The sequence below is a fragment of the Paraburkholderia sp. 40 genome (assembly GCF_050434105.1).
In the GTDB taxonomy this organism is placed as follows: Bacteria; Pseudomonadota; Gammaproteobacteria; order Burkholderiales; family Burkholderiaceae; genus Paraburkholderia; species Paraburkholderia tuberum.
Map to the genome: position 1 here is coordinate 634065 of NZ_JBNPVY010000003.1, position 230686 is coordinate 864750.

Annotated in this window: 182 protein-coding genes and 35 pseudogenes (2 of these 217 only partly in view); 94 read left to right on the forward strand and 123 right to left on the reverse strand. The window is 62.3% G+C overall.

Going from position 1 to position 230686, the window contains the following annotated elements:
• The 11 genes from OKW28_RS18310 to OKW28_RS18360 form a co-directional block, all read right to left on the reverse strand.
• A protein-coding gene (locus OKW28_RS18310; RefSeq protein ID WP_429447792.1) for a flavin reductase crosses the window boundary here: on the reverse strand, positions 1-909 show its 5' portion. 18 nt of this gene lie to the left of the window's left edge; 909 of the gene's 927 nt are visible here — the first part of the coding sequence; its start codon is at positions 907-909; its stop codon lies beyond the left edge, outside the window.
• Between the two features lie 11 nt (positions 910-920).
• Positions 921-1748 (reverse strand): alpha/beta fold hydrolase, encoded by an 828-nt coding sequence (locus OKW28_RS18315; protein WP_429447793.1) that lies wholly within the window; start codon positions 1746-1748, stop codon positions 921-923.
• Positions 1738-2325: an amino acid synthesis family protein gene (locus OKW28_RS18320; protein WP_429447794.1), complete on the reverse strand. Its 588-nt coding sequence runs from the start codon at positions 2323-2325 to the stop codon at positions 1738-1740. The genes OKW28_RS18315 and OKW28_RS18320 overlap by 11 nt, the downstream gene beginning before the upstream one ends.
• Before the next feature lie 185 nt (positions 2326-2510).
• Positions 2511-3203: a GntR family transcriptional regulator gene (locus OKW28_RS18325; protein WP_429447796.1), complete on the reverse strand. Its 693-nt coding sequence runs from the start codon at positions 3201-3203 to the stop codon at positions 2511-2513.
• 92 nt (positions 3204-3295) lie between these two features.
• Positions 3296-4378 carry an ABC transporter ATP-binding protein gene (locus OKW28_RS18330; protein WP_429447798.1) on the reverse strand — a complete coding sequence of 361 codons (1083 nt, stop codon included), beginning with the start codon at positions 4376-4378 and terminating at the stop codon, positions 3296-3298.
• Positions 4375-5172, reverse strand: a complete 798-nt coding sequence (locus OKW28_RS18335) for an ABC transporter permease (RefSeq protein WP_429447799.1) — start codon at positions 5170-5172, stop codon at positions 4375-4377. The genes OKW28_RS18330 and OKW28_RS18335 overlap by 4 nt, the downstream gene beginning before the upstream one ends.
• Before the next feature lies 1 nt (position 5173).
• Positions 5174-6007: an ABC transporter permease gene (locus tag OKW28_RS18340; RefSeq protein ID WP_429448782.1), complete on the reverse strand. Its 834-nt coding sequence runs from the start codon at positions 6005-6007 to the stop codon at positions 5174-5176.
• 86 nt (positions 6008-6093) lie between these two features.
• The gene (locus tag OKW28_RS18345; RefSeq protein WP_429448784.1) at positions 6094-7137 is read right to left on the reverse strand and encodes an ABC transporter substrate-binding protein; all 1044 of its coding nucleotides are present in this window, start codon (positions 7135-7137) and stop codon (positions 6094-6096) included.
• Between the two features lie 75 nt (positions 7138-7212).
• A complete protein-coding gene (locus OKW28_RS18350) occupies positions 7213-7527 on the reverse strand; it encodes an NIPSNAP family protein (RefSeq protein ID WP_429447801.1) in 315 nt (104 codons plus the stop codon).
• Positions 7528-7537: 10 nt separating this feature from the next.
• Positions 7538-9010: an aldehyde dehydrogenase gene (locus tag OKW28_RS18355; protein WP_429447802.1), complete on the reverse strand. Its 1473-nt coding sequence runs from the start codon at positions 9008-9010 to the stop codon at positions 7538-7540.
• Between the two features lie 47 nt (positions 9011-9057).
• Positions 9058-10104: an LLM class flavin-dependent oxidoreductase gene (locus OKW28_RS18360; protein ID WP_429447803.1), complete on the reverse strand. Its 1047-nt coding sequence runs from the start codon at positions 10102-10104 to the stop codon at positions 9058-9060.
• Between OKW28_RS18360 and OKW28_RS18365 the strand changes: the two genes are divergently transcribed.
• Positions 10103-10333, forward strand: a complete 231-nt coding sequence (locus OKW28_RS18365; protein ID WP_429447805.1) for a hypothetical protein — start codon at positions 10103-10105, stop codon at positions 10331-10333. The two genes, OKW28_RS18360 and OKW28_RS18365, sit on opposite strands and share 2 nt — an antisense overlap.
• 475 nt (positions 10334-10808) lie before the next feature.
• Here the strand turns inward: OKW28_RS18365 and OKW28_RS18370 are convergent, their stop codons facing one another.
• The 3 genes from OKW28_RS18370 to urtA form a co-directional block, all read right to left on the reverse strand.
• A complete protein-coding gene (locus OKW28_RS18370; RefSeq protein WP_429447807.1) occupies positions 10809-12407 on the reverse strand; it encodes an amidase in 1599 nt (532 codons plus the stop codon).
• A gap of 203 nt (positions 12408-12610) precedes the next feature.
• Positions 12611-13513: an urea ABC transporter permease subunit UrtB gene (gene urtB / locus OKW28_RS18375; protein ID WP_429448786.1), complete on the reverse strand. Its 903-nt coding sequence runs from the start codon at positions 13511-13513 to the stop codon at positions 12611-12613.
• Positions 13514-13586: 73 nt separating this feature from the next.
• Positions 13587-14780, reverse strand: coding sequence for an urea ABC transporter substrate-binding protein (gene urtA, locus OKW28_RS18380; RefSeq protein ID WP_429447809.1), 1194 nt, complete (start codon positions 14778-14780; stop codon positions 13587-13589).
• A 279-nt stretch (positions 14781-15059) separates the two neighbouring features.
• Here urtA and OKW28_RS18385 point away from each other — a divergent pair, with 279 nt between their 5' ends.
• The 7 genes from OKW28_RS18385 (at position 15060) to OKW28_RS18415 (ending at position 22320) form a co-directional block, all read left to right on the forward strand.
• Positions 15060-16373 carry a transporter substrate-binding domain-containing protein gene (locus tag OKW28_RS18385; RefSeq protein WP_429447811.1) on the forward strand — a complete coding sequence of 438 codons (1314 nt, stop codon included), beginning with the start codon at positions 15060-15062 and terminating at the stop codon, positions 16371-16373.
• Positions 16370-16969 carry an ANTAR domain-containing response regulator gene (locus OKW28_RS18390; RefSeq protein WP_429447813.1) on the forward strand — a complete coding sequence of 200 codons (600 nt, stop codon included), beginning with the start codon at positions 16370-16372 and terminating at the stop codon, positions 16967-16969. The genes OKW28_RS18385 and OKW28_RS18390 overlap by 4 nt, the downstream gene beginning before the upstream one ends.
• A gap of 456 nt (positions 16970-17425) precedes the next feature.
• Positions 17426-17866 carry a hypothetical protein gene (locus OKW28_RS18395; RefSeq protein ID WP_429447816.1) on the forward strand — a complete coding sequence of 147 codons (441 nt, stop codon included), beginning with the start codon at positions 17426-17428 and terminating at the stop codon, positions 17864-17866.
• 98 nt (positions 17867-17964) lie between these two features.
• Positions 17965-20361, forward strand: coding sequence for a N,N-dimethylformamidase beta subunit family domain-containing protein (locus tag OKW28_RS18400; RefSeq protein ID WP_429447818.1), 2397 nt, complete (start codon positions 17965-17967; stop codon positions 20359-20361).
• 19 nt (positions 20362-20380) lie between these two features.
• Positions 20381-21310 carry a hypothetical protein gene (locus OKW28_RS18405; protein ID WP_429447820.1) on the forward strand — a complete coding sequence of 310 codons (930 nt, stop codon included), beginning with the start codon at positions 20381-20383 and terminating at the stop codon, positions 21308-21310.
• Complete coding sequence (locus OKW28_RS18410) at positions 21307-21990, forward strand: tetratricopeptide repeat protein (protein WP_429447822.1); 684 nt, start codon at positions 21307-21309, stop codon at positions 21988-21990. The genes OKW28_RS18405 and OKW28_RS18410 overlap by 4 nt, the downstream gene beginning before the upstream one ends.
• 27 nt (positions 21991-22017) lie before the next feature.
• Entirely contained in the window at positions 22018-22320 is a 303-nt protein-coding gene (locus OKW28_RS18415; protein WP_429447824.1) for a hypothetical protein, read from the forward strand.
• 5 nt (positions 22321-22325) lie between these two features.
• Here the strand turns inward: OKW28_RS18415 and OKW28_RS18420 are convergent, their stop codons facing one another.
• The 12 genes from OKW28_RS18420 to urtC are packed head-to-tail and all read right to left on the reverse strand — an operon-like array spanning position 22326 to position 33762.
• Entirely contained in the window at positions 22326-24065 is a 1740-nt protein-coding gene (locus OKW28_RS18420; protein WP_429447827.1) for a nitric oxide reductase activation protein NorD, read from the reverse strand.
• A 3-nt stretch (positions 24066-24068) separates the two neighbouring features.
• The gene (locus OKW28_RS18425) at positions 24069-24899 is read right to left on the reverse strand and encodes a CbbQ/NirQ/NorQ/GpvN family protein (RefSeq protein WP_429447830.1); all 831 of its coding nucleotides are present in this window, start codon (positions 24897-24899) and stop codon (positions 24069-24071) included.
• Between the two features lie 48 nt (positions 24900-24947).
• On the reverse strand, positions 24948-25769 hold the full coding sequence (locus OKW28_RS18430; RefSeq protein ID WP_429447833.1) for an urease accessory protein UreD: 822 nt from the start codon (positions 25767-25769) through the stop codon (positions 24948-24950).
• Complete coding sequence (gene ureG / locus OKW28_RS18435) at positions 25759-26409, reverse strand: urease accessory protein UreG (protein ID WP_429447836.1); 651 nt, start codon at positions 26407-26409, stop codon at positions 25759-25761. The genes OKW28_RS18430 and ureG overlap by 11 nt, the downstream gene beginning before the upstream one ends.
• 38 nt (positions 26410-26447) lie before the next feature.
• Positions 26448-28151, reverse strand: a complete 1704-nt coding sequence (gene ureC / locus OKW28_RS18440) for an urease subunit alpha (protein WP_429448788.1) — start codon at positions 28149-28151, stop codon at positions 26448-26450.
• Positions 28152-28160: 9 nt separating this feature from the next.
• Positions 28161-28859 carry an urease subunit beta gene (gene ureB, locus OKW28_RS18445; RefSeq protein WP_429447838.1) on the reverse strand — a complete coding sequence of 233 codons (699 nt, stop codon included), beginning with the start codon at positions 28857-28859 and terminating at the stop codon, positions 28161-28163.
• A gap of 22 nt (positions 28860-28881) precedes the next feature.
• On the reverse strand, positions 28882-29559 hold the full coding sequence (locus tag OKW28_RS18450) for an urease accessory protein UreF (RefSeq protein WP_429447840.1): 678 nt from the start codon (positions 29557-29559) through the stop codon (positions 28882-28884).
• Positions 29552-30067 (reverse strand): urease accessory protein UreE, encoded by a 516-nt coding sequence (ureE, locus tag OKW28_RS18455; protein WP_429447843.1) that lies wholly within the window; start codon positions 30065-30067, stop codon positions 29552-29554. The genes OKW28_RS18450 and ureE overlap by 8 nt, the downstream gene beginning before the upstream one ends.
• Before the next feature lie 6 nt (positions 30068-30073).
• On the reverse strand, positions 30074-31114 hold the full coding sequence (locus OKW28_RS18460; RefSeq protein WP_429447845.1) for an aliphatic amidase: 1041 nt from the start codon (positions 31112-31114) through the stop codon (positions 30074-30076).
• A 55-nt stretch (positions 31115-31169) separates the two neighbouring features.
• The gene (gene urtE, locus OKW28_RS18465) at positions 31170-31859 is read right to left on the reverse strand and encodes an urea ABC transporter ATP-binding subunit UrtE (RefSeq protein ID WP_429447847.1); all 690 of its coding nucleotides are present in this window, start codon (positions 31857-31859) and stop codon (positions 31170-31172) included.
• Between the two features lie 2 nt (positions 31860-31861).
• Positions 31862-32599, reverse strand: a complete 738-nt coding sequence (gene urtD / locus OKW28_RS18470; RefSeq protein WP_429447849.1) for an urea ABC transporter ATP-binding protein UrtD — start codon at positions 32597-32599, stop codon at positions 31862-31864.
• Positions 32596-33762, reverse strand: coding sequence for an urea ABC transporter permease subunit UrtC (urtC, locus tag OKW28_RS18475; protein ID WP_429447851.1), 1167 nt, complete (start codon positions 33760-33762; stop codon positions 32596-32598). The genes urtD and urtC overlap by 4 nt, the downstream gene beginning before the upstream one ends.
• 47 nt (positions 33763-33809) lie before the next feature.
• Here urtC and OKW28_RS18480 point away from each other — a divergent pair, with 47 nt between their 5' ends.
• Positions 33810-34004 carry a hypothetical protein gene (locus OKW28_RS18480; protein ID WP_429447853.1) on the forward strand — a complete coding sequence of 65 codons (195 nt, stop codon included), beginning with the start codon at positions 33810-33812 and terminating at the stop codon, positions 34002-34004.
• A 203-nt stretch (positions 34005-34207) separates the two neighbouring features.
• Here the strand turns inward: OKW28_RS18480 and OKW28_RS18485 are convergent, their stop codons facing one another.
• Both OKW28_RS18485 and OKW28_RS18490 read right to left on the reverse strand, forming a co-directional pair.
• Complete coding sequence (locus OKW28_RS18485; RefSeq protein WP_429447855.1) at positions 34208-34816, reverse strand: ANTAR domain-containing response regulator; 609 nt, start codon at positions 34814-34816, stop codon at positions 34208-34210.
• 478 nt (positions 34817-35294) lie between these two features.
• Positions 35295-35672, reverse strand: a pseudogene (locus OKW28_RS18490) (DDE-type integrase/transposase/recombinase); the annotation flags it as partial.
• Positions 35673-35717: 45 nt separating this feature from the next.
• Between OKW28_RS18490 and OKW28_RS18495 the strand changes: the two are divergent.
• The 4 genes and pseudogenes from OKW28_RS18495 to OKW28_RS18510 all read left to right on the forward strand — a co-directional run.
• A pseudogene (locus OKW28_RS18495) lies at positions 35718-36053 on the forward strand (IS6 family transposase); the annotation flags it as partial.
• A gap of 244 nt (positions 36054-36297) precedes the next feature.
• Positions 36298-37017: an IS6 family transposase gene (locus OKW28_RS18500; protein ID WP_429447858.1), complete on the forward strand. Its 720-nt coding sequence runs from the start codon at positions 36298-36300 to the stop codon at positions 37015-37017.
• A gap of 113 nt (positions 37018-37130) precedes the next feature.
• Positions 37131-38375: a tyrosine-type recombinase/integrase gene (locus tag OKW28_RS18505; RefSeq protein ID WP_429448790.1), complete on the forward strand. Its 1245-nt coding sequence runs from the start codon at positions 37131-37133 to the stop codon at positions 38373-38375.
• Between the two features lie 130 nt (positions 38376-38505).
• Complete coding sequence (locus OKW28_RS18510; protein ID WP_429447860.1) at positions 38506-38772, forward strand: DUF1488 family protein; 267 nt, start codon at positions 38506-38508, stop codon at positions 38770-38772.
• A gap of 267 nt (positions 38773-39039) precedes the next feature.
• Here OKW28_RS18510 and OKW28_RS18515 read toward each other — a convergent pair whose 3' ends face one another.
• From OKW28_RS18515 to OKW28_RS18585, 15 genes and pseudogenes are all read right to left on the reverse strand, one after another.
• Positions 39040-39747: an IS6 family transposase gene (locus OKW28_RS18515; RefSeq protein WP_429448778.1), complete on the reverse strand. Its 708-nt coding sequence runs from the start codon at positions 39745-39747 to the stop codon at positions 39040-39042.
• Positions 39748-39823: 76 nt separating this feature from the next.
• Positions 39824-40414: pseudogene (locus OKW28_RS18520) on the reverse strand (3-hydroxyacyl-CoA dehydrogenase NAD-binding domain-containing protein); the annotation flags it as partial.
• Positions 40415-40446: 32 nt separating this feature from the next.
• The gene (gene bktB, locus OKW28_RS18525; RefSeq protein ID WP_429447862.1) at positions 40447-41640 is read right to left on the reverse strand and encodes a beta-ketothiolase BktB; all 1194 of its coding nucleotides are present in this window, start codon (positions 41638-41640) and stop codon (positions 40447-40449) included.
• Between the two features lie 73 nt (positions 41641-41713).
• Positions 41714-42946 carry an acyl-CoA dehydrogenase family protein gene (locus tag OKW28_RS18530; protein ID WP_429447864.1) on the reverse strand — a complete coding sequence of 411 codons (1233 nt, stop codon included), beginning with the start codon at positions 42944-42946 and terminating at the stop codon, positions 41714-41716.
• Positions 42947-42968: 22 nt separating this feature from the next.
• Positions 42969-43733 (reverse strand): SDR family oxidoreductase, encoded by a 765-nt coding sequence (locus tag OKW28_RS18535; protein ID WP_429447867.1) that lies wholly within the window; start codon positions 43731-43733, stop codon positions 42969-42971.
• A gap of 56 nt (positions 43734-43789) precedes the next feature.
• Entirely contained in the window at positions 43790-44824 is a 1035-nt protein-coding gene (locus tag OKW28_RS18540) for a phosphotransferase family protein (RefSeq protein WP_429447869.1), read from the reverse strand.
• A gap of 17 nt (positions 44825-44841) precedes the next feature.
• On the reverse strand, positions 44842-45516 hold the full coding sequence (locus tag OKW28_RS18545) for a histidine phosphatase family protein (RefSeq protein ID WP_429447871.1): 675 nt from the start codon (positions 45514-45516) through the stop codon (positions 44842-44844).
• A gap of 38 nt (positions 45517-45554) precedes the next feature.
• Entirely contained in the window at positions 45555-47006 is a 1452-nt protein-coding gene (locus OKW28_RS18550) for an NAD(P)(+) transhydrogenase (Re/Si-specific) subunit beta (RefSeq protein WP_429447874.1), read from the reverse strand.
• Entirely contained in the window at positions 47007-47342 is a 336-nt protein-coding gene (locus OKW28_RS18555; protein WP_429447876.1) for an NAD(P) transhydrogenase subunit alpha, read from the reverse strand.
• Positions 47343-47355: 13 nt separating this feature from the next.
• Complete coding sequence (locus OKW28_RS18560) at positions 47356-48501, reverse strand: Re/Si-specific NAD(P)(+) transhydrogenase subunit alpha (RefSeq protein WP_429447879.1); 1146 nt, start codon at positions 48499-48501, stop codon at positions 47356-47358.
• 177 nt (positions 48502-48678) lie between these two features.
• Positions 48679-49860: a porin gene (locus tag OKW28_RS18565; RefSeq protein ID WP_429447881.1), complete on the reverse strand. Its 1182-nt coding sequence runs from the start codon at positions 49858-49860 to the stop codon at positions 48679-48681.
• A gap of 66 nt (positions 49861-49926) precedes the next feature.
• Positions 49927-50721 (reverse strand): TauD/TfdA dioxygenase family protein, encoded by a 795-nt coding sequence (locus OKW28_RS18570; protein WP_429447883.1) that lies wholly within the window; start codon positions 50719-50721, stop codon positions 49927-49929.
• 39 nt (positions 50722-50760) lie between these two features.
• Positions 50761-51732, reverse strand: coding sequence for a zinc-binding dehydrogenase (locus OKW28_RS18575; protein WP_429447885.1), 972 nt, complete (start codon positions 51730-51732; stop codon positions 50761-50763).
• 41 nt (positions 51733-51773) lie between these two features.
• Positions 51774-52064: a hypothetical protein gene (locus OKW28_RS18580; protein WP_429447887.1), complete on the reverse strand. Its 291-nt coding sequence runs from the start codon at positions 52062-52064 to the stop codon at positions 51774-51776.
• Between the two features lie 74 nt (positions 52065-52138).
• Complete coding sequence (locus OKW28_RS18585; RefSeq protein WP_429447888.1) at positions 52139-52594, reverse strand: hypothetical protein; 456 nt, start codon at positions 52592-52594, stop codon at positions 52139-52141.
• Between the two features lie 202 nt (positions 52595-52796).
• Between OKW28_RS18585 and OKW28_RS18590 the strand changes: the two genes are divergently transcribed.
• The 9 genes and pseudogenes from OKW28_RS18590 (at position 52797) to OKW28_RS18630 (ending at position 63777) form a co-directional block, all read left to right on the forward strand.
• Positions 52797-53087, forward strand: a complete 291-nt coding sequence (locus OKW28_RS18590; protein ID WP_429447891.1) for a UxaA family hydrolase — start codon at positions 52797-52799, stop codon at positions 53085-53087.
• 4 nt (positions 53088-53091) lie between these two features.
• Positions 53092-54246 carry a UxaA family hydrolase gene (locus OKW28_RS18595; RefSeq protein WP_429447893.1) on the forward strand — a complete coding sequence of 385 codons (1155 nt, stop codon included), beginning with the start codon at positions 53092-53094 and terminating at the stop codon, positions 54244-54246.
• A gap of 10 nt (positions 54247-54256) precedes the next feature.
• Positions 54257-54949 (forward strand): GntR family transcriptional regulator, encoded by a 693-nt coding sequence (locus OKW28_RS18600; RefSeq protein WP_429447895.1) that lies wholly within the window; start codon positions 54257-54259, stop codon positions 54947-54949.
• Between the two features lie 8 nt (positions 54950-54957).
• On the forward strand, positions 54958-56031 hold the full coding sequence (locus tag OKW28_RS18605; RefSeq protein ID WP_429447897.1) for an Ldh family oxidoreductase: 1074 nt from the start codon (positions 54958-54960) through the stop codon (positions 56029-56031).
• Between the two features lie 66 nt (positions 56032-56097).
• Positions 56098-59679: an indolepyruvate ferredoxin oxidoreductase family protein gene (locus OKW28_RS18610; protein WP_429447899.1), complete on the forward strand. Its 3582-nt coding sequence runs from the start codon at positions 56098-56100 to the stop codon at positions 59677-59679.
• 203 nt (positions 59680-59882) lie between these two features.
• Positions 59883-61205 carry an MFS transporter gene (locus OKW28_RS18615; protein WP_429447901.1) on the forward strand — a complete coding sequence of 441 codons (1323 nt, stop codon included), beginning with the start codon at positions 59883-59885 and terminating at the stop codon, positions 61203-61205.
• A gap of 351 nt (positions 61206-61556) precedes the next feature.
• Positions 61557-62270 (forward strand): hypothetical protein, encoded by a 714-nt coding sequence (locus OKW28_RS18620; protein WP_429447903.1) that lies wholly within the window; start codon positions 61557-61559, stop codon positions 62268-62270.
• 29 nt (positions 62271-62299) lie between these two features.
• A pseudogene (locus OKW28_RS18625) lies at positions 62300-63586 on the forward strand (DUF3422 family protein).
• Positions 63587-63618: 32 nt separating this feature from the next.
• Positions 63619-63777, forward strand: coding sequence for a hypothetical protein (locus OKW28_RS18630; protein WP_429447905.1), 159 nt, complete (start codon positions 63619-63621; stop codon positions 63775-63777).
• A 103-nt stretch (positions 63778-63880) separates the two neighbouring features.
• Here the strand turns inward: OKW28_RS18630 and OKW28_RS18635 are convergent, their stop codons facing one another.
• Both OKW28_RS18635 and OKW28_RS18640 read right to left on the reverse strand, forming a co-directional pair.
• A complete protein-coding gene (locus OKW28_RS18635) occupies positions 63881-64135 on the reverse strand; it encodes a hypothetical protein (protein ID WP_429447458.1) in 255 nt (84 codons plus the stop codon).
• Between the two features lie 470 nt (positions 64136-64605).
• A pseudogene (locus OKW28_RS18640) lies at positions 64606-64797 on the reverse strand (IS110 family transposase); the annotation flags it as partial.
• 72 nt (positions 64798-64869) lie between these two features.
• Between OKW28_RS18640 and OKW28_RS18645 the strand changes: the two are divergent.
• From OKW28_RS18645 to OKW28_RS18655, 3 genes and pseudogenes are all read left to right on the forward strand, one after another.
• Positions 64870-65586, forward strand: coding sequence for an IS6 family transposase (locus OKW28_RS18645; RefSeq protein ID WP_429447907.1), 717 nt, complete (start codon positions 64870-64872; stop codon positions 65584-65586).
• A 48-nt stretch (positions 65587-65634) separates the two neighbouring features.
• Positions 65635-67641: pseudogene (locus OKW28_RS18650) on the forward strand (CoA-binding protein); the annotation flags it as partial.
• Between the two features lie 175 nt (positions 67642-67816).
• Positions 67817-68088, forward strand: a pseudogene (locus OKW28_RS18655) (citrate-proton symporter); the annotation flags it as partial.
• Positions 68089-68369: 281 nt separating this feature from the next.
• Here the strand turns inward: OKW28_RS18655 and OKW28_RS18660 are convergent.
• A pseudogene (locus OKW28_RS18660) lies at positions 68370-68528 on the reverse strand (IS110 family transposase); the annotation flags it as partial.
• A 274-nt stretch (positions 68529-68802) separates the two neighbouring features.
• Here OKW28_RS18660 and OKW28_RS18665 point away from each other — a divergent pair.
• Positions 68803-69240 (forward strand): YncE family protein, encoded by a 438-nt coding sequence (locus OKW28_RS18665; protein WP_429447909.1) that lies wholly within the window; start codon positions 68803-68805, stop codon positions 69238-69240.
• Here the strand turns inward: OKW28_RS18665 and OKW28_RS18670 are convergent.
• Positions 69224-69460, reverse strand: coding sequence for an energy transducer TonB (locus tag OKW28_RS18670; RefSeq protein ID WP_429447911.1), 237 nt, complete (start codon positions 69458-69460; stop codon positions 69224-69226). The two genes, OKW28_RS18665 and OKW28_RS18670, sit on opposite strands and share 17 nt — an antisense overlap.
• Positions 69461-69476: 16 nt before the next feature.
• Here OKW28_RS18670 and OKW28_RS18675 point away from each other — a divergent pair, with 16 nt between their 5' ends.
• Complete coding sequence (locus OKW28_RS18675) at positions 69477-69980, forward strand: hypothetical protein (RefSeq protein ID WP_429447913.1); 504 nt, start codon at positions 69477-69479, stop codon at positions 69978-69980.
• Here the strand turns inward: OKW28_RS18675 and OKW28_RS18680 are convergent.
• The 4 genes from OKW28_RS18680 to OKW28_RS18695 all read right to left on the reverse strand — a co-directional run bounded on the left by OKW28_RS18680 (position 69974) and on the right by OKW28_RS18695 (position 74975).
• Positions 69974-70384: an ExbD/TolR family protein gene (locus OKW28_RS18680; RefSeq protein WP_429447915.1), complete on the reverse strand. Its 411-nt coding sequence runs from the start codon at positions 70382-70384 to the stop codon at positions 69974-69976. The genes OKW28_RS18675 and OKW28_RS18680 overlap by 7 nt on opposite strands.
• 31 nt (positions 70385-70415) lie before the next feature.
• Entirely contained in the window at positions 70416-71027 is a 612-nt protein-coding gene (locus OKW28_RS18685) for a MotA/TolQ/ExbB proton channel family protein (RefSeq protein WP_429447917.1), read from the reverse strand.
• A 96-nt stretch (positions 71028-71123) separates the two neighbouring features.
• Positions 71124-72203, reverse strand: coding sequence for a YncE family protein (locus OKW28_RS18690; RefSeq protein ID WP_429447919.1), 1080 nt, complete (start codon positions 72201-72203; stop codon positions 71124-71126).
• Positions 72204-72224: 21 nt separating this feature from the next.
• Positions 72225-74975, reverse strand: coding sequence for a TonB-dependent receptor (locus OKW28_RS18695; RefSeq protein WP_429447921.1), 2751 nt, complete (start codon positions 74973-74975; stop codon positions 72225-72227).
• Positions 74976-75284: 309 nt separating this feature from the next.
• Here OKW28_RS18695 and OKW28_RS18700 point away from each other — a divergent pair, with 309 nt between their 5' ends.
• The 3 genes and pseudogenes from OKW28_RS18700 to acpA all read left to right on the forward strand — a co-directional run bounded on the left by OKW28_RS18700 (position 75285) and on the right by acpA (position 77983).
• On the forward strand, positions 75285-75590 hold the full coding sequence (locus OKW28_RS18700) for a hypothetical protein (protein WP_429447923.1): 306 nt from the start codon (positions 75285-75287) through the stop codon (positions 75588-75590).
• 195 nt (positions 75591-75785) lie between these two features.
• Positions 75786-76139: pseudogene (locus tag OKW28_RS18705) on the forward strand (alkaline phosphatase family protein); the annotation flags it as partial.
• Positions 76140-76237: 98 nt separating this feature from the next.
• On the forward strand, positions 76238-77983 hold the full coding sequence (gene acpA / locus OKW28_RS18710) for an acid phosphatase (RefSeq protein WP_429447925.1): 1746 nt from the start codon (positions 76238-76240) through the stop codon (positions 77981-77983).
• A 449-nt stretch (positions 77984-78432) separates the two neighbouring features.
• On the opposite strand, the pseudogene OKW28_RS18715 reads toward acpA, so the two are convergent.
• The 3 genes and pseudogenes from OKW28_RS18715 to fdnG all read right to left on the reverse strand — a co-directional run.
• Positions 78433-78573 (reverse strand): annotated as a pseudogene (locus tag OKW28_RS18715) (formate dehydrogenase cytochrome b556 subunit); the annotation flags it as partial.
• A gap of 64 nt (positions 78574-78637) precedes the next feature.
• Positions 78638-79558 carry a formate dehydrogenase subunit beta gene (gene fdxH, locus OKW28_RS18720; protein ID WP_429447927.1) on the reverse strand — a complete coding sequence of 307 codons (921 nt, stop codon included), beginning with the start codon at positions 79556-79558 and terminating at the stop codon, positions 78638-78640.
• Between the two features lie 20 nt (positions 79559-79578).
• Positions 79579-82650: a formate dehydrogenase-N subunit alpha gene (gene fdnG / locus OKW28_RS18725; RefSeq protein ID WP_429447929.1), complete on the reverse strand. Its 3072-nt coding sequence runs from the start codon at positions 82648-82650 to the stop codon at positions 79579-79581.
• Positions 82651-83233: 583 nt separating this feature from the next.
• Between fdnG and tolA the strand changes: the two genes are divergently transcribed.
• Positions 83234-84154 carry a cell envelope integrity protein TolA gene (gene tolA, locus OKW28_RS18730; RefSeq protein WP_429447931.1) on the forward strand — a complete coding sequence of 307 codons (921 nt, stop codon included), beginning with the start codon at positions 83234-83236 and terminating at the stop codon, positions 84152-84154.
• Positions 84155-84733: 579 nt separating this feature from the next.
• Here tolA and OKW28_RS18735 read toward each other — a convergent pair.
• Positions 84734-84901, reverse strand: coding sequence for a hypothetical protein (locus tag OKW28_RS18735; RefSeq protein ID WP_429447933.1), 168 nt, complete (start codon positions 84899-84901; stop codon positions 84734-84736).
• A gap of 377 nt (positions 84902-85278) precedes the next feature.
• Between OKW28_RS18735 and OKW28_RS18740 the strand changes: the two genes are divergently transcribed.
• The gene (locus OKW28_RS18740; protein ID WP_429447935.1) at positions 85279-85671 is read left to right on the forward strand and encodes a helix-turn-helix domain-containing protein; all 393 of its coding nucleotides are present in this window, start codon (positions 85279-85281) and stop codon (positions 85669-85671) included.
• Positions 85672-85925: 254 nt separating this feature from the next.
• On the opposite strand, the gene OKW28_RS18745 is transcribed toward OKW28_RS18740, so the two are convergent.
• The 3 genes and pseudogenes from OKW28_RS18745 to OKW28_RS18755 form a co-directional block, all read right to left on the reverse strand.
• Positions 85926-86120 (reverse strand): hypothetical protein, encoded by a 195-nt coding sequence (locus tag OKW28_RS18745; RefSeq protein WP_429447937.1) that lies wholly within the window; start codon positions 86118-86120, stop codon positions 85926-85928.
• Between the two features lie 730 nt (positions 86121-86850).
• A pseudogene (locus OKW28_RS18750) lies at positions 86851-87138 on the reverse strand (integrase core domain-containing protein); the annotation flags it as partial.
• Positions 87139-87444: 306 nt separating this feature from the next.
• Positions 87445-88098: pseudogene (locus OKW28_RS18755) on the reverse strand (DNA-binding protein); the annotation flags it as partial.
• 233 nt (positions 88099-88331) lie between these two features.
• Between OKW28_RS18755 and OKW28_RS18760 the strand changes: the two are divergent.
• The gene (locus OKW28_RS18760; protein ID WP_429447939.1) at positions 88332-88616 is read left to right on the forward strand and encodes a type II toxin-antitoxin system Phd/YefM family antitoxin; all 285 of its coding nucleotides are present in this window, start codon (positions 88332-88334) and stop codon (positions 88614-88616) included.
• On the forward strand, positions 88616-88954 hold the full coding sequence (locus tag OKW28_RS18765) for a type II toxin-antitoxin system RelE/ParE family toxin (RefSeq protein WP_429447941.1): 339 nt from the start codon (positions 88616-88618) through the stop codon (positions 88952-88954). Before OKW28_RS18760 ends, OKW28_RS18765 begins: the two co-directional genes overlap by 1 nt.
• Positions 88955-89341: 387 nt before the next feature.
• Here OKW28_RS18765 and hydA read toward each other — a convergent pair whose 3' ends face one another.
• From hydA to OKW28_RS18790, 5 genes are all read right to left on the reverse strand, one after another.
• Positions 89342-90799 carry a dihydropyrimidinase gene (gene hydA / locus OKW28_RS18770; protein WP_090811231.1) on the reverse strand — a complete coding sequence of 486 codons (1458 nt, stop codon included), beginning with the start codon at positions 90797-90799 and terminating at the stop codon, positions 89342-89344.
• A gap of 42 nt (positions 90800-90841) precedes the next feature.
• Entirely contained in the window at positions 90842-92344 is a 1503-nt protein-coding gene (locus tag OKW28_RS18775) for an NCS1 family nucleobase:cation symporter-1 (RefSeq protein WP_429447943.1), read from the reverse strand.
• 53 nt (positions 92345-92397) lie between these two features.
• Positions 92398-93678, reverse strand: a complete 1281-nt coding sequence (preA, locus tag OKW28_RS18780) for an NAD-dependent dihydropyrimidine dehydrogenase subunit PreA (RefSeq protein ID WP_429447945.1) — start codon at positions 93676-93678, stop codon at positions 92398-92400.
• Positions 93679-93717: 39 nt separating this feature from the next.
• Entirely contained in the window at positions 93718-95112 is a 1395-nt protein-coding gene (locus OKW28_RS18785; RefSeq protein ID WP_429447947.1) for an NAD(P)-dependent oxidoreductase, read from the reverse strand.
• A 127-nt stretch (positions 95113-95239) separates the two neighbouring features.
• Positions 95240-96505 carry a Zn-dependent hydrolase gene (locus OKW28_RS18790; RefSeq protein WP_429447949.1) on the reverse strand — a complete coding sequence of 422 codons (1266 nt, stop codon included), beginning with the start codon at positions 96503-96505 and terminating at the stop codon, positions 95240-95242.
• A 343-nt stretch (positions 96506-96848) separates the two neighbouring features.
• Here OKW28_RS18790 and OKW28_RS18795 point away from each other — a divergent pair, with 343 nt between their 5' ends.
• The 5 genes from OKW28_RS18795 (at position 96849) to OKW28_RS18815 (ending at position 102231) form a co-directional block, all read left to right on the forward strand.
• On the forward strand, positions 96849-97568 hold the full coding sequence (locus OKW28_RS18795) for a TetR/AcrR family transcriptional regulator (protein WP_429447951.1): 720 nt from the start codon (positions 96849-96851) through the stop codon (positions 97566-97568).
• A gap of 193 nt (positions 97569-97761) precedes the next feature.
• Positions 97762-98676: a ribokinase gene (gene rbsK, locus OKW28_RS18800; protein ID WP_429447953.1), complete on the forward strand. Its 915-nt coding sequence runs from the start codon at positions 97762-97764 to the stop codon at positions 98674-98676.
• 56 nt (positions 98677-98732) lie between these two features.
• A complete protein-coding gene (locus OKW28_RS18805; protein WP_429447955.1) occupies positions 98733-100052 on the forward strand; it encodes an MFS transporter in 1320 nt (439 codons plus the stop codon).
• 38 nt (positions 100053-100090) lie between these two features.
• Positions 100091-101050, forward strand: a complete 960-nt coding sequence (locus OKW28_RS18810; RefSeq protein ID WP_429447957.1) for a dihydrodipicolinate synthase family protein — start codon at positions 100091-100093, stop codon at positions 101048-101050.
• 65 nt (positions 101051-101115) lie between these two features.
• Positions 101116-102231: a LacI family DNA-binding transcriptional regulator gene (locus OKW28_RS18815; protein ID WP_429447958.1), complete on the forward strand. Its 1116-nt coding sequence runs from the start codon at positions 101116-101118 to the stop codon at positions 102229-102231.
• A gap of 579 nt (positions 102232-102810) precedes the next feature.
• Here the strand turns inward: OKW28_RS18815 and OKW28_RS18820 are convergent.
• On the reverse strand, positions 102811-103005 hold the full coding sequence (locus OKW28_RS18820) for a hypothetical protein (protein ID WP_184054110.1): 195 nt from the start codon (positions 103003-103005) through the stop codon (positions 102811-102813).
• A gap of 537 nt (positions 103006-103542) precedes the next feature.
• Between OKW28_RS18820 and OKW28_RS18825 the strand changes: the two genes are divergently transcribed.
• On the forward strand, positions 103543-104013 hold the full coding sequence (locus OKW28_RS18825) for a YbhB/YbcL family Raf kinase inhibitor-like protein (protein ID WP_429447960.1): 471 nt from the start codon (positions 103543-103545) through the stop codon (positions 104011-104013).
• Positions 104014-104341: 328 nt separating this feature from the next.
• Here the strand turns inward: OKW28_RS18825 and OKW28_RS18830 are convergent.
• Positions 104342-104563: pseudogene (locus tag OKW28_RS18830) on the reverse strand ((2Fe-2S)-binding protein); the annotation flags it as partial.
• Positions 104564-104912: 349 nt separating this feature from the next.
• On the opposite strand from OKW28_RS18830, the gene OKW28_RS18835 reads away from it, so the two are divergent.
• Both OKW28_RS18835 and OKW28_RS18840 read left to right on the forward strand, forming a co-directional pair.
• The gene (locus OKW28_RS18835) at positions 104913-106025 is read left to right on the forward strand and encodes a BMP family ABC transporter substrate-binding protein (RefSeq protein ID WP_184033114.1); all 1113 of its coding nucleotides are present in this window, start codon (positions 104913-104915) and stop codon (positions 106023-106025) included.
• 26 nt (positions 106026-106051) lie between these two features.
• Entirely contained in the window at positions 106052-106588 is a 537-nt protein-coding gene (locus tag OKW28_RS18840; RefSeq protein WP_429447962.1) for a nucleoside deaminase, read from the forward strand.
• 495 nt (positions 106589-107083) lie between these two features.
• On the opposite strand, the gene OKW28_RS18845 is transcribed toward OKW28_RS18840, so the two are convergent.
• Positions 107084-108151 carry a purine-nucleoside phosphorylase gene (locus tag OKW28_RS18845; RefSeq protein ID WP_429447964.1) on the reverse strand — a complete coding sequence of 356 codons (1068 nt, stop codon included), beginning with the start codon at positions 108149-108151 and terminating at the stop codon, positions 107084-107086.
• A 301-nt stretch (positions 108152-108452) separates the two neighbouring features.
• On the opposite strand from OKW28_RS18845, the pseudogene OKW28_RS18850 reads away from it, so the two are divergent.
• Positions 108453-108882, forward strand: a pseudogene (locus tag OKW28_RS18850) (DDE-type integrase/transposase/recombinase).
• Here OKW28_RS18850 and OKW28_RS18855 read toward each other — a convergent pair.
• From OKW28_RS18855 to OKW28_RS18890, 8 genes and pseudogenes are all read right to left on the reverse strand, one after another.
• Positions 108875-109108: pseudogene (locus OKW28_RS18855) on the reverse strand (GntR family transcriptional regulator); the annotation flags it as partial. The pseudogenes OKW28_RS18850 and OKW28_RS18855 overlap by 8 nt on opposite strands.
• A 52-nt stretch (positions 109109-109160) precedes the next feature.
• Positions 109161-110771 (reverse strand): HAL/PAL/TAL family ammonia-lyase, encoded by a 1611-nt coding sequence (locus OKW28_RS18860; protein ID WP_429447966.1) that lies wholly within the window; start codon positions 110769-110771, stop codon positions 109161-109163.
• A 19-nt stretch (positions 110772-110790) separates the two neighbouring features.
• The gene (locus OKW28_RS18865) at positions 110791-111582 is read right to left on the reverse strand and encodes an ABC transporter ATP-binding protein (protein WP_429447968.1); all 792 of its coding nucleotides are present in this window, start codon (positions 111580-111582) and stop codon (positions 110791-110793) included.
• 25 nt (positions 111583-111607) lie between these two features.
• Positions 111608-112354 (reverse strand): ABC transporter permease, encoded by a 747-nt coding sequence (locus OKW28_RS18870; RefSeq protein WP_429447970.1) that lies wholly within the window; start codon positions 112352-112354, stop codon positions 111608-111610.
• Between the two features lie 18 nt (positions 112355-112372).
• On the reverse strand, positions 112373-113095 hold the full coding sequence (locus OKW28_RS18875; protein ID WP_429447972.1) for an ABC transporter permease: 723 nt from the start codon (positions 113093-113095) through the stop codon (positions 112373-112375).
• Positions 113096-113190: 95 nt separating this feature from the next.
• On the reverse strand, positions 113191-114051 hold the full coding sequence (locus OKW28_RS18880; RefSeq protein ID WP_429447974.1) for a transporter substrate-binding domain-containing protein: 861 nt from the start codon (positions 114049-114051) through the stop codon (positions 113191-113193).
• A gap of 507 nt (positions 114052-114558) precedes the next feature.
• A complete protein-coding gene (locus OKW28_RS18885) occupies positions 114559-114984 on the reverse strand; it encodes a GlcG/HbpS family heme-binding protein (RefSeq protein ID WP_429447975.1) in 426 nt (141 codons plus the stop codon).
• Between the two features lie 24 nt (positions 114985-115008).
• On the reverse strand, positions 115009-116022 hold the full coding sequence (locus OKW28_RS18890; protein ID WP_429447977.1) for a zinc-binding alcohol dehydrogenase family protein: 1014 nt from the start codon (positions 116020-116022) through the stop codon (positions 115009-115011).
• A 97-nt stretch (positions 116023-116119) separates the two neighbouring features.
• On the opposite strand from OKW28_RS18890, the gene OKW28_RS18895 reads away from it, so the two are divergent.
• Positions 116120-117049 carry a LysR family transcriptional regulator gene (locus OKW28_RS18895; RefSeq protein WP_429448792.1) on the forward strand — a complete coding sequence of 310 codons (930 nt, stop codon included), beginning with the start codon at positions 116120-116122 and terminating at the stop codon, positions 117047-117049.
• Between the two features lie 52 nt (positions 117050-117101).
• On the opposite strand, the gene OKW28_RS18900 is transcribed toward OKW28_RS18895, so the two are convergent.
• A complete protein-coding gene (locus OKW28_RS18900) occupies positions 117102-117389 on the reverse strand; it encodes a hypothetical protein (protein WP_429447979.1) in 288 nt (95 codons plus the stop codon).
• A gap of 549 nt (positions 117390-117938) precedes the next feature.
• Between OKW28_RS18900 and OKW28_RS18905 the strand changes: the two genes are divergently transcribed.
• From OKW28_RS18905 to OKW28_RS18915, 3 genes are all read left to right on the forward strand, one after another.
• Positions 117939-118538: a LemA family protein gene (locus OKW28_RS18905; RefSeq protein ID WP_429447981.1), complete on the forward strand. Its 600-nt coding sequence runs from the start codon at positions 117939-117941 to the stop codon at positions 118536-118538.
• 52 nt (positions 118539-118590) lie between these two features.
• Complete coding sequence (locus OKW28_RS18910) at positions 118591-120540, forward strand: M48 family metallopeptidase (protein ID WP_429447982.1); 1950 nt, start codon at positions 118591-118593, stop codon at positions 120538-120540.
• 160 nt (positions 120541-120700) lie between these two features.
• A complete protein-coding gene (locus OKW28_RS18915; RefSeq protein ID WP_429447984.1) occupies positions 120701-121147 on the forward strand; it encodes an autotransporter domain-containing protein in 447 nt (148 codons plus the stop codon).
• 73 nt (positions 121148-121220) lie between these two features.
• Here OKW28_RS18915 and OKW28_RS18920 read toward each other — a convergent pair whose 3' ends face one another.
• Positions 121221-122138, reverse strand: a complete 918-nt coding sequence (locus tag OKW28_RS18920; RefSeq protein ID WP_429447986.1) for a mechanosensitive ion channel family protein — start codon at positions 122136-122138, stop codon at positions 121221-121223.
• A 473-nt stretch (positions 122139-122611) separates the two neighbouring features.
• On the opposite strand from OKW28_RS18920, the pseudogene OKW28_RS18925 reads away from it, so the two are divergent.
• The 5 genes and pseudogenes from OKW28_RS18925 to OKW28_RS18945 form a co-directional block, all read left to right on the forward strand.
• Positions 122612-122930: pseudogene (locus OKW28_RS18925) on the forward strand (hypothetical protein); the annotation flags it as partial.
• Positions 122923-123180, forward strand: coding sequence for a helix-turn-helix transcriptional regulator (locus OKW28_RS18930; RefSeq protein WP_429447988.1), 258 nt, complete (start codon positions 122923-122925; stop codon positions 123178-123180). The pseudogene OKW28_RS18925 and the gene OKW28_RS18930, both read left to right, overlap by 8 nt.
• Before the next feature lie 244 nt (positions 123181-123424).
• A complete protein-coding gene (locus OKW28_RS18935; RefSeq protein ID WP_429447989.1) occupies positions 123425-123910 on the forward strand; it encodes an Hcp family type VI secretion system effector in 486 nt (161 codons plus the stop codon).
• A 12-nt stretch (positions 123911-123922) separates the two neighbouring features.
• A complete protein-coding gene (locus tag OKW28_RS18940; RefSeq protein ID WP_429447991.1) occupies positions 123923-124441 on the forward strand; it encodes a DUF2778 domain-containing protein in 519 nt (172 codons plus the stop codon).
• A complete protein-coding gene (locus OKW28_RS18945) occupies positions 124422-124682 on the forward strand; it encodes a hypothetical protein (protein WP_429447993.1) in 261 nt (86 codons plus the stop codon). Before OKW28_RS18940 ends, OKW28_RS18945 begins: the two co-directional genes overlap by 20 nt.
• A 268-nt stretch (positions 124683-124950) precedes the next feature.
• On the opposite strand, the pseudogene OKW28_RS18950 reads toward OKW28_RS18945, so the two are convergent.
• Both OKW28_RS18950 and OKW28_RS18955 read right to left on the reverse strand, forming a co-directional pair.
• Positions 124951-125133 (reverse strand): annotated as a pseudogene (locus OKW28_RS18950) (DUF1348 family protein); the annotation flags it as partial.
• A gap of 171 nt (positions 125134-125304) precedes the next feature.
• Positions 125305-126148: pseudogene (locus tag OKW28_RS18955) on the reverse strand (SDR family NAD(P)-dependent oxidoreductase).
• A 115-nt stretch (positions 126149-126263) separates the two neighbouring features.
• Here OKW28_RS18955 and OKW28_RS18960 point away from each other — a divergent pair.
• From OKW28_RS18960 to OKW28_RS18975, 4 genes and pseudogenes are all read left to right on the forward strand, one after another.
• Positions 126264-126734 (forward strand): annotated as a pseudogene (locus tag OKW28_RS18960) (LysR family transcriptional regulator); the annotation flags it as partial.
• 93 nt (positions 126735-126827) lie between these two features.
• Positions 126828-128207, forward strand: coding sequence for an IS4 family transposase (locus tag OKW28_RS18965; RefSeq protein WP_429443705.1), 1380 nt, complete (start codon positions 126828-126830; stop codon positions 128205-128207).
• A gap of 19 nt (positions 128208-128226) precedes the next feature.
• Positions 128227-128769: pseudogene (locus tag OKW28_RS18970) on the forward strand (substrate binding domain-containing protein); the annotation flags it as partial.
• A gap of 199 nt (positions 128770-128968) precedes the next feature.
• Positions 128969-129826, forward strand: coding sequence for an MBL fold metallo-hydrolase (locus OKW28_RS18975; protein ID WP_429447995.1), 858 nt, complete (start codon positions 128969-128971; stop codon positions 129824-129826).
• A 138-nt stretch (positions 129827-129964) separates the two neighbouring features.
• On the opposite strand, the pseudogene OKW28_RS18980 reads toward OKW28_RS18975, so the two are convergent.
• Together OKW28_RS18980 and OKW28_RS18985 are read right to left on the reverse strand one after the other, a co-directional pair.
• Positions 129965-130425, reverse strand: a pseudogene (locus OKW28_RS18980) (IS6 family transposase); the annotation flags it as partial.
• A gap of 369 nt (positions 130426-130794) precedes the next feature.
• A pseudogene (locus OKW28_RS18985) lies at positions 130795-131112 on the reverse strand (AraC family transcriptional regulator); the annotation flags it as partial.
• Positions 131113-131481: 369 nt separating this feature from the next.
• Here OKW28_RS18985 and OKW28_RS18990 point away from each other — a divergent pair.
• Positions 131482-132624, forward strand: coding sequence for a porin (locus OKW28_RS18990; protein WP_184058736.1), 1143 nt, complete (start codon positions 131482-131484; stop codon positions 132622-132624).
• A gap of 12 nt (positions 132625-132636) precedes the next feature.
• A complete protein-coding gene (locus OKW28_RS18995; protein ID WP_429447996.1) occupies positions 132637-134364 on the forward strand; it encodes a tannase/feruloyl esterase family alpha/beta hydrolase in 1728 nt (575 codons plus the stop codon).
• 59 nt (positions 134365-134423) lie between these two features.
• Here OKW28_RS18995 and OKW28_RS19000 read toward each other — a convergent pair.
• Positions 134424-134564, reverse strand: a pseudogene (locus OKW28_RS19000) (helix-turn-helix domain-containing protein); the annotation flags it as partial.
• A 9-nt stretch (positions 134565-134573) separates the two neighbouring features.
• Between OKW28_RS19000 and OKW28_RS19005 the strand changes: the two are divergent.
• The 5 genes and pseudogenes from OKW28_RS19005 to OKW28_RS19025 all read left to right on the forward strand — a co-directional run.
• Positions 134574-134879: pseudogene (locus OKW28_RS19005) on the forward strand (TSUP family transporter); the annotation flags it as partial.
• Between the two features lie 44 nt (positions 134880-134923).
• Positions 134924-135355, forward strand: a complete 432-nt coding sequence (locus tag OKW28_RS19010; RefSeq protein ID WP_429447998.1) for a YeeE/YedE family protein — start codon at positions 134924-134926, stop codon at positions 135353-135355.
• 1 nt (position 135356) lies between these two features.
• A complete protein-coding gene (locus tag OKW28_RS19015) occupies positions 135357-135794 on the forward strand; it encodes a YeeE/YedE family protein (protein ID WP_187615785.1) in 438 nt (145 codons plus the stop codon).
• A 63-nt stretch (positions 135795-135857) separates the two neighbouring features.
• Positions 135858-136388: a cytochrome b gene (locus OKW28_RS19020; protein WP_184058744.1), complete on the forward strand. Its 531-nt coding sequence runs from the start codon at positions 135858-135860 to the stop codon at positions 136386-136388.
• Positions 136389-136489: 101 nt separating this feature from the next.
• The gene (locus OKW28_RS19025) at positions 136490-136696 is read left to right on the forward strand and encodes a hypothetical protein (RefSeq protein ID WP_429448000.1); all 207 of its coding nucleotides are present in this window, start codon (positions 136490-136492) and stop codon (positions 136694-136696) included.
• A gap of 28 nt (positions 136697-136724) precedes the next feature.
• On the opposite strand, the gene OKW28_RS19030 is transcribed toward OKW28_RS19025, so the two are convergent.
• Positions 136725-137336 carry a cytochrome b gene (locus OKW28_RS19030; protein WP_429448002.1) on the reverse strand — a complete coding sequence of 204 codons (612 nt, stop codon included), beginning with the start codon at positions 137334-137336 and terminating at the stop codon, positions 136725-136727.
• Positions 137337-137700: 364 nt separating this feature from the next.
• Between OKW28_RS19030 and OKW28_RS19035 the strand changes: the two genes are divergently transcribed.
• A complete protein-coding gene (locus OKW28_RS19035; RefSeq protein WP_429448003.1) occupies positions 137701-140442 on the forward strand; it encodes a putative bifunctional diguanylate cyclase/phosphodiesterase in 2742 nt (913 codons plus the stop codon).
• Between the two features lie 78 nt (positions 140443-140520).
• On the opposite strand, the gene OKW28_RS19040 is transcribed toward OKW28_RS19035, so the two are convergent.
• The gene (locus OKW28_RS19040; RefSeq protein WP_429448004.1) at positions 140521-142560 is read right to left on the reverse strand and encodes a glycoside hydrolase family 28 protein; all 2040 of its coding nucleotides are present in this window, start codon (positions 142558-142560) and stop codon (positions 140521-140523) included.
• Between the two features lie 415 nt (positions 142561-142975).
• Here OKW28_RS19040 and OKW28_RS19045 point away from each other — a divergent pair, with 415 nt between their 5' ends.
• Positions 142976-144697 (forward strand): ShlB/FhaC/HecB family hemolysin secretion/activation protein, encoded by a 1722-nt coding sequence (locus tag OKW28_RS19045; RefSeq protein WP_429448794.1) that lies wholly within the window; start codon positions 142976-142978, stop codon positions 144695-144697.
• Between the two features lie 61 nt (positions 144698-144758).
• Here the strand turns inward: OKW28_RS19045 and OKW28_RS19050 are convergent, their stop codons facing one another.
• A complete protein-coding gene (locus OKW28_RS19050) occupies positions 144759-145436 on the reverse strand; it encodes a phosphoribosyltransferase (protein ID WP_429448006.1) in 678 nt (225 codons plus the stop codon).
• Positions 145437-146227: 791 nt separating this feature from the next.
• On the reverse strand, positions 146228-147178 hold the full coding sequence (locus OKW28_RS19055) for an acetyltransferase (protein ID WP_429448007.1): 951 nt from the start codon (positions 147176-147178) through the stop codon (positions 146228-146230).
• Between the two features lie 240 nt (positions 147179-147418).
• On the opposite strand from OKW28_RS19055, the gene OKW28_RS19060 reads away from it, so the two are divergent.
• The 4 genes and pseudogenes from OKW28_RS19060 (at position 147419) to OKW28_RS19075 (ending at position 150899) form a co-directional block, all read left to right on the forward strand.
• Positions 147419-147661: a hypothetical protein gene (locus tag OKW28_RS19060; RefSeq protein WP_429448009.1), complete on the forward strand. Its 243-nt coding sequence runs from the start codon at positions 147419-147421 to the stop codon at positions 147659-147661.
• Positions 147658-149319, forward strand: coding sequence for an AAA family ATPase (locus tag OKW28_RS19065; protein WP_429448010.1), 1662 nt, complete (start codon positions 147658-147660; stop codon positions 149317-149319). Before OKW28_RS19060 ends, OKW28_RS19065 begins: the two co-directional genes overlap by 4 nt.
• A gap of 322 nt (positions 149320-149641) precedes the next feature.
• Positions 149642-149800, forward strand: a pseudogene (locus OKW28_RS19070) (response regulator transcription factor); the annotation flags it as partial.
• 66 nt (positions 149801-149866) lie between these two features.
• Positions 149867-150899, forward strand: a pseudogene (locus tag OKW28_RS19075) (Acg family FMN-binding oxidoreductase).
• 265 nt (positions 150900-151164) lie between these two features.
• Here the strand turns inward: OKW28_RS19075 and OKW28_RS19080 are convergent.
• Both OKW28_RS19080 and OKW28_RS19085 read right to left on the reverse strand, forming a co-directional pair.
• A complete protein-coding gene (locus OKW28_RS19080; RefSeq protein ID WP_429448012.1) occupies positions 151165-152154 on the reverse strand; it encodes a zinc-dependent alcohol dehydrogenase family protein in 990 nt (329 codons plus the stop codon).
• A 151-nt stretch (positions 152155-152305) separates the two neighbouring features.
• Positions 152306-154339 carry an ATP-binding protein gene (locus OKW28_RS19085; RefSeq protein ID WP_429448013.1) on the reverse strand — a complete coding sequence of 678 codons (2034 nt, stop codon included), beginning with the start codon at positions 154337-154339 and terminating at the stop codon, positions 152306-152308.
• A gap of 259 nt (positions 154340-154598) precedes the next feature.
• On the opposite strand from OKW28_RS19085, the gene OKW28_RS19090 reads away from it, so the two are divergent.
• A complete protein-coding gene (locus tag OKW28_RS19090) occupies positions 154599-155717 on the forward strand; it encodes a patatin-like phospholipase family protein (RefSeq protein WP_429448015.1) in 1119 nt (372 codons plus the stop codon).
• Positions 155718-155905: 188 nt separating this feature from the next.
• Here OKW28_RS19090 and OKW28_RS19095 read toward each other — a convergent pair whose 3' ends face one another.
• The 3 genes from OKW28_RS19095 to hppD form a co-directional block, all read right to left on the reverse strand.
• On the reverse strand, positions 155906-157111 hold the full coding sequence (locus tag OKW28_RS19095; RefSeq protein ID WP_429448017.1) for an amino acid aminotransferase: 1206 nt from the start codon (positions 157109-157111) through the stop codon (positions 155906-155908).
• A gap of 44 nt (positions 157112-157155) precedes the next feature.
• Complete coding sequence (locus OKW28_RS19100; RefSeq protein WP_429448019.1) at positions 157156-158538, reverse strand: amino acid permease; 1383 nt, start codon at positions 158536-158538, stop codon at positions 157156-157158.
• A gap of 174 nt (positions 158539-158712) precedes the next feature.
• Positions 158713-159786 carry a 4-hydroxyphenylpyruvate dioxygenase gene (gene hppD / locus OKW28_RS19105; RefSeq protein ID WP_429448020.1) on the reverse strand — a complete coding sequence of 358 codons (1074 nt, stop codon included), beginning with the start codon at positions 159784-159786 and terminating at the stop codon, positions 158713-158715.
• Between the two features lie 270 nt (positions 159787-160056).
• Between hppD and OKW28_RS19110 the strand changes: the two genes are divergently transcribed.
• Positions 160057-160530 (forward strand): Lrp/AsnC family transcriptional regulator, encoded by a 474-nt coding sequence (locus OKW28_RS19110; protein ID WP_429448021.1) that lies wholly within the window; start codon positions 160057-160059, stop codon positions 160528-160530.
• A 254-nt stretch (positions 160531-160784) separates the two neighbouring features.
• On the opposite strand, the gene OKW28_RS19115 is transcribed toward OKW28_RS19110, so the two are convergent.
• The 4 genes from OKW28_RS19115 to OKW28_RS19130 are packed head-to-tail and all read right to left on the reverse strand — an operon-like array spanning position 160785 to position 165734.
• Entirely contained in the window at positions 160785-161537 is a 753-nt protein-coding gene (locus OKW28_RS19115) for a dTMP kinase (RefSeq protein ID WP_429448023.1), read from the reverse strand.
• Between the two features lie 9 nt (positions 161538-161546).
• Positions 161547-163043, reverse strand: coding sequence for a tryptophanase (locus OKW28_RS19120; RefSeq protein WP_429448796.1), 1497 nt, complete (start codon positions 163041-163043; stop codon positions 161547-161549).
• Positions 163043-164575 carry a B12-binding domain-containing radical SAM protein gene (locus OKW28_RS19125; RefSeq protein WP_429448024.1) on the reverse strand — a complete coding sequence of 511 codons (1533 nt, stop codon included), beginning with the start codon at positions 164573-164575 and terminating at the stop codon, positions 163043-163045. The genes OKW28_RS19120 and OKW28_RS19125 overlap by 1 nt, the downstream gene beginning before the upstream one ends.
• 49 nt (positions 164576-164624) lie before the next feature.
• Complete coding sequence (locus OKW28_RS19130) at positions 164625-165734, reverse strand: hypothetical protein (protein WP_184073184.1); 1110 nt, start codon at positions 165732-165734, stop codon at positions 164625-164627.
• Positions 165735-166258: 524 nt separating this feature from the next.
• Here OKW28_RS19130 and OKW28_RS19135 point away from each other — a divergent pair.
• The 11 genes from OKW28_RS19135 to OKW28_RS19185 are packed head-to-tail and all read left to right on the forward strand — an operon-like array spanning position 166259 to position 182489.
• Positions 166259-167029 carry a Coq4 family protein gene (locus tag OKW28_RS19135; protein WP_429448026.1) on the forward strand — a complete coding sequence of 257 codons (771 nt, stop codon included), beginning with the start codon at positions 166259-166261 and terminating at the stop codon, positions 167027-167029.
• A 17-nt stretch (positions 167030-167046) separates the two neighbouring features.
• The gene (locus OKW28_RS19140) at positions 167047-167376 is read left to right on the forward strand and encodes an acyl carrier protein (protein ID WP_429448028.1); all 330 of its coding nucleotides are present in this window, start codon (positions 167047-167049) and stop codon (positions 167374-167376) included.
• Complete coding sequence (locus OKW28_RS19145; RefSeq protein ID WP_429448030.1) at positions 167373-168290, forward strand: hypothetical protein; 918 nt, start codon at positions 167373-167375, stop codon at positions 168288-168290. The genes OKW28_RS19140 and OKW28_RS19145 overlap by 4 nt, the downstream gene beginning before the upstream one ends.
• A 26-nt stretch (positions 168291-168316) precedes the next feature.
• Positions 168317-169399, forward strand: a complete 1083-nt coding sequence (locus OKW28_RS19150; protein ID WP_429448032.1) for an SDR family oxidoreductase — start codon at positions 168317-168319, stop codon at positions 169397-169399.
• 18 nt (positions 169400-169417) lie between these two features.
• Positions 169418-171079 carry a nucleotidyltransferase domain-containing protein gene (locus OKW28_RS19155; protein WP_429448033.1) on the forward strand — a complete coding sequence of 554 codons (1662 nt, stop codon included), beginning with the start codon at positions 169418-169420 and terminating at the stop codon, positions 171077-171079.
• A 15-nt stretch (positions 171080-171094) separates the two neighbouring features.
• Positions 171095-173839: a phosphoenolpyruvate synthase gene (locus OKW28_RS19160; protein WP_429448035.1), complete on the forward strand. Its 2745-nt coding sequence runs from the start codon at positions 171095-171097 to the stop codon at positions 173837-173839.
• Between the two features lie 51 nt (positions 173840-173890).
• Positions 173891-174880, forward strand: a complete 990-nt coding sequence (locus OKW28_RS19165) for a fatty acid desaturase (RefSeq protein ID WP_429448037.1) — start codon at positions 173891-173893, stop codon at positions 174878-174880.
• A 31-nt stretch (positions 174881-174911) separates the two neighbouring features.
• Complete coding sequence (locus OKW28_RS19170) at positions 174912-176582, forward strand: fatty acyl-AMP ligase (protein WP_429448039.1); 1671 nt, start codon at positions 174912-174914, stop codon at positions 176580-176582.
• A gap of 2 nt (positions 176583-176584) precedes the next feature.
• Positions 176585-177688 carry an efflux RND transporter periplasmic adaptor subunit gene (locus OKW28_RS19175; protein ID WP_429448798.1) on the forward strand — a complete coding sequence of 368 codons (1104 nt, stop codon included), beginning with the start codon at positions 176585-176587 and terminating at the stop codon, positions 177686-177688.
• Complete coding sequence (locus tag OKW28_RS19180) at positions 177685-180927, forward strand: efflux RND transporter permease subunit (RefSeq protein WP_429448040.1); 3243 nt, start codon at positions 177685-177687, stop codon at positions 180925-180927. Before OKW28_RS19175 ends, OKW28_RS19180 begins: the two co-directional genes overlap by 4 nt.
• 2 nt (positions 180928-180929) lie before the next feature.
• Positions 180930-182489 carry an efflux transporter outer membrane subunit gene (locus OKW28_RS19185; protein WP_429448042.1) on the forward strand — a complete coding sequence of 520 codons (1560 nt, stop codon included), beginning with the start codon at positions 180930-180932 and terminating at the stop codon, positions 182487-182489.
• 34 nt (positions 182490-182523) lie between these two features.
• Here the strand turns inward: OKW28_RS19185 and OKW28_RS19190 are convergent, their stop codons facing one another.
• Positions 182524-183312, reverse strand: a complete 789-nt coding sequence (locus tag OKW28_RS19190; RefSeq protein WP_429448044.1) for a class I SAM-dependent methyltransferase — start codon at positions 183310-183312, stop codon at positions 182524-182526.
• A gap of 290 nt (positions 183313-183602) precedes the next feature.
• Between OKW28_RS19190 and OKW28_RS19195 the strand changes: the two genes are divergently transcribed.
• Positions 183603-183908, forward strand: a complete 306-nt coding sequence (locus OKW28_RS19195) for a hypothetical protein (RefSeq protein ID WP_429448046.1) — start codon at positions 183603-183605, stop codon at positions 183906-183908.
• A gap of 20 nt (positions 183909-183928) precedes the next feature.
• Here the strand turns inward: OKW28_RS19195 and OKW28_RS19200 are convergent, their stop codons facing one another.
• Positions 183929-185431, reverse strand: coding sequence for a hypothetical protein (locus tag OKW28_RS19200; protein ID WP_429448047.1), 1503 nt, complete (start codon positions 185429-185431; stop codon positions 183929-183931).
• A complete protein-coding gene (locus OKW28_RS19205; RefSeq protein ID WP_429448049.1) occupies positions 185343-187223 on the reverse strand; it encodes an adenylate/guanylate cyclase domain-containing protein in 1881 nt (626 codons plus the stop codon). Before OKW28_RS19205 ends, OKW28_RS19200 begins: the two co-directional genes overlap by 89 nt.
• A gap of 246 nt (positions 187224-187469) precedes the next feature.
• Between OKW28_RS19205 and OKW28_RS19210 the strand changes: the two genes are divergently transcribed.
• A complete protein-coding gene (locus tag OKW28_RS19210) occupies positions 187470-189698 on the forward strand; it encodes a SulP family inorganic anion transporter (RefSeq protein WP_429448050.1) in 2229 nt (742 codons plus the stop codon).
• Positions 189699-189732: 34 nt separating this feature from the next.
• On the opposite strand, the gene OKW28_RS19215 is transcribed toward OKW28_RS19210, so the two are convergent.
• The 8 genes and pseudogenes from OKW28_RS19215 to OKW28_RS19250 form a co-directional block, all read right to left on the reverse strand.
• A complete protein-coding gene (locus tag OKW28_RS19215) occupies positions 189733-190854 on the reverse strand; it encodes an asparaginase (protein ID WP_429448052.1) in 1122 nt (373 codons plus the stop codon).
• A 73-nt stretch (positions 190855-190927) separates the two neighbouring features.
• Entirely contained in the window at positions 190928-192346 is a 1419-nt protein-coding gene (gene aspA / locus OKW28_RS19220) for an aspartate ammonia-lyase (RefSeq protein ID WP_429448054.1), read from the reverse strand.
• A gap of 98 nt (positions 192347-192444) precedes the next feature.
• A complete protein-coding gene (locus OKW28_RS19225; RefSeq protein WP_429448056.1) occupies positions 192445-193911 on the reverse strand; it encodes an aspartate/glutamate racemase family protein in 1467 nt (488 codons plus the stop codon).
• Positions 193908-195203 (reverse strand): dicarboxylate/amino acid:cation symporter, encoded by a 1296-nt coding sequence (locus OKW28_RS19230; RefSeq protein ID WP_429448057.1) that lies wholly within the window; start codon positions 195201-195203, stop codon positions 193908-193910. The genes OKW28_RS19225 and OKW28_RS19230 overlap by 4 nt, the downstream gene beginning before the upstream one ends.
• A gap of 122 nt (positions 195204-195325) precedes the next feature.
• Positions 195326-196240, reverse strand: a complete 915-nt coding sequence (locus OKW28_RS19235; protein ID WP_429448059.1) for a LysR substrate-binding domain-containing protein — start codon at positions 196238-196240, stop codon at positions 195326-195328.
• A gap of 94 nt (positions 196241-196334) precedes the next feature.
• A pseudogene (locus OKW28_RS19240) lies at positions 196335-196442 on the reverse strand (aldehyde dehydrogenase family protein); the annotation flags it as partial.
• Between the two features lie 131 nt (positions 196443-196573).
• Positions 196574-197977, reverse strand: a complete 1404-nt coding sequence (locus OKW28_RS19245; RefSeq protein WP_429448061.1) for a DNA-binding protein — start codon at positions 197975-197977, stop codon at positions 196574-196576.
• Between the two features lie 188 nt (positions 197978-198165).
• Positions 198166-198336 (reverse strand): annotated as a pseudogene (locus OKW28_RS19250) (lipoyl synthase); the annotation flags it as partial.
• On the opposite strand from OKW28_RS19250, the pseudogene OKW28_RS19255 reads away from it, so the two are divergent.
• From OKW28_RS19255 to OKW28_RS19270, 4 genes and pseudogenes are all read left to right on the forward strand, one after another.
• Positions 198332-198898, forward strand: a pseudogene (locus OKW28_RS19255) (efflux RND transporter permease subunit); the annotation flags it as partial. The pseudogenes OKW28_RS19250 and OKW28_RS19255 overlap by 5 nt on opposite strands.
• Positions 198895-199708, forward strand: a pseudogene (locus tag OKW28_RS19260) (TolC family protein); the annotation flags it as partial. The pseudogenes OKW28_RS19255 and OKW28_RS19260, both read left to right, overlap by 4 nt.
• Positions 199689-200293: pseudogene (locus OKW28_RS19265) on the forward strand (tyrosine-type recombinase/integrase); the annotation flags it as partial. The pseudogenes OKW28_RS19260 and OKW28_RS19265, both read left to right, overlap by 20 nt.
• Before the next feature lie 565 nt (positions 200294-200858).
• Positions 200859-201131 carry a hypothetical protein gene (locus tag OKW28_RS19270; protein ID WP_429448062.1) on the forward strand — a complete coding sequence of 91 codons (273 nt, stop codon included), beginning with the start codon at positions 200859-200861 and terminating at the stop codon, positions 201129-201131.
• A 328-nt stretch (positions 201132-201459) separates the two neighbouring features.
• Here the strand turns inward: OKW28_RS19270 and OKW28_RS19275 are convergent, their stop codons facing one another.
• Together OKW28_RS19275 and OKW28_RS19280 are read right to left on the reverse strand one after the other, a co-directional pair.
• Positions 201460-201618, reverse strand: a complete 159-nt coding sequence (locus OKW28_RS19275) for a hypothetical protein (protein ID WP_429448064.1) — start codon at positions 201616-201618, stop codon at positions 201460-201462.
• Positions 201619-202226: 608 nt separating this feature from the next.
• Positions 202227-202373, reverse strand: coding sequence for a hypothetical protein (locus tag OKW28_RS19280; RefSeq protein WP_429448066.1), 147 nt, complete (start codon positions 202371-202373; stop codon positions 202227-202229).
• A gap of 114 nt (positions 202374-202487) precedes the next feature.
• Here OKW28_RS19280 and OKW28_RS19285 point away from each other — a divergent pair.
• Positions 202488-203871 (forward strand): annotated as a pseudogene (locus OKW28_RS19285) (ISKra4 family transposase); the annotation flags it as partial.
• 265 nt (positions 203872-204136) lie between these two features.
• Here OKW28_RS19285 and OKW28_RS19290 read toward each other — a convergent pair.
• A complete protein-coding gene (locus OKW28_RS19290; RefSeq protein WP_429448068.1) occupies positions 204137-204997 on the reverse strand; it encodes an IS5 family transposase in 861 nt (286 codons plus the stop codon).
• Between the two features lie 37 nt (positions 204998-205034).
• Positions 205035-205946: a site-specific integrase gene (locus OKW28_RS19295; protein WP_429448070.1), complete on the reverse strand. Its 912-nt coding sequence runs from the start codon at positions 205944-205946 to the stop codon at positions 205035-205037.
• A 565-nt stretch (positions 205947-206511) separates the two neighbouring features.
• On the opposite strand from OKW28_RS19295, the gene ltrA (OKW28_RS19300) reads away from it, so the two are divergent.
• The 3 genes from ltrA (OKW28_RS19300) (at position 206512) to OKW28_RS19310 (ending at position 210616) form a co-directional block, all read left to right on the forward strand.
• Positions 206512-207849: a group II intron reverse transcriptase/maturase gene (ltrA, locus tag OKW28_RS19300; RefSeq protein ID WP_429448072.1), complete on the forward strand. Its 1338-nt coding sequence runs from the start codon at positions 206512-206514 to the stop codon at positions 207847-207849.
• Positions 207850-208667: 818 nt separating this feature from the next.
• Complete coding sequence (locus tag OKW28_RS19305; RefSeq protein ID WP_187614140.1) at positions 208668-209543, forward strand: cyanophycinase; 876 nt, start codon at positions 208668-208670, stop codon at positions 209541-209543.
• A gap of 248 nt (positions 209544-209791) precedes the next feature.
• The gene (locus OKW28_RS19310; protein WP_429448074.1) at positions 209792-210616 is read left to right on the forward strand and encodes a cyanophycinase; all 825 of its coding nucleotides are present in this window, start codon (positions 209792-209794) and stop codon (positions 210614-210616) included.
• Between the two features lie 26 nt (positions 210617-210642).
• On the opposite strand, the gene OKW28_RS19315 is transcribed toward OKW28_RS19310, so the two are convergent.
• The 3 genes from OKW28_RS19315 to cphA all read right to left on the reverse strand — a co-directional run bounded on the left by OKW28_RS19315 (position 210643) and on the right by cphA (position 215745).
• The gene (locus OKW28_RS19315; protein ID WP_429448076.1) at positions 210643-212337 is read right to left on the reverse strand and encodes a transglutaminase-like domain-containing protein; all 1695 of its coding nucleotides are present in this window, start codon (positions 212335-212337) and stop codon (positions 210643-210645) included.
• Positions 212338-212489: 152 nt separating this feature from the next.
• On the reverse strand, positions 212490-212822 hold the full coding sequence (locus OKW28_RS19320; protein WP_429448078.1) for a hypothetical protein: 333 nt from the start codon (positions 212820-212822) through the stop codon (positions 212490-212492).
• A 124-nt stretch (positions 212823-212946) separates the two neighbouring features.
• On the reverse strand, positions 212947-215745 hold the full coding sequence (cphA, locus tag OKW28_RS19325) for a cyanophycin synthetase (RefSeq protein WP_429448080.1): 2799 nt from the start codon (positions 215743-215745) through the stop codon (positions 212947-212949).
• A 1020-nt stretch (positions 215746-216765) separates the two neighbouring features.
• Between cphA and OKW28_RS19330 the strand changes: the two genes are divergently transcribed.
• A complete protein-coding gene (locus OKW28_RS19330; protein WP_429448082.1) occupies positions 216766-217926 on the forward strand; it encodes an IS30 family transposase in 1161 nt (386 codons plus the stop codon).
• A 152-nt stretch (positions 217927-218078) separates the two neighbouring features.
• Here OKW28_RS19330 and OKW28_RS19335 read toward each other — a convergent pair whose 3' ends face one another.
• From OKW28_RS19335 to ltrA (OKW28_RS19350), 4 genes are all read right to left on the reverse strand, one after another.
• Positions 218079-218615 carry a hypothetical protein gene (locus OKW28_RS19335; protein ID WP_429448084.1) on the reverse strand — a complete coding sequence of 179 codons (537 nt, stop codon included), beginning with the start codon at positions 218613-218615 and terminating at the stop codon, positions 218079-218081.
• A 624-nt stretch (positions 218616-219239) separates the two neighbouring features.
• A complete protein-coding gene (locus tag OKW28_RS19340; RefSeq protein ID WP_429448086.1) occupies positions 219240-219665 on the reverse strand; it encodes a MarR family winged helix-turn-helix transcriptional regulator in 426 nt (141 codons plus the stop codon).
• A gap of 22 nt (positions 219666-219687) precedes the next feature.
• Positions 219688-220275, reverse strand: a complete 588-nt coding sequence (locus OKW28_RS19345) for a VOC family protein (RefSeq protein WP_429448088.1) — start codon at positions 220273-220275, stop codon at positions 219688-219690.
• A gap of 258 nt (positions 220276-220533) precedes the next feature.
• Positions 220534-221871 (reverse strand): group II intron reverse transcriptase/maturase, encoded by a 1338-nt coding sequence (gene ltrA / locus OKW28_RS19350; protein ID WP_429448072.1) that lies wholly within the window; start codon positions 221869-221871, stop codon positions 220534-220536.
• A 730-nt stretch (positions 221872-222601) separates the two neighbouring features.
• Between ltrA (OKW28_RS19350) and OKW28_RS19355 the strand changes: the two are divergent.
• A pseudogene (locus tag OKW28_RS19355) lies at positions 222602-223198 on the forward strand (IS91 family transposase); the annotation flags it as partial.
• A 492-nt stretch (positions 223199-223690) separates the two neighbouring features.
• Here OKW28_RS19355 and OKW28_RS19360 read toward each other — a convergent pair.
• From OKW28_RS19360 to OKW28_RS19390, 7 genes and pseudogenes are all read right to left on the reverse strand, one after another.
• Positions 223691-224803 (reverse strand): NAD(P)H-dependent flavin oxidoreductase, encoded by a 1113-nt coding sequence (locus OKW28_RS19360; protein WP_429448090.1) that lies wholly within the window; start codon positions 224801-224803, stop codon positions 223691-223693.
• A 238-nt stretch (positions 224804-225041) separates the two neighbouring features.
• The gene (locus OKW28_RS19365; protein WP_429448092.1) at positions 225042-225731 is read right to left on the reverse strand and encodes a hypothetical protein; all 690 of its coding nucleotides are present in this window, start codon (positions 225729-225731) and stop codon (positions 225042-225044) included.
• Positions 225700-226440, reverse strand: a pseudogene (locus tag OKW28_RS19370) (ATP-binding protein); the annotation flags it as partial. The pseudogene OKW28_RS19370 and the gene OKW28_RS19365, both read right to left, overlap by 32 nt.
• Before the next feature lie 130 nt (positions 226441-226570).
• Positions 226571-227524: pseudogene (locus OKW28_RS19375) on the reverse strand (substrate-binding domain-containing protein); the annotation flags it as partial.
• Positions 227525-227573: 49 nt separating this feature from the next.
• Positions 227574-228296, reverse strand: coding sequence for an IS6 family transposase (locus tag OKW28_RS19380; protein ID WP_429448094.1), 723 nt, complete (start codon positions 228294-228296; stop codon positions 227574-227576).
• Between the two features lie 220 nt (positions 228297-228516).
• Positions 228517-229176 carry a TetR/AcrR family transcriptional regulator gene (locus tag OKW28_RS19385; protein WP_429448096.1) on the reverse strand — a complete coding sequence of 220 codons (660 nt, stop codon included), beginning with the start codon at positions 229174-229176 and terminating at the stop codon, positions 228517-228519.
• Positions 229177-229850: 674 nt separating this feature from the next.
• Positions 229851-230686: the 3' portion of an IS3 family transposase gene (locus tag OKW28_RS19390; RefSeq protein ID WP_429448098.1), read on the reverse strand. The gene runs 130 nt beyond the window's last position; the window shows 836 of its 966 coding nt (coding positions 131-966); its start codon lies off the right edge, out of view; its stop codon occupies positions 229851-229853.

A 230686-nucleotide genomic window follows, 5' to 3' on the forward strand; every position in this document is an offset into this window, starting at 1 on the left:
CGATTGCACGGTGCCTTTTTCGACATCGCCCACATAGATGCCGAACGCGTCTTCGGTCCGCTCCTTGACGTAGCGGCGCAGCATCGATTGCACGGCCGGCTCGCGAATCTCGTCCCACGGTATCGCGTCGAGCGGCACGTAGCGAACGTCCGCTGCCGCCGGCGCGTCATCGACCACCCGTCCGCGATAGTAGATGTGCGTGACGCCCTTCTCTTCGAACACTGCAAACAGAAAATCGAGGTTGACGTTCAGCTTCAGACCGTCGAGCACGCCACGCAGACTCGCGGCGTCCGTCAGCGGCTCAAGCCGCGTGCCGGTGGGCAACTGCAATCCGCTCGCTGTCCTGATCAGCACGATTCCGTTGGCGTGCTCGAGAATCGCGCCGACCTGCGCACGTTGACCTGTCGCCGCCAACGCTTCCTGCGACAAACTGAAATCCACATACGCGCCACGGCAGTACCCTAACGGCGTCGCGCTCGAATGCGTGAAATCCACCACGCGACCGATCAGGATGATGTGATCGCCGGCATCCACTACCTGATGCGTCTCGCAGTCGAAGCTCGCCGCCGCGCCGTCCATCACCGGGCTGCCGGTGCGCCGCGCGTGCCACGCGACCTGTGCGAACTTGTCCGCGCTCTTCGACGCGAACACGCCTGACACGGGCCGCTGATCTTCCGCCAGCACGCTCACGGCGAAACGCTGCGTCTGTGAAAACACCGGATGGCTCGACGCGGTCTTGGCGATGCACACGAGGATCAACGCCGGATCGAGCGACACCGACGTGAACGAATTCGCGGTAAAGCCGCGCGGCGAGCCATCCCGCTGGATCGTCGTCACCACCGTCACGCCGGTGACGAACGCGCCCAGCGCACGGCGAAACTCGATGAGGTCAAAAGAAGAATCGGTCATGGTGCTGCTCCTCAGGACTGACGGCTCACATCGCGAATAAAGTGCAGAAGCCGCTGATTCACAATCGACGGCGCCGTAACGTTCATCATGTGCCGTTCGTTGGCGATGATCTCAGCGCGGCCAAGCGGCGCCGCGGCCGCCATCGACTCCGACATCGCCGGGCTCGAATTCGAATCGCACTCGCCGGTCATGAACAGCGCGGGCATGGCGAGCTGCGGCAGGCGACCCAGGTGCGCCTGGTCGGAACTCGCAAACAGGCGATATGTCCGCGCGTAGCCTTCGAGGTCGACGCTCTCCAGCAACGAACGCACCAACTCAGCGACGCTCGCCAGATGACCGGGCACGGGATCGTCGAACCAGCGGGCGAGCGTCGCGTCGATGCTCGGCTGGTCGAGGCCGCCGTTCAATGACGCCGCGCGCTGCATCACGGCAGCCCGTTGTGACGGCGTGCGGTCGTACACCGCGTTCAAAGCGGTCACGCTCGTCACCCGCGACGGGTGCCGCAACGCGAATTCGAGCGCGATCAGCGAGCCCATCGAGTGGCCGACGACGTGCGCCGTCCTGACGTCGAGATGATCCAGCAGCGCCAGCAACTGCGCCGCGTATTCCTCCAGTTGCGGAGCAGCCGCAGGCAGCCGGCTCGCGCCATGCCCCAGCATGTCGTAGCTGACGACGCGAAAGTGCGCCTGCAACGCTTCGACCTGCGGTTCCCACACGCGGCGATTCATTCCCACACCATGGATCAGCACGAGGACCTCGCCCTCGCCTGCCACGCTATAGGCCGTGCCGTCGAATACACCGCTCCTCGACGCATTTGCGATATCGGTTTCACGCTTCATTGGAGCCCAGCTCCTTCAGATCCTGATAGCGGTCGCCAATCCGGTGATGCGGCCGGCCGCCAATCGACGCGCCGAGCGCAATGACGAGTTCGTCCGGCGCGGGCGCGTCGATGATCGAAAACTGGATGGTCAGGTAGTGCGAGCGCATGCCTTCGTCGTCCTTGTGCATCAGCGGAATCGTGACCGGGCAGTTCGGGCCGCCGCGCAGGTTCGTGAAGCTCAGATAGCTCTTGGCGCCGACCGCCTGGCGAAACCTGTTGCCAAAGCGCAGCGTGTGAATCAACGCCGAGGCGTGCTCGACTTCACCCGACGTCCCGACGATCGCCGCCTTGCCGTAACCCTCCACCGCGTCGCCAGAGCCAGCGATGCGCAGGATCTCGGCCGTCAACACTTCACCGAGCTGCGGCCCGAGCGCGTGAATCTCCGGCTTCAGGTCTTCGACGAAGCCGCGCCCGGCCCACGGATTGCGCAGCACCGCCGCTGCCGCGAACAGTTTCAACGGCTTGGGTGCGACCTTGCCGCCCTCGATGAACGTGTCTTCCACATAGGTGACCAGCTTGCGAATCTCGAGCTTCATAAGAGTTCCTCCGGAGACAAGTGCGCCTTTGCTCAGTGCGCGACGCGTGGGAGGTATTATGGTATTCCATATTAGCGCATGCAAGGCCTTTCATCCCGATGACGGGTTTACGAGACTTCCTGCGAAGTACAGGCGAAAAAAAACCGTCGCGAGCGACGGTTTTTCTGGAGGACGAACCGACGTATTCAGGCGCTTTCGCTCTGATCCGTGACCTGCTCGGCAAGCGTGGTCATGGCGATCGCCGCGGTGCGCCGCACATGCTCGAGCGATGCCGCAGCGGCCGCATCGCCATCTTTCTTCGCAATCGCAGCCAGCAGCTTGTTCATTTCGCGATTCGAATCAGTGCCGCGCCCCGGCGAAGAAATCGTCACCGAACGCAGCTGGTTGATGCGGCCATTCAGCGACTTGACCACCTGATGCATCATCAGCTTGTGGCCGCCCGCGAACATCGCTTCGTAGAAGCGTTCGGTGTAGGTCAAAACGCGGCGGAAGTCGGACTTGTCGAACGCGTCTTCGATTTCCTTACGCAGTTCGCGCAGTTGCTTCACGAGCGCGGGCGTCGCAAGCTCGGCGCAGGCCCGGGCCGCCTCTGACTCAAGCAACGCCCGAATCTCGTAGATTTCCTGCACCTGTTCCGGGTCGAGTCGCGCGACGATCGGGCCCGAATGCGCGACCGTCTCTACCAGCCCTTCCGTTTCCAGATGGCGCAGCACTTCGCGCACCACGGTCCGGCTCACGCCCAACTGATCGCACAACGTCCGCTCGATCAACCGGTCGCCGGGACGATAAAAGCCCTGCGAAATGGCCTCGCGCAGCTTCTCGAGCGTGAGTTCGCGAAGGGTTGGTGCACTGCGGTCAACGCGCATCTGTTCGATCATGGCGAGCTTCCCAGGCAATATCCCTGGGCCGGTTGGTTCTTGGAATACCAAAGTATCGCACAGCCGTCGGCGGCGAACCGCGGTGCCGTGCGTCATGCGGGAAACACTTGCGCGTGAGACCGGTCCCAGTCGAGCCAGGCCTGTGCGCCCACCGCGAGCGCCGCTTCATGCGTGCCCGCTGCGGTGCGTATCGCGATCTCCTGCTGCCACGGTGTCGCCACCGAATAGTGCATCGTGTCGCCCAGGTACGTGATGTCGCGCACGACGACCGGCAAGCCGTCGTTCGCAACCTGCGGCGCCTGCGCGCGAATACGGATCTGTTCGGGCCGCAGCATCAGCGCGCCGCCGTCGCCGGCGTTGAGCGTATGGTCGCAGCCCGCAATCGGCACCGGTTTGCCGTTCGGGAACACCGCATGCGAGTCCGCGTGGCCGCCGGCCAGCGTGACCGGCAGAAAGTTCGAATTGCCGATGAAGCTCGCCACGAAGCGCGACGCCGGCTTCCGGTAAAGGTCCTCGCCCGTGCCGACCTGCTCAATGCGTCCTTTGTTGAACACCGCGATCCGGTCGGACAGGCGCAACGCCTCCTCCTGATCATGCGTCACATACAGGATCGTGACACCGGTTTGCTGATGAATCCGGCGCAGTTCGGTCTGCAATTCTTCACGCAGCTTCTTGTCGAGTGCGGACAGCGGCTCGTCCATCAGCAGGACTGGCGGATCGTAGGCAAGCGCACGCGCAATCGCGACGCGCTGCTGCATGCCGCCCGACAACATGCCGGGCATCCGGTCGCGGCAATCGCCCAGGTGCACGAGCTTGAGCATTTCATCGACTTTTGCCCGCACTTTGGCTTCAGGCCAGCGCCGCACGCGCAACGGAAACGCGACGTTCTCGCCGACCGTCAGATGCGGAAACAAGGTATAGCGCTGAAACACCATGCCGATATTGCGGCGATTCGGCGCGACGGACAGTAGCGGCTTGCCGTCGAGCAACACGCGGCCGTCAGTGGGCGACTGAAAACCGGCGACGATATATAACGTCGTGCTCTTGCCGGAGCCGGACGGCCCGAGAAAAGTCATGAACTCGCCCTTGTTGACGTCGAGCGACACCTGATCGATGGCGACGACCTGATCGTAGGTCTTGCGAAGGCGCTGAATCTGCAAAAACGGTGAGTTCACGATTTACCTCTCTTGAGTACAAGCCCCAGCAACATCAGGACAACGGTCAGTCCAACCAGCAGAGACGACGCGGCGGCAATCACCGGCGTCAGATCTTGCCGCAGCGTGCTCCAGATGCGCACGGGCAGCGTCTGTAGAGTCGGACTTGCCATGAAGATCGAGACCACGACTTCGTCCCACGACGCGAGAAACGAGAAGATCGCCGCGGCAAACAGGCCAAGCCGGATAGCCGGCAACGTGACCCGCCATTTCACTTCGAACGGACCGGCACCGCAAATCAGCGCGGCATCTTCGAGCGACGTGTCGAAGCTCTCGAGCGAATTGCTGATCGCGATGATCGAAAACGGCAGCGCGATGATCAGATGCCCGATCACGAAACCGACCAGCGTGCCCGTCAAACCGATGCGAAGGAAAAACCCGTACAGCGCGACGGCAAGCACGACGACCGGCAGCACCATCGGAGTGAGGAAAAACGCCTTCAGCAACGCGCGTCCGCGAAAATTGCCGCGTGTCAGCGCCAGAGACGCCAGCAGGCCCAGCACCACCGACAACACCATCACGACGAGTCCCAGTTCGACGCTAGTGAGCAGCGAGTCGAACCAGCCCGGATCGGAGAACAGCGTGCTGTACCACTGCAGCGTCCAACCGGGCGGCGGAAACATCAGCCATTGCGAATCGCCGAACGACAGCGCGACGATGAACAGCACCGGCAGCAGCAGGAACAGCGACACCGCGCCACCCACGCTCAGCAGCATCCAGCGCAAGGGACCAAGACGATCGAAATCGAGCAGCATGTCAGTGAACTCCTGTGGCGCTCGCGGCGCGGCCCGAGAAGCGAAGCTGTACCGCGTACAGCGACAACGTGACGAGCAGCAGCACGAACGCGGCCGCACCCGCCAGCCCCCAGTTCAACAATTGCTGGACGAGTTGCGCGATCAGTTCGGCGAGCATCATGTATTCCGGGCCACCCAGCAGCGCGGGTGTGACGAAGTAGCCGAGCGCCATCACGAACACCATCAACGCGCCACTGGCAATGCCTGGCATCGCGAGCGGCACGAGCACGCGCCAGAATGCCTGCCAGCGGCTCGCGCCGCAGATTGCGGCAGCGCGCAGCGTGGTCGGATCGATCGCGCGCAAGGTGGCGTGCAGTGGCATCACGAGAAACGGCAACATGATGTAAGTCATGCCGATCGTCACGCCAGTGAGGTTGTTCACGAGCGTGAGCGGCTCATGGATGACGCCGAGCCACATCAGCAGGCGGTTGATCGGACCGGTCTGTTGCAGCAACACCATCCATGCGAAGGTGCGCGCGAGCAGATTGGTCCACATCGACAGCAGCAGGATCGCGAACACCAGCTTGCCGATCCAGCGCGGCGCGATTGCGAGCAACCATGCGGTCGGGAAGCCGATCACGACGGTCACGGCGGTCACCACCGAGGCGACGAAAAACGTATTGCCGAACACGCGCAGATAGGTAGTCGAGCCGAATAGCTGCGCGTAGTTCTGAAGGCCGGGCGTCGGCTCCAGCACGCTGCGCAGCAGCAGTGAGAGCACCGGCAACAGGAAAAACACGACCAGCAGCAACAGCGCCGGCGCGACCAGCCGGATCTTCCTGAAACCGACGGTCATCTTCGGCGCCACGACCGGCGGCTCCGCGATAGTACTGACTGCATTCGACATGATGACTCCTTCGCTGGGTTCGTCCGGTCGGCGCTTTACTTCGATTGCCACGCGTACCAGCGCTTCGCGATTTCATCGCGGTGATCGGCCCAGTACTTCATGTCGAGATTGATCTGCGTCGCCTTGTATTGATCCGGCTGCGTCTTCGCGACATCCGGCGGCAGGAGCGCGGCGGATTTCAGATTGACGGGCGCATAACCGGTTGCAGCGGCAAAATTCGCCTGAGCCTGCGGCGCGGTTGCGCTGGCAAGGAACTTCATCGCCTCGGCTTTATGTTTCGTACCCTTCGGCACCACCAGCATGTCGGCCGCGGTCAGGTTCTGATTCCACGACACGCCCACGTCCACGCCGGTCTGCTGCAACGCATGCAGCCGGCCGTTCCAGAACACGCCGATCGGCGCTTCGCCGGATGCCATCAGCTGCTGCGACTGCGCGCCGCCGCTCCACCAGACAATCTGGCTCTTGATCGTGTCGAGCTTTTTGAAGGCGCGATCGAGATCGAGCGGGTAGAGCTTGTCGGGCGCGACGCCATCGGCTAGCAAAGCGACTTCAAGCACGCCGGGCGCGGACCACTTGTAGAGCGTGCGCTTGCCAGGAAAACGCCTGGTGTCGAACAGATCGGCGTAGTTCGCCGGCGCGCCGCTCCTGTACGCCGCCTTGTTGTAGCCGAGCACGAACGAATAGTAAAAACTGCCCACTGCGCCCGGCGACATGAAGCGCGGGTCAAGTTGCGCCTTGTTCACCACCGAATAGTCGATCGGCTCGACGAGGCCGTCACGAAGCGCCGCATACGCGAAATCGCCTTCGACGTCGACCACGTCCCACTGCACGTTGCCGCTGTCGACCATCGCCTTGAGCTTGCCGTAATCGGTCGGGCCGTCCATCAGGACCTGAATGCCCGACGCCTGCGTGAACGGCTGCGCCCAATCCTTCTGCTGAGCCGACCGGGTCGTTCCGCCCCAACTGGCGAATACGATCGGCGCGGCGGCCGCGGACACCGGCGTATGGATCAACACGGCTGACGCGGCGGCCACGGTGGTGGCCACCGTGAAAGCCACTGCGCGCGCCCGCGCGGGCATACGTAGCGCTTGCTTCATGACTGCTCCTTGAAAGGATACGGCTGGCTTCGAGAGGACGGGTTGCGAATGCGGTTCTTACTTCAGCGGCGAAAACGCGGCGGGCTTCATGATCTTGCTTTCCATGGTTTCCATCAGCGCCTGAATCTTCGGTGTGAAGGCCTGCCATGCGGGATCTTCGGCGAGCCGTTGACGGCGCGCTTCGCGCTCGTCGAGACTCGGATACGCCCACATGTGGATGATCTGGTTCAGCGGTCCGATCTCCGAGAAGAAGTAGCCGACGAGTTCACCCAGATAGCGCTTCTGCAGCTCGATGCCTTCTTCCTCGACCAGCTTCAGATACGCGCGCACTGCGCCTGTCCTGATCTTGTACGTGCGGATTTCGTAGTACATATAGGTTTCCTTAGCGCATGACGAACGGGTCCGTGATCGGGTCGTCCGACGTGCGAATCCAGACGGATTTGGTGCGCGTGTAATCGAGTACCGCATCGAGGCCACCCTCACGCCCGAGGCCGCTCAGTCCATAGCCGCCGAACGGCACGATCGGAGACACGGCGCGATAGGTGTTGACCCAGACGATCCCCGCACGCAACTGCCGCGTGAGCCGATGCGCGCGCGTCAGATCGCGAGTGAACACACCCGACGCGAGGCCATACTTCGTGTCGTTGGCGAGCGCGAGCGCTTCGGCCTCTGTGTCGAAGGACATCACGCTCAGGACCGGTCCGAACAACTCCTGCGCAACGCTCGGCACCGTGGACGACGGGCAATCGACGATGGTCGGTTCGAAGAAGAAACCGTCGCCATGTCCTGCGGGACGGCCACCGCCCGTCAAAAGCATGGCGCCCGCCTTGAGACTGGCACCGAGCACTGCTTCGATGTGATCGCGTTGCCTGCGCGTCGCGAGCGGTCCCATTTCGGTATCCACGTCCTGCGGATCGCCGATCCTGATTGCGCGCGCTTTTTCGACTAGCCGTGCGAGTAGCCGGTCACGGATGCCGCGCTGCACGAGCAATCGCGAGCCCGCCACGCAGCTCTGCCCCGTCGCGGCGAAGATGCCCGCGATCACCGCGTGGCTGACGCTGTCCAAATCGGCGTCGTCGAAAACGAGCACCGGCGATTTGCCGCCCAGTTCCAGCGACGTCGCCGCAAGGTTCTCGGCGGAGTTGCGCACGATCTGCCGCGCGGTGTCGGGGCCGCCTGTGAACGCGATCTTCGACACGAGCGGGTGGCTCGTCAGCGCGCGGCCGCAATCCGCGCCGAAACCGGTCAGGATGTTGACGACGCCCGCCGGAAAACCGGCCTCGTGCACGAGCCTGGCGAAGGCGAGCAGCGGCGCGGGGCCTTCCTCGGACGCCTTCAGTACGATCGTGCAGCCGGCGGCGAGCGCCGGCCCGATCTTCACGGCAGAGAGAAATAGTTGCGAATTCCACGGCACGATGCCGGCGACCACGCCGACCGGTTCGCGCCGGAGGAAGACGTCCATGTCGGGTTTGTCGACGGACAGGCAGGCGCCCTGGATCTTGTCGGCGACGCCCGCGTAATAGCGGTAGTACTCGGCCACGTAGCCGATCTGGCTGCGTGTCTCGCGGATGATCTTGCCGGTGTCTGCCGTCTCGAGTTGCGCGAGCTCCAGCGCGTTCGCCGCAACGAGGTCCGCGAGCCTGTACAACAGCTTGCCGCGCTGGCTGGCCGTCAGGCCCGCCCACTCCGGCGCGAACAAGGCGCGGTCCGCGGCTTGCACCGCACGGTCCACGTCCGCCACGCTGGCCGCGGGCATCGTCGCCCATGCGGCGCCGGTCGCGGGATTCACGCTATCGAAGGTTGCGGCCGCGTCGCTGAACTCACCGTCGATGTAATGCTGGAACGACTTCAACATAACTTCTGCTCCTGAGTGCAGAACGTCGATTCAAGGATGAACGGCAATCAGCCGTGCGCGGCGAAGGCGGGCATCACATCGGAGATGAAGCGTTCGAGCGAGCGGCGCTTGCGCTCGAAGCTCATATTGCTGTCAACCCAGAAGCTGTATTGATCGAAACCGAGTTCCTCATACTGTTTGAGACGGTCGATCACGGCGCCCGGCTGGCCGATCACGAGATTCTTGCGAATCTGCTCCGGCGCGTATTGCGGGAACGACGCGATGTCGGCGTCGGTCAGCGGTTCGATGAAGCCCTGCGTGACTGGACGCTCGTTCTTGAACCACTTGCTGAAGTAGCAGTAGAAGCGCGACAGGTCTTCGACGGCCGTGTCGACTTCGGCGGCGTCCGCACCGACGAAGGTATGCATCAGCATCATGATCTGCGGCCGCGGAATATCGGGGTTCGCCTTGCATGCTGCGTTAAAGCGTTCCATCAGACTGACGACTTCGCCGTCGCCCGCGGCCAGCGAGGTCACCTGCACATTGCAGCCATTGCGCACCGCAAATTCATGCGAGTTCGGATCGCGAGCGGCGAGCCACATCGGCGGATGGGGCAGCTGAATCGGACGCGGCACCGGCGTGGTGGACGGCCACGACCAGAACTCGCCCTGGTGCGCGTAATCGCCCTTGAACAACTGGCGCAAGGCAGGAACCAGGTCACGCATTCTGGCGCCGGCGCCGAACGCATCGAGACCGGGCAACAGACGTTCATATTCGAACGAGTACGCCCCGCGCGCGATGCCCAGATCGAGCCGCCCGTTGCTCGCGACGTCGACCATGCCGGCCTCGCCCGCCAGGCGGATCGGATGCCAGAACGGAGCGATCACCGTGCCCGTGCCGAGGCGAATCCGCTCGGTGCGTGCCGCCAGATACGAAAGGTTGATGAAGGGATTGGGCGCGATCGTGAATTCCATCGCGTGATGCTCGCCGATCCAGGCGGTTTCAAAACCACCCTTCTCTGCGACCTGGACGAGTTCGGTCAGCTCGTCGAAAAGTTGCCGATGCGGCGTCGCAGCGTCGTAACGCTCCATATGAACAAACAGCGAAAATTTCATGATCGACCTGTATGCAGAAAGCTGGGAGTCGGTCCTGCCGCGACCGGCGCGTCCTCGAAGGACGCCGTCGCTCCGTATCGACCGCTGGGATGCAGCGGTTGGTATTACGGTATTCCACCCAAGCCAACAGATCAAGCTTTTCAATATTATGGAATACCATAATATATTGCGCTGGCGCCAACTGGGCGCGCAAAGCGATGGTGTAGACGTGGTGGGCCAGGAACGGTAGTCGCCGAACCTGCTGCAGCGAGCGGCACGGGTACGTTCAGGCAGGGTGCGGCGGAGGTTTCGTCTCGAGAGGGCAGTGTCCAGCGTCCGTTATCTGACGTGCGTTCAGACGCCCCAAGCGCCGCAAATATTCGGCTTACCGCGAGGGCCGCGGCCTTGAAAAAATCAGCCGCTGAGAGCAAGCAGCTTCCCTCATACGTTGGAACACGGCGAATGCGCGCAAGCGTTGCGCCGATCGCCGATAACTTTTCGGCAATGAGTGACGATCCAAGCATCATTCATACCGAGGCTTTAGGCTCTTCACGTTGAAACTCGTCGGACAGGTTCAGTCTGCGGTTCCAATCACGTCGAGGTACTGCTGAACGCTTTCTTCAATCTGCTGCCGATGCTTGTCGATCTTGTCTGTCCTGTCACGGCTGTCCACAGCCTTGCTCTGCGCTATTCAGGGCGCCGGCGCGAAATTATTTAACATACGCCTAAAAACGCTTTCCCTTTCTCGCAAGCGTATTGATGCGCGCTGGAACATCCGTCAAGAGCGCCGGCACTTTACGATGGTGCGTTGCCTGTTCATAAGCATAGGCCATCGCGATAAGCGTCGCTTCGTCCCATTGACGGCCAACGAAGATAATCCCGAACGGCGAACCCGACGCGTAGTAACCCGCCGGGACCGTCACGCCGGGCAATCCCGCGATGTTGATTTCTCCAACCGTTGTTTCCTGGATCGTTTCCTTCCCATGAAGTGGCGGCAGTTCGCAACGCATTTGCGGAAACGCCAACGCGTCGAGTTGCTGTGCGTTCATCACTGCGTCGAAGATGCGCAGATACTGCGCCTTGAGTTCGATGAACTCGGAGATGTCCGGCGGCGTTGCTGGAGTCTCGAGTGCCGCAGCGAATTGCGGCAAGTTGCGCATGAAACTGAGCACGCCCTTCGGACCGAACGCATCTTGCGAAGCGGTGGCCCTCGCGAAGTCGTCGAACGTCTTCAACGGGGAATCGGGACCCAAGCGCTGCAAGTATTGGTGAACGTCGTAGGGAATCGACTCGATGCCGCGCGCGTCGAAATTGGCGAGCGGCGGTGTCGGCTTGCGAAGTGAAGCGAACGACGTTCCGGCGAACGGGTCGTCGACGATAATTGCGCCCGCCGATTGCAACTCGTGCTTCGCGCGTTCGTAGAGTTGCGCCGCTTCATCCGATAGCGGCTGCGCACGCCAGCCCGGTCCGTACAGACCGATCCGCTTTCCTTTCAATGCGTCGACGCTCAGCGACGCGGTATAGCCGCCCTCCGGTTGATGTCCGACCGAAGCCAGCGTCTTCGGATCTTCCGATGAGTATCCAGCAAGCACATCGAGGCACAGCGCCGCGTCGCGCACGGTTCGCGCAATCGGGCCGACCACATCGCGATTACCGGACAGCGGCACCACGCCCGCATTTGGCACAAGTCCGATCGTCGGCTTGATGCCAACGAGGTCTTGCGACGACGCAGGGTTCTGGATGGACCCACCTGTTTCTTCGGCGAGTCCCAATACCGCCATCGCCGATGCAACGGCGGCCGCCGTGCCTGCACTGCTTGCGCCCGGCACACGATCCGGCATCACGACATTCAGTGTCGGACCGGCCCAACTGTCGTTCGCATGCGTGCCGGAGTGGCTCAACACGGGCACATTGGTCTTGCCGAGCAAGATCGCGCCCGCGGCGCGCATGCGCGCCACGACCGGCGCGTCTTTCGCCGGCATCAGATCGACGCCGCCGGTCTTGCTGTAAAGCAGCGACCAGCCGGCCGTCGTTGGAAAACCAACCATGTCCATCGGATCCTTGATGACGACCGGGACGCCTGCCAGCGGCCCCAGTGATTCACCGGCTGAGCGGCGCCGGTCAATATCACGCGCATCATCGAGTGCTGCCGGGTTCAGAAAAATGAGGGCGTTGTATTTCCCGTTGTGCGCTTCGATCTGTTCGAAACACGCTTTCGCGAGCGACTCAGCGCTAAAGCGTCCGCTTGCGAAACCTTCCTGTACTGCTTCTACGGTGAGATTCGCGAGATCGATGCCGACTCCGCCTTCTGAATCTGCACGCATATTTGACGGATCATGTGTCATGTCGCACTCGGTACATATGGTCGATTTAATGCTGACCGCCCAACGCTGCCCAGAATCGCCAGGAAGGCGGCCGCCAAAGTGATGGTGAAATACGAAGGCCATCGTTCGTCGCACGCAGCAGATTGAAAACAGTTTGCTGTGACCTTTCAAAGTCACAGAACCTGTCGCGGCACCTGATTCACTCAACGCCTTACTTTGAGAGCGAACAATCCTTGCGGCCGGAAGTACAGCGCCACAATCACGAGCAAAAGAATGGTCGCCTTGGCCATCGATCCGCTCAACAGAAGTTCGAACATCGACTGAAGCTGGCCAATCGCAAACGCCGAGAGGAACGTGCCGAGCAGACTCTCGATGCCGCCGAACACCACGACGATGAACGTGTCGACGATGTACTGCTGTCCCGTCACCGGCCCGGTGGAGGCCAGCATCGTGAGCGCACTGCCTGCGATGCCGGCAAGGCCGCACCCCACCGCGAAAGTCACGGCGTCCACACGCTCCGTGTCGATGCCGGCAGCGCCCGCCATCGCGCGATTCTGCATGACCGAGCGGATACGCAACCCCCAGCGACTGCGAAACAGGAACAGGTAGACCGCGAGCGCCACCGCCAGGGTAAGGAACAGGATGAAAATGCGGCTGAGCGGCAGACCGATATTCGGTGTGACGTTCCACGCGCCCTTCAGCCACGAGACGGTCGGCACGCTAACGTCGATGGGTCCGAAGATCTGCCGGTAGACCTGCTGGAGCACCAGCGAGAGGCCCCATGTCGCGAGCATGGTGTCGAGAGGACGATGGTAGAGCCGCCGGATCATCACGCGCTCGAGCACGAAGCCGACCGCCGCCGTGACAGCGAACGCCACCAGTATCCCCACAAGAAAATAGGCGCCCATCAGCACGGGGAAAAAACGCTGGAAAACGATCGACGTCAGGTACGTCATGTATGCGCCGAGCGCCATGAGTTCACCGTGCGCCATGTTGATAACGCCCATCAGGCCGAAGACGATTGCGAGGCCCACCGCCATGAGCGCGAGCACAGTGAACAGGGACAGGCCGTTGAACACCTGGACGAGGAAGACATCGAGAGACATGGTGGCGACCTTGTAAGTGGGCGTCGCGGGCACGCGCCGGACGCGCGCCGCTCAATACCTTTTGTGAAGCGCTTTACCCGAGCTTCGGGAAAGGGTTCGGCTCGATCAGCGGCGACTCGTAGATGATGTCGACCTGTCCGTCCGGCCTGAACATCCCGATCAGTGAATGCTTCCACAAGTGGTGATTGCTGACGTGAAAGCGCACGTCCCCTTCGGGAGCACTCCAGGCGAGTCCCGATGAAGCGGCGACCACCTTGGCGACATCGGTGCTCTTCGATTTCTCGACTGCGAGCTTCCACAGGTAGACCGCGGTATAGGCGGCCTCAAGCGTGTCGCCCAGCACGCGATCCTGCCCATACTTTGTCTTGAACGCCGTCACGAATTTCTCATTCTGCGGGTTCTTTTCGCTCTGGAAATAGCCCATGCACGAGTACACGCCCACCAGGTTGTCCTTGCCGATGCCGATCGCCTCCTCCTCGGTCACCGCCAGCGCCATGATTGCCTGGTTCTTGCCAGTCATCCCCACGGAGTTGAGTTGCTTGTAAAACGCAACATTCGATCCCCCGACGATGGTAGAGAGAATCACGTCGGGCTTGGCCGCCTTGATCTTGTTGATCACCGACGAGAACTCCGTCGCGCCCAGCGGAAAGTAGTCCTCGCCAAGCACAGTGCCACCCGCCTTTGCAATTGCAGCTTTCGCGATCCGGTTGGTGGTACGCGGCCAGATGTAGTCGGAGCCGATCAGGTAGAACTTCTTGCCTTTGTTCCTGGCGAGCCAGTTCACGGCGGGAATGGTCTGCTGCGTCGCTTCCTGGCCGGTGTACATGATGTTCTTCGACATCTCCAGCCCTTCGTAGTAAGTCGGATAGTAAAGCAGCCCGTTGTAGCGCTCGAATACCGGAAGCACAGCCTTGCGCGACGCCGACGTGTAGCAGCCGAACACCGCCGCCACCTTGTCGCTTTCCACGAGCTTTTGCGCTTTTTCGGCAAAGGTGGGCCAGTCGCTCGCGCCATCTTCCACGATCGGCGTGATGGGCCGCCCCATCACGCCGCCGGCCGCGTTGATCTCCTCGATCGCGAGTTTTTCCGCATCGACTACGTGCGCTTCCGCAATCGCAATCGTACCGGTCAGCGAATGCAGAATGCCGACCTTGATCGGGTCCGCAGCGTCTGCCGCGCGCGAGCCCAGCATGAGGGAACCCGGGAGCGTACTGGCGGCCGCTGCGGCAGCGGCTGTTTTCAAAAAGTCGCGTCGAGAATTCGTCATGGTGCCTTCATCGAGAAAGTAGTAGACAAAAAAAAGCCCGCAACTAAGGATGACTTAGCTGTCGGGCTTTTTGGCCTTTACCGTATATGACACCTTTGTCACACGCGGCGGAATTCACTATGATCGTTCTGCAGGACTGGCGCGCTGCTCCAGATCACGAGCGTTAGTGAGCAAGGTCCGTGCCAAATTACTCGCGTCATCGCCGGAATCCGTCGACCGCCTTGGCTCGCCTTATATATTTGATTCAACGACGATGCGGCAATCTCAGCGAGCCTTACGATGTCCGCCCAGGCGTGCGTCCAACACGCCAATTTGTGGCAAGAATGCACGGCGGCTGTGCGCAGCGTGGCTAATGCGCACAAGTCTGGGCGAACGGACCGCAATAAGAAAACGCATCGGCGTCACAGGAAGCCCAATATGTCTTCAACCAGATATGAACCCGTGAAAATCGGCGTGTTGTATTCGACCACGGGCGTAACAGGTCTCATCGAATCCTCGCAGCAGAGCGCCACCCTTTTCGCAGCCGACGAAATTAACCGCGCGGGCGGCATCAATGGCCGGGAAGTCCAACTGCTTGTCCGCGATCCGGGCTCGGTTGCGGCCAACTATGCGTCGATGGCCGAGGAGTTGATTGTCGAGGAAGGCGTGCGACTCATCATGGGCTGCTACATGTCTAGCGGCCGAAAGGTAGTGATCCCCGTGGTCGAGCGGCACAACGCATTGCTCTTCTATCCGACGCTATATGAGGGCTTCGAGTACAGCCGCAACGTCTTTTGCACGGGTACCCTGCCTAACCAGACCTGCGTGCCCCTCGCCGATTACATGCTTGAAAACTTCGGCTCGCGTGTGTTCATGATCGGCTCGGATTACATCTACCCTTACGAAACGAACCGCATCATGAAGGACTTCGTGTTCGAGCGCGGCGGCGAAACGGTGGACGAGCTCTACGTGCCGCTCGACGCTAGCGAGGAGCACTATCGCGTGATCGCTGCGCGCATCGCGGCGCTGTCACCCGACTTCGTGTTCTCGACCGTGGTGGGGGTCGGCGTTGAGCACCTGTATCGCAGCTTCGCGAAGAGCGGCCTCGATCCGCGCACCATGCCGATCGCCAGCGTGACGACGTCCGAGGCGGAGATTGCCGCGATGGGGGCGCACCTCGGTGAAGGCCACTTCACATCTGCCTCGTACTTCCAGTCCGTCGACACGCCAACGAACCGCGCCTGCCTCGACAATTACCGGTGCTTCATGGGCGGCGACGCCGTCACCAATATGTGCTGGGAGGCAGCCTACTTCCAGATGCACGTGCTCGCCAATGCCATGCGCAGCGTGGGCAGCGACAATCCGGTGTCGCTGCTGCGCGCCTTGCCGGGCATGGAGTTCGATGCGCCGCAGGGACGCATCCGCATGGACGAAGAGAATCACCACGCCTATCTTCATACCCGAATAGGCCGGGCCAACGCGGCCGGACAATTCGATATTGTCAGCGCGATACCCGAACGCGTACGTGCTGACCCGTATGTGATCGCACACACGGCGGCCGATAGCGGCCCGTTCGCACATGGCATTCCCAGTGCCGCTGGAGGCCGTTCATGACGCGCAGGCCGCCCACTTCTCAGGCCTTGCAGGACATACGATCGCTGCGCATAGCGGTGGTGCATTCACCCGACCAAGACAGGGATGAGTTGCTCGGGCACCTGAAACGGATTGGCTGCAAGGTGCATGTATGCTGGCCGAACCTCGATGTCGAACTCGACGCGATCGACCTGGTGATCATGTCGGTGAACCCGCAGACCGCTGCATATCATCACACCTGGCTCGGCCAGAAAGGCGCGCCGCCCATCATTCCCGTCGTGACCTATGAAAACCCGGTGGTGATCGAAGCCGTCATGCTGCTGAACGCCTTCAGCGTCATTCCGTCGCCGGTGCGCTCGTTCGGCGTGCTCACCGCGATTGCTGTCACCATCGCGCAGCACAAGAAGCAAAAGTCGCTGGAAAAGTACATCCAGCGCGCTGAGGAGAAGGCGTCGAAGCAGCGGACCATCGAACTCGCCAAGTCGATCCTCATGAAGAGTCAGCAACTATCGGAAGAAGATGCGTACCGTGCGTTGTGTTCGCAGGCGCGCGACAATCAGGCGCTGATAGAAGCCGTCGCCGATGAAATCGTCAGGACCGATTCCATGCGCCACTGAAACGCCCGTTAGCAGTGCGAGACGCACCATCGATGCACGGCCGCGCACGTTCGTCGCGCAGAACATGCCGGCAAAAATCGATGACCGAATCTCCGCGAGCAGTACGGAAATCCGCTAGCGGCTAGCGCTGACAGCGCGCACATGCATCACGCGCAGTCACAGGCACATTTGTTGCTGAAGTTTCGTTGCAGCATGAGCTCGCGCGTCGATGTCAATCAGGCGTAAGCAGCAGCAAAGTTTGACTCAACGATGCCGAACGAGACAAAGACGTCTCGGGCGGCAAAAGGCCAAAAAGCCCGACTTGCCAGTGTTTCTGGCATTCGGGCTTTTTTGCATTTCAGCGGCCGAGCAAGCGCGCAGACGCTGAAAAAACGCATGGCGCATGCGACATGTCTTGCTCCAGTTTTCTGAAAATAAGATTAGTTATCCTTTAAATATTTCTATGAGGTCGATCTCATGATTCCTATCCCGAAGAAAGGCACTCCCGAACGCGAGCAGTTGATCGCGCTTCACAAGGAATGCACGGAGTCCATGCATGGCGTGGCGGGCTTTTCGGTCCTCAGGTGCCAGACACCGGGCGACACCACCGTCGTGACCGGCGGCACCCATGAGCACCATGACCTGCGCCGTGTGCTGCTGCGCATGCGCGGCGCGTCGCCAAAAAACAAGCTCGTCGTGATCTGCACGAAGGTGGACGCCGAATGGCGCATCGGCCGGCTGTCAGGCATTCGCGGCGTGCCGCCAGTGTTCGTCAACGACGATGTCTACACCAGCGAGCAGGATATCCAGCACGCGATCTTCCTGATGCGTCTGGACGAGATGCCGGAAACCGATGGCATGCCCGAGAACTATTCGCAGGGTTACAAGCGCCGCGACGACAACTGGCCGGTGACCTGACCCGGTCTGCAACAACGCCCTTCCCTGCGCGGCCCAGCCGGCGCGGGACCACGACGACCGCCGCTCGACGAGCGGCATGAAAGCAGGAGCGATTCTCCATGTGTGCAATGCGACTCACCGGTTACGCGGACAAATTCAGCGTCTATCCCGGCGACACGATCAGGTTCTACGTCAACTGTGACGGGCCGGCGCAATATCGCGCTTCGATCGTGCAGATGATCAACGGCGACACCAACCCGCGCGGACCAGGCTTCATCGAGAAGGCCGTCATGGCCGATTGCGAAGCGACTTACGACGGCCGCCCGCAAGCGGTCTACGGCGGCTCGTATGCGTACGTGCCAGATGCGCCGCAACTGCAGGTGGAGAGCTTCACGCTGCAATGCTGGATCTGGCCGACCACGCCGCGCACCGATGCGCGCTACTGGAAGCATGGCGAGCAGGGCCTCGTCACAAAGTGGTCGAACGGCGCGGGCTACGGCCTCTTCATCAATGAGGACGGCTGCGCCGAACTGCGCATCAACGACCAGACCTTCACCACCGGCGCGCGTCTGCGGGATCATGCGTGGCATTTCCTCGCCGCCACCTTCGATGCGAAGAGCGGCGCCGTGGTACTGTATCACGAACCGCAGATCGCCTATGCGCTCGACCCGGCCGTGCCGCCCGTTGAAGCGCAGTGCGCCGGTCCAATCAGGCACGCGGACGTTCCGCTTGTCATCGCGGGATTCGTGAAGGGACTCGAAAGCGGTCCGATCGGGCGCTCGTCCGTGCCGCAGGGTGTATTGATCGGCGGTCACTACAACGGCAAGATCGATAGCCCGCGCCTGTGCAACCGCGCGCTCTCGCGCTTCGAGATCGAGACGATGAAGGCCGGTGTGCAACCGGGTCTGAGCGAGCGCCGCCATTCAGGGCCGACCGGCCCGTTGTCCGAATGCATCGTGGCGGCATGGGACTTTTCGGACGGCATCGACACGCTCGTATGCCGCGACCAGGGACCGTACAAATTTCACGCAGCGCTCGTCAACTGCCCGACGCGCGCCATGACCGGCTACAACTGGGCCGGCCGCAACTTCGACTGGAAGCACGCGCAGAAGGAATACGGCGCGATCCACTTTCACGACGACGACCTCGACAATGCGCGCTGGGATGTCAGCTTCGAATGGAAGGTGCCGGAGGACATCAGGAGCCGCTTCTATGCGGCAAAGCTCACCACGTCCGAAGGCGATGAAGACTACATCCCGTTCTGGATCGTGCCGAAACTCGGCGCGAAGAAGTCGAAAATCGCGGTCATGGTGCCGACCATCAGCTACATGGCGTATGCGAACGAGCACGTCGCGTGCAACGCGGGCGGCGCCGAGCTCTTCGTCTATCGGGTTCCGATCATGCAGCAGCAGAACATGTTCCTCGCCGAGCATCGCGAGTACGGCGGTTCGATCTACGACACGCATACCGACGGCAGCGGCATCTGCCTGTCGTCGCGGCTGCGGCCCATCCTGAGCATTCGCCCGAAGTACGACCACTTCCTCGCACAGGCGCCGTGGCAATATCCGGCCGATCTGCACCTCGTGTACTGGCTCGAGACGCTCGGCTACGAATACGATGTCTTCACCGACGAAGACCTGACTTACGACGGCCTCGCGCGCCTCGAAGACTACAACGTCATCATCACCGGCTCTCATCCGGAGCACAACTCGGGACCGCAGCTCGACGCGCTGCACGACTACACGCAGCGCGGCGGCCGCATCATGTACATGGGTGCCGATGGCTGGTACTGGGTGCATTCGTATCATCCGGCGTACGATGAACTCGGCCGCGGCATCGTCACCGAAATGCGCCGCTGCGAATCGGGCATCCGCACGTGGCGTGCCGATCCGGGCGAGTATTACCATCAGGGCACCGGCGAACTTGGCGGCATGTGGCGCTACCGCGGTCGCTACCTGCATTCGGTCGCGGGCACGGGCATGTCGTCGGAAGGCTTCGATATCTCCAGCTATTTCTCGCGCACGCCGGAAAGTCTCGACGAACGCGTCGGCTGGGCCTTCGACGGCATCGACTACGACGAGAAGCTCGGCAACTTCGGCCTCGTCGGCGGCGGTGCAGCAGGACTCGAACTCGATATCGTCGACACCATGCTCGGCTCGCCGCCGCACATTCTGACCGTGGCCACCTCCGCGGGACGTCACACTGAAGCCTACCTGCTCGTGATGGAAGACTTCGGCTTCAACCAGCAAGGTCTCGACGGCACCGTCCATCCACGCGTTCGCGCCGACATCACCTTCCATGAGACGCCGAACGGCGGTGGCTGTTTCGCCTTCAGTTCGATCGCGTATTGCGGCTCGTTACCCTGGAACAATTGCGACAACAACATCTCGCGGCTGACGAAGAACGTGCTCGATCGCTTCAGTGCCGACGGCCCGCTGCCGGCCGCCCCGCCGAGCGCGGTCGTACACCGTGGACGCGCGGACTATGAATCGCCCGCTGTCGTGACAACGAGCTGATTCACGGGGAGACCACGCCATGAGTGAAATCGTCGCGTCACGCGTTAAGGCGGCCGTCCGGACATTCTCGCTTAACGCCGATGCCTACCGTACGCTCGCGTTTGCACAGATCGAGGACGACGCGGTCTGGACCCGCGAGTGGATCTGCATCGGCGTCGACGAGGACATTCCCGACGCAGGCGACCTGCTGCCGTTCACCGCCGGCGATCATGCGGTGCACGTGCAGCGTCTCGCGAACGGCCGGCTCGCCGGCCGCTTCAACCTCGCGCAGCACGGCGGCTGCCGGATAGTGCCGTTGCAATGCCGGCAAGGCGCGAAGACGTCGTGCTCGTTCACGTCCTGCGGACATAGCCGCGACCGCGCGCCACTAGGCGAAGCCGAAACCGGCACGCCGAGCCCCGAGATGTATCAGTATCTCGGCCTGCGTCCGGAGCGCCTGCTGGGCGTGCGTGTCGCCGCGTTCGGGCCGCTGCTGTTCGTTCATCTCGACCCGGCGGGCAACGCGTTCGATGCCGGCGCGGCGCCCGCAGCCATTGCGAGCGTGAGCGGACGGCACGGCAACGAGTGGCTCGAAATGTCCGGCAACTGGAAGCAGGTCGGACAGCGCATCGCGGCAGGTGCGAAGCTCGCAGGCGCACGCGACGGGTGCGCTACATTCGAAAGCGGCGGCGATCCGGTGCATGCCACGTGGTGTTTTCCGAATCTGATCGTGCTCTCTGCAGGCGAAAGCACGTGCGTGATCATTCTCCAACCGATGGCATTGCAGCGCACGTTATGCCGTGTGAGCGTCTACGGCTCACAATCGCTCGCGCGATGGCGGGAGCTGCTCGAGCGCCGTTGCGCCGCAATCGGCAGGCCTGACGATTCGGTCCGCTGGCTCGAAACCACGCTCGCCGCTCGCATCGCACAGCGCATGAACCTCCTTCCCCTGACCGGATACGCCACATGAATTCCGTGACACAGCCAAGCGTCGACGAGGCCGTCAAGTTATATGCGAAGGGCCGTTTCGACGACGCCTTTCGTTCCTTTGAAACCCTCGCCGAGGCAGGCGACAGCAACGCCCAAGCATGGCTCGCCGCGCTCTATGCGAATGGCGAAGGCGTCGAAGCCGATTTGCAGCGCGCGTTCGAATGGTATGAAAAAGCCGCATGCCAGGGACATACGCAAGCGCAGACGAATCTAGGCGCCATGCTGCTGTCGCCTCACGAAGCGCTGCACGACGAGGCCGAGGGCGTGCGCTGGATAACGAAGGCGGCCGGAAACGGCGACCCATTCGCGCAGGCGAACCTCGCCAGTCTCTTCGCGAAGGGCCGCGGAATGCGGCAGGACGATGCGGCCGCCGCGCAGTGGTATCGCCGTGCTGCTGAACAGGGTCATTACCCGTCGCAGGCACGGCTTGGTTTCAGCTATGCAACGGGACGCGGCGTCGAGCGCGATCGGGTGCAGGCCTTCGCGTGGCTCTCGCTGGCCGCGCAGCATGGCGTCGGCACCGCGCTCAATGCGCTCGAGAACGTGTTGAGCGACATGTCGGCGGAAGAAAAGCGCGCGGGGGCGAACCTGTTCGAGCAGTGGCGCTCGCGCACCGCTAGCGGAGCATCGCCGGCACGCCTGATGCCGCTCGCAGGATAAAACACGCACGATGCCCCGGAGGAAACCGTGAACTACAGCGTGCAGCAGATCAAGTTCGAGTGTTTCAGCTACATCAAGGAGTTTGGCGCGCGCATGGAAGACTGGGTGATCGGCGCGGCGAGCGACCCCGACCGCGCGCTCTTCGAAGCGTGCGCCGTGGATCGCCGCGAGGACATCTGGATGTGGAAGCCCGCGCTGTCTCCGGCGGCGGCTTCGGCGGTGATCGACTTCATGACGTCGCGCTACCGATTGAGTCGCGCGGTAATGCAAGCAGACGACACGCCCGCGCGCTTCGTCTTCATGTACAGGAAGCGGCCAGCACGGGGTTGAGCGGGCTATGCCGTGACCGCTGCGATGCGTCGCAGCGCGACCGCGAGACCATCTTCCTGCGCCACCAGGGCCACGCGCTCCCGCCCGAACATCGTAACGGCGACGTCGAGCGATACGGCGTCGAACGAGAGGCAGGCACAACGAATTCCCTGCGCCGTCAGCTCTGTGATCGCGCGGCGCATGTCCTCGCGCAGATAGCGCGGATCGAAACTGTCGATATCGAAGGGCACGCCATCCGATACCACAAGGACCGAAGCCCTCGCGCCGTTGCGAACTTCGGGATCGAGCTTCGCGCCGACATGCCGAAGCGCCGCTCCAAATCGGGTCGACAGTCCCGGACGAACAGCCATGAGCCTCGTCTCGACAGCGCCGCTCCACGCGTCGGCGAAATCCTTGAAGATGTGAAACCGCACGCGCTGGCGGCCGTCGGAGTGAAAGCCGTACATCGCGAACGGGCGGCCATTCGCCGCGAGCGCTCGGCCCAGCACGCAGCTCGACGCAACCGCGCAGCGCATGCGCCCCGCAGCCGACGCCGACAGATCCAGCAGCACCGCGAGCGGCCCGCTCTCCGAACGCATGCGCCGCACAATGAAGCCCTTGACGTCGTCAGCCATGCCGCGACGCGCATCGATCCGGCCCATAATGCAGGCATCCAGGTCGAGCACGTCGCCCTCATATGCTCGCGTCCTGCCCACCGCCACGCGATGCCGCGCCGCGCGAAAAATAGCGCGCACGCGCCGCTCCACCGCTTCGTCGATGAACGCGGGCAAAAGCCGGTCGCCCGGTTCGGAACGCAGCGACTCCACCCGACACCAGTGACTCCGATAGCGCCGGATCACATAATCCCATTCGCGATACCGCGCCACGGAGACAACGGTCGACGGCGTCTCGTCGTCGTGCTCCGCGGGTGCGGCCGACGCCGGCGCTTCGCCCGGACTTGCCGCGAGCCCGCGAGGCGGTTGCGCGGCATCGGGCGGCAGCTCGCGCAGGTTCGGCGACTCCCGTAGCGTCGCGTTGCGCTCGGCAGGAGCGTCGTCGGGCGCATGGGCGATCGGCGTCGGCTCGGCGTTCCAGACGAGGCTATTGTCGTCGCGATACGCGGCCTCCTGCGCATAGGTCTTCGCGTTGAACTGCACGCGCATCTGGCCGAGATCGTTGCCGAGCAGGTTGCCAAGCTCGCGCGAGATGGCCGGATCGGCGCCGTGCGTCGCGGCGAACGCTGAGTCGAAGAGACGCCGGCCTTTCGTCACCCAGCCGTCGTCGTCGGCATAGTCCGGGTCGAGCAATGCGCGCGACAACCTTGCGATCAGCGCCGGCGCCGTCCTCGCGCCCTGCGTGCCGGTCCGATGAAACGTCAGCCACCATTGCCGCAGACCAGGATAACGCAGCACGGCGAGCCGCTCGACACGCGCGTCCTCGAGCACCCCCACCAGCGCGACCTGCAGCGGCCGCAGCTTGCCCCGCTCGAAGCGCGCCGTCGACCACGTCAGGTGCGCGGCCGCATGCGCCGCACTCGCGAGGTAGAAGAGAGCTTCGTCGGCGGGTTCATCGCATGCGACCCGCGCGTCGGGCAGGAACAGCACCGGCTCCGTCACGAGCGGACGATCCGCCCGCATCTCGCCGTCGTCCCTCTGTGCGGCGAGCGACTGCACTTTCGGCGCGACGCTCCACGCCGCCTTCAGATAGAAAGCGAGCACGCGCGCGGCCGCGTCCAGTGAACCCGTGACTGCCTGGTCCGCCTGCATCGCTTAGCCGAACACGCCGGCGACCACTGCCATCAGCGCGGCGCACAGGTCCGCGTCGTCGGCGAGCGGCTGGATCACGCCGATGCGGCACGCGGACTGCTCGTCCATGCCCCCGGCAATCAGCGTCGCCGCATAGATCAGCATGCGGGTCGATGCGCCCTCGGGCAACGCGGGATCGTCGAGCGCGCGCGTGCGCGCACCGAGCGCCACCAGCTTTTGCGCGACTTCGGCACTCACGCCGGTCTCATGCGCGACGATGTCCGCTTCGGCGTGCGCGTCGGGCCAGGTCATTTCAAGCGCGACGAAGCGTTGCCGGGTGGACGGCTTCAGATCCTTCGACGCGTGCTGGTAATCCGGATTGAACGAGATCACGAGCACGAAGTCGGGATGCGCCGCGATCACCTCGCCGCACTTGTCGATGGGCAGGATGCGGCGCGAATCGGTGAGCGGATGGATCACAACCGTCGTATCCGTGCGCGCTTCCACGACTTCGTCGAGATAGCAGATCGCTCCGTGACGCACCGCCTGGGTAAGTGGTCCGTCCTGCCAATAGGTGCCATTGCCGTCGAGCAGGTAGCGACCTACCAGATCGCCCGCCGTCATGTCCTCATGGCAGGCAATCGTGACGAGTGGACGCCCGAGCTTCCACGCCATGTACTCGACCAGCCGGGTCTTGCCGCAGCCCGTCGGCCCTTTCAGCATGATCGGCAAACGGGCGTGATAGGCCGCCGCGAACCACTCGGTCTCGTGATGCACCGGCCGATACCACGGTTCCTTCGGCAGCCGCCACGGATCGAGCGGTAGCGCGGCGGTTGCGAGATGCGGCCTCGTCATGCGGGCTCCTTGTATTGGACGATTGAATGATTGGACGCTGCGCAGCGCTCACCCGTTGCACAACGCACCGCGAACCGCATCGATCGCGCGAGCGAGCGTCGTTCGCAACGAAAGACTGTCGGTGGCGAGGACGCGCATAAACGCGCCGCACTGTCCGGGCAACAAGCCGGCACCCGCGTAGAACGCATCTTCGGTCGCGTGTTCGAGCGCATGGGCGGCGGCAGCCCCTTCTTCGGCATTGAGCGTCAGCACCATCAAGCCACCATGCGCGGCGAAGCGCGAACTCACGCCACCCAACGGCCGGCCCGATGCCCCGTCGAGACGGAAGCGGTCGCGCGCGAGCAACCGGCCCTGTGCGCCGCGCACCGAGATCGCCGCATCGAGCGCGCCGAACGGCGTCTCGCTGCCTGCGGGGTCGTGCGTCGTATAGCAGTCCGCCAGCATGATGCGCGCACCGGGATGCAGGACGACGTCGATGCTGCTTTCGAGCCGCGTGCCGGGAAAGAGAATCGACGGATGCGGCAGCCAGTCGAGTTGCGCGCCCGCGTGCGCTTCGATATGCACGCGCGATTTCGCCGAGCCGCGTGTCATCGAGTGGACGATGGTGGCCGCGGCCGTCTCCACACGAGCACGCGCCCGTTCGGTCGCGACGACATGCTGATGCACGTCGTCGTCCTCGAACAGTCCGCCCGACGACGACTGCACGATCACTCGCGCATCCGCTCCATGTGCGAGCAGGCGGCCCACATGATACGGATACCCCGCGCGCTGCCGCGACAGATAAGTGGCGCCCGACGGCCCGCGCGAAAAGCACAGGTCGAGTTGCGGCTGCCAGAGCCCGGCGCTCGCCGGCAGGGCGTCAATGCGCATCGAAGAGCACGTTCTCCACGATCGCGTCGACTACAACATCGACGCCGTCGCCCGTCGCACAGTTGGTGAGCGCGACCGCGCGCTGGCCACGCACCTCGCGCGCCTCTCTCACCATCCGTTCGAGATCGACGCCCACGTAAGGCGCCAGATCGAACTTGTTGATGACGAGCAGATCGCAGGACACGACGCCGAGGCCGCGCTTGCGGGGGATATCGTCGCCGGCCGCCACGTCGATCACAAAGATCCAGTAATCCACCAGATCCAGAGAAAACGATGAAGCGAGATTGTCGCCACCCGACTCGATCAGCACGAGTTGCAGGCTTGTGAAGCGCTCGTCGAGTTCGTCGGCGGCCTGCAGGTTCAGCGTGGGATCCTCGCGGATCGCCGTATGCGGGCACGCGCCGGTTTCGACCGCGAGCACGCGCGCCGGATCGATCAGACCGCTGCGGCGCACGCGCTCAGCATCCTCGCGCGTGACGAGATCGTTGGTGATGACCGCGAGCTCGATGCCGCGCGCGGCGAAACGCGGGATCAGCCGCTCGAGCAACCGCGTCTTGCCCGATCCCACCGGACCGCCGATACCGACCCGCGCCGCTCGCGCCGTCGATTGAAACACCGGCTGGATATCGAAAGCTTCCATTTCAACTGGCACCGAACGTCTCCGGAAAGTACGAGCGATTAGCGCAAGATGTAGCGTCGCGACAGCGGCACTTCGCGCGCCGGGTCGCAGCGGATGACCTGCCCGTCGATCATCACGTCGAAGGTCTGCGGGTTGACCGTGAGATTTGGGCAGGCGTCGTTGTGCAGCATGTCGCGCTTGCTGAGCTTGCGGGTGCCGCACGCGCCGACGAGTTGCCGCGCGAGCCCGAGCTTCGCCGCCGCGCCCGCATCGAGCGCGAGCGGATTCACGAAGTTGACCGCGAGCGAGGCCGGCGCGCGGCCGAACGCGCCCCACTGCGGACGCATCGCGAGCGGCTCGCAGGTCATCAGCGAGGCCGCCGAGTCGCCCATCGCCCCCCACGCGATAAAGCCGCCCTTCACGACCACCTCCGGCTTGATGCCGAAGAAAGCGGGCCGCCACAGCACGATGTCGGCGAGCTTGCCGTCCTCGAGCGAACCGACCGTATCGGCAATGCCGAAGGTGCGCGCCGCGTTGATCGTGTACTTGGCGATATAGCGCTTGATGCGCTCGTTGTCGCCGCGCGCCGAGCGTTCGCCGGGCAGGCGCCCGCGCTGGTCCTTCATCTTCGATGCGAGCTGCCACGTGCGGCAGATCACCTCGTTGATCCGGCCCATGCCCTGGCTGTCGGAGCCGAGCATCGAGATCGCGCCGAGGTCGTGCAGCACGTCCTCGGCGGAGATGGTCTGCGCGCGTACCCGCGATTCCGCGAACGCCACGTCCTCGGGCACCGCCGGATTCAGGTGATGGCACACCATGATCATGTCAAGGTGTTCGTCGAACGTGTTGATGGTGTATGGGTTGGTCGGGTTGGTCGAGGAAGGCAGGCAGTTCATGCGCCCGGCCACCGCGATGATGTCCGGCGCATGACCGCCGCCCGCACCTTCCGTGTGATACATGTGAATGGTGCGGTCCTTCATCGCCGCGATGGTGTCCTCCAGGAAGCCTGATTCGTTGAGCGTGTCCGAATGCAGTTGCACCTGGAAGTCGTATTCGTCCGCGACGCTGAGGCACGTATCGATCACGGCCGGCATCGCGCCCCAGTCTTCGTGGATCTTGAGACCGAGGCAGCCGCCGCGCAACTGGTCGACAAGCGACCCCGGCTTGCTCGAATTCCCGCGTCCAAGAAAACCGAAATTGAGCGGCCACTGTTCGGAAGCCTGCATCATGCGCCCCACGTTCCACGCGCCGCCGCAATCGATCCCCACCGTAATCGGCCCAAGCGAGCCGCCGATCAGCGTGGTCAGGCCCGAGGCAAGCGCATGCTCGCAGAGCTGCGCGGAGTCGAAATGCACGTGCACGTCGATGCCGCCCGGCGTCGCGATCAGGCCCTCTGCATCCTTGACCGTGGTCGCGACGCCGCACACGAGCTTCGGATGCACGCCGTCCATGACTTCCGGATTGCCTGCCTTGCCGATGGCGACGATGCGCCCGCCCTTGATGCCGATGTCGCCCTTGACGATGCCGAGAACCGGATCGATCACGGTCGCGTTGCAGATCAGCATGTCGAGCGCGCCGTCCGCGCTGTCGTGGCCCGCCTTCAGTCCCATGCCGTCGCGCAGCGTCTTGCCGCCGCCGTGCAGGCATTCATCGCCGGGCACCGCGTAGTCGTGCTCGATCTCGGCGAGAAGCGACGTGTCGCCCAGGCGCACCGCATCGCCGACCGTCGGGCCGAACATCTCGGCGTAGGCCTTGCGTGTCATCGTGACCATTCAGGCTCCCTTGAAGCCGCGCGCAGCGGCGCGACCGATGGCCGCTTCACGCAAGCCGGTTGCGTCGACAGCGCCGTCGGTCAGTCCATTGAGGCCGAAGATCTTCTGCGTGCCGCCGAATGCGACGAGCGTCACCTCCTTGTTGTCGCCTGGTTCGAAGCGCACGGCCGTGCCCGCCGGGATATCGAGCCGCATGCCGAACGCGGCCGCGCGATCGAAGCGCAGCGCGCGGTTGACCTCGAAGAAATGAAAGTGGCTGCCGACCTGGATCGGGCGGTCGCCGGTGTTCATCGCAGTGAGTACGACTTTCGCGCGGCCCGCGTTCAGTTCGATGTCGCCATCCACGGCGAGGAGTTCTCCGGGGACGAGCGCGTCGGCGGGACGCGCCTCGTTGCCCGCGCGGATCGGCTGGTGCACGGTGACGAGCTTGGTGCCGTCGGGAAACGAGCCTTCCACCTGCAGCATGGGCAGCAAGTCGGCCACGCCCGGCAGCACATCGTCTTCGGTCAGGAGCGTCGAGCCGTACGCGATCAGATCCGCGACGCTGCGCCCTTCGCGCGCGCCCTCCAGAATCTCGTCGGCGATGATCGCGACCGCTTCGGGATGGTTCAGCCTGAGTCCCTTGTCGCGATGGCGACGCGCGAGCTGCGCGGCAGTGTAAAGCGTGAGGCGCTCGTATTCGGTGGGTGTCAGTAGCATCCGCACATCCGTCGTATTCAGTTCAGTTGGCGAAGAGCCGCGCGTCGTGCCGGCAATGGCGCATTGCGGCGATGTCCGCGGCGAAGGTGCTGGACCGCAGTTCGTCGAGATCAGGCGCTGGACGTGCGAGCACGGCGGCGAGCGGCGTGCGCAGGCTCGTGAGCACGCGCTGCGCGTCGAGATGGCCGACGATGCCGAGCCGCACCGCCGAACTCACAGCGCCCGTGCACGCCGCGTGCGCGGAGATTGCTCGCGCCTCGCCCTCACCGATGCCGAAGCTGCGCCACAGCATGCCCTGCACGGCCGGCAGATGGCCGGGTGTGCGCCCGGCGACAATGGCCGCGCGCAGGTCCTTCGCAAGCGCCGCACCGAGCCGCGCATGCACCTCGGCAAGCGTGCGGCCGAGCCGGCGCGAGCCTTGCCGCATCGGTTCGGGCAGCGTCACGGCTTCGGCCGCGGCATCGACTTCGAGCCAGGCGTCGAGCCGGTCCGCCCGCCATGCGGCGCACACGATGCCCTGATCGAGGCTCGCCCAGCGTTCTAGCGCCTGCGCTTGCACGAACACCGCGAGCGACGCGGCATCGGTCACGAGTCCGTCCTGCTGCAAGGCTTCGAGGCCCCATGAAAAGGCCATCGAACCGCTCGGGAAAAAGCTGTCCGATTGCTGCAGGCCCGCGAGCAGGCCCGTGAACTCAGTCATGTGCGTGCTCGTGCGCATGCGGGTGCGGGGAGGCGTGACGGCGCTCGTGCGCATGTTCGTGACCATGCTCGATCTCGCTGATGTGCCCATCTTCGAGCATGGGTGCAAGCCGCACGCGGTAGTCTTCGACCGGCCCCTTCACCGCGATCTCCAGCACGCTCCCGTCGAAGCGCACCGCCCAGTGCATGTTGCCGGCGAAATACCCGAGTTCGAGCGCGCTCGCGGCGTCGCGCGCCTGCACACGCAGCCAGCGCGTGTGCTCGGTGCGCACGACGAGCGCCGCGTCGGCGTCCAGATGCAGCACCGCGCCGTCGAAAAGATGCGTCCGGCGATCTAGCGCGATGCCGCATTCCACGCCGCGCTGGGTGCGCGTGCGCAGCCGGTGACGGCGGATGTCGTCGGCGGCGAGCGTGACCGTATCCACGCGCCCGCGATGTTCGAGCGCGTGCAGCAGATCGGCTACGTGCGGGTCCGACGCGCTGCCCACGATGGACGTATAGGTGATCATCGCGCGCTACCGATGCGTCAGGTCCGACGGGTTCGGGATGCCTGGGATCGGGCATTCCTCGGTGCCGGGCGTGCTGCGCGTGATGTCTTCAACCATCTTGCGCGTCGCTTCGGGGTCGGTGATCCACTTCGAATAGAAGTCGAACGGGCATTCGGCCACGCCGTTCGCATCCTCGCGGGAATTGATCTTGCCCGTGTAGCCGCGATGCAGCAGCTTGTACAGATGGTTTTCCGACTGCATGTTCTTACGCGCGTCGCGGATCAGGCTCTTCGAAAGCGCCGCGTACTGGATGCCCATCTCCTCGGTGCCGCACTCGCCTAGCGTGCGCCCGTCGAAGCCGACGATCGACGAGTGGCCGAAGTAGGAATACACGCCGTCGAAGCCCGCCGCATTTGCAACCGCCACATAGACGTTGTTGGCCCAGGCCATCGACTTCGCCATCACGATCTGCTGTTCCTTCGCCGGGTACATATAGCCCTGGCAGCGAACGATCAGCTCCGCGCCCTTCATCGCGCAGTCGCGCCAGATCTCCGGATAGTTGCCGTCGTCGCAGATGATGAGGCTTATCTTCATGCCCTTCGGCCCTTCCGACACATACGTGCAGTTGCCCGGATACCAGCCTTCGATCGGTACCCACGGCATGATCTTGCGGTACTTCTGCACGATCTCGCCCTTGTCGTTCATCAGGATCAGGGTGTTGTACGGCGCCTTGTTCGGATGCTCCTCGTGGCGCTCGCCGGTAAGCGAAAACACGCCCCACACCTTTGCGCTGCGGCAGGCTTCGGCGAAAATCTCCGTCTCTTCGCCCGGGATCGCGGCCGCCGTGTCGTACATCTCCTGCTGGTCGTACATGATGCCGTGCGTGCTGTATTCCGGGAAAATCACGAGGTCCATGCCGGGCAGGCCGGCCTTCATGCCCTTCAGCATCCCGGCTATGTTGCGCGCGTTCGCGAGCACCTCCGCCTTCGTGTGCAAACGCGGCATCTTGTAGTTCACGACAGCAACCCCGACGGTATCGAGACTGCTCGAAATATCACCATGTTGCATGCTCATCTCCTCGTGGATCAATGACATCGGTCCGGGCGTCTGGCATTACCGCCGTTCAGATGGTCAGGTAACGCATGATGCGATCGGCGTCGACGTTCTCGCGTTTGTCGCTGTGCACGAATCGCCCCTTCTCGATAATGAGGAAGCGGTCAGCGATGTCGAGCGTGAACGTGAGCACCTGCTCGGATACGATCAGTGCGAAATCGCGCTCCTTCTTCAGGCGGTTGAGCGCCCGCGCGATGTCCTTGATGATCGAGGGCTGGATGCCTTCGGTGGGTTCATCGAGAATCAGCACCTTGGGCTCCGAGACGAGCGCGCGCGCGATCGCGAGTTGCTGCTGCTGGCCGCCGGACAGATTGCCGCCGCGCCGGTTGCGCATCTCATGGAGCACCGGAAACGAATCGAAGATGTACTCGGGAATCACCGGCCGCTTGAAGCGGTCCATGCCGGACAGGATGTTTTCTTCGACGCTCAGATAAGGAAAGATCATGCGGCCCTGCGGCACGTAGCCAAAGCCCGCCATCACACGCTCGTAGCTCTTTGCATTCACGAGCTCTCGGTCATTCAGTTTGATATGTCCGCTGCGCGATGGAATCATGCCGATCAGCGCCTTCAGCAGGGTCGTCTTGCCCATGCCGTTGCGGCCCATCACCGCGACGGTCTCGCCCGCCGCGAGATCGAAAGTGAGGTCGAGCAAGACATGACTCTCGCCGTAGAAGACGTTCAGGTTGTCGATAGCAAGCATGGTCAGTGCCCCAGGTAAACTTCGATCACGCGCGGGTCGTTCTGCACCGCGTCCATCTTGCCCTCCGCCAGCTTCTTGCCTTGATGCAATACCGTGACCTTGTGCGCAACCGATTTCACGAACTCCATGTCGTGCTCGATCACCACCACCGAGCGCCCTTCCGCGATCTTGCGCAGCAGCTCGCCCGTCAGCTCGCGCTCCTTCGCGCTCATGCCGGCAACAGGCTCATCAAGCAGCAGCAGTTCGGGGTCCTGCATCAACAGCATGCCGATCTCAAGCCATTGCTTCTGTCCGTGGGACAGCAGCGCCGCTTTGCGATCGAGTTCATCGTCGAGGAAGATCATCTGCGCGATACGGTCGATCTCGTTGCGCACCGTTTCACTGCGGTTGAAGAACAGGCAGCCGATCACGTCGCGCTTCTTCGGATATGAAATCTCGAGGTTCTCGGCCACGGTCAGATCCTCGTACACCATCGGGTTCTGAAACTTGCGCCCCACGCCCGCGCGCGTGATCTGGTACTCGAGCATTTTCTCCAGATAAAGCCCCTTGAACTCGATAGTGCCCGCCGTGGGCTTCGTCTTGCCGCAAATCATGTCAAGCAGCGTGGTCTTGCCCGCGCCATTCGGCCCGATCACGACATGCAGTTCCTTTTCTTCCACGTAGAAAATCAGATCGTCCACGGCCTTGAAACCATCGAACGACACCGTGAGGCCCTCCACCGCCAGGATCATCGACGTCATTGCGCGACTCCGTGACTGTTGCGTTGCCGGACCGGCTGGCGATCACGCAACCAGTCGATCACGCCAGCGAGCCCTTTCGGCAGGAACATCGGCACGAAAATGAAGAGCGCGCCAATGAAATACACCCAGAAGCCCACGAAATTTTCGGAGAGAAAGCTCTTCGCCGCGCCGATGATCACAGTGCCGTACACCGCACCGACAAGCGAGAGCCGACCACCGACCGCCGCATAGATCACCATTTCGATCGACGGCACGATGCCGCATACCGACGGCGAGGCAAAGCCGACCTGCAGCGTGAACATCGCGCCGCCAATCGCCGAGAACAAAGCGGCGACCGCGAAGATAAAACCCTTGAAGAGCGCCGGATCGTAGCCCGAGAAACGGATGCGGTCCTCGCGGTCGCGGATCGCGATCAACACCTTGCCGAGCCGGCTTCTCAGGATGAAGCGTCCGGCGAGCACCGCGCCCAGCAACAGCATGGTGGTCACGTAGTACATGATCAGAGTGGCCGTGTTGCTCTGCACGCTATAGCCCATGAAGGTGGGCAAATTCGTGATGCCGTTGACACCGCCCGTATAGCCCTGCTGACCGATGATGACGATCGACATGATCGATGCGAGCGCAAGCGTCACGATCGAAAAATACACGCCGCCCACACGCTTTCTGAAGTTCGCATAGCCGAGCACGAAAGCAACCAGCGCCGGGATGACCAGGATCGCCGGCAACGCGAACCAGCCGTGCTCGAACGGCACCCACCACCATGGCAGCTTGTCGATGCTGTTCCAGGTCATGAAGTCGGGAACCGGCGAACCGCCGCCACCGAACACCGCTGCGGCCGGGTCGTTCGCACTGGCCTCGAGCTTCATGTACATCGCCATCATGTAGCTGCCCAGACCGAAGAAGATTCCTTGACCGAGGCTCAGGATGCCGCCGTAGCCCCATGTCAATACAAGGCCGACCGCGCAAAACGCGAAACTCAGGTACTTCGCGAACAGACCGAGACGGAACGCTCCCGTGAGCGCCGGTATGGCGATCAGCAGCACTAGGGCCAGAATCAGCACGGAATATTTGTCGAGCAGGAAGGCGCCACGCCAGCCGGCCGCGGCCGACGTGGCAGCGTTCGACGCGTCACCGCGTGGCGAAGAGAGAGGAAGGTTTTTCATGTTTCCGCGATGCCTCGATTTCAGTGTGTCCGATGGTCCGAAAGTGAATGGATGAAGACGTTTGTATGTTGCGGCCCTCGTCGCGCGTCACCGCCCGCGGACTCCCCGAAAAAAAAAACCCGAAGCCAGGAAGAACCTGGTTTTCGGGCTTTTTGGCCGGTGTCATGCGAGACGCCTTTGTCTCGGACGACGAAACGAGTGCGAAATTAACCGGCGATGAACGCGGCCGGTTGTTTCGTTAAGAGCGGACTATCGTGTGACGGATCGTGCGCTCGCAGGCTACGATTTGCAAGAGCCGTGCCATCCGACAAGAACGATGCCCAGTGCGGCATCCGTCCTTTCGCCGCGATGCGAGGCTCCCCAAGCTGGGGTGGAGGCGCACATTTCCCGTGCACTACGCATCGATCCTGCACAACGACGGAAGAAGTGCAGTTGGATTAGCAATTCAGAAATGCAGGTTTTCGTGAGCCTTGATGATTATGTCCGCCATCGCCTCGAGCGACTGGCGCTGGCCCATTGCGCGCGAGCGCAACACCTCGTGCGCCTCCGGCTCCGTCAGCTTGCGCGTATCCATCAGGATCGACTTGGCACGTTGGATTTGCCGCTGGTCCGCGGATTTTCCGGCGATTCTCTGCGCGTAGCGTTCCAGCGTCATGCGGCTCTTGTGCTGGTGCAGCGACACCGCCATCGCAGTGAGCACGCCAAACGAGCGCACGGGCGACGGCACTGTGCAGTAAGCGTTCAGTTGCATAACGATCTCGATGAAGATCGGATTCTCGTAGCTCACCACCGGGATCACTGGCGGCGTATCTCGCAACTCCAGCCACGGCAGCGGGCCTGAGAGCGTCTCGGGGCGCATCGCCATGAAGACGATGTCGGCCTCCTCCGGCAAAGCCGCCGGGGCCGGCCAGAAGCGGCACACGCGGCAGCCGATGCGGCGCAACTGCGCGAGCAATTCCTCGCCGTCCTGGTCGAGCGGATGGATTGCTACAACACTGAGCGAGCGGATGTCGCGAAGCCCTTGAGGCGTCGTCGGCAAAGGATGGCGTTTCATCGCTGCACCTCGTGATGGTCTACGTGCGGCACGGAGGCTGAAAGCTGTGCACGTCGCTAAACTCCTTCAAGGCGACTAACCGCATCGTTCAGGGGCCCATCGCCACGCCTTCGTAGCTCCAAGGTGGCCGAAACACAACTTTTCCGATCGGGCGCATGTCGACAACGGCGGCGCCCAGTATGCACACGAAATTTTTTTAACGCAACAATAGTTCCTATTAGGAAACTCCGGGGAGAGCCCCATGCCCGTCACGTAGGAGACCTTTCGTTCCGTATGCGGCTAGCGAATGCAACTGGACGACTGCGCTAGTCTGTCCGAACACGAACTTGGCGTCGCCGTTTGTGAACTGCGCGAGCGGCACGAACCGGAGACGGACTCAACGCGCTCAGCCGCAACTCGAAGGCGCTATTCCTGCCCGACCGATGGGCTTTGTCGATAACGAACAAGGGGCGAGTGAGATCGATATGCGAAGTAGTGCTTATATTGCGAGGTCGTAGAATTGGTCAGCGGCGGACGGAGGGGTCCCGAGAGGACATTTCATCTGCCCTTCAGCGATCATGTGCATAATTTCCATGCCGACCAGAAGAATCGGGGCACAGCGAAATGCCTTGAACCTTTAGCATGGGCCGCGTCCGTCGCTTGATCGCCCGATGGTCCTGTTCGACCAGGTTATTGAGATATTTCGACTGGCGGATGTTGATGGGCGTTTCACGATCGGCATTGATCGCGGCGAGATTGGCGCCGCTTTTGTCGATGGTTATCGTCTGGTGTACACCGTTCTGGACGATCGATTTCTCAAAGTAGCGCCGGGTCGCACTTTGTCCCGATGGGCGCGTTGCAGAGAGTCGATAATGTTGGCGGGCATTGTCACGTTCACGAGGCGGTCGGTTAGGATGACGAGATGAAGAACTCGAAATCGCTTTATCACGGTCACCGATTCCCGGCGTCAGTCATCAGCCATGCCGTTCGTTGGTACTTTCGCTTCCAGCTCAGCCTGCGCGACGTCGAGGAACTGCTGTTCGAGCGTGGCGTGATCGTCAGTCATGAATCGATTCGTCGTTGGACCGAGAAATTCGGCACTGGTTTCGCGCATCGCGTCAGGGCTGCGCGGCGCCAGCCGGGCAGCACGTGGCATCTTGACGAGATGTTCGTGACGTTACGCGGCGTGCCTTATCTCCTGTGGCGCGCGGTCGACCAACATGGCATTGAGCTCGATATCCTGCTGCAGAAGCGGCGTGGGTATTGTCACGTTGTTGATGTGCGGCCGAACGAAACCGCGGCGCGCGAGGATGATGAACTCATGCGGCGAGACGTCCGAGCATCGAGACGCACGTCACCCTCTCCCAAGCCTCGAAGGCTTGGGTGCGTACCTCTCGCTTCTGTTGCGCATTCGTGTGATATCGACAGTGAATGAACGGTTCTGGTGCAAACAGTGAATGTGATCGGTTAGAGTGCTGCTTCCCCGATCTCATGATTCGATAATGAGCAAGCTTAAAAACATGGGCGATCTGTTCTCAGGCCGTCACTTCAACCGCGATGTGATCATTCAGTGCGTGCGCTGGTATCTACGCTACAAGCTCAGCCTGCGTGATCTCGTCGAGATGATGGCCGAGCGCGGCCTGTCGCTCGCCCACACAACGATCCTTCGTTGGGTGAAGCGTTACACGCCGGAGTTTGTCAAGCGCTGGAACCGTTTCGGCACGCCTGCGGGAACGTCGTGGCGTGTCGACGAAACGTACCTGAGAGTCCGCGGTAAATGGGTCTATCTTTATCGGGCAGTAGATCGGGCGGGTCAGACGGTTGACTTCCTGCTCAGGGCGAAACGCGACGTGAACGCGGCCAAAGCCTTTTTCAACAAGGCGATCAAACATCAGGGGCGGCCGCCGCAAACCACTACACTCGATGGCTATGCCGCCTCACACCGTGCTGTGCGCGAGATGAAGGCCGACGGCCTGATGCCCGAGGGCACGAAGGTTCGATCTTCGAAATATCTCAACAATCTGATCGAACAGGACCATCGCCATATCAAGTCCCGGACCAATGCCATGCTCGGCTTCAAGCGTTTCAGGAACGCCGCGAGCACTCTGGCCGGCATTGAGTTGATGCATCGCATTAGCAAAGGCCAATTCAATCTCGCAAAGCTCGGCCTCAAAGATGCCACTGTACCCACCGTATGGAATGCGGTCCTGTCTTATCGATAAGGTATCCTTTTTATCGAGACCTTCTCGTCCAGACAGCCTATTTGCACCAGAACCTCATGCAGGACCGTCTGCCATTGCGCGCCTCGACGCGCTTCCCGGAAAAGCTCACCTTCATGTCGAATCCGGCCGCCCGCAGCGGCGTCGCGCTGCAACCCGCTCCGCTCGAAACGCTCGCTATCCCTGCGGCGCTTGACGGTCGCACGGGATCGAACCGCGCGATCGGCGGCCATGCGCAGATTGCCGCGGCAAACGACCTGGAGGCAATACAGGCATGGCTCGCGCGCTTTGCCGACAAGCCGGCGACCTTCGACAGCTACCGCAAGGAAGCCGAGCGGCTGCTGCTCTGGTCGCTGGTGCAGCCAGGCAAACCGCTGTCGTCACTCACCCACGAGGACCTTGTCCGCTATCAGCGCTTTCTCGCAGACCCGCAGCCCGCCGCAACATGGGTCTCGGGCAGGGGTCGCAAGCATCCGCGCGGCGACGCGCGCTGGAGACCTTTCTACGGCCCACTGTCCCCTGCCAGCACCCGGCAGGCGATGGTCATTCTGAACGTGCTGTTTTCATGGCTGGTGCAGGCCGGGTATCTGGCCGGCAACCCGCTCGCGCTCTCGCGCCAGCGGGCGCGGCATGCCGCGCCGCGCATTACCCGCTATCTCGAACCCGGGCTGTGGCAGGAGGTGAAGGACACCATCGCGTCGATGCCACAGGACACCGCGCGCGCCCGCGCGCACTATCACCGCGTGCGCTGGCTCTTTACGCTGCTGTATCTGGGCGGCCTGCGCATCGCCGAGGCCGGGGGCAACACGATGGGCCAGTTCTTCGCGCGGCGCGATGCCGATGGCGCGATGCGCTGGTGGCTGAGCGTCCACGGCAAGGGCGACAGGGAACGGCTGGTGCCGGCGACGCGCGAACTGATGACCGAACTCACGCGCTACCGGCAATCGTTCGGGATGACGGCCCTGCCCTCACCCGGTGAGGCTACGCCGCTCGTGCTTCCTATTGGCCGGACTTCAGAAGCCAGGACGAAGCTCGCCCGCGAACGCGCTGACGGCCGATCACCCGCGCCGCTCACGCGGGCCGCGCTGCACGCGATCGTGAAAAACGTGTTTGCAGGCGCCGCCGCCCGGCTGCGCGAACGCGGCGGAGAATTCCTGTCACGCGCGGACCTGCTCCAGGCGGCGTCTGCGCACTGGCTGCGACATACTGCCGGTTCGCACATGGCCGACCAGAAGGTCGATCTGCGGCTGGTGCGCGACAACCTCGGGCATGCGTCGCTGACCACCACCAGCGTGTATCTTCATGCTGACGACGATCGCCGGCATGATGAAACCGATGAGAAACACCGCATCGGCTGGTGAGGCCGGTTTACTTTACGTATTGCGGATGTCAGCGCCCCGGCGCAGTACAGGACAGCCGTCCCATATCCAGATTGCATCGCCTGTGCAAAAATGCTCTTAACGCTCCTTGAAGCGTCGTCCCTGACCACCTATGGAACTCCTCGACCTTGAACCGCAAGTGCTCGCGAATCGCCGCGGAGTGGCCTTCGGCCTCCCCCATCAGAGCACGGTTGGATGCGTCATCACCATCCGGGCGCTGGAAGCCTGCTTCTGGCTTGAACCGCAGGCCAGCGACGCGCGGATCCTGAAGACATTTCGTGACGGTTACAGCCGCATCCGGGCCATCGCCGAACGGAAGCTGCTCGCCCATCCGACCACAACGCTTGAACTGACACCGACCGACTTCGTGCATCGCTAGGCACGAGACGGCAGGCGAATGCGCACGCGACGCGGCGCTTAGGTGGCGCGCAGATTCGCGCTTCGTGCGCGGGCGCGAGAAGAACGAGCGGCGCAGCCTCGCTGCGGCGCCCAACGCCCCGCCATGTTGCCGGCTGCACAGCGAAGTCGCGCAAATCGGCGAGACCGCATCGCTGCGCACGTCCTCTCTACTGGTGCACGGTGCACGGCCGGCTCTGGTGCAAATAGGCGGTCTGGACGAGATTTTTGTTATAGAAAGGATACCTCATCAAGCAGACAGGACGGCCTCCCAAACTGCGGGCGCAGCGGTATCTTTGAGGCCGAGCTTCGCGAGGCTGAATTGGCCCTTGCGAATACGATGGACCAACTCAATACCTGAGAGTGTAATCGCTGCGTTCCTGAAACGTTTGAAGCCGAGCATGACTTTCGTCCGGGACTTGATGTTGCGGTGGTCCTGCTCGACCAGATTATTGAGATATTTCGAGGATCGGACGTTTGTGTCCTCAGGCAGCAAGCCATCGGCCTTCATCTCGCGCACGGCGCGGTGCGAGGCTGCATAACCATCAAGCGTGATGGTCTTCGGTGGCTGGCCTTGATGTTCGATTGCCTTCCTGAAAAAGGCTTTTGCCGCCTTCACGTCGCGCCTGGCGCTGAGCATGAAGTCTACTGTCTGGCCCACCCCATCCACCGCTCGATAAAGATAGACCCACTTGCCGCGCAGCTTGAGGTAAGTCTCGTCGACACGCCACGACTGCCCGGTGGGCCTGCCAAAGCGGTTCCACCGTTTCACGAACTCCGGCGCAAAGCGCCGCACCCAGCGCAGGATCGTCGTGTGCGCCAGCGACAGACCCCGTTCCGCCATCATCTCGACCAGATCGCGCAGGCTAAGCTTGTAGCGCAGGTACCAGCGAACACACAGAATGATCACATCGCGGTCAAAGTGACGGCCTGCGAACAGTTCGTCAAGGCTCTTCAGCTTGCTCATCGTCGGTTCTCAATTCGTTCAGCCTGACACCTTAACCGATTCGCCCCCGCGTTATTTGCACCAGAGCCATCATGGGCACCAGGATACGGTTGACAACGAATCCCGGCGAGTTCTTCACGTCGATCGGCGACTTTCCAAGCCGCACGGTCAATTCACGAACTGCTTCAGCGGTATCGGCGCTGGTTTGCAGACCGCGAATGATTTCCACCAGCGACATCAGTGGAACCGGGTTGAAGAAGTGCATGCCGATGAAGCGCGACGGATCGGCCAGCGATGCAGCGAGCGTCGTGATTGAAATCGACGATGTGTTTGATGCGACTATCGTATCGCGTCTGACTACCGACTCGATCTGCGTCACGATACGCAGCTTGAGCTCGATGCTTTCGGTGGCTGCCTCGATCACCAGGTCGACGGCAGCCAGTCGCTGATAGTCAGTCGACGTTTCGATACGCGCGAGCGCCGCATCACGCGCCGGACGCTCGAGCTTCTCTTTTGCGACAAGCCGGTCCATGCTTGCGCTCAGGGCGGCCATGCCTTTTGCGAGCGCCTCATTGGTGACGTCGACCATCACGACCTTCACGCCAGCGATGGCCGCCGTCTGTGCAATGCCATTGCCCATCGTGCCGGCGCCGACGACACCTATCGTTTCAATTGCCATGATTTGCCTCTCAATGCGCTATTGCGCACGCACTATGCGCGACGAAGGTTTTCGAACACGGCCGCGATGCCCTGGCCTCCGCCAATGCACATCGTGACGAGCGCAAAGCGTTTATCGATACGCTGAAGCTCGTACAACGCCTTGACCGTAATCAGTGCGCCGGTCGCAGCGATCGGATGGCCCAGCGCAATGCCTGATCCGTTCGGGTTGACCATGGCCGGATCGAGTTCGAGCAGTTGCGTCACTGCGCAGGCCTGCGCCGCGAACGCTTCGTTCGATTCGACGACATCCAGATCCGTTACATCCAGTCCCGCCCGCTGCAACGCGATGCGTGTCGCCGGCACCGGGCCGATGCCCATATAGAGTGGGTCGACCCCGGCGTGCGCGTATGAGACAAGCCGCGCGAGCGGCTCGATGCCGCGTTGCTCGGCTGTCTTGCGCTCCATCATCACGACGGCTGCGGCGGCATCGTTGATGCCGGACGCGTTGCCGGCCGTGACCGTGCCCCCATCCCGCAGGAATGCAGGTCGCAGTCCCGCGAGTTCGTCGAGATCGAGTTGCAGACGGACGTGCTCGTCGGTGTCGAACACTGTCGACTGTCCCTTGACCTTGCGCGTGACCGGAACGATCTGCTCCTTGAACCTGCCTTCGGCAATCGCGTGCGCTGCCCGGCGGTGCGACTCAAGGGCCAGCGCATCCTGCTGCTCGCGCGTAATCCCATACTTGCGCGCAACATTCTCCGCGGTCATTCCCATGTGCATCGAATGGATCGGGTCGTGCAGCGCGCCGAGCATCATGTCGATCAGACGTGTGTCTCCCATGCGCGCGCCAAAACGGGCGTCAGGCGTCACGTACGGCGCGCGGCTCATGTTCTCTGCGCCGCCGCCGATTGCTATGTCCGCATCGCCAAGCAGGATCGTCTGCGCAGCCGAAACGATCGCCTGCAAACCCGAGCCGCAAAGGCGGTTGACAGTGAACGCAGGGGTCGCTTCGCTCACGCCCGCGTCGAGCGCCGCAACGCGCGCGAGGTAGAGATCTTTCGGCTCCGTCGCGATCACGTTGCCGAACACCACGTGGCCGACCTCGTCTCCCGACACGTTGGCTCGCGCAAGCGCTTCGCGCGCCACCAGTGCCCCGAGCTGGGTCGGCGGCAGGTCTTTGAGACTGCCACCGAACTTGCCGATTGCGGTGCGCACACCGCTTACAACGACGACTTCCCTTTCCATTGCTACTCCTTTGCCGACAGCGAATGCGCGCAGCGTGCGCTAGCGACGCTCGCGATACGAAAAAACCTCGCTCTCAAGCCGATTGCGTGCGCCGGTAGCGGCCCAGTTCCAGCCTGGCGATCGCGTTGCGGTGAACTTCATCAGGTCCGTCGGCAAGCCGCAGCGTGCGCTGATTCGCCCACGCATAGGCAAGCGGAAAATCGTCCGATACACCAGCCGCTCCGTGCACCTGGATTGCCCAGTCGATCACCTTCAAGGCCATGTTGGGCGCGACCACCTTGATCATCGCAATCTCGGCCCGGGCCTCCTTGTTGCCAACCGTATCCATCATGTATGCGGCCTTGAGCGTCAAAAGACGCGTCATTTCGATTTCACACCGTGCCTGCGCGATGCGTTCCTGCGTGACGCCCTGCTCGCCGAGCGGTTTGCCGAAAGCGACGCGTTCCAGGCTGCGCGTACACATCAATTCGAGTGCACGCTCGGCGGCGCCGATACTGCGCATGCAGTGATGAATACGCCCCGGGCCCAGCCGCCCCTGAGCGATCTCGAAGCCGCGTCCTTCCCCTAGCAACAGGTTAGAAGCCGGAACGCGCACATCGCGCAACTCGATCTCCATATGACCGTGCGGGGCATCGTCGTAGCCGTACACCGGCAGGAAGCGCTTCACCGTGATGCCAGGCGTATCCGCCGGCACGACGATCATTGACTGCTGCGCGTGGCGTGGCGCATCTGGATCGGTTTTACCCATAACGATATAGACTTTGCATCTCGGGTCGCCGGCGCCAGACGACCACCACTTCGTGCCATTGATCACGTAGTGGTCGCTGTCGCGATCGATCCGGCAGGCAATATTCGTTGCGTCCGATGATGCGACTGCTGGCTCCGTCATCAGGAACGCCGAGCGGATCTCCCCGCGCAGAAGCGGCCCGAGCCAGCGGTCCTTCAGTGCCTCGCTCGCATAGCGTTCGAGCGTTTCCATGTTGCCCGTGTCGGGCGCCGAACAGTTGAATACTTCCGGCGACCATGGAACCCGGCCCATGATTTCGCACAGCGGCGCATACTCGAGATTGGTCAATCCCTCAGGCGCACGCGTCGAGCGCGGCAGGAACAGATTCCACAAGCCCGCCTTTCGCGCAAGCAGCTTCAGCTCGTCTATGATGCGAGTTGGCACCCAGGGATTGCCCGCCTGCCGGTTCGTCCGGATCTCCTCGAGGTAGCGCGCTTCGTTCGGGTAGATGTGTTCGTCGAAGAACGCCAGCAACCGCTCCTGCATGTGTCTGACGTTCGGTGTGTAGTCGAATTGCATGATGTCTCCGTTGTTGCTGACGTCAGAGGGTCAATCCACCGTCGACGACGATGCATTCACCGTTCGTGTAACTCGCGGCGTCGGACACGAGGTAGAGTACGGTACCCGCCATTTCGCGCGGTTCGGCATGGCGACGCAAAGGAATGCGCCCCATCCATTCGTCGTAAATCGATTTCGTTTCGAACAGTGCCCCCGCGAACTTCGTTCTGGTCAAACCTGGAAGGAGCGCATTCACGCGTATTCCGTAAGGTCCGCATTCTTTCGCAAAGGCCTTCGTCATGTTGACGACGGCCGCCTTGCTGACCGAATAGATGCCCTGCATGTCCCCCGGCTGCAATGCGTTGATCGACGCAGTGTTGACAATCGCACCGCCACCCTGCTCCCGCATCATCCGTCCGGCTTCTACCGACATGAAGAAGTAGCCGCGAATATTGACCTCGACGGTCTTGTCGAACGCCGCGAGGTCAGTGTCGAGGATGTGGCCAAAATAGGGATTCGCCGCCGCGTTGTTGACCAGAATGTCCAGCCGCTTGTGGACTGCGCGGATGTGCTCGAAGGCCTTTGCGATGTCCTCCATGCGCCCGACGTGGCATGCGAGTGCCTCCGCACTCCCACCGCCTTCGCGAATGCGCCTGCATACGGCTTCGCAGTCTTCCAGCTTCCGGCTCGTCACAATGACATGCGCGCCCTGTTGAGCAAGCAAGCTGGCAATCTCTTCACCGATTCCCCTACTTGCACCGGTGACGAGTGCGACCTTGCCGGTCAGATTGAAGAGGTTAGTGCTCATGTTGATGGTTACTCTTTAAATGAATAGGTCCGCCGGTTCGTCATTGATCTGACGGATCAGCCTTGTTCCTCGAGGACATCTACCGCCATGCGTGCCAGCGTTTCCGCCATCGCCCCGACCTCTTGCGCGTTTGCGTGTGACGCATTGCCGTCCATCGCACGTTTTTTGACCCCTTGCACGATGGCGGCCAGCCGGAAGAAACTCATCGCGAGATAGAAGGACCAGCCGTAAATCGCCGGGATGCCGCGCAGTTCACAATATCGGGCAACGATTTCCTTTTCGTTCGGCAAACCCAGCGCGGCCCTGTCTTCGCCCTGAAGCCCCACGATGGGGCCATTCGCAGGCAGCCGCAGGCACATGCAAAAATAGGCAAGATCCGCAAGCGGGTGACCCAGCGTCGACAGTTCCCAGTCGAGCAATGCCTTGATACGGCATTCGTGCGGATCAAAGATGAGATTGTCGATGCGGAAATCGCCGTGCACGAGGGAAGGCGCAACCTGTTGCACGGGGCAATGGACAGGCAACCATTTGATCAGGGTCTCCATCGCGTCTATGTGCTCTGTCTCGGCGGCACGATACTGCCGTGTCCAGAGAGCGATCTGTCGCTCGAAGTAATTGCCCGCGCGGCCGTAATCGGACAGACCCACGACGTCGATATCCACATCGTGAAGCGTCGCCAACGCGCGAACGATCGCGTCGTAATAGTCACCCCGCCGTTCCCGAGCAATCTCAGGCAACGCGGGATTCCAGAAAATGCGCCCCTCTTCGAAGCTCATCACATAGAACATCGTGCCGATCACATCCTTGTCTTCGCACAGGTGATACGCGCGAGCCACGGGTACATCCGTCTTTGCAAGCGCGTCCAGTACACGAAACTCGCGATCCACCGCGTGGGCCGATTTCAGCAGCGGTCCGGACGGTTGTCTACGCAATACGTAGTTGCCACTTGCGGCCTTCAGCAGGAAAGTCGGGTTCGATTGGCCGCCCGTGAATTTGTGCGCGGACGCAGGACCGCTGAAACCCCGAATCGATCGCTCGAGATACGGAGCGAGTGCGCCGATATCGATATCAGTGGTATCCGTAGTTGTCATTCAATCGTCTCCTTTCGTTACGCGTATGTCTGATAGCGTCGACGGTCGACGCGATCGAGATGCGGATCGCTATTGAAGCTGCCAAGCTGCCATGCACGTTCGTTAAAGAAGAAACGGCAAAAGCTGCTGTTGCGAATCTGCATGTTCAGCGCGATGGCCGTCTCGGCCGGCGTTCTCAACACCTGCTGCGCCATGACGGCCATCACGCCGCCCGAGGTCACAACCAGCACGCGCTTTCCCGGACCGTCCTGAATAGCGCGCCTTGCCTCCGACACGCGACGCTGAAAGCTCGCCCATGCCTCGGGAATGGCTCCGTCGATGCCGTCTTCCGACCACAGTTGAAGCACCTGCCGCAGTCCCTTGAAGAAGTCGCTTTTCGACCCATGCCGCAAGGCCTTCAGCGCCGCGTGCTCCGGGCCCAGTGCTTCGAACAGTGCATGAAAGTCGTACTCGTCCAATCCAGCATGCTGCTCGATATGCGTCACGGCGTAGCCGAGGCCCTGAATGATCGCGTCGAGCGTCTGTCTGTGCCGACGCATCGTGCCGGTGATCACGCGATCGAAGACCGCGTCCTGTTGCGAGAAATATTCGCCGAGCCACACGGCCTGGCGCTCGCCGACCTCGGAAAGCAGGTCATAGTTGCCACTGCCAAACGATGCCTGCCCATGCCGGACCAGATAGAGTTCCGCCATACATCCTCTCGTCTGAATTCTGCGGTGACCGCGCGGTCTTACGCCGCTGCCTTCACCATGTCCTCGATGACCTTCTTCGCATCGCCGAACACCATCATCGTCTTGTCCATGTAGAACAGATCGTTGTCGAGCCCGGCGTAGCCCGCCGCCATCGAGCGCTTGTTGACGATCACGGTGCGCGCCTTGTACGCCTCGATGATCGGCATGCCGGCGATCGGCGACTTCGGATCGTTCTTCGCGGCCGGATTCACCACGTCGTTCGCGCCGAGCACCAGCACCACGTCGACCTGGCCGAACTCGCCGTTGATGTCCTCCATCTCGAACACCATGTCGTAGGGCACTTCGGCTTCCGCCAGTAGCACGTTCATGTGACCCGGCATGCGGCCGGCCACCGGGTGAATCGCATACTTCACCTCGATGCCCTTCTCGACCAGCTTGTCGGTCAGTTCCTTCAGCGCGTGCTGCGCTCGCGCCACCGCCAGCCCATAACCCGGCACGATCACCACGGTTTCCGCGTTGCCGAGCATGAACGACGCGTCATCGGCCGAACCCGATTTCACCGGACGTTGCTCCGCCGGCCCACCTGCCGCAGCCGCACCCGGCTCGTTGCCGAAGCCGCCGAGGATCACGTTGAAGAATGAACGGTTCATCGCGCGGCACATGATGTACGACAGGATCGCGCCCGACGACCCGACCAGCGACCCGGCAATGATCAGCATCGCGTTGTTCAGCGAGAAGCCGATGCCCGCCGCCGCCCAGCCGGAGTACGAGTTCAGCATCGACACCACCACCGGCATGTCCGCGCCGCCGATCGGAATGATGATCAGCACGCCGAGCACGAACGCGATGCTCGTCATGACGATGAACGGCAGCCACGCCTGCGTGACGAAGAAGAGAATGCCGAAGCCGATCATTGCGAGCGCGAGCACCAGATTGATCAGATGCTGGCCTGCATAGACGACCGGCGCGCCCTGGAAGAGCCGGAACTTGTACTTGCCCGACAGCTTGCCGAATGCGATCACCGAACCGGAGAACGTGATGGCGCCGACGAACGTGCCGATAAATAGCTCAATGCGATTGCCGTAAGGCAGGAAGCCGGGCAGACCCTCTTCAGCGCCGAGCCCGAACGCAGCCGGTTCCGACACGACCGCATACGCGATACACACGGCGGCGAGACCGATCAGCGAGTGCATCGCCGCAACCAGTTCGGGCATCTTGGTCATCTCGACGCGCGCCGCGACGAACGCACCGATGGCGCCGCCGACAATCAGCGCGACGGACACGAGCGACAGACCGAGCGTCAGGTTCGAACCCAGCGCCGCCGCCTGTTTGGCGATCAGCGCGATGGTCGTGAAAATCGCGATGGCCATGCCGACCATGCCGAACACGTTACCGGCGCGCGCGCTCTTCGGATTCGACAGCCCTTTGAGCGCCTGGATGAAGCACACCGACGCGATGAGATACAGGAGCGTAACGACGTTCGTACTCATTTACACACCCTCCTTAACAGCGATGCCATGGCCGACCTTCTTCTTCGGCTCCTTCTTCCTGAACATTTCCAGCATTCGCCTCGTGACGAGAAAGCCGCCGAACACGTTGACGGCGGCCAGCGCGACAGCGACCGTGCCGAACGACTTGCCCGTGGTGCCGACAGTCAGCCCCGCCGCCAGCATCGCGCCGACAATCACGATCGCCGAAATGGCGTTTGTCACGGCCATTAGCGGCGTATGCAGCGCCGGCGTTACGTTCCAGACAACGTGGTAGCCGACGTAGATCGCCAGCACGAAAATGATCAGATTGATCACGGTGTGGTTGATGACTTCCATCACCCGTCTCCTCTTAAGCCTTGCGCGTAACTTCACCGTCGCGTGCCAGCAGCGTGGCCGCGACGATGTCGTCCGCGAGATCGATATTGAGCGCGCCTTCCTTCGTGATGATCAGCTTCAGGAAGTCGAGCAGGTTGCGTGCATAGAGCGCCGATGCGTCAGACGGCACCATCGATGCGAGATTCGTGTGGCCGACGATCTGCACGCCGTTCTCCGTCACGATGACCTTGTCCGGCTCCGTGAGCGGACAATTGCCGCCACGGTGGCCGTTCACGACGGAACCACGTCCCGCTGCGAGATCGACGATCACCGAGCCTGCCTTCATCGCCTGCACCGTCTCGGCGGATATCAGCGTCGGCGCGGCACGGCCCGGAATCAGCGCGGTCGTGATGATCACGTCCGCCTGCTTCGCGCGCTCGTGGACAAGCGCCGCCTGGCGTTGCAGCCAGCTCGCGGGCATCGGCCGCGCATAGCCGCCGACGCCCTGCGCAGCTTCGCGCTCTTCGTCGGTCTCGTAAGCGACGTTGAGAAACTTCGCGCCGAGCGACTCGATCTGCTCCTTGACCGCGGGGCGAACGTCGGATGCCTCGATCACGGCGCCCAGGCGCTTGGCGGTCGCGATCGCCTGCAGACCCGCGACGCCCGCGCCGAGAATCAGCACGCGTGCCGCCTTCACGGTGCCCGCCGCCGTCATCAGCATCGGCATAAACCGGGGATAGTGATGCGCCGCGATCAGCACTGCCTTGTAGCCCGCGATGTTGGCCTGCGACGACAGCACGTCGAGACTTTGTGCGCGCGTGGTGCGCGGCGCGGCTTCCAGCGCGAACGCGGTCACGCCCGCAGCTGCAAGGCGCTGCGCATTCTCGGTGTTGAAGGGATCGAGCATGCCTGCGAGCACCGCACCGCGCATCATCAGCGGTAACTCGTCGGCAGTCGGTGACGCAACCTTCAGGACGATCTGCGCGCCGAATGCCGCTGCCGCATCTCCAATCCGTGCGCCAGCAATACGGTACGCGTCGTCGGTGTAATGAGCAGATTCGCCGGCTCCCGTCTCGACAGTCACCCCGTGCCCGTGGGCGACGAGCGTCTTGACCGTCTCGGGCGTCGCCGCGACCAGTGCCTGGCGGCCTTTCGGCTCCGCGGGTATTCCAATCTCCATTTGCAACCTCACATTGCGCATGTCTGCGCGATACTGTTTTGAATGGGTGAACGAACCAGACAGCCGCCGCGTTCGCGACTGTCACTCGCCCGTATCCGCGATGGTTGTCGAAACGCGACCCGTCACCGTCCGCTGCATGCGTTCCCGCTGCGCGACATGGCCGCGCCGATCCTTCGATCAGAAAAGATGACGAATGCCGATCTCGCCGCCCAGCTGATTCGACCCGGGATGCGGAGCCGCCGGCACTGCGCTGGAGGCTGACACCGAATAGATGCCCTGTTTACCGCTGTTCTTCATGTAAGCGAATACACCGTAAAGCGCGGTGCGTTTACTGAGGTTGTAGTTCGCCCGCAACGTGCCCATCGTGCCGTTGGCGTCGAAGTCGCCGTTATGGATATGCGCCACCTGCGCATCGAAGATCCATGCGCCGTAGGGCACCGATGCGCCGAGGTAGCCGATATCGAGTTTGGCCGACCGTACGTCGCCCTCGATCACCCTGTGCAGCCATCCCGTGCCTAGCCGCACCGACTTGATGTCGATGTGCGCGGCCAGCTGGTAACGCCGGTCGGTATCGCCGGATTTAGTGAAGGCAATACCCGGCGCACCCGGGACCACGGTGACGGGCGTCGCGCCTGCACCGCCGCGCTGTTCGTCATAGGTGGCGGCCACGCCCCAGGTATTACCTTCATACTTGAGCATCCCCGTGACCGCTCGACAGGCAAGGAAGTCGTTACCCGACTGGCCCGGGCAATTTGCCGTTGCACTCGAATCGCGGCCGAACGAGTAGCTCGCTCCGACCGTCACGCCGGAAAACGTGCCCATGTACACCACGTCGTTATCGAAGCGGGCAGCAAGCAGAAAAGGATCGAACGACGCCAGGCCGCCGAATCCCCCCGAGCCGATGATGTTCGATTCCACCATACCCCAGTTCGTCATGCTGTACTGCCGGCCAAACGTGAGCTGCCCCCAAGGCCCGCTCAACCCGACATAAGCCTGCCTGCCGAACAGGCGTCCGCCCTGCTGGAGCCCGCCGTTCGACGCCGAAAACCCGCTTTCCAGCGTGAAGACCGTTTTCAGTCCACCGCCCAGGTCCTCCGTGCCTCGCATTCCCCAGCGCGACGGCACGTCGCCTCCACCGATCACGGGCATTCGCGCAACGGAGCCGCCCGTCGGCGTGGCATGCGTGAAATACTCGATGCCCGTGTCCACGATCCCGTACAGCGTGACGGAACTTTGCGCAAACGCAGGCGCCGATGCGATCGCGGCCACCGCCGTCATTGCGATCCTGGTCTTTTTCATCTGGTCTCCACTTTCCGCCAATATGCTTTTCTTCCACAATTGATTCGTATAACGAATCAATAAACAGACACCGTCAGCAGCGTATCGCCGCGACGCCCTACCCGCTATCGACTGACACGCTGCGCGTCAGACGGGCACTTCTCCTTCGAGCGTGATCCGGTTCAATACGCGCTCTGCCTCGCCATAGTCATGCACGGCATAGTGCATCGTGCAACGGTTGTCCCACATCACCACGTCGCCCGCCTGCCACATGTGGCGGTAGACGTTGTCGGCGCTCGTCGAATGGTCGTACAGGAAGTCGAGCAGCGGCCGGCTCTCGGCGACCGTCATGCCCTCGATCTGCTGGGCGGTCTCGGGGTGGCCGACGTATAGGGCCTTACGGTGCGTTTCCGGATGGGTGCGCACGATCGGATGAACGGCAGTGGGAATTTTGTCGATCCCTCTCATGCGTGCAAGACGCAGCCCCGTGAAGCGTGCACGCAGACCCTCGAGCATGCGCTGCATGGTCGGCGACAGGCGGTCGTACGACACGTACTGGTTGCACCACATCGTGTCGCCGCCATGCGGCACCACAACCGCGGAAAGAATCGAGATTTTCGGCGGAACGGCGGTATAGATCGAATCCGAATGCCAGGCTTCCGTCGACGCGGTCTCTTTCGGAATTTTGGTGACCTGGATCAGGCCCGGGTAGCCCGGCACGGCCGGATCCAACGGATTGCTCTGGGCAGGGTTGCCCCAAAGCCTCGCGAATTCGACGTGCGCCGCCGGCTGCAGATTTTGCCCGCGGAACACGAGGACACCGTGCTCGAGAAATGCCCGATGCAGGACGTCGAACGTATCGCGGTTGACGGATTCGTTCAGATTGATGCCTTCGACCCGCGCTCCAACCGAGCCGGTCAGCGGAGTAATTTGGATGCTCATTGCAGTCTCCTGTTTATCGATACTGTGCGTCTGAGATTCTCATGCCACCGTCAGCACGATCTTGCCGACGTGCTGATCGCGTTGCATGTAGGCGTGTGCTTCTGCGATCGCGTCAATGGAAAATGTCCGGTCGATCGGCAATCCTATGCGTCCCGCCTCGAGAAACGGCAGCAAGTCGCGCGCGCACGCCTGGATGCATTCGAGCCGTTCCTCCTCGGTACGGGTGCGGAACGTGACGCCAATCAGCTTCAGACGCTTGAGCCACAGCTTCGTCAGATCGATCTGGGCGGTGGCGGACCCGAGCCGCGCGATATGGACGAGACGCCCTTGGACCGCAAGGCATTCCATATTTGCTTCGAAGACAGGCCCACCCACCGTGTCGATGATCACGTCGACGCCGCGCTTGTCGGTCGCGGTCATTACTGCGTCGACCTGCGACTCGCGCGACGAATCGATACACACGTCGACGCCGAACCGGGCGAGCTTGTCGAGCTTGGCAGCCGAGCGCGACATTGCGATCACGGGCTTCGCTCCGAGCACCGACGCGATCTGGATCGCGGCCATCGCTACGCCGCCCGATGCGCCATTGATCAGGATGGACTCGCCTTTGCGTAGTTGACCGTTGGTCACGACCGCATCATGCGCCGTGACGAAAACATTCGCGAATGCTGCCGCATCGATCCACGACAGGTTCTGCGGAATGGGCATCAGCGCGCGCGGGTCGGAGAGCACGTATTCCGCCTGACAACTGCGGCCATGACCCATCACCCGGTCTCCTTTGCGCCAGCCGCTCACGCCGTCGCCAATCTGGGCCACTTCTCCGGCGAATTCCACGCCCGTAGTAATGACGTTGCCCGTGCGAAGCTCGCGAGCCTGGTTGATCTCGCCACGATTCAGGCCTGCCGCCCGCACTTTGACCAGCACCTGTCCGGCGCCAACCTGCGGAACGGGAATGTCCTGGATCTCGATCTTGCCGCCGTTTGGCGTCGGTACTACGCGTACTGCTTTCACTGTTGTCTCCTCCGTTGAATACGGGGCGCTTCTGATGTTGATCAGCCGGCGCCCGCCATCACCCTTGTGTGAATGACCGCTAGCAGCGCGAGCGCACGGTCCGCTGCCGCCTGCGCGCCCGGCCAGTTGCCGCGCACGAACGGCGCACGCAAATCTTCGATCTCCGACAGCGCGCGGAGCATCTCGCCGTCCGCGACGCACAGCCGTCGATATTCGTTGATCGTCAGAAGGTAGGTATGCATGACGTCAGTCGCTGGCCGCGTCACGCCCATGCGATGCAGCGCAGCATTCAGCCAATGTGTGCCGGCCAGCATCGCCCCTTCAATCTTCATCTCGCAGTCCTGGGGAAGGCACTTCTCGAGCGATCGCTCGATGCGCGCTGCCGCTGCAATGTGGTCCTCGGTATTCATGCGGCGCCTTCGTCCATTCGCTTGTTCAGCAGCCGAAGACACTCGCCCAGCGCAGCATCGCATTCGTCCACGATCGCCACGGTGGGCGCGACGCCGTCTCGCACGCACGGGTCGCGATGCCCTTCGATGATCTCCATCTGGTGCATCATCGCCGCGACATCTTCGGGCACCGCCGCCTCCACCCTCGGGCGGCCAACGTGCAGCACGTCTCCCAGCGGATGAAAAGCAGGCTTGAGCGAGCGGTCCGGTTGCGCAACCAGATAGACGCCAGGCTGCATCGGAAACGCATCGTCGTCACGCGTCACCGCTGCATGGTGAAGTGCAGCATTCACCGCGTGCGTCCCGGCTGTCATGCCCGCCCAGAACCAGAGCTCGAAGTCATCCAGCGGTTCGAGCCGGGCACGCAGCCCCTCCAGACTCCGGATCTTCTCGAGGTGTGAAGCCACCTTCATGTCTGCGTCTCCTGTAGGTTCCGGCAGAACTGCACCGTCATTGCTATCGAATATAGGCGCCCCTCCGCGTCATCGTCAAGAACTTCTATATAGGTGTTATTTCCGATGCGGCCGGCTAGTGCAAGTACCTAGGCGAATTATCCTTGACTGTGCGCCGCGCGCTCGCTACATTTAAATCACACTTCTATATAGGACTTTGATCATGTCTCGCGCCATCGTGCTTAACCGGTCCGACAATGTGGCTACGCTGATCGACTCCGGACGCGCCGGAGAAACCTGCACCCTACAGGGAGATGCGTCCGGCCATGTCACGCTGCTCCAGGATGTGCCGTTCGGTCACAAGGTCTGTGTCCTCGACACCCCGCAAGGCGCAAACGTGCTCAAGTACGGCCAGGTCATCGGCAAGGCCAGCCGTGCGCTCAAGATGGGTGAGCACACCCACGTTCACAACATCGAATCCGCCCGCGGCCGCGGCGATCTGAATAAGGGGTAAGCAGATGATGCAAACTTTTCTTGGCTACCGGCGTGAAAACGGCACCGTCGGCGTACGCAACTGGGTGGCGGTGATTTCGGTCATGGACAACTGCAACCCCGCCACGCGGGCAATTGCCCAGGCAGTGAACGGATGCATTCCTATAACCACGCTTTTCGTGCGTGGACAGTTCGGCGCCGACCTCGATTTCACCTTCGAATCACTGGCTGGCCTCGGGCGCAACCCCAATATCGCAGCCGTGCTGCTGGTTGGACTGGAACCATCGTCGACCGAGGAAGTGGCGCGCCGCATCAGGTCCACCGGCAAGCCGGTCGAAGCGGTCCACCTGCAACCCGATGGCACCATCAACTGCATCGCCGACGGTACCCGGCGCGCCGCGCGGCTCGCGCTGGGCGCATCCAGGGCCAGACGGGAATCGTGCCCGGTTTCTGAACTGATCATTGGCGTGGAATGCGGCGGGTCGGACACAACCTCGGGGCTTAGCTGCAATCCGACTATCGGCCGCATGGCCGATCATCTGATCGAAGCGGGCGCCACGGTCATCATTTCCGAAACATCGGAATTCATCGGCGCGGACCACCTGTTTGCCGCCCGCGCCGCCGACGATTCGGTCAGAAGGGCCTTCGTGGACGCCGTGCGCAACATGGAGAATGTCGCGATCAGCCGCGGCGTTGACCTGCGCGACGCACAACCGTCGCCTGACAATAAGCGCGGCGGCCTGACGACGGTCGAAGAAAAAGCGCTCGGCGCGATGGCCAAGGCCGGATCAAGCCCGCTGGTCGGCGTCCTCGGCTATGGCGAAGCGCCAAAGCGCAAGGGCCTGCACTTTATGGACGCGCCGGCTGCTGCCGTCGAAAACCTGACCGCGATGGCCGCCAGCGGTTGCCAGCTGATCTTCTTTGGCACCGGCGTCGGCAATCCGATCGGCAATACCATCGCGCCGACAGTCAAGGTCTGCGGCAACCTGAATACGGTTCGCACGATGGCTGACAACATTGATTTCGATGTCAGCGGGATTCTCGAAGCCGGCATGAAAATCTCTGCGCTCGGCGATCAGCTCTTCGAATACGCAATTGACGTCGCCTCCGGCACGCAACTCACGAGCGAGGTGCTCAACGTCCGGGAGATTGCGATCAGCCGGTTCGAACGCAGCATTTGAGGATACCGAAGTGACCAAGCTTGCCAGCGTGGCCGACGCGATCATCCGTCACATCGAATCCGGGTCGCTCCGCGCGGGGGACAAGTTGCCCTCCGAGGGAGAACTCGCGGCGAGTCACGGGGTAAGCGTAGGCACCATTCAGAAGGCGCTTGCCCGGCTGGTGCATTCTGGACTGATTACCCGCGAGCAAGGCCGGGGAACGTTCGTCTCGGGCACCCAGGTAGCGCCCGCTGACGTGCGCTACCTGCGCTTTCGCGACGCAGAGAACAAGGAGCTGGCGTCCTACGTTCATGCGCGCTCCGTCAAGCGGATGAGGCGCAGCGGACCATGGTCAGCGTTTCTCGGTGGCGAGGATTTCGTACGCATCGAGCGCACCATCAGCGTCGGCGGGCGCGTTGATCTCTACAGCGAGTTCTGGTTGCGGGAGGACCACTTCGCGCAGTTGGGCGACCTCGATCGCGTTTCGCTCGGGAAGAACCTGCGTGAACTGCTCGGCCAGCGGCTCTCGCTGCCCACGCTGCGAGTCGACCAGTGGATCCGATTCGCCGCGCTTCCCGCCGCGGCCGCTCGCGAGCTTGAGTCGAGCACGGACGCGCCCGGCTTCATCATGGAGTTGCGGGGGTACACGTTGCGCGACCAGCCCCTTTATTACCAGTGCGTCTATTGCGGGCCGTTCTCCGAACGTCTTGTGGTCATGAGTTAGGAAAAGCGATGACGAATAACCAATGGAATTGTCAGGCACTCGAGGACTGGACCGCGCGGATCTTCGAAGCCTGCAGCATGCCAGCTGAACAGGCGGCCGAAGCCGCCGCGATCCTGGTGCGCAGCGAACTGCGAGGGTACAAGACGCACGGCATGACGCGCGTGGCCTCCTATACCGAGCGTCTGCGAGCGGGCGACTTCAACCCGCGCCCAAACCTGCGCCACCGGTCGTTCCCAGGCGGGATCGTCCTCGATGCGGACGGCGCGATGGGACAACTCGCCGGCCCCTACGCGGTACGACTGGGGCTCGAGGCCCTCGCCACCAGCGCATCGGTGCTGATCGCGGTGCAATCGAGCGGCCACCTGGGAGCGCTCGGAATTCACGCTCTGCTTGGCGCCGAGGCGGGTGCATTCAGCATGATCGGCCAACGTACGCCGCCGATCCTCGCGATGGAAGGATTCCGGCACGCAGCCATCGGCCACAACCCGATTGCCTTCGGTTGTCCTGTACCTGGCCAGGCTCCCCTCGTTTTCGACATCGCATGCAGCGTCGCCGCGCGCGGCCATATTCTGCTCGCCGCACGCGAAGGTAAGCCGATCCCCGAAGGCTGGGCGCTGGACGCCTCAGGTACGCTAACAACCGACGCGGATCGCGCGCTAGGTGGCTCGCTGCTACCGATGGGCGGACACAAGGGAATCGGCATTGCGATGATGGTGGAATGCCTCGCTGGTGCACTGACCGCCACCGCAGATTCGCTCGGCACCGCAAGAGACGATGTTCAGAAGGCGGGCGCCGCAGGACGACAGGGTGGCTTCCTCTGGATGGTGAAACCCGGCGCATTTGCCACGCAGGGAGTCTTTGACGAATACATGTCGCAATGGACCGGGACCTACCTGAACTCGGGCGGCGACGACGCGAGGCTGCCTGGCCACCGTGGCGACGCAATGGAACGCGAGCGCCGGCAGCGCGGCGTCATGCTGCCCCCCGAGATCGCGCAGGAGCTTCGCGCGCTGGGTGAGCAGTTCGGCATCAGCTTCCCGGCATCAACGACACAACCTACTGACACCCGTCGGGATCAATGAATCGCGACGTAAGCGGCCCGGGCACTCTCGCCTGCCGCCCGCTCACCACTTCGGAGTAACTGCTACATGAATGCCCCGCTTTCCGATGCCACCCGCAAGGCTCTCGAAGTCGTCACACTCGACGACAAATACACGCTGGAGACGGGCCATGCGTTCATGAACGGCGTCCAGGCGCTCGTGCGCCTGCCGATGCTGCAGCGCGAACGCGACGCACGCGCGGGACACAATACCGCGGCCTTCATCTCTGGCTACCGGGGCTCGCCGCTCGGCACCTATGACCAGGCACTGTGGCAAGCGAAAAAACATCTCGCTGCTCACCACGTCGTGTTCCAGCCCGGCCTCAACGAGGAACTGGCCGCTACGGCCGTCTGGGGATCGCAGCAGCTTGATTTCGATCCCGCCACCAGGAAGTACGATGGCGTGTTCGGGATCTGGTACGCAAAGGGACCGGGCGTGGACCGCAGCGCGGACGCATTGAAGCACGCCAACCTGGCTGGCACCGCGCCGCTGGGCGGTGTGCTCGCGGTGGCCGGCGACGATCATCTGTCCAAGAGCAGTACGCTTGCGCATCAGAGCGACCCCACCCTGATCGCTTGCGGGATGCCGGTCTTCTTTCCAGCGAGTGTTCAGGAGATTCTCGATCTCGGACTTCATGCGTTGGCCATGAGCCGTTATTCCGGTCTATGGGCTGGCATGAAAACGGTTCAGGAGGTGATCGAGGCGGCGTCGTCAGTTGTCGTCGATGCTGGCCGCGTTCCGATTCTGCTGCCCGAAGACTTCCAGATGCCGCCAGGCGGCGTCCATGCCCGTTGGCCGGACGAACCGCTGGTTCAGGAAGCGCGGCTGATGGAGGTCAAGTGGCCGGCCGCGCTGGCCTACATCCGCGCCAACCGCCTCAATCGCAACGTGATAGAGGGGCCGCGGGATCGCTTCGGCATCATCGCGAGCGGCAAGGCCTTCAGTGATACGAGGCAGGCGCTGGCCGACCTCGGCCTGGATGACGCTTTGTGCCGCACCCTCGGCATCCGTCTGCACAAAGTCAGCGTGATCTGGCCGCTGGAGCCAACCGGCGTGCGTGAATTCGCACACGGTCTGCGAGAAATACTGGTTGTCGAGGAAAAGCGCCCGCTGATCGAGCAGCAACTCAAGGACGAGCTCTATCACTGCGCGCCCAACGCTCGGCCTCACGTAATTGGTAAGTACAACGAACGCGATGGCGAACACTTTGGCGGAGAGTGGAGTCACAGCAACCCTGGCGCGAATTGGCTGCTGCGCGCCAACGCAGACCTCACGCCTGCGCTCATCGCCAAGGCTATTGCCCGTCGCCTGAAGATGCTGGGTGTGCCTGAAGACGTCGCCGCGCGGATGGATGCGCGCATCGCAATCATCGAGGCCAAGGAACGCGAACTCGTCGCCAACGACGGCAGCGATGGCAATCGCCTGCCATGGTTTTGCCCTGGTTGCCCGCACAACACGAGCACCCAGGTGCCTGACGGCTCGATCGCGATGGCCGGCATCGGCTGTCATGGAATGGCGGTCTGGATGGACCGCTCGACGACCTCCTGGAGCCAGATGGGTGGCGAGGGCGTGCCATGGGTCGGTCAGGCGCCGTTCAGCACGCGCTCGCACATGTTCGCCAATCTCGGCGACGGCACGTATAACCATTCCGGGTCGCTCGCTGTCCGGCAAGCGATCGCTGCGGACATCAACATCACCTACAAGATCCTGTTTAACAGCGCAGTGGCCATGACCGGCGGGCAGCCGGTCGGCGGGCAACTCGACGTGCCGGCCATGACGCGCGAGCTCGCGGCAGAAGGCACGAAGCAGATCGTCGTCGTTACCGATGAGCCGGACAGGTACGACGGGACGGCGAACCTCGCGCCCGGTGTCACCGTCCGCCACCGCGACGATCTCGATGCCGTGCAACGCGAGCTTCGCGACGTATCGGGCGTCACCGTCATCGTCTACGACCAGGTCTGTGCGACCAAGAAGCGACGCGAGCGCAAGCGCGGCACCATGGCGGATCCGGCGAAGCGCGTGATCATCAACGAGCTCGTGTGCGAGGGTTGCGGGGACTGTTCGGTGCAGAGCAACTGTCTCGCGGTTCAACCCGTTGAAACCGAGTTCGGCCGCAAACGGCGCATCAATCAGGACACCTGCAACAAGGACTTTTCCTGCGTCAAAGGTTTCTGTCCGAGCTTCGTCACGGTCGAGGGCGGGCAGCTCAGAAAGCCTGCGGCGGCGGCCAAGGCGAAGCACACCGACTTCCCGTCGATTCCGGAGCCGGTGTTGCCGGTGGCGGATTCGGCGTGGGGCATCGTCGTGGCGGGCGTGGGCGGTACCGGCGTCGTCACCATCGGCCAGGTGCTCGGCATGGCTGCCCACCTGGAAGGCAAGGGTGTAATCACGCAGGATGCCACTGGCATGGCGCAAATGGGCGGCGCCACCTGGAGCCATATCCAGATCGCCCGCGACCCGGAGGCGCTTCACGCAACCAAGGTCGCCGTCGCCATGGCCGATCTGGTGATCGCATGCGATGCGATCGTGGGCGCCAACAAGACGACGCTCGCGACGATGCGTCAAGGTCACACTTTCGTCGCCTTGAACACCCACGGCGTGCCGACGGCGGAAGCGATCCGCAATCCAGACTGGAAGTCTCCGGTCGACCGTTGCATGACCTCCATCTCCGCGGCGGTCGGCGCTGACCACCTTGGCATGTTCGATGCCGAGCAGGTTGCCACCGCGCTACTCGGGCAGTCGATCTACACCAACCTGCTGATGCTCGGCTACGCATGGCAGAAAGGCCGCGTGCCGCTGTCGCGTGACGCCCTGATGCGAGCCATCGAATTGAACGCGGTGCAGGTAGAAAACAACAAGGCGGCATTCGAGTGGGGCCGTCGTTGCGTCCACGATCTGCAGGCTGTGCAAGCGAGCTTTGCGGCCCCGAGGGTGATCGAGTTCGTCAGAAAGCCATCGATCGCCGATATGGTTGCCAAGCGCGTTGAGTTCCTCACTGCTTACCAGAATCGTGCCTACGCCAGTCGATACAGTTCGTTCGTCGAGAAGGTTCGCGCTGCCGAAGCTCCGCTTGCCAGCACCCAACTCACCGAGGCGGTCGCGCGTTATCTGTTCAAACTGATGGCTTACAAGGACGAATACGAAGTAGCGCGGCTGCAAACCGCGCCGGAATTTACCGCCAAAATTGCGGCGATGTTTGAAGGGGATTACAAACTTGTTCATCATCTGGCGCCGCCTTTGCTGGCCAAACACAACGAAAAGGGCGAACTCGTCAAGCAGGCCTTTGGCCCGTGGATGCGCCGCGCTTTTCGCGGACTCGCCAAGCTCAAAGGCCTGCGCGGTACCGGGCTGGATCCGTTCGGCTACACCGACGAACGCAGGACGGAGCGTGCATTGATTGGCGAATACCGCGCCTGTATCGAAGAACTTCTCACGACCCTCTCGACCCACAATCTCGCGCTGGCGCTGGAGATCGCTCGCCTGCCCGAAGAGATTCGCGGCTACGGCCATGTCAAGGCACGTAACCTGGCGGCGGCGCGGACAAAGTGGGATCGCTTGATGGTGCGCTGGCGTATCGGCGAAACCACCGGCGTCGAACCTGAGCGAACGCTCAGCCTGAACGCGACGTAGCAGAAAAAGATGCGATGTGCCCCTCCAACCCGGTGGGGGTGCATCGTGTGCGATCGCGCCGAGGCGGCTGCCGCGCGATTCGCACTTCCGATCACGATTTCGATGGCCGCCGTTACCGAGTCCGAGCTGTGAACCGCACACTACCGTGCGGATCATGCTTCAACAGTCAGAACGAGTATCGAGCTCGTCACAATGGAGACATCATGTACAACGATTCCGCCAAACGAGCACCGCTTTCCCCCATCGTGAGCGACGCGCCGCCACACAAGGCATTGTCCAACTCCTTGGCCATTACTGCCATCACCATCGGCAGCGGCCTGGAGTTGTACGACTCCGTGGTCTATAACTTCTTCGCGACCCTGATCGGCCCGCTCTTTTTCCCTGTCGGCAATGCATTTGGACAGACGCTACTGTCGTTCGCAACCTTCGGCATCGGCTATGTGATGCGGCCCCTCGGCGGACTGGTATTTGGCCGATACGCCGACCGCGTCGGCCGCAAGCCGGCGGTGATCCTCACGCTGTGGCTGATGGGGTTGAGCGCATTGATCCTCGTGCTGGCGCCCACCTATGCGCAGATCGGTCTGCTGGCGCCTGTGCTGGTGGTCCTCGCCAGGCTGCTTCAGGGCTTCGCGATCGGCGGCGAAATGGGACCCGCCAGCGCAATGCTGCTGGAGTACGCCGACGAGCACTCGCGTGGCTTCTACACCAGCTGGCAACCGTTCAGTCAGGGGCTGGCAGCGGTGCTCGCCGCGCTGGTCGCGCTGACGCTGAGCAATCTGCTCGACCCGGCTGCACTCAGCGGGTGGGGCTGGCGTATCGCCTTCGTCATCGGCATCATGGTGATTCCAGTCAGCATGGTGATCCGGCGGCGCCTGGAAGAAACCTTGACGCCTGCGCATGCGAAAGCGGCGACGGCGGGTGGCACCCGGCAGATGCTGAAGGAGCATTGGCCCAAGCTCGTGGCCAGCGTTCTGGTCATGATCGGTCTGGCATCGGCCGTGCACATCGTGGTCTTCTACCTTCCGAACTACGCCGTCATCCAGCTGCATATGCCCCTCTCGCAGACGATCTGGGCCGGCTTCGTCGGGTCATTGATACTGGCCGCGTTGTCACCCTTCTCCGGCTGGCTCAGTGATCGGATCGGCCGGCGCAAGGTCGTGTTCTGGTCGCGCGTGGCACTGCTGATCATGATCTACCCGGCGTTCGTGCTCCTCAACGGGCAGCCTTCGCTGGCGTGTCTGCTTATCGTTGCCGGCTGCCTGGCGGTGCCGATGGCGATGACCTCGGCCGCCACACTCGTGCTGGTCAGCGAAGTGCTGCCGCAGAGGCTGCGCGCCACAGGTGTGGCTGTCAGCTACTACGGGGCGATCGTGATCTTCGGCAGTTTCTCGCAGTTCTTTTCGACCATACTTATCCATCTGACCGCCAATGCCAACGCACCCGCCTTCTACGTGATCGGCTGTGGCCTGGTCTCACTTCTCGGGCTGGCGATGGTGCCGGAAACGCTGGGCAAACGGCTATCGTAATTCAGAGGACGGTCATCAGTTGCGCCGCGCGCCCGCGGTGCACTGATCCTTTCGGTTTGAGCTGAGCGTGCGTGACATCGAGGAGCGGCCGTTTGGGCCTGGCGTGGTGAGGAACCGATGCTTCAGCGTGTCGAAGAACCACCTGACGATGCGACGTCGCGAACCGACCGGCCTCGCGACGCCCCGTCAGAGCTGGAACTGCGCCACGAATTGACCCGCTGCGCGGCCTGCTGCCTGAGGCTCTCGGCCGCGCACTGCTCTCGACCAGTGCGGCATTCTGCTTCGTCGTCTGATCCATCTGACCGACAGCTTCACCCACCTGCTCGACGCCGGTTCCTGATTCGGATTGGCGTGTGTGCGACCGAAAAGCCTTCACTTGCAAAGATTCGTGAGTCGGTGATCATCAGCGACTTCCGGCGATGGTTGCAAATGCACCGACGGTTCGACTCTATCATCCCCAACCAGGACAGTACGGATCATGAGAGAAAAGCCGCATCTGATCATCATTACCGGTACATCGCGTGGCACTGGCGCCGCATTGATGCGAGCATACTCAAGCCGGGGAACCGCCTGATATGCGTGTCCCGTAGCCGCAATCTCGATCTGGAGGCAACTGCAGCCGCCAGCGGCCGGCTGGGGACCGGCCTGCTTTTCGACCGTATCCACGCCGGTGATGTCGTGTTCGTATTCTTCGTCGCGGGTGCCGCTGGGGTATTCCTACTGCATTCCGCACGGGACTATCGCGAACTTCTTCTGGCCGCTACGCTTGTCGGCCTCACCATCGGCGCGGAAGGAGACTTGATTTCTTACCAGGTGCGATCGCATTTTGGACTTCGCGCGTTTGGCACACTCTACGGCATCGCCTTTTCGGGATACAGGCTCGGCGCCGTAATTGGCCCGGTAGGCCTCAGCGCCTGCCTCGATCGCCACGGCAGCTACGATCTTCCTCTCCATGTGATATCGGTTCTGCTGCTGACCGCCTCCGCGCTGACGCTGACACTTGGGCGTTACCGGCGTTCCGGGCCGCTCGATGGGGCAACGCCATCTTCCCTCGGCGGCGCCTGACTGTGCGTCAGGCAAGTGGTCGCCTGACGATGGATCACCCCCTGCGCGCGCACCTCGCAAACGAACTACATGCGCGGCCGTTTCTCCGGATTGCCGGATCGGTCGCGCTGACGCACTACGCCATCTACGCCGTTGGCGACACGGCAGTCCATCACTCACTCCTCAAGTCATTGTGCGAACTCACCGGTCTGCCTGAACCCGCGCCGCAGGCCACACACTACAACGAACGGTGGGTGCCCTGAACGGCAGTTGAAGTGGGAGCGACATACCGAGTTCTCCACGTTCAGCTTCATTACCCACCGCCACGATGCGGACTACTTCTCGGGGCTCGCGACGGAACACATTCCTTCCGCGTAGTTGCAAACGCTGAGAGGGAAGCGTTTCGTCGCCACTCGCATCGAACTGGTGTCCAGCGAAGAAACCAGTATGGCGGCCGACAACGCGAGTGCGTGGTTCGACGGTTCGTCGATGGTAGGAAGCCAGGTCCTTGGCGGCGCACAGGTGTTCTGCGACTGGACAATACAGGGCCGACGGATTCCTGCGTTTCCTTATCGTCGACAAAGGCTTACGCCAGGTACAAAGTGGTCGCCTTGTGCAGCGTCTTTATGAAATCGAAACCTACCGCATGATGACGTTGCTTGCCTTGCCGGTTGCACGCGAGATGAGCAGGAGTCTGGACGAACTAGAACTATCGCTTGCTTCACTGATGCGGAGCATGGATGAACGGCAGTGCAGACAACATGACGCGGCGCTGCTAGCCCAGCTGACTCATCTGGCGGCGCGCACCGCAATCCTGGCCGACGCGGGATCCCGGTTCAGCGCCGCCCGCGCCTACGAAGACCTCGTGAAAGCTCGCATTCGCGAGTTGTGTGAGGAGCCTATCGAAGGTATGCCCACGATCGCCGAATTCCTCGAGCGCCGCTTCGGCCCGGCCATGGCAACGTGCAAAGCCGTCTGGCTACGGCATGAGCAGATAGCGGCCCGCGTCGCGAGGGCGGTCGACTTGTTGCATACGCGTGTCAGCATAGCTCAGGAGGCGGATACCGCCCGCCTCCTGAGAGGCATGGATCGGACCGCCCGCAACCAGCTAAGGCTTCAGCGTGCCGTCGAGGGCTTGTCTGTTGCGGCCATTTCCTACTATGTTCTGTCGCTGTCCGGAGTCGCACTCAGGTCCGTCCATGCTGCGCACCTCATCGCAGACCCTGATCTCATCGAGGGCCCTGATCCTGCCGGTCATCCTGACGGTGATGTGTATCATGCGGCGCACGAGACGATCCCGAAGCAATCAGGCCTGTGCAACCGAACCGGAACATTAAAGGCACTCGCGGCCGAATACGGGCCGCAAGGTGTGCGCATCAATGCAATTCTCCCGGGCGCGGTCGACACCGAGATGTATCGCGGCATGAATGACACGGCCGAATCGCAGGCATTCGTCACGGCTCAGGTATGCGGCCGCCCTTGCGGTCGATTTCGCCACGCTGCGACGTCTGCGCCACCAGCACCGTAACGGTCGACCCGCCGTCGTAGTCCTCTCGCGCGCTGACCGTGATAATGTAGCCCCGGTGCGCCTGTTGCTCTTCCATGGCCAACTCCAGACAACAAATGAAATGTTATTCAGCGATGCCGGCGAGGTCTTCGATGTCGTTTTCAATACGTCCTCGCGCTTCAACCGCCGCTTCCTCCGTAGTTTTTGCGATCAGTGGGAAAACCAATCCGTTCCCTTTGAATGCGCCGGCGAAATGGACCCATGCCGCGTAAGAACATACGCCGGATTCGAGCCGACAAATATTCAGAACTACATCATAGGTACGCTGCAGTCCCTGTCGACGCGCGTATTGAAATCTGTACACCTCGGTATCAGGCATGACGACCTCTTCCGCACCTTAAGCCTTAAGGGAAGGTGGCTACGTAGCGACGAAGATCTGCGCTCGTCGCTCGGCATAGCGCGGCTGCCTCCGTTCATACGAGGTTACGCCCTTCCGTATAGGTTGCGAAGGCACGGTCAGCGCGCCGCACAATTACGTTGACCGGGCCGCTCGGCAACGGTGCACTGGCGTCACTTGATCGCCGACGGGGGCGATTGGGTTCGTCCGTACCCGGTAGAGTCATGCCCTGAGCAGGTCTGTCAAGCTTTCGTTCGACATCTACGCTCGCTACGACGATTATCCCGCGCCCGCCCGTGAACAACGACGCTGCCCACAGCACGAGGCTGTGGACAGCCGCCTAACGGCGGTTCCCTCGTTGACCACCGTCTCCCCGCGAGCTTCGCCTTCAGCCTGACGCGCCGCTGCGCGGCTTGCCCCAATCAGATAAAAGAGCAGGACCCGGTTTTGACCTAAGTGCTCAGCTTGCCGGCAAGGAGCGAACCGCGTTTTCTGAGCACGTTGAGGTAAACGGTCTCGTTGTACGGCGTGCGGTTCTGCCAGCAGCGATACAGGACGCGAATCCACTTGAACGCGAGGGCTCTCACGGCGACGTGGTGCGAGCTGCCCTTCGCACGCTGCTGCCGGTAGTAGGCACCAGCCCACGATGGCTCTGGTGCAAATAGCGCGGGGGCGAATCGGTTAAGGTGTCAGGCTGAACGAATTGAGAACCGACGATGAGCAAGCTGAAGAGCCTTGACGAACTGTTCGCAGGCCGTCACTTTGACCGCGATGTGATCATTCTGTGTGTTCGCTGGTACCTGCGCTACAAGCTTAGCCTGCGCGATCTGGTCGAGATGATGGCGGAACGGGGTCTGCCGCTGGCGCACACGACGATCCTGCGCTGGGTGCGGCGCTTTGCGCCGGAGTTCGTGAAACGGTGGAACCGCTTTGGCAGGCCCACCGGGCGGTCGTGGCGTGTCGACGAGACTTACCTCAAGCTGCGCGGCAAGTGGGTCTATCTTTATCGAGCGGTGGATCGGGTGGGCCAGACAGTAGACTTCATGCTCAGCGCCAGGCGCGACGTGAAGGCGGCAAAAGCCTTTTTCAGGAAGGCAATCGAACATCAAGGCCAGCCACGGAAGACCATCACGCTTGATGGTTATGCAGCCTCGCACCGCGCCGTGCGCGAGATGAAGGCCGATGGCTTGCTGCCTGAGGACACAAACGTCCGATCCTCGAAATATCTCAATAATCTGGTCGAGCAGGACCACCGCAACATCAAGTCCCGGACGAAAGTCATGCTCGGCTTCAAACGTTTCAGGAACGCAGCGATTACTCTCTCAGGTATTGAGTTGGTCCATCGTATTCGCAAGGGCCAATTCAGCCTCGCGAAGCTCGGCCTCAAAGATACCGCTGCGCCCGCAGTTTGGGAGGCCGTCCTGTCTGCTTGATGAGGTATCCTTTCTATAACAAAAATCTCGTCCAGACCGCCTATTTGCACCAGAGCCGCCGTGCTTTACTGCGAACCGGGTGGCTATTACGAGGCCGATGCGGCTTTTACGAAACCGGTCGTCGCCTGCGTCGTGGGTCGATGGAAGAGCCGGTTGACGCGGGCAGTCGGCCACGCCGGCGCGATGGCCGGCGGCGCCGACGACGCGAAAGCCAAGGAACGCTGGTTCATGGAGAAGTTCGGCGTGGAGGGCCTCTTCACGCCCGACGATCCCTGCTGCTCCGCCAAGGGCGCCGTGGTCACGAACATTGCGCATATCCCGGCGGCCCTGACTGCCGTGATGCGCGCCAACGCGACGATAACCGACTTCGAGCCCGAAGGCAGTCTCGCGCTCAAACCGTGGTTCGGCTCCAACCAGGGCATCAAGCTTCCTTCCGGCCTTGCGATTCCCGTGGTGGAAGCGGTCGCGCCATACAACGAGCAGGTCCTCCAGGTGAATCGCCAGGTCGGTGCGATCGCACCGCGTCAGGCGCTCAAGGACGCATCAGGCGCTTCACAGATGGATGCGAAGACGCAGGTGAGCAGCCTGCACGGAACCTCGATGCTGGAAGCCGCGACGCGCTCGCTCGAAGCGAACGTGAGCCTTGCCCTGCTGCACGAATTCGGTGGCGCGAACGACGAAAATCTCATCGATGTAGCGGTCGCCGCATTCGTGAATCTGCACGGCAAGCCTGAACTCGCGGCGGCGCAGGCAGCACGCGAAGCCGACAACGCCCCGAATGCAATTCTCGCGGCTGCGGCGTCGATCGTCGGGCCGAAACGTCAGCGCGGGGCGCGGGACGCGGCCAAGTGGCTGATCGATCGTTTTGCGGCCGCTGGTCTTGCCGACGCGCTGAATGAAACCTTCGACGTCGCATGCATCGACGCAAGCGGCTGTGAACAGTTCTTCGCCGACTCTCGCGATCCGCTCGCCGAAGCAATGCTCGCGGGACTCGCCGCGCGCGGCGCGAAATCGGCGTTCGTCCGCTGGCTGACGTCGCAGCCCGCTCACCCGACCGGCGACGCGGTGCTGGCCGCGATTACGACGACGCTGGCGCGGGGCCCGCTCATGCGCAAGCGCATCTCGCGCGTGACCGCCGAAAGCCTGCCCTGGTGGACCATGCTGTTCGGGACGCTGATCGGCGCTTCCGCGGATGCATCGCGACACAGTCCAGACGGCTTCTGCGGCTTTGCCACGCAAGAGCTGCTGAACGAACGCAGTCTGACTGAAATCTGCTTTGCCGCGTTGCTCAACCTCAAGCCTGGCCCGGATGACCTGTTCGCCTTCAGGACGCTCGCCGGCCTGCTGCTCACCAACGGCCCGGGAGCCATATCGGCGCAGGGGGCAAAGGGCGCGGTATCGGCCGACGGTCCGGAAAGTCCCGAGCGCGTGCAACTCAACAAGGCGCTCGTCGGCTTTCTTTCGCATACCGGCTATACGCACGGCGGCAACGGTTACGAGGGCATCGCGTTTCTGATCGAAGCCTTCAGGGACAGCGAACTCGCCGATCCCTCCAATGCCGGGCATGGCGTGGATCTGCGATCGCTGGCCGAGCGCTCCGTAGACCGGTACGCGCAATACAAGGCTCGGCAGAAAAATGCCGGCAGCCTCGACATCGCGAAGCTTCCGGGCGTGAATCATCCAGTCTTCAAGGACAGGCCGGTCAACCACGACCCGCGCGAGGTGTTCATGGCGGACCTGTGCGAAAAGCGTGGGGAATACAACGTGTTCCATGCGTTCTATCGCGAGCTCGTGCAGGCGCTGTTCGATGGGGGCGTCTCACGCAACGTCTATTGCGTCAATGTCGATGCCGTGATCGCCGCCCTGCTGCTGAAGATGCTGTGGCAGCCACTGCGGCGCGGAGAATTCGCCGAGTCCGAGCTGGAAACGGCCGCGTTCACGATCTTCCTTTATCCGCGCATGCTCGGCTGCGCGGCGGAAATCGACGATCACCTCAACCGCGGTCGCAACATGGATACGCGCACGCCAGCCTCTCTGTGCCGCTTCGTGGCGTGATCGGATTCCGCGCCGGCTGCGGGGCAAGGCGCTCAGGCAGGCTTCCCGCGTCGATTGATAACCAGTAGAACATCAATCGTTCCGAAGGTTGCACTTATAGTTTCGCGGCGTTCGGGCGAATATTCCAGCCAACAACAATCCGCCGAAGCGGCGCGACTTCAAAATTTCAGGAGACATCTCGAAGCAACCCTCAGCCTCCACCCTGCCCCTCGGGCAATCCAGGAGCTCCGCCGTTCTTCGTGTGACGGCGGAAAATTCCTGGAGCAGTTCGACTTCTTCCTGTTCGGCTTCTATGCGACGCAGATCGCCGGTGTCTTCTTCCCGGCGGGCAGCGAGTTCGCATCGCTGATGATGACCTTTGCGCTCTTCGGTGCCGGCTTTCTGATGCGGCCCCACGGCGCGGTGATTCTCGGCGCCTACATCGACGACGTCGGCCGCCGCAAGGGAGACGGTAGCCCCACTGCCTCTTAACAGCAGGGCCCCCGAAGGTAGGGTCATGCCTGACGAAGTCTGTCAAGCTTTTTTGTTTAACGTCTAAATCTCGGCTACGACGATCATCCCGCGCCCGCCCGTGGACAACGACGCTGCCCACAGCACGAGGCTGTGGACAGCCGCCTGACGGCGGTTCCATCGTTGCCCACCGTCTCCCCGCGAGCTTCGCCTTTGGCCTGACGCGCCGCTGCGCGGCTTGCCCCAATCAGATAAAAGAGCAGGCCACGGTCTTGAACCTAAGCGCCCAGCGTGCCCAAAAGGCGCGAACCTCGTTTCCTGAGCACATTGAGGTACACAGTCTCGTTGTACGGCGGACGCGTTTGCCAGCAGCGATACAGAATGCGTATCCACTTGAACGCGAGGGCCCTCACAGCGATGTGGTGCGAACTACCCTTCATCGCGTCATGAGCGGTCACGTTCATTTCCATCTGCATTCCTGATGATAATGCAGACCTCGACATCTCACCCATCAGTTTCCGCAATCATCCATCCAGTTTCGCGTGTTTGCGGATGTCGCTCACTAACCACCGGCTTGCACCGGACTGAAACGCGCAACCAGTTGCACGTCATAAGTCGCCCCCGCCAGCCATCTGGAACGTAGCAAATTACATGAGGCAACAACCCCGGCCTGGCGACAAATAACCTGAGTCAATGCGCCGAAATTCGGCGATGGCGTTCGACCCGAAGTCGGGCCGCCTGTTGATTGGATCGCGCAACCCTGGCAAGCTGTTCGTCATGGACGCGAATGACGGCTCTGTCATTCAGACTCTCGGCATCGTCAACATCTGCGACGACATGACTTTCGACCCGCAGCATCGCCGCCTGTATGTAACCGGTGCCGAAGGCCTCGATGTCGTCAAACAGGCCGGTCCGGACAATTACGTGATCGAGCAACACGTCGATACCTTCGCCGGCAAGACTTCAATCTATATTCCGTTGCTAAACCGGTTCTATGTCGTTCACACGAAAGGCCCGCAGGCAAAAAAAAGACAGGAAACGCCGGGGCAATTTCTACTGCGCCGGCGCTTTTTGCACCGGCGTGTGTCGGACAAGTCGCGCTCCCGCCTTCAATCAGGTTCTCCCAATCGATCTAATCTGCCTGTGTGAAATCAAAGGATTGTTCGACGACGACCTGGTCGCCGCCATCGACCTTGCATTGATACTGGGCCATCGCGCGTCGCACCGACGCGTCAAAAACCCCCGGTCGCGTCGAGTTCACGATGTCCACCCGGATCACCTTGCCACCCTTGATCGTGGCGCGCGCCGTGACTTCGCCGGAGATTCCTTCGGCTAGCGCACGCGCCGGCATTTCCGGTTTGGCCTGCACAGGACACACGATCGCAATGTCGGCGGGCGCCGCAGCGGCATTTGCGGTGTTGCCCGAACCCACAGTCGAAGGTCCCGCCGCAGTTGGCACAGCTTGCGAAGTAGAAGGCGCATCCTGCGTCGCGACGGGCGCGGCAGCAACCGGTACCGGTGCGACCGGCGGCTTCGCCACGCGCGGTTGCGCCGGCGCGGCGGCCCGTGTAACAGGAGTGCGCTTCGGCACCTCGGATTGCTGTCTCACCACTTTCCTGATGACCGGCGGCGGTGGCGGCGGGGGTGGTGGTTTGGCGGCTTTGACGAACCGCATCTGCATCACAGGCGTTAGGTGTGCCGGCTTTGGCGCTGGCACGTGTATCGACGTCACGCCCGCGATCAACGCGCCCTCGATCGCAAGGGCCGCGAGAATCGCGATGGTCATTGCATTACCGGAGCGTGGTTGCAAGGCCTCGATCGACCATATCGTGGTGCGGGATTTTTCGGACATACTCATGTTCATTCCGCTCGATTCCAGAGGCTATTGAGCATCGGTCGCGAGCGCGACCGAACTGATCCCCGCTGAGCGCACCAGATCCATGGTCTTGATGATCGTTTCGTACTCGACTCCCTTGTCGCCCGCGATCGTGACATTGACCTGCTTCGCGGCCTCCATCTCCTTGAGACGCGCAGTCAACTGCATCGCGGAAATTTCGTTCTGGTCGAGGTGCAATGCTCCGTCCTTCTCCACGCCGACCGTCACGTCGACCGTATTGAGCCGCGCGGCGGTGGACGATTGCGGTAATTCGAGTTTCAGCCCGTTTCCCTGGATCATCTTGAGCATGACCAGCATGAAAAATACGAGCAGGAACATCATGATATCGATCATCGGAATGATCTCGATCCGCGGTTTTTCTTCACTGCCGAAGTAGTGAGCCCGATGGTTTCTCACGGTGTTCTCCTGGAGGTGATGTGGCCGCGGTTCACGCAGCAAGCCGTGTGACGAGCATGGACTTGATCATATCCATCTGCAGAAGAACCATCCGCACGCGCTTGTTCAGATAGTTGAGCGCCACGACGCCTACCAGTGCAATCGTCAGGCCACAGGCAGTGGCGATCAATGCATGCGCAATGCCGCCGGAGACGGCCATCGGGTCACCCGTTCCCGACGAGCCCAGAATGTTGAACGAACCAATCATGCCGATGATGGTGCCCAGCAGACCGAGCAACGGTCCGAGCGTGATAGCGGTATCCAGTACCCAAAGATTGCGGTCGAGCTTCCTCATCTGGAACATGATGCTTTCTTCGACTTCACGCTCGAAGTCCTCGACCGGTCGGCCCTGCAATTCGAGCGCAGCCTTCATCAGCTCGATTTGTACCGATCCCTCGTAATGGTGAACCAGTTTCTTCACATCGTCGGCCCTGGCCCGACCTACATGTTTGAGATCGTATTCAATGTTGCTGCCACTACGCACGGAAGTACTGAAGAAAATCATGCGCTCGATGATGATGGCGAGCGCGGCCAGAAAGATCAGTGCCATCAGAGGCAACAGGCCGAATGACTGGACCGATGAGTCGATAATGTTGCGAAGCATGGTGCTACCTTCCAGGTTGTATCTTGAATCTGCGAGATGCCGGCGATATCGCCGATGCGATACCCCCGGTGGTTCGATTGATGCGATGGCGGTACGTTAGTTCGCGGCCTTCTGTGTCATGCGTTGCGCAACCAGTACGTTGAACGTATCCGGCACGACACTCGCGCGTGGATGCGGATCGTTAGCCGTCGCAGCAGGAGCAGGGCCGAATTTTGACGAGACCAGGTAGACGCGGTGCGCGTCGCCGTCGAGCGCCATCGACTTCGCGCCGACTTCGGTCGGCACGTTCTGCAACACGGTGTAGTGATCCGCGTCGTCTTCGTGCACCACAGTCAGCGTGCCGTCCGCGCCGTTCGAACTGAACGCGGTCTTGAGTACCGGATCGAAGGCTGCGGCATCGGGATGGCCGCCGATCGGCAATTGCGCGACCTGATGCCCGGAACGGGCATCGATCACCATCATCCGTTGGTTGGAGCACACCGTGAAGAGCCGCTCCGACTTTGTATCGATTGCCAGTCCAGACGGCCCTTCACAAGGCGCGATCGGCCAGTGTCTTAGCACCTTGTTCGACTTGCCGTCCATCACAACGATCTCGCTCTTGTCTTCGACGTTGACGAAGACACGGCCATCACTGTCGACCGCGAGCGATTCGGGCTTGCCGCCGACTGCCATCGTCGCGACGACCTTGCGGGTGGCAGGATCGATCGCGCTGACGCTCTGGTCATGGCCATTGCTGACGTAAAGGCGCTTCAGATTGGCTGCATACAGGATGCCGTCCGGGTCCCGGCCACCCGCCTTGATCGTTTCGACGGTGCGCAGCGTGTCGAGGTTGACGACCGTAATCGTGTCGGAGCGGCCGTTGGTAATGAAGCCAAGCTTCTCGTCCTGGACAAATGCGAAGCCATGCACGCCGTCAGTGTTGGCGATCTCGCCGATCAGCTTGCCGGATTGGGTATCGACAACCTGGACGTGGCTGGCACGGCTGATAAACAGATGATGGCGCACCGGGTCATACCCGATGTAGTCCCAGCCGTCGGTGCCACCCAGCGTGTAGTGCTGCGCGATTTCAAACTGGGCGTGATTTCCTGTCGGTACGGCGTGCGCCGTGTCGCACAGTAGCAGCGTTGCGGCGAGCGACGCTGCGGTAATGGCCTGCACAATCGTCTTGAGTTTCATATTGATCCTGTTCTCTGCGGGTTATTCGTTGATCGTCATGCCGACCATCACGGTCGGGCCGTAGAACTCACGCTGGATCGGACGATCCGGCGAGCCTTCATAGAACTTCAGCGGCGTGTTCAGGATGTTGCGCACATTGAGATAGATGCCCACATCCTTTCGGACCTGATAACTGCCGCCGAAGTCGAGCGAGAAGCGCGACGCGGTGTAGACGTCGGTTGCAGCAGAACTGCCCACCGCCCACAGGCTCTTGCCCACATAGGAGGCCGACAGGCGCAGGTCCAACGGACCACGCTCGTAGAACACGCTGGCGTTATACGTATTGCGCGGACCGGATGGCAGCGTGTGGTCGTCGCCCGGGCGAATGTCAAGGTGCGAATTGGTCCAGGTCCAGTTCGCACCTGCGCCCAGGCCGCTCAGGAACCCCGGCAACTGCGTAAAGTGCTGCTCGTAGTTAGCGGTGACACCACGCACACGCGCCGACGCGACATTGGTAAAGCTGACGAGCCTGATTGGGCCCGAATACCCCGGAAGATAAGGCGAGCTGAAGACGGTCGATGACTGGCCCACGACGTAGTCGCTCATCGACTTGTCAAACGCGCCGAGCGAAACGATCCCGCCGTGCGGCAAATACTTCTCTAACTGAAGATCGAAGTTCTGCGAAGTGGTCGGCTTCAGGTTCGGGTTACCGGTGGTCACGGTTCCCGTTCCCGCATCGGCAAGGACCGACGCGCTGCTCTGGGCAAAGCCAGGACGCGCAATCGTGCTCGAATAGATCGCGCGACCCACCAGTGTCGGCGTGAAGTCGTAGCGCAACTGCAAGGAGGGAAACAGGTTGAAGTAGTTGTTCGCCGTCTGGTTTGGCGTGATGTTGCTGCCGTTGATCAGATTGCCGCTGAACGCATCCTGCGTCCACTCACCGCGCAGACCAGCCAGCACGCCCAGGCGGCCCCAGCCGAACTGATACTGGCCATACATGCTGTAGATGTTCTCGTTGATAGCCGAGAACGCGGCGGCGTTCTTCAACGGGTAAGCCGTGACGTTGCCGGCGGCCGCAGCCGCGCCATAGAGGTCGCTCATGACGCCATCGCTGATGGACGGCCCCACGTTGTACATGCCGTTGTAGAAAACGTTTGGAGAGCCGAACACCGCCTGCGACAGCGGGATTCCCGCAGCCGGCGAGTACGAGTAGTTGCTCTGCGAGCTGGCGAACGTCATCCGGCGCAGGCCAGTGCCGAACTTGAACTGTTCGTCGTCGGCACTCGTGAAGTGAGTCGGCAGCGTGTAGTTGACGTTGGCCGACCACTCGTTGGTCTTGACGTACTGCGACGAGTTGACGATCTGGCCCAGCGTGTAGCCGGCGGGATCGGCCGGGTTCGGACCGGACACGATCGATTGCGTCGCGTAGTCCGAGCCAGGGTAATACGTCACCGTGCCCGGGGCGCCATTGTTGAACGTCGAATTCAGGTCGTACGGTTTGTCGTACGTGCCACTGGTGAAGCCGGCGCGATAATCGATCTTGCCTGGGCCGAGCTTGTTTTCTCCGCCTAGCGCAAAGATTTGCGTTCGCAGCGTCTCCTTCTCGTCGCGCAATCCCTTTGCATAGGTCGCCGTATCCGTGAGCGTGCCGTTGGCGTTCTGGACCGGATTGCCGTTGAAGTTGGTCTGAATGTCTTGCCGGTTCACATTCTCCGTATAGCCGAAGTTGTAGTAGCGGAAATACCACTTGTTGTCGGCGTTAGGCTGAAAGTCCAGTTCGCCGCCGTAGCCAAGGCGCTTCCGGTGATAGTTGTAGTAGCGCGGGTCGGTTTGCGCGTACGCCTTGTTCGGTACACCAGCCGCATCGACATACGCGTTTTCTTCGTCGTCGACGCCGCGGTGGTCCTGGTTGTAGGCAAGGGTACCGATGAAGGTGAACGGCGCGTCGGAATATGACGTGATGCCCGAACCGAGACCGGCAATGCCGTGCGCGCCGAAGCGCGCACCCGCAGTCATCCCTACATCCTGAATTGTGCTGCCGCGCAGCGTCTCGACACCCGAGCCGAGCTTCGCGTCCAGGAACGGCTTGCCCGAAGGGGGCAACGTGCGCGGCGAAATGTCGATTGTGCCGCCGAGCGCATCCGCATCCTGTTCAGGCTTGTTGGTGCTGGTTACGACGATCTGCCCGATCATGCCGGCCGGGATCGTATCAAGCGCGACAGCGCGCCCCCCGTTCTGGGCCGAAGCCGGATTGGTAGGCGGCAGGTGGATGCCGCCGAAGGTCGTACTGTTCAGGTTGGTGTCGAGACCTCGAATGTTGACGTATCGGCCCTCACCCGAATCCGTTTCGAGCGAGACGCCCGGCGCGCGAGCAACGGCTTCCGCCGCACTGACGTCCGGTAGTTTCGCGATGTCGGCGGCGGTGAGGATGGTGATCATGTTCGCGGCGCTCTGCTGGGTCGCCCGTGCGACTACGTTCGCATTGCGTTGCGACGTAACCGTCACGCGATCCAGCGACGCAACGGCTGCGTCCACCAGAACGTCCTCGCTCGTCGTGTCGTTCTCGCGCACCACCATGGTCCGTTCGACCGCGGGTGAGCGAACCGGCGTGATGACCAGTGTGTATTGCCCCGCCGGAAGCCGGGTAAAGCGAAAGGAGCCGTCTGACGACGTCGTGGTGCTCGTCCCGGTTTCCCGAATCTGGATTCGCGCGCCAGCAAGCGGACGCTTGTCCGCGCTCGACAGCAGGTGACCTTGCAAAATCGCCGTATCAGCGGCGTAGGCGACGGTCATCGCCACGCTGCTTACCACCCCCACCAACAACCCTGTCATATGCCTGTGCGGCATGCTAATTCTCCGTCAATCGTTGCAGACATCCCGTCCTGGTCACGCGTTCCAGCTGTCCGGCATGTAGAAATTTCGGCATCCTCTACGAAGCCGCGGCACACCGCTGTACCGCAGGAATACCAATGATTTTTTCGCTCGTTCCGTGGATTCATACCGACGTTGTCAGGATCGATATCGGCGGCCGTACCTCCGACTGTCTCGCCTTCGACGCCGGAGACGTTTTACGGATCTACTGTGACGCCAAGGTGTCACCGGGTGCGTTTGTATAAATTGTCATCGTCATATGACGACTATTTCTTACGCTTTTATTTTTCTACTTTTTCACGTATCTACGCACGTTATAAGGTATTTTTCTTTGCTCAACTGACACTGCGTCATGCGCGTTTTTGTAATTTCCATATTATTATGTCGTCGCTTGACGACAACGCTGGTGACGACGTGTGTGCAACGGGCGCTCACGGGGATCCACTGTGGACAAGCACTGATCCGGCGCGCCTGTCGAAGCGACGCAGCCGCCACACTGCGCTGCCTGAAGATGACAAGTCGGTAATCTTCGCGTAACGGACATGACACTGTTGCAAACGACAATGCCGCGTCTGCCATTCGCAGTGCGGCGCATTCGAAAACACTTCAACAGGTAATCATGGACATGAGGTTCACTCGTCGGCGACTCTCCGTGGCAACTGCCACGGCGCTTGGTCTGGCTATCACGCTGGGGCGTACGGCGAAGACAACGCTAGTTCGAACGTCGGAATGACCTCGGCGCCGAGCGCCCAGCATGGAGAACGGACGGCTACCCCGATCAAGCATCTCGTGGTGATTTTTGGCGAGAACGTTTCGTTCGATCACTACTTTGGAACCTATCCGAATGCGCTTAACCGGCCCGGGGAGCCGACTTTCACCGCATTGCCCAATACACCGCGGATCAACGGACTACTGGACGGCTTGCTGAAGTCCAACCCGAACTCGACGAACCCTGCCAATGGCGACGACGCAGCGGATCCATTCCGTCTCGATCGCTCCCAGGCGCTGACGGCGTCGCAAGATCACGCGTACAAACCCAGGCAATTAGCGTGGAAACGTCATGGCGGGTACGCAAAGATATGGCCCGACTCCCGCCTGTAGTGCGGCCGCTATCAGACGGAACTGAGCGATGCCATGCACGGCGCGAGCCCCAACTCAACCTTTTCCTTATCCTTGGACATCAGATGAAACACCTCGAACCGCCCGCCTCTCCTCCCGTGAATGAAGACGCCGACGCTGCGCAGGCGCCCCAACGCCCCGGCCGCCGCCACTTCCTCGGCGGTGTCGCTGCGGTGGCGATGGGAGGAGGACTGGGCGCCTGTGCGCTGGCGCCTTCTCGCGAAGCTGCCGTGACGGATGTCGCAGCGGGACCGCAGTTTGATCGTGCGCTGCGGTCCAAGGTCAAGACAGTCGTGGTGATCTACGCCGAAAATCGCAGCTTCAATAATCTGTTCGGCGATTTCCCTGGCGTTGAGCGCCCGCTCTCCGGCGTGAAGCCGGAAGATTACCTGCAGCGTGACCGCGATGGCTCGAGCGCATTGCCGCAACTGCCACCGGTGCCCGGCGGCTGGCTGTTAAAAGACCAGACCGTGGACGGCGTTACGTACAAAGCCGGCCTGCAATATCAGACCAATCTGCCGAACGCGCCATTCGCACTTAAAGGCCCGCAGGGCGAGAATCTGCCGTTGTCGCTCGTCACACATGATCTGTGGCATGTGTTCTATCAGAACCAGATGCAGATCAACGGCGGCAAGAACGATATGTTCGTCGCATGGGCGGACTCGGCTGGCTTCACGATGGGTCACTATGCGAATACCAGCTACGACCTGCGGATGTGGGACCTCGCCGGCGAATTCGTGCTGTGCGACAACTTCTTCCAGGGTGCGTTCGGTGGCTCGTTCCTGAACCACCAGTATCTCATTGCGGCGACGCCGCCGGTGTATCCCAATGCCGCGCAGAGCATCGCGAAGTTCCAGATTGCGGAGACTCTCAGCGGACGCCCCGACGATCCCAATCTGAAACCGCTCGCCACGTCGCCGAAAAGCGCGTTGGATGGCATCCCCAAGTTCGGCCCGAGTGCGCTGACGCCGCCGGAAACGTTACCGGGCGGCCGGACCGTCAGCTATGCCGTCAATACGATGATGCCGCCGTTCGCGCCCACGCCCTACAAAGTCGGCGCAAACGGCGTGGTCGACTTCACGCAGGATAGCAACACGATGGCCGTGCCGCCGCAGACGCACGAGAACATCGGCGACAAGCTCAACAAGCGCGGCATCGACTGGGCTTGGTACGCGGGCGCGTTTCAGCAGACGCTGGACATGCACGGCAAGAACACCAACGACGGCACGCCACTGGTTCCGAACTTCCAGTATCACCACCAGCCGTTCAACTACTTCGCGAATCTCGGACCGGGCACGGCCGCACGTGCGAAACATCTGCGCGACGGCGGACTCGGTGATGATGAAAGCACCAACCGCTTCCTTGCCGATGCTCGCGCGGGCCGGCTCCCGGCCGTCACGTTTTACAAGCCGCAGGGCAACCTGAACATGCACGCGGGCTATGCGGACGTCGCGTCAGGCGACCGCCATATCGTGCACGCTGTGAAAGCGCTGCGTGCAAGCCCTCAATGGGAAAACATGCTGGTGGTCGTCACTGTCGACGAGAACGGCGGATGGTGGGATCACGTCGCTCCGCCCAAAGGCGACCGCTGGGGGCCGGGCACACGCGTGCCGACGCTGGTGATCTCGCCATTCGCAAAGAAGGGATATGTCGATCACACGGTATATGACACGGCATCGATCTTGCGCCTGATTACGCGTGTGTTCGACCTCGAAACGCTCGACGGCATACGCACGCGCGACGGCGCGATGGAGGCGCGCGGCCAGCTCGTCATGGGCGACCTGACCAATGCGTTGGACCTGTCAGCGTAATGTGACCGTACGTCGCCGGAAATGCCTGCAAACGCGAGAAGCAGCTGTTGAAGTTCGCTGATTCCGCTAATGACGTCCGTGAGCGTGCTAATCGTGTTCATTAATTCTGCTAGCGCGGCTGGGAGAGTCAGCCGCCGCTGCTGCCCGCCGTTCCGGATGAGATTGCGCATATCCCTGCGAACACTTCAGGATGAGTGCTTCGATTAGCCAGTCAGAGCAACTGCTGTAGCAACTGCAATACATTGGGCCACTGTTCTCATTCGCCTCTTCCCCTGCAGCGGATCTCCGGCGTCACACGCCTCGAAGCGACGTCGATTGTTCGCCCGGGTCGGCTGATTCACGTGCGAGTTGCATTAGCAGAATTAACGGACAAGCTGAACGCGCTAGCAGAATTAATGGATATCCTGCCGCACGGCCGTTGTCAAAACGCAACGTCGAAAAAGCGAGACAAGGAACATCACGACGCCGACGAACGGATGCAGGACGCGCGTCCACTGGCCACCCCCGAAGAGCGCGGTGAGCCAGAACATCGACGGATGAAACAGCGCGAGCCCGGACAACGCGAGCAGCACGAAACTGATCGTGGTGATTCAGTGGTTCGTGCGCTCGTTAGCGGAATAACGCAGGATCCGGTTCGCGTCTGCCGTATTCTGGTCAGCTTTCATCGGAACTCTCCTTCGAGCGGTGCGCTTCGTCACGGGCGGCCGTTTCATCTTCTTCCGTGACTTCGTTCGGGCCGACGCGCGTGTAATGGAAGAACCCGGCAAGCGCCGCCAGCGCCATCGCACCCAATGCAAACGGCTTCGCCGCGCCCTTCCAGATGCCGACCAACGGACTGATGTGCGGATCGTCCGGCAGGCCGTGATACAGCGACGGCTGGTCGGCGTGATGCAGCACGTACATCACATGCGTGCCGCCGACGCCGGGCGGATCGTACAATCCGGCATGCTCGAAGCCGCGTTCCTTCAGGTCCTCGATGCGTTCCGCCGCGTGCTGCTTCATGTCTTCCTTGGTGCCGAACACGATCGCACCGGTCGGGCATGTCTTCACGCACGCCGGCTCCTGGCCCACCGCGACACGATCGGAACACAGCGTGCATTTATACACACGATGATCCCGCTTCGAAATGCGCGGAATGTTGAACGGACAGCCGGTGATGCAATAGCCACAGCCAATACAGTTTTCCTGATGGAAATCGACGATGCCGTTCGTGTACTGGACGATCGCACCCGGCGAAGGACACGCCTTCAGGCAGCCGGGATCGTCGCAATGCATGCAGCCGTCCTTGCGGATCAGCCATTCGAGGTTGCCATCCGGGTTTTCATATTCGGCGAAGCGCATCACCGTCCACGAGTGCTCCGTCAGGTCGGGCGGGTTGTCATAGACGCCGACGTTCGTGCCGATTTCGTCGCGCAGGTCGTTCCACTCCATGCATGCCGTCTGACATGCCTTGCAGCCGATGCACTTCGTGACGTCGATCAGCTTCGCGACGCTGCCCGTAGCCGGCTCGCGCACTGTCGGCGGCTGCACCGTGGTGGCCGACACGCGCCTGATATCGAGCGATTGCAGTGCCACCGTGTTCTCCTTTCGCGTATTCAGGCTTTCTCGACTTTCACGAGGAAAGACTTGAATTCCGGCGTCTGCGTATTGCCGTCGCCAACCACTGGCGTGAGCGTATTGATCAGATAGCCCGGCTTCGCGAGTCCCTTGAAGCCCCAATGCAACGGAATGCCGACGGTCTGCACCTTCTTCCCGTCAATCATCAGAGGTTTGATGCGTTTGGTGACCACGGCAACCGCAACGATGTGTCCGCGATTAGACGACACCTTCACGCGGTCGCCCGCCACCACACCGACCTCCTTCGCGAGATCCTCGCCGATCTCGACGAACTGCTCCGGCTGGATGATCGCGTTCAGCCGTACGTGCTTGGTCCAGTAGTGAAAATGCTCGGTGAGCCGATAGCTCGTCGCCGTGTGCGGGAAGTCCGCCGCCTTGCCGAACGCCGCGCGATCGTTCGGGAACACACGGGCGGCCGGGTTGCTCGTCGCCTGGGCATTTTGCGGATGCAGCGGGTTGTAGCCGAGCGGCGTCTCGAACGGCTCGTAGTGCTCAGGGAACGGACCTTCGGCCATGGCGTCACGCGCAAAAAAACGCGCGACGCCTTCCGGGTTCATGATGAACGGCCCCATGCCGGTTTCGGGCGGCTCGTCCGCCTTGTAGTCCGGCACGTCGGCGCCGCTCCACGTCTTGCCGTTCCAGGCGATCAGCTTGCGCGTCGGATCGAACGGCTTGCCGTTGACGTCGCACGATGCGCGGTTGTACAGGATGCGCCGGTTCGCCGGCCACGCCCACGCCCAGCCAAGCGTCTGGCCGATGCCCGTCGGGTCTGCATTGTCCCGTCGCGCCATCTGGTTGCCAGCCTGCGTCCATGCTCCGCAGAAGATCCAGCAGCCGCTCGCCGTGCTGCCGTCGTCCTTCAGTTGCGCGAAGCCAGCGAGCTGCTCGCCCCTCTTCACGAGCACCTTGGTCGCGTCCCTCGGGTCCGTCAGGTCTGCCAAAGCCTTGCCGCTGAATTCCATCGCCATTTCTTCCGGCGTCGGTGCCGACGGAGTCGCATAGGGCCAACTGAGATTGACCACCGGGTCCGGGAATTTGCCGCCCTGATCCTTGTACAGCCTGCGGATCCGCACAAACAGGCTCCCCATGATCTCCAGATCCGTCTTCGCCTCGCCCGGCGGCTCGGCACCCCGCCAGTGCCATTGCAGCACGCGCCCGGAGTTGACGAGCGAGCCGTTCTCTTCGGCAAAGCAGCTTGTCGGCAGCCGGAACACTTCGGTCTGGATCTTCGACGCATCAACGTCGTTGAACTCGCCATGGTTCCTCCAGAACTCCGACGTCTCGGTCGCGAGCGGGTCCATGATGACGAGCCACTTCAGCTTCGAAAACGCGACGGTCATCTTCGCCTTGTTCGGCGCAGCGGCAAGCGGGTTGAAGCCCTGAGCGATGTAGCCGTTCATCTTGCCCTGAGACATCAGTTCGAACACCTGCAACATGTCGTACGGCTTGTCGAGCTTGGGCAGATAGTCGAAACCCCAGTTGTTCCCAGCGGTCGCCGCATCGCCCCACCACGCTTTCATCAGACTGACGAAGAAGCCCCGATAGTTTTTCCAGTAGCTCAACTGGTTCGGCCGCAACGGCTGCGCTGCGCGCTTTGCGATGTAGGCGTAGTAATCCTGCTCGGCTTGCGACGGCAGCGTCATGTAGCCCGGCAGCAGGTTCGACAGCAGGCCGAGATCGGTCAGCCCCTGGATGTTCGAGTGGCCGCGCAACGCGTTCATGCCGCCGCCCGCAATGCCGATATTACCCAGCAGCAGTTGTACCATCGCGCCCGTGCGGATCATCTGCGAACCGACCGAGTGCTGGGTCCAGCCAAGCGCATACATGATGGTAGCGGCGCGCGTCGGCGACGCGGTCGAGGCGAGCATTCCGCACACCTTCAGGAACTTGTCCTTAGGTGTACCGCAGGTCTTCTCGACCATCTCCGGCGTGTAGCGCGAGTAGTGCTGCTTCAGCAGGTTGTAGACGCAACGAGGGTGTTGCAGCGTCGTGTCGACCTTCACGAAGCCGTCGTCGCCCAACTCGTAGTCCCACGTCGATTTGTCCGGATAGCCGTGCTTCCCGGCGTCGTAGCCGGAAAAGATGCCGTCGTTGAACGCGAAATCCTCGCGCACGATGAACGGCAGGTCCGTGTAGTTCTTCACATACTCGTGCTGGATCTTGTCGTTCGTCAGCAGGTAATTGATGATCCCGCCGAGGAACACGATGTCGGTGCCGGTGCGAATCGGCGCGTAGTAGTCAGCGACAGATGCTGTACGCGTAAAGCGCGGATCGACCACGATCAGGCGCGCCTTGCGGTGTGCCTTCGCTTCGGTGACCCATTTGAAACCGCATGGGTGCGCCTCGGCAGAATTGCCGCCCATCGCCAGAATGACGTCCGCGTTCTTGATGTCGACCCAATGGTTCGTCATCGCTCCACGGCCAAACGTCGGGGCAAGACCTGCCACCGTCGGGCCGTGTCAGACACGCGCCTGGTTGTCGAATGCAAGCATCCCCAGACTGCGGGCCACCTTGTGCGTCAGGTATCCTGATTCGTTGCTGCTTGCTGATGCGGCCAGCATGCCCGTCGTGAGCCACCGGTTGACCTTCTTGCCATCGTCCGTCGTTTCGACGAAGTTGGCATCGCGGTCTTCCTTCATCAGCCTGGCGATGCGGTTGAACGCGTCATCCCACGAGATGCGCTGCCACCGGTCGGAACCAGGCGCACGGTATTCCGGGTGCTGGAGACGGCTTGGACTGTGAATGAAATCGATCAGGCTCGCGCCCTTCGGACACAGCGTGCCACGATTGACCGGGTGGTCGGGGTCACCTTCGATATGGATGATGCTGGCTTTGGCGTTCTTCGCGCCATCGCCAAGGCTGTACATCAGGACCCCGCAACCGACTGAACAATACGGACACGTATTACGGGTTTCAGTGGTACGCGCCAGCTTGTACTGCCGCACCTCCGCGAGCGCTGGTTCCGGCGAGAAGCCCATCAGGGCGATACTCGATCCGGCCAGCGATGTGGCGGTGAGTTTCAGGAACTGGCGCCTCGTCAAGTTGACCATGGTAGCGGCCCTCGAACGTGGACATTGCACCAATTACCAGTATAGATAGCGACTTTATAAATTTCCGTCGGGGCGGCAGCGGATAAACCCTCACGTGGCACGGCGGACGCGACGGCGACGGAGAAGCGTTCGCTCGATGAGGATGCCGAAGCGGTTCGCCAGTGCGTGGACAACAGCACGGCCGCGTGACTCGAGCCGGTCTGTACGGCGATGCCCGTGGCGGTCATCCCGTGGTTGTCGTGCAGCGCCGGATCTGCGCCGCACGCAAGCCATCTGGCAGTTCGCGTGAGGCTGAGCAAGCGCGAATGTCACCTTCGTCGCGATCGGCAAGGCGATGCACGCACGCTCATTGCCGATAAGGTCCCATTGGGTCGGCGGGCCGACCACGAGGCCATGCTACTTCGGCGCCCATTCGCCGGCCGAGTGCTATCTGAAACAGCATTCTCATGGGCCAGCAGAGATCAGATCCCGTTCAACGGGTGGTAATCGCTACCTACGAAGCTAAAATTGTTAGTAGGACCATTGAAATGGGCAGACTGCAGGCGCGTCGCATCAGGCGCGCGGAGTTCGGCCTCAAATCGCAATGAGCACGAAGGCACGTTTTCCGGTCCAACTGCGGCGCGCGCGTCGCAGTTGGCGCAAGTTTGCGCTTGAAGTGACGGCACTCGCCATGGGAGCGGTATCGACGCTCTCCCGCGCGATCGTCTGGAACGGCACGCCCGCCAGTACAAGAGCTGACGTGCCTGAGCTACCGCGCCGGCCGGTCCCACCGCCTCGCGAGCGGGGCACCTGTCGTGCATTTGCACTCGCCGTAGCGATGCACGTAGTGCTGGCAGCGTTCCTGTTCTCCGGCGCACACTGGCAGAAAAACACACCGGCCGGCACGACGGTAGTCGTGGCTGACCGGTCAACGTTGGCTCCATCGTCGTTGCCTGTGCCTTCCGTGACGGAGGAGCCCATGCGATCCACGGCCCGCAACGAAAATGCTCATATCAATGTCGCGTCGCGGCCGGAAATGCACCGGTATCGGCAAACGGTGCGTCAGGCCCAACCGGCCAAACGGCCACAACAAGCGCCTGCTGTCCGAACCCTGGTGGCGAAGGCTGGAGAAAAAGCCGCGCAGAAGGCAGACAGTTCGGCCGATAGACAACACGAGGAACGCCTCGCCGCATTGCTGGCATTGGCAGCGGACGTATCGTCGGGTAACGACCTGAAGCCTGACACCGTCGCAACGGCGTCGCCGGGTTACGCGGACCGGGTCAGACGGCGGGTGCGCCCGAACGTCGTGGCGCCGACTAACATCAATGGAAACCTGTCGTCGGTCATTGCCGTGAGATGCGCACCCGATGGGTCGCTTTTGAGCGCCACAATGCAGCGTTCGAGCGGCAACCTCGAATGGGACATCGCCGCGTTGAGCGCGGTGGAGAAATCCAACCCGATGCCGCGGGATGTTAACGGCAGCACACCGTCGAGCTTTCTGATCACATTTCGGCCGAAAGGCTGATTCCGATTCGCCAGGTCACGGTTGAACGGCTTGTGGGCGTCGTTCAGGGCGATACACCGGCCGCAGCTATGGGCGACCCTGTTTCTGAGCTTTTTCTTAAACGGGTCGTGTTCCGTGATTTCTGTAGGGAATACGGTGGTAGGAAACACCCAGCTCGACAAGGCTTTGCGGGCGGCCCCTATAAAAATATCCCGTCCGATCAGGCACTGTCGGTCTGGTCTTTTCCCTAGTTGCGACACACCTGCAGCAGGCTTGGGCGGCCATCGGTATGCGTCAGGAAGCGCGGTGCACACCGTTGAGCGCGCTAAAAAAAACGGCCCGCAGCGAGCGGGCCTCATCCGAGGCGGGGTGGAGACAACTGCAGACTTATGTCCGGCCAGCCGGCCTTCACCCCGTTTTGCGGTCGCGTGTCGAAAACACGGACCACATATATAGGATAGCCAATACGCCGGCGCGCGGCGGATTTTTCGACCAGGATGCAGATCCGTCAAGCATCGGCACCCAGCCGCGGGCGACTGACATGGCGAGCAGTGTCGGATCCGCCAGCCGCTCGCCGAACGCCTCGGCACGCGCGAGATATCAGCCTAACGACGGTGATGCTTTGTGGCCGAAGACGTCCTGGATCCGGGCGCCGATGCGCTGCAGTGCGGCGCGGTCCACTGACGCGGCGCCGTCATCGACCGCGAGCGCCCACTGAAGCGGGTCATCCGCATGCAGATCATTGGATGCCGCATAGGAAACCCACACCACTTTGACACGCCTCCAAGCCTGAGACTCCTGATTGTGCCCGCAGCTTCTTCGTGATGATGGGCATGCCAGGATTTCTCCGGGACATCGCCGGGGCCGAGCCGCGGACCTGCGGAGATCAGGCAGCACCTTGTCTGAGTTCTCGTTCAACAGCGCTGCGTCGATTTCGATCAAACCCGCAACCAGTTCTAAATTAATAAGCCAATGACGAAATTGGCAGGTGAAAGCCCATGTACAGCTCGTTGCGTCGTTGCATGCCCGTCTCCACCGTGATTTTCCAGGAATCGTCGCGCGCGGACTAAGTGTTCCTGGTAAAACTATTTGGATTTCGGTAACCTGGATTTTTCCCTGGTACCGAGGTGTCGATGAAATGCCGTGTGAAGCTTGTGAAGGCTGAAGAGATCACATTGCAGGAGATGGCGATCAATCACCGGTTCAAGAACACGCGCAGACGCGCCACTGGTCTTTTGATGCTCGCTCGCGGGGATAAGCCAAAGGTCGTCTGTGAAGCCCTCGGCGTGAGCGACCAGGCTGTCTACAACTGGGCTCACGCGTGGCGTATTGGAGGCGTTTGCGCGCTCATGACGGCGGGAGACGTTGCCGAAGTAATGCGAAAGCAGGCAACTGGATCGAACATCCACTGCGGCACTTCCAGCAAACGCGCCGTCTCGAACGGCTCCAGCGCGCAACGCAAAACCGTCTCTGCATTCTTCCTCTCGACCGTCCTGAAAATCCACACCGTGCGCCCGCACCACGGGTGCCAGCGGTAGAGAACTTCCTTTGATTCGCTAATATGGGTGTTGTGTTGTCGGCTTGTACAACCAGAAAAGGCCGCATTCAAGTCTCTCAGACCAGACTCCGGATGAAGCCTACTTCGCGATGCTGCCCGCGATTCCAACGGCAGCGTGACACCCAGCGTTCCACTTAAAAATCGAAAAGACTGTCCGAACGAACGGGGCCACCTCTGTCGGCGAGTTGCGCCCTCCCGCCGCCCGTCCCTCACGGATACGCGGTGCGACCGTGCTCACTGCTCGCAAATGGAATCCCCGAACAGATCCAGGGTTGTGGCACGCTGCTGCGCCGGCAGTGCGCCGCTGCGGACCTGGGCCACCACTGCCTGCGGCAGCCACGCGTCTTCCATCGCGCCGATGCCCTTCTCGATCAACTGCTTGAGAAAAAACGACTGGCTGCGCCCGGTGACCTCCGCCAGCAGTCTCAAGCGCTGTTCGATTGCCGCCTCGACGCGTACCGCGATGACGTGCGAGCTGTTCCCTGACTTCCTTCTCAACCTCGGCTCCTGATTCCATCTGTGCGCAACGGACCGGCGCATTCGCGCGCTGTTTTACCACAACCGGACCGAGCGGCGGCGGGTCGCGCAGATCGCTGCCCGGACTCGCATTGCGTCGACGGGGACATTGCGATCCACGACCGGTCTGATCCCATCGCCGGGCGAAGCAGGAAGAGTTGCCGACGCTATATCGATAGCGGACACGCCCCATCCCTCACAAGGTTGCCCGCACACCAATCCATAACGATGCCTTTGCGAAAAACGCATCACATAACCGGTCTATTTAGATAAGTTGACTTCTCCGAAGACCGTGAATGGAACACCGAAATAGAGTTACGCCTGGCACCGCACCCCAAAGCGACCCACCCAGAAACGACTTCCGCTGACTACGACATGCATGATGGCGTGAAGACGATCAAGCTCCGCGCCTGCCTGGTGGGATACTTCTTGCGCCATTGGCACGTGGATTATTCCCTAGACGCGTCGGGCAACCCGCGCGCCCAACAGCTTTATCTCGCTAACCGAAGCGAAGTGCTGGACGCCGGCGCCCCAGCATGGGCATTACAGCCTTAAGGCTGAAGCGCGTCCCGGAAGTTGGACAGTCTGTTGAGCCGAGGCGTGACCTTTTGAGCCGCGTGGATTTCTTGGACAGGATCGAGTGTTAGTCTTCGACGCTTTTCATGCCTTCCGCCGCAGGCCGAAGGCCGTGTAGCCGTGTCTCATTGTAGTCCCGCCGCCAGGCCTCGAACTCGCGTTTCGCTTCGGCCAGAGATTCCAACGAGTGCAGGTTCAGGCATTCATCCGGCGATGAACCGTTAAACGTCTCGATGCAGCACTTATCCGTCCGCTTAGCCGGGCGGCCGAAGTCGATCCGTACCTTGTAGTGATACGCCCACATGCCCAGCAGACGACCAGAGAAGTCGCTGCCGTTATCGGCAAACAGGAAACGAGCACTGTGTCAGTGAATGTGAGATCTCACGTGGTCTGCTGCCCCTTACTGGCCCCAGAGGTCGTTCAGTCCGCGTCCGTCGAATAGATTGGGACAGAATCTCCGCTACCAGCTCCATGGTTCCCAGTACCTGATTTGTCAACATTGACGAGCCGTGAGCGAATTTATTCCGCAAGTCTGGAAGGCTCTTTTTCAATGTCTGCACCATTTCCCAACTCTGGTCTGCTGAGGTCGGGTTAATCGGCTCGTCCTTATCGATCAAAATAGTTTCGAGTTGTTGATTGATCATGGTTTGGAGGCTCTCCATTTCTCAGCCGCCCTCAGACGCTCATCCGCGAGCGCAGCGCTACCACGCAGCCTCTCCAGTTCACCCGAGAAATCCGCCCTCGCCTGCACCAGCGTCCGATCTCTCGCGCCGATTTCACCCTGCTGTCGCGCGATTCCAGCCTCGAGCGCGCGTCGCGCCGCTTCCGCCGCAGCCCGCTCTTGCTCCAGTTCCTGGATGGGCACCTGCGCGGCGAGCAAGGCCGCGGTGCGCTGTTCGAGCGCCGTTTCGGTTCGCGCGAGTTCCTCGTGCCGTGACGTCACTTCGCTGCGCGCGTTCGCCTTCTCCGCCTCAGCATCAGCCCGCAGTGCGTCGAGTGCCTCGTGCGCTGACGTGGTGGACTTCGTCCGCAGCGCCGCGATCAGTTCTCCGGCAGCCGCCTGCAACTCCGCCGGCAAATCGGGATGTGCCATCCGCACCCTGCTCTTCTCACGCAATGCAACCCAAAACTCGCCGAGCCTCTGAGCCGGCGTACTCATGCTGCCGCGCTTCACCAACTGATTGCGATTAGCCGTCGGCGTAATGCCGACGCGGAAGAACAGAGCGTGGGCGCAGGCCTCGCGATACGGCTCGCGGGTCTTGGGAAATTAGACCTTCAGGCGATCGACTTCGGCAGCAAGGCCGGTCGCTAACAATGCTTTCTAAGGATTGTTTTTCGCGACGTAATTGCTTCGATTTTCTCAACATGCGTCGCCCAGACAGCATCACGTCCACCGCTTTTTCATCGGGACTTTCTGTAGTTCAAAGTGCTACAGAAACGTGTCCGCCGAGATATCCAAGCACTCGCTGATGTGGCGCAGTAAAGCGAGGAGGAGCAGCGGTCAAGCGGGTAACGTTCGGTGCGAGCACTACCTCACCGGAGCGCTTGATGCATCTCGCCGATCATGTGAAGCCAATCAGCTACCTCAAAAGCGAAGCGGCGCAAATCGTCAAGGACCTGACTGATTCGGGAGAGCCGCTCATCATCACGCAGAACGGTGAAGCGAAGCTCGTCGTCCAGGATGTGCGAAGCTACGAATCGACGCAGCAGACCCTCGCGCTCCTGAAAATCCTGGCTATCGGCCAGAAACACATCGAGCGCGGGGATCACGTCGATGGCGACGAGTTCTTTGCGGAGCTCAACGACCTCGATCGTCAGGAAAAGCTCCGCTGATGGCGGCACCGCTGCTGAAATTCCGCATCCTCCCGATGGCGCGGATCGGCATCGACGAACTCAGAAGCTATGTTGTCCGCACATTCGGATGGGAAACGTGGCGTCAGACATCGACGCAACTGCAGGAGACGATCACGCACATTCGCCAGTTCCCCGCTAGCGGTCATGCGCCTTGCGAGCTTGAGGGCTTCTTCGAGGACGGTTTCCGGCAAGGCCTTTCCGGCAAGAACCGGATCATTTATCAGGTCCGCGACGAGACCGTTTTCGTTCTTCTCGTGGTCGACGCTCGACGCGACCTGCCCTCCCTCCTCCAGAGAATCGTGCTTCGGCTGATGTAACGCGTCAGGACGGCCGCCTTGCGTTTCACACGCATTACATGCGCGCGCTGCGCGCCCGACTCAGGAAGCCTCCGGACCCGTGCGAAACCCGAAAATGTCCAGCACATGCAGCGCGCGTGCAACGGGTATGTTAATCAGCATTCTCTCCGGCTAAGGGCCTTCCCTCGACAATCGAACGCGGGAAACACTAATTGTGAGATACGGATTACTCATTCAACCATGACCGCACCCCGGCTCGCGCTTTTCTTGTATCTGATCGCTCAATGGCGAACTCCGACGCAGATAAAAAGCGCCGACCGGTTTGCACTCGAACTACCGGGGCGCAACGCGAATCCTGTCGCGTCGAGCCCCCGATATCCCCTGCAATGCCTCCGCGCGTTGCCGTGTTTACTGTGGTGCGTCACCTTCGCGATGCACCGGCTGCGTCTGCTTCAGGCTCTTCGCGAGGCGCGAGGCCTGCAGATAGCCGGGATTCGCGGGCCGCTTCAGATAACGCCCGGCTCCGCGCCGCGCGCGCAGGTCGCCGTCCGCCCACACGAGTTCGCCTTGTGAGACGGTGTGTGTCGGCACGCCGCGAACCGTCATCCCTTCGAACACGTTGAAGTCCACGTTCTGATGATGCGTCTTGACCGATATCGCGCGCGTGGCCTCGGGATCCCAGACGACGAGATCGGCGTCGGCACCCACGGCCACCGTGCCCTTGCGCGGGTACAGGTTGAAGATTTGCGCCGCATTGGTGGAAGTGACGCGCACAAATTCGTTCGGCGTGAGCCGGCCGGTGTTCACACCTTGATCCCACAACACCGCCATGCGATCTTCCACGCCGCCGCAACCATTCGGAATTCTCGTGAAATCATGGCGGCCCATCGCTTTCTGCGAAGCGCAGAACACGCAGTGGTCGGTTGCGGTGGTGTGCAGCAGGCCGCCCTGAAGCCCGCGCCAGAGCGCGTCGCGATGCTCCTGGGTACGGAACGGCGGACTCATCACGTGGGCGGCGGCGCGCGTCCAGTCCGGGTCGCGATAGACCGATTCATCGATCACGAGATGCCCCGCGAGCACTTCGCCGAATACGCGCTGCCCTTCGCCGCGTGCGCGCGCGATCGCCTCGAGCGCGTCTTTCGCCGAGACATGCACGATGTACACCGGCACTCCGAGCACCTGCGCGATGCGGATGGCGCGATTCGCTGCCTCGCCTTCGACTTCGGGTGGCCGTGAAAGCGGATGCGCCTCGGGCCCCGTGAAACCGCGCGCAAGCAACTGGCGTTGCAACTGGAATACGAGCTCGCCGTTTTCCGCATGCACGGTAGGCAGCGCGCCCAGTTCGAGTGAGCGCGCAAAGCTGTTCACGAGAATCTCGTCGTCGGCCATGATGGCGTTCTTGTAGGCCATGAAGTGCTTGAAGCTCGATACGCCATGCTCGTTCACGAGGAGCCCCATGTCCCGATACACGCTTTCATCCCACCACGTCACCGCCACGTGAAAGCCATAGTCAGAAGCGGCTTTCTCTGCCCAGCCGCGCCACTCGCGAAAGGCGTCCATCAGCGGTTGCTTCGGGTTGGGGATGACGAAGTCGATGATCGATGTCGTGCCGCCCGCAAGCCCCGCCGCCGTGCCCGTGTAGAAGTCGTCGCTGGCGGTCGTGCCCATGAAGGGCAGCTCCATATGCGTGTGCGGATCGATGCCGCCAGGCATCACATATTGGCCACCGGCGTCGACCACGGTCGCGCCCGCAGGCGCGTCGAGGTTCTCGCCAACGCTCTGGATCACGCCGTTTTCGCAGAGCACGTCCGCACGCCAGCTCTTGTCTGCATTGACGACGGTGCCGCCTCGAATCAGGATCGCCATGATGCCAAGTCTCCTTCAGTTGAACATTCACGCTTGAAACGCTCACGCGCTCGCAACACGTGGGCGCCGGCTCTTGCCGAGCTTCATCATCACGCCATAGACGAGCGCCGCAATGGCGAGCCCCACGAACCACGCATAGGTGTAAATGCTTTTGAACGCATCGGGCACGGTGGCAAACGCATTCGGGAACGCGACGCTGAGAAAGCCCGGCAGGTTCGGCAGCACGCCTGCGATCAGCGCGATCACGGCAGCCGGATTCCAGCCGTTCGAGTAGGCGTATTCGCCGTTTTCCTCGAACAGCTGGGCCGTGTCGAGGCGTGTGCTGCGAACGAGAAAGTAGTCGACCATCAGGATGCCGGCCACAGGCCCAAGCAGCGCCGAATAACCGACGAGCCACGTGAAGATGTAGCCCTGGGTGGTGGCAAGGATCTTCCACGGCATCATCACGATGGCGATACCCGCGGTGATGAGACCGCCCGTCTTGTACGAGATGCCCTTGGGCCAGAGGCTCGAGAAGTCGTAAGCTGGCCCGACGAGATTCGCGGCGAGATTGCAGCACATCGTGTCCAGTGTGAGGATGATGAGCGCGATGCCCACACCGACGCCCTCCATGCGACTCGTGAGGTCGATCGGGTCCCAGATCGCCCTTCCGTAAATCACAACCGTTGCCGAGGTCACGACCACGGAGACCACCGAGAGCAACGCCATCGGAATGGGCAGGCCGATGGCCTGGCCCACGAACTGGTCTTTTTGCGTTTTTGCGAAACGCGTGAAGTCGGGAATGTTGAGCGCGAGCGTGGCCCAGAAGCCCACCATGGCCGTGAGGCTCGGCCAGAACGTCGCCCAGAAGAGGCCCGCCTTCTTGCCGCCGGCGGCGAACTGTGACGGTTGCGACAGCATCGAGCCCACGCCGCCTGCCTTCGAACATGCCCACCACACGAGCACTGCGCACATCACCACCTTGATGGGCGCGGACCAGCTTTCGAGCCAGCGGATCGAATCGGTGCCGTGCAGGATGAAGTACAGCTGGAACACCCAGAAGACGAGGAAGCAGCTAGCCTGTCCGATCGAAATGCCGAGCCACGGCAGTGCGTCGCCCACCAGCGCGTTGTGCGTGAGGATGTTGACGAGCGTATAGATGGCGCTGCCGCCAAGCCATGATTGAATGCCGTACCAGCCGCACGCCACGACGGCGCGCAGCATGGCTGGCAGCTTCGCGCCCTGGGTGCCGAACGACGCTCGCACGAGCACCGCATAAGGAATGCCGTACTTCGTACCCGCATGACCGATCAGCAGCATCGGCATGAGCACGATCAGATTGCCGAGCAGCACGGTTAGCACGGCCTGCCATGGCGCCATGCCCTGCTCGGTGAGGCCGGCGGCGAGCATATAGGAGGCGATGTTCATCACCATGCCTACCCATAGTGCCGCGAAGTGATACCAGCGCCATGTGCGCTGCGCAACGCCGGTGGGCGCGAGGTCATCGTTGTATAGCTCGCTTTCGGCGCGGCGCGCATTGGCGTCGACTGCAAAGGGCTGGCTCATGACGTGGGTTCTCCGTGCTTGTCGTGGGTCCGGCTCGATCCGGCTTCGAAATGTCAGGCGGCTTTCGGGTCGGCGACACGCGCCGGGTTGTTCGGGTGCGTGGTCCAGTTCTCGTAGCGCTCGCCCGAATCGACGCGCTCCATCGTGATGCATTGATCGACCGGGCAAACATGCATGCATAGATTGCACCCGACGCAGTTCGCATCGACCACCTCGAAGTGGCGCTTGCCGTCGCGCGTGGCGTTGATCGCCTGATGCGAGGTGTCTTCGCAGGCGATATGGCAGAGCCCGCACTGGATGCAGCGGTCCTGATCGATACGCGCCTTGATGTCGTAGTTGAGGTTCAGGTATTGCCAGTCGGTGACGTTCGGCACGGCGCGGCCGCGAATGGCGTCGAGGCTCGCGTACCCTTGGTCGTCCATCCAGTTGGAAAGGCCGTCGATCATGTCGCTGACGATCCGGAAACCGTAGTGCATCGCCGCGGTGCATACTTGCACGCTGCCCGCTCCCAGCACGATGAATTCCGCGGCGTCGCGCCAGTCGGAAATGCCCCCGATGCCAGAGATGGGCAAGCCTTGCGTTTGCGGGTCGCGCGCAATCTCCGCGACCATGTGCAGTGCAATGGGCTTCGCGGCAGGACCGCAATAGCCGCCATGCGTGCCCTTGCCGTCCACGGTGGGCAGCGGCGCCATGACGTCGAGATCGACACCGACGATCGAGTTGATGGTATTGATGAGCGAGACGCCGTCCGCACCACCCTTCATCGCCGCGCGCGCGCCGTGACGAATGTCGGTGACGTTCGGCGTGAGTTTCACGAGGCAAGGCAGCCGCGTGCCTTCCTTCACCCAGCGGGTGACCATTTCGATGTACTCGGGCACCTGACCCACCGCCGCGCCCATGCCGCGCTCGCTCATGCCGTGCGGACAGCCGAAGTTCAGCTCCACGGCGTCCGCGCCAGTGTCTTCCACCTGAGGCAGAATCCACTTCCAGTCGTGCTCGTTGCAAGGGACCATCAGCGAGACGATGAGCGCCCGGTCGGGCCAGTCCCGCTTCACCTGCGCGATTTCCTTTAGGTTCACGTCGAGCGGCCGGTCGGTGATGAGCTCGATGTTGTTCAGACCCGCCATGCGCTGGCCGCGCCAGGCGGTGGCGCCATAGCGCGAGCTTACGTTCACCACGTGCGGGTCGAGCCCGAGCGTCTTCCAGACCACGCCGCCCCAACCCGCCTCGAAGGCGCGATTGACGTTGTAGGCCTTGTCGGTGGGCGGCGCGGAAGCGAGCCAGAACGGGTTGGGCGATTGAATGCCGGCAATCGTGCAGCGCAAGTCGGCCATGATGCGACTCCTTCGTTTTATCTGGATTCGGTGTAGCTATCACGCGGCTCGGGCGGCCCTGGCGGACTGATTCGCAAGGAAGCGGTCGATCGCATGCGCAGCGAGCTTGCCGTCCTGCACGGCCTGGACGGTCAGATCGGTTGCGCCGTGGCCGGCACAGTCGCCGCCAGCGAAAACCCCCGCGAGCGAGGTGGCGCCGTTTGCATCCACTGCGACGCGCCGGCCGTTGCCGGTGAGTTGCAGTCCGTCGAGACCTGCGGGTAAGAGCGTCTGGCCGATTGCCTTCAGCACCATATCGGCCTCCACGCGCACGATCTCCCCAGTGCCGCGCAATGTGCCGCTCATATCGAGCCCGGTGCGCTCGAATTCCACGGCCCGCACCTGCGTGTCGCCGACGATTCGCAGCGGCTTCATCCACTCGGCCAGCGTCACACCCTGGCTACGCGCGAATTCCAGTTCGGCCCAGGTGGCGCTCATCTGCGCCGCGCCGCGACGATAGGCGAGCGTCACTTGCTCCGCGCCCAGCTTGCGGCTTTGCACGGCGGCGTCGATTGCCGTATTGCCGCCTCCGAGCACCACCACCTTGCGACCGACGGGCACGCTGGCCAGATCGTCGGCCTCGCGCACGCGCGCGATGAAATCCACGGCATCCAGCACGCCGTCGAGCAGTTCGCCTTCGATGGAGAGCGTATGCGTGCCGCCAAGGCCCACGCCGATGAACACCGCGTCATACGCCGCGCGTAACTCCGCAAGCGTCACGTCATGCCCCAGTCGCTGGCCCTGGCGCAGTTCTATCCCGCCAACGGAAAGAAGCCACCGCACTTCGCGCTGCGCGTAGTCGTCGACGGTCTTGTACGCCGCTATGCCGAACTCGTTCAGGCCGCCCGGATATTCGCGCGCGTCGAAGACGCTCACGCGATGCCCGGCAAGCGCGAGCGTGTGCGCGCAGGCGAGACCCGCGGGACCCGCGCCGACCACGGCAACATGACGGCCTGTCTCGCTGGCGCGCTTGAAGAGCGCAGGGGCACCGGCGGCTTCGCGGGCCATCTGGAAGTCGGTGGCATGACGTTGCAGCGCGCCGATCTGAACGGGCTCGCCATCCTGATGATTTCTCACGCAAGCGCCTTCGCAGAGAATCTCGGTCGGGCACACGCGTGCGCACATGCCGCCCAGCGGGTTCGCGCTGAGGATATCGCGCGCCGCGCCCTTGAGATTGCCGTTGCCGATCTTGCGGATGAAACCGGGAATGTCGATGCCCGTGGGGCACGCGTTCACGCAAGGCGCGTCGTAACAGTAATGACAGCGGTCGGCGGCGATCACGGCCGCATTCGCGGAAAGCGGCGGCGCGACATCGGCGAAATTGCAGCCCAGTTGCTCGGCACTGAGACGGCCGGGCGCGATGCCGTTGGCGGCATTCGAGGTGGTCTGGGACATCCGGATGCTCCTTGCGAGGCAAAACACCGGTCCGCCGGCCGTGTGCGTGAAGTGCGCGGCCGGTACGTGGGGAATCGTTGGAAAGACGGCGCGGCGCTGAGACCGCTTGCGTTCGATCGAAATTGGGTCAGCCGGGCTCGCTCGCGCGTTCGAGCATGGCGTGCAGCAACACGTTCGCGCCGGCTTGGATCCATTCGATCGTCGCGTCCTCGACTTCGTTGTGGCTAATGCCGTCGATGCACGGTACGAACACCATCGAGGTCGGCGCGACCGTCGCGAGATAGCACGCGTCGTGACCTGCGCCCGAAACGATGTCGCGATTCGAATAGCCGAAGCGCTCGGCCGCCGCGCGCACGGACTTCACGCACGCCTCGTCGAACGGCACCGGCGCGTAGTAGAAAATCTGCTCGACGTCGGCTTCGAGCTTGCCCTGTTCCGCGATCTTCGCGATGCCTTCGCGCAGCTCGGCGTTCATCTGCGCCAGCACCTCGTCCTGCGGATGGCGAAAATCGATGGTGAAGAACACGCGGCCCGGAATCACGTTGCGCGAATTCGGATGCACCTGCATCATGCCGACCGTCGCGCACGCGAGCGGCGCATGACGCAGGCCGATTTCGTTGACGAGCTGCACGACGCGCGAGGCGCCCAGCAGCGCGTCGCGGCGGCGCGGCATGGGCGTAGGCCCCGCGTGCGCCTCCTGGCCCGTGAGCACGACTTCGTACCAGCGCTGACCTTGCGCGTCGGTGACCACGCCGATCGTCCTGTTTTCGGCCTCGAGTATTGGCCCCTGTTCGATGTGCAGTTCGAACGCCGCGTGAATCTTGCGGCCGCCGCACGGCAACGCGCCCGCGTAGCCGATGCGCTGCAATTCCTCGCCGATGGTCTTGCCCTCGACGTCCTTGCGCGACAGTCCGTACTCGAGCGCAAACACACCCGCAAATACGCCCGAGGCGACCATCGCCGGCGCGAAGCGCGAGCCTTCTTCGTTGGTCCAGATCACCGTTTCAACAGGGCGCTCGGTTTCGATACCGTAATCGTTGAGCGAGCGAATCACTTCGAGGCCGCCGAGCACCCCATAGATACCGTCGAAGCGCCCACCGGTTGGCTGCGAGTCGGCGTGCGAGCCGGTCATCACGGGCGGCAGGTCGTTGTTGCGCCCCGCGCGGCGCATAAACACGTTGCCCATCTGATCGACACTGATCGTGCAGCGCGCCTCTTTCGCCCATTGCACGATGAGATCGCGGCCCTGCTTGTCGAGGTCGGTCAGCGCAAGACGGCACACGCCGCCTTTGGGCGTGGCGCCAATCCTGGCCATCTCCATCAGGCTGTCCCACAATCGCTGACCGTTCACGTGGATCGCGGTCGTCAGCGCGGCTTCGCTTACTGCGTTCATGCGTGTTCTCCTGTCCGTGCTTGTCAAACGTGCATGCATGCCACCGTGTTGGGGCACGAAGGATCACGACGGTGCACGTCTCGATGGCACTGCGCGGCCCCTGAAACCCAGCCCTTCGAATCCTGTCCGATTGGACAGGTTTTAGACGAGAAACTTCGCGAATTCAATGCGGAGTTACGAGCGAGAAGCGTGCCATTGATGCTGCAGCGCGTGAAAAAACCAGGCGTCCGTGCTGCGCGTTTCTCCGGATGTCGGTGAATTCGCAGCGCACTTGCATCGTGGCTACAATGATTCCCGCATGCGCGCGCCGCCGCGCTCCTTTTCTCTTCCGAATGGACCGAACATGCGCGACGACGAACCCACCACGCGAGCCGCGCCCCTCGCGACGCGCGGCACCGCGCAGGCGCAACGAGCCGCCGACACATCGCACAAGCCACAGCGGCGCAAAGCCTCCATTCGTGCGTCGAATGAATCCCATCTACTCGCCTGTGCCGAAGCCGTGTTCGCCGAACGCGGATTCGAAGGCGCGAGCACGGCGCTGATCGCCGAGCGCGCGGGTTTACCGAAGGCGAATCTGCACTATTACTTCCCGACCAAGCTGGCGCTGTACTGGCGTGTACTCGACGATGTGTTCGAGGAATGGAACGCCGCCGCCAACCTGTTCGATGCAAGCGACGATCCGGTCGAGGCGATTGGCGGCTACGTGCGCGCCAAGATGGCCCTGTCACGGCGCCGCCCACTTGGATCGAAGGTGTGGGCCAACGAAATAATCAGCGGGGCGCTGCACATGCAAGAGATCCTGCTCGAACGCGTGAAGCCGTGGATGGACACACGCGTGAAGCTGATCGAGCGATGGATAGCCAAAGGGTTGCTCGCGCCCGTCGACCCTCGGACGCTCCTCTTCATGATCTGGGCGACCACGCAGCACTACGCCGATTTCGAGGCTCAAATATGCGCGCTCTCGGGCAAACGCGCGCTCTCGACGAAGCGCTTCGAGGCTACGACGGAAGAAGTGGTGAGCATGATCCTGCGGGCGAGCGGAGCGCGATCGCCGGTCCGATGAATCGTTTAGGGAGTTTCCCTGATGACGTCATTTTCTCGTTGCCGCGGTCGCTGTTTTGCGCGTTAATGTAAGCGCTAACACGCCCAACAAGCAGCAAACACACCCCCATTCACACATGTCATCGTCAAAAATGCTCGAAAATGTAAGCGCTACCATTCAATCTGCGGACCAGCATTCCTGGGACCGGATCGTCGTGGTCGGCAGTGCGAACATGGATCTCGTTGTCCACGCAGAGCGACTTCCGGCGCGCGGCGAAACCTTGCTCGGTGGCGCGTTCGCTACATTCGCCGGCGGCAAGGGCGCCAATCAGGCGGTGGCGGCGGCGCGTCTCGGCGCATCGGTGGCAATGCTCGGCTGTGTCGGCCGCGACGAATTCGGCGCGCAGCTTCGCGACGGCCTTCAGCACGAACACATCGACACCGCGCACTTGCACACGGTCGATGGCACGTCGAGCGGCATCGCCGCCATCACCGTGGCCGCGGACGGTGCGAATACGATCGTCGTTTCGCCCGGCGCCAACGCCGCGCTCACGCCCGATCACCTGGACGCCGCGGCTGCCGGCATCGCTGCCGCCGGCATGCTCATTTGCCAGCTCGAAGTGCCGCTCGATACCGTGCGGCACGCGATTGCGCTCGCGGCAAAGTTCGGCACCCCAGTGCTGCTGAATCCCGCCCCGGCGCAGGCCCTTCCAGACGCACTTTACGAACAGACCAGCTTTCTCATCCTCAATGAATCGGAAGCGGCGTTGCTGGCGCAGGTTCCCGTCGATAGTCCCGCTTCTGCGCGCGAGGCGGCGACGCGTTTGCGCGCGAAAGGCGTGGAGACGGTGATCGTCACGCTCGGCGCGCAGGGCGTCTGGTATGCGACGACCGGAGAGGAAGGCCATCTGCCCGCGCTGCGCGTCGATGCGATCGACACCACGGCAGCCGGCGACACCTTCGTGGGAGGCTTCGCAGCCGAGCGCGTGCGCGGCGCGAGCATCCGCGGCGCGATCGACTTCGCTCAGCGAGCTGCGGCGCTCAGCGTCACGCGTGAAGGCGCGCAGGCATCCATCCCGACACAGTTCGAAGTGCGGGCGCAACCCACGTTCGCGGCGGCGGTTTCATAGACCCGGCTGCGCGACGTCGCAGTCCATTATTCATAAGACGACACGGAGACGACAGCATGAACCCAACCCCCGCGCCCGAACAGGCACCATCCCGCGTGCGCCGCGCCCAGATCGTGGCGCTTGCGCTGCTGATGGTGAGCGGCATCGTGAACTATCTCGACCGGGGGACGCTCGCGGTCGCCAATCCACTGATCCGCAAGGATCTCGGTCTGTCGCTCGGCGAAATGGGGCTGCTGCTATCGGCGTTCTCCTGGAGTTATGCACTGTTTCAATTGCCGGTCGGCGGCCTCGTCGACCGCATCGGCCCGCGCAGGCTGCTGGGTTGCGGCCTGATCCTGTGGTCGCTCGCGCAGGCGGCGGGCGGCATCGTGTCCACCTTCGGCTGGTTCGTCATCGCGCGCATCGTGCTCGGGATCGGCGAGTCGCCGCAGTTTCCGTCCGCGGCGCGCGTCGTGAGCAACTGGTTTCCGCTGCGCGCGCGAGGCAAGCCGACCGGCATCTTCAATTCAGCGTCGCCGCTCGGAACCGCGCTCGCACCGCTGTGCCTGTCGGTCCTGGTCGTCGAATTTCACTGGCGTTGGGCCTTCATTATTACGGGCGCGCTCGGCCTCGTGGTGGCGGTGATCTGGCTGGCGGTTTATCGCGACCCGAATCCGGCGACGCTGACGCCGGAAGAAAGGCGCTATCTGAAGGGCGACGCCGCCGAGACGAAGCCCGCCGAAAGCCTGAGCTTCGCGGACTGGCGCGCCCTCTTCTCGAACCTGACGACGTGGGGCATGCTGATCGGCTTCTTCGGCTCGGTGTATCTGAACTGGGTCTATCTGACCTGGCTGCCCGGCTATCTGACGATGCAGCGCCACATGACGCTGATCCACACGGGCATCGCGGCCTCGGTGCCGTTCTTCTGCGGCTTTCTCGGCGCGCTCTGCGCGGGATGGTTCTCCGACCTCATCACGAAGAAGAGCGCCTCGCCGGTGGCGAGCAGACGTAACGCGGTCGTCATCGCGATGCTCGGGATGGTCGCGTTTACCGTGCCCGCCGCGCTCGTCGAAAGCAATACGATCGCGATCGTCTGCATCTCCGTGGTGATTTTTCTCGCCAACGCGGCGTCCGCCTGCTCATGGGCGCTCGCGACGGCCGCTGCGCCCGCCAACCGCGTCGGCTCGCTTGGCGCGATCCAGAACTTCGGCGGCTTTCTGGGCGGCGCGCTCGCGCCCATTCTCACGGGCTACATCGCGCAGGCGTGGTCCTTCGTGCCGGCTCTGCTGACGGCTGCCGCGATTGCCTTCGTCGGCGCCATGAGCTATCTGTTTCTGGTGCGCAAACCGATCGAAAGCGAACCGGAACCGGGCAGCCCGGCACGGGCACCCGCTTGATGAACTGCCCGTTCAACCCTGCTAAGGACGACACCGACATGACCCTCCCTACTTCTTCGACGCGCCCGTCGCAATCGATCGAAGGCATCGTGCCCGTGATGCTGACGCCTTTCGACGACGACGGCGCCGTCGACTATGCCGGGCTCGAACGGCTGATCGAGTGGTATCTCGCGCACGGCTCGGACGCGCTGTTCGCCGTGGCGCAGTCGAGCGAGATGCAATTTCTCAGCCTCGCGGAGCGCGCGGCACTTGGCCGCTTCGTGGTCGAGCGCGTGGGCGGCCGCGTGCCGGTGGTGGTCTCGGGCCATATCAGCGATGAACCCGACGCGCAGGCTGAAGAGCTGAACGCCGCCGCGGCGACCGGCGCGGACGGGATCGTGCTGGTGACGAACCGGCTCGATCCAGCCCGCGACGGCACGCAAGCGTTCTCAACGAACTTGCGCCGCCTGATGAGCCGCTTGCCTTCCGACATACCGCTCGGGCTATACGAATGCCCGGCTCCCTACCGGCGCCTGCTATCCGACGACGAGCTCAAGATGTGCATCGACACCGGCCGCTTCGTGATGTTGAAGGACGTGAGTTGCGATCTCGACACGGTGAAGCGCCGCGTTGCCCTGGCGAAGGGTTCGCCCATGAAGATCCTTAACGCGAATGCGGCGATTGCCTGGGATGCGATGAAAGCCGGATCCGCGGGATTCAACGGCGTGTTCACGAACTTCCATCCGGACCTGTACAACTGGCTGCGCAATCACGCCGACGAGAACCCGGCGCTCGCCCGCGAGCTCTCGATCTTTCTCGTGGTCGCGGCGGTATCCGAGGCACTCGGCTATCCGGCGCTCGCGAAGATGTACCACCAGCGCATCGGCACGTTCCGGTCCATTCGCTGCCGCGCGATCGACTACGACGTGCGCGAACGCTTCTGGGCGCTCGACGCGGTGCTCGACAAGATCGTCGAAGGTACCGGGCATTTCCGCTCGCGCATCGCAGCGCGGGCCTGACGGATGCGCCGTTGTGTCGCGCCGCGAGTAAGATGACGGGCTCCCTGTACGAAACGTGAACGTCGATGCCTCGCTCTTCCGCCTCTGACTCTGCTCTCGAAGAAAAACCGTCGCCAGCCGGGCGGGCGGCCGGGGCGCGCTCCCGCCGCAGCACGGGGCGCACGGTGCTGTCCGACGTGGCGAAGCTCGCGGGCGTGTCCACGGCGACGGTATCGCGCGTCTACAACGAGCCCAGCAAAGTGTCGGACAGCGTGCGCGAGCGCGTCGAGCGGGCCGCGCTGGAGCTGAACTGGTTTCCGAATGCAGCCGGACGTGCGCTCGCATCCACACGCAGCCACATTGCGGGCATCGTCATTCCGACGCTCGATGATCAGGTGTTTGCCTCGCAGGTGAGCGGCATGCAGGCTGCGTTCGCCGCGCGCGGCATCACGCTTTTTCTCGGGTGCTCGAACTACGATCCTAAAGAGGCTCTCTCCCAGGTTCAAGCGATGCTCGCGCGCGGCGTGGAGGCGATCGCGGTGGTGGGCGAAGCGCATCCGCCGGAGCTCTTTGATGCGCTGCGAGTCTGGCGCGTGCCCTACGTCGTGCTTTATGCGTGGCGCAAAGGCAGTCCGCACGATTGCATCGGCGTTGACAACCGCGCCGCGTATGAAGAGATCACCGAGCATCTCGTCGCGCTCGGTCATCGGTCGTTTGCGGTCTGCATCCAACCGACGCGCGACAACGACCGTGTGCAGGCGCGGCTCGCAGGCATCCGCATCGCGCTGGAGCGTCATGGCCTCGCGGTGCGGCCGGAGCACCTCGTCGAAGGTGAATCCACGCTCGATTTTGGCCGGCGCGCATTGCGCTCGCTCTGGCAACAGCCGGGGCCGCGTCCGACAGCGATCATCTGCGGCAACGATCATATTGCGCTCGGCATTTTGCGGGAGGCGGAAGAGTTGGGCATCGCCATTCCCGAGCGACTTTCAGTCACCGGCTTCGACGATCTCGCGATCGCACGCGAAGCGCGCCCGCCCCTCACGACGATGTATGTGGACACACGCGAGATCGGCACGGTCGCCGCGAGGCATCTGCTCGACGCGCTGGACGGCCGGGCAACGCGACAAGGATATGCGCTGCCTGCGGTGCTAAAAGTACGCGGGTCAACAGGGCCGTATCTCGATGCGGCTGGCAAAAGGTGATGTCCTCGTGTGCGCTTGCGGAAGCAGACGTGCATTTTTCGAAGAATTGCTTATCGCTATTAGGCCAGCCGGCTTTGCAGGAAGGTTGTCGCTTTCATGTACCGAACGGCATGAACGGCTGAAAGCTCAGTGACAGCGTTGAGTCCAGAGGCGGCGCGAGTGCTCAAACGTCTGAATCATCCGCTCGCGTTCCGTGCAAAAAACTGGTCTCGCCGACTTGGATATCCCGCCAAGCGCCCTATACTTAAAGAGAGCCGCGCGGAAGCCGGCCCCGGATGCAGAAGCGGACGAGAAATCGTTCATTGGGGCGCGGTAGCGGGGCCACGGAAACGCCCGTGTGAATAACGCGGGCGTTTTCTTTTTTGTGCCCCGATCGTGCAGGCGCCCTGCCCTATGGCATGGCGCCGAAGGAATGGTGGTCCGATGTCCGCGGGGTGCGCCAACGCAAGCGCGTGCGCATTCCACCCCGGCGACTACGAGGAAGTCGAAGATCCGAGGGCTCGTCAGTATTTCGCGGTTCGTCGGTTGAGGCTAGCTGCTCGCTCGAGTCCCAGCCGACACGCGGCAGGTTTCGACTTCTCAGTGTATGCGCGCGAGGTTACGAAGGAGCGAATCGCCGTCCTGCGTCACGCGAGGTCGCACTGCCCCGCCGGCAAGCCTCTCCATGGTGACGAGCTGACGTTCAAGCAGCGTATCGAGTTCTTCCCGCTCGGCAATGTGGTCAGCCGAATCCCTGACCAGCATCAATGTCGCAAATTCATGGGCGCTGAGCATGCTTGCCTCCTGATAGCTTGAGTAGATGCTGTATGGATTGTGTTGGCTGAGGCACTCGCTTTTGACGTCGCCTGCCGATGGCGCGCTCGCTGCAATGGCGCGGGGAGTTGATGGTAGGGGGAGCGCAGCGGCGCGGCAATCCAGGGTCGTCCCGCATATTGGGTCGATTGGGGAGTACCGCACTGCAACAAATGCGGTGGCGATCACGCAAAAACGGGTTTCGGCGGCTGGAGATTGGGAGGATCGTCGACGTAGCCGTTCGGGCTGTAAGCCGCCTTCTCGAGTTGAGCCAGTTCGGCCGCCAATGACTACAATTTAGGGATGGTCGCATTCCCCAAGGAGGCAGCCATGACTCAATCAATGATCAGTTTTTGGGTTGGCATTGTGGTTCTCGTTGTCGTTGCATCGGCCTTGTCCAGGCGCTACAGGCGCGATCACCCGGGAGAGAGCCTGAGTCAGTGGCTCGACACGCATCATATGAGCTGGATGCATCGCAAGCACTAGCTGGCGGCGCGGGCTGACGCCGAGGAGCGCACCATGGCCTTCACCCTCACCTCACAAGCTTTCCAAGAAGGAAGCGAGATTCCTCGGCGCTACACCTGCACGGGCGCGGACGTCTCCCCGCCGCTCTCGTGGTCCGGGGTACCCGCCAATGCGAAAAGCCTCGTGCTGATCGTCGACGACCCCGACGCGCCCGACCCGGCCGCGCCACGGATGACATGGGTACACTGGGTGCTTTACAACATCCCGACGACGGCTCCTGGTGTTCAGGAGGGCGTCACTTCGGGCGCGCTTCCGGCAGGCACACTTGAAGGCACCAACGACTTCCATCGCACCACGTATGGCGGCCCATGCCCGCCCACTGGCCGTCATCGGTATTTCCATAAGCTCTACGCGCTCGACACCGTGCTGCCCGATCTTCACAAGCCCACAAAGGCGGCGTTGGAAAAGGCGATGGAAGGCCATGTCGTGGCGCACACCGAACTGCTCGGCACATTCAAGAAGTAACACGCAGACCCCTGGACGCTACTTGTCCGGGATTGTCGATTCCGTGTCGATGCTGGCGGTGCTGGTGTTCGAGCGTCTTGTGATGCCTCTTCGCGTGGTGGCTCGACAAAATAGTCGCGATGATGCGCCAATGCCGGGCGCCCTCTGCCCGAACACGTGAAAGGTCGGCAGCGCCGCCCAACCGGCTTGGGCTCTATGGATCAACCGACGCATCAAATGCCAACATCGCCCCGTCTATATTGAGAAAATTTCAAATACCAACGATCGCATGGAGCCTTACTTTATGAGCCAAGCCCGCGGGCTCTTCATTTTCAAACCTCAGTCTCCTTCAGGCGATGCTCAGCTGTTCGAGTTTGGTGTCGACCAGCAGTTTCTTCAGTTCCGGCACGCAGGACCCGCAGTTGCCGCCGGCTTTCAGGCACGCGGTAATCTCTGCGGCGGTCTTTAGTCCCTGCACGCGAATCGCCGCACAGATCGTATTGCGCCCGACACCGAAGCACGAACAGACCGTCGGTCCCGTATCGGCGCCCTTGCCGATTGGCTGACCCAGCGGCGCGGCAACCGGGTTTGACCTTGCGCGAAGCGATGACAGGCGCGCCCCAGAATTCCCGCACCAGTTCGCGATTGACCCGCGCGCGGCAGCAACGCGCGCATTCAGCGCGACGATGTTTGCACGCATGGAGATCGCTGCCAGTTCGTCGACGACGGCTAACTGACGCCGGCGCGCCGCCCCGCAGGCCAATTTCCCAATGGCTTCATATCCATTCCGTTATACAACACATAACGAATCAATATTTCGGCCTTGATATTGACTCACCACCATCATCGCTGACGCGACGCAGCCAGTCGGCTGGACGACTGGCGTCGTCTCCTTCCGGTTCCCCATCTTCGGAGACTCCATGAGAACAAACTTCGCTCGCGCGGTGGTGCGCTCACTGCGCCCTGCGGTTACGCTTTTAGCCGCGCTTGGCATCTATGTCGCGTTGAGCCCCACTGCCACCGCCGCGGTGCCGATGGGCGTCGCGTTCGTCTACCTCGGCAACCCCGGTGACGCTGGCTGGACCTACGCACACGAACAGGGCGTGAAGGCGATCGAAGCGAGGTTCGGTGACAAGATCAAGGTCACGCGCGTCGAGAACGTACCCGAATCCGCTGACTCGGAGCGCGTGTTTCGCGACCTCGCGAACAAGGGCAACAAGATTATCGTGGGCTCGAGCTTCGGATTCCAGGACTTCGAACTGAAGACTGCAAAGGATTATCCCGACGTCGTCTTCGAGCATGCGACCGGATACAAGAAGGCCACGAACTTTGCGACCTATGACGTGCGCACGTACCAGAGCGCCTATCTGGCTGGGCTCGTCGCCGGCTATACGACGAAGACGAATACGCTCGGCTTCGTCGCCTCGGTGCCGGTCCCGGAAGTGGTGCGCAACATTAACGCCTTCACAATGGGTGCGCGTTCGATCAATCCGAATGCGAAGGTAAAGGTCATATGGATCAATAGCTGGTTCGATCCAGGCAAGGAGAAACAGGCGGCCGAAACGCTGATTGGCCAGGGAGCCGACGTGCTGATCCAGAACACCGATTCGACGGCGACAATGCAGACTGCCGAGCAGAAGAATGTGCACGCGTTCGGTTGGGACTCGGACATGAAGAAGTTCGGCCCGAATGCCCAACTTGGCGCATGCGTGAGCTACTGGGGCGTCTACTACTCTCACCTGATCGAACAGGTGCAATCCGGCACGTGGACCAATGCGCCGACGTGGTGGGGTCTCAAGGAAAAAGCGATCGACCTCGCTGACATCAACACTGCAGCCGTATCGCCTGCCGCGCAAAAGGCGCTGGCGCAAAAGCGCGACGACATTATCGCTGGCAGATTCGATCCGTTCTCCGGACCGATCAGGGATCAGAATGGCGCGATCAAGGTGGCAGCCGGCACGTCGCTGCCCGACGCCGAGTTGCTGCGGCTCAACTGGTTCGTGCAGGGGGTCGAGGGCACGTTACCGAAGTAACTCAGCAAACGTGGAGGAGACACTCTTTGAGCCTTACCATTTCCCCGAAACAGAACGCGTCGGCGTTCCCTGAGCAGGGGCTCGCGCCGACACGCGAGCAGATCGTCCGCCATCTGCGTCATGCAAGCGTTATCGCAGAACGTGCGATGCTGTTGGGCCGTCACCCGTTTGGCGCCATACTCGTCGGGCCTGATCAGGAGTCGGTTCTAATAGAACAGGGCAATGTCGATTCCGTCAATCATGCGGAAGCGGTGCTCGCGCGTATCGCCGCGCTCAACTTTACGCCGCAATTCTTGTGGGGTTGCACGCTCTATACGACGGTTGAGCCATGTTGCATGTGCGCAGGCACGGCATATTGGGCCAACATTGGGCGGGTGGTTTTTGCAATGACGGAAGAGCGCCTGCTGCAAGCCACGGGCAATCATGCAGAGAATTCGACGATGAGTGTGTCGTCGCGGTATGTCTTCGACCACTGCCAGAAGCGCATTGAACTGGTTGGGCCCGTGGCCGAGGTTGAGGAAGAAGTGATGCAGGTGCAGCGCAGGTTCTGGGGACGCCGATGAGCATGGCGCATCGCGGCCTTATGTGCGCATCATGCCGCGCGCGGAGCCGCCACCGCCCGCGCAGCGGCCGCCGCAGCCACCGCGCCCGCAGGGCTCAGTTCGGGCCTTGCGCAGTTGCAGCCGTTCGCCGGATCAGACCACCCGAACGTACCCCCACGCTGAGAGACGGACAGCATCCTCGCATGACTGGATGGTGAAAGCCCTGCGCCTCGCAAACTCACGCCGGCGATCGACGAAGCCAGCGGCGCTCACTGGAACGAGCGTGAGCGGAGCACGTTGCTGACCCTCGCGCGCACTTTTTCGGTGAGGTAGGAGCACAAATGCTGAGATGGTGCGGTCAGATTCCGTGATGTCGCATGCCGGTGCTCCGAGCACACCACCGGTCTGCGTTGGCGTAGGCGTGGCCACCGCTCGCGCCGCGGCAGCTGACGACAACGGTGAACACGATCGCTGTGCAGACCGGCACGCGGTACGCTCCACCACGCCGCAAACGCGCTACCGCTGCGGTACGCCGTCGCGCCACTCGCCCCAATGCGTGACGATGTCCTGCACGAGCGGATTGCCCGTGAGGAACAGATTGTCGATCGCGATCGTGAAGCCCCCCTGCGACGAGTAGTTGAGCAGATTGTCCGCGCTCGACTGGCCCGCGTACGGCCGGTCGAAGTCCGAGCCAGCGCGCAGCACCGCGACACGGTTCAGGTCAACGCGATGCACGGTCGCCGCGCGCGTCAGCGCCTCGAAGGTGGCGTTGTCTTCCTGCTGCGTCGTGCAATAGGTGCCCTTGCCGTCGGTCAGGATCTTCGTCCAATGCCGCGCGCGCTCGCCGAGATCGGCGCCCGACCACCAGGTATCGCCCGCCAGCGTGTCGCACTGGATCACGGTCGGCGGACGGTTCGCGGGCGCATAGTTGTATTTGGCGCGGGCAGCCTGCGCCTGTGCGTCGTCGGTCAGCGTCACGTTGCGCGACAGCGCGAATGCCGCGTTCGAAAGCGCCGGATTGAGCTGGAACACTTCGGTGCGATAGTCGAGCGGCGGCTTCTGCGTCGGGCCCGTCGTGTTGATGCCGAGATAGCCGGTATTCCAGCCCGGCGGAATTTCGCGTCCGTCGATTTCCCATTGAATCCCGAAGTCGACCAGCCAGTTCGCCCACGCAGCGGAACCGACGGTGCCCTGAAGCGGATCAATACCAGCAATGCCCGCCACCATGAAGTACGTATGACGCAAGTCGAAACGCGGCGAGAACGTCAGCGCCATGATCGACGCGGCGGCATTCGCGTGCCCCATGCCCGTCGTCATCACGCAGACCTCCTTGCGATTGCAGTGTACGGCAGGGTAGTCAGGAGACAGGCCCGCGACGGTGATGTCCTGCCACGGGCCGAGATGATCGAGCCACACCTGGCCTTCCGGACCGAACATCGAAATGATCATCACCTTGACCGGCCGGCCATGCGACGCGCCGTCGTCCTGCGCGAAGCCGTCGTCGGTATGCGCGATGGCCGGTGCAACTGCGGCGCCTGCCACGAGCAACGATGAAATCGCTACACCAAAAGCACGATTTAGCATAAGAGGTCCCACCTGATATGTAAGAACTGCGGTTGCGAAACGTGAGTCGCGTGCCGTGTTGTCGACTGACGTCGTGGTTTTTTGTCGGCGTGCAGCGTGGGACCTGGGCGTGAGCCGTTCAGGTGACAGTGAGTATAAGCAGAGAAAAATCTGTATTGCCAGGCGGCGGCGAATTTTGATGCGGACGAAACGGCAACGGCGGACACAACGTACAGCGACTGGTTCTGGCGCAAATAGTGAAGGTGAATCGATTAAAGTGTTGCCCCCGATCTCATCATCCGACAATGAGCAAGCTGAAAGTATGGACGAACTGTTCTCAGGCCGCCACTTCAACCGCGACGTGATCATTCTGTGCGTGCGCTGGTATCTGCGCTACAAGCTCGGCCTGCGTGATCTTGTCGAGATGATGGCCGAGCAGCAAGGCAACCAAACATCAGGGCAAGCCGCCAAAGACCATTACGCTCGATGGCTATGCCGCCTCACACCGTGCTGTGCGGGAGATGAAGGCCGACGGCCTGCTGCCGAAGGACACCAAGGTCCGATCCTCGAAATATCTCAACAACTTGATCGAGCAGGACCATCGCCACATCAAGTCCCGGACGAATGTTATGCTCGGCTTCAACCGTTTCAGGAACGCCGCGATCACTCTTGCAGGCATTGAGTTGACGCATCGCATTCGCAAAGGCCAATTCAACCTGGCGAAGCTCGGCCTCAAAGATACCGCCGCGTGAGCACACGTTGTGCGCTCAACTCGCGCAACACGCGCGAAACGGTCATGCGTGCGACTCCGGACTCCTTGACCAACTCGGTTTCCGAAGGGATTGCGTCTCCAGGCTTCCAGGTGCCATCGGCTATGCGCTCGATTACATAGCGCTTTATCTGTTCGTATGCTGGCGCAAGCTTGCGCTGCAGTTTCAACCGCTTCGCCTCTCCACCCGCCTGCGCCGCCTCGGTCATGACTGTCCTGGTTGCACCGTGAACGATTTGCGCGCGCCGCGCGACGCCAGCCTCACGTACCGACCGCCCCGGGCAAAGCATCGTTCGCCGAGGCCGCCGCGCTGCCCGCCACGGAGTCCGTTGGTGCCGGAATGCAGAAATCCCGTAAGGGCCGGACCGTCAGCGGGCCGGGCAACGGCGGCGGACCATCATCCATGATCATGTGGAATGCGCGTGTCATGTCGTCCGCAAGCGGACGGTCGTCACGGTAGGTCGGCAAGACAGCGCGAACCTGGCTATACAACGCCTGCGTATACGGCGCGCGCTCGGCCGCGATAGGCTGCAGGTCGTATGCCTGAACCGCGGCAAGCAGTTCAATGCCAAATATGCGGCCGCTGTTGTCGATGACGGCAAGCGCCTTGAGCGCGGCCGGCGTGGCGTGGCAAAGGTGATCTTCCTGCAAGCCGGACGTCACACCGCCGTCGAGGCTCGCGGGCGCGGCCTCGCGGCGGTTCTGCGCGACCAGCGCCGCCGCCGTGTATTGCGCGATCATGAAGCCCGAGCGCGTGCCGCTCGCTTGCGCGAGAAACGCGGGCAACCCGCTCACGAGCGGATTGACGAGACGATCGAGACGCCGCTCCGCCATCGCGGCCACCTGTGCGACCGCAGCCGCGAGGCTGTCCATGGCGAGCGCGATCGACGCGCCGACGGCGTGCGCCTGCGAGAACACGCGCGGCTCCTCGGGCGTGCCGGCGATGATCGGATTGTCAGTCGTCGAGGCGAGTTCGCGGTTCACGACTTCGGCCGTCGCAGCCAGCACATCGCGCGCCGCACCGTGCACATGCGGAATCGTGCGCATGCTGAGCGGGTCCTGCGTACGCCGTCCGAGTGCCGCCGCCAGCAGACCGCTGCCCTGCAGCGCTGCGCGCATGCGCGCGCCGACCTGCGCAAGGCCCGGTGAGACGCGATACGCGAGCGAGCCCGCGTCGAACGCCACCATCTGCCCGCCGAGATTCTCGAAGCTCATCGCCGCCACGGCGTCAGCCCAGTCGAGCAGCCGGTGCGCGCGTTGCAGCGCGAGCGCCGCGAGCCCGGTCACGCACGGCGTGCCGTTCACGAGGCTCAAGCCTTCTTTCGCTTCGAGCGACAAGGGTTCGAGCCCAAGCCGACGCAGCGCCTCGGCGCCGCTGATGCGCTCACTACGCCAGTTCACGTGCCCCGCGCCGACGCACACGAGTGCGATATGCGCCATGTGGCTCAGATAGCCGACCGAACCGAGCGCGGGCACTTCGGGCAGGCAATCGGCCTGGAGCAGCGCGACGAGCCGCTCGACGAGTTCGACGCGCACGCCCGAATGCCCGTGCGCGTAATTGTTGATGGCTGCGGCTATGATCGCGCGCGTTTCCTGCGCGCCGAGCGACGCGCCGACACCCACCGCGTGGCTCATCAAAATGTTGTGCGAAAGCGCGTGCTGTTCGGCCGGCGACACCACCACGTCGCACAACGCGCCGACCCCGGTGTTCACGCCATAGGCGCGCATGCCGCGCGCGATGATCTGCTCAACGAGCGCGCGCGCGGCGCCAATGCGCTCGCGCGCTTGCGCGGAAAGCTCGAGCGGTGCGCCTGCCGCGACGGCGCAGACTTCGCGCCAGTCCAGCGGGCTTCCGGTACGGATGACGGTCATGATGAACCCCGACGATGGATCAAAGCGCGTTGCGGTCCTGATGGCTCGACACGAACTGGCGGAAGCGCTCCGACTTCAGTTCGCCGAATACCTCCGCGGGCGTGCCGTCCGAATCGACCTGGCCCTGATGCAGGAACATCACGCGATCGGAAACGTGTTTCGCGAAGCCCATCTCGTGCGTGACGACGAGCATCGTGCGGCCCTCGTCGGCAAGCGTGCGCATTACGCGCAGCACTTCGCCCACGAGTTCGGGATCGAGCGCCGAAGTTGGCTCGTCGAACAGCATCACCTTCGGATGCATCGCGAGTGCGCGCGCGATTGCCACGCGCTGCTGCTGGCCGCCCGAGAGATGTGCGGGATAGTGGCCGCGCTTGTCGGCGAGGCCGACCTTCGCGAGCAGCGCCTCGGCTTCCTCGACCGCTTCGGCGCGGCTGCGCTTTTGCACGCGCATCGGGCCTTCGATCAGGTTCTCCAGCACCGTCATGTGCGACCACAGGTTGAAGTTCTGGAACACCATGCCGAGCTGCGAGCGCACGCGGTCCACCTGGCGGCGGTCGCCCGGTTGCAGCTTGCCGTCACGGCGGCGCTTCATCTTCAACGCTTCGCCGGCAAGCGCGACGGTGCCGTCGTCGGGCATCTCAAGTAGGTTCAGGCAGCGCAGGAACGTGCTCTTGCCCGAGCCGCTCGCACCCAGGATCGAAATCACGTCGCCTTCGTGGGCGTCGAGCGAAATGCCCTTGAGCACGTGATGGTCGCCGAACGACTTGTGGATGTTCCTCACGGACAGGGCGACCGGTGCGACTGCGTTCATACGATTCTCCGGAAAGATGGGCCGATCAAGACGCGACGTGGCGGGTTTCGAGTTGCGTGGCGGAACGGCGCACGACGGTGGGCGCGGCGCGCAGATGGCGCGAGAGGCGACGCTCGACGAGGCCGATGAGGCGCACCACGAGGAAATTCAGGCATAGATAGATCAGCGCAGCGCACGTGAACACCTCCGTCGTGCGATAGGTCTGCTGAATGATCTGTTGCGCGACACCAGTCACTTCCCAGACGGTGACAAGGCTTGCGAGCGCCGTCGACTTGACGAGCAGCACGGCTTCAGTCGAATAGGCGGGCAGGCACTGCCGCAACGCGATGGGGCCGATCACGCGGCGCAGCAGCGCGAAGCCCGACAGGCCGATTGCATAACCCGCCTCGATCTGCCCGACCGGCACGGCCATCAGGCCGCCGCGGATGATCTCGGCGGTGTAGCCCGCCGTGCACAGCGCGAGCGAGAGCACGGCGCACACGTAGGGCTCGCGCAGCACGGGCCACAGGAAGCTTTCGCGGATCACGCCGAACTGCCCGAGCCCGTAGTAGACGAGAAACATTTGGATCAGCAGCGGCGAGCCGCGGAACACGAGAATATAGGCGCGCGCGAAGCGGTTAGGCAGCCAGTGCGGCGAGACGCGCATCGTGACGATCACGAGCGAAAGCAGGCCGCCGAGCACGAGCGAGGTGAAAAAGAGGCTCAGCGTGGTCGGCACGGCGGCAACGAGCTGGCGCGTCGTGTCGAGAAGAAAATCGAAATCGATATGCATGATGAGGCCGCCCTTGCGTCAGTTGCGCGCGAAGTTGCGCTTGAAGGAGCGGCCGACGATCGTCTCCGCCCGGCCGAACACACGGTTCGAAACGCCCGTCATCGCGAGATAGAGCGCTCCGCCAACGACGAAGAACAGGAAGTACTGGTGTGTCGATCCCGCCGCGACCTGGCTGGCACGCAGCAATTCGGCGAGACCAGTGACCGAGATCAGCGCCGAGTCCTTGAGGCTCAACTGCCACACATTGCCGATACCCGGCAGTGCGAATCGCAGCACCTGGGGAATAAGGATGCGGCGCGCCATGGTGAGCGTCGGCATGCCGATCGCGCGCGCAGCTTCGAGTTCGCCGCGCGAGACAGCTAGCACGGCGGCGCGATAGACCTCCGTCTGATACGCGCCGGAAATCATGCCCACCGCGAACGCGCCAATCACGAACGGCGGCACGCCGATGAAGCCGTCGGCACCGAACCACTGCCCGATCGAGGACACCAGCGTCGAGCCGCCAAAGTAGAACAGATAGATGACAAGCAGTTCCGGCACGCCGCGGAAGACGGTCGTGTAGAAGTCGCCGATCACGCGCGCCGTGCGGAAGCGCGAGAGCTTTGCCGCTGCGACGAGCGCGCCGAATACCGCGCCGATCGCGAGCGCCGCAAGCGTCAGCACCACCGTCATCAACGCACCGAGCAGGAGCAGGCCGCCCCAGCCATCGGTCCCGAAGCCGAGCATTTCGAAAAGAGCCATCACGCCACCTCAACCAGGCCTGCGAAACAAGCCGCGCGGCATCAGCCTTTCGAGCCGGATCAGGCCGAAGCGCGCGGTCACGTTGTGAGCGACGCTCAGGGCGTCACATCGGTCTTGAACCACTTCTCCGAAAGCTTCTTCACAGTCCCGTCGGTAATCGCCGACGTTATCGCCGCGTCGAACTTCGCCTTCAGGTCCGCGTCCTGCTTGCGGAACGCGAGGCCTTCGCCCGGCCCCCAGATCAGGCCGCCGATCTTCGGGCCGGCCGTCACCGTCGGCACCGCTTCCTTCTTGTCGGCATTTGCGGCGTAGTACGTCACATCGTCGAACGACGCGTCGATGCGGCCATTGGACAGATCGAGATCGCGTTCCGGCGAGGTCTTGTAGACGCGGATCGACGCGACATCCTTGAAGTTCTCGTTGATGAAGCGCGTATAGACCGTGCCCGACTGAATGCCGATGGTCTTGCCCTTGAGCGCCGTGCGCAGCGCCTGGACGGCGGGCGCGTTCGACTTGGCGTCGGTGTCGAGCTTCAGCGGCGCCAGGGTGTCGGTTGCCTTCGGCAGGATCTTCGTATCGGTGACCGCGAAGGTCGCCGGCGTGGACGCATACGGCTTCGAGAAGGCAATGATCTTCTCGCGCTCTGGCGTGATCGAGATCGCATCCATCAGAACATCGAACTTTCCGGCTTGCAACCCGGGAATCATGCCGTCCCAGTCCTGCGCCACGAGATTGCACTTGAGTTGCGCCCGCGCGCACAGATTAGCGGCGAGTTCGGGTTCGAAGCCACCCAGCTTGCCGCCCGGCAGCGTCATGTTCCAGGGCGCGTAGCCGCCTTCGAGGGCGATCGTCACTGTCGTCCAGTCCTTCGCCTCGGCGGTGTTGCCCGCAAGCGCCGCCGCTCCAAACGCGGCACCGATCAAACTCTTGACCAACCATCTGCACTTCGCCTGCATGTCCACACTCCTTGGATTGCCGAAAACTTCATTACAGTAGCGCGCCAATCGCGGTTTCGTCTTGTCTAGACAAGATGCGGGAAGTCGAATTTTGACGCAAGCGCATTTTCTGAAAATGTCGCCGATTCAGGGTATCCACCAGGTCAGGGCTCGGAACTCATGGTTCAGGAACCCTCGCAAGGATTGCACTCGTGGCGCCTTGCGCCAAAATGGTGCAACTATTGTTCAGCAGGCTCTGAACTTATGACGGGCATGCCAGTACTCGGAAACGTCTCGAATCTGCTGAGGGGACACCGAAGAAAGCGGGCGCGATTTCGGGATATACGTCGAGTTGACTAGACTTTTCGGCAGCGACTGCACTTCCACATCGCTGGCTCAACACGGCGATATGCGCGGGTGAGCACCAGTGCTTCCCCACCTTGGTCGGAAACTGGAGAAAAAGCGCTGGCGCAAATCGGAGTCATTCCAGTGAGTGCGGCTGCCACAGAACCCGCTAGCAGCCCAGGCTTACTGCATAAACCCTGCGTGACGCAGCGCCTCCTCAGCGGCCTCATGGTCTTGCACCGAAGTTCCGCCAGAAACACCGATGCCACCCACCAGACGCCCTTCGTGGAAGATCGGTACGCCACCGCCGACCGGCGTCAGCCGCGGATGGTGCGCCAGCGGGGCAACGGTGGGTTCGGCCATGTACTGATTCCATTGGTGCGTGGCCATGCCGAATGACGCGGCGGTCCATGCCTTGTCGATGGCGACGTCAACAGTCAGGAACGGGACGGAATCTGAGCGCTCGAACGCGCGCAGGTGACCGCCTGCATCGGCAATTGCGATTGTCGCGGCGAACCCGCGCGCGGCGCACGCGCGGCGTGCTTCTGCCAGTAGTGCTTGCGCGGCTTCCAGGCTGATCGTTGTCGTGCTGATGATTGGCGATGTCATGTTGATGCTCGTTTTCAGAAGGGTTCAGTGGTTAGCGACGACGACCTTGCCGATCATGTCGCCCGCCTCGACCAGCGCATGCGCTTCGATGAGACCTGCGGCGTTGATGCCGTCAATGCGTCGGGTCAGGGTGTGCTTGAGGCGGCCCTGGTCAACCAGCTCCGCCACGCGGCGCAGCAAGGCGTGTTGCCGTGCGATGGTGTCGGTGGTGAACATCGCGCGGGTGAACATCAGCTCCCAGTGAATCGAGATGGATTTCCCCTTGAACGGGCCGATGTCCAGATCCACCGGGTCGTCGATGAGTGCGAACTGGCCTTCCGGGCGCAGCACGGCGGCGATTTGCGGCACATAGGCGGCGCTGTTGTTCAGCCCGGCTACGTGGGTGACGTGCTCGATGCCGAGCGCGGCCAACTGGGGTGCCCAGGGCTGGTGGTGATCGAGAACGTAATGCGCGCCATGCGCCAACACCCACTCGCGGGTTTCCGATCGCGAGGCCGTACCGATGACGGTCATGCCAGTCAACTCGCGCGCCAACTGGGTCAGAATCGATCCGACGCCACCAGCCGCTCCAATTACGAGCAGCACGTTGTTATCGGTCGGGTCCGCGGCCTGAACACGCAGACGGTCGAACAGCAGCTCCCACGCGGTGATCGTCGTCAGCGGCAACGACGCGGCCTCTGCGAAGTCCAGGGATGTCGGCATGGGTCCGACGATGTGTTCGTCCACGGCGTGCAGTTCGCTGTTGCTGCCGGGCCGCTTGATGTCGCCTGCGTACCAGACTCGGTCGCCTGGCTTGAAGCGCGTGGCCAGCGCACCGGTCGCGCGGACGATTCCCGCAGCGTCCCAGCCAGGGATGCGCGCACCCCCTTCTGGAATATCTCCACCGAGCCGGATTTTGGTGTCGACCGGGTTGACCGATACCGCTTTCACTTCCACCAGCAGATCGTGGCCGCGCAGTTCCGGCGTCGGCAGCTCGATATCCTGCAGTGCCTGCGGGTGGTTGATGGGATGGTTCTGATAGAAGCCAATGGCCTTCATACAAGTGTTCTCCAAGGGTGTTGGAGCTTATGTTATCTTTCGTCGATACGCGGATAAATACCCACCTCACCCAAATACTTTCGGCATTTCAGTGAAAATAATTCGACTCGATGACGTTCAGATCTTCGTGCAAACGGTCGACCACGGCAGCTTCTCGGAGGCGGCGCGCCAGCTGAATATCGCGCCCGCACATGCGAGCGCGTCAGTACAGCGGCTCGAAAAGGCGTTGGACACGCGCCTGTTCACGCGTTCGACGCGCAGCATGCAACTGTCGGAGGCCGGTGAGCGCTACCTGCCGCATGCGCGGGTCATGATCGGTGCGCTGGAGCAAGGGGAGCAGGCTCTGGCAAACGGCCGGGAGGTGCTGTCCGGACCGCTGCGGCTGTCTGCTCCGTCTGACTTTGGTCGAAACCTGCTGTTGCCGTGGCTGGATGAATTTCAGCACCTGCACCCTGGCTTGTCGCTGCACCTGAAAATGAGCGACCGTGCGGCCGACCTCATTCGCCAGCCGCTGGATGCAGTCGTGCGCTACGGAGCGCTGCCCGATTCGTCACTTCTGGCGATGAAGCTGGTCGACAACAACCGACGCGCATTGTGTGCCGCACCGTCATACCTCGAACGGCATGGCGCACCGGCCAAAGTTGAGGACCTGCGGCGACACAACTGCCTTCGGTACGTCTGGAGCGAGCAGATACATGAACGCTGGCGCTTTACCCCGCCTGGCGGCGAACGCACCGTGGCAGTCACGGGTAATCGCATCAGCGACGATGCCGATGCAGTTCGTCGCTGGGCGATAGCCGGGGAAGGCCTTGTCTACAAGTCGCGACTGGACCTCATCGACGATCTGAAGGCAGGTCGACTGGTGGAGTTGTTTCCGCCGGAGTATTGCGAGCCTTCGCCGCTGCACTTGATTTGTGCTCACCGTGCGCAACTGACACCAACGATCAGCGCGTTGAATGCCTTCCTGCGCGAGCGCTGCTCCGCATTGCTGGCCAGCTACCCCTCGGGAGGCTCCCGATCTGCGTAACGAAGTTCGCCCTTTCCTGATCGTCTCAATGAGTCGACCGAAGGCTCAGGCGCTAGCTCAGTATCTTGAACTGGATAGCCGGATAGGCGAGTGTTGGCATCCTGCTTTCCAGGAAGGTGCGGAGTTCCTGCACCTGTGCCGCTTTGTCGGAATCTTCCGGCCTGATGAGGTAATACGCGTCACCACTTCCAACGGCGGTTTTGAACGGCAGCACGAGTTGCCGCTTGTCGATCGCGTTGGCGCAGAGCGCCAGATCGCCTGTCGAAATACCGTGCCCCGCTGCGGCCGCAGCGATTCCCTGCTCGAGCATGTTGAAGACCTGGCCACGGGTGATGTCCACGTTGGCGAGGGGTCGGGAGTGTGAGTTCGCTGATGCAGGAAGCTCCATTGCGAGCGTCGACCCCCGCTCGTTCTGTTCGGCAAGAGCCTCGGCGCCGCGAGTTGGAAGCGCCTGTCGACCAGCTGCATCTCACCGACCACGTTGCGCTCGCGGTCCGTGCGAACGTCGCGGTCATCACGACGCTCTCCGCACAGATCGCCATCGTGGAAAAGCGTCTTCAGGAAAACGTCGCGCACACGCGGACTGCGCCCTCTTTACTACAGTACCCGGCATTGGACAAACGCTTGCGACCGTGATCGTGCTGGAGACGGGCACACGCCACCTTCGTGTCGGAAGCCAGTTAGGCCGTAACCAGGTCAGCCCCAATCTTTGTCGCGGGATAGAAGTCAAGATCTGGAATGAAAGGAATTGATGGAGCACGCTTAATTCGCACCCTTTGTCTTATAACAGTTTCACGAATTGATTGAATTAAATGTCATTTCACTTATCCTGTTTTCATAGTCGCGCGATGGTCCAAACCAGCAGTCCTCTCGTCGGAGGTCCCGGCCAATGAGTCCCGTCGTCGTCACCCTGCTCGTGCTGCTGGGCGTCGGGCTACTGCTCGCGCTCCGCCTCATGGGCATCTACAACGGGCTAGTGGTCGCCCGGAACCGCTTCGCGAACGCCTTCGCCCAAATCGACGTGCAGCTCAAACGCCGCTACGAGCTGATTCCGAACCTGGTCGAAGCGGTCAAGGGCTACATGGGTCACGAGAGGGAGACGCTCGACGCCGTCATCAAGGCCCGCAACAGCGCGATGGCAGCCGAGCAGAAAGTCGCCGCCAACCCCAGCGACCCGGCGGCCATCAGGGGGTTTAATGAGGCCGAGGCGCAGCTGGGCGGCACTCTGGGCCGGCTCTTTGCGCTATCCGAAGCGTACCCGGACCTCAAGGCCAACCAGAACATGCTCGCCCTGCAGGAGGAACTGAGCTCGACCGAGAACAAGATCGGCTTCGCCCGGCAAGCCTTCAACGACGCCGCCACCGACTACAACAACCGGCGCGAGGTCTTCCCGGCCGTCATGGTGGCCGGCATGTTTGGTTTCAAGGAAGCGTCACTGCTCGAAACCGCAGAGGCCGAGCGCGCAGCGCCCAAGGTGTCGTTCCGGTAACCCGGAACCGCCACGGCTCCGTGCGCTTCACGCTCTCAAAACCGCGCCGACCATGGCCACCAATTTCTTTCAGCAGCAGGATTCGGCACGGCGCAAGACCTTCCAGCTGGTGGTCTATTTCGTCCTCGCGATCCTGATTCTGATCGCCCTCGTGTACGGTCTGTTGGTGGCGCTCAGCATGTATGGCGCTCACGAGCCAGTGTCTTGGTGGCAACCTGACATGCTCCTGCTCGCGGCGCCGGCGGTGGGCATCGTGGTCGGCGGTGCCAGCGCGCTCAGGGTGGCCCAGCTCGCTTCTGGCGGGCAGGCCGTCGCCTTGATGTTGGGCGGTAAGGAGGTGCCCGGCACGACCACCGACGAGCGGCAGAAGCGGCTGCTCAACGTCGTCGAGGAGATGGCCCTCGCTGCGGGGGTGCCGGTGCCCCCCGTATATGTTCTGCCGGAGACCGGCATCAATGCCTTCGCGGCCGGCTACGCCCCGGGCGATGCTGTGGTCGCCGTCTCCCAGGGCTGCCTCGACTACTTGACCCGTGACGAGCTGCAGGGCGTGGTGGCGCACGAGTTCAGCCACATCCTCAACGGCGACATGCGGCTCAACATCCGGCTGATCGGCCTGATCTTTGGGATCATGGCGTTGTCCATCATCGGCCGCAGCCTCATGTTCGCGTCCCGGGGACGCTCGTCGGGAAGACAGGATTCCCGCGGCGGCATGGTGCTACTGGGCCTGGGCGTGTTTGTGCTGGGACTGGTGGGAGCGTTCTTCGGTCGGCTGATCATGGCAGCGGTGTCCCGGCAGCGCGAGTACCTGGCCGACGCGAGCGCCGTCCAATTCACGCGCAACCCCGACGGGATCGGCGGGGCGCTCAAGAAGATCGGCGGGCTGGCCGAGGGGTCGCGCATCGACACCCCCCGGGCCGCCGAGGCTGGTCACATGTTTTTCGCCAACGCTTTCGCCGGCGAGGGCCTCGCCGGACTGCTGGCCACCCACCCGCCCCTCGTCGAGCGCATCCGCCGGCTCCATCCCCAATTCGACGGCCAGTTCCCGGAAGTGCGACCGGTCGATGTCGATCGGGAACAACTCAAGGGCACGCGCCCCAGCCGCGTCCCGCCGTTCGCCGGGGTTCCCACGTTACCGGGGCTGCCGCAGGTGCCTGTGCCGGTATTGGGCTTCGCCGAGGAAGCGGCGTCTCGAGTCGGCCACGTCCATCCGGAAGTGATGAGCTACGCCCAGGCACTGCACGACGGTATGCCCGACGCGCTCCGGGTTGCCGCCGAGGAGCCGTTCAGTGCTCGCGCCCTAGTCTGCGCCCTTCTTCTGGACCCGCTGGAGGACCTGCGGGAACTTCAGCTGGCCCAGCTGAAGGCCGGCGCCGAACCGCAGGACTTTGCCGAAACCTTGCGGCTGGTCGCCCCAGTCCGGGCTCTGCCGGACACGCATCGGCTGCCCCTCCTGGATCTGGCGCTGCCAGCCCTGCGGCAGATGTCGCACCGCCAGCACCAGGCTTTCCGCGCACAAGTCGAGTTGCTCATGATCGCCGACCAGCGGCTGAGCCTGCTCGAGTACACGCTCCGCTGCGTGCTGCATCGCCATCTCGACGCCCAGTTCCTGCCGCAGCGTCAGACGCGTCCGTTGCACAGCTCGCCGCAAAAACTGGCGCAGCCCGTGGCGACGGTGTTAGCGCTGTTGGCCTGGGAAGGCCGGCCGGAACCCGACCGGGCCGCCCAAGCTTTCGATACCGGCATGCGCGGCTACATCGGCGGCGACCACACCCACCGCTTGCCGCCCCGCGAGAAACGTTCCCTCATCGAACTCGATGCGGCCCTGCGAACGCTCAATCAATCCGTTCCGGCAATCAAGCGCCGGATCGTCGCCGCCTGCGCGGCGTGCATCCTGGCGGACCAGCAGTTCACCGTCCGTGGAGCAGAGCTGCTCCGCGCCGTTTGCGACACGCTCGACTGCCCGCTACCGCCGCTCGTCGCGAGCGAATCGGACAGACGATGAACGACATTGCATGCAGGGCTTTGTCGCGGCAAGGAACGCAGAATAACTGCGATCGCTATGCAAACCAGTGCTTATAACTTTTTCAGAATGCTCGCAACGTTGAGAATCATCCTTGAGTGCATCCATCCCAATAGGGCTTCGTAAGCGGTGTGAGAAAAGGTTGCGGCGCGGTACCAATAACAACTATTCGGCATCGGTTGAAGCCGACTACCCGTTCGCGCTTCCTGACCACTTCGATGTTGAGTCTCAGCTGCAACTGCTTGGCCAGCATCTGAGCGTGCACGTCGCGGCTGACGCCGACGGGCTGGCGGTCAACATCGACTCGCAGAATGAGTTGATCGGCCGGCTCGGGGCGCGCATGACCCGACCATTCGACATCGCGAGCGGTCGCCTCATGCCGTATCCGGGCATTGACGTGCTGTATGCGTTTGCCGGTGGCAAGAACGTGGAGATCAGCGAAGCGCGCTTCACGTCGGGCACGATAGGGGACACGGTGCAGTCCTCGGTTGGCGTGAATGGCACGAACACGCCGAAAATCTCTCGCTCTGTGGCCGCGTTTCTTACCAGCAGTCGTTCGGCAACGCGGGATTCCGTGGCGGGTTGCTGAATGCGGGCGCGCGTTACCTGTACTAACGGGAGATGCGAGCTTGTCAACAAGCCGCGGGATCGAAGAACCGGGGTTACACCCCTTGCTCCGGTTTTCCGATCGCGGATGACCCTGCCTGAGCGGCTGCTGTGTCGGTGGCAGTCGCGGCCGTCGCGCTTGGAACGATGTGCAATTCACGGGTGCGCAACGGCAGCGAACATTGCGCGTCGGTCAATGTTTGCCGCACCTGGCGAGCGAGTTCCCAGCGCATGGTCCAGAACACGTCCGTGTTCGACCAGACGCGGATATTCAGCACCGCCGTGCTGTCGTCGAAGCGGATGACCATCACCTGCGGCGCGGGATCGCGGAGCGCACGCGGGTCGGCCGCGGCGAGCGTGCGCAGCGCCTCAAGCGCGCGATCCACATCGTCACCGATCGAGATCTCCACTTCGAGATCGAGCCGGCGCATCGGATTACGGCTGAAGTTGCGGATCGAATTGCTCCACAATGCGCTGTTCGGCACGTATTCGCAGATCCCGTCGGGTTTGGTGAGACGCGTCGTGAACAGATTGACTTCGTCGACCGTGCCCGCGACACTGCCGGCTCCGCCCTCGATATAGTCGCCGACCTTGAACGGCCGCAACACTAGCAGCATGATGCCGGCCGCGATGTTCTGCATCGTGCCTTGCAGCGCGAGACCGACCGCAAGACCGGCTGCGCCAAGCACGGCAATGATGCTGGCCGTCTGGATGCCTAACTGCGACAGCGCACCGACGATCGCGACAATGCGAATGCCCCAAAGGCCGATGTCGCAGAGGATCGGTCGCAGCGTGGCGTCCATGCGTGATTGACGCGCAAGGAGCCGGCTCAGCGACATCGAAGCGCGGCGCGCGACCCACCATCCGATCACCAGTATGCCCGCAGCGGCGCCCAGACGAATCGAGAACGCGGTGAGCATATCCAGCAAGAAGGCCCATCTGTCCGGACTGATTTCGACGAGAAGATTCTCCATGTGGTTTGACGATCCCTATATTGGACAGCGGGTAGATTGCCGCGCGCGAGCATCGACGGTATATGTGGACGAACTCGACTGGCTTCCGGGAATTTAACCAGATAACTTCCGTTTTGGGCATTATCAGCGGTTAAAACTGCGTGTTTTTTCTGAGCCTGTTGTCCAGATCGCTTCCCGGATTAGCCGTCTGTCACCATCAATCTTCCGTTGTCGTAACGGCAGCCGCCCGGGCTAGCGGCTGACCGCCCCGAGTTCCGTGAATGCCCCCGCCGGCGTGACTTTGAGGAGACGGAAACGATGTCCTCACGCCCCGTTCGACCTTCTCTGCAGGCGTTTCGATAACCACTCAAGATACCCACAGAAGCTGGGCACAAACCTGTGGACAACAGGCTCATGACTCGCTCAACTCATTGAGCGCATTGGTTTTCACTCACATGCATCCGATAGGTCGGCTGCGTCGCGGCCACACGCGTGTCGGACGAGCCGCCGTCGCCGCGGCGGCGCTCTCGCTCACCTTCATCGTGCGCGGCGCGCTGCACGTACCGATTGAAGGATCGGTCGCGCTCTTTCTCGCTGGCGCGACGCTGCACCTGTTCGCCACCACTTCGATGGGCATTTTCATGGCCACGCTCGCGCGCAGCATGCCGCAGTTCGTGCAGAACGTCATGCTCGCCGCGCCCACCACGCATTTCGTCGAGCTCGGCCATACTCTTTCGTGGCGCGGGCATCGCCGTGGTCTGGCAACCCTTCCGGTGGCTCGCGGCGATAAGAGGTCACGCAGCGCATGAATGAGCGCTTGCTACGCCGCGCCGAGGTCGAGCAGCGTATCGGCCTAACCGGATCGACGATCTATCTGAAGATCGCGCAAGGCAAGTTCCCCAAACCCATCAAGGTCGGCGTAGCGGCGGTGCGCTGGCGTGAAAGCGAGGTCAATCAATGGATCGCAGATTGTGCGGCAGGCACATTGCAGCACGACCCGGACTCAGGCAAGGCGCAGATGAAGCCGCCAAGGAAGGCGAAGCGCCAGCGATCCGAGACCTGATCGCAGGACATCCACCCGACCCGCATCGCGCGGGTCTTTTTTTGCCTGCGCGCTGCGCTCGATCAGATCGCAGTCACACTTCCGATGTTTGTTAAATCACGTGAAAGTATTGATAGTGCATAGCATCCCCGTTGCAAATGCTTGCGTATCCGGGTAAAAGATTGTCCGTTCGTAGTGCGTACCTTATTAAAAATGAGGTCGTAAACATGCAGCGCTCATTTAACCATTCAAGGAAAAATTCAAGATGCCAATTCCTGCGCATATGTGGCTGAAAGATGATGGCGGCGCAGACATCAAAGGCTCGTCAACCGTTCAGGATCGCGAGGGAAGCATTGAAATTATCGGCTTCAGCCACGGCGTGAATCTGCCGGTTGATGCGGCTAACGGCAAGATTACCGGCGCGCGCTCGCACTCGCCAGTTGCGTTAGAAAAGGAGTTTGACGCTGCTACGCCTTATCTTTACAAGGCCGTGGCAAAGGGGCAAACGTTGCAGTCTGCTGAGATAAAGTGGTATCGCATCAACGACGCGGGGAAGGAGGAAGTTTATTTCGTGATGCTACTCGAAGGCGTAAAGGTCTGCGGCATCAATCCTGGCATGATGAATACCAAGCTGTCACCCGACTCGCTGCTCAATCACGTTGAGGCCGTGTCGATGATGTATGAGCGAATCACATGGCACTACCTTGACGGCAATATCAAATACACCGATGCATGGAATGAGCGCGGATAAGCGGGAGTGACAATGGCCTATGAGGGTAAGTTTTTGGTGAATAACAAACCGTTTTCACCGCTCACAATTTTCGGTGTCGGCACGTTCGACGCGTATTCGGGCGATGGTCCGTACCTCAACCGGGGCGGCTGCACGATGGTGCCTGACAAGGGGCCGATTCCTGCCGGTAAATACTGGATCGTGGATCGCCCCACGGGCGGCATCCGTTCGCAGGCTTACGCATGGGCAAAAGATACGTGGAATGCCGCATGGGGCAGTGCGACCAATCACGATGACTGGTTCGCACTGTATCGGGATGATGGCAGCATTGATGATGTGACATGGGTTAATGGCGTCCGGCGCGGCCAGTTCCGGTTGCATCCCGCAGGTGGTGCGGGGGTGTCACTTGGCTGCATTACCCTGCCGAGCCGTACCGACTTCATGCGAATCCGCAACGCGCTGCTGCACACCGTGAAAATCCCTGCGCGCAGTTCGGGCCTTCGCGCCTATGGAACAATTGAGGTCATCACGTATGGCAACACTTGCCCGTAGGGTGTTCAAGGTCGCACTGTTCTTTGGTCTGTTCGTTCTTTCGGTTCGCTATGTGCGCCCGTATCCCTACCCGATACCGGAGAGCCAGCTAGCAGTCTGGTGGGATGCTTCGGATTGGCTCGGCATCCGGGACCCCGAAGATTTGATTTTCGTGGTCTGGGTGACTATCGAACTGATCGTCGCCGTGCTCGCCTATGTGGTGATCATAAGGCTATGGCGGCGCTATCAACGCAAAAATTAACAGGGTCGATGAGCAGCGATCGGGCCGAATTCATTCCTGCGCGGTCCCGTCAAGTCCGGCGCGTGATGATCGCGTTGCGGGGGTTAACTGGTGGGTCAGAAAGTGCGCGTTTGCTCAGAGCCAGGCGGGACAAGGCTTTGCGCGGCGCGCGCGAATTTTGGTCTGGAAGGCGATCCCTTCGATGATCCCGATGATATCCGCAATTCTGGTGGAACTCGTCCTGATCTCGCTCATCGTATCGACCGACGGCGGTGCTCAGCGCAATTTTTCAAAGGCCCAGCTCGCTCGGACCGGGGTGATCGTCGGGGCGGCGACCCAGCGGCGAATGGAACTTGCGATCGCTTGCCTTGATCGGCATGTCGTTGATACAGGCATACCGGTGGTGCATCAGACCATCAGGTCCAAACTCCCAGTTCTCGTTTCCGTAGGAGCGGAACCAATTGCCAGCGTCTTTCGCAAGTCGAATCTTCTCGATTGCGGATTCAGGGTGAACGGTGGGATGGGCGGGCGCACTTCAGCGTTTATGGACATCACAGACTCCCCTTATTCAGGCGGGATTGAGATAGAAATCGGCACTACTCAGCAGCGCAACCGCGCTACACGTTCGTCATCTCGAGAGAACTCAGTCTGAGAAATCGGTTGACGCCGACAGTGCCTTCCATGTTTCAGTTTCCGTAGCAACATAGGCGTTCTTTTCGGCTATCGCCTTCAGCGTGTCGGTTCCGAGCGGCAGACGCAGTGGCGGTCTCGGTACATCGACAAGCGTGACGAGGGCCTTCGCAAGCTTCTGCGGGTCGCCCGGCTGATTGTGATTCATTCCTTCAGCGAATCGACGCACGTTGCCCGACGTCTCGTCGTAGCCGTCGATGACCTCCTTGCCGACGACGAGCGACGACGGATCGAGGAAATCGGTACGGAAATAGCCGGGCTCAACGACGGTCGCGTGAATGCCGAGCGGCTTCAACTCCGCGTGGAGCGCTTCCGTAATGCCTTCGACGGCGAATTTCGTCGAGCAATACACCCCGAATCCCGCCGCCGAGCGAGGACACGTTGATCACATGGCCCGAGCGCTGTCCCCGCATCACTGGCAGCACCGCATGCGTGACATTGAGCAGTTCAAAAACGTTAGTGTCGTACATGCGACGTACGTCTGCGTCGGCCGATTCCTCTACGGCTGCGAGCAGTCCGAAGCCGGCGTTGTTGACCAACACGTCGATCCTGCGAAACTTTGCCAAAGCAGCCTGCGCGGCTCTTTTGACCTGCTCCTCGTCAGTTACGTCGAGCGCGACCGGCAACAGCGCAGGTGATTCGCCAAGACGCTCAATGATCGCCCGAACGTTGCGTCCCGCCGCAACCACTGCATTTCCGTCCGCCAGGCCCGCTTGTGCGATCAGTGTGCCTAACCCGCGTGAGGCGCCCGTAACGAACCAGGCGTGCTTGAACCGGTGCTGCGTAGCGTTGCTCATGATTTGCTCCCGTTTCGTGGTGAATGTGAAGAGAAGCATAGGGCGCGCGATTAACAGCTACCAGGCATCGAATGCTAGACTCATAATCAATCAATATTTGCGAATGGAGTCAGCCATGAATGAGGTCCGGGCGATTTCGGTGTTCGTCCGTGCAGCAACGCTCGGCAGCTTCCGTCGGGCAGCCGCAGACCTGGGCATCTCGCCGCAGGCCGCGAGCCACGCGGTCATGCAGCTCGAAAAGTCGCTTGGCGTCCGGCTGTTTCATCGGACAACGCGAAAGTTGAGTCTGACCGAAGAGGGGCAAAGACTATTGCAAGGTGTCGAGCCAGCGCTCGCTATGTTGTCGTCCGCGATTGACGATGCTCGCCGTTCAGGGGAAGAAGTTGCGGGGCCCCTACGGATAAGCGCTCCGACGGCGCTCGGGCGAACGGCACTCTGGCCATCGATCCTTGAGTTTGCGGTGCTATACCCTGACGTGCAGATCGATATTCGCTTCGACGATCATTTCACGGACCTCGTCAGCGATCGCGCCGACGTCGGCTTCCGCGGCGGATCCCCGCCTTCCGAGCTCAGGATTACCCATAAGTCGCTCGCGACTGTGCGATTGAAGGGCGATGGCTTGTAAACGGTGACGACCGATGTTAACTTTGATCCGGTTCGTGATCTGTGATGTCGGGCATTGTCGGACACATCTGACCTTGATGATTGGGCAAATGAAGAGTTTGGCGCCGCCGAGCTCGGCGACGCTCGCCTGACCAGACGGCTCGTGACGCTGGCACGCAAGCTTTCGTTGGGCCCACATTGCTCTTTTCCGCAGTCGTTCAATGGTTCGGAGCTGAAGGCGGCATATCGTTTTTTCGACAACCCGCACGTGGATGTCGATGGCGTGCTGGGTGGGCACATCGGTCAAACGCTGTGTCGTATGCAACAGGTGCCAGTCGTCCTTGCTGTTCAGGACACCACCGAGTTCAATTTGTCTCATCTGCGGGCAACCGAAGGTCTGGGATATGGCTCCGATCCACATGTGCGTGGTTTCCTGATACACAGTCTGCTTGCGCTCACGCCAGAGGGGCTGCCACTCGGGGTGATCGGGATGAAGACCTGGATACGCAGGCACGAGGAGTTGGGCAAGAAACATCTGCGTGGGCAACGAACCGTACAACAGAAAGAGAGCGCGAAATGGCTCGAAGGCATCGAGCAACTGGGCGTACTCAAGACGCACTGTCCGTGCACGCATGTCATCGGCGTGAGCGACCGTGAAGGCGATGTCTATGACGTGTTCCTGGCGCAGCGGCCTGCCGGTGTCGACTGGTTGGTGCGCGCGTCGTGGAACCGACGCGTTGCTCACCCCGATCGATATTTGTGGGAAACCGTGCTGGCCTCGCCAGTGCTTGGAGAGGCGCAACTGCAGGTGCCTGCACGCGAAAACCGCCAGGCACGCACCGCACGGCTGGTTGTGCGCTGCATGCCCGTACGCCTTCGTCCGCCGCAAAATCGTCGTCGCGAGAAGCTTCCCGAAATTGAAGTGTTTGCAATTCATGCACAGGAAACGAACTTAGACGAAGGAGCAGAGCCATTGGAATGGCTTCTACTGACTTCGGTGCCTACGCAAACACACGCAGAGGCCCTCGAGCGTCTTGCATGGTATGCGCGCCGATGGACGATTGAATCGTGGCATCGTGTGCTTAAAAGTGGCTGTCGCATTGAAGCCCGCCAATTTGGCAATCTCGATCGATTCGTCCGCGCCACCGCATTGTTCGCCGTCGTAAGCTGGAGGATCCTGTACTCCATGTTGCTTGCCAGGCTTGATGGCAACCTGCCATGCGAAGTATTGCTGCAGCCAATCGAGTGGCGAGCCCTCTACTGTCGTACGCATGGCAGTACCGAAATACCTGATAAACCGCCGTCACTCGCGCAGGTCATCTTGTGGATCGCCAGACTCGGCGGATATCTCGCTCGAAAGCATGATCGTCCACCTGGTCCTACCGTCATCTGGCGTGGATTTCTTGTCCTGCACGAAATCACGATGATGTACCGAATATTCAGGCAAAACGAATAGCACCATCACATTACTTGTGGGTAATCCTGAGCCTTCCGAGGGGGCGATTGCCAGGCGACTGCTACCGATTCAGTTGATCGTATGCGCGTCGCCAGCCTATCTCGAACGGTACGGCACGCCGAAAACCGTGGACGAGCTCGATGCGCATCGTTGTTCTGGATACCGGCGTGCGAACACCGGCAAGCGGGCGCCGTGGGAATTTATGGTGGGCGGGGAGATTGTGTATCGGGAGATGGCTGCTTCGGTCTGTTCGAACGATATCGACGCGGAAGCCGAAGCGGTACTGGCCGGCGTGGCAATTGGGCAGCTTGGAAGCTTCTCGGCCGTCTCACACATCCGGGCTGGACGGCTCGTGCCTTTGCTCACTCAGCATTTGACCCAGCGCGAGTCGATTTACGTCTACTACCGTCGCCGGACGGAACAACCGCTCCGCGTGAGAACCTTCATCGACTTCATCGTTGCGCGCCGCGCGGACAACAGTCAATTTTTCCTCACAGCAGAGGAGTTGGTTACTTCGACGAGCAGAAGCGGCCGCGCCAGGAGTAGACGAAGTGCCGCATAGGGGTGTCTGTTGCGGCAAGCGCAGCCAGCCGTGGTAAATCACGCGCCAAGCGCAAACAAGGCTTCGTAGCGGGACAAGGGCGTGACGAACGAGCCGTTTCCGCCTGTACATCAATGATCGTGTAACAATCCCTCCAACGACCGCGAGACGCCAACGAGCGTCGAGCCGAAGGATGCGCACGTCAGCCCGGGAGCATCAAATGAAGCCCATACGTAATACCGACTCCGCTTCAGGAGAGTGGTACATCGACACTGCATGCATCAATTGCGGTGCATCTCGTCACGTCGCGCCTGGGCTGATTGTCGAGCGCAACGACAAGAGTGTCTTCGCTCGGCAGCCGGCCACACCAGAAGAGCAGCTTGATGCCTGGCGTGCGGTGCTCGTGTGCCCTACGGCGTCGGTACGCAGCGAAACGAAGCAGCCTCGTCCGAACGCAGCGATCTTTCCGCAGCAGATCACATCGGGCGTGTGGCGCTGTGGATTCAACGCACGGTCGTCGTTTGGCGCACATTCTTATTTTGCCGCGCGTCCGGAAGGCAATCTGCTCATCGACTCTCCGCGCTATGCGGCGGAACTCGTGAAATGGTTTGACGGCGCTGGCGGTATTGCGCACATTCTGCTGTCGCATCGTGACGACGTCGCAGACGCTGACAAATACGCGCGTCAATTCGGCGCGCGCGTCTGGATTCACCGCGAGGACGTGTCGGCCGCCCCATATGCGACGGATCTGCTCGACGACGGTTCAGCACTGAACATTGCGGCCGGCGTGCGCGCGATCCCTGTACCCGGGCACACTCGAGGTAGCGTCGTGTACCAGCTCGATGATCGCGTGCTGTTCTCGGGGGATTCGCTTGCCTGGAGCCCACGCCAGCAGGACCTCGTCGCGTTCAGGGACGCGTGCTGGTACTCGTGGACAGCGCTCACCGAATCGCTCAGCAAGTTGGCCGCGTATCGCTTCGAATGGCTGCTTCCTGGTCACGGTTGGCACGCGCATTTGCAGGCTGCGGAAATGAATGCCCGCTTGCTCGCATTGGTTGCACGCATGCGAAAGGACTGAATTCGCTGTTTTTCGCTAAAGCGTCGTCCTTGCCCCTGTGGAAGCGCTTGAACTCGAACCGCACGTGCTAAACAATCGCCTCGGGGTTGTGGTGCAAATTCGGCAGGTGGGCGAGAAATCGCCCATTTTTCAGGGACCTCAACGAGCTGAAAGAACCGCCATCCAGATCGAGGGCGAAGTGGTATCTTCGAGGTGCACGCCGGTGAGATCAAACTCGCCTTTGCGAATGCGATGCATCAGTTCGATGCCGGAGAGGGTCACGACCGCGTTCCGGAACCGCTTGAACCCGAGCATCACGTTCACCCGCGATTTGATGTGGCGGTGATCCTGTTCGATCAGGTTGTTCAGGTACTTCGAGGATCGCAATTTCGTTCGCCTGGGTGGCGACCCGTCAGTCTTCATCTCGCGGACCGCCCGATGAGATGCCGCGTAGCCGTCCAGCGTGATCGTTCCAGGAGCGCGCCCCTGAGTTCCGATCGCCTTCGCGAAGAATGCCTTTGCTGCCGCCACATCGCGCCTGGCGCTGAGGCGAAAATCGATCGTCTTTCCCGCCCGGTCACAGCGCGGTAAAGATAGGCCCATATGCCACGAATCTTCACGTAGGGGTGAGCAGACCCAGGGAATTGCACCCCGAGTCTCTCGCAGAACCGTGCGTAAAACTCTCGATTTACACGGCCCCCGTTATCCAACCCGTCCCCCTGATACTGCCAGTGCGCGAACTCTCGCGGGTACGCCTTCTTCATCTTGCGCAACCACTCTTCACTGCACCGTTTGTGCCGTCGCCGTGTTTTGTACTTGCGCCGAACCCAGCGCACGAGCTTTCGGTCGAGATACCGACTCAACTCATGCATGGCTGTCCGATAGAAAGCCCCGTAGTAGTCGAGACCTGCCCGTGCCGGGTCAACACCCTTCGCGCACGAAACTGAAAGCCCAGAAATGTGAAGGTCACATTCGGGTAGGTTTGGGTGCGACTTCTGTCCTTTCGGCTGACCATAGATAAGCGCGTTCAGCAGTGTCGATTCGAACTGCTCAAATGCGAGTGGATTGCGCAGCGGATGCGCCTCCGTACTCATGATTTCCACGAGCATCGGCAGCAACTGCATCAGGCACTGCCCCTGTGCCGACGTCAGTGCGAATTCTGGCTCGAATTCGATTGCCCCACGCGCCGCGTCGCCGAAATGACGCTGTGCATGACGCTCGAGCACATCGCGCTCGATACGCAGGATGGCCTGCGGGCAAGCCTCGCCCCACCGCATGCGCAGCGCCAGCGTGGGCGACACCAGCGAGCCAGCGAGCGTCCATATTGAAGTGGACCTGCGCGTAGGCGAGCTCGTACAGTTTGCGCTGCTGGTCGGGAGGGCGGCCGTCACCGATCAATGCTCGCCTCGCATCCATCCCGCTGCATAGGGTATCTACCGAACATTTCATGCTTGCGTTGTCAGGATACCTGATATCAAATACGGAACTATCGCGACGGACAGGCGCGTCTTCCAGGACGCGCTTTATTTTGTTCTTTATATCAGACTGCCTGATATTGCATCAACGGTGATCGGCGTCAGCATCCCCGTCACGCTCATCGCTGCAATCGCCTGAAACCGAAGATCCCTCAACCGCAGTTCAACAAAAAAACATACAACTGGTCTGGAGACATCACCATGCAATTGAAGTCGACTCACGTTCTCATGTTCGGTGCGCTATGCGCGCTGAGCACTGGAGCCTTTGCGCAATCAAGCGTCACGTTGTATGGCATCGTGGACACGGGGATCGAGTATGTCTCGCACGCGAACGCAAAGGGCGACAGCGTCTTTCGCATGCCATCCGTTACCGGAGAGTTCCCATCACGCTGGGGGCTGCGCGGCAACGAAGATCTAGGCGGCGGCTACAGCGCTGTCTTCACGCTCGAAAGCGGCTTTAACGTGCGCGACGGCAGTTCTGGACAGGGCGGGAGGCTGTTTGGACGTCAGGCATTCGTCGGCATGAAAAGCCCGTATGGAACGCTCGCGTTCGGCCGTCAGTACACGATGACCTATCTTGCGGTTCAGGGCGCCGACATCATCGGTCCGGACATTTACGGCATGGGCTCCCTGGATGCCTATGTGCCCAACGCACGCGCCGATAACTCCATCACCTATCTTGGCTCGTACAAGGGCTTTACGCTGGGCGCGGGCTATTCATTCGGACGGGACGCGGCGGGTACCGGCAACTCGCCGGGACAAGGAACCTGTACCGGCTCGGTTCCAGGCCACGCCACGGAATGCCGCGACTGGTCCGCAATGCTCAAGTACGACTCTCAATATTTCGGCGCGGCTGCGTCGTACGAGGAGCAACGCGGCGGCGCGACCGCAGCCGCCAACTTCTTCGACGGAATTGCGCCGACACCTCTCATCAACGCCGCGGACAAGGACGCCCGTACCCAACTGAGCGCCTATGCGCAGTACGCAGGCGCGAAGATCGGCGCAGGTTGGATTGGACGCCGCGTAGTGACCCAGTCGCCGACAGTACCGAATATCCGTTCGGATCTGTTCTTCCTGGGCGCTTCGTACATGGTCACGCCTGCGTTTCTCCTCGATGGCGAAGTGTTTCGGATCATCAATAGCGACCACGATACCCGCGCCACGATGGGAACGTTACGCACCACCTATCTTCTGAGCAAGCGTTCGTCGGTCTATGCGCAGGCTGCGTATCTCGCGAACAGCGCGAAGGCGCGCTATTCGGTCAGCGGTGGCGGCGGTGGGACCACGCCAGGCGCGGGCATGGGTCAAACGGGCGTGATGGTCGGCATTAAACACATGTTCTGATAGGGGGCGAGAATGAAACGAACTTCAATTGCGATGTGCGTATCGACAGTGTCCGCGATGCTGGCGGCCTGCGGCGGCGGTTCCGACTCGCTCTCCACCAGTGCGACACAATTGCCTCAGCTTTCCGCAGCACAACCCGCGACGCTGTCAGGAAACTGCAGCGCGCTCGCCGCCAGGTTGACGTTTGCGGCCACGACGTTCACGTCCGTTACCGACGTGCCGGCCGGAACGCTCACGGTGGCGGGAAAGTCCGTGCCCGAACATTGCGTGATCGAAGGGAAAATGAATCAACGCACGAGCGCCGTTGACGGCCAAACTTATGCGATTGGTTTTGAAATGCGGCTACCTATCGCGTGGAATGGTCGCTTTTTCTATCAGGCCAACGGTGGTCTCGACGGTAATGTGACACCGGCGACGGGGGTGCTCAGTGGCGGGGGCCCGCTGAACAACGCTCTAAACATGGGCTTCGCCGTGATCAGTTCGGATGCAGGTCATTCCGGGTCGCAAAACCCGCTGTTTGGTCTCGATCCCCAGGCGCGCCTCGATTATGGCTATAACGCCGTTGCTACGCTCACGCCAATGGCCAGGCAGGTGATCAAGTTGGCCTATGGCAAGGGCCCCGACCGCAGCTACTTCGAAGGTTGCTCGAACGGCGGCCGTCATGCGATGGTGGCGGCAGCCAGGTCTTTCGCGGATTACGACGGCATCATTGCCGGCGACCCCGGCTTCCATTTGCCAAAGGCGGCGATCGGGCAGATGTGGAGCGCACAACAGCTAGCTACCGTCGCGACCGCCAAAACGTCGTCCGGAATTGCCGATATCACCAGCGGCTTGACGACTGCTGAAAGGCAGCTCATCGCGTCGAAGATCATCGCGAAGTGCGATTCGCTGGATGGTGTAGCGGACGGGATGGTGCAAGACATCAAAGCGTGCCAGGCGAGCTTCGACCTGGCCACGGACGTACCGACATGTTCGAGCAATGGGCGCGACGGCACCTGTCTTACGGCGGCTCAAAAGCAAGCCGTTGGAAATATTTTCTCTGGGGCGAAAAATAGCGCTGGCACTGCGCTCTATGCGAGCTTTCCGTATGACGTCGGTGTCAACGGATCAGGCTGGGCCGCGTGGAAGCAAGGCAATTCCATCAGCCTTGACCCGGCCGCGGCGGCCTTTGTATTTACGTCGCCGCCTCAGAGCGCTTCGCTGCTCAGCTCCATCGGCGCCTACGCTCTGAACTTCAACATGGACAGTGACGCGCCGAAGATCTTCGCAACGAGCGGTGTCTATTTCGAGTCTTCGTGGTCATTCATGACCCCGCCGAACGAGACTGATCTGAGCGGTCTGAGGAGCCGGGGCGCGAAGTTGATCGTCTATCACGGGACGAGCGATCCAGTGTTCTCGTCGAACGATACGACCGACTGGTATCAGCGCTTGTCCACGGCTAGTGGCGGTGACGCGAGCAATTTCGCCCGGCTCTTCACTGTAGCAGGGATGAACCACTGCAGCGGCGGTCCGACGGCCGATCAGTTCGACATGCTGACGCCTATGGTGGCATGGGTCGAGCAAGGGCAAGCGCCGAACCGGGTCATCGCAACGGCTCGCGACACGACCAACGCGATACCGAATAGCGAGGTGCCGACTAGCTGGGGTGCCGGGCGCACGCGTCCGCTCTGCTCGTATCCGAAGGTGGCCCGCTATACCAGCGGAGACGTGAACTCGGCAAGCAGTTTCACTTGCAGCTAAGCCACTGACCGTGCGAGGGGGAGAAGATGTGAACGCTCCCCCACTACGCCGAGGAAAGGTTAGGCCCCCTCACCGCCCGCGATCGCTTTGAGCCGGCGATAAAGCGTGCGCTCGCTCAATCCCAGCTGCGCGGCAAGCTCACTGCGTTTTCCGCGGAATTGCGCCGCTGCGCGCGCGAGTTCCGCATTGGTCAGCTTGCGCGGCAAGCCCTCGGCGGCGGCTCCATCATTGTGCCGATGATGCGCAAGCTGACGGACGTGTCGATGCACGGTATCGTCGCGACTTCGCTGATGGTGATCGCACTCGTCGGCAGTGGCGGCGTTCTCGCGACGGCCACGCACGGCGCAACGCTTCCACTCGAAGTCGCGTTGTGGTTCACTGGCGCCACCGCCGCCGGTATGCTCAGCGGACGGCTTGCGTCGCATCACATCGCCGCGCGTCAGGTCCAACTGGGCTTTGCGAGCATCCTCGTCTGCGTGGCGCTCGGCCTGCTGGTCACAGCGGCGCTGACGTAAGCGCTGCCGCTTCCCTCCAACCCACACAACAGTCAACCTGAACGATGATCGATCTCGACCATTTCACCCCGCTCGCGTCCCTGTGCGGAGGCCTGCTGATCGGCGCCGTGGCTGCGGCGATGGTGCTTTTGCTGGGCCGCATCGCCGGAATCAGCGGGATAGTCGGCGGCCTGCTGCGCTGGACCAGGCGAGACGGCGCATGGCGCGTCGCCTTCGTTGCCGGACTGGTCGCTGCCGCGGTAATCGCGCGCGCGGTCGGTGCGCCCGTCGCGATCAGCGTCGACGCGTCGTGGCCGGCCGTGATCGCGGCCGGCTTTCTGGTCGGCATCGGCACCCGCTATGGCAGCGGTTGCACGAGCGGACACGGCGTGTGTGGCATTTCACGCGGCGCCACGCGCTCGCTCGTGGCGACGGCGACGTTCATGGCGGCCGGCTTCGTCACCGTCTATATCATGCGACATCTTCTCGGAGCATAGGATGGCAACAGTTGTTTCATTCGTATGCGGGCTGCTGTTCGGCTTCGGCCTGCTGTTGTCGGGCATGGCCAACCCCGCCAAAGTGCTGGGCTTCCTCGATTTCGCAGGACGCTGGGACCCGTCGCTCGCGTTCGTGATGATCGGCGCGGTGGCTGTCGCAGCGATCGGCTTCGCGATCGCGAAGCGCCGCGGCAAGTCGCTGCTCGGATTGCCGATGCAGATTCCCGCGTCAACGCACGTCACGCGAAGGCTGATGGTGGGCAGCCTCGCGTTCGGCGTCGGTTGGGGAATTGCAGGGTTCTGTCCCGGCCCGGCGCTCGTTGCGCTCGGACTCGGGTCGGCGAAAGCGTGGGTGTTCGTGGCGGCGATGATCGCGGGAATGGCCGTCTTCGAGTGGTTGGAACGGCGCAGACAGGCGGCCTTGGCGACTGCCCCTTAACCTGGCCTTAAGGCGCGGTCGTGTACGATCTGTTTCGACTGAATCCAACTCACAGGCTCCCCTATGCAAGTCTCCACTGAACACCGCTATGACATCGTCGCACGTTTGCTCCATTGGCTCGTCGTCGGGCTGGTTGCCGCGCAGTTCGTGATCGGCTGGACGATGCCGGACGTGCACCGCGATACCGTGCCGGACGGCGAAATCGCCTGGCACCTTGGCGTCGGCACCGCACTGCTCGCAGCGATGGTGTTGCGGGTGCTGTGGCGCGTGACTCATCGGTCGCCGCCGGACAACCTGCCGCCGCTGTTTCGCGCCGCTTCGAAGCTCACGCACCTCGCGCTGTATGTGCTTCTCGTGCTGGTGCCGCTGCTCGGCTGGATCAACGCTTCGTCGCGCACGTGGACGGTCCGCCTCGCCGGACTTGCTTCGTTGCCCTCACTGTCGGCACCGGGTTCGTCATTCGGACATGCGATGGGCGATGTTCACGGCGTCCTCGCCTGGGTTCTATTCGGCGTGATCTGCCTGCATATCGCAGCGGCGATGTTTCATCAGTTCGTCGCCGGCGACCGCGTTCTGCAGCGCATGAAGATCTAGCGGTAGTTCGAGCGCTGCCTATATTTGCCCGTCAAACAGGGCAAAGCTGCGTGGCATGTCACGCGGGCGGACAGTTTCCCGAACTGACGCCGTACGGTCGAATGTTCAAGCTGAACGGATATACCTTCGGCGAACGTACGATTCCAGTGGCCGTGATGGCGATGCTCGACGTGACCAGGACGAGGCTCAACCATGATGCCAGTGGCAAGATCGTCTCTCCCAAAGACGGTCTGCCGATTTTCGATTCAGCCAGCATCTCCCTCGCCGGCAAGGGCGGGCCAACCACGGGTGTTCAAGGACCATCGTAGCCCAATCTCGCCTCGTGGCATTCGGGGCCTATCGGCCAGTACGTGCCCGTCCCGCCGGAAACCAGCGTGGAAGCATCGCGATCAGGACGTCGTCTTTAAGGAATGCGTGATGAAAAATAGCCGCGAATGCGTGCAACCCCGCAAGCCACATAATGGCGTCGCCGAGCCACGCGTGCAGCGATGCGAGGGCCGAGCCTGCTCCATGCGAACTACTGAGTAAAGGCGGAATATCGTAACCGCCGATCAGCGTCAGCGGATGCCCTTCGAGCCACGCGCCCGAGATGGCGGTAAGCGGTAGCGCGAGGAGAAGCAGATACAGCATCCATCGAACGGTTGTTGCCATCACAGCCATCGAGCGAGAAACTGGAGGTGTCTCGGGACGCGCGTCGTATGCTCGCCACAGCAGGCGGATGAGGGTGAGCGCGAACACGCACAAACCCAAAGTCTCGTGCAGTCGCCGGTCGAACTCGTGCACCGAAGAGTAGACGCGCTGTTCAGATCCGCCGGGCCCATACATGAACGTCACGAGCACGACAATTGCCGTGCACCAGTGGAGGAATTGGGCAATCGAACCGTAGCGTGTGGCAGAGCTTTTCACTATAGCGCTCCCGATGTGTGCCGATCGACGAACGGTAGGCACGACCGCGACACGGCAAGCCAGGGGATAACACACGCAGATGCATCGTATCGTGACGTGGCATACATGGCTGGCCGGACGCTGGCGTATTGGATTCGTGAATGGATTCTACGCGCAAACTCCTGGTGAAATCTCAAGCTGTTAGCGGCTCACGTTTCAAATCTTCTCCGTCCAGCCAGGCGGCGCGGTGTGCAGCCGGTCGCGTGGCGCTTGCAAAGTCATTCTCAAGTTCTTCGTATTGCTGCCGATATCACCATCGAGGAGACAATAGCCCGGTTACCGCGCGCAGTAACCGGTAAAAGATGCTGAGCCACGCCGCCGTCGAGTATCAATGTTATGTACTCGTGCGCGCGCTGATTCTTGACCGATGCAATATATTTCGAGTTTAGGCATCGCCGGCATTATTGGCCGGTGGAGGCGGCGACATGGCGTCGACCGGCAACTGATCATCACCGTCGCACTGGTGTTGACTGGCCTCGTCATTTTCGCTGTCGGCATTGGTTACACGCTTATATGGCATGAGCGGTCCGACGCGGAGCGCATTCACGCTCTGCGTGCCCGCGATGACATCGAGACGCTGCAGGCAGTGAACATCCAGGCGAACGCCGATTTCCTGGTGGGGCTCGACAGTGCACGGGTGGCATCTTTCGCGTGGCCAGTGCAGCGGGTAGTTTCGGCCGCCACCAGTTTCGACCGCCTGGAACAAAGTTACGCCAGCGACCCGCGAAGCCAACTGATGCTAAGGCACCTGCGCGGTGAGACGGCTCGCTGGGCGTGGCTTCTTGCCGACATCGCGGTACATGCGCGCGTGGCGGATGGCCGCGCGTCGGTCGACAGCCCGGCGCTGCTCGAAGCGAACCGTATGCTGGCGAACATCGTCACCCAACTGGTGACTCTCCGCGACGCGCAGACCGCTTCCCTGAGGGCTGCATCCGACAGCGCGACGCGCCACCTGGTGATAGAGCGGACCGTGCTTGCAATCACGGCGCTGGCGGCATGTTTTCTCCTTTGCTATGCGTTGGTTGCTCACTATCGCGCCCGTCTAGCACGGCAGCGCGCGCGGGTCATTGCTTCAGAAAGCGAGCGCCGGTTTCGTCAGTACTTTTATCATCATCCACTTCCGATGTTGATTTTCGACGTCGAGACGCTATCGATTCTCGCTGCGAACCGGGCCGCCGCATCGCAATACGGACGCACGCGCCGTGATCTGTGTTCGCTCGACATGACCTCTCTGTATGCGAACGCCGACTTGCCGTCATTTCTGCACGATCTGCACGCGCTGTTGGCCGCGGCTACCACGAGCGGCTCGGCCGGCGTATGCCGGCATCGACACAGCGACGGCACGCCCGTGTACGTGGAGCTGTCGTATCACTTCCTCACCTATGCCCGCCGTCGCGCGTGCTTCATTACGGCCGTCGACGTAACGGAGCGCAAGCACGCCGAACTCGCGTTATTGCTGCGAAGCCGTGCACTCGACGCAATTGGCAACGGCGTGCTCATCACCCGACCCGATCCGAGCGGCGACGTGGTCGAATACGCGAACCCGGCATTCGAGAAAATAACCGGCTATGAGCGCCCGCAGATCGCAGATCATTCCGCGCGGCCGGAAACACCTGGATTGTGGAAACAGATCAGTTCCGCTATTGCCGAGAAGCGAGAGGCAACCACGCTGACGAAAAGCCTACGCGCAAACGGGACAGAGTTCTGGTATCAGCTGTACGTGGCACCGGTGAGCGACGAGGCGGAAAAGGTTACGCATCACATCAGCGTGGTGAGCGACCTGACGGAACTCATTGAGTCGCGCGATCTACTGGTCAGGCAGGCACGTCGCGATGCGCTGACGGATTTGCCGAACCGCGTGACGCTGCGTGAGCTGATCGACACGGCGATTCTCGATGGTCACGAATTCGCGCTGCTGTTCATCGACCTCGATCATTTCAAGGACATCAACGACAGCCTGGGCCATGGCGCAGGCGATCGCCTGTTGCAGGAAGTTGCGCGGCGGCTGTCGACATCGGTCGGAACGGATGGCGTGGTGACGCGATATGGCGGCGACGAGTTCGTGACGATGTTGAAGGGTTCAACCGACGATGACGAACTCTCCGCGCTGTTGACGCGCGTGATGCAAGCGCTGGACAAGCCAGTGCAAATCGACGACATGCAACTGCGGGTCCGGATGAGCATCGGGGTCAGCTGCTATCCGCAAGACGGCACGGACTGCGAAACTCTGCTGAAACACGCAGACCTTGCGATGTATCGAGTCAAGGCAGGCGGGCGTAACGGCGTCGAGCGATTTGCCCCTTCGCTCGCGCATGCGGCGACTCAGCGCATCGCGCTATCGCACAAGCTACGCAACGCCGTCGAGCAGAACGGCTTTGAGCTGGCGTACCAACCGCAAGTGGACATACGCAGCTACCGGCTGACTGGAGTCGAGGCGCTCATCCGATGGCGCGACGCGGACTTCGGCACGGTCAGCCCAACGACGTTTATACCCCTGGCCGAAGACATCGGTTTGATTGCGTCAATCGGAGAATGGGTGCTGCAAACTGCCTGTGCACAGGCAAAGCGCTGGGAGGGAGTGCTGCCGGAGCTGCGCATGTCGGTCAACGTGTCGCCCAGCCAGCTTACTTCGAGTGATTTCGGCGCCGTCGTGCGTCGTGCTCTTGCCGCATCACAATTGGCCGCGGACCGGCTCGAACTGGAGATTACCGAAGGAGGCCTGGTTGCACCGGGCGCCCTGCCCACCCTGCGCGCCCTGCACGACATTGGCGTGTCCATAGCGATCGACGACTTTGGCGCCGGTTACTCGAGCCTGGCTTACCTGCGCAGCTTTCACGCGGACCGTCTGAAGATCGACATGTCGTTCATCCGCGGCATTGGTAGCAGTCTCGCGGATGCGACGATTATCGGTGCGATCATCGCACTCGCCCGCAATCTGCGTTTCGAAGTCGTCGCGGAAGGCGTCGAACGAGCGGAACAATTGGCTTTCCTTGCCGAGGCCGGCTGCGAGATCGTTCAGGGATACTACTTCGCCGCGCCACAGCCAGCGGCGAATATTCCGGCCTACGCGGCGAGCCTGATGAGCGAGCTGCAAAGTGGCTCGTCTTGAGAGCCCCCGGCGCGACGACGTCACTTTAGCTGTGCGACGTCAAAGAGCGGCGCCTCGCCGCTCTTTGGTGCGTCGTATTTAACGCGGATCCGACAGCGTCTGATTGAGCGTCTGCCCGGCGATGATCACGTTCTGCAACGTAATGTCGTGCACGTTGTAGAGGTAGATCGGACCCGGCGTGCTGGCGCTCGCCGGGCCTGCGGCCGCAGGTGTGCCGAAGTCGCAGTTGGAAATCGTCACTCCCGTGATTGCCGGTACGGTCGGCGCAGGCGCCGGACCGTTGTAATCGAACGCAACTGGACCTTGTGCAACGATGGCCTGGAAACAGGAGCCGGTTGAACTGCCCAATGTCACGTTCGAAGCATTGACGTTCGCGATGTTGACGTTGTCAATGAGTGCGGGGCGTGTGCGAATCGCATCGGCGGCAGGCTGGTAATCGCAATCGAACGTGATCAGGCCGCCTTGAGACGCGGACGGGTTGGCGGCTGTTGCGGTGGCCACACCGATGGGCACGGTGCCGTTGATCGGACTGCCCGTCAGCATCTTGCTGCCGTAGCCTCCACCCGTCAGGCTCACGCCGTGCGGGAGCGTGACGCCATTGACGTAGAAGTTCTTGACGTAGCCTCCACGGTTCATGTTCGTCTTGATACGGATCGCGATGTTCAGCGAATTCGTTGCCCAGAACTGATTGAGCATGGTCAGATTGCGCGCGTAGATGTTCTGCACGCCGCCACCCATCTCGCTGCCGAGCGTAATGCCGCCGTGACCGCTATTCATCATGCAGTTCTGGATCACATGGTTCTGCGCGGGTCCGTACTCCGTGTCGAGATCCTTGCCTGACTTGATCGCGATGCAGTCGTCGCCGGTGTTGAACGTTACGCTGTCGCACAGCACCGTGTTGCAGGCGTCGGGGTCGAAGCCGTCGTTGTTCGGTCCGATACTGTCGGCTGTCACGCCACGGATCACGACGTTCGTGCAGTCCGTCGGATGATGCTGCCAGAACGGCGTGTTGTTGGTTCGGTAGTTTTCCATCAGCACGTTCGTGCAACCGATGAACTCAACCATACACGGCCGCAGATAGTGGCCGAGACCAAAGATTCGCTGCGCGACCGGCACGCCCGCTTCGGAGAGCGCCGGCAGGTAGTTCTGGTCTTGCTGCCACGGCGTAGCCGGATTGGTCAATAGCGTGTAGAGCGAGGCCGAAATGGTGGGGGCGACCACCATCAGATCAACGTTGTTCGGGTTCGTATAGGCCTGGGACGGCGTGGTCGACCCCGCGCAGCCGTACGCGCCGCTGGAACCCTTGTAGGTCCACCAGCAAGTGCTGGTGTTTCCGCTTCCGGCGAACGGCGTCATCGCCTGACCGTTCAGCACCGAAGTCGGGCCTTCGCCAGTCACCGCGATGTTGTTCGCATTTCGCGCGTACACGGGCGAGCCGAAGTTCAGGCAGTCGTTCGCCTGCCAGCGGCTGTAGTAAAGATTGCCGTTGGCGCCGCATTTGACCGGACCGTCCTTCGCATAGTCGGCGGGATTCGGGCTGAAATAGATCGTGCAGTTCGCACTCAGATGGAAGTTGACGTTGCTCTGCAGCACAATGGGACCCGCGCAATACCACGTGCCCGCCGGCACCACGACCCGGCCGCCACCGGCTGCGCTGCAGGCCGCGATTGCCGCGAGGAAAGCGGGACGTGAATCGAACGATCCCGGTGCGTTGGTCGCGCCGGCCCCCGTACTCAGGGGCGATGAACTGCCGGTGTAGGGGTTGGCCTGGGCAATGACCGCGCACGGTTGCGCACCGTACTGTTCGACCTGGAAATCGACGGCCGGGAACGCGCTCTGCGTGATTTTCTGCAGCGCATTAATGATGTTCGTCGCTGAGCCGTTGGGACCCCAGATCGGGTCGGCCGCAGCCGTTGACGGCGTGCTTCCCGTCGCTGGCGTGGAACTACTGCTTCCGCCTGCCGCGGAAGCGGAAACTCCGCTGCCGCCGCCGCAAGCCTGCAGGAGTGCGCTGCCGGCGAGCGCGCCTCCAAGGCCAATGAAGCCACGGCGCGAAATGCGCAAGGTGTCGCCCGTTGCGGGCGCGTTTTTATCAAGATCGCACGACAGCTTGGACATCGAGTCCCCTCCTGATAGATAGTTGTAGGCGCACGAGAGAATCGTCATCGCGCCGGTTGTATGACAAGTCTAGAAGAGTAAAGACAAGACGCGGATCAGTACACATGTGGAAACCCTTACTAAATGGTTTCCTCGATAGCATTCGCGAGGTGTGAAGAGGGTTCGGTTCGCTTTTGGAAACTCGCGCAGGCGCTTCGACTAGAATAATTTCGACGTGCGGCTCCGGATTCGATGCACCACACCCGTTAATAGGTATCGCCATGAACGACGGAAGGCTCGTATTGCATGCGCGACATCGGGTCGAGGGCGGTGGCTTGCTGGTCGCCGCAGCCTGCTGCCACGCTGCCAATAGGCACGGCGCTATGCATATATGCGATCGATGAAACCGCGATCCGCCGCCTGCACTGCTGTCCTGATGATCGCAACGTGCATTGCGAGCATCATGCAGACCTCACCAGTAGCGGCACAGGCATGGCGCGACCTCGCGCCGCAACCCGCACCGCAGGCGCCGCGAAGCGCGTCGTCACCCTCCTCCCCAGAAGCGCAGGCCGAGTCCGCACGGATCGCTGTCGAGCGGCTTGCCGGGCTCATCTTCGAACCGGCCGGCGCGTCCGCGGCGGCATCGCCGAGCCAGCAAGGTCGTATCGTCGCGCAAGGATTGCCCGTACTCGACGCCGCCTTCCTGCAGAGCTTCGCCACGGACCTCGACAAGCCGCTGACCTTCGGCCGCCTCGCCGAGATGCGCCGCGCCGTGGTCGAGCGTTATCGGGCGGCGGGAAAGCCGCTCGTCGACGTCTACGTGCCGGAACAGGACGTCAGCTCGGGTGTCGTGCGTATCGCCATTGCCGAATTCAGACTGGGTCGGGTTCACGCCAGCGGCAACACCTACTTTTCGAGCAGGCTTCTCGAACGTGAAATGCCGCTCGAGCCCGGCGGACCGATCCTGCAATCGGCGGTCTCGAAGGGACTTGCGGTGCTCAACGCGAATCCTTATCGACGGGTCGATGCTGTTTTTGCGCCCGGTGAGGCCGCCGACACGACCGACGTCGTGTTGCAAACCGAAGACCGGCTACCGCTTCGCGTAAGCGCGGGTTACGACAATGAAGGCGTGGCGGAACTCGGCCGTGATCGGTTCTTTGCAGGCATAGGCTACGGCAACCTGCTTGGTCTCGATCAGCAGATCGCCTATCAATTCACTGCCAGCAACGATTTTTTCAGCGGCAATCCGAATATCGAAGGCCGCCCGAACCGCGCCCGCTTCACCGCGCACGCGCTGAACTACACGGCGCCGCTGCCTTGGCTCGACAGTATCGAGTTGTTCGGCGTCTACGCGCAGAGCACGCCACGGTTGCCCGACACGTATGGGCAAACGGGCATTTCTGCGCAGTTCAGCTTTCGCTACGATATGCGTCTGCCGACCATCACGGACACGACACAGTTGATCCAGATCGGATACGACTTCAAGCGCAGCAACAACGATCTGGAATTTGGCGGCTCCCAGGTTTTCAACTCGAATACGCACATACATCAGTTCGTGTTGTCTTACGACATCAGCAAACCGACCGAGGCTGGCACGGCGCACGCCGCGGCGACACTCGTCGCCAGTCCGGGCGGACTGGATGGCAACAATCAGGACGAGGCATTTAACGCCGCGCGGCAGGGCGCGACGGCCCGCTACATCTATATGCAGTTGACAGCGTCTCGTGCCACCGCGCTTGGGGCTGGCTTCACGCTGATCACGAACGGAACGTTTCAGTGGACGCCGAACACGTTATTACCGAGCGAGGAGATGGGGCTCGGCGGGGAGTCCAGTGTGCGAGGCTACGACCCATACGTCACGCTGGGCGATCGCGGCTGGAACATTCAGACCGAGGTGCGCACGCCTGCGATCTCGCTCGGCGCGAGCAACGCGGTCGTGCAACCCTTTGTGTTTTTCGATGCGGGCCGCGTATGGAGCACGATCGACCAGCCAGCCGAAAATAACCCCGGTCTGCTCGCGGGCGTCGGCGCGGGCGTGCGCGTCCAATGGTCGAGATTCGTGGATTTGCGCTGCACCTATGGCGCGCCATTACGCTCGGCGACACCAAATGGTTCGAAGGCGCCGATCGTGCTCTTGTACGTGTCGGTCGGAACGTGAGCCGTCGATAGATGCCCCATGTTCGACACGGCCCGCCGCCGTGTCTGCCTTCACTGCGCCGTCATCCGGCCGCGTCCGAGCTCTGCTCGGGCTCCCAACCGCGCGCGGCGGCGAGACAGGCGCGGACTTCTTCATCGGTCGTCTGGTCGAAATTCACATAGAACCCGCTGATCCCCATCAACCAATCCGGCTCCAGCACGCTTACGAACGCGTGCGCGATTCCTTCGAATGCCGTGCGCGCATCAGATTGCGACACCGGGACCGCCACCACGATCCGAGCGGGATGTCTGCTGCCGAGTGCGTCGAGCGCCGCATGCATCGACGCCCCCGTCGCGATGCCGTCGTCGACCACGATCACCGTCTTGCCCTGTACTGGCACCGGCGGGCATTCCCCACGGTACGCCAGTTCCCTGCGCGCGAGTTCGGCTCTTTCGCGCGCGATCACGTCGGCCAATTGGGCGTCACTGATTTGCAGTTCGCGAAGCACCGACCTTTCCAGATGAAGGGCGCCCCCCGTCGCGATGGCGCCCATCGCCAGTTCCTCGTCTTGAGGCGCCCCAAGCTTTCTGACGACGAGAACGTCGAGCCTGGCATGCAATGCCCGTGCGACTTCGAACGCGACAGGAACGCCGCCGCGCGGCAGAGCCAGCACCACCAGATCGCCGCGACCCTGATAGTCGCGCAGTGCGTGGGCCAGCTGTCTGCCAGCGTCGGCGCGGTCGCGAAACACGTTGCCCATCGCTTTTCCTCCACCGCAACGTCAGTGCGGATTGCCAAACCCACTATGCCATCAATCGGCCGCATCAAGCGTTCCTCCTGAACGGAGAAGTTTTCACGGCTCTCGTAGGCGATACCGATACAGGGGCATGCTTCCGCGGCGGCTGCCTCGCGCTTGACGGCAATGAAACTGTCCGGACCCACCGACATCGAATCGATCGCGCACTCGACGAGGAACGCCGCGAACTCCCGCCTGCGGTCCGCTGCGCGTAGCGATGCCGGCGACCGACGGAACCCGCGCCAAGCGGCGTCGATTCGTCGACGGTGACGGCGGGGGCGCTCATCACGTCACGCACCCGAATCGAACGCTCTTTCAGATACTCGACCGCGAGTGATCTCCACATCGAGTGCCCTGCGCTGTCGCACATCGGTGCAGGCAGGCGCGAGGCGACGCAATTGACGGGCGCTGAAGGACGCGTCGCCGCGCTCCCTTCGGCGCCAACTTCGAATCCGCTCGCGCGGCGTGCCGCCGCGACGAAGTCCGCGTCGACCAGTCGTTGCAACGCGTCGATTCCGCCGTGCGATGCGCCTATCGCAAAGATCCGGCCACTCGTGATTAGCCCCGGGTTCGAGTACAACCCAATGATCGACGCGTAGCGGCGGACCATTGTTGATTTGCATCAAGCATCAAGCCCGCCCTCCGCTGTCCAGGCGACGGTGACGACGTCCATGTCGATGCGCCACCTGGCGAATTCGCACTGCCGACTGCGATGCGACGGTGAATTACCGGTCACCCGCTCCACGAACGTCGCGTCAAAACGCAACGCTGAACGCTGTCACGAATTCGTCGAGCCGCGCGCGATCGAGCCCGTCGATACCGGCGGCAGCGACCCTGCCGTTTCCTCCGAACTTCCTGCAAAGGACGTCGGCGCCTCGCGGACAATCGAGCGGAGCCCGTACGCTCGCCGTGTATCGGCCATCGGCGCCGGCCGTCAGCACCGCGTGCGCTCGCGCCGGGTCGCGTCGCGCGACGAGATTGGCGAAATCGCCTCGCACGCGCCGCGCCCACGCCGCGTCGGGAAGAATGTGCAGCGTTCCATTGGCGACCCGCCGCATTACCGCGAGTCCCAAGGCCAGTTCGAGGTCTTCCGTTCGTCGCGCCTGCAGTTCGGGCAGCACGCTGGTCGACGCAATGAACTCGAGGGGGTCCGAATAGGGTTGAATGGCGCGATACATCTCGACAGGATCGACGGCAAGATCGACGACGCTGTCCCCGTAGGCGTTGTAGTTGATCGCTTCGCCGAGTTCGCGCAGTTTGTGCTCATCGGACGAGTTCACCGCGCACGCAGTGGCGGCCCGATGCGCTGCCCGATGCAGGTTGTCGCCATAGGCCGCGACCACCGCCCATCGCGTGCACCGGCCTTGCAGATGGCGGTCCACGATCAGCGCAGTGCACCTATCCGGTGACGTATCGATATGCGTCGTCAGCAGCGCGTGTGCGGGGATGGGCCCGGGGAAATGATGATCGAAATAGTCGATCTTTACACCAAGATCCAGCAACGCGATGAGTGGCTCGCGGTTCGAGTCGAGCGAAATATCCAGCACCGTCACGCTGTCGCCCTGCTGCGCGTTCGCGCGTTGCAGAAGCGTTATCTCGCGCTTGGCTCCCGTGATCAGGATGGTGTCGGCAGGCTCGGCGAGCCGCAACTGATGCAGCGCGCAGATGCCGTCGGCATCGCCATTGAAAATATCGAATCGCTTCATCCGCTGCTCCACCGGCTCTTTGCTGCCACGATCGCACGCGGCTTGACTGCGGTCAAACGGTGACCCACGCTCCATTTCGTATGGAACCGTACAGGCAGTTGCCGACCGACTGGCGATGCCCGGCTACCGCCTCGCTGATACAGATCAAGCCGGTTACCATACCCGATGGCTTAAATGAGTAGACGATTCCGGCTCGCGCGCAAGGCGGGCGCCGGCCGTCCCACCAGGCGGAGGTCAACCGTGCCGAATGAGACGCTCGTGCTTCACCATGACGCCCGGCAATTGCTGCTCAATAGCGTCAATGCGCTCGCCGAGGCCGTCAAGGTCATGCCTGGTTTCGGCGGCCGCAGCGTGATCGTCGAACGCGCGCCCGGCGTGCCGCTCGTCGCGAATTCCGAGCTGGTTGTCGCGGGCTCGGTCGACTTGACCGGTCGCCACGAAGAAATGGCCGCGCAGCTGCCCGCGAGGTGGAGTCCGGCATGAGTTCGCCACGGAGCCGCAAGCTTTCTTCACCACGCGCCAATGCAAGCATGCGCGGCATCCAGCATCTCGCCAACCGGGTCCGCGCCGCGCGCCGCAGCGTGCGCGACCTCGACGCGACGCTGCGCAGGCCGGGCACGTACCGTCATCCGGCGGGCAGGATCGTCCGGGTCGAAACGCACATATCCGGCGTGTATCTCGCCGGGCGCTTCGCGTACAAGATCATCAAACCCGTCGCCCCGGGTTTCGCGGACTTTACCGCCACCGCGACCCGCAAGCGCTGCTGCGAAGCCCAGCTCCGTCTGAACCGGCCACTCGCGCAAGGTATTTACGCCGGCGTGCTGCCGATTGCGCGCCACGCCGGCGTGCTGACACTCGGGGACGGCGGCGTGACTGTCGATCACGCGGTCAAGATGCGCCGCTTCGACGAGGCGATGCTCTTTTCGAGTCTCGCGGCGAATGGAGCACTGACGCCGCGCGACATCGACGGCGCGGCGAAGCGGCTCGCCGACTATCACCTGAGGGCGCCCCGCAACGCGCCGTCGTCGCGCTACGGGAGCGCCACGCTGGTGCGAACGCAGATCGAAACGATCAACGCGGCGCTGCTGGCCAATTGCAGCCATCCCGCGCTGCCCGGTATTGCCGCGTGGTGCGCGCGACAACTCGACCAACTCGCGCCGCTGATCGAGCGGCGCCGCGCCGAGGGTTTCGTGCGTGGCTGCCATGGCGATCTGCATCTCGACAACGTGGTTCGCTGGCGCGGCGCAATCGCGATGTTCGACTGTATCGACTTCGACGATGCGCTACGCTGGATCGACGTCGCAGCGGACGTCGCGTTTCTCGTGATGGACCTGTGCGCGCGAGCGGAGCCCCGTCTGGCCAATCGACTGTTGAATCGTTGGCTGGAAACGTCGGGCGATTATGCGGCGCTGTCGCTGATGCCTTTGTACGTCGCCTATCGCGCGCTGGTGCGGGCGTGGGTCGCGTGCCTGAAAGCGGGATACGTAGCGGGCCGCAACGTCGCCATCCCGGATCCGGCCCTGCGCTACCTCGAGGTGGCACGGGCGCAAACGCGGAAGCCGGCACCCGTTTTGCTGCTGTGTCATGGCTACTCCGGTTCGGGAAAATCGGTCGCGAGCCGGGCTCTTGCGGACCTGTGCGGCGCGGTGCGAGTGTCGAGCGATGCCGAACGCAAGCGTCTGCGGCCGGCGCCCGACGCGCAAACCTCGCTTGGCGCCGAACACTACACGCCAGCCGCACGTCACGCGATCTACGACCACCTTCTTCGACTCGCGCACCGCGTGCTGCAAAGCGGCCACAGCGCGATCGTCGACGCGACCTTTCTCGAGTTCCGTCACCGCGACACGTTTTTCGCGCTCGCCCAACGGCTTGGAGTACCAGCCCGCATTCTCGACTTTCGTGCCGAATCAACGGTGCTCGCGCAACGCATCGAAGCGCGCCGGCATGGTCCGCGCGATCTATCCGACGCCGACACCGCGACGCTCGCGCGTCAACTCGCGAGCGCCGACGCACTGACGCCGGCGGAACAGGCGTTGACCTTGTCATTCGACACCGCGGTACCGATGGCGGCGTTCGACTCCCCCGCGTTCTGGCGACCCGTGCTTGCACTGATGCAGTCAGCGCCGTTTGCGACACGCTGATCGTGTTCCGACGCGAAGCGGGGTCATTGATCTGCGCGTGTGATCGAGGTCGCGTCCGCGTCGATCACGGCTGGCCAAAGTGACATCTCACACAAACGGCCCGACTGCCCGCCGCGGATAGCGGATAATGGATCGCGAACGAGACGCCAATCGCGAGACGGTCGGAGCCAGCGGTCACGAAATGCCGTTCGGATTGATCGGCGTGCGCGAACACGCGCCGATGCTCGGCGACTCCATGCGGATCGATACCGCGCAAAGCGCGGACTTCGCGATTGCGGTCAGGTTTCCCCTGGCAATGGATGCAACCGGGAGAGATCACCCCATGATCAAGGTGTTGCTGGCCGACGACCACACGCTCGTACGCGACGGACTGCGCCATATCCTGCAGCGCGCGAGCGGCTTCGAAGTGGCCGGCGAAGCTTGCGACAGCGCGACGCAGGCCCACGTGCTCGTGCTCGACCTGTCGATGCCGGGGCGCAATGACCCGGCGACACGATGACGACACGAACCGCGTGCTCGCGGGAACGATCCGAAAGGAGACTTCGAGATGACCGATGCCGCCCAACATGACGCGTGGGAAATCGGCGAACCGCACTTCCACGCCTCCACGCCACTGGAAACAGCAGCTGCGCTTTGCGCTGCATTATGCGGTGCTCGCGCCGTCGAATCACAACACGCAACCGTGGCGGTTCATCGTCGACGGCGAGACCGTACAGATCTGCGCCGACCGCATGCGCGCGCTTCCCGTGGTCGATCCTTTCGATCGCGAACTGCTGATGAGCTGCGGCGCGGCGTTGCTCAATCTTCGCGTGGCGCTGTGCCGTCTCGGTCTCGCTTATGCGATCACGCCGTTTCCATCGGAAGCCGACCCCGACATCGTGGCGCTCGTGCGCGTGTCGCGCGACGGGCCTCGCGATCCCCACCTGCACGAACTCTTCGACGCGCTGACGGCGCGCGTGACGACGCGTGCGCCGTTCGTCGACGAAGCCGTTCCGGTGGCACTGCAACGCAAGCTCAGCGACGCCTGCGACGACGAGGGCGCGATTGCCTGTTGCGTGGAGCAAACGACCGCGCGCGAGGCGCTTGCGCAACTGATCGCCGACGCCGATCACGCGCAGTTCGCGGACCCACGTTTCCGTCGCGAGCTCGCCAGCTGGATCCACCCGCGCCGGCGCGACGATGGCATGCCGGCTTACGGTACCGCTGTCGGAGCATTGCTCGACTTCGCGGCGCCGCTCGTCAGCCTGGCCGTCCGCGTATTCGATGTGGGCGCAGGACAGCCCGCCACGCATCAGCACCTCGTGCAAGGCTCGCCGCTGATGGTCGGCATTGCCACGATGCGCGACGACCGCGAGGCATGGCTCGCCGCGGGACAGGCGCTCGAGCGGATGCTGCTGGTCGCGGCATCCGCGGGACTGAGCGCTTCCTACCTGAACCAGCCGATCGAAGTGGACCCGCTGCGCGAGCGGCTCCGGACGCTGCTGGGAACGGAGGCGATTCCGCAGCTTCTGCTCCGCGTCGGCCGCGGCCCGCGCGTCAGTCATGCGCCGAGGCGGCCGCTGGCCGATGTGGTGTCCTGACACGCGTGGGTGCGGGCACGCGTGGAAACGGTACCGATGGGCCCGTGATGAAGGTCGCGCGACAGCCAGACCAACGCCGGCATGGGCGATCCGACCGAAGGATCGCCATGTCATGCGCTACCCCAATGCCGCCACATGCTGTATGAACTGGACCTCAGCACTTCGCGATGGCCGCGCTTGAGCGAACGCGGCCAGCAACAATATCAAGCGGAAAACCAGCGCGTTGCCTCACCTCAATGTCGGTTAGCGGGCTACACCTCGCGGGCTACACCGTTACCACGATCTTTCCGAACTGCCCGTTGGTTTCGAGGTAGCGGTGCGCGTCGACGATCTCGTCGAACGCAAAGGTGCGATCGATGACCGGCTTCAGCGAGCCGCTTTCGAGCCCCTTGAGCACGAACTCCACCGCAGCCTTTCGGCGCGTCGGGTCGCCACTCGTCAGCCAGATGTTGTGCGCCTTCACGGAAATCATTTTGGCGATCATCTCCAGCACGGGCAGCGTCGTGGCACGTTCGTCTAGCACGCCGTACAGATACGCGATCCCCTGGAAGGACAGCGCCGAGACCAGTTTCGCGAAGTTCGGGCCGCCGACCGGATCGAAAGCGACGCGAGCCCCCTTTCCATCCGTGATCCGCATGATCGCTTCGACAAGGTCCGACTCGTCCGTCACGACCACGTGTGCGGCACCCGCGTCGAGCAACTGCTGTCGCTTGCCAGCATGGCGCGTGACCGCGATCGACGTCGCCCCCGCGTAATTCGCTAGCTGGATCGCTGCCAATCCAACGCTGCTCGAAGCGGCCGGTATGACGACGTAGTCGCCGGCGCCCACCTTCGCATCTTCGATCAGCGCGCCATATGCGGTGACGAACATCATCCACACCGACGCGGCCTCGGCGAAGGAAAGAGATTTCGGGTGCCTGACGACTGCATGGTCCGGCACGATGATGACTTCGCCGTAGGTGACGTACTGATTCATCGAGAACGACGGGATCACATTGACCTCGTCTCCGGGCGCGAAACCGCCGACGCCCTCGCCCACCGCGTCGACGATGCCGGCCGCCTCGTACCCGAGCCCGGCCGGAAAGCGGACGGGCTCGGTGTACTGGTCGGTGCGCCACATCGATTCCGCGCGATTGAGACCGATCGCTTTCACGTTGATGCGAACTTCACTGCGGCCGGGGCCGCGGATCGATTCGTCGACGAATCGAAGCACTTCCGGCCCACCGGCCTCGGCAAACCTGACAGTCCGTGACATCACTACCTCCTGGATGGATTGATGGTAGAGCACTGCGAAAATTACCACGTCGTTCCCGCGAGGGAATTCGACTGACAAGCGGGGAAATCCGAACAGTGCTTTTCGTCGTCGCCCCAGAACGTCGGCTCGCACAAAGAGGGTCGATCGAAAACTACGCGGTGGCCGGATTTTCGCTGGTCATTCGCCTGATGATCGCGAGCAGTTCTTCGATATCGACGGGTTTGACGAGATGACTATCACACCCCGCCCCCGCTGAACGAGCCACGTCCTCGGGCTGTCCGTAGCCCGACACGGCGACGATTTCAAGGCGCTTGCCAGCCGCCTGATGATCCCTCAGCCGACGCGCAACCTCATAGCCGCTGATTCCCGGCAGACCAAGATCAAGGAAAACGATCTGCGGCTCGAAGGCAGCGGCAATCTGAAGCGCTTCTTCCCCGCTGTGTGCGGTGCGCACATCGTGCGCGTCGAGAATCATTGCGAGCGACAGTGCGGCATCGCTGTTATCGTCGACGATCAGAACACGCATTGGATCGGACGGCGTTCGACCTGCTTCGGCACCGTCCTTCGCCCGCTGGTTGCTGCCCTGGCAAACGGGTAGACGTATTTCGAATTCACTGCCTCTGTTCTTGCCTTCGCTCCTGGCGACAATGGTCCCGCCGTGCATCTCGGTCAGCGTCTTGCACACCGAGAGCCCGATCCCAAGACCGCCCCTGGACGGCTCGCCGTGGCAGGAACCCTGTACGAACAGATCGAACACGTGAGGCAGTGCGTCGCCCGAAATACCCGTGCCCGTGTCCGACACGGTAACGGATACCTGCTGACCGACGAGCGTCGCGCATACCACGATCCGGCCACCCTCGTCGGTGTATTTGATCGCGTTATCCAGCAGATTGGAGAATGTCTGGGTGATCCGCGCCGGGTCACCGTGGACGTACACTGGGTGCGCGAGCGGCAGACGCACGATGTCGTGATGCCGCTGCAACGCAGCCGGCATCGTGATCTCGAGAGCGTGGTCGAGTGCCAGCCTGATATCGAAGACCTCGCGCTTCAACTCGATCTTGCCGGTGGTGATCCTCGATACATCGAGCAGGTCGTCGATCAGATGCGACAGGTGGCCGGTCTGGCGTTCGATCACATTCCGCAGCCACTCACGTTTGGCGGGATCGGCTCCCGCGCTGTGGCCCAGCAGATGCGCGGCGTTCCGCACGGGCGCCAACGGGTTGCGCAGCTCGTGCGCGAGCGTGGCCAGAAAGATGTCCTTGCGGCGATCGGCGTCCTGCAATTTCGCCTGCGCGTCGGTCCGCTCCGTCACGTCGCACAAGCTGCCAATGAATGTGTAATCGTCCTGCTGAGCGGGCGAACGCAGATACCCGAACATTTCGACGGTCCTGAGCGCGCGGTCGGTTACGCGGTGCAGCCGGAACGCGACATGCACCGGCTCGCCGGAGACCAGCCGGGACTGAAAATGGCATTTCAGCAGTTCGACATCGTCGGGATGAACGACCGACGTCATGAACTCGGTTTCCGTCAACGGCCCCCTCTTCTCGGGCTGCCCGGTGATTTCGTACATCTGGCGGTTTTCCCACACGCCTTGTCGCGAGGCGCCACACCACTCGAAGATGCCGATGCCGGCCGCGCTCGTGGCGACACGCAGCCGCTCCTCGGAGAGCTTCAGCGCAGTCAGCGCCGTGTGCAGGCTGTCCTGCGCCGCCGCCACCTCGGCGGCCTGACGTTGCATTTGCGCCTCGATGGCGCTTTCGATCATCGCGCGAAACGTGCGCTCGACGATGTCGTGTGCCCGCATGTGAACGTCGACGGAAGACGCAACCGGACCGAAATACGCGCGGATCTCGTCCTTCAGAAAGCGCTGCATCAGATCGATGTTGCGAAACAGATCCGTGACCCGCCAGCCCTCTGGCCAGAACCTGCCGGGGTGCGCGACCGCCACAGGCGCGGATAGTGACGCGTCGCTCCCGGCGACCAGCAGGGCGGTGCATACTTCGGCCAGCATATAGGCGAAACAGCCAATGAGTCCCTGCCCGCTGTCCGCATCGGTGTGCGCTCCCAGCTCCGAGGTCTCGGCGATCCAGCGATGCATCAGTTGCTCACGGGTACGCCCCAGCCTGCGCGCCAGTCCGTTTAGCGTGATCGCGCCTCGGGAATCCAGATCGAAACCCCGTTTCATCCTGGTACCCCCGGACGAAAGCTGTGAGCCCGCGATGCCGTCCCGGCACACCGGTTTGTGTCAGTCAACCTCTTTGTCATGGACCGTTTTAGTAGGTTACGCAGCGCGCGACTATAAATAGTATCGCAGCATCCAAGGCGATCCGCCATGGCATGCGGGACAGGACGAACCATGAAAAGCTCGACGTCTCCGACGCAAGTATCCTCGCGTGCGCGTAAGATTGCCGGGAACGCGATGAAGACGCGAAGGAGCCATGGCGATGGAGGAACCCCGGAACTCGACGCGACAGAACGGCCCCAAGGTCGCGTTTGCCCTGCAAGGCGGCGGTTCGCACGGAGCCTTCACGTGGGGTGTGCTCGACCGTCTGCTGGAGGCTTCGTCGCAGGCAACCCCGCTCGATATCGCGGCGATCAGCGGCGCAAGCGCGGGCGGAATCAATGCGACGCTGTGCGCGGCGGGTCTCACAACCAGCGGCGCACCGAAAGCACGCGACATGCTGCGCGCCTTCTGGGAAGCGGTATCGCGCGCCGGTGCGCTGGCGGGCAACGCGCTCCTCGGCTTTTCCGAACCCGGCCCATTCGGCGGCTGGAATATCGACTGGAATCCCGCCGCCATCATGCTGGAGGCCGTGGGACTCGTCGCTTCGCCTTACGGCAATCCGTTTTACCGCGATCCTCTCGGGCCGGTGATTCGTTCCGCCCTCCCCGAACAGGATCTCGCCGCGCTCAATACCACGCGCGATGGCCCGCAACTGTTCATTTGCGCAACCGACGTACGAACCAACCAACGCGCAATTTTCACCCGCCCCGAGATTTCCATTGACGTATTGCGCGCTTCCGCATGCCTGCCGAGCGAGTTTCGCACCGTCAGCGTGGGCGGCATACCGTACTGGGATGGCGGCTATCTGGGCAACCCGCCATTGGCACCGTTGATCGCCCATGCCCAGGACCTGATTCTCGTTCTGGCGAATCCGTTCGTGCGCCACGACATGCCGCCTAAAGACGCGCGCGGCATTCTCGACCGGCTCAATGAAATCGGTTTCAACGCGTCCGTCGTACTGGAGATCAACGCGATCGAAGCGGTCAACCGTGTGCTCGACTCGGTCGGCGAGGAAGCGGCGCGCAAAAGCCGCTTCAAGCCCGTCAGGTTTCACCTGATTCGCGACGACGATTTTCTCGCGAAGTTCGGTTTTGTTTCCAAGAGCAGCACGTCCTGGTCATTGCTCAAAACGCTCTTCGAGCGTGGCCGCGAAGTGGCGAACGTATGGCTCGAGAACGACTACGCGAAACTCGGGCAAGCGTCTTCGCTCGACGTCAAGGGTTCGTTGCTCGATCCGACGCTCAAGCACAGCGGCAACGCGAGCGCGCGACGAAACTGAAAAGGACGGAGGTCGCACGCCCAGCGCGCATCGTCAGACTTCATGGCCGTACTTCGTGGTCAACACCACGGGCTTCAGCCGCAACACGGCGACGCTCTGCGGACCCGTCGATCCAGGCGGTGATGATCCCGCGTGGATGCAGCCGGACTGATCGCGTGTCCGGCCGCGGCTGCCAGCTTGCGGCAGTCTCAATCGCCTGCCCGCGAGATGACCCTCGCGATGGCCTCCGCAGCCGTCGCAACGTTGTTGTCATTGAGCGCGGCGACGCACATGCGCCCGGACCGGATCAAGTAGACGCCGTGCCGTTCGCGCAGCGTGTCGACCTGGTCTGCAGACAACCCGGTGTACGTGAACATACCGCGCTGCTCGAGGTAGCGCGCGAGCATCGTGTCCGGCACCTTGCCGCGCAGGCGTTCATGGATCTCCGCACGCATACGCATGATGCGCCGGCACATCGATGCAAGCTCTTGTTGCCATGATTGCCGCATTGCCGGTGTTGTCAGCACGCGCGCTACGATCTTTGCGCCGTGCGTCGGCGGATTGCTGTAGTTCGCGCGCACAGCGCTCGTCAATTGACCCAATACGCGCCCGGCGACATCCGGCGACTCGCAAATCACCGACAGTCCGCCGCACCGCTCGCCATACAGCGAGAAGTTCTTCGAGAATGAATTGGCCACCAACGCCGGCACGTTCTGGCGCACGAGTTCACGAATCGCAAATGCGTCCGCGTCGATGCCCGCGCCGAAGCCCTGGTACGCCATGTCGATGAATGGCAGCAGGGTCCGCTTCCTGATGACCTCGATCAGTTGCATCCATTGCGCGTCGTTCAGATCGACGCCCGTCGGGTTGTGACAGCACGCGTGCAACAGGACGACGCTGCGCGCCGGCAGCGCGTCGATGGCCGACAGCATCTCTTCGAACTTGAGCCCGCCGCTCGATTCGTCGTAGTACGGGTACGTGTCGACTTCGAATCCCGCGCGCTCGAAGATGAAACGGTGGTTTTCCCACGTCGGATCGCTGACCCATACCCGTGAGCCCGCAAAATAGCGCTTGATGAAATCCGCACCGACCTTGAGCGCGCCCGAGCCGCCCAAGGTCTGCACAGTCGCGATGCGCCCCTCGGTACGTGCCGGCGAGTCGTCGCCGAACACCAACGATTGCACGGCATCGCGGTAGTGGGCGAAGCCCGCCATCGGCAGGTACGGCTTTGGACCGGGCTCGGCGAGCAGTTGTCCTTCGGCCTCGCGTACGGCTTGCATCACCGGTAAGCGGCCTTGATCGTCGTAATAGATGCCGATGCTCAGATTGACCTTATGGTCGCGCGAATCCTTCGCGAAGTTCTCGTTCAATGTGAGGATCGGATCGCCCGCATAGGCATCGATGTGTTCAAACATGCTGGTTCCCTGGATTAGGCCAAATGGTTGCAGAAACGCGGTGCCTAGCGCATCGGCACACCAACTGGTACCGAGGCGTCCGCGCGTCGATTGCGCAAGCGATAGCCGACGCCCAGCGCAACGAGCCAAACGGGGATCAGGTAGACCGACATGCGCAGATCCGGTATCAGCCACATCACCACCAGAATGCCGCCAAGGAACACCAGACACAGATAGTTGGTGAGCGGATAACCCAGGCTGCGGAATACGGTCGTCTCACCGGCTCGCGCTTTCGCGCTGCGAAAGCGCAAATGAATGATGCTGATCATTGCCCAGTTGATGATGAGCGCCGAGACGACGAGCCCCATCAGCAATTGAAATGCCTTGCCGGGCATCAGGTAGTTGATCACCACGCAGGTGGCCGTCGCCACGGCGGAAACACCCAGCGCGACGAGCGGAATCCCGCGGGCGTTCACCTTCAGCAGAGCGCGCGGCGCATTGCCCTGGCCTGCGAGGCCGTAAAGCATGCGGCTGTTGCAGTAGACGCCGCTGTTGTACACCGACAGCGCGGCGGTGAGCACCACCGCATTGAGCACGTTGGCGACGAAGTTACTATTCATCGCGTGAAAGATCAGCACGAACGGACTACCGCCCGTAACGACTTTTTCCCACGGATACAGCGACAGCAGCACTGCGAGTGCGCCGACGTAGAAAATCAGGATCCGGTAGATCACCTGGTTGGTCGCGCGCGGGATGGTGTGCGAAGGATCTTCCGCCTCGGCGGCCGTAATGCCGACGAGTTCCAGTCCACCGAACGAGAACATGATGACAGCCATCGCCATCACGAGGCCCGACACGCCGTTCGGAAAGAAGCCACCGTGGCGCCAGAGATTGGCCACGCCCGCGTCAGGGCCTGCATGGCCCGAAATCAACAGGTAGCCGCCGAAGCCGATCATGCCAACGATCGCCGCGACCTTGACGATCGAGAACCAGAACTCGAGCTCGCCGTACGACTTCACGCTGGTGAGGTTGATCGCGTTGATGACGCAAAAGCAGACGAGCGCGGAGACCCACGTGGGCAGACCGGGCCACCAGTACTGCATGTAGATGCCAACGGCCGACAGTTCTGCCATTGACACGAGAACGTACAGCACCCAGTAGTTCCAGCCGGACACGAAGCCGGAGAATTGGCCGCAGTATTTGCCTGCGAAGTAGCTGAAGGATCCCGCAACCGGCTCGTCGACGACCATTTCGCCGAGTTGCCGCATGATGAAGAAGGCGACGATGCCCGCGATCGCGTACCCGAGCAACACGGACGGTCCTGCCGTCTTGATGGTCTGCGCGATGCCGAGAAAGAGGCCGGTGCCGATTGCGCCTCCTAGCGCGATCAACTGAATGTGACGATTCTTCAGGCCGCGCTGTAGCGTGCCCTGTTGCTGGTGTGCCACGATGTTGTCTCCTGTGTCCTGCGGTTGGTTCTGGACGCCACGCCTCGTTTTTCGCCTGCTCTGGTCGGGCAGACGAAACGTGCCGAGGCCTCACAGCCGACGCTTGTGGCGCCGGTGCCGTGTCTTGCTGGAATAGGTATTGTTGCAGCGGCTATCAACGGGGTTGTATGCGCGTCAAACCTTCAGCGTGCCCCGCTCGATCTGATCGCGTTCGAGCGACTCGAACAGCGCCTTGAAGTTGCCTTCGCCGAAACCTTCATCACCCTTGCGCTGGATGAATTCGAAAAAGACAGGGCCAAGCAGCGGCTTGGAAAAAATCTGCAGCAGCAGGCGCGGCGATCCGTCTGCCGTCGTTCCGTCGAGGAGGATGCCGCGCGATTGCAATTCGCCCACCGATTGACCGTGGCCCGGCAAGCGCGTCGCGAGCGCATCGTAGTAGTAGCTGTTGGGCCCCGTCATCAGCGGCACGCCTGCCATCTGCAGGTTGTCGATAACCGTTATCAGATCGTCCGTCAGGAACGCGATGTGTTGAATGCCCTCGCCATTGAAGGCCATCAGGAATTCCTCGATCTGCCCGCTCCCCTTGCCAGATTCCTCGTTCAATGGAATGCGGATCTTGCCGTCCGGCGCCGTCATCGCCTTCGACGTGAGACCCGTGTATTCGCCCTCGATGTCGAAGTAGCGTAGCTCACGGAAGTTGAACAGCGTCTCGTAGAAGTTGGCCCAATACGTCATGCGGCCGCGATAGACGTTGTGCGTGAGGTGGTCGACGAGGCGCAAGCCATGACCGGCCGGCCGCCGCTCGACACCTTCGATGAACTCGAAATCGATGTCGTAGATCGACTTGCCGTCCTCGAAGCGGTCGATCAGATAAAGCGGTGCGCCGCCAATGCCCTTTATTGCGGGCAATCGCAACTCCATTGGACCGGTTGCGATTTCGATCGGCTGAGCCCCTAGCGACAGCGCGCGGGCGTAGGCCTTGTGCGAATCCTTCACGCGAAATGCCATGCCGCACGCACTCGGGCCATGCTCGGCGGCAAAGTAAGCGGCCGCACTGTTGCGCTCGCGATTGACGATGAAGTTGATTTCGCCCTGGCGGTAAAGCAGCACGTCCTTCGAACGGTGGCGAGCCACCAGTGTGAAACCCATCTGCTCGAACAGCGGTTCGAGCACATTGGGTACGGGCGAGGCAAATTCAACGAATTCGAAGCCCATCAGTTGCATTGGATTGTCAAACAGGTCGGCCATGATCTCTCAGGTTCAGCAGAGGGTGAATGATTTGTGGCGAGCAACCGGCACCGAGTGGCGCTGGGTGTCGGTACAATGAAAGAAAATTTCTCCAATCGCCACGCAGGCTGCGTCCTCGGACCACTCTCTCAACGCATTTGCCGGCGGCATCGCAGCGACATCTGGATTCAGTGTAAGTTTTTATCGACGCAATTGGATTTCCTTGCGGACGCAGACAAACCCTGACTTGTGCATTAACATTTCATTTCACTGGCGAATGTGGAAATAAAAGTGCATGCAATCGACATCGATCGTATCGACGTGCGTTTACTGGAGATTCTTCAGTCCCAGGGACGCATCTCCAATCTCGAACTTGCGGAGGCGATCAAACTGTCGCCCGCGCAAACGCTGAGGCGGCATCGCCGGCTCGAGGAAATGGGTGTGATCAAACGCTACGAGACGCGGCTCGACGCGCAGCTGCTGGGCTTTGGCGTAGTGGCCTTCATCCAGGTGACGATGGAGCGAGGCCATGTCCGCGACCTGTCGAAGTTCAAGCGAATGATCTCGGAACTCACCCAGGTTCAGGAATGCTTCGTCGTAACGGGTGATATCGATTACATGCTCAAGGTCGTGGCGCACGACCTGAAAGCGCTGTCGGAGTTTCTGCTGGATACGCTGATGCGCATTCCGGGCGTGAGCGGAGTCAAGTCCAGCGTTTGCCTCGATGAAATCAAATGTACGGGCGCTGTCCCGTTGGCGGCCTAGCCCGTGAGCGCGAGCGTCGCCCGTCACATTCCGGTGCCCACTATTCCCCGCATGCGTGCGTGCGGATCAACGGTCACTTTGCTCCTGAAGGTCAAAGCTCCCAGGCGATGCAGAGCGAGGCACTAGTTCACCCTCCCGACCGACCGCAATATCGAGCGTCCTTGCGCAGTCAGACGCCCTCGCGCGTATCCAGACGCGCATTTTGTCGCATACCTCGATGCCCGATTCCGGCTTCCCGGGGGCAGGTCGAAGCCTCAGCATGCCGCCACGCTTCGTGTAGGACGTTCCGCCCCGATAGAGCCCAACCGCCCCGCAACACGGTCGATAGCCACGAGATGACTGAGTGCCTTACAGAACGTCTCGTCGAGACTCCGCTCCGCATCCAGCGCGACAACGCCGTTGACCTCGAACACCGCGCGATAGGCCGCCACCTGACGCGTCAGAAAGCTTATCGGCGGCGGCTGGTCGTTCTCGTCGTTCCTTGCCCGCACGCGACGGTGTGAAGTCGCGCCGGAAACGTTCAGACCAAAGGCGACGTCGGGACGCAGCAAATGACCAGCGATGCTGCGGAGCACAGGCGCAGTCTCAGCGGGCTCGCAACGCGTGCCGATTTCAGCCTGAGAGGTGAACACGTAGCGGTCGCAGAAAACGACGTCGCCACGTTCCAGTGCCGGTATGACCGTGTCGGTCAGATGCTGGACGAGGTCTCCCATGATGGACAGCAGAATGCCCAGCATGTCGACGCGCCGTCGGTTTACGTCGAGTCCGGAACCGGCGCTCGATGTATGCCAGTGGCTGTCCACCATATCCCGGAACACCGCATCTTTGCGGATCCGACGGGTCGGGGTAAACGTCGTCACGCAGTTGAGCCCCGCTCGCGTGCACGCGCTTTCGAGCCTTTCCATCAGTGACGACTTCCCCGCCCCATCCACACCGCACAACGTGACCAGAACCCCCGGATAAGCATGCGGTTTGAGCTCGAGCGTTTCGAAGACACCATTCGACATGAAATCACCTCAGACCAAAACTTCCCGAGACTCCGCGAGCATCTCGTCACAGGCCTCGATCGGCGCGAGGACCGCGGTGAAGTGCTTGAGCATCGACGGTGCCGAGACGATGCGCATTCCCCGGATCGCATCGCGTCGTTGGTAGACCCGGATCAACGCGGCGGCAGCCGCCGCGAGGTGGCTATCGGTGTAGACGCGGCGAGGAATAGCCAGCCTCAGCAGCTCCAGCCTCGGGGCGCTGACAGTGCCCGTCGACGGATCTTCTTTCAGGAACGCCAACGAGCCCAGACCGACGGCGCGCACGCCGCCCTCCAGATAAAGCTCGGCAGCCAGCGCCTCGGCCGGGAACTGCGAGCGCGGCAGGTGCGGCAGGAAGGCGGCCGCATCGACGTACACCGCGTGTCCACCGGTCGGTCTCAGTATCGGAACGCCGCCGGCAAGCAGTGTGTCCCCTAGCCGTTCGACCTGACCTACGCGGTGTTGCAGGTATCCGTCGTCGACCATCTCGCGCAGACCGATCGCGAGCGCCTCGAGATCGCGGCCCGCCATCCCTCCGTAGGTGACGAAACCTTCGTACAGCACGAGCAGCGGCACGACCTGCTCATAGAGCGCGCGCGACCGTGTCGCGAGCAAGCCGCCGATGTTGACCAGCGCATCCTTCTTGCAGCTGAACGTGCAGCCCTCGGCATAGGAAAACTGCTCCTTCAGAATTTCCGCCACGGACCGGTTCGCATAGCCGCTCTCGCGCTGCTGGATGAAGTAAGCATTCTCCGCGCAGCGCGCCGCATCGAAGTAGACCGGAATCGCAAACTCATCGGCCAACGCCCTCACCGCGCGCAGGTTCGCCATCGATACCGGCTGGCCGCCGCCCGCGTTGTTCGTCAGCGAGACCATGATCAGCGGAACATTGTCGCGCCCTTCGCTCTCGATCAAGTTGCGCAGCTTCTGCACATCCACGTCGCCCTTGAACGGGTGCTCGACAGCGGGTTGGTAGCCGATTTCGGCGACGCACGGTATCGCGCTCCCGCCGGCAATCGATACGTGTGCCTCGGTCGAATCGAACGGCGCGTTGAATGGCACCACCTGGCCTGGGCGCACGAGGGTCCGAAACAGGAAGTGCTCGGCCGGCCGGCCCTGATGGGTTGGCAATACGTATTCGAAGCCGAGCATGTCCCGCACGGCCTGCGTCAACTTCGTGAAACTGCGGGAACCGGCATATGATTCGTCGCCGGTCATGATGCCTGCCCATTGGTTCGCGCTCATCGCGGAGGTGCCGCTGTCCGTCATCAGATCGATGTAGACGTCGTCTGCTTCGAGGCGAAAGACGTTGTACCCGGCGGCGACAAGCCGCGCCTGCCGTTGCTCGCGGTCGATCAGCCTGATCGGCTCGACCATCTTGATCCTGTACGGCTCAGGCTGGCTGTTTTCTAAAAGCATGCACTCCTCCTGGGTTGAAAGTACACAGGCCACTGGATGACTGGCCGCTTCGGGCATCGCACACGGCATCAGGCACTTTGCCCGATCGGCACAACCTCGGTCGGTGCCCAATCCGCATCGCCGCCGGCCGCGGACGTGCGGTGACAACCGCGAGCGTCGTGGGCCGCTTCGAAGCGTTTCTCGATCCGGTTCAGGATCGACCAATACGCGCCCCGCTCGCCTTGCGCGATCGCTTCGACCAGCGCGTCGTTCGCGTTGTAGTTGAACAGACTCGCGTTGGTCCCGAAGAACCGGCGATCATTGCCGATCAGATCGGCAATGAATTGCTGCGGGTCCGGGCCCAATGCGGTCGGCAGATAGAACACCGGATGCAGCAGATCGTCGTTGCCTTCAATATGGCCGTGAAGATTCGGATTTCCGACGTGCAGGCCTTCGCGGCGAATCATCTGCTCTAGCTCGGTGCCGGGGAAAATCCTCAGCCCGACCGTCACCGAAACGCGCTCGGGATCGACGCGCTTGATGAACTCGATCGTCTCGCGCGCGGTTTCCTGCGTCTCGCCGGGGGCGCCGAACAGCAGCTCGATGATGTGCTCGAGGCCGTGGCGCTTCGCCGTATTGACCGCGTGCTCGATGTCGTGGGCGCTAAAGGTGCGGCGCAGTATCTTCAGCATCGTTTCGCTGGCGGTGTCGACGCCGAAGTTCATGCCCACGCAACCGGCTGCTTTCATCGCGGCCGCGAGTTCATCGGGAAACGGCCGCGGCATACCGTACGCATACCACTGGATTTTGCCGGCGAGCCCATGCCGGATGATGGCCGCGCACAGCGCAAGAGGATGCGCGACGCTCAGATTGAATTCCGAGTCGTTGATGTGAAAGACGTTGACCCCGCGTTCTTCGAGCGATGCCATCTCGGCGACGACATCATCGGGTTCGCGCATGCGCACCGTGCGGCCTTTGATCAGCGGCTCGACGCAATAGATGCAGGAGCGATTGCAGCCGCGCTTCGTTTCGATGCCGATCTGGCCGCCTTTGGCGAAGTAGTGGGGGTTGTCGACCAGCTCGCGTTTGTGAGGCCCTATGCTGGCCAGCGGTCCACATGCGTTCGGGGCGAGCGGCGTAGCGCGCACCCCGGCCGTATCGCGGTAGACCACGCCGGGTATGTGCGTGAAACTCCTGCCTTCTTCGAGGCAGGTCAGCAGCTCGGGAAAGCTGAATTCGCCTTCCCTGACGATGCCGAAGTCGGCGTCGAGGTAAGCAAGCAGCTTTTCCGGCATCACCGAGTAGCCCGCGCCGCCCATCACGACCGGAACCGCGCGCGCGCGCCGAAGCAACGCGACGATCTCCCTGATTCTGTCGAGAAAGCTGTAGCCGCTGGAAAAATAGACGTCGTCGGTATTTCGCAGCGTCACCCCCCAGTAATCCGGCGCGGCGGTGCGGCAGTGCGCGGCAATGGCCGCCTCGCAATCGTCGGAGAAGCACAGGTCGAGCAAATCGAGCTCGAACCCGGCTCGCTCCATCGGCGCCGACAGGTAGTCGAACGCAATCGGCGCAATCGCCGGTTTGATCTGGTTCGTGTTGACGAAGGTGACGCGCTTGGCCATGTTCGATCGGTCTCGGTGGAAAGGTTCGCGAGGGCTCGCAGGAATGCGCCTAGACGGCGACGTCGATGGACATCTTCTGGCCCGCGCGGGCCACCGTCATCTCACTCATGAATTCACCGAACCGATGCATCATCACCGCCGCGAGGTGCTTCGCCTTGTCCTCGCAGTCGGAGAATGCATAGAAGCCCGGACCCGCGCTGCTCATCCCCGCGTACACCGCGCCCTCGCGTTGCATCGTCTCGTCGAACTCGCGCATAACGTCGGTCCGGAAAATGCCTTCGAGCACCTTCATGTTGCTCATGCTGTTGAGTTCCCAGCCGTGCTTCAGAAACGCGAACAGGTCGTTGCGATGCAGTGCCGGCCGCAACTTCTGCTCGATGAAGTTGCGCCACGCGATGCCGTAGCGCTTCTGCCACTCGACAAAATGCGTCGGCACGAAGCCCGCCTCGGTGGTGCCGGACATGTCCGCGCCTTCGCCATGGGCGCGCAGCGCTTCGGTCGATAGCGTGTCGTAGTTGCCAACGGCGGTGGTCACCCACAGGTTTTCCGAACTCAGGTTGCCGAGAAAACGGCCGTTGCCGTGCTTCTCGTCGACCCAGACCAGACCGCCGAAGAACAGGCACGCTTCGCCGACGCCGGTCTCCAGTCCGAAATACACGTGCTCGTCATCCTTCGCGGTCTCGACGTAGTTGCGGGTGATCATTTCCCACATGTCGTGCGGCGAAAACGGTGAGCCGAACAACGCGTTCAAGCCGGCGAGCGTCGCGGTGTTAAACGAGACATTCGAGCCGAAGCCGCTGTGCTGGTGCTGGATGCTGCGCACCCGATCGACGCGGATGTCGTCACGTGCGTAGCCGACGGCTCGCTTGAACAACTCGAGCATGTGCCGCCCGCTCGGCACGTCGCAGCCACCCTCGCCATTGGTCGTCTTCGTGACGGTGATCCGGTGTCCGACCGTGCTCGTCGATACGCCGAGTCCGCCGCCACCGAAGCCGGGCGCCATTTGCATAAAGTCGAATACCGCGAAGTGAAGGCGCCCTGGCACCGAGACCTCGGCACGATCGTAGCTCGGTACCGCGTCGCGCTCCCAGTGCGGCAGCACAGTCAGATTCGCGCCCGGCAGGAACTGCCCCGCTTTCGCCTTCCATGCCTGATTCATTGCTCTACCTCCATCCTCGTGAGTTCTACGAATTTCAAAGCGCACCAGCCATTGTTCGCGCTCCTGACGCACTGTTCGTGCCAGGCGTTCTTTGCAGCACGACTTGAGTCCTCGTCAGAAGCAATGACGCAAGCGGGCAGCCAGATTTCAAAGGGCAGCGCGATACATCCGCACGTTTAGATGTTTGGACGTCGGCATGCGTACCGGGCCGGTATCGAATGTCCTGCAGTCGACCCGCAACCAACAGATGCGCTTCACGTGTTGGCCCGGCACCGACATCCAGCAGGCTGCGAGGGGCTCCCCCGAACGTGCGTTGGCAAATCGCAGATCCGCTTCAATCCACGCGATACCCGCGCCCGCCTTTTGAGATCTGGCCACTTCGGTCCGTTCTTGCAGAGGATGAGGACGACTTTTGTGCTGCCCACGGATAACTGGCATGAACCCTGCGAAAAGCGTCCACAGGTAGTGGCACCAGTCGATTTCCACTCGTGACTCGCCCTCTTGATCTTTGCCGGGAGCCGCAGATGACAGCAACCTTGAAGGACGATGCGCTGGCGCGACGCCACATCGATTGGCCGCGCGCCTTGCGGGCGATCAAGGCATTGAGGGCGAACGTAGACGATATTCAGCATGCCTACGAAGTGATGATCGCGCTCGACGGCGGCCAGATGGAGGCGATGTACCAGCGTTTTCTCGGCGAGCGCGGCGCCGGCGCGCTGCTTGCCGAGCAGCCGTCACTGCTCGGCACGCTCGCGGATTCCGACACGCTGCTGCGCTTGCCGCCGGGCTCGTTCGGCCGCGCTTACATGGCGATGATGGGGCACAGCGGCTACAGCGCCGATGGTCTGCTGCAGGCGAGCCGGCTGGCCGCGGGCCTCGAAGAAATCCTCCCCGGCCCGGACCGTCAGTGGTTCATCGAGCGCAGCGGCTGCATTCATGACCTGCTGCACGTGTTGACGGGCTATGGCCAGGACTGGGCCGGCGAGACCTCCCTGCTTGCATTCGACTGCGGGCTCGAACCGATGCGCGCGCGCATCGTCGGTCTGCTCGGCACCGCGCTGACTGCGCCGTGGTGGCCGAACTTCTGGGTCCATCGTTTTCTGCGCCGCGCGTGGCTGCGTGGCAAGCGCGCGCGCATTCCCCTTTCCTACCGCTGGGAAGAAGCGTTGCAGCGGCCACTCGAAGCCGTCCGCCTGGAGCTGGCGATCGAGCCTGTCGCGCTCGCGCATCCACAGGGCATCCTGGCCGGCGGCCAGACACTGCCGTGGCGCTACGCCGCGTCGAGCAACGCGTGAACGGAAAGGATCCCAGCATGGCCAGCACATCGAAAAAAGCGTCGACGCGCAACACCGTATTCGGAGTCGTACGCACGCAGTTACTGCGCGTCTGCCGCGAGCATCAGCGTGACTTCAACACTGAGATTCGCCTCGACAGTTCGCTGATCGCCGATCTTGGCCTCGACTCGCTGTCGCTCGTCGAAGCCGTGGTCGCAATCGAGCAGGCGTTTGGCATCGAGCGTCTGCCTCTAGAAGCGTTGAACGAAGAACGCGCCGAGGCGTATTTCACGGTCGGCTCGCTAGTGGACCTGTGCATCCGGCACGCCGCCGTCCGTGTAGACGCCAATGAGGAGTTGCGCACATGAGCCCGCGCCTTTCGCTGGTCACCCCGCGTGCGAGACGTGGCCGGCTTGCCGCCGCGGCAGCCGCTTTCGGCAACACGCTCGGCCGCATGCCGCTGGCGGCAGAGGCGGTGCCGATCGCCGGCGCGTTGGTCTGCTCGCTACTGCTATACGGACGGATAGCCGGCGTCGCCGTTGAACCGGGCTGGCATGTGCTGGCCGGTCTCGCGTCCTTTTTCCTGCTGTTCGTCCAGCTTCGCCTGATCGACGACCTCGACGACCTCGAACGCGACTATCCCGCCGGGCACGCGCTGTTGGGGCGACGCGAGGCGCGACGCACACGCCTCGTCGCCAGCCTCGCGGCAAGCGCGATGCTGCTCGTTGCGCTGAACACCGGCATGGGGCACGCGAGGACGACCGCCGCTGCCGCTACCGCACTGGCCTTCGCTGCGCCGTTCGTCTTCAAGCGGCTGCTCCCGACCCACCCGCTGCTGTGCCTACCCGTTTTCGAGGGCGCGCCCTTCGCCATCTTCATGTACGGCTTTTTCTTGTGGCGCGACGTTGCTGGGCGCGAACTGAGCTTCTACGTCGTGGTGTGCGTTGCGGGTTCGATGTGGACCGGCTACGAATTCTGGAAGTTCTCGCGCAAGGTCGGCACCGCCGCGCTGCGGCCCTATCACCTCTCCGCGCGCGCCATTCGGGTCGCGCTGAATGCCCTGCTGATTCTGGCGCTCGGCATCAACGTGTCGCTCTCGCGCCTGGCAAGCCTGTCGCAAACGTATTCGATCTATGCCGCAACGTTGCCGCTCGTATGGCTCGTGTGGCTCAACGCGAGCTGGCCGGGCCCCGCGAACAGACCGGGCCGGCCACGCTGGGCTGGCACCCGCTTCATCGTCGCCGTCGAGCTCGGACTGCTGGCCGGGCTTCTCCTCAAATGATACGCAACCCTGAATGGTCACCCACGATGGATAAGCACGTTCTCGTCACCGGTGCGCGAGGTCTGTTGGGCGCCGAAGTGATCGCCCGGCTGACGGCGATGGGGTACCCGGTCGTCGCATTCTTGCGCTCCGATGGACCGGTTGTCCGCAACGACGGCACACCGCTCGCGGCAACACCATACGGCGGCCACACGCCCGCTGCCGGAACCTTCGCATGTGTGCGGGGCGACGTCGCCGAGCCCCGGCTTGGGCTCGATCCACACACCTACGAGGCACTGCGCGCGGCAACGGGCGCGATCGTCCACTGTGCCGCGCTAACCAGCTTCGGGCGCAAGCCCGAGGTCTACGACGCGATCAACTTTCGCGGCACCGAGCGCATCGTCGAGTTCGCGCAAGGTAGCGGCGACGCGCCGATTCCGCTGCTCTACGTGAGCACCGCCTATGTCTGCGGCGAGCGCCCCGGCGTGTTCAGCGAGGACGATCTCGAACTCGGTCAGCGTCTGGGCAACCCGTATGAGCAGAGCAAGTACCGCGCGGAACAGTCGGTGCGAGCGGCGATGCGCAGCGGTCTGCCGGCGGCGGTGCTGCGCCCGTCGATCATCGTCGGCGACTCGGCGAGCGGCGTGATCCGCAAGTTCGACACGCTGTACACCGTCGTGCGCCTGACGGCCGCGGGACTCGTGCGCACGATGCCTGGCGACTACGGGGCGACGCTGAACATCGTGCCGATCGACTGGGTCGCGGACTGCGTCGTCGAAGCGCTGGCGAAGTTTCCGCTCGTGCGCGGACGCACGCTGCATCTGACCTCGGGCACGCCGACGACGCTGCGCGAAATCAATGACGTCTGCGCGGAGTTTCCCTCGTTTCACGTGCCTCGCTATGTGCCGCGGCATGTCTTCGACGCCGCCGCGATGAAACCGCTCGAGCGGCGTTACTACGACGAGGTCGTGAAACTGTACGAGTCGTACCTGACTCGCCAGGTGCGCTTTGCACGCGACGCGACCGCCGCGATCCTGCCGGCCCTGCCTCGGGCGACGGGCAAAACGCTGCTGCGCAGGATCTTTCGTTACGGGATCGCGGCGGGCTACTTCGTGCCGCGCTCGGCTTGACGCTCAGGGAGCCTAACCATGTTGATGACTGATCCGATGCTCGCCGAGCTCTGGCAAAAAGCGCGGGCCGCGCTCGGCGCCCAGTTCGAACAGCGGGCACCGAGCGCCGTGTTTCTCGAAGGCTCGATCGCCGAAGGCTTTGGCAACGAGCGCTCCGACGTCGACTTCGTCGCGATCGTCGATAGCGGGCTAGAGCCAGCCACGATGCCGTACATCCTGTTCATCGACGGCCGCCGCGTCGAGGTCAGGTTGCTGAGTCCAGCGCGGCTGCGCCGCGAACTCGCGCAGGTTCGCGCAGCGCTCGGCAAAGGCCGGCGCGCGGTCGCGCGCCTGTCGTGGAATCTGCTCGAACGGTGCCAGCGCTTTATCGGCGCGCTGCCGATCGACAACCCGGCGTTGATCGAGACGCTGCAAGCGGCGCTTGGCCGCGAGGCGCTCTGCGAGGCGGTGGCGCTGTGGTTCGAGGATTTCGCGCGTCAGACCGGCCGTTATGCGGTGGCGATGTTCGCGCTCGGCGAGCCCGACTACGCACGCGCCTGGATCAGGACCGCCGCGTTTCATGCGGCGAAGAGTCACGTGGCGCGCCTCGGCGAGTGCTACATGAGCCCGAAATGGCTGTCGCTGCAACTCGAACGCGCGGCCGTCGACGCCGGCCGCGTCGGCCGTCTGTGGAGCCTGCTGCACGCGCCGCGCGAGCATGGCGCCGAAAGCGGGTTCCTCGCGGCGGGGGTCGCGCTGATCCGCGAGTTCGGCGTCAACGGTGTGAGCCTCATGGCCGACAACGTGCTGATTGGCCCCGGCAAGGACACGACGACCTGGCAGATCGGCGAACGGGTCCACGTGCTGCGAGGTAGCGACGTTTTTGCGCTCGACGACGAAGCGGCCGAGGCCTGGCGAGCGATCACCTTCGACACGCCATGCACGGCCATCGCCAGCCGTGGCGACGCGCAAGCGGCGAGCCGGCAGCGCGCGCTGATCGCGGACTTCAGCCGGCTGGGTCTCGTCAGCCTGCGCTGGAAGGGCAGCGGAGAAATCCACGCACGTCAGCAGGCGACGTCGACGCCGGCGTCGCGCGCGCCGTTGATTTCGATCGACGGCGCGCGCCTCGCGGGCGGCCGCGCGAGCGGTGCCCAGTTGCTGCCGATGCCCGCCGGGCGCTTCGCCGAAGCGGGTCTCGAGATCATCTGGGCCAACATCGGTCTCGAGAACGCGCGCGAGGACGCCCAGGGCGCACTCCAGCGCGGCCAATGGAAGGTGCTCGAGTACGCGCTGCAACGGATGATGCAGACCGCCTGCATGGTCACGCTCGGGGCGCATGGCGTGACGCCGCAGTCGACGATGGAAGAAGCGACGCTCGACGCGATCCGGCTGCTGCCGCTCGATGCGGCGCTGATCGACGGCATCCGCGAACTCGAACAGTGTTCGATCGGATCGGCTCGCGATGCACAGCGTTACGTCGCGCTCGCCGATGAACTCGCGCAGCGTCTGCGCGACCTCGGCGGCGACCCGCAGTTTCCGGCGAGCTTCGATACGGCGTCGGGCTGGCGCGGAACGATCCACGCCGCCTACGACTGGATCAACCTCGGCGCGCATCTGCACGCGCGCTTCCCGCAGACCGCTCACGGCGGGCGCGGTACAGCCGAGGAAGCAAGAGACCTGCTCGCTTCGTCGAGCACCTGAGCAACGGGGACCTCAATGACATTCGACACCATTACACGCGCACGCGGCGAATTCGAATCGGCCCAAAGCTGCGCCGCCCCGACAGCATCGCCACGCCTGATCCTGAGCGCGGCGAGTCCGGCCGAAACCATCGAGCGGCTCGCCGGCAACAAGGGACGATCGCTCCATCGGCTTGCGAACCTCGGCGTGGCGGTGCCGCACTGGGCGATTCTCGGCACCGACTGCTTCGCGGAGTTCCGCCGCGACGGCGGCCTCGATCAGACCATCGCCGCGCTATTGCGCGACTTCACGCCTGCGAACGCCGCCGCGATCGCGAGCGCGATCCGCGAGGCCGTGCTGACGTGCGACATCAGCGCCGCGTTGCGCACCGACATCGAACGCGCGCACGACATCATTGGAGACGGACCGCTCGCGGTGCGCTCGTCCGGCATCGAAGAAGACAGCGCGAGCTTCTCGTTCGCAGGCCAGTTCGACACGTTCCTCGACGTCCGCGGGCTCGACTCGACGCTCGAACACGTACGCCGGTGCTGGGCTTCCGCGTATTCCGAGCGCTCGCTGCGCTACCGGCATCAGCACGGACTCGATATCGCCGGCGCCGGTATGGCCGTGATCCTGCAGCGCCTCGTTCAGGCGGACACGAGCGGCGTCGTGTTCACGGTCAACCCGGCCAACGGCAACCGCGACGAGCTCGTGCTGAGCGCCGTCTACGGGCTTGGCGAGGGACTCGTGTCGGGCGCGGTCGACGCCGACACGATCACCGTGGATCGCCACACCGGACAGCCCAAGCACGTGGTGATCGGTGAAAAACACGAGCGTCATGACGGCCGCCAAATCCGCGAGGTGCCGGCCGCGCTGCGTGACGCAGCGGCCCTCTCTAACGACGAGATCGGGCGCGTCGTGGCAACGGCCCGCACGCTCGAAAGTAAGCTCGGCGAGCCGCTCGACATCGAATGGTGTATCGCGGAGCACCAGCTGTGGATTCTGCAGGCGCGCCCCGTGACCACGCCGATCGCACCGGCCCCATCGCGGACCGGCGAATTTCAGCTGTGGGACAACTCCAACATCGTCGAGAACTATCCCGGCGTGACGACGCAACTGACCTTCACCTTCGCGCAGCACGTCTATGCGCAGGTGTTCCGCGAGTTCTGCCGGTTGCTCGCGATTCCGCACAAGCAGCGGCGCGAGATGGATGGCTTCCTCGGCTCGACGCTCGCGTTCCTGAACGGGCGCGTGTACTACAACCTGCTGCACTGGTACAAGCTTTCCGGGCTCGCGCCGTTCCAAAACCTCGGACGCAAGATGATGGAAGTCCAGATGGGCGTCGACGAGCCGCTCGATCTGGCGAGCTTCGCCGCGCTGATCGCGCCGTACAAGACCGGCTCGCGCGCCGGACTCGCCTGCATCCGGGCCTTGAGCGGCACGAAGTTCGCGTGGCACTTCGCGCGTCTCGAGCGCAACGTCGAGCGCTTCCGCGCGTTTTTCTATCCGGTCTACGACGAGTTCAACGCGCTCGACTATCGCTCGCTTCCCGCCGACGCCGTCTATGCGCACTACTGCCGCTTCGAGCAGGCGCTGCTAGCACGCTGGGGCATGATGATCGTGCTCGAGTCGGCGATCGGGCTCAGTTACGGCGTCGTCCGGCGGCTGATCAAGCGGTGGATGCCCGGTGCGCCCGACTGGCTCGAAGTGGCGGTGATCGGCGGCATGGACGACATCGAGTCGATCGAGCCGGTCCGCAGGCTGACCGCGATTGCGCAAGCCGTGCGGGCGAAGCCTCAGGTCGAAGCGCTGATCCGCAACACGCCGTCTGCCGTTGCGTATGCGGCGCTGCGCGGATGCGGCGCGCCCGGGATCGTCGCCGACATCGAGCGCTACCTCGCCGACTTCGCGTACCGCAGCAACAACGAACTGAAGCTCGAAGAGCCCGATCTGCGCGAAGACCCGGGCGTGCTGTTCGATATGTTGAAGGCCGCGCTCGCGCATGGTGCCGCGTCGATCGATCGCAGCGCCACCGAAGCGCACATCGACGCGTTGTTGCGTGAGCGGCTCAATCCGCTGCAGCGCTGGATTTTTGCACGCGCGCGCGGCCGCGTGCGCGCCGCGATCCGGGCGCGCGAGACCGTGCGCTTTTGCCGTTCGCGCGCGTTCGGGGTCGCGCGCCGGATGTTCTGCGCAATCGGCGAGGGTCTCGCCGCCGACGGCGTGCTGGCGACGGGCCGCGACATCTTCCATCTGCGCCTCGAGGAAATTCGCGGGTGCTTCGAAGGCACCGTCTCCCACCGCGAACTGCGCCCGCTCATCGAGCAGCGCAAGCGCGACGATGCCAGCTATCGCGACATGGCTGACCTGCCGCCACGCTTCGTCACGCATGGCCCGGTAGCGGCCTGGCTCAGCAACCCGGCGAACCTCGCCGCGTTGCGCGTGGCGCCTGCCCACGCAGCCGGCGCGACGCTGCGCGGCACGCCCTGCTCGCCGGGCTTCGCCGAAGGACGGGCGAAGGTGGTGCGCGAAGCGAACGAGTTCGACGGCGGCATCCTCGTCACCTATCGGACCGACCCCGGCTGGGTGCCCGTATTCGCGTCGGCGACCGGGCTGCTGATCGAGCGTGGCAGTCCGTTGACCCACGCCGCGATCGTCGCCCGCGAAATCGGCATCCCGACCGTCGTCCAGATTCCGGGCCTCACCACGCGCGTGCAGTCGGGCATGCAGCTCAAGGTCGATGGCCATAGCGGCGTGATCGAGCTGCCCGAGCCGACCTGACATGAATTGACCGCCCGTTGACCACTGAAACCGCCCCCGAAGGAAACCACCATGTACCGCCTGCTCAACGATCGTCGCGACCTGCCGCACCTGCGGCTCTACCTCCAGTGCGCGCTGATATTCATTCCCGCCGCAGCCGTGCTGTTTGGGCTCGGCCGCTTTCCCTGGTGGCTAGGCGTTGCATACGTGCTCGTCTGGAACGCGTTCGGCGACCGTTTCACGATGAGCTACCACTGCACGCTGCATCGGCGACTCTTCAGGAAGCAGTACCGGGCGCTCGAGATCCTGCTCGACTGGGTGCTGTGTCCGTTCTTCGGTCAGACGCCGGGCACGTTCTATGTCCATCACATGGGCATGCATCACATCGACGACAACCTGCCACGCGACCTGAGCTCCACGATGCGGTTTCAGCGCGATAGCGTCATCGGCTTTCTGCACTACTACCTGCGCTTCGCCGCGCTGGTGCCGCTCGATCTGTCCGTCTATCTGTGGCGCTCGCGCAATACGAAGCTGATCAGGCAACTGCTCGTGGGTGAGGTCGCGTTCTACGCGGCGGTTGCCGCCGCCGCGTACTGGAACCTGCGGGCGACGCTCGTCGTGTTCGTGTTCCCGTTCGTGTTCGTGCGGCTGATGATGATGATCGGCAACTGGGTCCAGCACGCGTTCATCGACCCCAATCAGCCTGACAACCCGTACACGAGCAGCACCAATACGATCGACTCGCGTTTCAATGCGCGCGTCTTCAACGCCGGTTATCACATCTACCACCACGTCCGCAAAGGCACGCACTTCAGCGAGCTCACGAAGGAATTCGCGGCGAACCTCGAGAAGTACGGTCGCGAGGACGCGGTCGTGTTCGATCGCATCGACATCGCGCAGATCTGGCTGCTGCTCGTCACGCGCCAGCACCGCAAGCTCGCCACGCATTTCGTGCGCTTGCCGGGCGCGCCGGTGCGCAGCGACGACGAGGTGATCGCGCTGCTGCGTCGCCGGCTGCAGCCGATCCGCGACTGGACGCCCGCTGCTTCGCTCGATCACTGAATCTCGATTACCTGACCGGGGACCCCTCACCATGGACCAGACGCTTGTCGATGCCGTTGCAGCACTGCCGCGCGGCGACGCTCGAGGCCTTCGCTTCGTCTCCACGCACGGCGACGAGCACTACTATCCTTACGAGGCGCTCGAACGCGAGGCGCGCAACCACGCGAAAAAGCTCGTGGCGCTGGGGCTGAACAAGGGCGACCGCGTCGCGCTCGTGATCCTCGACCCGGAAGCGTTCATCCTGAGCTTCCTCGGCGCCTCGTTCGCCGGTCTCGTCCCGGTACCGATATTTCCGCGCGGAAGCCTGAACTTCAGGACCCGCACACGTTACGCCGAAACCGTCAGTCACATCGTGCGCTCGGCAGGCGCACGGATGCTGCTCACGTCGAACTCGACAAGAGAGACCATCGAGGACGTGCTCGCCGTCGACACCGGCCTCGAACGTATCGTGACCATTGAAGCGCTGCTCGACGGCGAGCCGCCCGCGTGCGATTTGCCCACGCTGCATCCCGATGACCTGTGCTTCCTGCAATACACGTCGGGCAGCACGTCGCTGCCGAAAGGCGTGATGGTCACGCATCGCAATCTGGTCGCGAATGCGACAGCGTTCCTCGGACCCCGCGGCATCGATCTGCGCGAGCAGGACGTCTATGTCAGCTGGCTGCCGCTGCACCACGACATGGGGCTCATCAGCGTGCTCGGCGCGCTGATCTGCGACTTGCCGAGCGTGCTGCTGGCAACCGAAGCGTTCGTGCGCCGGCCCGGCCTCTGGATGGAGGCGATCACGAAATACCGCGGCACCATCAGCTTCGCGCCGAACTTCGCGTACGCGCTCGCCGCTCGCCGTACCCGCGACCAGGACCTCGAAGGCCTCGATCTGCGGCGGCTGCGCGTCGCCGGCTGCGGTGCCGAGCCGATCAACGCGCAAGCGTTGCGCCAGTTCTGCGCGCGCTTCGAGCCGGCCGGTTTTCGTGCGGAAGCGCTGCTGCCGTGCTACGGGATGGCCGAAGCAACACTCGCGATCACGTTTCACGACCACGGCCAGCCGCTCGTCACCGACGTCGTCTATGCGGCCGCGCTGGGGCTTGGTCGAGCGATACCGGCGGCGCGTGATAACGGCTTACGCACGATCGAACTGGTCGGCTGCGGCCATTGCTTTCCCGGCCACGAGTTGCGGATCGTCGACGAATCCGGGCGCGCGTTGCCCGAACGCTGCGTCGGCGAAATCGTCACGCGCGGGCCCAGCATCACCGTGGGCTATTACGGCCAGGCCGACGCGAGCGCCGACGCGTACCGCGACGGCTGGCTGCAGACCGACGATCTCGGCTACCTCGCCGGCGACCAGCTCTATATCTGCGGCCGCAGCAAGGACCTGATCGTCATTCACGGCTCGAACCTCTATCCGCAGGACATCGAATGGGCGGTGGCCGAGTTGCCGAGCGTGCAATGCCGCGGTGTCATCGCGTTCAGCGTGATGCGCGACGGCGACGAGACACTGGTCGTCTGTGCCGAGGGCAAGCCGGCGGAGGCCACGGCGCTGCGGCGTGCGATCGCGCATAAGGTCGCCGAATGCGCGGGCCTGCAGGTCGGTCACGTTGCGATCGTGCAGGCAGGCAGCTTGCCGCGGACCTCGAGCGGCAAGGTGCAGCGCCGCCGGACCAAGGCACAGTTCGAAGCCGGCGAGCTGGAGGAACACTCGTGAGCATGCGCTGGCGCGAGATCATGCTGACGCTGTCGGGCGCGCTCACGCTCGCCGCCTGTCACGCGAAAGAAGCCGAGGTGACGCTGCCGCGCCCGGTCATCGCCGTGGTCGTGCATCGGGACAGCAAGCCCGTGCTCGCGACGCTGCCGGGCGAAGTCAACGCACGCTATGCGACGCCGCTGTCGTTTCGCATCGCGGGCAAGCTGATCGAGCGGAAGTTGCGGCTCGGCGATACGGTCACGGCCGGCCAGGCGATCGCGCGGCTCGATGCCGACGACGCGCAACGCAGCCTCGCGAGCGCGCAGGCCCAATTGATGGCGGCGCAGCATCGGCTCACCTTCGCCGAGCAGCAACTCGATCGCGACCGGGTGCAGGCGCAGGAACAGCTGATCTCGACAGCGCAGCTCGAGCAGACCCAGGATGCGTATGTGGCGGCCGCCGCGCAGCGCGATCAGGCGCTACAACAGTTCGCGCTGCTGAAGAATCAGACGCAGTACACGGTCCTCACGGCGGACCATGCCGGCGTCATCACCGCCGAAGACGCCGATACCGGGCAGAACGTCGCGGCGGGACAAGCGGTCTACCATCTCGCCTGGTCCGGCGAGGTCGATATTCTCTGCGACGTGCCCGAGAGTCTGCTGAACGCGCTGGCGATCGGCAGCGCGGCCAGCGTCTCGCTGCCGGCCGCCACGGGCAGACGCTTCACGGCACACCTGCGGGAGCTGTCGCCGGCCGCGGACCCCGGCAGCCGCACCTATCGCGCGAAACTGACGCTCGATGGGCCAGGCCCCGAGGTCCGCCTCGGCATGACGGCCACCGTCACGTTCGCCGCGGCCGGCGAGGCGCAAGCGGACGACCCGATCACGCTGCCCGCGAGCGCGCTCTTTCACGACGGCAACGCGCCGGCCGTCTGGGTCGTTCGGCCGGGCGACCAGGCGCTGGAACTGCGCCGGGTCCAGGTTGGCCGCTACGACGACCGCACGATCTCGGTCGCGCGAGGCCTCAACGACGGCGAGCGCGTCGTGCTGCAAGGGGTGCATACCGTCAGCGCCGGCGAAACCGTGCGCGCGGTAGCGCCGTTGCATCCCGAGGACTTTGCGTCATGAGAGCGCCGTTCGGCCAGGGGCCCGACGGAGCGGGTGGACCCGGCGGAACGGGCGGACCGCGGCGGCCGGCAGCGGACGATACCGGCCGCTTCAATCTGTCCGCGTGGGCGATCCGTAACCAGGCGCTCGTCATCTTCGCCGTCGTGCTCGCGACGCTGTTCGGTGTGCTCGCCTATTCCCGGCTCGGACAATCCGAGGACCCGCCGTTCACGTTCCGCGCGATGGTGATCCGGACCTTCTGGCCCGGCGCGACCGCACGCCAGGTCGAGGAGCAGGTCACCGACCGGATCGGCCGCAAGCTCCAGGAAACGCCTCATCTCGACTATTTGCGCAGCTACTCGCGTCCCGGCGAATCGCTGATCGTCTTCACGATGAAAGACTCCGCGCCGGTGAACGAAGTGCGCGAGACGTGGTACCAGGTACGCAAGAAAATGGCCGACATCGCGGATACGCTTCCGCCCGGCGTGCGGGGGCCGTACTTCGACGACGAGTTCGGCGACGTCTACACGAACATCTATACGCTCGCCGGCGACGGGTTCTCGCCGGCGCAATTGCACGACTATGCCGACGAACTGCGCGGCGTGCTGCTGCGCGTGCCCGGGGTCGCGAAAGTCGATTATTTCGGCGACCCCGACGAGCACGTCACGATCGAGATTCCCAACGCGCAATTGACGCGGCTCAGTATCACGCCGCAACAGCTCGCGCGGGCGATCAACGCGCAAAACGCGGTCACGCCGAGCGGCACGCTGACTACCGCGTTCGACCGCGTGTACGTGCGTCCGAGCGGCCAGTTCACCGACCTGAAGGCGATGGCCGACACGCTGATCGACATCAATCACCGCCTGGTTCGTCTCGGTGACATTGCCACGATCAGGCGCGGCTACGACGATCCGCCGGTCTCGCAGGTTCGCACCGACGGCCGCGCGGTGCTCGCCATCGGCATCACGATGCAGGCTGGCGGCGATGTGATCCAGCTCGGCAAGCGGCTCGATGCGCAGACAGCGGAATTGCGTGCACGTCTGCCCGCGGGGCTCGAACTCGTCGAGGTGTCGAGCATGCCGCACGCGGTCTCGCATTCGGTCAACGGCTTTCTGCGGGCCGCCGCCGAAGCGATCGTGATCGTGCTGGCCGTGAGCCTCATCTCACTGGGCTGTCGCGCCGGCGTGGTGGTGGCGATCTCGATCCCGGTCGTGCTCGCGGTCACCGCGCTATGCATGAACGCCTTCGACATCGGCCTGCACAAGATCTCGCTCGGCACGCTGGTCCTCGCGCTGGGCCTGCTCGTCGACGATGCGATCATCGCGGTCGAGATGATGGCCGTGAAGCTCGAGCAGGGCTGGGGCCGCGCGAGGGCCGCGGCGTTCGCCTACAGCAGTACCGCATTTCCGATGCTGACGGGAACCCTCGTCACGGTGGCGGGATTCCTGCCGATCGCGCTGGCAAAATCGGCCACCGGCGAATACACGCGCTCGATCTTTCAGGTGTCCGCGATTGCGCTGATCGCTTCGTGGTTCGCGGCGGTCATGCTGATTCCGTTGCTCGGCTATCACCTGCTACCCGAACGCAAGGACATCGCACGCGAGACGCCTCGCCGCGCGCTTCGCAAGCTCCGCCGGCGCGACGACGCGCAGACGCGCCGGACCCCGGTGGCGGCGCCGCGCGCCACCCGCTTTCATGACCGCCTGCGCGACTGCATCGCGTGGTGCGTGAAGCGGCGCCTCGTCGTGCTCGGCGTCACGGCCGCCTTGTTCGTTGCCGCGTTGGCCGGCTTCGCGCTCGTGCCGCAACAGTTCTTCCCGAGCTCCGAGCGGCCCGAACTGCTCGTCGACATGCGGCTGCCCGAAGGCGCGTCGTTCGAAGCGACGCTGCGCGAAGCCGCGCGCCTCGAAAAGACGCTGGCCGGCCGGCCCGAGATCGATCATCTGGTCGACTTCGTCGGCGCGGGCGCCCCCCGCTTCTACCTGCCGCTCGACGTGCAGTTGCCGCAGCCCAACTTCGCGCAGCTCGTGATCACCGCGAAGTCCGTCGACGACCGCACGAAGCTCGAACGCTGGCTCGCGAGCACGCTGCAAAACAGCTTTCCCGCCGTGCGCGCGCGCGTCTCGCCGCTCCAGACGGGCCCCTCGGTCGGCTATCCGGTGCAGTTTCGCGTCAGCGGAAACGACCTCGCCACCGTGCGGGAGATCGCGGAAAAGGTCGCGGCGACGATGAAAGCCGATGCTCGCACAACGGGCGTCCATTTCGACTGGGACGAACCCGGCGAACGCTCGGTGCGCTTCGAGATCGACCAGCAGAAGGCGCGCGAGCTTGGCGTCACCTCGGAAGACGTGGCGAGCTTCCTCGCAATGACGCTGTCGGGCTATACGTTCACGCAGTACCGGGTCCGCGACCGCTTGATCAGTGTCGACCTGCGCGCGCCGCAGCGTGAGCGGGTCGACCCCGACGAGATCGTGAACCTCGCGATGCCGACGCCGAACGGCCCGGTGCCGCTCGGTGCGCTCGCCCACCTGAACAACGAACTCGAATACGCGGTGATCTGGGACCGCGACCGTCAACCGACGATCACGGTCCAGGCCGACGTGCGCGGCAACGCGTTGGATATCGACGTGACCCAGGCGATCGATCGGACGCTCGCGCCGCTACGCGCGTCGCTGCCGATCGGCTACCGGATCGAGACCGGCGGCGCCGGCGAGATCAGCGGCAAGGCGCAGGCGTCGGTGATCGCGCAGCTTCCGCTGATGCTCGTCGTGGTGCTGACGCTGCTGATGATTCAACTGCGCAGCTTCGCGCGCGTGCTGATGGTCTTGCTCACCGCGCCGCTCGGGCTCATCGGCGTGGTCGCCGCACTGCTGCTGTTCGGCAAGCCGTTCGGCTTCGTGGCGATGCTCGGCGTGATTGCGATGTCCGGCATCATCATGCGCAACTCGGTGATTCTGGTCGATCAGATCGAACGCAATATCGCCGCGGGTCAGGGGCGCTTCGATGCGATCGTCGGTGCCACGGTCCGGCGCTTCCGCCCGATCATGCTGACCGCAGCGGCAGCCGTGCTCGCGCTGATTCCGCTGCTGCATTCGGCCTTCTTCGGACCGATGGCGACCGCACTGATGGGCGGCATCACGGGCGCCACCGTGCTGACGCTGTTCTTCGTTCCCGCGCTGTACGCGACCGCGTTCAAGGTGCGGCACTTCGAACGCGGTGTGCGAACCGCGACCCCGACAATCGAATATACGTGGAGCTGATCGTGGGCACAGACTGCAACCCCGTCGACGGGCCGGCGCTCGCGAGCGCGCCGCATTTCGCCGGCGCGCCGGGTCGAGCGCGGGCAGGGGCGATCCACGGTTGGCGCGCGGCGTTCGGCGCGGCCGCGACGATCGCGCTTGGCGCATGCTCGTTCGGTCCGGGCGGCGAGCCGCCCGCGATGCCCTCTCCCGCCCATTACGGCGTCGAGCCTCAGCCCGCGCAAACGGTCGCCGCGCTCGGTGTCGCGCAGCACTTCGCCACCGGCGCGCAGCCTGTGCCGCAATGGTGGCGGCTGTTCGAATCGACAGCGTTGAATGACCTCGTCGAAGAAGGTTTGCGCAACAGCCCGACCCTCGCTGCCGCCGACAAGCACCTTGCCGCCGCGCACGAACAACTGCGGGCGCAGATCGGCGCCTCGCTGCTGCCGTCGGTCGATCTGGTCGGGCAGGCCTCGCGCGGACGCGATCTCGGCATCCCGGTCCCCGGCGGCCCGAATACGCTGCTTTACAACGAGTTCATCGGCGTAGTCCAGGCGCAATATACGTTCGACCTGTTCGGCGCGGTGCGTAAAGCCAACGCGGCCCGATCAGCGCGTGTCGAGATCGACGCGTATCAACGCGAAGCCGCGCGCCGCGCACTGGCCACCAACATCGTCACGGCGACGATCGAGGCGGCGATGTTGCGCGCCGAGATCGACGCGACCGGGCGATTGATCGCGCTTGCGGGCGATCAGGCTCACGATACCGAACGGCATTACGAACTCGGATCGCTGACACGCGGCGACGTGTCGACTGCCCGGCAAAGCATCGCCGCGCTCGAGGTCAGCGTGGCCGATCTGCGGCAACGGCTGACGGTGACGAGACATGCGCTTGCGGTGCTGCTCGGCCGCACGCCTGATGCGGCGCCGCCCGAGCCCGAGCTGGCGAGCCTGCACTTGCCGCAGGACCTGCCCGTCGTGCTGCCATCGGACCTGTTGCGCGCGCGGCCCGATATCGCGGCCGCCGAGTCGGCGCTGAAAGCCGCGGCAGACGACGTCGGCGTCGCGACGGCGCAGCTGTTTCCGAGCCTGACGCTGAACGCCTCGATGGGACAAGGGGGGTTCAACTGGCCGCTCGCGCTGTCGGGCGCAGGCGCGATCTGGAGCATCGCCGCGACGATGTCGCAAGCGCTTTTTCATGGCGGCGCGCTCGTCGCACAGCGGCGCGCGGCAATCGACACCTACGAGGCCGCCGTGTTCGAGTACAAGCAGACCGTGCTGGCGGCGTTCGAAAACGTCGCGGACACGCTTGCGTCGCTCGAACACGACGCGCAGGCGCTCGACGCCGCGAGCGGCGCTGCCCGTGAGGCACGCGAGGCGTTCGACGATGTCACGTCACGTCACCGGCTCGGCGCGCTGCCCGCTGCATCCGCCCGCGGCGGCGAGCAGCAGTACGAAACAGCGAGGCTCGAAGAAATCCGCCTGATCGGCCGGCGCCTGGCCGATACGGCGACGCTGTTTCAGTCGATGGGCGAGCTTCCGGTGGGAAACAGCCAGACACCTGACCATCTGGCCGGCAAGTGATCGGCCCGCCGCTGCCGACGGCGCCCGCTTGCGTTTAGCCTGCAGGTCGACGGGGAACACCGACAAGGTACGTGAGACCGATCGGCGAGCCCTGCACCGGCAGTGTGCCGATGTCCCATTCGAAGCTCTGCTGGTCCGGGATACTCGCCACCATCTCACGCAATTCGTCGGGATTGTAGATGCGCAGCATCGACACGATGCCGTCGAACAGACACAGCAGCGGGATAGCCGGCAGCACATAGGTGAGCGCTAGTCGCGACCAGCGAAACGGTCGGATCAGCGGAGTCAGCGCGAGCATCATCAGCGGCATCACCAGGATGAGCACGACACCGAGCAGCCGGTGGTCGGCACCCTCGACGATGACGATCGCGCGACGCTTCATCACCGCGTCGGCGAGGATCGCCCGCGCATCGTCCGGCCGAAAATGGTGGAAAGCGTTGAACATCGTGCGCACGCCGTCGAATCCCGATGGCACGTCCATCGCGTCCACCGGTTCGCTCACATAGGTGACGCGGCCGGCTGCCCCGGCGGATACGCGCTCGTACGCGGCGCGATTGGGATAGAAGTCGGTCAGCTGCACCGTCACGCGTCCGGACTGCGCGAGCAACGGTGCAAGCGTCTGCCACGGGCCGCCGCCGCCCGAACATAGATCGACGATCCGGTCGTTGCCGACCCGCCGCATCGCTTCGCGCAGCTTGCCCGCGATGACGTTGAAGCCCTTGTGGGTATTGGCCAGGAAATGCAGCCAGTCCGTCCCGCCGTCACGGATCGCCCGTGGGCACCACGGCTGGTCTTCGATTTCGAGCAGATGCAGGCGTCGCATGATCACGCGGGCAACCGAGGTAGCTGAAAACCGGCGGATTTCATAACATGCCCTGGCAGTGTGCAACCGGGTAGACAGAGAAGGCCTGCACGCTAAACACCACGCCTGTCAGCCTTGGCGAGCGGCAACTTACTACCGAAGTTAAACGAGCCAACGCGTGGGCTTCTTAACGACGTCAGTCGACTATACGCTGAGCCGCGCCGACGACGTTAGCGGTTCGCATCCTGCATAATGACCACGCATGAGGACTTACCCGCATCATCCGCCGGACGGCGGCCGGGAGACGAGCGATGCAAAACGACAGACCGCCGCCGCGGCGGGTGACATATGAGAAAGGGATCCGGATCGGCGGCCCCGGCTGGTTCGGCCGGTTGCTGACCGTCGCCCTGAGCGCGATCCTGTTCGTGGTGGCCGCGATGCTGTCGATCGTGCTGTTCGCCGTGCTGTTCGCGGTCGGCACGATCGTCGTCGGGTATCTGTGGTGGAAGATGCGCGCGTTGCGCCGGCAGACGGTCGCGTATGGCGACGACGCCCGCACCATCGACATGGAGGTCGTCCACAAGGACCCGCCCGACGACGATTCCGCGCCACGCTGAGGATCGGCTACGCGCGTGTCTCAAGCCGCAAGGGCCGCTTCGACCGCGCTTACGTAATTGCGAAATCCGGCCTGCTGCAGCGCCTCTCGCAGTCGCAGCAGTTCATGTCGCGTGGCTTCGCTGAGCGGCGCCTGAAGCGCGAGTGCCAGCGCACGGCCACGCGCCGCGAAAAGCTCGGACCACGGCAACGGTTCGCGCTGTGTATAGGCCTCGAGTGCGTCCACGTAGTACAGCATGCCAGCAGGATCGCCCGCCCCCAACATCGCTTCGACGGCGTCGCGGTAAAACCACAGGTGGTTGTGGCCGACCGCGCCGAGGCGCAACAGCGCCTCGCCTTCAGCCAGTAGCCGCGTACGCTCGCCGTTATCGTCAACCGCACGGCTCAGTGCGCTCAAGGCCTTTGGCCCGGAAAACTGAGTCCCTACCTCGCGTGAGATGGCGAGTGCTTCGCGCAGCGCCACCACTGCTTCACTACGGCATCCTTCGTCCAGTAACAGGCGACCCTGCATCTCCAGATTCTGCGCTTCGAAGCGGCGCGCACCCAATTGCCGGATCACACGCATTTCCTGCACCAGATGCTTGCTGGCCGCCTGCGCATCGCCCAGTTCCTGGCAGGCGAACACCCCCAGCGTCTCCCCCAGCAATTGCGCGCGAGGCTGCCCGATCAACTCGGCGGCGCGGGCGGCGGCGCTTGCGTCCTCGCGAGCCTGACTTGCGTCGTTCAGATAAATGCGGCTGAAGCCCTGCATCGACAGATTGGCAACCTCGATACGGCCGAACCCGTGTTCGCGGCTCATCGCTACGCATTCGCTGAAATGATGGAACGCGGTCCGCATGCGCCCCTGCGCATACGCCGCATCCGCCAGGCCGCCGAGCGCGCGAGCCTCTGCCTCGGGCAGACCGAGGCGCCGCGCGTAGCCAAGACCGCGCTCATGCTCGGCGCTGCAGGCGTCGATCTTGCCGAGCGGAAAGAGAATGTTGCCGCGCAGATAGTGGAGGCTTGCAAGCTCCGCCAGCCGGTTGTCTCGCTCCGCGATCTTTTGCGCTTGCGCGAGTAAGCCGAGTGCTTCGTCGAGACCCTCGCTGACACGCAGACCTTCCGCGAGCCCGAGCTGACAGTCGCATCGGGCGGCGTCGTCGGTGGCGGCGGCGAGTGCGGTACGGTACGTCACAATCGATCCTGCGATGTCGCCCAGGTCGCGCTGAAGTTCGCCCTTGCAGCAGCTCAGTGCATGGCGGTCTGCGTCCGACTGCGCGATTTCGACGCCGCGCTCGGCCAGCCGCAGCGCGGCTTCGAAACGATGGGCGGCACGCTGTGCGGCCGCCGCGACCAGGTAGGCGTGCGGCGCGTGCTCGTCTTCGGCGCGGTCGAGATGCTGGGCGTGCAGCGTGACATCGCTTTGTGCGAACCATTCGGCCGCGCGCAGATGAAGTTCACGGCGGCGCGCGCGCAACAAAGTCGAATAGGCGCTCTCCTGGATCAATGCGTGGGCGAACAGGAAGTCGTCGCCTTCCGGCAGCACGAGTGCAATTGACGAGCAGGCCGTCGCAGACGTAGCCAGGATCGTCCACCAGTTCTCGCAGCAGTGCGAGGTCGAAACGCTGGCCGATCACGGCGGCCGCCTGGAACGCCAGGCGGTCACGGGGCGCGAGCCGGTCCATCCGCGCGAGCACGAGACTGCGGATCGACGCGGGCACGTTGCTGCCGCTGCCTTCTTCAGCGTAGCGCAGCAGTTGTTCGAGAAACAACGGGTTGCCGCCCGCGCGCTCGATGCAGGCGAGCGCGACGCGCTGGGTCGCATCGATGAAATTGCCCGCCAGGCTCTGGGCCTCGTCCTTGCGAAGCGGTCCGAGATCGATCGTGGCGAACGGGGTGTCGCGGCAACGTGCGCGCCAGCCTGCATCGATCGGATCGCCTTCCACGCGCGAAGTCGTGACCAGCAGGCCCGTGCCGTTGGCAATGCCTGACGCGAACGCCGACAGGTAGCCGATGACTTCGGCATCGGCCCAATGCAGGTCTTCGACGACGATGAGCGTCGCCGCATGGGCGCAAGCGTCCTCGGTCAGCCTCACGGCGAGCGCCTGCTTGCCGCGCTTGCGCGCGCCGTGGTCCATGGCCTCGTAGATGGTTTGCCATTCGGCGCTCTGCGGGAGGTCGAGGAAGTCGTGCAGAAACACGACATGCTCGGCCTTGACGATACCTTGGGTCGCGACCTGCGCGGCGGCGGCCTGCCGCGCTTCACTCGATGCACCGGCCGGTAAGCCGAGCAGGCTTCCAATGATGGTTCGCACCGGATCCTGGCCCTTGCCGACGCCGAAATCGAGCACGAGGCTTCGATGGAGCGTGAAGCCCTGTGCCTGCGCATGGCGGCGCATCTCGTCGACGAGCCGCGTCTTGCCGATCCCGGCTTCGCCCCGCACATGAACGACATGCCCTGCGCGCCTTGCCATGCACGCATGAAGGATGCCGTGAAACTGTTCAAGCTCGGCTTCGCGTCCGACGAAGCGGCTGCGGCTCGTCCTGACGGGCTCGCTGCCAAGCGCGACGAGCCGCCATGCCCGCACCGGCGTGTCGATGCCCTTGAAGCGCCGTTCGCCGATTGCTTCGCAACTGGCGGCGTCGCCGAGCGTGCGCGCCGCGTCGTCGGATATCCAGGTTTCGCCGGCGGCCGCGGCTGCCACGAGCCGAGCGGCCAGGTTCACCGGATCGCCATGCACGGTGTAGTCCTGCGCGTCGGCGCGGCCCAGCGCGCCCGCGATGACCTCGCCACTCGCAATGCCGATATGCGCCTGCAACGGCCGCCCGGCCTGCGCGGCCAGCCGCGCCAGGCCGTCGTGAATGTCGAGAGCGGCACGGGCGGCGCGCAGCGTGTCCGTCTCGTGCGAGCGGGGCGCGCCGAACAGCGCCATCACCGCGTCGCCGATGTGCTTGTCGATCGTGCCGCCATAGGCGAGCACGATCCCGTCGACCAGCGCCGTGTAGCGTCCGATCAGCGCGCGCAAGTCTTCGGGATCGAGCGAGCGCGACAGCATCGTGTAGCCGCAGAGATCGGCGAACAGAATCGTGACCTGCCTGCGCTCGTCCGCGGGCACGTCATTGTCGGCGGACGTCTGGGGCGGTAGCGGCGCGGCTGCCGTTAGGGCGCCTGCCGCCGCGGCCAGAATGCGCTTACGGTGGCCGAGCGACTGTACCCCCAGCTCTTTCAGGTCCACGTCGCTCAGCTGCCCGAGCAGCGACATGTCGATGTCGTTTGCCGCGAACGCGTGGGCGTACTGCTCGAGCCCGAGGTCCCGCAGCCATTTCTCGATATCCATGTTCGTCGCCCCGCCTCCGATGCGTGGCCCCGCGGGCAAAAGCTCAGACGAATAGCGCGCCTGCCGCCGGTGTGAACGGCTCCGGAGCTGCATGGTCTTTGCGTGGAGTTCGCCAGGTACGGGGCCGATGAATAATCAGTGTAGGTGTCCGATAAGCACGCTGCATCGCGTTTGACAGCCGTTCGAGCCGAGCAGGATACTGGCTGGCGCGCCTCACGGCGCCCTTGCATTCGACCGGGAATCCACGTGAAGCCGGGCAAGACCGTTTCCGTCTCCGAGATCCCGCTGCGCTCGCGTTTGGCGGGTCTGCCAGGCGACGTGGCGGCGGGCGCCGTTTCGGCGCTCGTCATGCTGTGCTATGCGATGAGCCTCGGCACGATGATCTTTAGCGCCGATCTTGCCCGCTACGCGATGCTGGGCGTGCCCACCGCGCTCGTGAGCTGCGTCGTCACGGCGCTCGTGATCGCCTTGACGAGTTCGATGCGCGTCAACATTGGCGGCCCCGACAGCAACGCCGCAGCCTTTCTCGCGGGCGTGGCGGCGGGGGTGGCCAGCAGCGTGCGCGCGGACGGCGGTTCACCGCAGACGCTGATCCTCACTGTGCTGATCGCCATCGCGCTCTGTTCGCTCATGACGGGCATCGTGCTCTATGCGATCGGCTCGTCGAAGCGCAGCCGCTCCTTGCAGTTCCTGCCCTATCCGGTGCTCGGCGGATTTCTCGCGGGCACGGGCTACCTGCTGCTCGCCGGGGCGTTCCGCGTGCTGACGGGCCAGCCGCTGCAGTGGCACACGCTCGCGTTGCTCGCGCACCTTCACTGGCTCACATGGGTTCCGGCGCTGGTCGTCGGCGTGCTGGCCACGGTGCTGATGCGCACGTGGCAGCACATTGCCGCGCTGCCGCTCACGCTGGCCTTCGGCGTCGTGCTTTTCTACGTTCTGCTGCAGGTTGCCGGAGTTTCGATCGACGACGCGCGCGGCATGGGTCTGCTGCTGCCGCGCGTCAAGCTGCACCTTTCCGGGCTGCCGGAGTTGCACCTGGCCGCGAGGCTCGGACAGGGCGGCATCGACTGGTCGGCGGTCGGCGCGCATCTTCCCGAGAGTCTGGTGGTGACCTCGGTGTCGGCCGTGACGATCCTGATGAATTCAACGGCGATCGGCGCGGCCACCGGGGAGGACGTCGACCTCAATCGCGAGATGCGCGCCGCCGGCCTCGCCAATCTCGCGAGCGGACTGCTGGGCGGCATGGTCGGCTACCAGTCGTTCAATCGCTCGATGCTCAACGCGCGGGTGGGCGCGACGAGCCGGGTGGCGGGCGTGTTCGCCTCGCTCGCGTGTGTGGTCGTGCTCGCCACTTCGCCGGGCATCGTGGCGCTCTTTCCGGTGCCGGTGCTGGTCGGCCTTCAGCTCTTCATGGGGCTGCGCTTGCTCGTGCATTGGCTCGCGGGCGCCTGGACCAAGCTCAACTGGTATGAGTATCTGCTCGTGCCCGTGATTCTCGGCACTATCGCGGCGTACGGCGTGATCGTCGGCGTAGGGGTGGGCGTCGTTGCAGCGTGTGTGATGTTCACGCTGCTCTACGGTCGGGTCGGCTGCATACGCATGGAGTTCGACCTGCGCGCGCGGACCTCGAATGTTGAGCGCAGCATCGAAGACACCCAGGCTCTGCGCGCAATCGGCCCCCAGGTATGCGGAATGTGCCTGCAAGGGTTTCTCTTCTTCGGCACGGCCAATTCGATTCTGCAGCGCCTTCGCGAGCGATTCGGCGCCGGGAATCCGTCGCAGGTCCGCTTCGTCGTGCTCGACTTTGCGGCGACACATGGCATGGATGCATCCGTATCAATCAGCTTCGTCAAACTCAGACAGCTCTGCGCAGCGAGAAGCGTGGACCTCGTGTTGACCGCGCTGCCGCCGCGCTCGCGCGATCTGCTCGTGAAGACCGGCACGCTCAGTCTGAAGATCCATGAATTCGATACGCTCGATGCGGGTCTCGAATGGATCGAAGACAATCTGCTCGCGTCGAACTCGCTCGCGATCGCGCATGGCGGCGATCTGCGGGCGATGCTCGAGCCGCATTTCACGGCCGGCGCGTTGAACGGCTTGATCGCGTGTCTGGAGGTGCACGATCTGCTTTCGGGGCAGGCGCTGTTTCGTCATCGCGAGCCGGGCGACGCGCTGTATTTCGTCGAGCAAGGACGTGTCGCGATCTCGCTGCCGCTCGCCGATGGCCGCTCGGCGCGTCTGCGCTCGTTCGGCCCGGGCACGGTCGTGGGGGAAATGGCGGTGTACACGCAGCAACAGCGCAGCGCGGATGTGATTGCCGAGGCACCGACGCGCGTGTACCGCCTGTCGATCTCCCGGCTGCTCGAACTCGAACAGCAGGATCCGGCGACGGCGCAACAGTTGCATCGGTTTCTCGTGAAGACCATTGCGTTGCGTCTTGCCGTTGCCGATGAGGCACTACGCGCGGCTTTATAAGCGGCAGCGCCCCTGACCGGCGGCGCCCAACCCGTCACCACGTCCCGCTAAACGCCTGCTGTACCTTGACGGGATCGGTCATGCCGTTGGCCACCAGCAATTGCGTCAGCAATCGCGCCTTCTGCGGATTCAGATCGAGCGATGCGACGAAACCGCGCTTGTCGTCGTCCACCTCGACGTTGCGGTTCACGAACCCCGACACGAGGCGCGTCGAGCGAACCACCACGATGCCTTTCGCCGCCGCGCGGTCGAGCGCCGCGAGGGCTTCCTTCGACATGTCACCATCGCCTTCGCCGGCGACGACGATGCCCTTCGCGCCATCGGCGATCGCATGATCGATCTGGCGGCCATCCATGTTGCTATGCGCGTAGACGATATCGACGCGCGGCAATTGCCCACTCGCGGGCAGGCTCAGCGCAGCGCGCGTCGATTGCACCGCCGGCATCACGAAGCGCACACTGGCCGGATCGACATAACCGATCGCGCCGGCATTCGGCGACGCGAACGCCTGTACCGCCGTGGTATTGGTCTTGGTGATCCAGCGCGGCGCGTGAATCTGGTCGTTCATCACGACCATCACGCCTCGGCCACTCGACTGCGGGCTCGCCGCCACTTCGACGGCTTCGTACAGATTGCCGGGACCGTCGGCGCTCGTGGAACCGCCCGGTCGCATCGAGCCGACCAGCACTACCGGCTTGTCGGAGCGCAGCACGTTGCTCAGGAAGAACGCCGTTTCCTCGATCGTATCGGTGCCGTGCGTAATCACGATGGCGTCGGCCTCGTTCCGCGCGAAGACCTCGTCGATCCGCCGCGCAAGCTGCAACCAGATCTTGTCGTTCATGTCCTGCGAGCCGACGTTCGAGATCTGCTCCGCGCTGATGCTCGCGAGCTTCTCGAAGCCCGGCACGCCGCGCACCAGTTCCTGCCCCTTCACGTTGCCCGAGTTGTAGCCGATCGCCGAACGGGGATCGGCGGTTCCCGAGATCGTGCCGCCGGTGGCCAGCACCAGAACACGCGGCGTTGCCGTGACGGCGCCTGCCTGTTGCGATGACGCGTCGGCAGCCTGTACGCAGGTACCCGCGGCAAGTGCCGCGATCAGCAGTGCCGCCGAACCGCACAGCCGCCTTGCATTTCGATCGATCGTGTTGCCGTTCATCTTTCTCTCCTCCATCGTTTAAAAGAGTCGCGTGCATATGTACGCGACCTGTGACCGGAACAACCTTCGTCGCTCACGCCGCCGACGACATCTTTCTTGGTTGCGTCAGCATGGCGGGTTGAAGAATCTCGTCGAGCTGCGCCTCACTCAACAGCCCTCTGTCGATCACGATCTGCGCGACGCTTTTGCCCGACGCAAGCGCTTCCTTCGCGACTTCGGTCGAGTGCGTATAGCCGATGTACGGGTTCAGCGCGGTCACGATGCCGATCGAGCTCTCGACGATCGCGCGCAGCCGCTCGTGATTCGCCGTAATGCCGTCGACGCATTTCGACGCGAGCGTGAGGCACCCTGCGCGTAAATGCGCGACGCTCTTGAACAGGCTGTGCGCGATGATCGGCTCGAACGCGTTGAGCTGGAGCTGCCCCGCTTCGGCGGCGAAGCTCACCGTCACATCGTTGCCGATGACTTCGAACGCGATCTGGTTGACGACCTCCGGAATCACCGGATTCACCTTGCCCGGCATGATGCTCGAACCCGCCTGCACCGGCGGCAGGTTGATTTCGCCGAGGCCCGCGCGAGGACCGCTCGAAAGCAGGCGAAGATCGTTGCAGGTCTTGGAGAGTTTTACGGCGACGCGCTTCAGTACGCCGGAGAGCTGCACGAACGAACCGACATCCTGCGTCGCTTCGATCAGATTCGGCGACGTGGTCAACGCGATACCGGTTATTTCGCTCAAGTGCCTGCATGCAAGCTGCGCGTATTCCGGATGTGTGTTGATGCCGGTGCCGATCGCCGTCGCGCCGAGATTGATCTCGCAGATGAGCTGGGCCGCTTCCTTCAGCCGTTCTTCATCTTCGCCGAGCATCACAGCGAAGGTGCTGAACTCCTGGCCGAGCATCATCGGTACGGCGTCCTGAAGCTGCGTGCGGCCCATCTTCAGGTCGTTGCCGAATTCCACCGCCTTGCGTTCGAACGATGCGCGCAACACGCCCATCGCGTCGACCAGTTGCATGATGCCCGCGTACGTGGCGATCTTGAGCGCGGTCGGATAGACGTCGTTGGTGCTCTGGCCGAGATTCACGTCCTCGTTCGGATGAAGAACCGCGTATTCGCCGCGCTGTTGCCCGAGATGTTCGAGCGCGAGATTGGCGATGACCTCGTTCGCGTTCATGTTGGTCGACGTGCCCGCGCCGCCCTGAATCACGTCGACGACGAAATGCTCGTGCGCGATGCCTGAGCGCACTTGCCTGCATGCGTGCACGACGGCCTGCATCTTCACTGCGCTCAATAGGCCGAGATCGTGATTCGCGAGCGCGGCGGCTTCTTTCACGCTCGCCAGCGCGTTGACGAGGTTCGGATACACGGAGATCGGAATACCCGTGATGGGAAAGTTTTGCAGCGCGCGCAGCGTGTGTACGCCGTAGTACGCGGTCGCGGGCACGGCGAGATCGCCGAGAAGGTCGTGTTCGATACGTTCGGTCGGTGCAAGCATGATTACCTCTCAGGTTCTGAAATCGACAGGCGAGCGGGGTCATCCGGCACACCTGGTGTGCAGGTCCGTCGCATTAACTGGGTGATGCGGTTGCGGGGTTATCGAGGCGGCGCTGTCGCGCGGGCGACACACTGCTTCGCGAGCACGTCGGTCGGATCGACCACGCTCACGCGCGCGCCGTTCGCGCCGATCACATACGGCTCGCGAATCAGCAGCGGCAGTTCCGTGCAGCCGAGAACGATCACTTCGACGCCATCGGCGATAAGCCCGTCGATCGCCGCGGCGAGGTCTTGCTGGCACTGCCCCGCCGTGAATCCGGCCTTCACGCCTTCCTTGCCGTAGATCGCGTCCATCACGCGCGCCTGCAGCGCGGGTGCCGGGACGACCTGCCGCAAGCCGTGCGATTCGAGCGCCTTTTCGTAGACGCCGCTCGCGAGCGTGCCGGAAGTCGCGAGCACACCGACCGAGCGCAGCGCGGGAAACGACTCGCGCAGATAACGCACCGTCACCGTCAGCATATTGACGATTGGCACGCCGAGATAAGGCTGTATCCGCTCGACGAAGGCATGCGCCGTATTGCACGGGATCGCGATCAGATCCGCGCCGCCCGTTTCGAGTTTCTTGCAGGTCGCATAGAGCGAGATGGTCGGGTCGGGTCCATCGCCGATCAGATTCTCCGTGCGATCCGGGATCTGCGGGTTCTGCTCGACGAGCAGCTTGATGTGGTCCTGATCGCGCCGCGCTGGCGTCGCGCGCACGATCTTGTGAATGAAATCGACGGTGGCCGCCGGACCCACGCCGCCCACCACGCCGACCTTGAAGATCGTCTCGGGCGTGTGGTACTGGCCGGACACCACGTACTGCGCATAAGCCAGGTTCGAATCGACGAGCGGCACGCGCAACGCACCGAGTTCGTCCGCGACCAGCGCGATCTCGGTCAGCCCCGGCACGATGACATTGGCGCCCTGTTCGATCAGGTCCTCGCACGCCGCCCGCAGCAACTCGACCGGACGGCCACGCAGATTGCCGCTCTTCACGCCATCCTCGCCATAAACGGCCTCGGTGACGAAATCGATGCCGTCGCCGATGCGCGGGTGGATCACTTCGAACTCGGGCGCCGCGAAGTACTTCTCGAACAGGCGCCTGCGCCGCGTATGCGCCGACGCGAGCACGCCCACCCGGCGCACCGCGGGAAATCTTCTGCGCACGTGGCTGCGCACCGCATCGACGATGTCGACGACCTGCAGCGGCGAATTGGCTTTCAGTTCGTCGATGAACGTGTGACTCAGGAAGCACGGCAGCACGACCGTCGTCACGCCGCGCTTCTCGAAGCTGCTGATCAGATCGAAGATGTACAGCTTGCGCTGCGTCAACGTCTCGCTGTCGGCATCGGCGCTGCGAAACGGCTGCTGCTCGAAGATCGCATCGAAGTGCTCGGCGTCGCGCGTGGCCGGCGTCGATTTGATCAGTTTGAAGAACACGTCCGCGCTCGCGAGCGGGCCGAGCCCGCCCACCACGCCGAACTTGCGCGCGCTCGTGGCAGCCGTCGCGTCGATGCCGCTCATTTCGTCTCGCCTTCGAGCTGGCCGAACGAAGCCGTCGCCATCGCCGTGCGGCGTTGCTGGCGCGCCACGCGCTGGCCCTCCCACTTCGCGATGGCTGCCGTCGCGATGCTGTTGCCGATCACGTTGGTCGCCGTGCGCCCCATGTCGAGAATCTGGTCGATCGCGAGCACCAGCACGACGCCCGATGGCGGCAGATGGAACATCGGCGCCACGGCCGCGACGACCACCACCGAGCCGCGCGCGACACCCGCCATGCCTTTGCTGCTCACCATCAGCACGAGCAGCATCACGATCTGCGTGCCGATCGGCATGTCGATGCCGAACGCCTGAGCGATGAAGATCGCGGCGAAGGCCTGATACATCATCGAGCCGTCGAGATTGAACGCATAGCCGAGCGGCAACGTGAAGCCGACCACTTTCTTGTCGACGCCGAATTCCTCCAGCTTTTCGGTCAGGCGTGGATACGCCGCCTCGCTGCTCGCGGTGGAGAACGCCAGCATCGCGGGTTCGCGGATCGCCTTGAGCAAGGCCCAGATCGGCTTGCCGAGAAACGCGTATCCGGCGAGGATCAGCGCAGTCCACAGCAGCGCGAGCCCCGTATAGAAGCTGGCGACGAGCTTGCCGTACGTCGTCAGTACGTCGAGGCCATGCACCGTGATCGCCGATGCCAGCGCGCCGAACACACCCACCGGCGCGAGACGCATCACGTAATCGGTCAGTTTCAGCATGGTGGGCACGAGCCCTTCGACGCCCGCGATCAGCGGCGCGACACGCGGGTCGGACTTGATCACGCTGAGCACGATGCCGAACATCACCGAGAAGACGAGGATCTGCAGGATATCGTTGCGCGCCATCGCATCGACGATGCTGGTGGGGAACGCGTGTGTGACGAAGTCCTTGAAGTTCAGGCTCGACGTGTTGAGACCGGTGGCCACGTCAGCGCTCGTCTGGGTCATGTGCAAGCCCGCGCCCGGTTGCAGCAGATTCGCGAGCACGAGGCCGAGCGCGAGCGAGAACAGCGACGCACACAGGAACCACGCGATCGAGCGCAGACCGATGCGGCGCACGTCGCTCGTGCCTTCCATGCCGGCGAGACCTGACACGAGCGTGGCGAACACCAGCGGCGCGATGATCATTTTCACGAGCCGCAGGAAGATATCGGTGACGATGGAAAAGTAGCCGGCGATCTCCTTCGCCTGCGCGGCATCGGCCGCCGTGCGATGGCAGACATAACCGACGGCCACGCCGAGCAGCATGCCGGCGAGGATGTAGAGGGTAAGCCGATTCTTCATGTGTCTCCGTCCTGAGATTATTTGTGTCTGGACGGAATTCTAGAGACGGCAGAAAAGACGTGAATGCTAGTGTTGCATACGGCTATGCAAGTTTCGCATAACGCGGGATAACCCTATCGGCGCTATTCGGCTGACCCCGACGAGGCCCGCAAATGCCGCCACAGCGTATCGAGCAGTTCAGTGCGGTTCGTGAGGTCGCGATACACGCGCAACTCCAGCTCCAGTTGCCATTCGGAGCGGCCGGCGGCGACAAGCTGGCCGCTGTCGAGTTCGGCGGCGATCGAGCTCTTCGGCAGCCAGGCGACACCCTCGCCTTCCAGCACGAGCTTCTTCACGACCTCGGCCATGTCGGATTCATAGTGAAGATGCAAGGCGGGCGACACTTTGCTCTGCTCCATCAGCAACGCGAAGCAGCGCCCAAAGTAGCTCGTCTCCGTATAGGCGATGAACGGCATCGGATGCTCGATCATGCCGGGCAGACGGTACACGTGCGCAAGCCGCTGATTGGGCCTGCATACCGGCATGAAAGTATCGACGCCCACGGTCACGCATTCGTACCTGGTCGGATCGAGATGCAACGGCAGCTGCGGATGGTGATAAGCGAACATCAGCTCGCAGTTGCCGTTGACCAGCATCAGTATCGAATCGTGCACGTTCGCCGGAATCACGCGCGCGCGCACTTCGCCGACATGCTTCGACAGCGTGCGCAGCCACGCGGGCAGGAAGTTGAGCGCGATCGTGTGGCCGGCTGCGATCTGCAGGCTCGTGCCGGCGATGCGCTGTTCGGTGCGAATGATGGCGCGCGTGTCGAACAGCTTGTCGAGGATGTCTTCGGCCGCGTCACGAAACAGTTGCCCTGCCGGAGTCAGGGTCGGCGGAAAGCCGCTGCGATCGACGAGATCGGCGCCGACCCATTGTTCGAGCGACTGAATCCGTCTGCTGAAACCCGATTGCGTGACGTTGCGAAACTCCGCCGCCCGGGAAAAGCTCTGATAGCGGGCGAGCGCGATGAAGTCTTCGATCCACTTGATTTCCATCAGCCATCGGTCTCCGGTCCGGCGACGAATGGACTCGCCGCTGCGCCCGCAATTCTACGCCTGGCCGTGCCGCACGCTGACTATGGGACCGGCGTCAAACAGCCATGCACAGGTACCTGATCACCAGGTAATCATCGATCCCGTAGTGCGAGCCCTCCCTGCCGAGACCCGACTGCTTCACGCCGCCAAACGGCGCGACTTCGCGGCGATGGAAAGCCAATCGGCGCTGCCGAGCCGTATCGCCGATGCGAACGGCCCAACATCCCCGCCCTCCCTACGAGCCCATTGCGCATCGCCATGCTCGCGACGCGCGCCATCCCATCAACGATCCCGTCACGCTGGCGAGGTTTCGGTGTTCAGCTTCGACACGGCACCCGTCTTCTCGTCGTAGCGGTAGCCTTGTTTCTCGAGTTGAGCGCTGATCGTTTCGACGAGCACCTGCTGCTGAATCTCCTTACGCAGCAATTCATGCTCCGGCTTGAGCTGGGCCAGTTCAGCGGCAAGCCGGCGGCTCAATGTCGCTTCGCCCGCGCCGCGGGCAAGGACGACCACCATTTTTTCATTCGCCTGAGCCAGTTGCTGCTTCAGTGCGTTCGAGTAGTCGGACCATTTCCTGACGGTCTCCCGCGCTTCGGCAATTGCGGCGGCATGCGCGTCCGCGTCGCGCGTCATCTGCGCCTTCAATGCCTCGAGCTGCTGAGAGTCGGCAGTCACCGGCGACGCCGACTCCAGGCCCGCGACGTTCTCGCTCGCCACCGAGCTTTCGGCCAGTTCGGCCGCGCGCTGCTGCTCCGCGTCGGCACGCTCCTGCGCCTGGGACAAGCTGGCCGACAGTCTCGCGATTTCGGAGGCGCCCGCGTCACGCTCATCGCTCAGGCTGGCGATCTGCGTCTGGACATTCTGCAATTCAAGTGCGGCGGCATTCCGTTCGGCCTGCGCGCCCGCGACCTCTTCCCGGCGGGCCGCGTGCGCTTCCTGCTCGGCCTGCAGCTCCGCGCGAATCGCTTCGAGCTCGCTTTGAAGACGAGCGACCGCTTCGGAATGCGCCGCTTCCAGCGCCGCACGCTCCGTTTCATCGGCCGGCGTTTCGACGACTGACCCAGCCGACTCGTTCGCCACCTCGCCCTCGCCCGCGGCGTCGGTCTCCTCGTGCGAAATCGCTCCTCGCTCCGCGGCCAGTTCCGCGCTCTGCAGTTCCGCTTCGAGGAGCGAAACGCGCTCAGCAAGTTCCTGCGCGCGCTTCTCCGCCGCGTCGGTCCGTTGCACGGCGAGCGCAATGTCCTCTTCGAGCCCGGCTACTGCGTCGACTTTCTCGTCGTAGGCGCTCGTCATCTTATCCAGTTGGACTTGCAGCGTATCGAGTTCCTGGACGGTGGTTTGCAGTTCCGCGAGCGCGTCGTCGCGCTCGTTGCTGGCGTCCTCGACACGCTGGCGCATCGCGGCGAGGCGTCGCGCCACTGCGCGTTCAGCTTCATCCTGCGCTGAGCTCCACAGCCGGTCGAGCGCATCGCGCATGGTGTCGGTCACGGTTTCCGGCAACGCAGGACGTTCGACGACCTGCGGCACCCGTGGGGCGCGCGTTTCACGCCACTTGCGCAATGCCGCTGCCACCGCGACCACCGAGCCTGTATGGACTTCGGACCAGATGGCTACCGGAGACACCTTCTCGCCTTCTTCGGCCATCCGGTTTGCGATTTCAGCGACGAGTTCGTCCGTGATCGTAATGTTGCTTGACATGCCTGCCTCGACAAAATGCACGTGGTGACGAATACCGTTTCGTCGTTCGGGAGGCGGCCCCGCGCTGGGACTCGCCTCGCATACCTACGAATTGTCGAGTACTTCCCCGGCGGTCAATCGTTCGAAAAGCCGAGGTTACGGGGAGGTATTCATCGGATTGCATCACCAAAGGTCCGGCGCACATGCATTCAGAGCTTTCCGGCGATCCGATCCGCGTGATGCGACGAACGCACGAGCGGCCCCGACACCACTTCCATGAACCCCATCTTCAAACCTCCGTCGCGTAGCATGTCGAACGTCGCGGGCGGCACGTATCGCCGCACCGCCATGTGAAACCGCGACGGCGCGAGATACTGGCCGGGACAGTCCTACCAGGAGAAGCAGGCCGGCTCCCAGGCCACGATGCTCTATGCGATCTCGCTCGTCATCGTGTTCCTGTGTCTCGCGAGCCTCTACGAAAGCTGGTCGATCCCGCTCGCGGTGTTGCTCGTCGTACCGCTCGGCGTGCTCGGTGCGCATGGACGCGGACTTTCCAACGACATCTACTTCAAGGTGGGGCTGCTGACCACCATCGGACTCTCCACGAAGAACGCGATTCTGATCGTCGAGTTCGCCAAGGACCTTCAGGCGCAGGGACACAGCCTCGTCGACGCCGTGCTCGAAGCCGCCGCCCATATGCGCCTGCGCCCCATCCTCATGACCTCGCTCGCGTTCGTGTTCGGCGTGCTGCCGCTCGTTATCAGCACGGGCACCGGCGCCAGCGCGCGCCATGCGATCGGCACGGGCGTGACGGGCGGCATGATCGCCGCCACGGTACTCGCCATCTTCTTCGTACCTGTCTTCTTCGTCGTGGTACGCAGACTGTTCAAGGAACACGGCCATACCATGGATGCGGCCGAAACCAACGAGGGCAACGCATGAAACGCACACTGATCGCCCTTCTGTGCGCCGCCGCGCTCGGCGCCGGTTCGCTGGACCCGGTCTGGCAACGCCCCTCGGCGCCCGTCGATAGCACTTGGTCCACCGCGCCCGCGCCGGCGCAGTCGAAAGCGGCAACGGCGGCCACCGCTGCCCCGCTCGCCGCTGACCTCGGCTGGCGCGACTTCTTCAAGGACCCGCGCCTGCGGAAACTGATCGAACTCGCGCTCGTGAACAATCGCGACATGCGCGTGGCCGCACTGAACGTGACCGAGTACGAGGCGCAGTACCGCATCGCGCGCGCCAACATCGGCCCGACCAGCAGCGCGTCGGGGTCGGTCACGCGCGAACGCTGGGAAGGCTCCACCAGCGCGTATAGCTCGAGCAGCGCGAGCGTGGGCCTCACGTCGTGGGAAATCGACTTCTTCGGCCGCCTGCGCAGCCTGAAGCGCCAGGCGCTCGAGCAATACCTCGCCACGGACGCCGCCCGCACGAGCACGCAGATCAGCCTGATCGCGACGGTCGCCACCGACTATCTGCAACTACTCTCAGACGAAGCCCTGCTGCAGATCACGCAAGACACGGTGGATGCGGACCAGCACACCTACGATCTGACGGTCAGCATGATGAAGATGGGCAGTGCATCGATGCAGGACGTGCGCCAGGCCGAAAACTCGCTTGCCGCCGCGCGTGCGAGCCTCGCCTCCTGCACACGCGCAGTGGCACAGGACCGCAACAACCTCGTCGCGGAAATTGGCGCGCCGCTGCCCGCCGACCTGCCCCAGGGTCCCGCGCTGATGGAGAACGAGGGTCCTATGGCTGGACTGAGCACTCTGCGCAGCGGACGCGTTTCATGCTCGACTGTGCCTACGCGACCGGATTGCGCGTAAGCGAACTCATCGGCGCAACGCTCGGTGATATCCGCACCGAAGAACACGGCGATCACTGGCTGCATCTGGTCGGCAAGGGCGGCCGGCCAGGCAAGGTCGCATTGCCGCCGCTGGCGCGTACGGCGCTCGCTCAGTATCTCGTGCAGCGGCGACTTCCGGTCACGCCGGCGCGCGCTGGGATCCGAAACCGCCGCTCGTCGCTAACCTTGAGCAGGACAGCACCACGGGCATTACCGGAACCCGCTTGTGGAACGTGATGCGGCGCTTCATTGATCAGGCCGCCGATGTCATCGGCGCCGATCATCCGACAGCCGCGGAAAAGCTGCGACGCGCCAGCCCGCGCTGGATGCGCCATACGCACGCCTCCCGTGTACTTGCCCCCGGAGCGGAACCGACGATCGTGCGGGATAACCTGCGCCCCGCCTCCATTGCGACGACCTCGATTTACCTGCAGAGCGACGAGGTCAAACGCGCCCGCCCGATGAGTCAGGTTTTCGCTGCGCCATAGACAAGGCTGCCGCACGCTCCGGCAAGGATTCGTCTCAGTACGACCCCAGTCGGCCATAGCAGCTCGCACGCTGGTCGTCCGTTACCCGAGGTGGAGCGGCCACGCATACGGGCGAGCCGAACATCGTATTCAACGAGCGGCACGGCCCGGTCACTTCAAGGGCGGGGGCAAGCATTCCTGAATTCCATCCGTGGGGCGGCGGGCGGGTGTCCCGCCGCCAGGCTCGACAACGTACGGAGTTCAGTCGTCCTGCTGTTCAGCCATTTCCGCCGCCACATGAAGTCCATTGTCGATGGCGGCCTCTTCTGTCGCGTAAGCAATACCCGGTTCGTGCCGCACTTCTTTGATCGCGTCTGTAGTTTGGTCAATATGGACGATCTCAAATGTGTACCAGCCTTCAGCCAGTCGGTTTCAATGGGGCCGGGGTCCAGCGCGGTGGGAATACGGAGTTCCGGGGCCGCTATCGGACTTTGGTCCCATTGGTCTCATCCGCCTGGCCGTGTAGGGTGAATAATCCGTCGACGTTTGGACGGCGACATATCCGCAATATCCCCGGGAGCTCATCATGAAATTTCTTCTCGTTACCACTTCGGCGATTTTCGTTGCAGTGCTTTCAACCGCGTCCGTTTGGGCTCAAGACAATTCCGCAACCAGTGCGTCGGCGGCTGCAGAGCATCCCGACGAAATCGTGAGGATGCACCAACAGGTGGCCGCAGCCAATCGTGTCTATAACAAGCACGTAGCCGCTGCACAAAAAGTTTTCGATGAGAAAAAGGCAGCAGCCAAAAAAGAGCGTGATGCTGCCATAGCGGCAGCACATCAGGGTGTGGGCCAATAGAACGACGACGTTCCTGGCACCGCAATGGTTCCTTCCGCAGCAACAACCAAACGCTACCATGCTATTTGAGCCCACGGACGACGTTACGCTCCCTGCTAGGCAAGTGCGGTCACCGACATAGATCAGGCCGTGTGGTCCGCCGTTGATCGCGATCGGGCAGCCGTCGGACCCTCAACAGCCGTTCGCCGCAACGTGGCTCCGACGGCAGCATCCAAGGTAAAGTGGCCTTAGGCACTTCGATAACCTCATCGGCCCAGCCTGACTTCTGTCGGCGGATGGGCCGATGAACGCGGGCAGCAATTTCCGCTCGAAGGCCACCACCCTCTTGCTACTCGCCTGAATTTTCCAGTCGAGCCGCCCGCTGGACTGGGACACGATGACGCCGAACGAACGGGAAATCTAAGCGGTCGCCGTGATCCGCCTGGAGTTGCGGATCGACGACGAAACGGCCGCCATAAAACGCGAGGCGCTCGGCGATGGTGTCCATGCCCGCAAGCGCGTCACGTGTGTCTGGTATTGCCGGGGAAGGTCGCGGTCGCTACTGGTGATACCACTCCTTCATCACGTCGACCTGCTCCGAATTCTTACCATTCCATCGCCAGGCGACTTTATAATTCGCCCGGAAGTTTTCGTCCGAGAGCCGCTGGGCGTCGTCCTTGAGCCCGAGCGGTTACGAGCACGATGCATTGCTCGGATCCCACGTATCATCCGGGCATATTGCCGGGTTGAAAGATGCGGAGACGCCGATATTCGACTTGGGAAGAGGTACTGCTCCGACCTCAAGGCAGCCTTCTCGAGCCACGCACGGACAGCTGACCTGGTCGCTTCGGTCAGTTCGAACTGAACGGGCCGTTGTGTCTTTCGCTGGACGACTTGGCTTACATTCCGGACGTCGAGGACACAATTTGGCGTGAATTTCGTCGCTAGTCCGGAGGGCGAAAGGCGTCTTCCGGGACGCCAAGTAGCCCGAGCAGCTGACGCTGCAATTCCGTGAGTGGAACGGTCGAAGACCTGCACAGTGTGTGCACCATCGATCAGCCGGTGACGTTCGGCGAGGCTAAACAAGCGCAGGATTTGTTCGGTCGTGGGGCGTGCTCACTGACGCTGCTCGGGATAAAGAGGCAGTTCGTCGATATTCGCGCGCTTCATGGCAAGGCGCAGCTCGCGTTCAATGAGCGCCTGCACGAGCAGTGCGAGGAAGTACAGCGTGAAGAACGCCTCGATACGCGTAGACCGAAGCAATGTTGTCACCGAAAGCGAAGCAAAGTCGTCACCTCGGGTGGGGAGCGTTAAAAACCTTGGGGTTCCGGCTCAGGACGCCTACGATTCTGGCAGTCATAGCCACCGGAGTTGGAAATGAAAGTCACAGTTCGCGTCGAGATCACTACCGATTGGGATGAAACGGACACCTTCGAAATATGTCAGCTAGAACGTCCCTATCACAAACTGGAACCTGAGAACGTCGGCCTGTCACTCGCTGAAGGAAAAGACCTGCTACACAAGCTGCAGAGGGTAGTGGTAGCAGCGCAGGCAGAAGAGGTCTGCATGCTGCGGCGTTTTTGTACGCGCTGTCACCGTTTTCTCGCGCTCAAGGATCTGCGGATTCGCAAGGTGGACACGGTCTTTGGTACCGTGCCCTTTCGCAGCGCCCGGATCATTTGCTGTCCGTGCGAGACGGCTTTCCAGATGGAGTATCCGTATAGTCCGATGAGCGAATTTGTTCCGGAGCGAGCGACCACTGAACTGCTGTCGCTTGAAGCGAGGCTGTCGGCACAGATGCCGTATCGGCAGGTCGTCACCATGTTGGGTGAGTTCTTTCCAGAGCGGGAGACACTGAACCATGTGACGGTGCGAAACAGGGCGTTACGGGCGGGAGCGCGCATAGATGCTGTTCATCCGGTCACATGTAGCACACCCAACAACGATGCGGAGTGGACGCTGACCATCGACGGAGGATTCGTTCGGGGGCGCCACAAATCAGAATGTTCGAGCTTTGAGATTCTAACGGGGCGACTCACCACCAAAGACCAGACTTCCCGCGTATTTGCTTTCGTCAGGAACAGGTTGCCGGACGTTGCGGAGCGGTTCGCGACCCTCGTGAAAGCAGCATCTGGAAGCGATCAACCGAAACTGTCGGTCATCACCGATGGAGCCAACGGGCTGCAGTCGATCGCTGGTCGATTGCCGTTTGCTTCTACACCCATCCTGGACTGGTTCCACATATCGATGCGCGTGCGGTACCTTGAGCAGATCATCAAGGGCATGCGTGCAACGACCGAAACTGAAAAAGCCACCCGACGTGTGTTGATTTCCCGCGTCGACAAGCTGCGCTGGTGCTTCTGGCACGCCAGGCTGGAGAAGGCGAAAACTCGGATGCAGGGCATTCTGACCATCTGTCGGGTGATCGTGCCGGAAACACCTGGCATTGCAGAGAGTCTGGCGCAGCTTGACTACCGGACTCGAGAGCTTGTCGAATATGTCGAAGCGAATGGCGGGGCGACGATCAACTACGGCGAACGACATCGTCGTGGCAAACCTATCTCGACCGCAACGGCTGAGTCTGCAGTCAATCAGGTGCTGAATCAGCGGATGTGCAAGCGTCAACAAATGCGCTGGTCGCCGATCGGAGCACATCTGCTTGCTCAGGCCCGATGTGCTGTCGTCAACGGTGACCTTGCCGAAAGACTTGCGAGATACGAGCCGCCAAGGGAGCCCTTGTCACACGAAGTTGCCGAGTTCATAAAGCAGTTCAAGCTAGCATCGAAGTTACAACCCCAAGGGTTTTAACGCTCCCTTAATGCTGTCAACTGGTTGCGCGTTTCCGTCCATTGCGAACGGAAGAACTACGATGACCGTTGGTAATCGTGCGAAGCCAGGAACATCGTTGTGAAAAACGACTGGTATCTCGATATCGGAGATTGCATTATGATCAGGAATGCGAATGCAACAGGCGTGAGCAATCACGGCGCGTGCCGCAGTCAGTGAAGTGCGAGCCTCGCGCTGGTTCAGCAGTAGTGGCGCAGGTTAATCATCGTATAGGCAAGCGTCTTGAACGCGTAGTGAACGTCACCGATGCGTTCAAAGCGCAGCAGCAGACGGCGGAACTTGTCCTCCCAGGCGAAGACCCGTTCAATGGTCCTGAAGCGCTCCTCGAAGATGGCCGGATCGTAGCGCTGCTTGCGGCCCCGCTTCGGTATTTTGCGTCCGCGCGGATTCTCGGGGATGTTCGGGGTCATGCCGCGATTGAAAATCGCCTTGCGGTTGGCCCTGCAGTCGTAAATGCCATCCAGGCTGACGATTGAACCGTGCAGGCCCGCGCCAATGGCGCGGGCCATGGCGGTAAGGCTGGGCAGCGCGTCGCGCAACAGCGGTGATTCGTTGCGGTTACCGGGAGCGCTGATGAATGGAGCAATGACGTTGCAGTTGCGATCGCACAAGGCCACCACCTTGTCGCCCTTCAGATGCTTGTGCCCGCTATACCCTAGATTGTCGCCGCCTTTCTTCGCCGCCGTCGTGGTGCCGTCGTCGTGGATGACCGAAAGGTCAAGCAGCTGGTCCTGATGAAGCTGCTGCACCGAGCCCGAAAAGATGGCATCGATACAACCATCGGCCTGCCAGCGACGAAACGTGCGGTAGATGCGCGTACAGTGGATTTCAGGGTGACCTTCTGCATTCCTGTCGATCGGCAGCATCTTCCATTGACAACCCATGTACAGCGCCTGCAGGATGTAGTTGAAGATCTTGTGCAAGGCCAGCGTGGGGGGAGGTCCGCGACGGCCCAGGCTCAGATGCGGCCAGACAAATTGCTCGAACTGCTCCAGGCGCAATCTTGTTGGAATCTTTTGCCAGCATGGGCTTCGGGTCATTCGCTGCGTCCAGAAATCTGGACTTTAGCCGATCTGGCTACTCTGACCTGAAATCCAGTCCGGGCGCGGCTTGCAGACAAACTCCATGGCCGTCGAAATCCCGCAACCAGTTGTGTAGGATCGACAAACTATGTCGCGTGATGTAGAGGGCTGCCTTGCGCGACGCCGCACGAGTGGGGGGTGATCGTAAAAGCCCGGTCTCTTTACCCGACATAATCCGGAACGACACATAGTGACGCAGGGCGGGCGGGGAGACGCGTTTGCCGATCTGCGCGGCCTCGGCGGCGGCGTGAACGGCGCGGTTCAGCTGCCGGGTGCTGAGCGGGTCGACGGGTTCCATTCCGGGAAACAGCCACCCGCCATCAAGCATGGTGCCCTGGGCACGCGCGACCCGCCACCACAGCCGCAGGCGTTCGAGCAGCACCGGCGAGAGCATCGCGTAGCGGTCCTTGCGGCCCTTACCCTGCTCGATGCGCAGTGTCATGCGCTGGCTGTCAATGTCGCTGACCTTCAGCGCTACCACCTCGCTCGCGCGTAGCCCCGCGCCGTACGCGACCGACAGCGCGGTCTGGTGCTTCAGGTTTCCGGCTGCTGCGATCAGCCGCCGCACCTCTTCGGGGCTGAGCACGACGGGTAATACGCGGGGCACGCGCACGGGTTGCATCCTGACCATCAGCTCGGGCCGGTCGAGCGTGACTGTGAAGAAGAACTTCAGGCCGGTGATCGCGTGGTTCAGCGACATGGCCGATGTGCCGTGCTCGACCAGATAGAGCTGGTAGCGCCGCAGGTCCTCGACGGTGGCCGTGTCAGGTGAGCGCCCGAGAAACCGGGCGAACTCACGCACGATGTGCAGATAGATGTCCTGCGTCTTGGGGGCAAGCTGGCGCATGCGCATGTCGTCGATCATGCGCTGGCGCAATCGGCTGGCGTTTGCTGGTAAGGAGGTCATGATTCGGCTCCTGTTGAAGAACGAGGCGGATTGCCTCATTCGCCAACATAAAGCCGAGTGACCGGCCTCTCCCTGACCTCCAGCGTCAGACCGTAGCCCCTACCGCGCGAGCGGTTTAGTGTACGCCCGTGATGGCGTGCTATCTGCGGGGTGTAAGTCCCCGTCGGAGTTGGCCACAGCTCCGTAGCTGAAGGTAACTGCGTCGTCGTGAGGCGGGGTGGGGAGTAACCGGAAGCGAACTGTCGGTCCGTAGGTTAACGAACCTGTTTCGGCGGGGTATGGCGGCGAGCCTGCACTAAAGTGGCGAAGCCTGGAAACAACACAGCACGCTGTCGTGGCGGACAAAGCGGTGCGGTGGCGTACCACGTGGTTGAGGACGGAACGATGGGACGGTAGTGCGAAGCAAGCGGGGAGACCTGTCAGCGAGGTGAACGCTGGCAGGAGTCAGAGTCCCGATAGTACTGCACACGGCAGCGTCAAGCCGTGGAGACCTGCGTCAGAGCAAAAGGCGCACTAGGGAAGCGGGGCAGGAAAGTTGATAGCAAAAGACCGGAAGGAAGCAGAGGTGAAGATCGAAGCATCGCCAGTGTCGGAAACGACTAAACAAGATGCAGACGCGCCGGGAAGCTGCGTGCAGCGGAAATTCGCGTCGGCTTCAATCTGGACGGACGCTATGTTGGCTGCTCTACAAAACGGAGTTAAAGGAGGCAAATGGCACAGTCTGATCGACAAGGTGTTTCGCCTGGAGACGCTCGCGCTGGGATGGGCTCAGGTCGAGAAGAACGCCGGGGCGGCGGGAGTGGACCGCATGAGCGTGAAGCGATTCGCGCAAGCGCGGGACCGATACCTCGCTGAACTGGCGCATGCATTGCAGGATGGTAGCTATCGCCCGCAGCCAGTGCGGCGCGTCTACATACCGAAAGGTAAAGGACGTCGTCCGCTCGGTATACCCGCTGTAAAGGATCGCGTCGTTCAGGCGGCCCTGAGGCTGGTGATCGAGCCGATCTTTGAGCATGAGTTCGAGCCGAGAAGCTACGGCTTTCGCCCGGGCCTAGGCTGCAAGGATGCGCTGCGCGAAGTGGATCGGCATGTGAAAGCGGGCTACTGCTGGGTGGTCGATGCTGACCTGCAAAGCTATTTTGACTCGATTCCACACTCACCTCTTCTTGCAAGAGTGGCCGGGCGAATCTCGGACGGCCGGGTTCTGGAACTCATCCAGTCCTTTCTCAAGCAGGACATCATGGAAGACATGACGCGTTGGACGCCGACTTCCGGCAGTCCTCAAGGGGCGGTTGTCAGCCCCTTGTTGGCAAATCTGTACCTGCACGAGCTTGACGTGGAAATGCGCGAAGCCGGGCTGGTAATGGTGCGCTACGCGGATGACGCCGTGGTGTTATGCCGCACGCGCGAGGAAGCGGAAGCTGCGCTCACTCGCATGCGGGCCTGGGTGAATGCGAACGGCTTGACACTGCATCCGGACAAAACCCACGTTGGGGATTGCCGGCTGGAAGGTCAAGGGTTCGAGTTTCTGGGCTACCGGTTCGAAGCCGGCGAGCGTTGGGTGCGCAAGAAGAGTCTCATGGGGCTGCGGGACAAAATCCGCGCCCTGACCAGACGTAACAGGGGCGATTCGATCGAGGGCATCGTTGCGTCGATCAACCCGATCCTGCGCGGCTGGTTCGGCTATTTCCAGAATGCCCACCGATACACCTTCTCGTCGGTCGACGGCTTTGTTCGCCGCCGTCTGCGAGCGATCCTGCGCCGACAGTTACACCGTCCGGGTCAAGGTAAATGCTTGCGCGATCACACCCGATGGCCAAACGCCTTCTTCGCTAATCTTGGGCTGTTCACGATGTCCGAGGCTCATCGATTGGTGCGCCAATCCCGATGTGGAAACAACTGACTGGAGAGCCCGTCGCGGGAAAACTGCACACCGGGTTCGGAGGGAGGGGACGGCGATCGCCGTTTCCTACCCCTATCCGTCGACCCGATCCGGCCACTGGATCCCTCGCCCCTTCAACGGCAGCTTCCAGGATTCAACTGTCATCCGCGCCTTTGCGTCGGCGGGCAAGTATGCCTTTCCTTTCCGAACGGTTGCGGATCGCCGGCAACGATCGACCGGCGCCGTGACGTCGACGTCCACTTCCGAAAAATACTGAGGGAGCACTCCCGACCCAATAACAGTCACGTTTGCCGAATACAGAAGATTTGCCCCGGGTGGCAGGTGTTTGACCGATCTGCCGGGTACGTCGACTGGTAACAGACGAATTGCGACGCTCCGGCGCCAAGCGCCACCTGCAATACTTGAATCGATGCGTCAGCATCGCACCACATCGGTTCAAATATGCACTTATTGCGTGCATATGCTATTCATGCGCTTCCGCGGCGGGCCGAAGTTCTCGCGAGCTCGTTCGCAATCGCGACCTGCGCCAAGGGTTCGCGCAAACCAATGCGGACAAAAACGTTGGTGCATTTTTTGCTTTAAAATATTGTACGGTGTGGGCAGGTGCAGATCTTGTGTGACACGAGGAAGATGCAAACCTGTCCACTATTGCTGCAGGCTTCAGGTTCGCGGGTTGCTGCACAGCGCCCACGAAGGTGCTGCCCGACTGATTCAGCACGGTTGTGGCGCTGCTCGAACCATCGGGCAGACAGTTGCGATTGTCGTGCCTAGGGCGGACCGCCAGGTCGCCGGTCAAGCTTTGAGAAGGAGTGAATGGTATGCGTTCCGGAAGATCGCCGAAGGGTGCCGCGCGAGGCTTTATTATCCCTATTGGCGGCGCGGAAAATCGGGTTCAGAACCCGGTTATTCTGCGCCGTTTCGTGAAACTTTGCGGTGGGTCGCGCGCGCACATTGCGGTCATCCCCACTGCCTCCTCGCTGGATGACACGGGGGATCTCTATGAGTCGGTGTTCCGCGATCTCGGCGCTGACCGAGTCAGTATCCTGCCATTCAAGACACGCCGCGACTGCGAATCGGACAGATACCTGAAGGTGCTCGATCGCGCCGATGGGGTCTTCATGACCGGGGGCGACCAGGTACGCCTCGCCGAGATGCTGAGCGACACGCCGGCGGCGGAGAAGCTTCATAGCCGTAACGCACACGGCATGCACGTAGCCGGGACCTCGGCCGGGGCCTCCGCCATGTCAGCTGCCATGATTGCCGGGGGGAAGAGCGGGGCCACGCCCCGCGCCGGGATGGTCGACCTGGCACCAGGCTTGGGGCTCATCAGCCGTTTTGTTATCGACCAACACTTCGGCCAGCGGGATCGGCTCGGACGCCTGCTCACGGCAGTGGCTTCCATCCCGTTTGGGGTGGGCATTGGGCTGGACGAGGATACGGCTGCGTTCATCGGTCCAGACGAAATGCTGGAGGTGGTAGGCAGCGGCGGCGTCACCATCATCGACGGGTCGAATCTGCGCAACTCTGCAGCTGATTCCGTTCGCCATGACGACCCGGTAGGCTTGACCGGAATACGTCTGCATATCCTGGTTGATGGCAATATGTATCATCTCGGGACGCATAGCCTGGTAGGCGGTACGTTGTCTGCGCGGAGTTACGTCCCCAGTGGATCGAACGCTACTGCTCTGACCTGATCGGCTAGAAGAGGCAAAAGCCGGATCATCCACGAAGCGGGGCAGCGCGTATCTGTGCTGCCCCGCTCCACATTCCGCTTGCCGATATAAAATCGCATATCATGCGTCAACCCCTCGAAGACGCGAAGATAAGACGTCAGCTGATTCGAGCCCGGCAGCAACAAAGCTCCGGCCGGAAAAGTGGGTTACGTGGTGGCTGCACGAGACTTGGGCTACTTCAAGATTTGGCCACTCTATCGGAGTGAAAGTTGGGTCGTGCAAAGGCGCCCATTGGCGGTACACGAGGCTTTATCGTCCCCATCGGGGGCGATGGAAGGCTAATACGAAACGCTGCCATCCTGCGCCGCTTCATCGAGATTTGCGGCGGCTCCCGCGCGCATATCGGCATCATCCTTACGGGCTCCGCGACCAAGGACGCCGGCCGCCGTTATGAAAGGGCGTTCCGTGATCTGGGGGGGGATCGGGTCAGTGCCCTCAAATTTGAGACCCGAGCCGACTGCGAGGCGAAGCGAAACCTGGACATGCTCGATAGTGTCGACGGGCTTTTCCTCACGGGGAGCGACCCGGTCCATCTTTCCGAGACGCTAGGTAGTACTTCGATGGCGCAGAAAATTCGCAACCGGAATGCACAGGGTATGCACGTGGCCGGCACCTCCGCTGGTGCAGCGTTCCTGCCCGGGCAGATGATTGCGGCCGGTGAGAGTGGCACTACGCCGCGTGCTGACATTGTTCAATTAGCGCCGGGCTTGGGCCTGATCGAGCGGTTGATCATCGATCAGCACTTTCGCCACCAGGACCGGCTCGGGCGTCTGCTCATGGCCTTGACTTACAACCCACTTGCCATCGGCATCGGCCTGGATGAAGACACCGCCGCCTTTATCGGTCCGGATCATAGGCTGCAGGTCCTAGGCAGCGGCGGCATCACCATTGTGGACCCCTCCGAACTGCAGCACTCCGCCATACATCCGGATCGCCGCCATGCCCCAGTAAGCGTAGTTGGCCTGCACCTGGACATACTGGTTGAAGGCAGCCTGTATGATTTAACAGCGCATATGGCGAGCATAAGGCGCTAATTTCGCATTCACCCGTCAGGGAGCGACTAGTGTAACGAGGCCTCCCGGAGAATCTTGATCTGAATGTCAGGTACAAAAAAGTCCGAATACATCAGATCGTTACCGACCTTTTCCCAGGAGTCGGGCCTGCATATCTCGCACATCTTTTCCGTCCTGCTGTTTTCTATATAGATCCACGACAGAGCGCCAAAAAACCTTTCGTGCCTTTCCGGCAGATTGTCCGATGAGCTTTCCATAGGTACCCATCCTACCGCGGGGACATAGAACTCTACCCACGCATGATCATAATCCGGCACACAGACCGAGTTGACCCTTGCATATCTCAGTTTGTACTCGGGAACCTTGAAATCCCCGACCGGCCTGCATGCCACCCCGCAAAGCCTCATTAATCCTATCAACAGCTCCATGTACTTTCCGCAAGTCCCTTCGCCGCTTCTCAAGGTCTCAACGGGACTTGTATACGTGTTGTTGTAGCGATACCCCAATCTGCTATAAACATATTCACGCACGGTTTTCGCAATCTTGACTACATTTCCGCGCTCTTTTCTCGGGATCGCCGAAATCAGGTCCGCAGCAATGCGCCTTAACTCTTGCCTATCCATATCGTACCTGAGCTCTCTCTTAAGAAATCGCGTCTTAATTTCGTCTGGATAGCCTGAATCCGGGGCATTCAACTTGAACCTTATCCCATATAGTTCAATTACGGCGCTGTAGCCGAAGTAACGGCGTTCTTTATCAAGCTCAACGCCCCTGAAATCGAATTCCGCAATCTCGTTGCCGCTTTCGTCCCTTCTTATAATCCCAGGAACATCTCCAATAATTTTTACTGATTTCACCTTCTGCCTTCGCGTCTCGACCGGAATCGACAATCTGACGCACATTTTGACGCCCTTGATCCTTTCCAGAATATCATGGGCAGGCTTGAGCATTTCGGCATAAGAAAATTCCACTTCGTAACCATCCGAAAGCCCGAAATTTCCAGCCGTACCAAGCCCCATTATTTTATAATCAAGTTTCTCTATAAAGCCATCTGAAATGTTCCTGTTGAGTTTTATATTTGGACTGTTGTCGACATCCGCCTTCGCGCCCGCATCATCAAAGACATCCCAACTTTTCTGATTGTAGTATATATAGATGCCAGATCTTTCTATATCTGATGTTTTAACTGAAGCTATTCCAGACGCCCCCTCATGGGGTGTCGTCAGCGATGCCAAATGAGTCCCGTCAAGACTGTATATATAAATGGCCCGACTAATGTCACTCAATATGAAGAGGCGATCCCCATGCAAGGTAATGTCGTTTATTCTATTGCCCACATCCACTGACCGTATTGGCCGATCCCCATCCAGAATGAACAAGATCCCGCTACTGTCAGCCACGTAATATCTACCGCCTTTCCAATATAGACCGACAACATCTTTTGCGTCATTGATTGTGACGGTGTCCATAACTTCATAGAACATCCCATTTTCTATCCCGAGCGCATAGATTCTATTAAAACGCGAATAATTGATAATGCCATCCGGTCGCATACATACGGCACCTGCCCCCTTGAATTCGTTGAAGCTTTTGAAGTTGACAACTCCTTGAAAGAATCCCGTCCGAACGTCAATTTTGCCAAGAGCCCCAAGCTCCGGATCTACGACGAAGATCGCATCTTCCTCATTGCTATCTATAGAGGTGATGTTCTTTGCAAAGAGCGGTTTTATCGAGGTGATCACAAATCCCCCGGATCATTCTGATCGGTGAGGCATGGGCCGGGCATACGCCCGACCCATTCTCTCCAAGTCTTGTCGGAGGCGGCGCTTGAAACCGCAACAGAGCTCCTTGAGGGTGTGCGCTGCGCCTTCTGCGCTCAAGCGCACCAAGATCGCTAATGCTGTCGGCCTCTCGACGTTTCCCGCTCCCTGCCTCTCAGGTTTTCCCGCTCCCTGTCTCTCAGGTCGTCTCGCTCCCTGTCTCTCAGGTCCTCTCGCTCACTGCCTCTCAAGTCTTCTTGCTCACCACCTCTCAAGGCCTCTTGAATAAAATCGGCAAAGTCCGAGAGATGCCTTAGATTTGAATCCAGGGGATTGCGCGAAGACCCGCTCATTGCTTCATGACGTATCAGGTCCAGGGCGATTTCGACGGCCACCCTCCGCTTCGAGGAGGCATCCAGCGTGGCGTCGTTATCGTTGTAGAGAAGAAATCTCTGTTTCTCATCCATTTTGACTCTCCAAGGTATTGAACTCCATGAAGGATGGACCTCACGCTTCATCCGCCCTGGAGCCCTGTCACCAGGTCCGCTTGCGACCGCCTGGCAGGTCGTCGTAACCACGGCGAACAGTCATTCAGTCTTCAATCTCTCGCGCCAACCGCACGCCGCGCTCGTCACGAATGATCTCCATGCTACTACTGTCCCACCCGAACCCGCCCAGGTCGTCTTGACGGATCTTGACTGGGGTCGGCCTTCTCTCAATGGCGTGCCCTGTTTGCGCGTCTGGCCTGAAACGCACGATCTGCTCCCAGGCACGTGTGTAGTCTTCGCTCAACAAGAGGAGCAAGTCGCCAGGCCCGGCCATTTCGAGCGCCGACTGATTCGCCGTCTGCTCATCGGCTATGACCTCGATCTGCTCTGCCCCGACTCCATTCTTGCGTAGTGACTCTCGCAGCATTTCCGGCACTTCAAGGTGATCCCGCCCACGCGAGTCACTGTCCCTGTGACAAATGTAGTGCTCAAAGTGTCCCGCCGCGATACGGCCGATCTCCAGGATGTCCTCGTCACGGCGGTCGCCGGGAACCGTCAGCGAAACGATCTTCGCACGCTCGGCTCCCAACCGGTCTACCAGACCGCACATGGTTTTCACGGCCGCGGGGTTATGGGCATAGTCCAAAATCACCCTGAAGGGATGCTGATCGTAGATGTTCAGGCGGCCGGGGGTCTGGAGGAAGGTGTTATCAAAGGTGCGCAGGCCACGGCGGATGCTCTCGAGATCGATTCCGAGGCCGTGGGCGAGGGCTGCAGCGAACATCGCGTTCTGCACATTGTGGAATGCGAGCCCCTGCACCGTGGCCGGGATCACGTGAGTCCACAACAAAGGAAAACGGTGACCGCTGTCCCACAGGCAGACCATGTTGCCGTTTATCTCTTCCTCCAGCACGACCGCCACGCCGCCCGCCTGGACGTGCTCATTTACCAAGGGGTGAGCCGCGTTCATGGTCACGTAGCCCAGGCGGTTTGCGTGACTATGATCCGCCATCTTCAGGCACAAGGCGTCGTCAGCGTTGAGGACGGCCATCTCCTTCGCCACCTCGACGACGATGCGCTTGACCTCCGCCATTTGCTCCACCGTTTCGACCCCGCGCAGGCCTAGGTGATCGGCGGTCACATTGAGGCAGCCCGCCACGCTGCATTCCGGATAGCCCAGACCCCGCCGCAGCAGGCCGCCCCGGGCCGTCTCCAGTACGGCGGCATCCACGGCGGGGTCCGCAAGAATCATGCGGGCGGACGTTATTCCGGTCATGTCACCCTTCACAGTCAACCGTCCGTCGACATAGATGCCGTCGGTGGTGCCCAAACCCACCGTGTACCCCGCCAGTTTCAAGATATGAGCGAGCATGCGCGAGGTGGTGGTCTTGCCATTGGTGCCGGTAATGCTGGCAATGGGAATGGTGCTTGGAGCACCGGGTGGAAACAGCATATCGATGATGGGACCGGCAACGTCCCTGGGCGTTCCTTCAGTGGGCGCCAGATGCATCCGTAGACCCGGGCAAGCATTCACCTCGCACATGGCCCCGCCGGTCTCACGATATGGCGCGGAGATATCCGTGGTAATGAAATCAGCTCCCCCGACGTCCAGGCCGATGGCCCTGATGGCCCGGACGGCCATCTCCCGGTTGTCCGGGTGCACGTTATCGGTAACATCGATGGCGGTGCCGCCGGTGGAAAGGTTGGCGGTGGCACACAAGTAGACGATCTCGCCCGCCACAGGCACCGTCGTGCGACCATAACCCTTGTCAGCAAGGAAGCGTTCTGCCACGCCGTCGAGCTCCACGCGGGTGAGCACGTTTTCATGTCCCGCACCCCGGCGTGGATCCTCGTTAATCTCGTCCACCAACTCCTCGATGGTGTGAACACCGTCACCTGACACATGTGCGGGGATGCGTCTGGCAACCGCCAACAATTGATCATTGACGACCAGCATGCGGTAATCAGACCCCGGTATATAGCTTTCGACGAGCACTGCCTCGCTGTACTCCTGAGCCCTCTCAAAAGCGAGCTCCACCCGCTCCGGGGTTGTAACCTGAACCGATACACCCTGCCCGTGATTGGAGTCCAATGGCTTGATCACAACGGGATAGCCGATCTGTTCGGCACTATGGACGGCGTCGCGGGCGCTATAGACCTTGCGCTGCCTCGGCACCGGCAGGCCCGCGTCACGCAGGATCCGGTTGGTCTCCGCCTTGTCCGAAGCCAGGTCTACCGCGATCTGACGGGTCTCGCTGGTGAGCGTCGCCTTGATGCTTTTCTGGAAGCGGCCGCAGCCGAGCCGTATCAGGCTGCCGCGGTTTAGGCGCGTCCATGGAATCGAGCGCTTCATGGCGGCGCTCACCAATGCGGCAGTGCTAGGTCCCACGTCGCAACCCCGCGCATAACGGATGAGTTCATCCAGTTCATGTTCAAAGTCGAAAGCGTCATCGAAGTTCCGCTCCGGCTTCAGCTTCAGGTCTTCAGGAAGCAGGTGCTCGAGCAGGGCCAGGGAAAGGTCTCCGGCTTGCCGACCGACATCCTCGTCCAGGTATTCGTAGACTATGTCGTAATGCCCGCGCGGCCCGGCGGCGCGCGTCTTGCCAAAACTCACATCCGAGCCTGCCACCTTCTGCAGTTCGATCGCTACGTGCTCCATGACATGGCCCAGCCACGTTCCTTCGCCTTCGACCATGCGCCGCACGAACCCACCGGGGGCTTGATAGGAACAGCCATGTTCCCGAAGGCCGGGCAGATAGCCAAGGAGACGATCGATGAAGCCTTGGCCGAGGCGCCCGGTTGGCCACTCTTCAAGCACCCCCAGATCGATGGTGTACCGAATGACCGGGAAATGGGCATGAATATTGGGTCCTTGATAAGCGATGAGTGACTTGACTTCCATTTCATGACCTCCTGCAGTCTCGTTTCAGGTCATTGGTCTCCAAAGCCGCCGAAGTCCCTACAGCCATGGCCTGATCTGATGCGGTTGTGAGGTAGATGGGAGACGAAATTGGGGATCGTGCACGCCAGCACTGTCCGGCAAGCCGCAAGCACCAACGTGACTCGACGGGCCTTCGCTTCGTTTTCATGCAGGGAATGGACTCGGCCAAGATGGCAGAACAGCATCGCCACGAAACGACTCCGCCTTGACAGCGCGTTGCCGAGATGAGCAGCACTAGCCTTCTTTCTCATTGGCCCTGACCTGGTCCGCTCGATGAGCGCGAGGGCCTGACTGGACATGCTGCAGGGTGCCTTCACGTCGTGCTCCTGGCCGGTGGTAATGTGTTAAACGGTCACCCACACCCTAACGCTCCAGCGTCATAACCTTGAACTGGACGAGAGTTATTACAGGTGAGACGCGCGCCACTTTGTAGTCGTCGCAACAGAGACGCACTCATGGGTGTTCCAAGCACGATGACTGCCCGGAACCATCTCCGACCGATCGGCCACTTTAAAAATAGAGGCATTTCCAGATAAAGCAACATCTCTTCCGTAATTTATCTTGCCGAATCCGAACGCCTATCGGCTCTCAGGAGCAAGGGACCTTGGCGAGCAACTGTCCTTGCGTCACGGCGAACGTGGCCCAACCGAGGAACCACAGATTGCCCGCGCACCGTTGCTCCATGGCAGATGATTCGCCTGAACAACGTAAGTCAGATCATCCACCATCGTCCACTTCGGCGTGTCGAGACCGAGAGTCTCGTCCGGGCCGATCGCTCGATCGCTCGAATAGGCTGGCGGTTCCGCAAAGCCGACAAGAGAGTGCGATTAGCGACCACGCAGATTAGCAACCACGCACGAGTGTCCGGAATGGCCGATGAAGCAACGTTCATCCTCGCGAATGGAATGGCCGCTTGCTGGGGCGGATTCAACCGGTCGATGCAACACAATGAACGTCGCATGAGCGGCGGGAGTGTTGCAAATGAAACAGAGGCGCCGGATCTATTACAGCGAAAGCCAGAAGGCATTGATGTGGGAACGCTGGCGTCAAGGCGAGTCGTTGCAGCACATCGCCCAGCTATTTGAGCGCAATCACTCGTCAGTACAGGGAATTCTGGCGCAAACTGGAGGAATCCAGCCTGCACCCCGCCAGCGATCCAGGCTGGCGCTGACGCTTGCCGAACGCGAGGAGATTTCGCGAGGCCTCGTCGCGGGTGATTCGATTCAGTCAGTCGCCCGGCGACTGTCGCGATCACCGTCCACGATCTGTCGCGAGATCAAGCGCAACAGTGGGCAGGGCGGCTATCGGGCCAGCCACGCCGACCAGCTGGCATGGGATCGGTCGCTGCGCCCGAAAGTCTGCAAACTGGTCGAGCACCGGACGCTGGCCCATATCGTGGCCGACAAGCTCCAGTTGCAGTGGTCGCCCCAGCAGATTGCTGGATGGCTCAAACGCGCCTGGCCAGGCAACGAGGACTACCACGTGTCACACGAGACCATCTACCGCAGTCTTTTCATTCAGGCACGGGGTGCACTGAAGAAAGAACTGCTGGAGCATCTACGGCGCACCCGGGCCATGCGTCGCTCGCGCCATCACACCCAGAAAACGGACGATCACGGCAGGATCCGTGAGGCGGTATCAATCCGTGAACGCCCCGCCACCGTGGAAGACCGTGCGGTGCCGGGACACTGGGAAGGCGATCTCCTGTGTGGCAGTGGCGGTAGCCAGATTGCAACGCTTGTAGAGCGTCAGACGCGCTATGTGATGCTGGTGAAGATCGCGAGCAAGGACAGTGAATCGGTTGCCAATGCGCTCATCAAACACGCTGGAAAGCTGCCTCAGGAACGCTATAAATCGCTTACGTGGGATCGGGGAACAGAGATGGCGGACCATAAACGGTTCACCATCGCCACCGACATTGCCGTGTATTTCTGCGATCCCAAACACCCCTGGCAACGCGGCTCGAATGAAAATACCAACGGCCTGTTAAGACAGTACTTTCCGAAAAGCATCGACCTGTCGGTCTACTCACAGGCCAAACTCAACGCCGTGGCACGACGGCTGAACGAGCGACCACGAAAGACCCTGGATTACGAGACACCGGCTGAACGATTCCATCGAACTATTGCATCGACCGGTTGAATCCGCCGGGTGAATCGGACGTCTGAACGGCCGAACGATCATGTGGGCGAGTGACGCTTCCTGGCCGGCCTCTGCCGCTTGGGCGGTCGCGATATCGGTATGCGTGGTCCAGCGCAATTCCATTCGGCGTTGATCGGGTCGGCCGAGCGCCTTTACTCGCCCTTGCGTGCACCGAAGAGCGGCAGCATCCAGAATGGTTTGAGCCACTGCGCCCAAAGGGGCGCGGCCTCATGCGGAATGCCCCGTTCGGCGTTCGACGGCTCGCGAGCGAGCAGTTGTACAAGTGTTGCTTCCGCTATCCGGCGCCCCTCCGCAAAGCTCATAAAAGCCGGCACCAGTGCGTTGAGTGCAATCGGATCCGTGAGCAGCCCACGCAATGTCTGCTCGTCCATCGCTTCGAGCTGCAGTTCGTACTCGATTTGCAGCGTGCTTTGCAATTCGGCCAAAGTCAGCATGTCCGCCTCCCGGTTGATCGACGAAAATGGTTCGAAGCTTCTTCGCGCATACCGCCTGCATAGCTCGCCATTGACGATCGGAAGCTGCCGCCTCCACCATGCTGCCGCCCGAGCGCATGCGTGCTGCGTATCCGTTCCGTTGGTGAATAGTATGGCGCATTTGTGCAGAGCAGCAAATATCATTTTCATGCCGGTCGCACTCCAGTTGAAGAACACTTTCTGATCAACATTCAAGGGCTTACCCGCATACCGGTTCACAATGTTGAATCAAAAATGAGACTGCTGCAGCGCACACAAACGCAATATGTCTTTGTCGACATTGTCCGGACCGCAACGGCTCCCAACTGCGCCTCACCCGGTGCGGTTCACCTCAAATCCGCACAGTCGTACCTATTTACCTAACCTCCCTTGTGACCAGACGTGTGCGCGACAATCTACGGAATGTGAGGCAGGATACGCACTGAGCGGCAGTACCCGACATTTAACGACGAGTATGGGGACGCTGAACGCGCAATCCTTAGCCATGTTCCAGGCCCGTCTACTCTCTGTTGGGTCTGGCTGCGAACTCTTTTCGAAGAACCCGTGGCGGCGAGCACCGATTTAACGTCGGCGGGAATACGTCGGCGGAAGCTTCACGTTGTTTGCTCAGTTTGCTCAGATGGACCAAGCCCACGGACATCGAAGGTAAAACCGGGGAACCGATTTTCTCCGCATGCCGACAAGAGACCCTCCTCCCGCGATCATCGGCGTTCATGCGCTGCTCGCCGACGCGCGCCTCAACCAGCTGACGCGTACCGACCCATTTCGGTCGGCCGCGAACGGCGGCTTTGCCGAAATCCCCCCACTTATGGTGGCCTGCTACAGCTCTTTCAGCACGTCTTCAAGTACCCTTGCTAGAGCCGCTCTGACGCGGGGCGAGAGCGGCGCGATGCCCGCCGCATAGTCGGCAGAGCGGGCCTCGGCGATCCGCTTGAGCAAGGCACTTCCGTTGGACGTGACGGCCAACTGCTTTTTCCGGCGGTCGTCGGGTGATTCGACGCGCGACACCAGATCGAGCTGAAATAGACGCTCAACCATCTGACTCACGGCGGGCAGCGACATATGCATCTGTTCGGCAAGCGCCGATGGTGTGCTATCAGGGGTAGACGCCAGCCGACGCAGCAGCAATACCTGCTGCAAGGTCACCGATGCGTCCGTCAGGACCGCGAGCGTCTTTCCCTGCGTGTGCGATACGCGGTTGACGAATTCCTGCACCAGATTGCCCAGCGCCGCGGGGTTCAGCATCGTTTCCAATCGTGAGTGGCGGTCAGCGAAGCCGAACGGCATCCCATGCAAGCCGCTCCGGCACCGGAGGCCGTATCGACACCGCCTTGGAAAAGCCGAAACACGTGAGCTCGAGGTGATTGCCGAATGGATCGTTGAAATACAGCGAAGCCTGCCCTGGCGGTCCGAGCTGCAGGGGACCTTCGGTCGGTATTCCATGGGCTTCGATCTTTGCCTTCCACATCAGCAATTGCCGCGGCGGAACGTGAAACGCGATGTGCGGATGGCCAGCGGTCGGCGACGGCTGTCCCGAGTGCTGCAGGAACAAATCCACCCTGGTCTTGCCGCCCAGGAAGACCGAGATATGGTGCGCGCCTTCCCCGCCGCGCAGGGCGGGCGGACGACCGAAGCGCCTTAACGTCTCATCGTCCACTGTCATGAAATAGTGGGCGCCGAGGATGTCGCAATAGAACCGCTGAGCCAGGGGCAAATCGCGCACCGGGATAGTGACGTGGTCAAGTGCACCGACCTGCGGTCGGGTCAGTCCCGCCAGCCGGCGCTTGAGCCAGATTCGGCGCTCTTTGACTGTGAACACAAGACCGATCAGTTGATTTCGCACAGCTGTCCACACGGCGGCCTCCAGTGGTTCAATCGACGAAATAGTTAATGTACATTAATAAACTGATTCCGTTTTGTCAAGGAGGGTTCATCGTGCGGGCGGACAATTGAGCAGGTTCCCAAGCCTGGCATCGATTGAATGTCTGCTTACGGGCGGTCCAACTCAAGCCACGACCGGCAGGAATTGGCCGCAGGATAGGGGTAGGAAACGGCGATCGCCGTCCCCTCCCTCCGAACCCGGTGTGCAGTTTTCCCGCGACGGGCTCTCCAGTCAGTTGTTTCCACATCGGGATTGGCGCACCAATCGATGAGCCTCGGACATCGTGAACAGCCCAAGATTAGCGAAGAAGGCGTTTGGCCATCGGGTGTGATCGCGCAAGCATTTACCTTGACCCGGACGGTGTAACTGTCGGCGCAGGATCGCTCGCAGACGGCGGCGAACAAAGCCGTCGACCGACGAGAAGGTGTATCGGTGGGCATTCTGGAAATAGCCGAACCAGCCGCGCAGGATCGGGTTGATCGACGCAACGATGCCCTCGATCGAATCGCCCCTGTTACGTCTGGTCAGGGCGCGGATTTTGTCCCGCAGCCCCATGAGACTCTTCTTGCGCACCCAACGCTCGCCGGCTTCGAACCGGTAGCCCAGAAACTCGAACCCTTGACCTTCCAGCCGGCAATCCCCAACGTGGGTTTTGTCCGGATGCAGTGTCAAGCCGTTCGCATTCACCCAGGCCCGCATGCGAGTGAGCGCAGCTTCCGCTTCCTCGCGCGTGCGGCATAACACCACGGCGTCATCCGCGTAGCGCACCATTACCAGCCCGGCTTCGCGCATTTCCACGTCAAGCTCGTGCAGGTACAGATTTGCCAACAAGGGGCTGACAACCGCCCCTTGAGGACTGCCGGAAGTCGGCGTCCAACGCGTCATGTCTTCCATGATGTCCTGCTTGAGAAAGGACTGGATGAGTTCCAGAACCCGGCCGTCCGAGATTCGCCCGGCCACTCTTGCAAGAAGAGGTGAGTGTGGAATCGAGTCAAAATAGCTTTGCAGGTCAGCATCGACCACCCAGCAGTAGCCCGCTTTCACATGCCGATCCACTTCGCGCAGCGCATCCTTGCAGCCTAGGCCCGGGCGAAAGCCGTAGCTTCTCGGCTCGAACTCATGCTCAAAGATCGGCTCGATCACCAGCCTCAGGGCCGCCTGAACGACGCGATCCTTTACAGCGGGTATACCGAGCGGACGACGTCCTTTACCTTTCGGTATGTAGACGCGCCGCACTGGCTGCGGGCGATAGCTACCATCCTGCAATGCATGCGCCAGTTCAGCGAGGTATCGGTCCCGCGCTTGCGCGAATCGCTTCACGCTCATGCGGTCCACTCCCGCCGCCCCGGCGTTCTTCTCGACCTGAGCCCATCCCAGCGCGAGCGTCTCCAGGCGAAACACCTTGTCGATCAGACTGTGCCATTTGCCTCCTTTAACTCCGTTTTGTAGAGCAGCCAACATAGCGTCCGTCCAGATTGAAGCCGACGCGAATTTCCGCTGCACGCAGCTTCCCGGCGCGTCTGCATCTTGTTTAGTCGTTTCCGACACTGGCGATGCTTCGATCTTCACCTCTGCTTCCTTCCGGTCTTTTGCTATCAACTTTCCTGCCCCGCTTCCCTAGTGCGCCTTTTGCTCTGACGCAGGTCTCCACGGCTTGACGCTGCCGTGTGCAGTACTATCGGGACTCTGACTCCTGCCAGCGTTCACCTCGCTGACAGGTCTCCCCGCTTGCTTCGCACTACCGTCCCATCGTTCCGTCCTCAACCACGTGGTACGCCACCGCACCGCTTTGTCCGCCACGACAGCGTGCTGTGTTGTTTCCAGGCTTCGCCACTTTAGTGCAGGCTCGCCGCCATACCCCGCCGAAACAGGTTCGTTAACCTACGGACCGACAGTTCGCTTCCGGTTACTCCCCACCCCGCCTCACGACGACGCAGTTACCTTCAGCTACGGAGCTGTGGCCAACTCCGACGGGGACTTACACCCCGCAGATAGCACGCCATCACGGGCGTACACTAAACCGCTCGCGCGGTAGTGGGGGGGGAGAGCAAGAGTCAGTGCCTGGCGTTCGCCTCGTGCGGTTGCCCGATGCCCGAACCACAGCGAACTGGCGGGGAGGCCACCAGGAGCAGGATGGAGATGCCCGACCGGGTATTCCGTCCACTGCTCCAGGAGGCTCGGCCATGCGAAGCTCGAGAACACCGCGCTCTACGTCCAGGTGGCCACCGACCTGCTGCACGAGGTCACCAGTCCGCTGGACCGTTTGCCCTCCGAGTAGGCCCGCGCGCTGTAGCGCCTCATGCTGGAGGTTGCGGACATCTTCCGCAGCCACGGGCCTGCGTGGCGAGCCACGGCACACCTGAGCCTGGGGCAGCTGAAGGTCATGTCGGCCATCGAACGGTGCCGCACGGCGGCACTGGGCGGACATGTGCTGCGCTGTTCCGGCTGCGCAAGGACAGGGGTGTCCTTCAACTCGTGCCGGGACCGGCATTGCCCGAAGTGCCAGGCCGGCGCCGCCCACCGCTGGCTCGAGGCGCGCCAGGCTGACCTGCTGCCCGTCGAGTACTTCCACGTCGTCTTCACACTGCCCGCCGCGATCAGCGCGATCGCCTGGTACAACAAGCGGGTCATCTACGGCCTGCTGTTGGACATCGCCGCCGACACGCTGCGTACCATCGCCGCGGATCCCAGGCACCTCGGCGCCCAGATCGGCGCCACGCTCGTGCTGCACACCTGGGGTTCGGCGCTCACGCATCATCCACACGTGCACGGCATCGTCCCCGGCGGCGGCCTGTCACCTGACGGTGAGCGCTGGATCGCCTGCCGGCCCGGCTTCTTCCTGCCGGTGCGCGTGCTCTCACGCCTGTTCCGTCTTCATCTGCCGGCACTGCGGCGCACCGATGATCGTCGTCGACATCCTCGAGCGCAGCGCCCCGATCCGCGCACCGCCGATGTGCCGGGGTCAGACATGAGCACAACGTTTCCCCGATATCTGAACCGACCGTCGGCTTTGCGGCAACGCGGCCCACGAGCGGACGTTCGCGCCTGGCGCTTCGAAAGGCGCCTCCCGCGTGCGCATCACCATCGTGATTGCACGACAGCGCCGCTTCGCTACGGCGTCAGCGCCCGTCCGGCATCCCGCGTGGCCGCACCGCATCCGACATCGCTGAACATCCCGACCTATCAATCGCCATAGCGGCGAGTTCCGACCACAGCGGAGCACTCCGCGGTTTCCTCCATCGGGCTTATTCGACGCCTGCCGGCACGCGCGGAGGCATTCACATTCCTGCGGGCGATGGCAGGCATCGAACAAGCCTTAACGATCTTTGCCGGCGACGCGATGCTCGCTATCATTCTTTCGATTCCTCAGCGCAGTTCGAGTTGGGGCTCAAGAATGCGGAAGTGATGCGAGGTTGACCGATAACGATTTGACTGCATCGACTGTTTCGCGCACAAGCGTCGCGACCAGATCCGCAGCCGGCATAGCTCTCGAGAGGCGTACTCCCTGCCCAGCCCATCGTGCCGCGAATTCGCATGTGCCATGTGCTTGCGCTGCAGCGTCGAGCGCTTTGCCTGCGACGAAAGCCAACGGAAAATCGGGTACTGGCGGACAACCGGGATCTTGCCCGAGTTTCGTGAATTGATTCTCGATGGCCCGGGCGGGCCTGCCCGAGATCACGTTCGTGAATGTCGTGCGGCTTTGGGGAGACAGGAGCGCGGCCCGGTCGGCTGAATCCGCAGCAGACTCGAACGTGGTCAGGAAAGCCGTTCCCAATTGGGCCGCCTGCGCGCCGAGAGCGAGCGCGGCTGCGATACCTGCCCCGTCCATGATTCCGCCCGCAGCAATCACCGGAACCGGCGTTTCGCGCACCAGCAATCGGACAAGCGGCATCGTTCCGAGACCTTCATCCGACGACCCTGGATCAAACACGCCGCGGTGTCCGCCTGCCTCAACACCTTGCGCGACGACTGCGTCGATTCCGGCAGCGGCAATGCGTTCAGCTTCGTCCAGGCTGGTCGCCGTCGCCATCAGCACGATACCGGCGTCGTGAAGTGCGGCGATCTTTGCCGGTGCAGGCAAGCCGAAATGGAAGCTGACAACACCTGGACGCTCCTGCAATAACATCGCCAGCATTGCGTCGTCATCGAGGAAGCTTGCGAAGCCACGGCCGAAGGTCGTCGGGGGCCGAGCGCCGTAGCGTGCGAAATGCGGTTTCAGATAGGCAAGCCAACGTGCCTCGCGTTCCAGATCGACGCCTGGAGGAACGTGACAGAACACATTCACGTTGAATGGCCGGTCCGTCAGCGAACGTGTCTCGCGAATGAGCGCACGCGCGCTGTCCACCGTCATTGGGCCGAGACCGATGGAGCCGAGCGCGCCTGCATTGGACACCGCTGCGGCCAGCGCCGGTGTAGCCCAAACGGCCATCGGCGCCTGAATGATCGGTACCGCTATTCCGAGTTTCGCGAGCAGATTCGTTGCCTTCGATACAGCGTTCATCGCCAGCCTCCTCTATTCAACTGTCCGCGCGGAGCCGGCGTGGTGCCGGGTGGAACTACGTCGCTCCGTCACGATTGCAGGATACGCGATGTTCCCGCGGCGTAGAGCGAAGTAAACTCGTCACCCAAAACGAAGTAAAGTCGTCAACACCCGGTTTCACGCATCGCACAGGACCGTTTTGGGGCGTCGATCATTGGAAGCTTCTCGCGCACCCGCCCCTGCCACCCGAGCCCGCGAGCTACAGGTCGTGATCGTCACTATCAAGGCAAAAGCTGCCGGCCATGCGATTGTGGAAATGTCGCGCGATGGCAATGCGATGCTCTTTGCGCATCGCTGGCTTCGTTGCAAAAGCTGGAGGAGATCGGATCGCGTAAAGCGCGCCGCAGCGCGCACAACGATACGGAGAGCCCACAAGACTCGCGTTGAGGATGTAGGGTGTCTCCTGCCCGCAATGCTGGCATTTCGTCTCAAGCTTCTGTCGGTGAGCGGGACAGCGGCTTTCACTAAACATCTGATACGTCACGCTGTGATGACCAAGTGATGTGCATTGCCTGCAATACCGGAAAACCGGGTGATGCCGTCCCCGCTGGCCGGATTCAAGGAGTGAAGCGCGCAACACCTTGCCGGGCAGTAGCAGCATGCGCCTCAGATGCTTCAGATCAACGGCATCACGTATCGGCTCAACGCCTTCATACGGGTCAATGTCCACACCCATTAGCCGGACCAGTGCGTGCCCGGGCAGCCCATTTGCACGCGCGAACTTCCACAGGATCGATACGATCGATTCACCAGGCAACAGCCACCTTGCATCGAATATGAAGCCCAATGCCGGGGTCAGTCGTCGCTCGTCGAGATTGAGGATCGGGAAACGCGGCGCAATAAGCGCGGGCGCCTCCTTATGCGTGGACGAGCACACGGCCGGTTGCATGGCGCGACTGGACATAACCGGAGCGGCGCACGGTGTGTGCCCATAACGATGGGTCCGGACAATACCCCGGAGCATCCCTGAGTTCGCTATCCTTGAGTACGACCTCGACGGCCCGCGTGAACGATTCCATCGGGATCTCGAGGCGGCCAGGCAGCGTCGCCTTGTGATGCGCGGCCTCGAACGGATTCCACAGTACGGCCGCATCGCTGACAAGTCGATAACCAGCATCGAACGCCTGTGGCAGATAAAACCTCGTGAAGCTCCACTGCGCCCCTCCGGATAGGCGGTCTGGTCGTAACCGTTCAGACACGTGGCGACATCTCCGGCATTGCGGATGACATGGAAAGCAAGTTCCTCGACCATCAGGCGCGCGACGATCTGCGTCTTGCCGGTGATCTGCAGCGCGCTCTTCTGAGTGAGCAACTCCTGCTGACCAACGAGGAACGTAAACAGCTTGATCTGCTGGCGGTCGAGTGCATCGTGTACATCCCTCAGCCACTCGTATTCGTTTTCGTTGTAGCGTTGGGCTTCATCGCAAAAGAGCAGAACCGTCCCGCTGCCAGCGCGCGCACCGGATCCGCAGCGAAAGCCGCATGCGTTTCGCGGGGTTGGTGCCCGCGTTCGGATCATGATCGCCGACAGCTTCGAGCAGGTTTGAAAAGAACGGCCCTTCTGCGTGCCGCGGCTTGTGCTCACACCGGGCGTGATAGATCCTCGAGCGCCTGCTGAAGCCGGCGCAGCATCATCGTCTTGCCGCTGCCGATGACACCGCACACGGCGATCAACCGTCCTTCGAAGATTGCCCCCTTGGACCCAGCGATGCGCTTTGTGATGTTCGGTTAGCGGGGCGGCCCGTCCGTGTCGCCTGGTTCGATGCGGGGTTGCACGAGGCGGTGCGCACACGGTCCGCGGCCGGATATGGCGCCGAGGATCAGTTCCGCGATCGCCTCGCCGGACGCGTGCCCGGTCGGCTGCACGACCGCCATCACCGTGCGAGGGAACGCGACGTCGGCTGGTACGCCGTCGTAGACGATCAGGGAGAGATCCGCGCCGACTGTTTTGCCGCTGTCGCCGATCGCCCGGAATGCGCCCGTTCCAGCGATATTGTTATCGACCAGCACAGCCGACAGCGGTTCGGCGAGCTTGAGCAGGCTCCGGACCGCTTCGTAGCCGCCCGTTCTGTCGAAAGGGCATTCGATCACCAGTTGCGCCTCGGGTTCGATGCCGGCCTCGCGCAGAGCCGTCAAAAACCCCGCGCGCCGTTGCGCCGCGAAGTTGAGCGTCAGTGGCGCGCTCACCATGCCGATTCTTCGATGCCCGAAGCCGATCAGGCGTTGAGTCGCCGCGCGAGCACCCGCCTCGTTGTCGAAGTCGAACCATCCGTATGGCTGCTCGCTGTTTGTACGTCCGTACGCGATGAACGGGAAGTCGCGCTCCTGGAGAAACCGGACGCGCGGATCATCTACCAGCGTGCGCGCCACGATCAGACCATCCACCAGCTTGCCGTCGACGAGGCGCCGGTACGTTTCGAGTTCCGCATTCGGCCGCGCCGAAACAATGAAAAGGTCCAAGCCGCCTGCTCCCAGACCCTCCGTCACGCCAGCGACGACTTCGCCGAACCTGGGGTCGTCGAGCGCATTGGCACCGAATGGATACACCAGTCCCACGGCCTCCGCACGGCCTGTGGCAAGCCTGCGAGCCGTGGGGTCGGCGTGATAGCCGAGTTCCTGGGCGGCCTGCCTGACTCGCGCCCGGGTGGCTTCGCTTACATCGTCGTATCCATTTAGGGCTCTGTCGCAGTAAGGTCAACGGGTCAAGGAGCGGTGATATGCGGAGGATTGCTTATGAAACGAGCGAGTAGAACTGCTGTGCGGGAGACAGCGGAGTCTCGCCCCGACATTTCATCTGCCCTTTCTTGATCATGTGCATTAATTCGACGCCACTTAGAATGACGCGCGCGCAGTGGAAATCCTTGAAGCCCAGCATCGGTCGGGTGATGCGTTTGATGGCCCGATGGTCCTGCTCGACCACGTTATTCAGGTACTTGACTTGACGAATCGTAATGGGCGTCTCTCGCTCGGCGTTCACCGCGTGCAACGCAGCCGGATTAGAGCCGCTTTTATCCATGGTTACCGTCTCGGGTACACCGTTCTGAGCGATCGACTTTTCAAAGAAGCGCCGCGCTGCCACCTTGTCGCGCTTGGCTCTGAACAGGAAATCGATGGTTTGGCCCGCCTTGTCCACCGCCCGGTAGAGGTACTGCCACTGGCCTTTGACTTTGATATACGTTTCGTCCATCCGCCAGCTCTTGCCTACCGGCTGCTTGTGCTTACGGAGCGTCTTCTCGAACAGCGGCACCAACTTGATCACCCAACGATGCACCGTGGAATGATCAACCTCAATACCGCGCTCGGCCATCATTTCTTCGAGATTACGCAAACTCAGTGAGTAGGCGACGTACCACCGCACGCATAGCAACATCACATCGAGCGGATAGTGAAGGCGCTTTAGCACTCGGGTGATGCCCGCAGCAAGCGTCTTTCGCGGTGTTTGGGTCTTCTTCATCGGCCAGCCAAAGCATATTTGTCAGGCTCGAATACTACCTCTCCCGCGTTAACGCGACAAAACCTTCCATCACAACGTTGCGATTGGAACTTGCCGCCGCCTTACTTGCTTGCCTTGAACGGTGCCCGTACTTCGGCCGGAGAACCGCGTAGTTGTTAATACAGTAGTACTAGTTGAATGAAATGATGGCGACACTCGCCAGGCGCTAGCGAACAAGACGCTACTGCGGCGCCTTGCTCAATGCCTTCCAAACGACTTTAGCCGCCGCCAGAAATGCGTTCGGATCGGGTGCGTTGTCCCCGGCGCGCCGAAGGAAAACGAGCAAACCTTGCAATTGCGATACAAGCAGCGCGCCGCGAAGCGCACATTCCCCCGACGTCAGCGCAGGGTTGATTTTCGCAACGAGGCCCGCGAATATGTCCTGGAATTCAGCGGTGATTTCCGCCGAAAGCTTGCGCGCAAAATCCTCACGCTCAGCGAGACTCCAGTGTTCGAGAGCGAATGCGGCGGTTCTGGCATCGGGTGCCATGATGCCGGCGAACGTCTCATCCATGATCGCATCGAGGCGGGCTTCAGGCGATAGCAGCTTGTCTTTCGCAAGGGCGCGAAAAAGCTCGATGTAGCGGTCCGCCATTGCCTTCAGCGTGGCTCTTAGCAGGTCTTCCCGAGTACCGAAGTAATGCTGCAATGTACTCAAGCGAATGCCCGCATCGCTCGCGACCTTGCGTTGGGTGAACCCCGCGTTCCCCAAGGTCGCGAAGACGTGCATCGAAACTTCGATGATCTCCGGCACGCGCGTCACTCTATTGCCTCGATGCTTGAGCTCAGTCGCTGAATCCGTGCCAAGCATCTGTGCCGATGTAATGGTGATGTCCTTCATCCCCGCTCCATTCCTTCAGTATCGATTGCAAGCCCTCGCGGCTATCGCTCTCTGTCACATGACCTATTCATCGTAGGTCAAAAAACCAATTAAGCATAGACAGAATGACCGTTAGGCAAGCCTTAGGCGCAGAGCTGCAATGTAGTAGTTACTTCACGGGCACTAGATCATCTTATTTACCAGTACTCTCCCTTTCAAAAAATGAGCTTGAATATTGGTCATTTGACCTCTAGTATTTGGTCATGAGACCAATAAAACATCGCAGACAGACGGGCGGCATCAACGGCAAGTTGGTTGAAGGAGCAGTAGTGATGGATACCCATGAGAAATCGTTGCGTTGGCTCATCGAAAAATGGGTTGCGCCAACTCCGTCCGTGCCGGTTCGCCTGACTCGGTACGGTAGTGCGAAGTCGGGCCACGGTCGTTGCGTACGGGTTGAGTCGTTGCGCGACACGGGCTCGCTGACACTCTTCTTTTTCCGTCATGATGATGGATTGTGGTGCGTCTTCCCGCCCTCATCGGCACGGCCTGCGATGCGTGCTTACGCGCTGGCAGCGTGAGCGGGTCCGCAGGCGTAGAACGCAATAAAGTTGTCAACGTTGCGACATTGAAATTTTCAACTCGCAGGACCCCTGAGGTTGACCCGGTTCGACGGATAGATTTGCAGTTGAGTTTTAATTCGGTGTGGCACCTCCCGATAAGGTTGAAATGCGGGTTGTCCACGGTCGGGCGGCGGGTCGCCTGTCACGACCACGACGCTGCCTGGCGGTGGACAACCCGCGCGTCGATAAGCTTTGACCTTGCGCACGCAGGTTTTCGACCTCGAGCGGCGAACAGTAGCCGATGCTGCTGTGCAGGCGGCGTATGTTGTACCAGCTCTCCAGAAACGAGAACAGACGCTGCCGTGCCTGTTCGTGAGTCGCGAAGTGTTCGCGACAGAGCAGTTCGGCTTCGAGTGTGCCGAAGAACGACTCGCACATCGCGTTGTCATAGGCATCGCCGGCCGTGCCCATCGACGGCTGTACGCCTGCTTCGTGGCAGCGCCGTCCAAAGGCAATGGACGTGTATTGACAGCCTTGATCGGAATGTAGAATCACACCGTCATGGCGTCGTTGCTGCAACGCCATGTCCAGCGCGCGTAACATCAGTTCGGTATCCAGATGGCTGGACATCGCCCAGCCGATGATGCGACGGCTGAACACATCCGGCACGACCGCCAGATAGAGGAATCCTTCGCCCGTGGGTACATAGGTCGCATCTGCGACCCACAGCACGTTTGTCGCGTCGGCACTGAAGTGCCGGCGCACCAGATCAGGCGCACGCCGGGCGCCTGCGCGTGGCCGTGTGGTGCGCGGCCAGCGCCGCCGGCTTGCCCCGCACAGACCCGCCATACGCATGAGGCGCGCCACCCGCTTGCGCCCCACGTGTACGCCTTCGCGCGCGAGCTGCGCATGGATACGCGGTGCCCCATACGTGCCGCGCGAGCTCGCATGTAGCGTGCGGATGCGCG

Excerpts from the sequence above, each read along its gene's own strand:
- OKW28_RS18390 (WP_429447813.1), top strand. The coding sequence starts at position 16,370 with ATGACGCGCAGGCCGCCCACTTCTCAGGCCTTGCAGGACATACGATCG.
- OKW28_RS19120 (WP_429448796.1), bottom strand. The coding sequence starts at position 163,043 with ATGCCGTGTGCGATGCCCGAAGCGGCCAGTCATCCAGTGGCCTGTGTA.
- OKW28_RS18605 (WP_429447897.1), top strand. The coding sequence starts at position 54,958 with ATGACGAATAACCAATGGAATTGTCAGGCACTCGAGGACTGGACCGCG.
- OKW28_RS18765 (WP_429447941.1), top strand. The coding sequence starts at position 88,616 with ATGGCGGCACCGCTGCTGAAATTCCGCATCCTCCCGATGGCGCGGATC.
- OKW28_RS19340 (WP_429448086.1), bottom strand. The coding sequence starts at position 219,665 with ATGCTGAACCCCGCGGCGCTGGGCAATCTGGTGCAGGAATTCGTCAAC.
- OKW28_RS19225 (WP_429448056.1), bottom strand. The coding sequence starts at position 193,911 with ATGAGCGGCATCGACGCGACGGCTGCCACGAGCGCGCGCAAGTTCGGC.
- urtB (WP_429448786.1), bottom strand. The coding sequence starts at position 13,513 with ATGTCTCTCGATGTCTTCCTCGTCCAGGTGTTCAACGGCCTGTCCCTG.
- OKW28_RS18635 (WP_429447458.1), bottom strand. The coding sequence starts at position 64,135 with ATGCCTGATACCGAGGTGTACAGATTTCAATACGCGCGTCGACAGGGA.
- OKW28_RS19215 (WP_429448052.1), bottom strand. The coding sequence starts at position 190,854 with ATGAACGGCAACACGATCGATCGAAATGCAAGGCGGCTGTGCGGTTCG.
- OKW28_RS18335 (WP_429447799.1), bottom strand. The coding sequence starts at position 5,172 with ATGCTGCTCGATTTCGATCGTCTTGGTCCCTTGCGCTGGATGCTGCTG.
- OKW28_RS18550 (WP_429447874.1), bottom strand. The coding sequence starts at position 47,006 with ATGAGTACGAACGTCGTTACGCTCCTGTATCTCATCGCGTCGGTGTGC.
- OKW28_RS18795 (WP_429447951.1), top strand. The coding sequence starts at position 96,849 with ATGCGCGACGACGAACCCACCACGCGAGCCGCGCCCCTCGCGACGCGC.
- OKW28_RS18580 (WP_429447887.1), bottom strand. The coding sequence starts at position 52,064 with ATGAAGATTGAAGGGGCGATGCTGGCCGGCACACATTGGCTGAATGCT.
- OKW28_RS19230 (WP_429448057.1), bottom strand. The coding sequence starts at position 195,203 with ATGAAGAATCGGCTTACCCTCTACATCCTCGCCGGCATGCTGCTCGGC.
- OKW28_RS19365 (WP_429448092.1), bottom strand. The coding sequence starts at position 225,731 with ATGCAACCGGCCGTGTGCTCGTCCACGCATAAGGAGGCGCCCGCGCTT.
- ureG (WP_429447836.1), bottom strand. The coding sequence starts at position 26,409 with ATGGAAGCTTTCGATATCCAGCCGGTGTTTCAATCGACGGCGCGAGCG.
- OKW28_RS18320 (WP_429447794.1), bottom strand. The coding sequence starts at position 2,325 with ATGAAGCTCGAGATTCGCAAGCTGGTCACCTATGTGGAAGACACGTTC.
- OKW28_RS18675 (WP_429447913.1), top strand. The coding sequence starts at position 69,477 with ATGTCGGCGGGCGCCGCAGCGGCATTTGCGGTGTTGCCCGAACCCACA.
- OKW28_RS18555 (WP_429447876.1), bottom strand. The coding sequence starts at position 47,342 with ATGGAAGTCATCAACCACACCGTGATCAATCTGATCATTTTCGTGCTG.
- OKW28_RS19050 (WP_429448006.1), bottom strand. The coding sequence starts at position 145,436 with ATGGGCAACGTGTTTCGCGACCGCGCCGACGCTGGCAGACAGCTGGCC.
- OKW28_RS18870 (WP_429447970.1), bottom strand. The coding sequence starts at position 112,354 with ATGCATATCGATTTCGATTTTCTTCTCGACACGACGCGCCAGCTCGTT.
- OKW28_RS18825 (WP_429447960.1), top strand. The coding sequence starts at position 103,543 with ATGGCCTTCACCCTCACCTCACAAGCTTTCCAAGAAGGAAGCGAGATT.
- OKW28_RS18615 (WP_429447901.1), top strand. The coding sequence starts at position 59,883 with ATGTACAACGATTCCGCCAAACGAGCACCGCTTTCCCCCATCGTGAGC.
- OKW28_RS18610 (WP_429447899.1), top strand. The coding sequence starts at position 56,098 with ATGAATGCCCCGCTTTCCGATGCCACCCGCAAGGCTCTCGAAGTCGTC.
- OKW28_RS18345 (WP_429448784.1), bottom strand. The coding sequence starts at position 7,137 with ATGCCCGCGCGGGCGCGCGCAGTGGCTTTCACGGTGGCCACCACCGTG.
- OKW28_RS19140 (WP_429448028.1), top strand. The coding sequence starts at position 167,047 with ATGGCCAGCACATCGAAAAAAGCGTCGACGCGCAACACCGTATTCGGA.
- aspA (WP_429448054.1), bottom strand. The coding sequence starts at position 192,346 with ATGCTTGCACCGACCGAACGTATCGAACACGACCTTCTCGGCGATCTC.
- OKW28_RS19065 (WP_429448010.1), top strand. The coding sequence starts at position 147,658 with ATGAGTTCGCCACGGAGCCGCAAGCTTTCTTCACCACGCGCCAATGCA.
- OKW28_RS19020 (WP_184058744.1), top strand. The coding sequence starts at position 135,858 with ATGCAAGTCTCCACTGAACACCGCTATGACATCGTCGCACGTTTGCTC.
- OKW28_RS18690 (WP_429447919.1), bottom strand. The coding sequence starts at position 72,203 with ATGAAACTCAAGACGATTGTGCAGGCCATTACCGCAGCGTCGCTCGCC.
- OKW28_RS18365 (WP_429447805.1), top strand. The coding sequence starts at position 10,103 with ATGATCGACCTGTATGCAGAAAGCTGGGAGTCGGTCCTGCCGCGACCG.
- OKW28_RS19385 (WP_429448096.1), bottom strand. The coding sequence starts at position 229,176 with ATGAAGGACATCACCATTACATCGGCACAGATGCTTGGCACGGATTCA.
- OKW28_RS19085 (WP_429448013.1), bottom strand. The coding sequence starts at position 154,339 with ATGAAACGGGGTTTCGATCTGGATTCCCGAGGCGCGATCACGCTAAAC.
- OKW28_RS19015 (WP_187615785.1), top strand. The coding sequence starts at position 135,357 with ATGGCAACAGTTGTTTCATTCGTATGCGGGCTGCTGTTCGGCTTCGGC.
- urtE (WP_429447847.1), bottom strand. The coding sequence starts at position 31,859 with ATGCTTGCTATCGACAACCTGAACGTCTTCTACGGCGAGAGTCATGTC.
- OKW28_RS18400 (WP_429447818.1), top strand. The coding sequence starts at position 17,965 with ATGTGTGCAATGCGACTCACCGGTTACGCGGACAAATTCAGCGTCTAT.
- OKW28_RS18695 (WP_429447921.1), bottom strand. The coding sequence starts at position 74,975 with ATGACCGTCGCCTACGCCGCTGATACGGCGATTTTGCAAGGTCACCTG.
- hppD (WP_429448020.1), bottom strand. The coding sequence starts at position 159,786 with ATGGCCGACCTGTTTGACAATCCAATGCAACTGATGGGCTTCGAATTC.
- OKW28_RS18595 (WP_429447893.1), top strand. The coding sequence starts at position 53,092 with ATGATGCAAACTTTTCTTGGCTACCGGCGTGAAAACGGCACCGTCGGC.
- OKW28_RS19330 (WP_429448082.1), top strand. The coding sequence starts at position 216,766 with ATGAAACAGAGGCGCCGGATCTATTACAGCGAAAGCCAGAAGGCATTG.
- OKW28_RS18665 (WP_429447909.1), top strand. The coding sequence starts at position 68,803 with ATGGCGTTCGACCCGAAGTCGGGCCGCCTGTTGATTGGATCGCGCAAC.
- OKW28_RS18835 (WP_184033114.1), top strand. The coding sequence starts at position 104,913 with ATGAGAACAAACTTCGCTCGCGCGGTGGTGCGCTCACTGCGCCCTGCG.
- bktB (WP_429447862.1), bottom strand. The coding sequence starts at position 41,640 with ATGGAAAGGGAAGTCGTCGTTGTAAGCGGTGTGCGCACCGCAATCGGC.
- OKW28_RS18510 (WP_429447860.1), top strand. The coding sequence starts at position 38,506 with ATGGAACTCCTCGACCTTGAACCGCAAGTGCTCGCGAATCGCCGCGGA.
- OKW28_RS19045 (WP_429448794.1), top strand. The coding sequence starts at position 142,976 with ATGATCGCAACGTGCATTGCGAGCATCATGCAGACCTCACCAGTAGCG.
- OKW28_RS18420 (WP_429447827.1), bottom strand. The coding sequence starts at position 24,065 with ATGCAGGCGGACCAGGCAGTCACGGGTTCACTGGACGCGGCCGCGCGC.
- OKW28_RS18940 (WP_429447991.1), top strand. The coding sequence starts at position 123,923 with ATGGCCTATGAGGGTAAGTTTTTGGTGAATAACAAACCGTTTTCACCG.
- OKW28_RS18460 (WP_429447845.1), bottom strand. The coding sequence starts at position 31,114 with ATGCAACATGGTGATATTTCGAGCAGTCTCGATACCGTCGGGGTTGCT.
- urtA (WP_429447809.1), bottom strand. The coding sequence starts at position 14,780 with ATGACGAATTCTCGACGCGACTTTTTGAAAACAGCCGCTGCCGCAGCG.
- OKW28_RS19150 (WP_429448032.1), top strand. The coding sequence starts at position 168,317 with ATGGATAAGCACGTTCTCGTCACCGGTGCGCGAGGTCTGTTGGGCGCC.
- ureC (WP_429448788.1), bottom strand. The coding sequence starts at position 28,151 with ATGACACGCAAGGCCTACGCCGAGATGTTCGGCCCGACGGTCGGCGAT.
- OKW28_RS19135 (WP_429448026.1), top strand. The coding sequence starts at position 166,259 with ATGACAGCAACCTTGAAGGACGATGCGCTGGCGCGACGCCACATCGAT.
- OKW28_RS18865 (WP_429447968.1), bottom strand. The coding sequence starts at position 111,582 with ATGAACGCAGTCGCACCGGTCGCCCTGTCCGTGAGGAACATCCACAAG.
- OKW28_RS18890 (WP_429447977.1), bottom strand. The coding sequence starts at position 116,022 with ATGAAGGCCATTGGCTTCTATCAGAACCATCCCATCAACCACCCGCAG.
- hydA (WP_090811231.1), bottom strand. The coding sequence starts at position 90,799 with ATGGCGATCCTGATTCGAGGCGGCACCGTCGTCAATGCAGACAAGAGC.
- OKW28_RS18450 (WP_429447840.1), bottom strand. The coding sequence starts at position 29,559 with ATGACTGAGTTCACGGGCCTGCTCGCGGGCCTGCAGCAATCGGACAGC.
- OKW28_RS18880 (WP_429447974.1), bottom strand. The coding sequence starts at position 114,051 with ATGCAGGCGAAGTGCAGATGGTTGGTCAAGAGTTTGATCGGTGCCGCG.
- OKW28_RS19305 (WP_187614140.1), top strand. The coding sequence starts at position 208,668 with ATGCGTTCCGGAAGATCGCCGAAGGGTGCCGCGCGAGGCTTTATTATC.
- OKW28_RS18910 (WP_429447982.1), top strand. The coding sequence starts at position 118,591 with ATGGCCACCAATTTCTTTCAGCAGCAGGATTCGGCACGGCGCAAGACC.
- OKW28_RS18760 (WP_429447939.1), top strand. The coding sequence starts at position 88,332 with ATGCATCTCGCCGATCATGTGAAGCCAATCAGCTACCTCAAAAGCGAA.
- OKW28_RS19170 (WP_429448039.1), top strand. The coding sequence starts at position 174,912 with ATGGACCAGACGCTTGTCGATGCCGTTGCAGCACTGCCGCGCGGCGAC.
- cphA (WP_429448080.1), bottom strand. The coding sequence starts at position 215,745 with ATGGAAGTCAAGTCACTCATCGCTTATCAAGGACCCAATATTCATGCC.
- OKW28_RS18775 (WP_429447943.1), bottom strand. The coding sequence starts at position 92,344 with ATGAGCCAGCCCTTTGCAGTCGACGCCAATGCGCGCCGCGCCGAAAGC.
- OKW28_RS18645 (WP_429447907.1), top strand. The coding sequence starts at position 64,870 with ATGAGCAAGCTGAAGAGCCTTGACGAACTGTTCGCAGGCCGTCACTTT.
- OKW28_RS18685 (WP_429447917.1), bottom strand. The coding sequence starts at position 71,027 with ATGCTTCGCAACATTATCGACTCATCGGTCCAGTCATTCGGCCTGTTG.
- OKW28_RS18545 (WP_429447871.1), bottom strand. The coding sequence starts at position 45,516 with ATGGCGGAACTCTATCTGGTCCGGCATGGGCAGGCATCGTTTGGCAGT.
- OKW28_RS18410 (WP_429447822.1), top strand. The coding sequence starts at position 21,307 with ATGAATTCCGTGACACAGCCAAGCGTCGACGAGGCCGTCAAGTTATAT.
- OKW28_RS18535 (WP_429447867.1), bottom strand. The coding sequence starts at position 43,733 with ATGAGCACTAACCTCTTCAATCTGACCGGCAAGGTCGCACTCGTCACC.
- OKW28_RS18485 (WP_429447855.1), bottom strand. The coding sequence starts at position 34,816 with ATGAAACGCCATCCTTTGCCGACGACGCCTCAAGGGCTTCGCGACATC.
- OKW28_RS19090 (WP_429448015.1), top strand. The coding sequence starts at position 154,599 with ATGGAGGAACCCCGGAACTCGACGCGACAGAACGGCCCCAAGGTCGCG.
- OKW28_RS18975 (WP_429447995.1), top strand. The coding sequence starts at position 128,969 with ATGAAGCCCATACGTAATACCGACTCCGCTTCAGGAGAGTGGTACATC.
- OKW28_RS19010 (WP_429447998.1), top strand. The coding sequence starts at position 134,924 with ATGATCGATCTCGACCATTTCACCCCGCTCGCGTCCCTGTGCGGAGGC.
- OKW28_RS19175 (WP_429448798.1), top strand. The coding sequence starts at position 176,585 with ATGCGCTGGCGCGAGATCATGCTGACGCTGTCGGGCGCGCTCACGCTC.
- OKW28_RS18875 (WP_429447972.1), bottom strand. The coding sequence starts at position 113,095 with ATGGCTCTTTTCGAAATGCTCGGCTTCGGGACCGATGGCTGGGGCGGC.
- ureB (WP_429447838.1), bottom strand. The coding sequence starts at position 28,859 with ATGCTACTGACACCCACCGAATACGAGCGCCTCACGCTTTACACTGCC.
- OKW28_RS19145 (WP_429448030.1), top strand. The coding sequence starts at position 167,373 with ATGAGCCCGCGCCTTTCGCTGGTCACCCCGCGTGCGAGACGTGGCCGG.
- OKW28_RS18315 (WP_429447793.1), bottom strand. The coding sequence starts at position 1,748 with ATGAAGCGTGAAACCGATATCGCAAATGCGTCGAGGAGCGGTGTATTC.
- OKW28_RS18920 (WP_429447986.1), bottom strand. The coding sequence starts at position 122,138 with ATGGAGAATCTTCTCGTCGAAATCAGTCCGGACAGATGGGCCTTCTTG.
- OKW28_RS19160 (WP_429448035.1), top strand. The coding sequence starts at position 171,095 with ATGACATTCGACACCATTACACGCGCACGCGGCGAATTCGAATCGGCC.
- acpA (WP_429447925.1), top strand. The coding sequence starts at position 76,238 with ATGAAACACCTCGAACCGCCCGCCTCTCCTCCCGTGAATGAAGACGCC.
- OKW28_RS18820 (WP_184054110.1), bottom strand. The coding sequence starts at position 103,005 with ATGCTCAGCGCCCATGAATTTGCGACATTGATGCTGGTCAGGGATTCG.
- OKW28_RS18585 (WP_429447888.1), bottom strand. The coding sequence starts at position 52,594 with ATGAAGGTGGCTTCACACCTCGAGAAGATCCGGAGTCTGGAGGGGCTG.
- OKW28_RS19270 (WP_429448062.1), top strand. The coding sequence starts at position 200,859 with ATGAAATTTCTTCTCGTTACCACTTCGGCGATTTTCGTTGCAGTGCTT.
- OKW28_RS19275 (WP_429448064.1), bottom strand. The coding sequence starts at position 201,618 with ATGGACACCATCGCCGAGCGCCTCGCGTTTTATGGCGGCCGTTTCGTC.
- OKW28_RS18385 (WP_429447811.1), top strand. The coding sequence starts at position 15,060 with ATGTCCGCCCAGGCGTGCGTCCAACACGCCAATTTGTGGCAAGAATGC.
- OKW28_RS18995 (WP_429447996.1), top strand. The coding sequence starts at position 132,637 with ATGAAACGAACTTCAATTGCGATGTGCGTATCGACAGTGTCCGCGATG.
- OKW28_RS19245 (WP_429448061.1), bottom strand. The coding sequence starts at position 197,977 with ATGTCAAGCAACATTACGATCACGGACGAACTCGTCGCTGAAATCGCA.
- OKW28_RS19055 (WP_429448007.1), bottom strand. The coding sequence starts at position 147,178 with ATGAAGCGATTCGATATTTTCAATGGCGATGCCGACGGCATCTGCGCG.
- OKW28_RS19080 (WP_429448012.1), bottom strand. The coding sequence starts at position 152,154 with ATGTCACGGACTGTCAGGTTTGCCGAGGCCGGTGGGCCGGAAGTGCTT.
- OKW28_RS19290 (WP_429448068.1), bottom strand. The coding sequence starts at position 204,997 with ATGACCCGAAGCCCATGCTGGCAAAAGATTCCAACAAGATTGCGCCTG.
- OKW28_RS18815 (WP_429447958.1), top strand. The coding sequence starts at position 101,116 with ATGCCTCGCTCTTCCGCCTCTGACTCTGCTCTCGAAGAAAAACCGTCG.
- OKW28_RS19025 (WP_429448000.1), top strand. The coding sequence starts at position 136,490 with ATGTTCAAGCTGAACGGATATACCTTCGGCGAACGTACGATTCCAGTG.
- OKW28_RS18560 (WP_429447879.1), bottom strand. The coding sequence starts at position 48,501 with ATGGAGATTGGAATACCCGCGGAGCCGAAAGGCCGCCAGGCACTGGTC.
- OKW28_RS19130 (WP_184073184.1), bottom strand. The coding sequence starts at position 165,734 with ATGAATCAGGCATGGAAGGCGAAAGCGGGGCAGTTCCTGCCGGGCGCG.
- tolA (WP_429447931.1), top strand. The coding sequence starts at position 83,234 with ATGAGCACGAAGGCACGTTTTCCGGTCCAACTGCGGCGCGCGCGTCGC.
- OKW28_RS19115 (WP_429448023.1), bottom strand. The coding sequence starts at position 161,537 with ATGTCGAATGGTGTCTTCGAAACGCTCGAGCTCAAACCGCATGCTTAT.
- OKW28_RS18885 (WP_429447975.1), bottom strand. The coding sequence starts at position 114,984 with ATGACATCGCCAATCATCAGCACGACAACGATCAGCCTGGAAGCCGCG.
- OKW28_RS18340 (WP_429448782.1), bottom strand. The coding sequence starts at position 6,007 with ATGACCGTCGGTTTCAGGAAGATCCGGCTGGTCGCGCCGGCGCTGTTG.
- preA (WP_429447945.1), bottom strand. The coding sequence starts at position 93,678 with ATGGCCGACTTGCGCTGCACGATTGCCGGCATTCAATCGCCCAACCCG.
- OKW28_RS19125 (WP_429448024.1), bottom strand. The coding sequence starts at position 164,575 with ATGGCCAAGCGCGTCACCTTCGTCAACACGAACCAGATCAAACCGGCG.
- OKW28_RS19190 (WP_429448044.1), bottom strand. The coding sequence starts at position 183,312 with ATGCGACGCCTGCATCTGCTCGAAATCGAAGACCAGCCGTGGTGCCCA.
- OKW28_RS18425 (WP_429447830.1), bottom strand. The coding sequence starts at position 24,899 with ATGACGAGGCCGCATCTCGCAACCGCCGCGCTACCGCTCGATCCGTGG.
- OKW28_RS18405 (WP_429447820.1), top strand. The coding sequence starts at position 20,381 with ATGAGTGAAATCGTCGCGTCACGCGTTAAGGCGGCCGTCCGGACATTC.
- OKW28_RS18505 (WP_429448790.1), top strand. The coding sequence starts at position 37,131 with ATGTCGAATCCGGCCGCCCGCAGCGGCGTCGCGCTGCAACCCGCTCCG.
- OKW28_RS18930 (WP_429447988.1), top strand. The coding sequence starts at position 122,923 with ATGAATGAGCGCTTGCTACGCCGCGCCGAGGTCGAGCAGCGTATCGGC.
- OKW28_RS18530 (WP_429447864.1), bottom strand. The coding sequence starts at position 42,946 with ATGCAATTCGACTACACACCGAACGTCAGACACATGCAGGAGCGGTTG.
- OKW28_RS18905 (WP_429447981.1), top strand. The coding sequence starts at position 117,939 with ATGAGTCCCGTCGTCGTCACCCTGCTCGTGCTGCTGGGCGTCGGGCTA.
- OKW28_RS19320 (WP_429448078.1), bottom strand. The coding sequence starts at position 212,822 with ATGGATGAGAAACAGAGATTTCTTCTCTACAACGATAACGACGCCACG.
- OKW28_RS18500 (WP_429447858.1), top strand. The coding sequence starts at position 36,298 with ATGAGCAAGCTTAAAAACATGGGCGATCTGTTCTCAGGCCGTCACTTC.
- OKW28_RS19235 (WP_429448059.1), bottom strand. The coding sequence starts at position 196,240 with ATGGAAATCAAGTGGATCGAAGACTTCATCGCGCTCGCCCGCTATCAG.
- urtD (WP_429447849.1), bottom strand. The coding sequence starts at position 32,599 with ATGACGTCGATGATCCTGGCGGTGGAGGGCCTCACGGTGTCGTTCGAT.
- urtC (WP_429447851.1), bottom strand. The coding sequence starts at position 33,762 with ATGAAAAACCTTCCTCTCTCTTCGCCACGCGGTGACGCGTCGAACGCT.
- OKW28_RS18360 (WP_429447803.1), bottom strand. The coding sequence starts at position 10,104 with ATGAAATTTTCGCTGTTTGTTCATATGGAGCGTTACGACGCTGCGACG.
- ureE (WP_429447843.1), bottom strand. The coding sequence starts at position 30,067 with ATGATCACCTATACGTCCATCGTGGGCAGCGCGTCGGACCCGCACGTA.
- OKW28_RS19165 (WP_429448037.1), top strand. The coding sequence starts at position 173,891 with ATGTACCGCCTGCTCAACGATCGTCGCGACCTGCCGCACCTGCGGCTC.
- OKW28_RS18935 (WP_429447989.1), top strand. The coding sequence starts at position 123,425 with ATGCCAATTCCTGCGCATATGTGGCTGAAAGATGATGGCGGCGCAGAC.
- OKW28_RS18350 (WP_429447801.1), bottom strand. The coding sequence starts at position 7,527 with ATGTACTACGAAATCCGCACGTACAAGATCAGGACAGGCGCAGTGCGC.
- OKW28_RS18790 (WP_429447949.1), bottom strand. The coding sequence starts at position 96,505 with ATGAACGCAGTAAGCGAAGCCGCGCTGACGACCGCGATCCACGTGAAC.
- OKW28_RS19040 (WP_429448004.1), bottom strand. The coding sequence starts at position 142,560 with ATGTCCAAGCTGTCGTGCGATCTTGATAAAAACGCGCCCGCAACGGGC.
- OKW28_RS18590 (WP_429447891.1), top strand. The coding sequence starts at position 52,797 with ATGTCTCGCGCCATCGTGCTTAACCGGTCCGACAATGTGGCTACGCTG.
- OKW28_RS19295 (WP_429448070.1), bottom strand. The coding sequence starts at position 205,946 with ATGACCTCCTTACCAGCAAACGCCAGCCGATTGCGCCAGCGCATGATC.
- OKW28_RS18325 (WP_429447796.1), bottom strand. The coding sequence starts at position 3,203 with ATGATCGAACAGATGCGCGTTGACCGCAGTGCACCAACCCTTCGCGAA.
- OKW28_RS18990 (WP_184058736.1), top strand. The coding sequence starts at position 131,482 with ATGCAATTGAAGTCGACTCACGTTCTCATGTTCGGTGCGCTATGCGCG.
- OKW28_RS19195 (WP_429448046.1), top strand. The coding sequence starts at position 183,603 with ATGCAAAACGACAGACCGCCGCCGCGGCGGGTGACATATGAGAAAGGG.
- OKW28_RS18395 (WP_429447816.1), top strand. The coding sequence starts at position 17,426 with ATGATTCCTATCCCGAAGAAAGGCACTCCCGAACGCGAGCAGTTGATC.
- OKW28_RS19205 (WP_429448049.1), bottom strand. The coding sequence starts at position 187,223 with ATGGATATCGAGAAATGGCTGCGGGACCTCGGGCTCGAGCAGTACGCC.
- OKW28_RS18570 (WP_429447883.1), bottom strand. The coding sequence starts at position 50,721 with ATGAGCATCCAAATTACTCCGCTGACCGGCTCGGTTGGAGCGCGGGTC.
- OKW28_RS18945 (WP_429447993.1), top strand. The coding sequence starts at position 124,422 with ATGGCAACACTTGCCCGTAGGGTGTTCAAGGTCGCACTGTTCTTTGGT.
- OKW28_RS19380 (WP_429448094.1), bottom strand. The coding sequence starts at position 228,296 with ATGAAGAAGACCCAAACACCGCGAAAGACGCTTGCTGCGGGCATCACC.
- OKW28_RS18810 (WP_429447957.1), top strand. The coding sequence starts at position 100,091 with ATGACCCTCCCTACTTCTTCGACGCGCCCGTCGCAATCGATCGAAGGC.
- OKW28_RS18430 (WP_429447833.1), bottom strand. The coding sequence starts at position 25,769 with ATGCGCATTGACGCCCTGCCGGCGAGCGCCGGGCTCTGGCAGCCGCAA.
- OKW28_RS18860 (WP_429447966.1), bottom strand. The coding sequence starts at position 110,771 with ATGACCGTCATCCGTACCGGAAGCCCGCTGGACTGGCGCGAAGTCTGC.
- OKW28_RS18540 (WP_429447869.1), bottom strand. The coding sequence starts at position 44,824 with ATGACAACTACGGATACCACTGATATCGATATCGGCGCACTCGCTCCG.
- OKW28_RS18480 (WP_429447853.1), top strand. The coding sequence starts at position 33,810 with ATGGATGAAGACGTTTGTATGTTGCGGCCCTCGTCGCGCGTCACCGCC.
- OKW28_RS19360 (WP_429448090.1), bottom strand. The coding sequence starts at position 224,803 with ATGAACGCTGTATCGAAGGCAACGAATCTGCTCGCGAAACTCGGAATA.
- OKW28_RS18805 (WP_429447955.1), top strand. The coding sequence starts at position 98,733 with ATGAACCCAACCCCCGCGCCCGAACAGGCACCATCCCGCGTGCGCCGC.
- OKW28_RS19095 (WP_429448017.1), bottom strand. The coding sequence starts at position 157,111 with ATGTTTGAACACATCGATGCCTATGCGGGCGATCCGATCCTCACATTG.
- OKW28_RS18370 (WP_429447807.1), bottom strand. The coding sequence starts at position 12,407 with ATGCGTGCAGATTCAGAAGGCGGAGTCGGCATCGATCTCGCGAATCTC.
- OKW28_RS19155 (WP_429448033.1), top strand. The coding sequence starts at position 169,418 with ATGTTGATGACTGATCCGATGCTCGCCGAGCTCTGGCAAAAAGCGCGG.
- OKW28_RS19035 (WP_429448003.1), top strand. The coding sequence starts at position 137,701 with ATGCAATATATTTCGAGTTTAGGCATCGCCGGCATTATTGGCCGGTGG.
- OKW28_RS18355 (WP_429447802.1), bottom strand. The coding sequence starts at position 9,010 with ATGTTGAAGTCGTTCCAGCATTACATCGACGGTGAGTTCAGCGACGCG.
- OKW28_RS18785 (WP_429447947.1), bottom strand. The coding sequence starts at position 95,112 with ATGTCCCAGACCACCTCGAATGCCGCCAACGGCATCGCGCCCGGCCGT.
- OKW28_RS19180 (WP_429448040.1), top strand. The coding sequence starts at position 177,685 with ATGAGAGCGCCGTTCGGCCAGGGGCCCGACGGAGCGGGTGGACCCGGC.
- OKW28_RS18845 (WP_429447964.1), bottom strand. The coding sequence starts at position 108,151 with ATGCTAAATCGTGCTTTTGGTGTAGCGATTTCATCGTTGCTCGTGGCA.